The sequence below is a fragment of the Sphingomonas sp. PP-CE-3G-477 genome, from assembly GCF_003050745.1.
Taxonomy (GTDB): Bacteria; Pseudomonadota; Alphaproteobacteria; order Sphingomonadales; family Sphingomonadaceae; genus Sphingomonas.
Window position 1 is genome coordinate 173015 of record NZ_QAOF01000002.1, and the last position, 230686, is coordinate 403700.

Annotated in this window: 206 protein-coding genes, 1 tRNA gene, 1 riboswitch and 1 other annotated feature (2 of these 209 cut by a window edge); of the genes, 103 read left to right on the forward strand and 104 right to left on the reverse strand. The window is 66.0% G+C overall.

Annotation, left to right across the window (positions count from 1 at the left end):
* From C8J45_RS06105 to mazG, 9 genes are all read left to right on the forward strand, one after another.
* On the forward strand, positions 1-394 hold the 3' portion of the coding sequence (locus C8J45_RS06105; RefSeq protein WP_107962400.1) for a septal ring lytic transglycosylase RlpA family protein. It extends 128 nt beyond the left edge of the window; 394 of the gene's 522 nt are visible here — the last part of the coding sequence; the start codon falls outside the window, past its left edge; the stop codon is at positions 392-394.
* A complete protein-coding gene (locus C8J45_RS06110; RefSeq protein ID WP_107962401.1) occupies positions 379-531 on the forward strand; it encodes an SPOR domain-containing protein in 153 nt (50 codons plus the stop codon). Before C8J45_RS06105 ends, C8J45_RS06110 begins: the two co-directional genes overlap by 16 nt.
* A 26-nt stretch (positions 532-557) precedes the next feature.
* A complete protein-coding gene (locus C8J45_RS06115) occupies positions 558-1721 on the forward strand; it encodes a D-alanyl-D-alanine carboxypeptidase family protein (RefSeq protein ID WP_107962402.1) in 1164 nt (387 codons plus the stop codon).
* Positions 1722-1749: 28 nt separating this feature from the next.
* The gene (locus C8J45_RS06120) at positions 1750-2727 is read left to right on the forward strand and encodes an AAA family ATPase (protein WP_107962403.1); all 978 of its coding nucleotides are present in this window, start codon (positions 1750-1752) and stop codon (positions 2725-2727) included.
* Positions 2728-2777: 50 nt separating this feature from the next.
* The gene (gene metG / locus C8J45_RS06125; RefSeq protein WP_107962404.1) at positions 2778-4325 is read left to right on the forward strand and encodes a methionine--tRNA ligase; all 1548 of its coding nucleotides are present in this window, start codon (positions 2778-2780) and stop codon (positions 4323-4325) included.
* Positions 4325-5116, forward strand: coding sequence for a TatD family hydrolase (locus C8J45_RS06130; protein ID WP_107962405.1), 792 nt, complete (start codon positions 4325-4327; stop codon positions 5114-5116). The genes metG and C8J45_RS06130 overlap by 1 nt, the downstream gene beginning before the upstream one ends.
* On the forward strand, positions 5113-5877 hold the full coding sequence (locus C8J45_RS06135; RefSeq protein WP_107962406.1) for an MBL fold metallo-hydrolase: 765 nt from the start codon (positions 5113-5115) through the stop codon (positions 5875-5877). Before C8J45_RS06130 ends, C8J45_RS06135 begins: the two co-directional genes overlap by 4 nt.
* Positions 5874-6458 (forward strand): TIGR02281 family clan AA aspartic protease, encoded by a 585-nt coding sequence (locus C8J45_RS06140; RefSeq protein ID WP_107962407.1) that lies wholly within the window; start codon positions 5874-5876, stop codon positions 6456-6458. The genes C8J45_RS06135 and C8J45_RS06140 overlap by 4 nt, the downstream gene beginning before the upstream one ends.
* A gap of 71 nt (positions 6459-6529) precedes the next feature.
* On the forward strand, positions 6530-7264 hold the full coding sequence (gene mazG, locus C8J45_RS06145) for a nucleoside triphosphate pyrophosphohydrolase (RefSeq protein WP_107962618.1): 735 nt from the start codon (positions 6530-6532) through the stop codon (positions 7262-7264).
* Here mazG and hflX read toward each other — a convergent pair.
* The 7 genes from hflX to dusB form a co-directional block, all read right to left on the reverse strand.
* Positions 7245-8537 carry a GTPase HflX gene (gene hflX, locus C8J45_RS06150; RefSeq protein ID WP_107962408.1) on the reverse strand — a complete coding sequence of 431 codons (1293 nt, stop codon included), beginning with the start codon at positions 8535-8537 and terminating at the stop codon, positions 7245-7247. The genes mazG and hflX overlap by 20 nt on opposite strands.
* Positions 8534-9037, reverse strand: a complete 504-nt coding sequence (gene hfq, locus C8J45_RS06155; protein ID WP_107962409.1) for an RNA chaperone Hfq — start codon at positions 9035-9037, stop codon at positions 8534-8536. The genes hflX and hfq overlap by 4 nt, the downstream gene beginning before the upstream one ends.
* Positions 9038-9177: 140 nt before the next feature.
* Positions 9178-10554, reverse strand: coding sequence for a sigma-54 dependent transcriptional regulator (locus C8J45_RS06160; RefSeq protein WP_107962410.1), 1377 nt, complete (start codon positions 10552-10554; stop codon positions 9178-9180).
* A gap of 4 nt (positions 10555-10558) precedes the next feature.
* Positions 10559-12802 carry an ATP-binding protein gene (locus tag C8J45_RS06165; RefSeq protein ID WP_107962411.1) on the reverse strand — a complete coding sequence of 748 codons (2244 nt, stop codon included), beginning with the start codon at positions 12800-12802 and terminating at the stop codon, positions 10559-10561.
* Positions 12803-12854: 52 nt separating this feature from the next.
* Complete coding sequence (gene ntrC, locus C8J45_RS06170; protein ID WP_107962412.1) at positions 12855-14294, reverse strand: nitrogen regulation protein NR(I); 1440 nt, start codon at positions 14292-14294, stop codon at positions 12855-12857.
* Positions 14291-15355 carry a nitrogen regulation protein NR(II) gene (locus tag C8J45_RS06175; RefSeq protein WP_107962413.1) on the reverse strand — a complete coding sequence of 355 codons (1065 nt, stop codon included), beginning with the start codon at positions 15353-15355 and terminating at the stop codon, positions 14291-14293. The genes ntrC and C8J45_RS06175 overlap by 4 nt, the downstream gene beginning before the upstream one ends.
* Positions 15342-16340 carry a tRNA dihydrouridine synthase DusB gene (gene dusB / locus C8J45_RS06180; RefSeq protein WP_107962414.1) on the reverse strand — a complete coding sequence of 333 codons (999 nt, stop codon included), beginning with the start codon at positions 16338-16340 and terminating at the stop codon, positions 15342-15344. Before dusB ends, C8J45_RS06175 begins: the two co-directional genes overlap by 14 nt.
* 91 nt (positions 16341-16431) lie before the next feature.
* On the opposite strand from dusB, the gene C8J45_RS06185 reads away from it, so the two are divergent.
* The 3 genes from C8J45_RS06185 to C8J45_RS06195 are packed head-to-tail and all read left to right on the forward strand — an operon-like array spanning position 16432 to position 18619.
* Positions 16432-17583: a bifunctional 2-C-methyl-D-erythritol 4-phosphate cytidylyltransferase/2-C-methyl-D-erythritol 2,4-cyclodiphosphate synthase gene (locus C8J45_RS06185; RefSeq protein WP_107962415.1), complete on the forward strand. Its 1152-nt coding sequence runs from the start codon at positions 16432-16434 to the stop codon at positions 17581-17583.
* Entirely contained in the window at positions 17580-18104 is a 525-nt protein-coding gene (locus C8J45_RS06190; protein WP_107962416.1) for a hypothetical protein, read from the forward strand. The genes C8J45_RS06185 and C8J45_RS06190 overlap by 4 nt, the downstream gene beginning before the upstream one ends.
* Positions 18104-18619 (forward strand): CinA family protein, encoded by a 516-nt coding sequence (locus C8J45_RS06195; RefSeq protein WP_056048893.1) that lies wholly within the window; start codon positions 18104-18106, stop codon positions 18617-18619. Before C8J45_RS06190 ends, C8J45_RS06195 begins: the two co-directional genes overlap by 1 nt.
* Here the strand turns inward: C8J45_RS06195 and C8J45_RS06200 are convergent.
* The 5 genes from C8J45_RS06200 to aspS all read right to left on the reverse strand — a co-directional run bounded on the left by C8J45_RS06200 (position 18565) and on the right by aspS (position 24326).
* Complete coding sequence (locus C8J45_RS06200) at positions 18565-19038, reverse strand: type II toxin-antitoxin system RatA family toxin (RefSeq protein WP_107962417.1); 474 nt, start codon at positions 19036-19038, stop codon at positions 18565-18567. The genes C8J45_RS06195 and C8J45_RS06200 overlap by 55 nt on opposite strands.
* A complete protein-coding gene (gene lipA / locus C8J45_RS06205; protein WP_107962619.1) occupies positions 19038-19961 on the reverse strand; it encodes a lipoyl synthase in 924 nt (307 codons plus the stop codon). The genes C8J45_RS06200 and lipA overlap by 1 nt, the downstream gene beginning before the upstream one ends.
* A gap of 154 nt (positions 19962-20115) precedes the next feature.
* Entirely contained in the window at positions 20116-20889 is a 774-nt protein-coding gene (locus C8J45_RS06210; protein ID WP_107962418.1) for a polyphosphate kinase 2 family protein, read from the reverse strand.
* Positions 20886-22286 carry an APC family permease gene (locus C8J45_RS06215; RefSeq protein WP_107962419.1) on the reverse strand — a complete coding sequence of 467 codons (1401 nt, stop codon included), beginning with the start codon at positions 22284-22286 and terminating at the stop codon, positions 20886-20888. The genes C8J45_RS06210 and C8J45_RS06215 overlap by 4 nt, the downstream gene beginning before the upstream one ends.
* 216 nt (positions 22287-22502) lie before the next feature.
* Positions 22503-24326, reverse strand: a complete 1824-nt coding sequence (gene aspS / locus C8J45_RS06220) for an aspartate--tRNA ligase (protein ID WP_181321127.1) — start codon at positions 24324-24326, stop codon at positions 22503-22505.
* A gap of 91 nt (positions 24327-24417) precedes the next feature.
* Here aspS and rnd point away from each other — a divergent pair, with 91 nt between their 5' ends.
* Together rnd and C8J45_RS06230 are read left to right on the forward strand one after the other, a co-directional pair.
* Positions 24418-25593, forward strand: a complete 1176-nt coding sequence (gene rnd / locus C8J45_RS06225) for a ribonuclease D (protein ID WP_056048878.1) — start codon at positions 24418-24420, stop codon at positions 25591-25593.
* Entirely contained in the window at positions 25590-25886 is a 297-nt protein-coding gene (locus C8J45_RS06230) for an I78 family peptidase inhibitor (RefSeq protein WP_107962420.1), read from the forward strand. The genes rnd and C8J45_RS06230 overlap by 4 nt, the downstream gene beginning before the upstream one ends.
* A 31-nt stretch (positions 25887-25917) precedes the next feature.
* Here the strand turns inward: C8J45_RS06230 and C8J45_RS06235 are convergent, their stop codons facing one another.
* From C8J45_RS06235 to C8J45_RS06250, 4 genes are read right to left on the reverse strand one after another with little or no spacing between them, the layout of a single operon-like run.
* Positions 25918-27429: a Ppx/GppA family phosphatase gene (locus tag C8J45_RS06235; protein ID WP_107962421.1), complete on the reverse strand. Its 1512-nt coding sequence runs from the start codon at positions 27427-27429 to the stop codon at positions 25918-25920.
* Positions 27426-29591: an RNA degradosome polyphosphate kinase gene (locus C8J45_RS06240; RefSeq protein WP_056481892.1), complete on the reverse strand. Its 2166-nt coding sequence runs from the start codon at positions 29589-29591 to the stop codon at positions 27426-27428. Before C8J45_RS06240 ends, C8J45_RS06235 begins: the two co-directional genes overlap by 4 nt.
* Before the next feature lie 16 nt (positions 29592-29607).
* Entirely contained in the window at positions 29608-30252 is a 645-nt protein-coding gene (locus C8J45_RS06245) for a DnaA ATPase domain-containing protein (RefSeq protein WP_056050416.1), read from the reverse strand.
* Between the two features lie 11 nt (positions 30253-30263).
* Positions 30264-31574: a heavy-metal-associated domain-containing protein gene (locus C8J45_RS06250; RefSeq protein ID WP_374956425.1), complete on the reverse strand. Its 1311-nt coding sequence runs from the start codon at positions 31572-31574 to the stop codon at positions 30264-30266.
* Between C8J45_RS06250 and purM the strand changes: the two genes are divergently transcribed.
* Genes purM through C8J45_RS06270 form a run of 4 tightly spaced genes read left to right on the forward strand, consistent with a single transcriptional unit; the run spans position 31573 to position 34217 of the window.
* The gene (purM, locus tag C8J45_RS06255) at positions 31573-32688 is read left to right on the forward strand and encodes a phosphoribosylformylglycinamidine cyclo-ligase (RefSeq protein WP_107962621.1); all 1116 of its coding nucleotides are present in this window, start codon (positions 31573-31575) and stop codon (positions 32686-32688) included. The two genes, C8J45_RS06250 and purM, sit on opposite strands and share 2 nt — an antisense overlap.
* The gene (gene purN, locus C8J45_RS06260) at positions 32681-33253 is read left to right on the forward strand and encodes a phosphoribosylglycinamide formyltransferase (protein ID WP_107962423.1); all 573 of its coding nucleotides are present in this window, start codon (positions 32681-32683) and stop codon (positions 33251-33253) included. Before purM ends, purN begins: the two co-directional genes overlap by 8 nt.
* Positions 33250-33615, forward strand: a complete 366-nt coding sequence (locus C8J45_RS06265; RefSeq protein ID WP_107962424.1) for an MmcQ/YjbR family DNA-binding protein — start codon at positions 33250-33252, stop codon at positions 33613-33615. Before purN ends, C8J45_RS06265 begins: the two co-directional genes overlap by 4 nt.
* A complete protein-coding gene (locus C8J45_RS06270; RefSeq protein WP_107962425.1) occupies positions 33612-34217 on the forward strand; it encodes a hypothetical protein in 606 nt (201 codons plus the stop codon). Before C8J45_RS06265 ends, C8J45_RS06270 begins: the two co-directional genes overlap by 4 nt.
* 164 nt (positions 34218-34381) lie before the next feature.
* Here C8J45_RS06270 and C8J45_RS06275 read toward each other — a convergent pair whose 3' ends face one another.
* The 4 genes from C8J45_RS06275 to C8J45_RS06290 form a co-directional block, all read right to left on the reverse strand.
* A complete protein-coding gene (locus C8J45_RS06275; RefSeq protein ID WP_107962426.1) occupies positions 34382-34900 on the reverse strand; it encodes a GNAT family N-acetyltransferase in 519 nt (172 codons plus the stop codon).
* On the reverse strand, positions 34900-35322 hold the full coding sequence (ndk, locus tag C8J45_RS06280; protein ID WP_031393391.1) for a nucleoside-diphosphate kinase: 423 nt from the start codon (positions 35320-35322) through the stop codon (positions 34900-34902). The genes C8J45_RS06275 and ndk overlap by 1 nt, the downstream gene beginning before the upstream one ends.
* A gap of 74 nt (positions 35323-35396) precedes the next feature.
* Positions 35397-35843, reverse strand: coding sequence for a DNA polymerase III subunit chi (locus tag C8J45_RS06285; protein WP_107962427.1), 447 nt, complete (start codon positions 35841-35843; stop codon positions 35397-35399).
* A gap of 116 nt (positions 35844-35959) precedes the next feature.
* Complete coding sequence (locus C8J45_RS06290) at positions 35960-37435, reverse strand: leucyl aminopeptidase (protein ID WP_107962428.1); 1476 nt, start codon at positions 37433-37435, stop codon at positions 35960-35962.
* A gap of 182 nt (positions 37436-37617) precedes the next feature.
* On the opposite strand from C8J45_RS06290, the gene C8J45_RS06295 reads away from it, so the two are divergent.
* From C8J45_RS06295 to rsmA, 4 genes are all read left to right on the forward strand, one after another.
* Positions 37618-39882: an LPS-assembly protein LptD gene (locus tag C8J45_RS06295; protein WP_374956426.1), complete on the forward strand. Its 2265-nt coding sequence runs from the start codon at positions 37618-37620 to the stop codon at positions 39880-39882.
* A 79-nt stretch (positions 39883-39961) separates the two neighbouring features.
* Complete coding sequence (locus tag C8J45_RS06300; protein ID WP_374956427.1) at positions 39962-41458, forward strand: peptidylprolyl isomerase; 1497 nt, start codon at positions 39962-39964, stop codon at positions 41456-41458.
* A gap of 7 nt (positions 41459-41465) precedes the next feature.
* Positions 41466-42473 carry a 4-hydroxythreonine-4-phosphate dehydrogenase PdxA gene (gene pdxA, locus C8J45_RS06305; protein WP_107962430.1) on the forward strand — a complete coding sequence of 336 codons (1008 nt, stop codon included), beginning with the start codon at positions 41466-41468 and terminating at the stop codon, positions 42471-42473.
* 11 nt (positions 42474-42484) lie between these two features.
* Positions 42485-43300 carry a 16S rRNA (adenine(1518)-N(6)/adenine(1519)-N(6))-dimethyltransferase RsmA gene (gene rsmA / locus C8J45_RS06310; RefSeq protein WP_107962431.1) on the forward strand — a complete coding sequence of 272 codons (816 nt, stop codon included), beginning with the start codon at positions 42485-42487 and terminating at the stop codon, positions 43298-43300.
* A 119-nt stretch (positions 43301-43419) separates the two neighbouring features.
* On the opposite strand, the gene C8J45_RS06315 is transcribed toward rsmA, so the two are convergent.
* The 3 genes from C8J45_RS06315 to guaB form a co-directional block, all read right to left on the reverse strand.
* Complete coding sequence (locus C8J45_RS06315; protein ID WP_181321128.1) at positions 43420-43920, reverse strand: M48 family metallopeptidase; 501 nt, start codon at positions 43918-43920, stop codon at positions 43420-43422.
* 56 nt (positions 43921-43976) lie between these two features.
* Entirely contained in the window at positions 43977-45164 is a 1188-nt protein-coding gene (locus C8J45_RS06320; RefSeq protein ID WP_107962433.1) for an RsmB/NOP family class I SAM-dependent RNA methyltransferase, read from the reverse strand.
* Positions 45165-45588: 424 nt separating this feature from the next.
* Complete coding sequence (gene guaB / locus C8J45_RS06325) at positions 45589-47046, reverse strand: IMP dehydrogenase (RefSeq protein WP_107962434.1); 1458 nt, start codon at positions 47044-47046, stop codon at positions 45589-45591.
* Between the two features lie 120 nt (positions 47047-47166).
* Here guaB and C8J45_RS06330 point away from each other — a divergent pair, with 120 nt between their 5' ends.
* Both C8J45_RS06330 and C8J45_RS06335 read left to right on the forward strand, forming a co-directional pair.
* Positions 47167-48153 (forward strand): SPFH domain-containing protein, encoded by a 987-nt coding sequence (locus C8J45_RS06330; protein ID WP_107962435.1) that lies wholly within the window; start codon positions 47167-47169, stop codon positions 48151-48153.
* Complete coding sequence (locus tag C8J45_RS06335; protein ID WP_107962436.1) at positions 48153-48590, forward strand: NfeD family protein; 438 nt, start codon at positions 48153-48155, stop codon at positions 48588-48590. The genes C8J45_RS06330 and C8J45_RS06335 overlap by 1 nt, the downstream gene beginning before the upstream one ends.
* 127 nt (positions 48591-48717) lie before the next feature.
* Here C8J45_RS06335 and C8J45_RS06340 read toward each other — a convergent pair whose 3' ends face one another.
* Positions 48718-50328 (reverse strand): phosphoenolpyruvate carboxykinase, encoded by a 1611-nt coding sequence (locus C8J45_RS06340; RefSeq protein ID WP_107962437.1) that lies wholly within the window; start codon positions 50326-50328, stop codon positions 48718-48720.
* 175 nt (positions 50329-50503) lie between these two features.
* On the opposite strand from C8J45_RS06340, the gene C8J45_RS06345 reads away from it, so the two are divergent.
* From C8J45_RS06345 to C8J45_RS06385, 9 genes are all read left to right on the forward strand, one after another.
* Positions 50504-51211, forward strand: a complete 708-nt coding sequence (locus C8J45_RS06345) for a response regulator transcription factor (protein WP_056058673.1) — start codon at positions 50504-50506, stop codon at positions 51209-51211.
* A complete protein-coding gene (locus C8J45_RS06350; RefSeq protein ID WP_107962438.1) occupies positions 51180-52763 on the forward strand; it encodes a stimulus-sensing domain-containing protein in 1584 nt (527 codons plus the stop codon). Before C8J45_RS06345 ends, C8J45_RS06350 begins: the two co-directional genes overlap by 32 nt.
* Positions 52764-52772: 9 nt before the next feature.
* Positions 52773-53204 carry an HPr kinase/phosphorylase gene (locus C8J45_RS06355; protein WP_374956428.1) on the forward strand — a complete coding sequence of 144 codons (432 nt, stop codon included), beginning with the start codon at positions 52773-52775 and terminating at the stop codon, positions 53202-53204.
* A gap of 10 nt (positions 53205-53214) precedes the next feature.
* Positions 53215-54129 carry an RNase adapter RapZ gene (gene rapZ / locus C8J45_RS06360; RefSeq protein WP_107962439.1) on the forward strand — a complete coding sequence of 305 codons (915 nt, stop codon included), beginning with the start codon at positions 53215-53217 and terminating at the stop codon, positions 54127-54129.
* Positions 54130-54144: 15 nt separating this feature from the next.
* Positions 54145-54552 carry a PTS sugar transporter subunit IIA gene (locus tag C8J45_RS06365; RefSeq protein ID WP_107962440.1) on the forward strand — a complete coding sequence of 136 codons (408 nt, stop codon included), beginning with the start codon at positions 54145-54147 and terminating at the stop codon, positions 54550-54552.
* Positions 54549-54824 carry an HPr family phosphocarrier protein gene (locus C8J45_RS06370; RefSeq protein WP_107962441.1) on the forward strand — a complete coding sequence of 92 codons (276 nt, stop codon included), beginning with the start codon at positions 54549-54551 and terminating at the stop codon, positions 54822-54824. Before C8J45_RS06365 ends, C8J45_RS06370 begins: the two co-directional genes overlap by 4 nt.
* A gap of 126 nt (positions 54825-54950) precedes the next feature.
* Positions 54951-55766 (forward strand): RNA methyltransferase, encoded by an 816-nt coding sequence (locus C8J45_RS06375; protein ID WP_107962442.1) that lies wholly within the window; start codon positions 54951-54953, stop codon positions 55764-55766.
* A 158-nt stretch (positions 55767-55924) separates the two neighbouring features.
* Positions 55925-57370, forward strand: a complete 1446-nt coding sequence (locus tag C8J45_RS06380) for a L,D-transpeptidase family protein (protein ID WP_107962624.1) — start codon at positions 55925-55927, stop codon at positions 57368-57370.
* 11 nt (positions 57371-57381) lie between these two features.
* On the forward strand, positions 57382-57720 hold the full coding sequence (locus tag C8J45_RS06385) for a hypothetical protein (RefSeq protein ID WP_107962443.1): 339 nt from the start codon (positions 57382-57384) through the stop codon (positions 57718-57720).
* 22 nt (positions 57721-57742) lie between these two features.
* Here C8J45_RS06385 and C8J45_RS06390 read toward each other — a convergent pair whose 3' ends face one another.
* Together C8J45_RS06390 and C8J45_RS06395 are read right to left on the reverse strand one after the other, a co-directional pair.
* Positions 57743-59227 (reverse strand): SulP family inorganic anion transporter, encoded by a 1485-nt coding sequence (locus C8J45_RS06390; protein ID WP_107962444.1) that lies wholly within the window; start codon positions 59225-59227, stop codon positions 57743-57745.
* 71 nt (positions 59228-59298) lie between these two features.
* Positions 59299-59354 (reverse strand) — a sequence feature (sul1 is cis-regulatory element that is thought to sense ions involved in sulfur or methionine metabolism; They are found in Alphaproteobacteria).
* A gap of 118 nt (positions 59355-59472) precedes the next feature.
* Positions 59473-59916: a DUF488 family protein gene (locus C8J45_RS06395; RefSeq protein WP_107955615.1), complete on the reverse strand. Its 444-nt coding sequence runs from the start codon at positions 59914-59916 to the stop codon at positions 59473-59475.
* A gap of 58 nt (positions 59917-59974) precedes the next feature.
* Here C8J45_RS06395 and trmFO point away from each other — a divergent pair, with 58 nt between their 5' ends.
* The gene (gene trmFO, locus C8J45_RS06400; RefSeq protein WP_107962625.1) at positions 59975-61342 is read left to right on the forward strand and encodes a methylenetetrahydrofolate--tRNA-(uracil(54)-C(5))-methyltransferase (FADH(2)-oxidizing) TrmFO; all 1368 of its coding nucleotides are present in this window, start codon (positions 59975-59977) and stop codon (positions 61340-61342) included.
* Here the strand turns inward: trmFO and C8J45_RS06405 are convergent.
* Both C8J45_RS06405 and C8J45_RS06410 read right to left on the reverse strand, forming a co-directional pair.
* Positions 61278-61745: an EF-hand domain-containing protein gene (locus C8J45_RS06405; protein WP_107962445.1), complete on the reverse strand. Its 468-nt coding sequence runs from the start codon at positions 61743-61745 to the stop codon at positions 61278-61280. The two genes, trmFO and C8J45_RS06405, sit on opposite strands and share 65 nt — an antisense overlap.
* 63 nt (positions 61746-61808) lie before the next feature.
* On the reverse strand, positions 61809-62465 hold the full coding sequence (locus tag C8J45_RS06410; protein WP_107962626.1) for a squalene/phytoene synthase family protein: 657 nt from the start codon (positions 62463-62465) through the stop codon (positions 61809-61811).
* Positions 62466-62633: 168 nt separating this feature from the next.
* Between C8J45_RS06410 and C8J45_RS06415 the strand changes: the two genes are divergently transcribed.
* The 3 genes from C8J45_RS06415 to C8J45_RS06425 are packed head-to-tail and all read left to right on the forward strand — an operon-like array spanning position 62634 to position 65928.
* On the forward strand, positions 62634-64550 hold the full coding sequence (locus tag C8J45_RS06415) for a TadE/TadG family type IV pilus assembly protein (protein ID WP_181321129.1): 1917 nt from the start codon (positions 62634-62636) through the stop codon (positions 64548-64550).
* Between the two features lie 11 nt (positions 64551-64561).
* Positions 64562-65146 (forward strand): TadE/TadG family type IV pilus assembly protein, encoded by a 585-nt coding sequence (locus C8J45_RS06420; protein ID WP_107962447.1) that lies wholly within the window; start codon positions 64562-64564, stop codon positions 65144-65146.
* Positions 65147-65166: 20 nt separating this feature from the next.
* Positions 65167-65928 carry a TadE/TadG family type IV pilus assembly protein gene (locus tag C8J45_RS06425; protein ID WP_258191329.1) on the forward strand — a complete coding sequence of 254 codons (762 nt, stop codon included), beginning with the start codon at positions 65167-65169 and terminating at the stop codon, positions 65926-65928.
* A 39-nt stretch (positions 65929-65967) separates the two neighbouring features.
* Here C8J45_RS06425 and C8J45_RS06430 read toward each other — a convergent pair whose 3' ends face one another.
* Complete coding sequence (locus C8J45_RS06430; RefSeq protein ID WP_107962449.1) at positions 65968-67398, reverse strand: pyruvate dehydrogenase complex E1 component subunit beta; 1431 nt, start codon at positions 67396-67398, stop codon at positions 65968-65970.
* The gene (gene pdhA, locus C8J45_RS06435) at positions 67398-68450 is read right to left on the reverse strand and encodes a pyruvate dehydrogenase (acetyl-transferring) E1 component subunit alpha (RefSeq protein WP_056048766.1); all 1053 of its coding nucleotides are present in this window, start codon (positions 68448-68450) and stop codon (positions 67398-67400) included. The genes C8J45_RS06430 and pdhA overlap by 1 nt, the downstream gene beginning before the upstream one ends.
* A 196-nt stretch (positions 68451-68646) precedes the next feature.
* Here pdhA and C8J45_RS06440 point away from each other — a divergent pair, with 196 nt between their 5' ends.
* The 3 genes from C8J45_RS06440 to C8J45_RS06450 are packed head-to-tail and all read left to right on the forward strand — an operon-like array spanning position 68647 to position 72235.
* On the forward strand, positions 68647-69999 hold the full coding sequence (locus tag C8J45_RS06440; RefSeq protein WP_107962450.1) for an MFS transporter: 1353 nt from the start codon (positions 68647-68649) through the stop codon (positions 69997-69999).
* Positions 69996-70916 carry a cysteine synthase A gene (gene cysK / locus C8J45_RS06445; RefSeq protein WP_056048760.1) on the forward strand — a complete coding sequence of 307 codons (921 nt, stop codon included), beginning with the start codon at positions 69996-69998 and terminating at the stop codon, positions 70914-70916. Before C8J45_RS06440 ends, cysK begins: the two co-directional genes overlap by 4 nt.
* Positions 70913-72235: a cell wall hydrolase gene (locus C8J45_RS06450; RefSeq protein WP_258191330.1), complete on the forward strand. Its 1323-nt coding sequence runs from the start codon at positions 70913-70915 to the stop codon at positions 72233-72235. The genes cysK and C8J45_RS06450 overlap by 4 nt, the downstream gene beginning before the upstream one ends.
* A gap of 205 nt (positions 72236-72440) precedes the next feature.
* On the opposite strand, the gene C8J45_RS06455 is transcribed toward C8J45_RS06450, so the two are convergent.
* Genes C8J45_RS06455 through hisI form a run of 4 tightly spaced genes read right to left on the reverse strand, consistent with a single transcriptional unit; the run spans position 72441 to position 75576 of the window.
* A complete protein-coding gene (locus C8J45_RS06455) occupies positions 72441-74243 on the reverse strand; it encodes an acyl-CoA dehydrogenase C-terminal domain-containing protein (protein ID WP_107962451.1) in 1803 nt (600 codons plus the stop codon).
* A 3-nt stretch (positions 74244-74246) separates the two neighbouring features.
* Positions 74247-74699, reverse strand: coding sequence for a MerR family DNA-binding transcriptional regulator (locus C8J45_RS06460; protein WP_056049049.1), 453 nt, complete (start codon positions 74697-74699; stop codon positions 74247-74249).
* 32 nt (positions 74700-74731) lie between these two features.
* Positions 74732-75217, reverse strand: coding sequence for a hypothetical protein (locus C8J45_RS06465; RefSeq protein ID WP_107962452.1), 486 nt, complete (start codon positions 75215-75217; stop codon positions 74732-74734).
* Entirely contained in the window at positions 75214-75576 is a 363-nt protein-coding gene (gene hisI / locus C8J45_RS06470; protein ID WP_060525717.1) for a phosphoribosyl-AMP cyclohydrolase, read from the reverse strand. The genes C8J45_RS06465 and hisI overlap by 4 nt, the downstream gene beginning before the upstream one ends.
* Positions 75577-75696: 120 nt before the next feature.
* On the opposite strand from hisI, the gene purF reads away from it, so the two are divergent.
* Together purF and C8J45_RS06480 are read left to right on the forward strand one after the other, a co-directional pair.
* Positions 75697-77154 carry an amidophosphoribosyltransferase gene (gene purF, locus C8J45_RS06475; RefSeq protein WP_107962453.1) on the forward strand — a complete coding sequence of 486 codons (1458 nt, stop codon included), beginning with the start codon at positions 75697-75699 and terminating at the stop codon, positions 77152-77154.
* Between the two features lie 16 nt (positions 77155-77170).
* On the forward strand, positions 77171-77881 hold the full coding sequence (locus C8J45_RS06480; protein WP_107962454.1) for an SDR family NAD(P)-dependent oxidoreductase: 711 nt from the start codon (positions 77171-77173) through the stop codon (positions 77879-77881).
* An 81-nt stretch (positions 77882-77962) separates the two neighbouring features.
* On the opposite strand, the gene C8J45_RS06485 is transcribed toward C8J45_RS06480, so the two are convergent.
* From C8J45_RS06485 to C8J45_RS06495, 3 genes are all read right to left on the reverse strand, one after another.
* Positions 77963-79207, reverse strand: a complete 1245-nt coding sequence (locus C8J45_RS06485) for a cyclopropane-fatty-acyl-phospholipid synthase family protein (RefSeq protein WP_107962455.1) — start codon at positions 79205-79207, stop codon at positions 77963-77965.
* A 125-nt stretch (positions 79208-79332) separates the two neighbouring features.
* Entirely contained in the window at positions 79333-80694 is a 1362-nt protein-coding gene (locus C8J45_RS06490; protein WP_107962456.1) for a deoxyribodipyrimidine photo-lyase, read from the reverse strand.
* A gap of 33 nt (positions 80695-80727) precedes the next feature.
* Entirely contained in the window at positions 80728-81630 is a 903-nt protein-coding gene (locus C8J45_RS06495) for a histone deacetylase (RefSeq protein ID WP_107962457.1), read from the reverse strand.
* Between the two features lie 74 nt (positions 81631-81704).
* Between C8J45_RS06495 and C8J45_RS06500 the strand changes: the two genes are divergently transcribed.
* Genes C8J45_RS06500 through C8J45_RS06515 form a run of 4 tightly spaced genes read left to right on the forward strand, consistent with a single transcriptional unit; the run spans position 81705 to position 85400 of the window.
* Positions 81705-82199, forward strand: coding sequence for an RNA pyrophosphohydrolase (locus tag C8J45_RS06500; protein WP_107962458.1), 495 nt, complete (start codon positions 81705-81707; stop codon positions 82197-82199).
* 39 nt (positions 82200-82238) lie between these two features.
* Positions 82239-83141, forward strand: a complete 903-nt coding sequence (locus C8J45_RS06505; RefSeq protein WP_258191331.1) for a YdiY family protein — start codon at positions 82239-82241, stop codon at positions 83139-83141.
* Positions 83142-83181: 40 nt separating this feature from the next.
* Positions 83182-84387 carry a hydrolase gene (locus C8J45_RS06510; protein ID WP_107962459.1) on the forward strand — a complete coding sequence of 402 codons (1206 nt, stop codon included), beginning with the start codon at positions 83182-83184 and terminating at the stop codon, positions 84385-84387.
* Positions 84384-85400 (forward strand): arginine N-succinyltransferase, encoded by a 1017-nt coding sequence (locus C8J45_RS06515; protein ID WP_107962460.1) that lies wholly within the window; start codon positions 84384-84386, stop codon positions 85398-85400. Before C8J45_RS06510 ends, C8J45_RS06515 begins: the two co-directional genes overlap by 4 nt.
* A gap of 85 nt (positions 85401-85485) precedes the next feature.
* Here the strand turns inward: C8J45_RS06515 and C8J45_RS06520 are convergent, their stop codons facing one another.
* The 6 genes from C8J45_RS06520 to C8J45_RS06550 form a co-directional block, all read right to left on the reverse strand.
* Positions 85486-85929 carry a tyrosine-type recombinase/integrase gene (locus C8J45_RS06520; RefSeq protein WP_107962461.1) on the reverse strand — a complete coding sequence of 148 codons (444 nt, stop codon included), beginning with the start codon at positions 85927-85929 and terminating at the stop codon, positions 85486-85488.
* Between the two features lie 321 nt (positions 85930-86250).
* Positions 86251-87834, reverse strand: coding sequence for an RNA-guided endonuclease TnpB family protein (locus tag C8J45_RS19405; RefSeq protein WP_219907358.1), 1584 nt, complete (start codon positions 87832-87834; stop codon positions 86251-86253).
* Positions 87835-88081: 247 nt separating this feature from the next.
* Positions 88082-89356, reverse strand: coding sequence for a hypothetical protein (locus tag C8J45_RS06530; RefSeq protein ID WP_107962462.1), 1275 nt, complete (start codon positions 89354-89356; stop codon positions 88082-88084).
* Positions 89357-89393: 37 nt separating this feature from the next.
* A complete protein-coding gene (locus C8J45_RS06535; protein WP_107962463.1) occupies positions 89394-89585 on the reverse strand; it encodes a conjugal transfer protein TraR in 192 nt (63 codons plus the stop codon).
* A complete protein-coding gene (locus C8J45_RS06540; protein ID WP_107962464.1) occupies positions 89585-89824 on the reverse strand; it encodes a hypothetical protein in 240 nt (79 codons plus the stop codon). Before C8J45_RS06540 ends, C8J45_RS06535 begins: the two co-directional genes overlap by 1 nt.
* 319 nt (positions 89825-90143) lie before the next feature.
* Positions 90144-90323 (reverse strand): hypothetical protein, encoded by a 180-nt coding sequence (locus tag C8J45_RS06550; RefSeq protein ID WP_107962466.1) that lies wholly within the window; start codon positions 90321-90323, stop codon positions 90144-90146.
* Between the two features lie 45 nt (positions 90324-90368).
* Between C8J45_RS06550 and C8J45_RS06555 the strand changes: the two genes are divergently transcribed.
* The 3 genes from C8J45_RS06555 to C8J45_RS18845 all read left to right on the forward strand — a co-directional run bounded on the left by C8J45_RS06555 (position 90369) and on the right by C8J45_RS18845 (position 91641).
* Entirely contained in the window at positions 90369-90809 is a 441-nt protein-coding gene (locus C8J45_RS06555) for an HIRAN domain-containing protein (RefSeq protein ID WP_107962467.1), read from the forward strand.
* A gap of 239 nt (positions 90810-91048) precedes the next feature.
* Positions 91049-91291, forward strand: a complete 243-nt coding sequence (locus C8J45_RS06560; RefSeq protein ID WP_107962468.1) for a hypothetical protein — start codon at positions 91049-91051, stop codon at positions 91289-91291.
* A complete protein-coding gene (locus C8J45_RS18845; RefSeq protein ID WP_146168570.1) occupies positions 91291-91641 on the forward strand; it encodes a hypothetical protein in 351 nt (116 codons plus the stop codon). The genes C8J45_RS06560 and C8J45_RS18845 overlap by 1 nt, the downstream gene beginning before the upstream one ends.
* Here the strand turns inward: C8J45_RS18845 and C8J45_RS19090 are convergent, their stop codons facing one another.
* The 3 genes from C8J45_RS19090 to C8J45_RS06575 form a co-directional block, all read right to left on the reverse strand.
* Entirely contained in the window at positions 91642-91866 is a 225-nt protein-coding gene (locus C8J45_RS19090; RefSeq protein ID WP_181321130.1) for a PcfJ domain-containing protein, read from the reverse strand. It lies immediately after the preceding gene.
* The gene (locus tag C8J45_RS19095; RefSeq protein ID WP_181321131.1) at positions 91827-92663 is read right to left on the reverse strand and encodes a hypothetical protein; all 837 of its coding nucleotides are present in this window, start codon (positions 92661-92663) and stop codon (positions 91827-91829) included. The genes C8J45_RS19090 and C8J45_RS19095 overlap by 40 nt, the downstream gene beginning before the upstream one ends.
* Positions 92664-92796: 133 nt before the next feature.
* Positions 92797-93150, reverse strand: coding sequence for a hypothetical protein (locus C8J45_RS06575; RefSeq protein WP_107962471.1), 354 nt, complete (start codon positions 93148-93150; stop codon positions 92797-92799).
* A 161-nt stretch (positions 93151-93311) separates the two neighbouring features.
* On the opposite strand from C8J45_RS06575, the gene C8J45_RS06580 reads away from it, so the two are divergent.
* Positions 93312-93530: a hypothetical protein gene (locus tag C8J45_RS06580; protein ID WP_107962472.1), complete on the forward strand. Its 219-nt coding sequence runs from the start codon at positions 93312-93314 to the stop codon at positions 93528-93530.
* Positions 93531-93538: 8 nt separating this feature from the next.
* Here the strand turns inward: C8J45_RS06580 and C8J45_RS06585 are convergent, their stop codons facing one another.
* From C8J45_RS06585 to cobU, 3 genes are all read right to left on the reverse strand, one after another.
* Complete coding sequence (locus C8J45_RS06585; RefSeq protein ID WP_258191349.1) at positions 93539-94246, reverse strand: Crp/Fnr family transcriptional regulator; 708 nt, start codon at positions 94244-94246, stop codon at positions 93539-93541.
* A 469-nt stretch (positions 94247-94715) separates the two neighbouring features.
* Positions 94716-94949, reverse strand: coding sequence for a hypothetical protein (locus tag C8J45_RS06590; protein ID WP_181321132.1), 234 nt, complete (start codon positions 94947-94949; stop codon positions 94716-94718).
* 102 nt (positions 94950-95051) lie between these two features.
* Positions 95052-95609 (reverse strand): bifunctional adenosylcobinamide kinase/adenosylcobinamide-phosphate guanylyltransferase, encoded by a 558-nt coding sequence (gene cobU, locus C8J45_RS06595; RefSeq protein ID WP_107962475.1) that lies wholly within the window; start codon positions 95607-95609, stop codon positions 95052-95054.
* Positions 95610-95701: 92 nt separating this feature from the next.
* Between cobU and C8J45_RS06600 the strand changes: the two genes are divergently transcribed.
* The 3 genes from C8J45_RS06600 to C8J45_RS06610 are packed head-to-tail and all read left to right on the forward strand — an operon-like array spanning position 95702 to position 99067.
* A complete protein-coding gene (locus C8J45_RS06600) occupies positions 95702-96676 on the forward strand; it encodes a threonine-phosphate decarboxylase (RefSeq protein ID WP_107962476.1) in 975 nt (324 codons plus the stop codon).
* Positions 96669-97607 carry an adenosylcobinamide-phosphate synthase CbiB gene (gene cbiB, locus C8J45_RS06605; RefSeq protein WP_107962477.1) on the forward strand — a complete coding sequence of 313 codons (939 nt, stop codon included), beginning with the start codon at positions 96669-96671 and terminating at the stop codon, positions 97605-97607. The genes C8J45_RS06600 and cbiB overlap by 8 nt, the downstream gene beginning before the upstream one ends.
* Entirely contained in the window at positions 97595-99067 is a 1473-nt protein-coding gene (locus C8J45_RS06610) for a cobyric acid synthase (protein ID WP_107962478.1), read from the forward strand. The genes cbiB and C8J45_RS06610 overlap by 13 nt, the downstream gene beginning before the upstream one ends.
* On the opposite strand, the gene cobS is transcribed toward C8J45_RS06610, so the two are convergent.
* The 5 genes from cobS to cobO all read right to left on the reverse strand — a co-directional run bounded on the left by cobS (position 99029) and on the right by cobO (position 102899).
* Positions 99029-99760 carry an adenosylcobinamide-GDP ribazoletransferase gene (cobS, locus tag C8J45_RS06615; protein WP_107962479.1) on the reverse strand — a complete coding sequence of 244 codons (732 nt, stop codon included), beginning with the start codon at positions 99758-99760 and terminating at the stop codon, positions 99029-99031. The genes C8J45_RS06610 and cobS overlap by 39 nt on opposite strands.
* Positions 99757-100314 (reverse strand): histidine phosphatase family protein, encoded by a 558-nt coding sequence (locus C8J45_RS06620; protein WP_107962630.1) that lies wholly within the window; start codon positions 100312-100314, stop codon positions 99757-99759. The genes cobS and C8J45_RS06620 overlap by 4 nt, the downstream gene beginning before the upstream one ends.
* A gap of 11 nt (positions 100315-100325) precedes the next feature.
* Positions 100326-101339 (reverse strand): nicotinate-nucleotide--dimethylbenzimidazole phosphoribosyltransferase, encoded by a 1014-nt coding sequence (gene cobT, locus C8J45_RS06625; RefSeq protein WP_107962480.1) that lies wholly within the window; start codon positions 101337-101339, stop codon positions 100326-100328.
* Complete coding sequence (locus C8J45_RS06630; RefSeq protein WP_107962631.1) at positions 101336-101743, reverse strand: DUF1636 domain-containing protein; 408 nt, start codon at positions 101741-101743, stop codon at positions 101336-101338. The genes cobT and C8J45_RS06630 overlap by 4 nt, the downstream gene beginning before the upstream one ends.
* 170 nt (positions 101744-101913) lie before the next feature.
* A riboswitch (cobalamin riboswitch) is annotated at positions 101914-102108 on the reverse strand.
* A gap of 191 nt (positions 102109-102299) precedes the next feature.
* On the reverse strand, positions 102300-102899 hold the full coding sequence (gene cobO / locus C8J45_RS06635; RefSeq protein WP_107962481.1) for a cob(I)yrinic acid a,c-diamide adenosyltransferase: 600 nt from the start codon (positions 102897-102899) through the stop codon (positions 102300-102302).
* A 60-nt stretch (positions 102900-102959) separates the two neighbouring features.
* Here cobO and C8J45_RS06640 point away from each other — a divergent pair, with 60 nt between their 5' ends.
* The gene (locus tag C8J45_RS06640) at positions 102960-104576 is read left to right on the forward strand and encodes an NAD(P)/FAD-dependent oxidoreductase (protein ID WP_107962482.1); all 1617 of its coding nucleotides are present in this window, start codon (positions 102960-102962) and stop codon (positions 104574-104576) included.
* A 363-nt stretch (positions 104577-104939) separates the two neighbouring features.
* On the opposite strand, the gene C8J45_RS06645 is transcribed toward C8J45_RS06640, so the two are convergent.
* The 8 genes from C8J45_RS06645 to C8J45_RS06680 all read right to left on the reverse strand — a co-directional run bounded on the left by C8J45_RS06645 (position 104940) and on the right by C8J45_RS06680 (position 115035).
* Positions 104940-105629, reverse strand: a complete 690-nt coding sequence (locus C8J45_RS06645) for a peptidylprolyl isomerase (protein ID WP_107962483.1) — start codon at positions 105627-105629, stop codon at positions 104940-104942.
* A 366-nt stretch (positions 105630-105995) separates the two neighbouring features.
* Entirely contained in the window at positions 105996-106301 is a 306-nt protein-coding gene (locus C8J45_RS06650) for a UBP-type zinc finger domain-containing protein (RefSeq protein WP_107962484.1), read from the reverse strand.
* Positions 106298-107956 carry an FAD-dependent oxidoreductase gene (locus C8J45_RS06655; RefSeq protein WP_107962485.1) on the reverse strand — a complete coding sequence of 553 codons (1659 nt, stop codon included), beginning with the start codon at positions 107954-107956 and terminating at the stop codon, positions 106298-106300. The genes C8J45_RS06650 and C8J45_RS06655 overlap by 4 nt, the downstream gene beginning before the upstream one ends.
* Positions 107953-109335: an FAD-containing oxidoreductase gene (locus tag C8J45_RS06660; RefSeq protein ID WP_181321143.1), complete on the reverse strand. Its 1383-nt coding sequence runs from the start codon at positions 109333-109335 to the stop codon at positions 107953-107955. Before C8J45_RS06660 ends, C8J45_RS06655 begins: the two co-directional genes overlap by 4 nt.
* Complete coding sequence (locus C8J45_RS06665) at positions 109332-109811, reverse strand: DUF4126 domain-containing protein (RefSeq protein WP_107962487.1); 480 nt, start codon at positions 109809-109811, stop codon at positions 109332-109334. Before C8J45_RS06665 ends, C8J45_RS06660 begins: the two co-directional genes overlap by 4 nt.
* Before the next feature lie 170 nt (positions 109812-109981).
* Complete coding sequence (locus C8J45_RS06670) at positions 109982-110500, reverse strand: RidA family protein (RefSeq protein ID WP_107962488.1); 519 nt, start codon at positions 110498-110500, stop codon at positions 109982-109984.
* Between the two features lie 53 nt (positions 110501-110553).
* Complete coding sequence (locus C8J45_RS06675; protein ID WP_107962489.1) at positions 110554-113121, reverse strand: TonB-dependent siderophore receptor; 2568 nt, start codon at positions 113119-113121, stop codon at positions 110554-110556.
* A gap of 261 nt (positions 113122-113382) precedes the next feature.
* Positions 113383-115035, reverse strand: a complete 1653-nt coding sequence (locus C8J45_RS06680) for a flavin monoamine oxidase family protein (RefSeq protein ID WP_107962490.1) — start codon at positions 115033-115035, stop codon at positions 113383-113385.
* A 425-nt stretch (positions 115036-115460) separates the two neighbouring features.
* Here C8J45_RS06680 and htpG point away from each other — a divergent pair, with 425 nt between their 5' ends.
* The gene (gene htpG, locus C8J45_RS06685) at positions 115461-117398 is read left to right on the forward strand and encodes a molecular chaperone HtpG (protein ID WP_258191332.1); all 1938 of its coding nucleotides are present in this window, start codon (positions 115461-115463) and stop codon (positions 117396-117398) included.
* Positions 117399-117650: 252 nt separating this feature from the next.
* Here the strand turns inward: htpG and C8J45_RS06690 are convergent, their stop codons facing one another.
* Genes C8J45_RS06690 through modA form a run of 3 tightly spaced genes read right to left on the reverse strand, consistent with a single transcriptional unit; the run spans position 117651 to position 119691 of the window.
* Positions 117651-118250: an ATP-binding cassette domain-containing protein gene (locus C8J45_RS06690; protein ID WP_107962492.1), complete on the reverse strand. Its 600-nt coding sequence runs from the start codon at positions 118248-118250 to the stop codon at positions 117651-117653.
* The gene (gene modB / locus C8J45_RS06695; protein WP_107962493.1) at positions 118240-118929 is read right to left on the reverse strand and encodes a molybdate ABC transporter permease subunit; all 690 of its coding nucleotides are present in this window, start codon (positions 118927-118929) and stop codon (positions 118240-118242) included. Before modB ends, C8J45_RS06690 begins: the two co-directional genes overlap by 11 nt.
* The gene (modA, locus tag C8J45_RS06700; RefSeq protein WP_107962494.1) at positions 118930-119691 is read right to left on the reverse strand and encodes a molybdate ABC transporter substrate-binding protein; all 762 of its coding nucleotides are present in this window, start codon (positions 119689-119691) and stop codon (positions 118930-118932) included.
* A 113-nt stretch (positions 119692-119804) separates the two neighbouring features.
* Here modA and C8J45_RS06705 point away from each other — a divergent pair, with 113 nt between their 5' ends.
* On the forward strand, positions 119805-121097 hold the full coding sequence (locus C8J45_RS06705) for an alginate export family protein (protein ID WP_181321133.1): 1293 nt from the start codon (positions 119805-119807) through the stop codon (positions 121095-121097).
* Here C8J45_RS06705 and C8J45_RS06710 read toward each other — a convergent pair.
* From C8J45_RS06710 to lepA, 5 genes are all read right to left on the reverse strand, one after another.
* A complete protein-coding gene (locus C8J45_RS06710; RefSeq protein WP_107962496.1) occupies positions 121094-124462 on the reverse strand; it encodes a polysaccharide deacetylase family protein in 3369 nt (1122 codons plus the stop codon). The two genes, C8J45_RS06705 and C8J45_RS06710, sit on opposite strands and share 4 nt — an antisense overlap.
* Positions 124463-124710: 248 nt before the next feature.
* Positions 124711-127005, reverse strand: a complete 2295-nt coding sequence (locus C8J45_RS06715) for a TonB-dependent receptor (protein WP_107962632.1) — start codon at positions 127003-127005, stop codon at positions 124711-124713.
* 212 nt (positions 127006-127217) lie between these two features.
* Entirely contained in the window at positions 127218-127565 is a 348-nt protein-coding gene (locus tag C8J45_RS06720; protein ID WP_374956432.1) for a type II toxin-antitoxin system RelE/ParE family toxin, read from the reverse strand.
* Positions 127487-127675, reverse strand: coding sequence for a hypothetical protein (locus tag C8J45_RS19725; protein WP_107962497.1), 189 nt, complete (start codon positions 127673-127675; stop codon positions 127487-127489). The genes C8J45_RS06720 and C8J45_RS19725 overlap by 79 nt, the downstream gene beginning before the upstream one ends.
* Positions 127676-127829: 154 nt before the next feature.
* On the reverse strand, positions 127830-129650 hold the full coding sequence (lepA, locus tag C8J45_RS06730; RefSeq protein ID WP_056049136.1) for a translation elongation factor 4: 1821 nt from the start codon (positions 129648-129650) through the stop codon (positions 127830-127832).
* Positions 129651-129771: 121 nt separating this feature from the next.
* On the opposite strand from lepA, the gene C8J45_RS06735 reads away from it, so the two are divergent.
* Positions 129772-129848, forward strand: a tRNA-Pro gene (locus C8J45_RS06735).
* Positions 129849-129948: 100 nt separating this feature from the next.
* On the opposite strand, the gene C8J45_RS06740 is transcribed toward C8J45_RS06735, so the two are convergent.
* Both C8J45_RS06740 and C8J45_RS06745 read right to left on the reverse strand, forming a co-directional pair.
* On the reverse strand, positions 129949-130371 hold the full coding sequence (locus C8J45_RS06740; RefSeq protein ID WP_374956429.1) for a DUF1465 family protein: 423 nt from the start codon (positions 130369-130371) through the stop codon (positions 129949-129951).
* A 153-nt stretch (positions 130372-130524) separates the two neighbouring features.
* A complete protein-coding gene (locus C8J45_RS06745; protein ID WP_107962499.1) occupies positions 130525-130686 on the reverse strand; it encodes a YdcH family protein in 162 nt (53 codons plus the stop codon).
* A 273-nt stretch (positions 130687-130959) separates the two neighbouring features.
* On the opposite strand from C8J45_RS06745, the gene C8J45_RS06750 reads away from it, so the two are divergent.
* A complete protein-coding gene (locus C8J45_RS06750; protein ID WP_107962500.1) occupies positions 130960-131115 on the forward strand; it encodes a YdcH family protein in 156 nt (51 codons plus the stop codon).
* A gap of 149 nt (positions 131116-131264) precedes the next feature.
* Here the strand turns inward: C8J45_RS06750 and C8J45_RS06755 are convergent, their stop codons facing one another.
* From C8J45_RS06755 to C8J45_RS06770, 5 genes are all read right to left on the reverse strand, one after another.
* Positions 131265-131564 (reverse strand): PilZ domain-containing protein, encoded by a 300-nt coding sequence (locus C8J45_RS06755; protein WP_258191335.1) that lies wholly within the window; start codon positions 131562-131564, stop codon positions 131265-131267.
* Between the two features lie 146 nt (positions 131565-131710).
* Positions 131711-132181: an RNA polymerase-binding protein DksA gene (gene dksA / locus C8J45_RS06760; RefSeq protein WP_107962502.1), complete on the reverse strand. Its 471-nt coding sequence runs from the start codon at positions 132179-132181 to the stop codon at positions 131711-131713.
* A 671-nt stretch (positions 132182-132852) separates the two neighbouring features.
* Positions 132853-133152, reverse strand: coding sequence for a hypothetical protein (locus C8J45_RS19100; protein WP_181321134.1), 300 nt, complete (start codon positions 133150-133152; stop codon positions 132853-132855).
* Positions 133153-133230: 78 nt separating this feature from the next.
* A complete protein-coding gene (locus C8J45_RS19105; protein ID WP_181321135.1) occupies positions 133231-133512 on the reverse strand; it encodes a hypothetical protein in 282 nt (93 codons plus the stop codon).
* 102 nt (positions 133513-133614) lie between these two features.
* Positions 133615-134055: a host attachment family protein gene (locus C8J45_RS06770; RefSeq protein WP_107962504.1), complete on the reverse strand. Its 441-nt coding sequence runs from the start codon at positions 134053-134055 to the stop codon at positions 133615-133617.
* Positions 134056-134200: 145 nt separating this feature from the next.
* Here C8J45_RS06770 and serS point away from each other — a divergent pair, with 145 nt between their 5' ends.
* The 5 genes from serS to C8J45_RS06795 all read left to right on the forward strand — a co-directional run bounded on the left by serS (position 134201) and on the right by C8J45_RS06795 (position 139165).
* Entirely contained in the window at positions 134201-135478 is a 1278-nt protein-coding gene (serS, locus tag C8J45_RS06775; protein WP_107962505.1) for a serine--tRNA ligase, read from the forward strand.
* Positions 135478-136242, forward strand: a complete 765-nt coding sequence (surE, locus tag C8J45_RS06780) for a 5'/3'-nucleotidase SurE (protein ID WP_107962506.1) — start codon at positions 135478-135480, stop codon at positions 136240-136242. The genes serS and surE overlap by 1 nt, the downstream gene beginning before the upstream one ends.
* Entirely contained in the window at positions 136242-137387 is a 1146-nt protein-coding gene (locus C8J45_RS06785; protein WP_107962507.1) for a M23 family metallopeptidase, read from the forward strand. The genes surE and C8J45_RS06785 overlap by 1 nt, the downstream gene beginning before the upstream one ends.
* Before the next feature lie 128 nt (positions 137388-137515).
* The gene (gene tyrS, locus C8J45_RS06790; protein WP_107962508.1) at positions 137516-138739 is read left to right on the forward strand and encodes a tyrosine--tRNA ligase; all 1224 of its coding nucleotides are present in this window, start codon (positions 137516-137518) and stop codon (positions 138737-138739) included.
* A 165-nt stretch (positions 138740-138904) separates the two neighbouring features.
* A complete protein-coding gene (locus C8J45_RS06795) occupies positions 138905-139165 on the forward strand; it encodes a PilZ domain-containing protein (protein ID WP_258191336.1) in 261 nt (86 codons plus the stop codon).
* A 4-nt stretch (positions 139166-139169) separates the two neighbouring features.
* On the opposite strand, the gene C8J45_RS06800 is transcribed toward C8J45_RS06795, so the two are convergent.
* Positions 139170-139610 carry a DMT family transporter gene (locus C8J45_RS06800; RefSeq protein WP_107962509.1) on the reverse strand — a complete coding sequence of 147 codons (441 nt, stop codon included), beginning with the start codon at positions 139608-139610 and terminating at the stop codon, positions 139170-139172.
* 31 nt (positions 139611-139641) lie between these two features.
* Positions 139642-141693: an ATP-dependent DNA helicase RecG gene (gene recG / locus C8J45_RS06805; RefSeq protein WP_107962510.1), complete on the reverse strand. Its 2052-nt coding sequence runs from the start codon at positions 141691-141693 to the stop codon at positions 139642-139644.
* A 73-nt stretch (positions 141694-141766) separates the two neighbouring features.
* Here recG and C8J45_RS06810 point away from each other — a divergent pair, with 73 nt between their 5' ends.
* The gene (locus tag C8J45_RS06810) at positions 141767-142033 is read left to right on the forward strand and encodes a succinate dehydrogenase assembly factor 2 (protein ID WP_107962511.1); all 267 of its coding nucleotides are present in this window, start codon (positions 141767-141769) and stop codon (positions 142031-142033) included.
* A 118-nt stretch (positions 142034-142151) separates the two neighbouring features.
* Positions 142152-145622: a transcription-repair coupling factor gene (mfd, locus tag C8J45_RS06815; RefSeq protein WP_107962512.1), complete on the forward strand. Its 3471-nt coding sequence runs from the start codon at positions 142152-142154 to the stop codon at positions 145620-145622.
* 177 nt (positions 145623-145799) lie between these two features.
* Here mfd and C8J45_RS06820 read toward each other — a convergent pair whose 3' ends face one another.
* The 4 genes from C8J45_RS06820 to C8J45_RS06835 all read right to left on the reverse strand — a co-directional run bounded on the left by C8J45_RS06820 (position 145800) and on the right by C8J45_RS06835 (position 150338).
* Positions 145800-146420: a hypothetical protein gene (locus tag C8J45_RS06820; protein WP_107962635.1), complete on the reverse strand. Its 621-nt coding sequence runs from the start codon at positions 146418-146420 to the stop codon at positions 145800-145802.
* Positions 146421-146547: 127 nt separating this feature from the next.
* A complete protein-coding gene (locus C8J45_RS06825; protein ID WP_107962513.1) occupies positions 146548-146964 on the reverse strand; it encodes a secondary thiamine-phosphate synthase enzyme YjbQ in 417 nt (138 codons plus the stop codon).
* Positions 146965-147248: 284 nt separating this feature from the next.
* A complete protein-coding gene (secA, locus tag C8J45_RS06830) occupies positions 147249-149987 on the reverse strand; it encodes a preprotein translocase subunit SecA (RefSeq protein ID WP_107962514.1) in 2739 nt (912 codons plus the stop codon).
* A gap of 99 nt (positions 149988-150086) precedes the next feature.
* Complete coding sequence (locus C8J45_RS06835; RefSeq protein WP_107962515.1) at positions 150087-150338, reverse strand: hypothetical protein; 252 nt, start codon at positions 150336-150338, stop codon at positions 150087-150089.
* A 146-nt stretch (positions 150339-150484) separates the two neighbouring features.
* On the opposite strand from C8J45_RS06835, the gene argJ reads away from it, so the two are divergent.
* Entirely contained in the window at positions 150485-151705 is a 1221-nt protein-coding gene (gene argJ / locus C8J45_RS06840; RefSeq protein ID WP_107962516.1) for a bifunctional glutamate N-acetyltransferase/amino-acid acetyltransferase ArgJ, read from the forward strand.
* Positions 151706-151837: 132 nt separating this feature from the next.
* Here the strand turns inward: argJ and trxA are convergent, their stop codons facing one another.
* The 12 genes from trxA to C8J45_RS06900 all read right to left on the reverse strand — a co-directional run bounded on the left by trxA (position 151838) and on the right by C8J45_RS06900 (position 170882).
* On the reverse strand, positions 151838-152161 hold the full coding sequence (gene trxA / locus C8J45_RS06845; protein ID WP_055877560.1) for a thioredoxin TrxA: 324 nt from the start codon (positions 152159-152161) through the stop codon (positions 151838-151840).
* Positions 152162-152225: 64 nt separating this feature from the next.
* Positions 152226-155657, reverse strand: a complete 3432-nt coding sequence (addA, locus tag C8J45_RS06850; protein ID WP_181321136.1) for a double-strand break repair helicase AddA — start codon at positions 155655-155657, stop codon at positions 152226-152228.
* Positions 155641-158601, reverse strand: a complete 2961-nt coding sequence (gene addB, locus C8J45_RS06855; protein WP_107962517.1) for a double-strand break repair protein AddB — start codon at positions 158599-158601, stop codon at positions 155641-155643. The genes addA and addB overlap by 17 nt, the downstream gene beginning before the upstream one ends.
* A complete protein-coding gene (locus C8J45_RS06860; protein ID WP_107962518.1) occupies positions 158594-159292 on the reverse strand; it encodes a nucleotidyltransferase family protein in 699 nt (232 codons plus the stop codon). Before C8J45_RS06860 ends, addB begins: the two co-directional genes overlap by 8 nt.
* A gap of 53 nt (positions 159293-159345) precedes the next feature.
* Positions 159346-160326, reverse strand: coding sequence for an aminoglycoside phosphotransferase family protein (locus C8J45_RS06865; RefSeq protein ID WP_181321144.1), 981 nt, complete (start codon positions 160324-160326; stop codon positions 159346-159348).
* Positions 160323-160766, reverse strand: coding sequence for a tRNA (adenosine(37)-N6)-threonylcarbamoyltransferase complex ATPase subunit type 1 TsaE (tsaE, locus tag C8J45_RS06870; protein ID WP_258191337.1), 444 nt, complete (start codon positions 160764-160766; stop codon positions 160323-160325). Before tsaE ends, C8J45_RS06865 begins: the two co-directional genes overlap by 4 nt.
* Before the next feature lie 124 nt (positions 160767-160890).
* On the reverse strand, positions 160891-163254 hold the full coding sequence (locus tag C8J45_RS06875; protein ID WP_107962521.1) for a PAS domain-containing sensor histidine kinase: 2364 nt from the start codon (positions 163252-163254) through the stop codon (positions 160891-160893).
* A gap of 166 nt (positions 163255-163420) precedes the next feature.
* The gene (locus C8J45_RS06880; protein ID WP_107962522.1) at positions 163421-166525 is read right to left on the reverse strand and encodes a TonB-dependent receptor domain-containing protein; all 3105 of its coding nucleotides are present in this window, start codon (positions 166523-166525) and stop codon (positions 163421-163423) included.
* A 306-nt stretch (positions 166526-166831) separates the two neighbouring features.
* Positions 166832-168223 (reverse strand): amino acid permease, encoded by a 1392-nt coding sequence (locus C8J45_RS06885; RefSeq protein WP_107962523.1) that lies wholly within the window; start codon positions 168221-168223, stop codon positions 166832-166834.
* A 25-nt stretch (positions 168224-168248) separates the two neighbouring features.
* On the reverse strand, positions 168249-168902 hold the full coding sequence (locus C8J45_RS06890) for a GntR family transcriptional regulator (RefSeq protein ID WP_107962524.1): 654 nt from the start codon (positions 168900-168902) through the stop codon (positions 168249-168251).
* Positions 168903-168951: 49 nt separating this feature from the next.
* Positions 168952-169950 carry a 4-hydroxyproline epimerase gene (locus C8J45_RS06895; protein ID WP_107962525.1) on the reverse strand — a complete coding sequence of 333 codons (999 nt, stop codon included), beginning with the start codon at positions 169948-169950 and terminating at the stop codon, positions 168952-168954.
* A 5-nt stretch (positions 169951-169955) separates the two neighbouring features.
* Positions 169956-170882 (reverse strand): dihydrodipicolinate synthase family protein, encoded by a 927-nt coding sequence (locus C8J45_RS06900; protein ID WP_107962526.1) that lies wholly within the window; start codon positions 170880-170882, stop codon positions 169956-169958.
* Positions 170883-170958: 76 nt separating this feature from the next.
* On the opposite strand from C8J45_RS06900, the gene C8J45_RS06905 reads away from it, so the two are divergent.
* Complete coding sequence (locus C8J45_RS06905; protein ID WP_258191338.1) at positions 170959-172203, forward strand: FAD-binding oxidoreductase; 1245 nt, start codon at positions 170959-170961, stop codon at positions 172201-172203.
* Entirely contained in the window at positions 172200-173375 is a 1176-nt protein-coding gene (locus C8J45_RS06910) for a Xaa-Pro peptidase family protein (protein ID WP_107962528.1), read from the forward strand. Before C8J45_RS06905 ends, C8J45_RS06910 begins: the two co-directional genes overlap by 4 nt.
* Positions 173376-173406: 31 nt before the next feature.
* Here C8J45_RS06910 and C8J45_RS06915 read toward each other — a convergent pair whose 3' ends face one another.
* Entirely contained in the window at positions 173407-174264 is an 858-nt protein-coding gene (locus C8J45_RS06915; protein WP_107962529.1) for a LysR substrate-binding domain-containing protein, read from the reverse strand.
* 228 nt (positions 174265-174492) lie between these two features.
* Here C8J45_RS06915 and C8J45_RS06920 point away from each other — a divergent pair, with 228 nt between their 5' ends.
* The 4 genes from C8J45_RS06920 to C8J45_RS06935 all read left to right on the forward strand — a co-directional run bounded on the left by C8J45_RS06920 (position 174493) and on the right by C8J45_RS06935 (position 180039).
* Complete coding sequence (locus tag C8J45_RS06920; RefSeq protein ID WP_107962530.1) at positions 174493-175173, forward strand: glutathione S-transferase family protein; 681 nt, start codon at positions 174493-174495, stop codon at positions 175171-175173.
* Positions 175174-175348: 175 nt separating this feature from the next.
* The gene (locus C8J45_RS06925) at positions 175349-177730 is read left to right on the forward strand and encodes a TonB-dependent receptor (protein ID WP_107962531.1); all 2382 of its coding nucleotides are present in this window, start codon (positions 175349-175351) and stop codon (positions 177728-177730) included.
* Positions 177731-177765: 35 nt separating this feature from the next.
* Positions 177766-178695, forward strand: a complete 930-nt coding sequence (locus C8J45_RS06930; RefSeq protein WP_107962532.1) for an ABC transporter substrate-binding protein — start codon at positions 177766-177768, stop codon at positions 178693-178695.
* Between the two features lie 24 nt (positions 178696-178719).
* Positions 178720-180039, forward strand: coding sequence for an LLM class flavin-dependent oxidoreductase (locus C8J45_RS06935; RefSeq protein WP_107962533.1), 1320 nt, complete (start codon positions 178720-178722; stop codon positions 180037-180039).
* Here the strand turns inward: C8J45_RS06935 and C8J45_RS06940 are convergent.
* Both C8J45_RS06940 and C8J45_RS06945 read right to left on the reverse strand, forming a co-directional pair.
* On the reverse strand, positions 180029-180598 hold the full coding sequence (locus C8J45_RS06940) for an ankyrin repeat domain-containing protein (protein ID WP_374956430.1): 570 nt from the start codon (positions 180596-180598) through the stop codon (positions 180029-180031). The genes C8J45_RS06935 and C8J45_RS06940 overlap by 11 nt on opposite strands.
* 66 nt (positions 180599-180664) lie before the next feature.
* On the reverse strand, positions 180665-182377 hold the full coding sequence (locus C8J45_RS06945) for a catalase (protein ID WP_107962535.1): 1713 nt from the start codon (positions 182375-182377) through the stop codon (positions 180665-180667).
* 287 nt (positions 182378-182664) lie between these two features.
* On the opposite strand from C8J45_RS06945, the gene C8J45_RS06950 reads away from it, so the two are divergent.
* The 10 genes from C8J45_RS06950 to C8J45_RS06995 all read left to right on the forward strand — a co-directional run bounded on the left by C8J45_RS06950 (position 182665) and on the right by C8J45_RS06995 (position 194448).
* Positions 182665-182979 carry a hypothetical protein gene (locus C8J45_RS06950; protein ID WP_107962536.1) on the forward strand — a complete coding sequence of 105 codons (315 nt, stop codon included), beginning with the start codon at positions 182665-182667 and terminating at the stop codon, positions 182977-182979.
* 52 nt (positions 182980-183031) lie between these two features.
* Positions 183032-184306 (forward strand): TolC family protein, encoded by a 1275-nt coding sequence (locus tag C8J45_RS06955; RefSeq protein WP_107962537.1) that lies wholly within the window; start codon positions 183032-183034, stop codon positions 184304-184306.
* Positions 184303-185460: an efflux RND transporter periplasmic adaptor subunit gene (locus tag C8J45_RS06960; RefSeq protein WP_107962538.1), complete on the forward strand. Its 1158-nt coding sequence runs from the start codon at positions 184303-184305 to the stop codon at positions 185458-185460. Before C8J45_RS06955 ends, C8J45_RS06960 begins: the two co-directional genes overlap by 4 nt.
* Entirely contained in the window at positions 185457-188672 is a 3216-nt protein-coding gene (locus C8J45_RS06965; RefSeq protein WP_107962539.1) for an efflux RND transporter permease subunit, read from the forward strand. Before C8J45_RS06960 ends, C8J45_RS06965 begins: the two co-directional genes overlap by 4 nt.
* Positions 188673-188814: 142 nt before the next feature.
* Complete coding sequence (locus tag C8J45_RS06970) at positions 188815-190029, forward strand: DUF1624 domain-containing protein (RefSeq protein ID WP_107962540.1); 1215 nt, start codon at positions 188815-188817, stop codon at positions 190027-190029.
* A gap of 103 nt (positions 190030-190132) precedes the next feature.
* Positions 190133-190405 carry a hypothetical protein gene (locus tag C8J45_RS06975; protein ID WP_146168572.1) on the forward strand — a complete coding sequence of 91 codons (273 nt, stop codon included), beginning with the start codon at positions 190133-190135 and terminating at the stop codon, positions 190403-190405.
* Positions 190402-190842 (forward strand): periplasmic heavy metal sensor, encoded by a 441-nt coding sequence (locus tag C8J45_RS06980; protein WP_107962542.1) that lies wholly within the window; start codon positions 190402-190404, stop codon positions 190840-190842. Before C8J45_RS06975 ends, C8J45_RS06980 begins: the two co-directional genes overlap by 4 nt.
* Positions 190839-191399, forward strand: a complete 561-nt coding sequence (locus C8J45_RS06985; RefSeq protein ID WP_107962543.1) for an RNA polymerase sigma factor — start codon at positions 190839-190841, stop codon at positions 191397-191399. Before C8J45_RS06980 ends, C8J45_RS06985 begins: the two co-directional genes overlap by 4 nt.
* Positions 191400-191455: 56 nt before the next feature.
* Positions 191456-193294 carry a copper resistance system multicopper oxidase gene (locus C8J45_RS06990; RefSeq protein WP_107962544.1) on the forward strand — a complete coding sequence of 613 codons (1839 nt, stop codon included), beginning with the start codon at positions 191456-191458 and terminating at the stop codon, positions 193292-193294.
* On the forward strand, positions 193291-194448 hold the full coding sequence (locus tag C8J45_RS06995; RefSeq protein WP_107962545.1) for a copper resistance protein B: 1158 nt from the start codon (positions 193291-193293) through the stop codon (positions 194446-194448). Before C8J45_RS06990 ends, C8J45_RS06995 begins: the two co-directional genes overlap by 4 nt.
* 137 nt (positions 194449-194585) lie before the next feature.
* Here C8J45_RS06995 and C8J45_RS07000 read toward each other — a convergent pair whose 3' ends face one another.
* From C8J45_RS07000 to C8J45_RS07010, 3 genes are read right to left on the reverse strand one after another with little or no spacing between them, the layout of a single operon-like run.
* Entirely contained in the window at positions 194586-196352 is a 1767-nt protein-coding gene (locus tag C8J45_RS07000; RefSeq protein ID WP_107962637.1) for a DUF885 family protein, read from the reverse strand.
* A 2-nt stretch (positions 196353-196354) separates the two neighbouring features.
* Entirely contained in the window at positions 196355-197374 is a 1020-nt protein-coding gene (locus C8J45_RS07005) for an Ldh family oxidoreductase (protein ID WP_107962546.1), read from the reverse strand.
* Positions 197371-199758, reverse strand: coding sequence for a glycoside hydrolase family 127 protein (locus tag C8J45_RS07010; RefSeq protein WP_258191339.1), 2388 nt, complete (start codon positions 199756-199758; stop codon positions 197371-197373). The genes C8J45_RS07005 and C8J45_RS07010 overlap by 4 nt, the downstream gene beginning before the upstream one ends.
* A gap of 224 nt (positions 199759-199982) precedes the next feature.
* Between C8J45_RS07010 and C8J45_RS07015 the strand changes: the two genes are divergently transcribed.
* Positions 199983-201260, forward strand: coding sequence for a DEAD/DEAH box helicase (locus C8J45_RS07015; RefSeq protein WP_107962547.1), 1278 nt, complete (start codon positions 199983-199985; stop codon positions 201258-201260).
* Between the two features lie 49 nt (positions 201261-201309).
* Here C8J45_RS07015 and C8J45_RS07020 read toward each other — a convergent pair whose 3' ends face one another.
* The gene (locus C8J45_RS07020; RefSeq protein ID WP_107962548.1) at positions 201310-203370 is read right to left on the reverse strand and encodes a TonB-dependent siderophore receptor; all 2061 of its coding nucleotides are present in this window, start codon (positions 203368-203370) and stop codon (positions 201310-201312) included.
* The gene (locus C8J45_RS07025; protein ID WP_258191340.1) at positions 203370-205856 is read right to left on the reverse strand and encodes a sulfite reductase flavoprotein subunit alpha; all 2487 of its coding nucleotides are present in this window, start codon (positions 205854-205856) and stop codon (positions 203370-203372) included. The genes C8J45_RS07020 and C8J45_RS07025 overlap by 1 nt, the downstream gene beginning before the upstream one ends.
* 339 nt (positions 205857-206195) lie before the next feature.
* Between C8J45_RS07025 and C8J45_RS07030 the strand changes: the two genes are divergently transcribed.
* From C8J45_RS07030 to C8J45_RS07110, 17 genes are read left to right on the forward strand one after another with little or no spacing between them, the layout of a single operon-like run.
* Entirely contained in the window at positions 206196-206468 is a 273-nt protein-coding gene (locus C8J45_RS07030) for a DUF4089 domain-containing protein (RefSeq protein ID WP_107962549.1), read from the forward strand.
* A complete protein-coding gene (locus C8J45_RS07035; RefSeq protein ID WP_107962550.1) occupies positions 206465-207805 on the forward strand; it encodes an AtzE family amidohydrolase in 1341 nt (446 codons plus the stop codon). Before C8J45_RS07030 ends, C8J45_RS07035 begins: the two co-directional genes overlap by 4 nt.
* Positions 207802-209139 (forward strand): NCS2 family permease, encoded by a 1338-nt coding sequence (locus tag C8J45_RS07040; RefSeq protein WP_107962551.1) that lies wholly within the window; start codon positions 207802-207804, stop codon positions 209137-209139. The genes C8J45_RS07035 and C8J45_RS07040 overlap by 4 nt, the downstream gene beginning before the upstream one ends.
* Positions 209136-210044 (forward strand): 5'-methylthioadenosine/S-adenosylhomocysteine nucleosidase, encoded by a 909-nt coding sequence (locus C8J45_RS07045; protein WP_107962552.1) that lies wholly within the window; start codon positions 209136-209138, stop codon positions 210042-210044. The genes C8J45_RS07040 and C8J45_RS07045 overlap by 4 nt, the downstream gene beginning before the upstream one ends.
* A gap of 1 nt (position 210045) precedes the next feature.
* A complete protein-coding gene (locus tag C8J45_RS07050; RefSeq protein ID WP_107962553.1) occupies positions 210046-211629 on the forward strand; it encodes a gamma-glutamyltransferase family protein in 1584 nt (527 codons plus the stop codon).
* A complete protein-coding gene (locus C8J45_RS07055) occupies positions 211623-212990 on the forward strand; it encodes a Zn-dependent hydrolase (protein ID WP_107962640.1) in 1368 nt (455 codons plus the stop codon). Before C8J45_RS07050 ends, C8J45_RS07055 begins: the two co-directional genes overlap by 7 nt.
* 43 nt (positions 212991-213033) lie before the next feature.
* A complete protein-coding gene (locus C8J45_RS07060) occupies positions 213034-214215 on the forward strand; it encodes an alanine--glyoxylate aminotransferase family protein (protein WP_219907360.1) in 1182 nt (393 codons plus the stop codon).
* A complete protein-coding gene (puuE, locus tag C8J45_RS07065; RefSeq protein WP_107962554.1) occupies positions 214212-215087 on the forward strand; it encodes an allantoinase PuuE in 876 nt (291 codons plus the stop codon). Before C8J45_RS07060 ends, puuE begins: the two co-directional genes overlap by 4 nt.
* Before the next feature lie 8 nt (positions 215088-215095).
* Entirely contained in the window at positions 215096-215476 is a 381-nt protein-coding gene (gene hpxZ / locus C8J45_RS07070) for an oxalurate catabolism protein HpxZ (protein WP_107962639.1), read from the forward strand.
* Entirely contained in the window at positions 215473-215943 is a 471-nt protein-coding gene (gene uraD, locus C8J45_RS07075; protein WP_107962555.1) for a 2-oxo-4-hydroxy-4-carboxy-5-ureidoimidazoline decarboxylase, read from the forward strand. The genes hpxZ and uraD overlap by 4 nt, the downstream gene beginning before the upstream one ends.
* On the forward strand, positions 215940-217361 hold the full coding sequence (locus C8J45_RS07080) for an FAD/NAD(P)-binding protein (protein ID WP_107962556.1): 1422 nt from the start codon (positions 215940-215942) through the stop codon (positions 217359-217361). The genes uraD and C8J45_RS07080 overlap by 4 nt, the downstream gene beginning before the upstream one ends.
* Positions 217358-217690, forward strand: a complete 333-nt coding sequence (uraH, locus tag C8J45_RS07085; RefSeq protein WP_107962557.1) for a hydroxyisourate hydrolase — start codon at positions 217358-217360, stop codon at positions 217688-217690. The genes C8J45_RS07080 and uraH overlap by 4 nt, the downstream gene beginning before the upstream one ends.
* 1 nt (position 217691) lies before the next feature.
* Positions 217692-219125 carry a xanthine dehydrogenase small subunit gene (xdhA, locus tag C8J45_RS07090; protein WP_107962558.1) on the forward strand — a complete coding sequence of 478 codons (1434 nt, stop codon included), beginning with the start codon at positions 217692-217694 and terminating at the stop codon, positions 219123-219125.
* On the forward strand, positions 219118-221400 hold the full coding sequence (gene xdhB / locus C8J45_RS07095; protein WP_258191341.1) for a xanthine dehydrogenase molybdopterin binding subunit: 2283 nt from the start codon (positions 219118-219120) through the stop codon (positions 221398-221400). Before xdhA ends, xdhB begins: the two co-directional genes overlap by 8 nt.
* Complete coding sequence (gene xdhC / locus C8J45_RS07100) at positions 221397-222317, forward strand: xanthine dehydrogenase accessory protein XdhC (RefSeq protein ID WP_107962560.1); 921 nt, start codon at positions 221397-221399, stop codon at positions 222315-222317. Before xdhB ends, xdhC begins: the two co-directional genes overlap by 4 nt.
* On the forward strand, positions 222317-223585 hold the full coding sequence (gene guaD, locus C8J45_RS07105; protein WP_181321137.1) for a guanine deaminase: 1269 nt from the start codon (positions 222317-222319) through the stop codon (positions 223583-223585). The genes xdhC and guaD overlap by 1 nt, the downstream gene beginning before the upstream one ends.
* 44 nt (positions 223586-223629) lie before the next feature.
* A complete protein-coding gene (locus C8J45_RS07110) occupies positions 223630-224796 on the forward strand; it encodes a nucleoside hydrolase (protein ID WP_107962562.1) in 1167 nt (388 codons plus the stop codon).
* A 3-nt stretch (positions 224797-224799) separates the two neighbouring features.
* Here the strand turns inward: C8J45_RS07110 and C8J45_RS07115 are convergent, their stop codons facing one another.
* Positions 224800-225741, reverse strand: a complete 942-nt coding sequence (locus C8J45_RS07115; RefSeq protein WP_107962563.1) for a LysR family transcriptional regulator — start codon at positions 225739-225741, stop codon at positions 224800-224802.
* 214 nt (positions 225742-225955) lie between these two features.
* Here C8J45_RS07115 and C8J45_RS07120 point away from each other — a divergent pair, with 214 nt between their 5' ends.
* The 3 genes from C8J45_RS07120 to C8J45_RS07130 form a co-directional block, all read left to right on the forward strand.
* Entirely contained in the window at positions 225956-228460 is a 2505-nt protein-coding gene (locus tag C8J45_RS07120) for a TonB-dependent siderophore receptor (protein ID WP_107962564.1), read from the forward strand.
* Between the two features lie 103 nt (positions 228461-228563).
* Positions 228564-229676: a purine nucleoside permease gene (locus C8J45_RS07125; RefSeq protein ID WP_107962565.1), complete on the forward strand. Its 1113-nt coding sequence runs from the start codon at positions 228564-228566 to the stop codon at positions 229674-229676.
* Positions 229677-229689: 13 nt separating this feature from the next.
* A protein-coding gene (locus C8J45_RS07130) for an 8-oxoguanine deaminase (protein ID WP_107962566.1) crosses the window boundary here: on the forward strand, positions 229690-230686 show its 5' portion. 365 nt of this gene lie beyond the right edge of the window; 997 of the gene's 1362 nt are visible here — the first part of the coding sequence; its start codon is at positions 229690-229692; its stop codon lies beyond the right edge, outside the window.

Consider the following 230686-nt stretch of genomic DNA (forward strand, 5'->3'; position numbering starts at 1 on the left):
CGCGAGTTGGTATGGCGAGGAATTGTCGGGTAACCGCACGGCATCGGGCGAGGCGTTCGATCCCGGCGCGATGACCGCCGCCCACCGAACCTTGCCACTGGGCTCGTTCGTCGAGGTGACGTCGGTCGAAACCGGACGGTCTATCCTGGTACGGATCAACGACCGCGGCCCCGGCCGAAAGGACCGGATGATCGATCTGTCGCGCGCCGCGGCGCATCTGCTCGGCACCGATGGGCGACAGATCGCCAGGGTAAGGATCCGAGCGATCATACCCACCATGCAGGATGCGTCGCTATTGCGCGCCGGTAAAGCCGCTGCGGCGCGGATGCCGGCGTTCACGCAGGCCGCGAGTTTCGATGCACTGACCGTGCAACCGCGTTGGCGAAGCGCCTAGATGCCGATGTCGTCGAACGCGGTGGACTGTACCGCGTCCGCATCGGACCGTTCAAAGATGCCGCAAGCCTGCAACGCGCGCGTGACGCGGTCGCCGAGCGCGGCTATGGCGATGCACAAGTCCTGCCTACGGATTGAGTTCCCTTTTGCTCACGGAATACCGCATGAAGAAGCTGATCGTCGCACCGCTCGTCGCCATCGCGCTGGCACATCCGTCCATTGCCGCCGCGCCGCAGTTCCAGACCGCCGCGCCGATCGCCTATATGGAAGATCTCTCATCGGGCGCAGTCCTGTTCGCGCGTGACGCCGACCGCCGCATGCCGCCAGCGTCGCTCGCCAAGATGATGACCGTCTATGTCGCGTTCGACATGGTGAAGAAGGGCGAGCTGAAGCTCGACCAGATGATGCCGGTGCGGCCAGAGACCTGGGCGAAATGGCATGGTCCGTCAGCAGGTTCGACGATGTTCCTCTCGTCGGGCGAGAACGTCAGCGTAGCCAATCTGCTCTACGGGATCGTCACGCTGTCGGGCAACGACGCGTGCATCGTGCTCGCCGAGGGCATCTCCGGGTCGGAGCAGGCGTTCACCGAGCGGATGAACCGCAAGGCCGCCGAGCTGGGTCTCAAGGACAGCCATTTCGGCACCGCCAACGGCTGGCCCGACAACGGCGTCACCTATGTCACCGCGCATGATCTGGCAAAGCTCGCCGCGGCGACGATCACCAACTACCCCGATCTCTACAAGCAATTCTATTCGAAGCGCGACTTCACCTGGGGCAAGACGATGGGCGGCAGCGCCATCACCCAGGCGAACCGCGACCCGATCCTCGGCCGCGTCGCCGGTGCCGACGGGCTTAAGACCGGCCACACCGAGGAAGCCGGTTATGGCTTCACGGGGTCCGCGATCCAGAACGGCCGCCGCCTCGTGATGGTCGTCGCCGGCCTGACCAGCGCCGGCCAGCGCGCGGAAGAGTCCGTCCGTTTCATGGAATGGGGCTTCCGTGCATGGCAGTCGAAGCCGATCGTCGCGAAGGGCAAGAAGATCGAGACCGCCGCGGTCCAGCTCGGCGACAGCTCGTCGGTCGGGCTCATCGCCCCCAAGGCACTGACGGTCACGCTGCCCGCCGGCACCTCGCCGACCATGACCGCCAAAGTGGTCTATGACGGTCCGATCAAGGCGCCGATCAAGGCCGGCCAGCATATCGCCGATCTCGTCGTGACGACGTCCGACGGTCTTCAGCAGACGATGCCGCTGGTCGCCGAGAAGGACGTCGCGGTCGCGGGCTTCTTCGGTCGCGCATGGGCAGGGCTGACCGGCTTCTTCGGCTGATGACTCCGGCGCCGACGGCGTTGCCGGCATGACGCCGATCATTGGCAATACCGCCGCGCAGGCTGCCTTCATGGCGGCGATGCGCGGCGGTTCGCTGCATCACGCATGGCTGATCGCCGGACCGCAGGGCGTCGGCAAGGCGAGTTTCGCACGCGCCGCAGCCATGCGGATGCTGGCGGATGCAGCCGAGCCCGATGGCGGCTCGACCGACCTTGCTGTTCCCGAGGGAAACAGGACGCGGTCGCTCATGGAGGCCGGGTCGCACCCCGACTTCCGTGTGCTGGCGCGCCTGCCGAAGGATCCCGAGAAGCCCGACCAGGATCTCGCCCGCAGCATCACGATCGCGCAGGTCCGCACGCTGCAACCTTTGTTCGCGACGACGCCGTCGATGAGCCCCCGCCGCGTGGTCGTGATCGATGCGATCGACGATCTGGAGCGGGGCGGGGCGAATGCGTTGCTCAAGAACCTCGAGGAGCCGCCGGCCGGGACGATCTTCCTGCTCGTCAGTCATGCGCCGGGCCGGTTGCTCCCCACGATCCGCTCGCGGTGCCGGCTACTCCGGTTCGAGGCGCTCTCGGACGGCGAGGTTGCGACCGCGATCCGGACGTTGCAGCCCGACGCGGACGAGAACGAAGTCGCGGCACTGGTTCGTGCCAGCGACGGCGCACCCGGTCGCGCGCTCCGCTATGCCGGGCTCGACATCGCCGCGATCGACGATGCCATCGCCGCGATCGCGCAGGACGGCGACCGCGATAACGGCCGCCGGTTGAAGCTCGCCAAGGCTCTAGGGCTCAAGACCGCGCAACCCCGCTACGAGGCGTTCCTCGATCGTGCGCCCGCATTCATCGCCGACGCCGCCCGGACCCGGTCGGGGCCAGCGCTGCGATCCGCGCTCGACGCGCACGCCGCAGCGCGCGAACTGGCGGGTGCCGCGATCGGCCTGTCGCTCGATGCGCAGGCCACCGTGTTCGAGATGGCGGGGATCGTCGCGACGTTGCGGCATTGATCCGCCCGCGCAGGCTTCACCTGATCGGGGCGATGCTCTAGGAGCGCGGCATGGCCGACCCTTTCTATATCACCACCGCAATCCACTATCCCAATGGCCGTCCGCATATCGGCCATGCGTACGAGATGATCGCCGCCGACGCGATTGCGCGCTTCCAGCGCCAGGCGGGGCGTGACGTCCTGTTCCAGACCGGCACCGACGAACACGGTCTGAAGATGGTCCAGGCCGCGCGTGACCGCGATATGCCGGTGCGCGAACTCGCCAATGAAATGTCGTCGTATTTCCACGAGATGGCCGACCGTCTTGGCATCTCGTATGACCGTTTCATCCGCACCGTCGACGAGGATCACTACGCCGCCAGCGCCGCGATCTGGCAGGCGATGGCGGACGCAGGCGATCTGTATCTCGACCGCTACGAAGGCTGGTATTCGGTCCGCGACGAAGCGTTCTACGACGAGTCAGAGCTGACCGGGGAGGGCGACGATCGCCGCTCGCCGCAAGGCACGCCGGTCGAATGGACCGCGGAGGAGACCTGGTTCTTCCGCCTGTCGAAATATCAGCAGCCGTTGCTCGATCTCTTCGCCGCCAACCCCGATTTCATCCGCCCCGAAAGCCGCCGCAACGAGGTGATGCGCTTCGTCGAGGGTGGCCTGAAGGATCTTTCCGTCTCGCGGACCAGCTTCGACTGGGGCGTGCCGGTGCCGGGCAGCCCCGGCCACGTCATGTACGTCTGGGTCGATGCGCTTACCAATTACCTGACCGGGATCGGCTACCCCGACATGACCGGTGACAAGGCGAAATACTGGCCGGCGGATATCCATCTGATCGGCAAGGACATCGTCCGCTTCCACGCGGTGTATTGGCCGGCATTCCTGCTGTCGGCGGGTATCCCGCTGCCCAAGAGCGTGTTCGGCCACGGCTTCCTGCTGACCCGCGGCGAGAAGATGTCGAAGTCGGTCGGCAACGTCGTCGATCCGATGGCGCTCGCGGATGCCTTCGGCGTCGATGCGCTACGCTATTTCTTCCTTCGCGACGTGAGCTTCGGCCATGACGGCAGCTACTCGCCCGAGGCGATCGTGACGCGAGTCAATGCCGAGCTGGCGAACAGCTTCGGCAACCTAGCGCAGCGGACATTGTCGTTCATCGCCAAGAACTTGGGCGGCGAGTTTCCTACGGCTGGTACGGTCCAGGATGCCGACGGTATGCTGATCGAGGAGGTCGTCGTCGCCTGTGCCGGGTTCAAGTCCGCCTTCACCGATCTCGCGCTGTCGCAGGGCATTGAGGCGTGGATGCGCGGCGTGTTCGCGTGCAACCAGTATATCGACGCACAGGCACCCTGGGCGCTACGCAAGACCGATCCCGAGCGGATGAACGCGGTGCTCCGCACGCTGGTCCGCGCGATCCGCACGCTCGCGATCACAATCCTGCCGGTCGTGCCGGACTCCGCTGGGAAGGTGCTCGAGCAGATCGGCGCGACCGAGCGCGTCCATGCCGCGATAGACGACGACGGCTGGTACGATCGTGTGGCCGCTTCCGACTTCCGGATCGCACCGCCGGCGCCCGTATTCCCGCGTCTCGAACTGCCTGCGGAGGCCTGATGCTCGCCGACAGCCATTGCCACCTGAACTACAAGGGCCTCGTCGAGGACCAGCAGGCGGTGCTCGCACGGGCTAGGGCGCGCGGCGTCACGGCGATGCTCAACATCTCGACGCGCGAAAGCGAATGGGACGATATCGTCGCCACCGCCGAGCGCGAGCCTGACGTCTGGGCGACGATCGGCATCCACCCGAACGAGGCGGACGTGTATCCCGACGTGGATGCCGCCAAGCTGATCGAGCGCGCACGGCATCCCCGCGTGGTAGGGCTCGGCGAAAGCGGCCTCGACTATTTCCGCGACACATCGGACCGCGCCCGCCAGCAGGCGAGCTTCCGCGCGCACATCGCCGCGTCGCGCGAGACCGGCCTGCCGATCGTCGTCCACACCCGCGACGCCGAGGACGATACTGCGGCGATCATGGCCGAGGAGATGGGGAAGGGGGCCTATCCCGGCGTCATCCACTGCTTCACCGCGAGTGGAGCTTTCGCCGACAAGGCGCTGGATATGGGGCTTTATATCTCGATCTCGGGGATCGTGACGTTCAAGAACGCGCGGGACCTGCAAGAGACCGCCGCGCGCCTGCCGATCGAACGACTGCTGATCGAGACCGACGCGCCGTTTCTCGCGCCGGTGCCGCATCGCGGCAAGACCGGCGAACCTGGATTCGTTGCCGACACCGCGGCGTTTTTTGCCAACCTTCGCGGCGAAAATGTCGAGGAACTGTCGCGCCGTACGGCCGAGAACTTCCACACGCTGTTCGGCAAGACGCGGGTGTCAGGGGCAGCGGCATGAAGATCACGATCCTCGGCTCCGGCACATCCTCCGGCGTGCCGAGGATTGGCAACGACTGGGGCGAATGCGATCCGACCGAGCCGCGCAACAGGCGCAGCCGTGCGTCCGCGATCGTCGAGCATGACGGTACGCGGATCCTGATCGACACAAGTCCCGACATGCGCGAGCAATTGCTGGCCGCCGATGTGGACCGGGTCGATGCGGTGATCTGGACGCACGATCACGCCGATCATTGCCACGGCATCGACGATCTCCGCCAACTTTTCCACGCAGCCGGAGAGCCCGTTCGCGGCTACGCCCGGCCGTTCACGCTGGCAGCGCTGGACGCGCGCTTTACCTATGCTTTCCACGGTCGCCCTGGCTATCCGCCGACGATCGCCGCCGAAGTCCTGCCTGATCGGTTGACGATCGGTGGGATCGATATTTCCGTAACCGACCAGCCGCACGGTAGTATCCATGCCGCCGGCCTGCGGTTCGAGGCAGCCGGCGTCTCGATCGGATACGCGACCGATTTCAACCTGATGACCGACGACATGGCCAGCCTGTATCAGGATTTGGACATCTGGGTGGTCGACGCGCTCCGCCGGCGACCGCATCCAACACACATGGAACTTCCCGCCGTGCTTGGTTGGGTGGAGCGCCTGACGCCTAAGCGGACCGCGTTGATCCATATGGACAACACGATGGATTATGCGACGTTGAGTCACGAACTGCCAGCCGGCGTCGAGCCTGGCTATGACGGGCTGATCCTGACAGCATGACCGGCGACCGCGCAGCCCAGTTTGCGCTGTATGCAGTCATGCTGATCCTGCCGCTGTCGGCCTTGGTCGCGCGCCGATTACCGTTGAGGCCGGTGCTGAAGATGGCGCTGGCCTGGGTCGTGATTTTCGCGGTTGGCCTGCTGATCGCGAGCCAGCGGGATCGGCTATCTGGCTTGAAGTCCATGTTTTCCGATCAGCAGGTGAGCGGAACCGAAACCCGGATTCACATGGCGGACGACGGGCATTTCTGGGCGGATGTCGATATCGACGGTGTCCGCCGCCGGATGCTGATCGATAGTGGTGCGACCACGACGGCCTTGTCGTCCGCTACGGCCAAGGCCGCCAGCCTGGATAGCGACGAAAGCCCGTTTCCAGCGATCATCGAGACCGCCAACGGTACGGTATCGGCGCGCACCGCGACCGCCAAGAGCGTGACGATCGGCACTGTCACTGCAACCAACCTCGGCATCGTCACGTCGCCGGCGTTCGGCGAGACCGACGTGGTCGGCATGAACTTCTTGTCGAGGCTGGGATCGTGGCGGGTCGAGAATGCCACGCTCGTTCTTACGCCGAACAAGTAGTCGATTTTACATAATGTATATTATCGATCTCACGTTATGCGTTAGATCGCGCGCTATCAATGGAGTCCTTGATGATCGAACGGCTCGTTTCCATCATGGCGCGACTGCGTCATCCGGTCGAAGGTTGCGAATGGGATCGCGTTCAGACGTGGTCGACCATCGCGCCTTACACGATCGAGGAAGCCTATGAGGTCGCGGACGCGATCGCGCGCGATGACCCGGCGGACCTCAAGGACGAACTCGGCGACCTGTTGCTCCAAGTGGTGTTCCACAGCCGTATCGCCGAGGAGTCCGGCGCGTTCACCTTGGCTGATGTCGTTGCCGCTATCAGCGACAAGATGGAGCGTCGTCACCCTCACATATTCGGCGACGCAACCTCCTCGCCAGGTTGGGAAACGATCAAGGCCGCCGAGCGCGCGGAGAAGTCCGATCACAGCGCTCTCGCCGGCGTGGCGATCGGACTGCCGGCTCTGGCTCGTGCAGAAAAACTACAGAAGCGTGCCGCCCGTGTCGGGTTCGACTGGCCGGATTCGGCTGGGCCTCTCGCCAAGGTTGTCGAGGAAATAGAAGAGGTTCGCGAGGCCGGCTTAGACACGGTAGAAGAGGAAATCGGCGATCTACTGTTTGCCGTGACCAACTGGGCACGGCATCTCGGTGTCGATCCCGAAGCCGCGCTCAGGGCCGGCAACGCCAAGTTCGAAGCACGTTTCCGGGCAATAGAGGCCGATGGCGGCGACGCGTTCGCCGCCATGACGCTCGATCAGAAGGAAGCGCTATGGCAGGCGGTCAAGCATCGCGGCGGCTGAATCGGTCGTAGTCGGTCTCGGACAACCGGACATCGTAGGTCGTATCGAGCTCGTCGCTGACGCTGCCCAGCACTTCGCCGTGCGCATGGAGCCACGCCGCCCCCGCTCCGTCGCTGGCCTCGATCGTGATGCTATAGCGTCGGTGGGCGCCGGTGAGCTTCGCCGCCACCTGCTCGATGAGGTGCTGGACCCCTTCCCCGCTCAGCGCGGAGATCGCCACGACGTCGTCACGATGCGCTGCCTGCCCGGCGATCTCGTCGTGCGTGTCGGCATCGAGAAGATCGAGCTTGTTCCATACTTCGAATCGCGGCGTGTTTTCATCGACGCCGATCTCCGCGAGCACGGTCTCGACGTCGGTGCGCTGCGCCTCGGTGTCCGGATGCGCAATATCGCGGATGTGCACGAGCAGGTCCGCCGACACCACCTCTTCCAGCGTCGCCTTGAACGCTGCGACCAATTGGGTCGGCAGATCGGACACGAAGCCTACCGTGTCGGACAGGATCGCCTTGTCGATGCCCGGAAGCTGGATCTGCCGTAGCGTCGGGTCGAGCGTTGCGAACAACAGGTCCTCCGCCATCACGTCGGCGCCGGTCAGCCGATTGAACAGAGTCGACTTGCCAGCATTGGTGTACCCGACCAGAGCAATGACCGGCCAGGGCGCGCGCTGACGGCGTTCGCGGTGCAAGCCACGCGTGCGACTGACCTGCTCCAGCTCGCGCTTGAGCCGGGCCATGCGGTCGCGGATCAGGCGACGATCCGCTTCGATCTGCGTCTCACCTGGGCCACCGAGGAAGCCGAAGCCACCCCGCTGGCGCTCGAGATGCGTCCAACTGCGGACCAAACGCCCTGCCTGATAGTCGAGATGCGCGAGTTCGACCTGCAACCGACCTTCGGCGGTCGCCGCGCGCTCGCCGAAGATCTCGAGGATCAGTCCGGTCCGGTCGATGACCTTGGTTTCGAGCGCTTTTTCCAGATTGCGCTGCTGGATGGGGGTAAGACTCGCGTCGAACACGACGAGCCCCGCCTCTTCCATGCGCACCTGCGTCGCGAGCAGTTCGACCTGCCCGCTCCCGATCAGCGTCGCCGGCTTGGCCTGCCGCACGCGATAGGCGATCCGTTCGACGACCTCGACACCGATGGCCGCAGCAAGACCTGCGGTCTCCTCCAGGCGAGCATCGACGTCACGGGTCGCGTCACCCTGATCGGGCAGCACAACGATCGCCCGCGCGCCGCGCGTGAATTCGTTCCGGTCGCGTTCGAAACCACTACTCAATCGTCATCGTCCGTTCCATCCGTATCAGTAGGCTCTTCGGCAAGGTTCAGCGGGCGGGCCGGCTGGATCGTCGAGACAGCGTGCTTGTAGACGAGTTGCGCCATGCCTTCGCGCTGGAGCAGCATGCAGAACAGGTCGAAGCCTGCGATCTGGCCCTGCAGCATGACGCCGTTGATCAGGAACATCGTCACGCTGTCTTCGGATTTCCGCACCGCGTTGAGGAAGATATCCTGCAACAACGGGTGCTTCTTCTGGCTTTCTCCCACCGCATCGACGATTGCCGACACGTCCATGGGGCCAGCTGGCATGATCGTCGAGATCGCATGCTTGTAGATCAGCTGCGACTGCCCATCGCGACGGAGCAGAACGGAAAAATTATCGAACCATGTGACGATGCCCTGAAGCTTAACGCCTTTGACAAGGAACATGGTTACGGGCGTCTTGGAGCGCCGAAGTGCGTTCAGGAAGAGATCCTGGAGCGAGCCTGGTTTTTCGGCCAATGGGATAACCCTTTATTTTTGGCGGGACTTTGCCCGCGAGGCGCCGTTTCCCGGCGTCGGAGATGCCCCCGGTTACCGGGAGCGGTACTGATCTATGATCGCCGCCCTGCTATATCCAGAGGGCGGCGAAATTACGGCGTCTATTCTTCGCGCGTTTCGGTGATGCCAAGCAGCTTCAACTTTCGATGAAGCGCCGAACGCTCCATGCCGATGAAGCTGGCGGTGCGCGATATATTGCCCGAAAATCGCCGGATCTGGACCCGAAGATATTCACGCTCGAACGTCTCGCGCGCTTCACGCAGCGGTGATCCCATGATCGCAGTCGATCCGGCCGAACCGATATCGCCTTGATCGCCCAGGACCTCGGCCGGCAACAGATCGAGATCGATCTGGCCGATCCGGTCTCCCGGCGCGAGAATGATCGTACGCTCGACGACGTTACGCAGCTGGCGAACATTTCCTGGCCAGTCGTAGGATTGTAACGCGACCATCGCATCAGGAGCGATTTCCGGCGTCGGCACGCGGCGCTCGGACGCGTAATGCGCAATGAAATGCTGGACCAGCGCGGGGATGTCCTCGCGACGATCGGAAAGCGGCGGGATCATCACCGGTACTACGTTGAGGCGGTAATAGAGGTCTTCGCGGAAGCGGCCTTCGGCAATTTCGACGACAAGATCGCGTGCGGTGGCGGATACGACGCGGACGTCGACCTTCACGACCCGCGTACCACCCACGCGCGTGAAGCTCTGATCGGTCAGCGCGCGGAGGATACGCGCCTGTGTCGTGATCGGCATGTCAGCGATCTCGTCGAGAAACAGCGTGCCGCCATGCGCCTGTTCGAACAGACCCGGACGAACGAGATCGCCTGCCTCCTCGACGCCGAACAGCTCCTCGTCGACACGCTCGGGCGTCATCCGCGCCGCACTGACGATGATGAACGGCGCATCGGTCCGCAAGCTCCAGCCGTGGAGCAGACGCGCCGCGACCTCCTTCCCGACCCCTGCCCCACCCATGATAAGCACACGGCTACCGGTCGCGGCGACCCGCTTGAGTGTCGCACGCACGCCGTTGATCGATCCCGAACTCCCGGTGAGATCGGTTTCGCGACCGACCGTAGCGCGCAACGTCGCCACTTCGCGACGAAGCCGCTCGGTCTCGGTCGCACGGGCGACCATGAGCAGCAGGCGCTCGGCTTCGAACGGCTTTTCGATGAAGTCGGACGCGCCCCGCCGGATCGCTGCGACGGCCGTATCCAGATTGCCGTGCCCGGAGATTACGAGCACCGGGATCGACGGATCGCGGCGCTTGATCTCATCGAGCAGTTCGAGCCCATCGAGGCGCGACCCCTGGAGCCATACGTCGAGCAGCACCAGCGACGGGCGACGCGCGGCAATCGCCTCCAGTGCGGAATCGCTGTCGCCAGCGTCGCGCGTATCATAGCCTTCGTCCTCCAGGACGCCGGCAACGAGTTCACGGATGTCACGTTCGTCGTCAACGACGAGAATATCGAGCGCCATTAATTCATGTCCGGTTGCGGGTCATCGTATGGAGTTGGCCCTCCCCAGCCAACTCGGGTGCCGATGCCCCTTGGTCGAGCGCGGCCAGCGCCTTGGCGTCGAAGATCATGGTGACGAGCGTGCCGCCACCGGGTCGATCGGAAAAGCCGATCGTTCCGCAATGCTCCTCAATGATCTTCTTGACGATGGCAAGCCCAAGGCCAGTGCCTCGTGCTCGCGTCGTCACATAGGGTTCAACGATCCGGTCTCGGTCGGCGGGAAGGCCGATGCCGGTATCCGCGACCGCGATACTCACGCAGTTCCCTGCCTCGGTCAATGTCATCGTCACGCTGCCACCGGGTTCGCCGCGTGTTTCAATGGCTTCGACGGCGTTCTTGACGATGTTCGTGAGCGCCTGACCGATCTGGCGGCGATCGCAGACGAGTGTCAGACCGGGATCGTCCTGGACGAGATGGAAACCGATACTCGGGTGCGCGACCTCATGGAGGAACAGCGCCTGCCGCGCGGCATCGACCAGCGATTCCTCACGGAACACGGGCTTGGGCATGCGCGCGAACGATGAAAATTCATCGACCATGCGACGAAGATCGCCGACTTGGCGGATGATCGTATCGGTCAATCGCGAGAACGTCCCGTCCTGCATCTCGGTCTTGGCGCCGTATCGCCGTTGCAGGCGTTCCGCGGCCAACTGGATTGGCGTCAGCGGGTTCTTGATCTCATGCGCAATCCGGCGCGCGACGTCGGACCAGGCCGCGCGACGCTGATCGAGCAACTGCTGCGTGATGTCGTCGAAGGTCAGGATTGGGCCGGTCGCGGGGCGCGCGATACGCACCGCGAGCGTACGGACGTCACCCGCCTGCCCTACCTCGACGATCGCCTCGCGGTCGCCGCTGTCGAGCATCGCATCGAGTTCGGGGGCAACGTCGACGAGCTTGCGGCCGACGAGGTTCCCGCTGCCGATGCCGGTGCCGAGCAATCCCGATGCAGAGTCGTTGGTGATCGTGATTGTCCGGTCCCGGCCCGTCGCAATGACGCCGGCGGACACGCCCGCCATCACGGCCTCGATCAGCGCGCGTCGGCTTTCGAGCTGACCGTTCGCGGTAACGAGTTCGGTGTTCTGCTCCTCGAGGCGGCCGGTCATCTGGTTGAACGCCCTGGCGAGCGTGCCGACCTCGTCCCGACTGCGTGGGTCGGGCACGCGCGCGGTAAGATCGCCGCCCTCGACCCGTCGGGCCGCGTCGACGAGTTCGCCGACCGGACGTACCAGGCGATCCGCCACCGCAAGCGCGATCCACACCGCGATGCCGACGATCAGCAACGAGATCAGCAGGAGCGCCGCGTTGAACGTCAATTGCAGTCGACGCGACCGCGCTAGCAGCGAGCGATAACTCTTCAGAACCTCGTTCGCGCGGACCGTCTGCCCAGACAGCAACTTGGTGTCCTCGACACGCCCCGCGTACAGAAACAGCTCGTCGGACCCCGGCAGCATCGTGATGGTCTGGATACGCTCGCCGGTCACAGTAACGACCGCGGTCTTGCCCGCCCGCAGCTCGGCGATCGCAGCCGGCGTCACCTGCCGGGCGAAGTCGATTTCGTACGGATTGACGATCGCGAAGGTCTGGATGTCGCCCTGCGGCGTGACCTTGAACAGCGCGCCTTCGGACAGGCTGCGGTAATAGACCTGCTGGAGGAAGAAACCGGAGAAGTCGGGGCCTTGGAGCGATTTCTCCTGCAGATAGCCGGACATGTCCGCGGCCATCGTCACGGTCGCTTCCTGCCACCGGTTCAGCTGGCGCGCGTAGGAGGATTGCGCGAGCGCGGTGGCATTCTCGAGCATCCCGCGCGCCTGATCCGAATACCAGAACTGGACGCCGTACTGGAACAGCAACGACGCGAAGATCGTCACCAACAGCATCGGCACCGCAGCGACGATCGAGAAAAGCGCAACCAGCCGAACGTGCAGTCGGCCACCGCCACCGACCGGCGAGCGGGCCGCGCGCCGCATCGCCACGCGTCGCCCGAGTAGCATCAGCAACGCGATGCCGGGCACGAGATTGGCGACGAGCAGCAGCGCAACGAGCGGCGGTTCCAGCAGGCGCTGCGGCGCATCCGTGCCAGCGATGATGAAGTAGCTCGCCAACGCGGTCGCGAGGGCCGCCGCAAGCACCAGCAGCTCGACGGCGGGCGTCACCGAGAACCGGTGCGCGGGTCCGTCTTCATCCATAGGTAGCGCCGCGGAAGCGATCATCGTTGCTTCGGTACAACGTCAACCGTTGCCTTGAAACCACATAATTTTCGTTTCAGGCGCGGCCTGCGTCATTTGGGCGGCTGTCGGCGACTGCGATGCCGAGCGTGTCGAGACGCTTGCGCAACGTATTGCGATTGATCCCCATCGCGCGTGCCGCACGAAGCTGATTCTGGCCGTGGCGCGCGAGCATCGTCTCGATCAGCGGACGCTCGACCTCGCCGATCACGCGGTCGTACAGCGTGCCGTCGTCGAGTGCGGCGGGGTTCTCGCGGGCGATCCGCTCGATCAGCGCGCGAACGGCATGCGCGATATCGATGTCGGCGGCCTGGTCGATCGCTGTGGGCGTGCCGATCATCGTCCGGATCGCATCCGCGCCGATCACCTCGTCGCGCGAGAGAACGGCCAGCCGGCGCATCAGATTTTCGAGCTCTCGGACATTGCCCGGCCAGTCGTGCGCGCCGAGCGCGGTGAGCGCGTCGCTGGCGAGCTGCCGCCGGGGAAGCCCCTGCGCTGCTGCATGATCGAGAAAATGCCTGGCGAGCAAGGCGATATCCTGGCGACGTTCGCGTAACGGCGGCAGGACGATCGGCACGACGTTGAGGCGGTAGAACAGGTCTTCGCGGAACTGGCCGGTGGCGACCTGCGCCGCGAGATCGCGATTGGTCGCGGCGACGATGCGGACGTCGACGCGGATCGTACGCGCGCCACCGACACTGGTGAACTCGCCCGATTGCAGGACGCGGAGCAGCCGGGTCTGCGCCTCCATCGGCATGTCGCCGATCTCGTCGAGGAACAACGTGCCGCCTGAGGCCTGCTCGAACCGACCGGCGTTGCGCGCGGCCGCGCCGGTAAAAGCGCCGCGCTCATGCCCGAACAGTTCGGCCTCGATCAGTTCGCGCGGGATCGCGGCCATGTTGATCGCGACGAACGGCGCCGCGCCGCGAGGGCCGAGATCGTGGATCGCGCGCGCGACGAGTTCCTTGCCGGTGCCCGACTCGCCCGAGATGAGGATGGTCAGGTCGTTCGAAACGACGCGTGCGATGATCCGGTAGACGTCCTGCATCGCCGCCGAACGGCCGATGAGCGGGAGAGCGCGGTCGGCATCATGCAGATCGTCTTCGGACGCCATGCCGCCTCGCGCGAGCGCACCAGTCACGGCGCGGGTAAGCACGTCGAGGTCGAAGGGCTTCGGGAGATATTCGTACGCACCGACCTCGGCCGCTCGCACCGCGGTGGTCAGCGTATTCTGCGCGGACAGGACGATGATCGGCAGCAACGGGAAGCGCGCCGCGACGTTGCGGACGTGATCGATCCCGTCGCCGTCGGGCAGAATCACGTCTGTGACGATGACGTCGGGCAAGGCGATTGCGAGCGCGCGTTCGAGCTGGGCGAGGCTGTCGGCGACGGTGACCTCGTGCCCGGCTCGGCGCAACGCCTGTGCGACGACGGTACGGATTGCGGCGTCGTCGTCGACGACCAGAACCGCACTCATGACGCGGCTCTCGGCAACAGCAGGCGGAGGACGGTCATCTCGGGATTTCCTTCGCGGGCGTATTGGACGATGCCGCCCATGTCGCGCGTGAGCTTGTCGACGAGCGCGAGACCGAGCCCCTGCCCCTCGTGACGGCCGGACACGAACGGATCGAACAGGTGGTCGGCGATGTCGGCGGGGGCGCCCGGACCGTTATCGAAGATGCAGATCTCAATCGGCAGCGGCACGCGCGGCTTGCCCGGCGCGGCGCTGACGGTGATGCCGTGGCGATAGGCGGTCGTCATCACGAGCCGCGGCTCGCGTTCGTTTCTAACGGCTTCGCGCGCGTTCTTGAGCAGGTTTATGACGATCTGCAGCAGGGCATCTCGGTTGATCTGCGCCGGCGGGAGCGAAGGATCGAAGCGTTCCTCGATCGTGATTCCGCGCGCGAACCCGGCAAGGGCCAGCCGGCGGGCATGACCCAGCAGCGGATAGATGTTCTCGCTGGCGAGCGGCAGCGGCCGCGTGTCGCTGAAGTCCTGCATGCGGTCGATCAACGCGGCAATGCGGTCGACCTCCGTGACGATCAGCGTCGTCAGTTCGCCCGCGCCGAGCAACTGCGCGGCACCGCGGATGCCGGATAGCGGGTTCTTGATCTCGTGGGCGAGCATCGCGGCCGCGCCGACTGCCGCTCTCGCCCCGGCAGCCCGATCTGCTGAATGCCCCAGTCGCCGAGACGTCGCCGCGGCGTGGAGCGTGATAGCTCGCCAGCCGGGATAGTCCGCGATCTGCGTCTCGGCGAAATCGACGCGGATCTTCACCCCGCGTGCGGTCGATATCTCGGTGTCGTAAACGGCCAGGCCGTGACCGTCGCGGTTACGCGGATCATCGGACGGCGGTATGATCGCATCGAGCGGTTGGCCGATCATCAACCGCTCGGACAGGTTCAGCAATTGCTCGGTGAGTGCGTTGGCATGCGCGACGCGGTGGTCTGGATCGACGACGACGACCGCGACCGGAAGCGCCGCGAACAGCTCCGCAAAGCCTGGCCCCCCCCGGGATTGCGTATCAGGCCGCTGCAAGTTCGCGCCAGGGAGCGTAGAACTCGGCCAGCATTGCCTTGACCTGCTTGGGATCGGGGACCTGGTTCACCTTGTTGCGGAACTCCGCAGAACCGGGCAGCCCCTTGGTGTACCAGCCGATATGCTTCCGCGCCATGTTGACGCCGGTCTCGATCCCGTAATGTTCGAGCATCGCCTCGTAATGCCCTGCGATCGCGTCATATTGCTCGGTGATCGACGGGTCTTCGATACGACGGCCGGTGGCGAACCATTCCATCACTTGGCCGAGCACCCACGGGCGGCCGTAGCTGCCCCGACCGATCATCAGGCCATCGGCCCCGGACTGGTCCATCGCCGCCTCGGCATCCTCGATGGTGCAGATGTCGCCGTTGACGATCACCGGGACCGTGACCGCGTCCTTGACCTTCCGGACGAAGCCCCAGTCGGCGCTGCCCTTGTACATCTGATTGCGCGTGCGGCCGTGGACGGTGATCAGCTTGATGCCGAGGTCTTCGGCAATGCGCGCGAGATCGGGCGCGTTCAAGCTGTCGTGGCACCAGCCCATCCGCATCTTGAGCGTCACGGGGACGTCGACGGCTTTCACAGTAGCCTCGATGATCGCGCTGGCGAGCTTGGTGTCGCGCATCAGCGCCGAGCCCGCGTCGCCGTTGACGACTTTGCGCACCGGGCACCCCATGTTGATATCGATGATCGCCGCGCCGCGATCCTGGCTGAGCTTGGCGGCCTCGCCCATCTCGTACGGGGTGCAGCCGATCAGCTGCATCGACACCGGCTCCTCGAGCCGATCCCACGCCGCCTTCTGCAACGACTGGCGCGTCTCGCGGATCGCAGCCTGGCTCGCCACCATCTCGGTGACGTTGAGGCCCGAGCCATAGCGTCGCACCAGCGTGCGGAACGGCATGTCGGTGACGCCGGTCATCGGTGCGAGCACGACGGGGCTTCCGATCCGGACGGGACCGATCTGGATAGGGGCAAGGTTACGCATGGATGTGCCTGAAAAAGAGGCATCCCTCTACCCCGTCCGGCGATTTTTCGCAAGACTGGCGAGCGTCGGGGCGAACCGCTAGGGCGCGGGGATGACACAGGCACAGCGTATCGTCGCGATCATCGTCGCGGCCGGAACCGGCGTGCGCGCCGGGGGAGCGGTTCCCAAGCAATATGCGCGGATCGGCGGACGACCGATGATCGCCTATTCGCACGATGCGTTTGCCGCGCATCCCGCGATTGCCGAGACGATCGTCGTCGTGGCCGAAGGGCAGCAGGCGATGGCGGTCGACGCATTGGGGCGCGATGTGACGATCGTCGTCGGTGGTGCGACCCGGCGCGAGTCGGTCGCGAACGGGGTCGCGGCAGTCGGCGGTGCGACGCATGTGTTGATCCACGACGCCGCCCGCCCCTTCCTGCCTGCCGCGGTTATCGATTCGCTCGTCGCCGCCTTGAAGATTAGGGACGCGGCGATTCCGGTGCTCCCGGTGACCGATACGCTCGCGCGCGGCAGTGGCCTGCTGGGTGACATCGTGCCCCGCGCGGACCTCAACCGGGTGCAAACTCCCCAGGCGTTTGCGGTGGAGGCACTCCGTGCCGCGCACGCGGTCTGGCCTGCCGATGAAGAGGCGACTGACGATGCGCAGATGGTGCGACGGCTTGGCGTCGGCGTCGCGTTGGTGCAGGGCTCGGCGATGCTCGAGAAAGTCACCCATCCCGAAGATTTCGCGGCCGCCGAAGCGCGTGTCGCGTACGAGACCCGTACCGCGATGGGGTTCGACGTCCACCGCCTCGAAACCGGCGAGGAGCTCTGGCTCGGCGGCGTCCTGATTCCGCACGACAAGGGGCTGTCGGGGCATAGCGACGCCGACGTCGCGCTCCACGCGCTGACCGACGCGTTGCTGGGCACCATCGCGGCGGGCGATATCGGTACGCATTTCCCGCCGAGCGACCAGCAGTGGAAGGGCGCCGACTCTGCGCAATTCCTTCAGCACGCCGCCAAGCTCATCGCCGACAAGCATGGCCGGATCGATTTCGTCGACCTGACGATCATGTGCGAGGCGCCGAAGATCGGCCCGCATCGCGCGGCGATGACTGCACGGATTGCCGACCTGCTCGGGCTCACGCTCGACCGGGTCAGCGTCAAGGCGACGACGACCGAACGACTTGGCTTCACCGGCCGCGGCGAGGGTATCGCCGCGCAGGCCGTTGCGACCATTCGCTTGCCCGGATCGCCGCTTTGAAGATCGCAGCAGCGCTTGCCGGGATCGCCCTCCTCGCCAGTCCGGCAGTGGCGCAACAGCGCTGCATCACCGGGCCCGAGGCCGAATCGCTAACGCTCGTCGCGATGCCCGACATCCTACGCGAGACCGGGCGCGTCTGTGCGGCGCAGCTTCCCGCTGCCAGCCTCATCCGGCGGCAGTCGAGTGCGCTGATCGACCGTTATCAGATCGAGTCCGACCGGGCTTGGCCAGCGGCGCGCGCGGCGATCGTCAAGCTTAGCGACCCCGCGGTCGACTCGATGCTTGATTCGGAGTTTGCGCGACCGTTGCTGACGACCTTGCTGGTGCCGCAGATCGTCGGACGGATCGCCACGCGCGATTGCGGGACGATCGACCGGATGGTGACGCTGCTCCAGCCCTTGCCACCGCGCAACACCGCGGGCATCGTCGTCGAGACGTTGCGGTACCTCAAATCCCAAAAGTCGCGCAGCGGTGATATCGCCGCGGTGGCGATGCTGCTCTGCCCGGTGGAGACTCGCTGATGGACACGATCCTTCCCGCCGAACTGGTCGACGCCGCGCGCAAGGTGGTCGAGCAGAACCGCGCGATCGGCCGCAGGGTGGCAGTCGCCGAAAGCTGCACTGGCGGGCTAGTCGCCGCCGCACTGACCGAGATCCCGGGATCGTCCGACGTGTTCGAGGTCGGCTTCGTCACCTATTCGAACGCCGCCAAGCTCGGCGTGCTGAAGATCAGTTCGGACGTGCTCGAAACGTTCGGCGCGGTCTCGATCGCAGTCGCGTGGAGCATGGCGCAGGCCGCGCTCAAGCAGTCGGGCGCTGATATCGCCGTTGCGATCACCGGCGTTGCAGGCCCCGGTGGCGGTTCGCTTAAGAAGCCGGTCGGCACCGTGGTTTTCGGTCGCGCCGAGAAGGGTCGCGACCCGTCCGATGTCCATGCCGATCGCAAGGACTTCGGCGATCTCGGCCGTGGTGGTATCCGGCTTCAGGCAGCGTTGTGCGCGCTCGAACTCTTGTTGCCGGACGCTTCGGCGCCGTAAAGCTCGGCGGCGCGGGTCTCGAACGCGCCGATCATCTTGCGCAGTGCAGCGCCGAACACCTGGCCCGCGATCATCTCGAACATCCGGTTCTTGAACGCGAAGTCGACGGTGAAGTCGACCGCGCAGCCTTGCAGCTCGGGTCGGAAATGCCATTCGTTGCGCAGATACTTGAGCGGCCCGTCGACGTAATCGACGTTGAGTTCGCTCGGCCGGACCTTCTGCACGCGCGACGTGAACGTCTCGCGCAGGCCCTTGAAGCCGACGATCATGTCAGCGAGTGTCTCTGTTTCGCTGTTCGAGCGCACGCGCATCGCGCTGACCCAGGGCAGGAACTCGGCATAGCGACCGACATCGGCCACCAGGTCGAACATCTGCTCAGGCGTATAGGGCAAATGGCGCGTTTCCGAATGCTTCGGCATCAGATGCGCGCGACGCCCAGCTTGGCATCGCGATTCGCACGCAACCGTTCGAAGTCGTCGCCGGCGTGATAGCTCGACCGCGTCAGCGGCGACGATGCGACCAGCAGGAAGCCCTTCGCGCGCGCGATCGAGGCATAGGCGTCGAATGCCTTGGGCGGCACGAACTCGGCGACTTTCGCGTGACGCGGCGTTGGCTGGAGATACTGACCCATCGTCAGGAAATCGATGTCGGCGCAGCGCATGTCGTCCATCACCTGATGGATCTCCAGACGCTCCTCGCCGAGCCCGAGCATCACGCCGGACTTGGTGAAGATCGACGGATCGTGCTTCTTCACGCTCTCCAGCAGCCGCAACGACGCGTAGTAGCGCGCGCCGGGGCGGATCGTCGGATACAGCCGCGGCACCGTCTCGAGGTTGTGGTTGTAGACGTCGGGGCGCGCCTCGACGATCGACTCGATCGCCGCCTGCGCCTTGTTGCGGAAGTCGGGCGTGAGGATCTCGATCGTCGTCGTCGGGTTCGACGCACGGATCGCCTGGATCACCTTCACGAACTGCGACGCACCGCCATCGGGGAGGTCGTCACGATCGACCGAGGTGATGACGATGTGGTTGAGGCCCATCTGCGCGGCCGCATCGGCGACGTTCTGCGGCTCCATCCGATCGACCGCCCGCGGCATGCCGGTCTTGACGTTGCAGAACGCGCACGCCCTCGTGCAAGTGTCCCCAAGGATCATGACTGTCGCGTGCTTCTTCGACCAGCATTCGCCGATGTTCGGGCACGCTGCCTCTTCGCACACCGTGGTCAGACTTTTCGATCGCATCAGTTCGCGCGTCTTGGCGAAACCGGTGGAGGTCGGCGCCTTGACGCGGATCCAGTCGGGCTTGCGCGCGCGCGGTACGGCGATCGGGGTCATCTCGTTCATGAGCGCGAGATAGCGATCCCTGCTACCCGAGACAACATACATGCGGTTACGTGGGCGATATCATCGGTTTGTTCGGCGACAGTTTGCGGAGCAGACTTGCCGCATGTCGCGGTGGCGAGGCTCCGATTATCCGGAACCCCCCAGGCACGCGTGATTATAGACCGAGAGCCTTTTTCGCGACTTTTACGACGGCCGGATCGATCGGCGGCGGCGTCATCGACACGCCGGCTTCGAGGCGGTCGGCGATCAGCGTCAGCGCTGCGATCCGGGCCGCCTTCTTGTCGTTGCCGTCTATAACGGTCCACGGCGCGGTCGCAGTATCGGTGCGGGCGAACATCTCGGCCATCGCCTCGAGATAGTCCTTCCGTCGCGACCGGTTGTGATAATCGTCGAGGCCGGTCTTCCAATGCTTCCATGGATCGTCGAGCCGTGCCTTGAGCCGTCGGTCCTGTTCCTTCTGCGTGGTGTGAACGAACAGCTTGATGAGGGTGGTGCCGCTCTCGACCTGCTGCGCCTCGAACGCGTTGATCTCGTCATAGCCGTGGCGCCATTCGGTCTCGCTTGCGAACCCCTCGACGCGCTCGACCAGAACGCGACCGTACCAACTGCGGTCGAAGATCGCGATGTTGCCGTCGGCCGGTAGTCGGTTCCAGAAGCGCCAGAGGAAATGGTGCGCCTTCTCGTCCGCGGTCGGCGCGGCGATCGGCCAGACCTTGTAGTTGCGCGGGTCCCATTCGGCGGAGAGACGCTGGATGATGCCGCCCTTGCCCGCGGCATCCCAACCCTCGAACATCACGATCGCGCTCTTGCCCGCGACGATGTGCGCGACCTGGATGTGTTCGAGGCGCTTTTGCAGCGCGGCGAGGTCGTGCTTGTACTTGCCATCGTACTCGTCGCCGGCTTCGTAGTCGGCCAGGTGTATCGTCATGCATCACGCTCCGTCGCAAGGGTCGGGATCTGAACGTTCCAGGCGCCGCGACGACGCAGGACGAACCAATAATAGGCGATCGACAGCAGGATCTGCGCGGCCGTCATGATCAGGCCGGGGCGCCCCTCGTCCAGATCGAGCCAGCTCGTCCAACAGACATAGCCGAGCGCGAGCAGTGTCACGACCGGAGCAAGCGGGTATAACGGCATCTGGTAGGGTGCATGGGCGGTCTGGCCGGTACGCCTGCCGACCATCGCCGCGACGCAGATCCCTGCGCAGATCGCGACGAGGCCGGTGCCGCTGAGCACGAGCAGCAACTGGAGCGGCAGAAAGCACGCGACGATCCCGAACCCGCCGACCAGCAGCGTGCCGACCCAGGGGGAGCCGAACTTCGGGTGGACCTGCGTCATCCATTGGTCGAGTGGACGCCCCCAGCTTCCGTCACGCGCGGTGCCGTAGAAGAAGCGCGCACAGGCAAGGATGCAGGCGATCACCGCGTTGACGATCGCGACGACGACGCCGATTGAGATCCAGTTTGCCATCGCGGTGCCGCTGCGCAGGGCGACGAGCAGGCCGAACGGGTCGCTGGCGGTAAGCGTGGCGTGGAGATCGGGCGCGCCAACGAGGACCGCCACGATCGGGATGCCTTCGAACAGAAGCGTGAGTGCGAGCGAGGCCATGATCGCGCGGGCGATCAGCCGGGGGGCGTCCAGCATCTCCTCGCCGAAATACACCGCGGCGCCGTAGCCGTTGAGCGCGAAGATCGCGATCGAGGTGGCGAGGCCGATCGAAGCGGCGGACGCGGGGACGAGCGCAGCCTCTTGCGGCATCACCGGGTGGAGCAGGAGGTCGCCGATTGGACGGACGGTATCGGCGAACCCGAGCCAGACGACCGCGCCGATCGTCAGCATCTCGACCAACAGGAAGAGCCCGGTGAGCCAGGCGTTGACGCGGATCTGGAGGATCGCCACGAGCGTCGACCCTGCGACCACGGCAATCGCGATGGGGATCTGCGGCAGGCCGGGGACGAGCGCGCCGAGCACCGCGCTGACGCCGAGCCCTGCGACCGGCGGGAAGAGCAGGTTGTTGAAGACGTTGACGCCGAGCATGACGAACCCCGCCATCGGTCCGAGCGTGTGCGCGACCGCGACATACTCGCCGCCCGCGACCGGCCATGCGGAGGAGAGCTCGGCATAGACGAACGCCGTCGCGACGCAGACGAGCCCGGCGATCAGCGTCGCCCACACCGCACCGGTGCCGGCGACCTGAAGCATCCCGGGGACAATGACGAACACCGACGATGCGGGGGTAGCGACGGAGAGCGTGAGGAACAGGACGCCCGTGACGCCGAGGCTGCGGACGAGGCTTGGCGCCGATGTCATCTGATCGTCGCGCATGCCAACCCCTTAGCCCTCATGCGTATTTGCATGGTTGAGGGGGTTGAGGAAGCGTGGGACGTCTTTCCCTCGCCCCTTCGGGGAGAGGGAGGGGGCCGTCCACGCTTGCGGGTGGGAGGGTGAGGGGCAGTTGGCGCGCACCAACCGCCCCTCACCCTCCCGTCGCCAAGCGGCTCCTCCTTCCCTCTCCCCGTAGGGGCGAGGGACAGAGAGACGTTACCCAGCGCTCGGCGCGAACACCTTCGTCGCGTCCTTCGGACCATCCACGGTCAACCGGATGTTGAGTTCCTTCAACTGCTTGGCGCTGACCGGGCTCGGGGCGCCCATCATCAGGTCCTCGGCCTTCTGGTTCATCGGGAACAGCACGACCTCGCGGATGTTCGGCTCGCCCGCGAGCAGCATCACCATCCGGTCGATCCCCGGCGCCGAGCCGCCATGCGGCGGTGCGCCGACCTTGAACGCGTTGATCATGCCCGCGAAGTTCGTGTCGACGTCGGCCTGCGTATAGCCGGCGATCTCGAACGCCTTGTACATGATCTCCGGACGGTGGTTCCGGATCGCGCCCGACGACAGCTCGACGCCGTTGCAGACGATATCGTACTGATAGGCGAGGATATCGAGCGGATCCTTGTTCTCCAGCGCCTCCATCTCGCCCTGCGGCATCGAGAATGGGTTGTGGCTGAAATCGACCTTCTTCGCGTCCTCGTCATATTCGAACATCGGGAAGTCGACGATCCAGCAGAACTCGAACCGGTTCTCGTCGATCAGGCCGAGGTCGGCGCCGATCCGCGCCCGGGCAGCACCCGCGAGCTTCGAGGCGGGCAGTTCCTTGCCGGCGGCGAAGAAGATGCCGTCGTTCGGGCCGAGGCCCATCTCGGCGATCAGCTTCCGCGTCGCTTCCTCGCCGTGGTTCTTGGCGATCGGGCCGCCAAGTTCACCGTTCTTCTGCGTGATGTAGCCGAGCCCGGCATGCCCTTCGGCACGCGCCCAGTCGTTCATGTCGGTGAAGAACTTGCGGCTCTTGTCCGCGGTGTTCGGTGCGGGGATCGCCCGGACCACGTCACCGCCCGCGACGATGCCCGCGAACAGGCCGAAGCCCGAATCGACGAAGTGATGGCCGACGTCGTGGATCAGGATCGGGTTGCGCAAGTCGGGCTTGTCGCTGCCATACTTCAGCATCGATTCGCGGTAGGGGATACGCTTGAACGGGAGGGCCGAGACCTGGCGTCCCTTGCCCTGCCAGTCGGCAAACTCCTCGAACACGCCGTGCAGGACGGGCTCGATCGCCGCGAACACGTCGTCCTGCGTGACGAAGCTCATCTCGAAATCGAGCTGGTAGAACTCGCCCGGCGAGCGATCGGCGCGGGCGTCTTCATCACGGAAGCACGGCGCGATCTGGAAATAGCGGTCGAAGCCAGCGACCATCAGCAGCTGCTTGAACATCTGCGGCGCCTGGGGGAGCGCGTAGAACTTGCCTGGATGGACGCGGCTCGGCACGAGGTAATCGCGCGCGCCTTCAGGTGAAGATGCAGTCAGGATCGGCGTCTGGAATTCGGTGAACCCTTGCGAATTCATCCGGTTGCGCAGCGACGTGATCACCTGGCTACGGAGCATGATGTTCGCGTGCAACCGCTCGCGACGCAGATCGAGATAGCGATAGCGGAGACGGATATCCTCGGGATACTCGGCCTCGCCCGCGACCGGCATCGGCAGCTCGCCGGCCATCGACTGGACGGTGGCAGCAGTCGCGCGGATTTCGATCCCGCCAGTCGGCAGGTTCGGGTTCACGGCTTCCGGCGCACGTGCGGTCACCTTGCCGGTAATCGTGACGACGCTCTCGCTCTTCAGGCCCTCGATGACCTTGAAGACCGGGCCCGACACGTCGGTGACGATCTGCGTGATGCCGTAGTGATCGCGCAGATCGATGAAGACGAGGTCGCCGTGATCGCGCTTCTTGTGGACCCAGCCGGAAACGCGGACCTTTTCCCCGACCTGTTCGGGACGGAGGGCGGCGCAATTGTGGGTGCGATAGGCGTGCATGATGGGTCTTCTCGGACGATAAACAGGTGGTCCGCGCTTCCCTTCCCTTCCGGGCTTTGTCAACCCGAACGAGGCTCGCTATGGACGGGCGATGCATATCCACCCGCTTATCTCCGACAGTGCCACGCTCGCCAATCTGTGCGCGCGCATGGCCGACGCCGACTATGTGTGCGTCGACACCGAATTCATGCGCGAGAGCACCTATTACCCGGAGCTCTGCCTGATCCAGATCGCCGACGACAAGGAAGCCGCAGCGATCGACCCGATGGCGCCAGGGATAGACCTCAAGCCGCTGCTCGACCTGCTGGTCGAGAATCACGACGTTCTGAAGGTCGTCCATGCTGGCGGGCAGGACATCGAAATCGTCTACAACCTCACCGGCAAGACGCCCTTCCCACTGTTCGACACGCAGGTGGCGGCGATGGCGCTCGGACAGGGCGAGCAGATCGGCTATTCGAACCTGGTCGACAGCTGGCTCGGCATCGCGGTCGACAAGGGCGCGCGGTTCACCGATTGGGCGCGCCGGCCGCTTGATGCGCGGCAGATCGAATATGCGATCGGCGACGTCACGCATCTGTCGAAGATCTTCCCGAAGATGCTGGAGCGGTTGCGGAAAACCGGACGCGGCGTTTGGCTCGATCAGGAGATGGAGCGGCTCGGCGATACCGCCAATTATGCGAACGATCCCGATCTGGCTTGGAAGCGCGTGCGAATTTCGGGGCGCAAGCCTGATGTACTGGGGCGGTTGAAGGCACTCGCGCGGTGGCGTGAGTTGGAGGCGCAGGCAAAGGACCTGCCGCGCGGCCGGATCGTCAAGGACGAGACGCTGGGCGACATGGCGGGGCATCCGCCCAAGAAGCAGGCGGACCTTGCACGGGTGCGTGGGCTTTCGGCGACCTGGGCCGGCAACGACATCGGTGGCCGCCTGATGGCGGCGATCGAGGGCGCGCAGCCGCTCGGCGACGACGAACTGCCGCCGCGCGACGATCGCAAGCCGGGGCTTGGCAAGGAGGGCTCGCTCGTCGCGGATCTCCTCAAGCTGCTGCTGAAGATCCGCTCGCGAGACATTGACGTCGCATCGAAATTGCTTGCACGCACCGATGAACTCGAGGCTCTGGCGGCTGGCGTTCGCACCGGGCTGCCGATGCTCGAAGGCTGGCGGTTCGATCAGTTCGGCCGCGACGCGCTCGATCTGGTCGAGGGGCGGCTGGCGTTTGCGGTCATCGGCGGGAAGCTCAAGATGACGCGTACGGAGGATGCCGCATGAGGATCGTTCTGGTCGCAGCCTTGTTGGCCTCAACGGCGTGTACGCCGGTCGAGATGCGCGGCGAAACGCCTGTTGCTCCGCCGGCTGCGGCGGCCTGCAATGCCGACTCGCTGGGAGACCTGGTCGGCAAGCGGGCAAGCGATGCTCGGGCCGACGTGATGCAGACTCGGTCGGGCGCGCGCACGCTTCGGTGGATCGCTCCCAATACCGCGGTGACAATGGATTTCCGGGCTGACCGGCTGAATGTGTACGTCGATTCGAAGGGTCGGATTGAGCGTCTTACCTGCGCCTGATCGCTTAAGTCCTTCCCTACGAGGGAAGGACTTAAGCGATAGCGAGCAAGGGTTTGCGGCCTAAAGCGGTCGCCAGAGCGGTATGGCGACGTTCTACCGCCTCGCCGTATAGGCCGCGATCGTCCGGACGCAGCGTCAGCGTGAGCGATACGCCGTCGTCGGCGAGACGCGAGCGCTTCAATGGCCCGGCTAGGCCCCCGCTCATCCTCTGGCCTAGCCTCATCGCCATGCCCCAGACCGTAGCACTCTTCAGCGCGGCCGGGGTCGCCAGCCGCCCTACGGGGTCTGCCGCCGCCAGATCGCCGCCTAGGCTCGTGTAGAGCGCCTGCGCCAGCATCCCGCGACCCGGTGCGTCGATCGCGACCCAGTTGCCGTGCAACGCGACCTCGACGCCGCGTTCGGCGCGGAACTCGGGGTTGGCGCGCCAACCTACGTCGGCGAGCAGGCACGCGGTGTGCCGGATGCGGGCCATCGCGAGTGGCTCGGTGGTGAACAGCGGTGCGATCCAGCGGGCGAGGAGATCGCCATGCTCGGGGAAGCGGCCGAGCAGGCGTCCCTCCTCGCGTGCGGCGACGATCAACGGATCGAGCGTTCGGTCTGCGGGTTTCAGGTCTTCGTAGAGAAGGCCTTCGCGCAGGCCATAGGCGGACACGATCGTCGTCCGGCTGCCGAGCTGTCGCATCAGCACACCGAGCAATGCCGCAGCATCGGCGAGCGTTGCCGTGCGGCCCGACGACAGCCCAGGAATCGCCTTAAGGCGCGGCTTGGACAGTTGCGGGATCGTCCGGCTGAGCCGCGTGATAGTCGCCGCGGTCATCGAATATTGGTGGATGATGGGCAGCGGGTAGTCCGACAGTTCCATGTCGAGCCGTGCCAGCGCGCGCCACGATCCGCCGACCAGATATAGCGGAAGCCCCTGCCCCTTCGCGGTCCAGCCCGCCTCACGCACCAGGCGCGCCACGTAGCGGGCGAGGACCTTGCCGCGCTTGGCCCGGATCGGGCCGATGCGGAGAACGCCGAGCGGGAACGAGACGCGGTCCTCGATCTTGCCGCGGCGGACGCGGACGAGTTCGAGACTGCCGCCGCCGAGATCGCCAACGATGCCATCTGCTTCGGGGATGGCGGACAAGACACCGTAGCCAGCCGCGCTGGCTTCCTGCTCGCCCGACAGCGTTTCGACGGTAAGGCCGAGCTGTTCAGCCGCGGCTATGAGTTCGCCGCCGTTCTTCGCATCGCGTACCGCCGCGGTCGCGACCGTGCGAAGCGTCGAGCATTCCATTTCTTTCGCCACCGCCGCGAACCGTGCCAGCGCGACGCGTGCCGTCTTCAGCGCGGATTTCTCGATCGCGCCGGTGGCGGCGAGCCCGCGCCCGAGCCCCGCCAGGACCTTCTCGTTGAACCGGATCGCGGGGAGCCGCGGCGGCCCTTGATACACCACCAGACGGATCGAGTTCGAGCCGATATCGATGATCCCGGTGCGCGGGTGATCGTCAGTCTCGGCCTTGGATGGGGAATTGCCGAACAGGATATTGGTGACGCTCATCGTTTTCGACGGAGCGACAGCGTCGGCACGGCATTGCTGGTCGCGAGCGAGGCGCCGCGACCGGAGAGCGAAGGATTCGTCATGAAATACCGATGCAGGTTGAACGGGCGGTCGCCGGGATCGACGCGGCTATATTCGCCGTCGGGGCCTAGCTCCCAACTCTGCTCGTTGTCGATCAGGTTCGCGACCATCACCTGATCGAGGATCTGGTCGTGGACGGTCGGATTGAGGATCGGCAGCATGTACTCGACGCGGCGGTCGAAATTCCGCGGCATCCAGTCGGCCGACGAGATGAACAGCTTGGCGCCGTCATTGGGCAGTGCCTTGCCGTTGCCGAACGCCCAGATACGGCTGTGTTCGAGGAACCGGCCGATCACCGACTTCACCCGGATCGTCTCGGACAGGCCGGGTACCCCGGGGCGCAGGCAGCAGATCCCGCGGATGATGAGGTCGATCTCGACCCCCGCACCGCTCGCCTCGTACAGCTTCTCGATCACCGCAGGGTCGACCAGCGAGTTCATCTTCGCCCAGACGCCGGCGGGCTTGCCGGCGCGCGCGTTGGCGATCTCGACGTCGATCAGGTTCATCAAGTTCTGGCGGAGATCGCGCGGGCTAAGGCTGACGCGCGCCATGTCGGTCGGTTCGACATACCCGGTGATGTAGTTGAACATCTGCGCTGCATCGCGTCCGACCGCGGCGTCCGCCGTGAAGAAGCTGAGGTCGGTGTAGATCTTGGCGGTGACCGGGTGATAATTGCCCGTGCCGAAGTGGCAGTAGGTGCGGAATGCCTGACCCTCGCGGCGGACGACCAGCGAAACCTTGGCGTGCGTCTTCCAATCGATGAAGCCGTATACGACCTGCACGCCCGCGCGCTCCAGCGCGGAGGCCCAGACCATGTTCTGCTCTTCGTCGAACCGTGCCTTCAGCTCGACGACCGCGGTGACGGACTTGCCCGCCTCGGCCGCGGTGATCAGTGCGTTGATGACCGCAGGCTGCTTGCCGGCGCGGTAGAGCGTCTGCTTGATCGCCACCACGTCGGGATCGTTCGCCGCCTGCTTGAGGAAGGCGAGCACCACTTCGAACGTCTCGTACGGGTGGTGGACGACGATGTCCTTGGCCTTGATCGCCGCAAAGCAATCGCCACCGAATTCGCGGATCCGCTCGGGGAAGCGTGGCGTGAAGGGCGGGAACTTCAGGTCTGGGCGATCTTCGTCGACCAGCCCGTCGAGATCGACGATGCCGAGCAGGTTGCCGCTCTCGGTGATGATCGCGTCCGCACCGCCCAGCTCGTCCTTGAGGACTGCGGCGAGCACGTCGGGAATGCCGGTTTCGAGTTCCAGGCGGATCACGCGGCCACGGCGACGACGCTTGATCGCGTTGGCGAAGTAGCGGACGAGGTCCTCGGCCTCTTCCTCGATCTCCATGTCGCTGTCTCGCAGGACGCGGAAGCTGGCAGCGGCGAGGACTTCGTAGCCGGGGAAGAGGACCGGCGCGAACCGCTTCAGGATTGATTCGATCGAGATGTAGCGCGCGGGCTCACCCGGAAGGCGGACGAAGCGCGTCATCGTGTGCGGGAGCATGACCAGCTCGCGGACCGGCTCGTTGTCCGAGCGGCGGACGAGGTCGAAGATGACCGACAAGCCGCGGTTGGGGATGAACGGGAACGGATGTGCGGGGTCGAGCGCCTGCGGGGTCAGGATCGGGAAGATCTGATCGCGGAAATGCGTTTCGAGCCACTCGTCGGCCTCGCCCTCGACCGCCTCGCGCCGGAGGACGAACAGCCCGGCCTCGTCGAGCAGCACGCGCAGGTCGCCCCATACCGCCTGCTGGCTGGCCATCAGTTCGTCCGCCTCGCGGACGATCGCGGTCAGCTGCTGGCCCGCGGTGAGGCCGTCGGCGGACCGTCGATCGACGTCCTGCGTCTGCTGCCCCTTCAAGCCGGCGACGCGGACCATGAAGAACTCGTCTAGGTTGGACCCCGAGATCGACAGGAACCGAAGCCGCTCAAGCAGCGGATGCGCCGGGTTGCACGCCTCCTCCAGCACACGGCGGTTGAACGCGAGCCAGGAGAGCTCACGGTTGAAAAACCGGTCGTTCGGCTCTGCGCCGATGGGATCGTCGTCGTCTTCCGATTGGCGGACGATATGGGCTGGACGGTTCATCGGGCCTCTTGGGGGCTTATGGTGGCGTGAAGAGCGGAAGGTCGAGAGCGAGTTGCGGCCGAAGGATCAGCCCGGCCTCGGTGAGTGTGGTTCGTGCAAGAGGAATGGACAAGCGCTTGCGACGTTCCATCGCCTCCTGATCGAGCGCATCGACGGTTCGCGTTACGGTAATATGACTGCGCTCGATTCTGGTCGCGAGCCAGTCGATCAGATCGGGCCGTGCATCGAGGCTGCGGCGCTCGAACAAATGCGCGAGCAACAGCCGCATGAGCTCGTCGTCGGGCGCGCCGATCGCCGCGATCGGGCTGGCGGCGAGGCGCGAGCGGAGGTCGGGGAGCTTCACCTTCCATTCGGGCGGCGCAGCGTCGGCGACGATCAGCAGCGGTCTGTGCTCCTCCTGCGCGCGGTTCCAGGCGTGGAACAGCTGCGCCTCGGGCACGCGCTCGGCATCGTCGATGATCGTGCCGCCGCTCTTCGCCGCGAAGATCCGCGCGAGCAGGCTGCGGCCCGATTTGCGCGGGCCGGTGAGGATGGCGGTCATGACGGGCCAAGTGGCCGTATGCTCCAGCGTATGGACGGCGCGCGAGTTGGAGGGGGTAACGAGGAAGGCGTCGTCGCGAGGGTCCGCCGGCCACCCGAGTGGCAGCGCAATTTGAGTCATCTTGGTCGCGCTCACCCTGTCGTCGCATTGTCCGCGGGCAAGTCCGGCGGAAGAAGTTGGGCGACCCGGCGGATCCGGATCGTCTGGCCGAAGCCGAATACCTGGTAGCCGCGGGCTTCGAGCGCGGTCTTCAGCGCGGCGGGGTCGCCATCGTACGCGACGCGCATCAGCGAGACGCCGCCGAGCGCGAGACTGGTAGTCGCGGCGGAACGAACGCCGGGAATCGCGCGGAGTGCGGCTTCGGTCGAGGAGACGTTTACTGCCGCGGGCGTGTCGAACTGGACGATGATCGAGATGCCGGCGCCACCCGTCAGGGCGGCGGTGTTGGCGTCCGCGGTCTCGTCGGTTGGCAGGTCGTCGATCACCGCGGCTTCGGGCGGCGGCGGTGGCGAGAGGCTGTAGTCGACGCGGAGCGAGCCGTTACGACGTGCCTGCTGATACAGGTCGTCGATCCGCTTCACGCCGGTGTCGAGTAGCTGCGCGATGCCGTCGGGCGTCCCGACCCGCAGCGTGAAGCTGCCGATCAGGTCGTTGTCGGGGCCGTGGCGCGCTTCGAACACGCCGATCACCGGGCCGCCGGGCCATTGGCGATAGAGCTTCACGACCGGGGTGAGCACGTCACTCGCGCCATATTGGTCGAGGATCGTCCGCCACCAGCCGCGGCCGGGGCGCTGCGTCTGGCCGACGTTGAGCAGGAGCGCATCGGGGCCGGAGCCGGACGGGCGGACATAGTCGATGCTGCTGTTGCCGGTGCGATAGCGCGCCCAGGCCTGCTGCCACTGCGTGCTCTGCTCGAACGCCTGGCCGACGCCGCCCGAATATTGGACGGGGATGACGAGCATCGGCTGCGAACGATCGGCATAGGTCGAGATGCCGAGGATCGATCCGGCGCGGCCGCGATCGAACAGCACGCCGAGCTTGGCGATGTAGCGCTGCGGGCCGATCTGTTCGTTCTCGACGACGATGCCGGAGACCAGCGAATCGAGCGTGCCATCGGAGACGAGACCGCCTCCGCCACCGAGCCGGTTCGACAATTGGACCCAGGCTTTGCGCTGTGCGAGCCGCCAGCCGCCATAGCGCGCGGCGTCGGCGGTCTTGCCCGCGACGTCGACGGTGACGCCACTCACCTCGTATGCGCTGCCGCTGTCGACCGGGGCTGCGCCTCGGCTACCGCCTTCGATCTGCGCGAGCACTGTGCCGCCGCTCAATAGCAGGGCAGCGCCGGCGAGGGCGGCAGGAAGGGCTTTGATACGCGTCACGCGGGCCTTTTGGCGAAGCAGACGTGGAAATCCAAGCGCGATGTGGCTAGCAGCACCGATCATGACCGATACGCCAGACTCCGCCGCTCCCGCTTCGGGCCCCTACACCTACGCTCAGGCCGGCGTTTCGATCGCCGCGGGCAATGCGCTGGTGCGGGCTATCGCCCCGCTCGCGCGCTCGACGCGTAGGCCGGGGGCGGATGCCGATCTTGGTGGCTTTGGCGGGATGTTCGACCTCAAGGCGGCAGGGTTCGTCGATCCTTTGCTGGTCGCGGCAAACGACGGCGTCGGGACCAAGCTGAAGCTGGCGATCGAGTGGGACCGTCATGAAGGCGTCGGCGTCGACCTCGTCGCGATGTGCGTCAACGACTTGATCGTGCAGGGCGCCGAGCCGCTGTTCTTCCTCGATTATTACGCGAGCGGGAAGCTCGATGCGGCGGTCGCCGAGCGCGTCGTCGCCTCGATTGCGGAAGGGTGCAAGACCGCGGGCTGCGCGCTGATCGGTGGCGAGACTGCCGAGATGCCGGGCATGTATGCGGATGGCGACTACGACCTCGCGGGGTTCTGCGTCGGCGCGGTCGAGCGGACCAACGTGCTGACCGGGCGCAAGATCGCGGCGGGCGACGTGATGCTCGGGCTCGCGTCGTCGGGCGTGCATTCGAACGGGTTCTCGCTGGTTCGCCGGCTGGCGAACGATCGCGGCTGGAAGCTCGATCGCCCGGCGCTGTTCGACCAGGACAAGTTGCTGATCGATCATTTGATGGCGCCGACTCGCATCTACGTCGCCAGCCTGCTGCCGTTGCTGCGCGAGCGGCGAATCAAGGGACTGGCGCACATAACCGGCGGCGGCCTGCTCGAGAACATTCCGCGTGTGCTCCCCGAGGGCGTGCATGCGGTGGTCGATGCGGATGCGTGGGAGCAGTCGCGGTTGATGGCGTTCCTGCAGGCGCAGGGCGCGATCGAGCCGGAGGAGATGGCGCGGACGTTCAACTGCGGGATCGGCATGGTCGTGATCGTCGGCGCCGACGAGGCCGAGGCGGTGACCGCGGCGCTGGAGGCGGCGGACGAAACGGCGTTCACGATCGGGCGGATCGAGACCGGGTCGCATGGCTGTACGGTCCGCGGGTCGGCCGGCACGTGGAGTGCGCGCGAGGACTGGACCGCGACGCATGGCTGACAAGACGCGCGTCGGCGTGCTGATTTCCGGGCGCGGATCGAACATGATGGCGCTCATCGGCGCATCGCGTGCGGCGGACTGTCCGTATGAGGTAGCCTTGGTCGCGTCGGACAAGCCGGACGCGGCCGGGCTGGACTGGGCGCGGTCCGAGGGTGTGGCGACGTTCGCGCTTTCGCCCAAGGGGTTGGGCAAGCCTGCGTACGAGGCAGCTATCGATGCAGCGTTGCGCGAGGCTGGCGTCGAGGTCGTTGCGCTGGCCGGCTATATGCGGCTGCTGTCGGACGGGTTCGTCGCGGCGTGGCGGGATCGGATCGTCAACATCCATCCGTCGCTGCTGCCCAAGTACAAGGGCCTCGACACGCACGCGCGGGCGATCGCGGCAGGCGATGCGGTCGGCGGATGTTCGGTGCATGTCGTAACCGAGGAGCTCGATGGCGGTGTCGTGCTGGGTCAGGCCGAGGTGCCGATCCTTCCCGGCGACGATGCGGACGCGCTTGCGGATCGCGTGCTGGTGGCGGAACATGCTTTGTACCCGAAAACCTTGGCGGAGTTCGTGACGCGATGACCGATCTGTCCCCCCTCGACCGCGTTCGTGCGGCGGCGCTTGCCTTGCCCGAGACCGAGGAGAAGGTGTCGCATTGCCAGCCGACTTTCTTCGTGGCCGAGAGGCAGTTCGCGCAGTTCCGGGCGGATCATCACGGCGATGGATTGACCATGGTGTGCGTGAAGACCAGCGGCACCGATGAACAGGAGACGCTCGTCGAGGCGAACCCAGCCGTGTATTCGCGGCCGGCGTATCTTGGCGCGACTGGTTGGGTCGGGATGAATGTTGCCGACGATCCCGACTGGGCGCTGGTCGAGGATCGGATCGCGCGGAGCTGGGAACTGGCGGCTCCTGCCCGTTTGCTGGAAGCCGGCGGGCGATGAGTACCGAGACTCCGACCGAACGCCGCGAGGCTGCAGCCACGCGGCGGCGCTGGGTGACGCTAGCCGAGGTCGTCGCGGTCGCGGGCGTGCTCATTGCCGCGCTGACGCTGTGGACCAACTGGTCAGATCACCGCGCGAACGAGGCGGACAAGATCGCCGCGCAGTCGAGTGCCGCGCGCGAGCGGTCGCGGATCGATCTGTCGGCGATCGTGCAGGATGGCGGCAGCACGCTGTTGCTGAAGGATGCGCGGCATGACCTTCAGGACGTGACGATCACGTTCCCGCGCGCGCTGGGCATATCGCCGCAGCGGCCGCCGGCCGAGCCGATCATTGACGCATCCTGGGTCTCGGCGCCGATGCTGAAGCTGACCGACGGCGGCTCGGACGATCGCGCGGGGCGGCTGCCGGTGCTGGTCAGTGTGCAGTATTTCGATGGGGACACTACGCGGTCGGCGAGCGGGATCTACGATGTGATCTGGAAGACGCATGGCCGCCGGATACTGGGTCGCTCGTTCAAGCTTGAGGGACTGCGAGTTCGCCAGCTTGGCGGCGATCAGGCGCGACTCGATGCGATCTGGGCGAAAGAGAAGCCGGCGACGTAAGTCGCGTACCGCTAAACGGCACCACCCCGGCGGAGGCCGGGGTCCAATTGGGGAACGTTGCTAACGGACGGCAGCGTTCCGTTACTGCGACCTTTCCAATTGGGCCCCGGCCTTCGCCGGGGTGGTAGTGGTGCTGTGCAGTGCGGAGCTTTCGCCGGGAAGACTCAGACCGCCTTGGCATAGACCGGGTCGTCGTGGAGGGTGGTGCCGACCGTGAACTGGCGGGTGCCGATCACCTTGAAGCCTTGGCGTTCGTAGAAGGCTCGGGCGCGGGTGTTTTGGTCCCATACGCCTAGCAGGACTCGGGTCCGGCCTGCCGCAGTGGCGTCTTCTAGGGCGCTAGCCATCAGGGCGGCGCCTAGGCCTGAGCCTTGGGCTTGTTTCAGCAGATAGATGCGGCGGAGTTCGATGTCCGCGGGGCCGGGTTCGATCGGGAAATCGGGTGCCGTGAGCACCGTGTAGCCGATCGGCGCGTGGCCTGGCTCGTGCTCGGCGAGCGTGACGATCGTCGCGGGATCGGCCAGCCACGTCTCGAACGTGGCGATGCTGTTCTTCGTCGTGCAGTGGGCGACGATATCCGCCCCCGTCAGCACGGTCGCATAGGTATCGAGAAACGTGGCGGATGCGACGAGCGATAGCGCGGGCGCGTCGCCCGGCTCGGCCCGTCGCAGCCGCCAGGTCATCAGCCGACGATTTCTTCGGGCTTGAAGAAATAGGCGATCTCGATCTCGGCGTTCTCGTCCGAATCCGACCCGTGGACCGAGTTGGCTTCGATCGACTCGGCGAGTTCCTTGCGGATCGTGCCGGGCTCTGCGTTGGCGGGGTTGGTGGCGCCCATGATGTCGCGGTTGCGCTGCATCGCGTTCTCGCCTTCGAGAACCTGGACGACGACCGGGCCGGAGATCATGAACGAGACGAGCTCACCGAAGAACGGACGCTCCTTGTGGACCGCGTAGAAGCCTTCGGCCTGCTCGCGGGTCATCTGGATGCGCTTCGAGGCGACGACGCGCAGGCCGGCTTCCTCGAGCATCTTGGTGACCGCACCGGTCAGGTTGCGGCGGGTTGCGTCGGGCTTGATGATCGAAAAGGTACGGTTCGCGGCCATGATGGTCACGGGCTCCTGTGTTGACGGTAGTTGGATGCGCGGCGCTTAGGCGGGGGACGGCGGTAAAGCAACGGTTATGCCGCCTGCTCCCAGCGGCCGGAGTCGTTCTGCTTCCAGTAGCGGCGTTCGACGTCGTCGCGGTCGGCGAGGGCTTTCCAGGCGAGGCGGGCTTCGCGGATGGCTTCGTCGTCGAAGATGTGGAAGGCGCGGTCAAAGGTTAGGATAAGGTCACGCCAACGACCGTCTACCACCGCGACGTTGCGAGCGGCGTTGGCGGGAGCGGTTTCTAGGATATTCTGAGCAATTAGAATGGGTTGGGCGGTGTCGTCGTTGCTGCCGGACTGGGCGTGGGGGAGGAAGCTCTCGGGAGCGTAGGACCAGAGTAGGCGGTCGAGCCCGACGCGTTGTTCTTCGGGTTCGGCGACGATGAGGAGGCGGCCGCCGGTTTGGACGACGCGCTCGGCGATGCGCGGGAGGACGCGGTCGAGGGGGCTGGTTAGGTGGTAGAAATCGACCTGCATACTTACTCCCCTTTCGCTTGCGGGAGCGGTCGGGGGAGGGCTTTGCCTCGCTCGACACCGCTCGCGGTTGGCCCCTCCCCTAACCCCTCCCGCAAGCGGGAGGGGAATTCTTGCGTTCAACCCTCGAAGTTGTCCGCTACGAACTGGTCGAGCAACCGTACGCCATAACCCGTAGCGCCCTTGTCATGGTTCGTCCCCGGCTTGTCGGACCATACCATGCCGGCGATGTCGAGATGCGCCCACTTCACGCCCTCGTCGACGAAGCGCTTGATGAACTGGGCGGCGGTGATCGAGCCGGCGCCGCGGGGGCCGACGTTCTTCATGTCGGCGATCGGCGAGTCGATCAGCTTGTCGTAGGCGGGCGACAGCGGGAAGCGCCAGAGCGTGTCGCCGGTGGTCTTGCCCGCCGCGATCAGCTGGTCGGCGAGCGCGTCGTCGTTGGCGAAGATGCCGCCATTCTCGGTACCGAGCGCGACGATCATCGCGCCGGTGAGTGTGGCGAGATCGACGATCGTGGTCGGCTTGTGCGCTTGCTGCACCCAGGTGACGCAATCGCAGAGCACGAGGCGACCCTCGGCGTCGGTGTTGAGCACTTCGATCGTCTGGCCCGACATCGAGGTGATGACGTCGCTCGGACGCAGCGCGGCGCCGTCGGGCATGTTCTCGACCAGGCCCATCACGCCGACGACGTTCGCCTTCGCCTTGCGGCTGGCGAGCGCCTTCATCGCGCCGGCGACGGCGCCTGCGCCGCCCATGTCCCACTTCATGTCTTCCATGCCCGCGCCGGGCTTGATCGAGATACCGCCCGAATCGAACGTCACGCCCTTGCCGACGAACGCGAGCGTCGGCGCATCGGCCCCTGCCCCGTTCCACTTGAGTGCGAGGATGCGCGCTTCACGCCGCGAGCCCTGGCTGACGCCGAGCAGCGAGCCCATGCCGAGTTCGGTCATCTGCGCCTCGTCGAGCACCGTGATCTCGAGCCCGAGACCCTCGACGTCCTTCGTCACCTTCTCGACGAAGCTCTCGGGGTAGACGACGTTCGGCGGCGACGTGACGAGCCAGCGCGTCAGGTCGAGACCCTCGGTGACGGCGGCCGCCTCGTTCCAGGCCGCATCGGTGCCGTCCGGTGCGCCGGCAATGGTGATCTCGGTCAGCGTCGGCTTCGACTTTTCGGCGAGCTTGGTGCGGTACGTGTCGTAGCGCCATGCACGCTGGGCGGCGGCAGCGGCGAAGTGTGCGGCGGCCTTGGCGGTCGGCGTGGTACCAGCCGAGAGGTCGGCGACTACCGACGTTGCGCCCGAGGTCAGCAGACGTGCGGTGATCGCACCGCCGGCCTTCTCCCAATCGGCGATCTCGCCGGCACCGACTCCGACGAGCAGGACCTGGCGAACCGCGCCGTCGACCGGCACGAACAGCTCGACGACCGAGCCTGCTTCACCTGCAAAGCGTGCCGCAGCTGCTGCGCTGGTCGCCACCGGCTCGACATCGCCACCGATAGCGGTCCACTTGATCTTGGCCACGCCGTCCTTGGCAACGGGGACGGCGAGGATCGGGGCGTTGGCGGGAACGGTCGGGGCGAAGACGATCTGCATGAAGAAACCTCGGGAAGCTTTGAACGGTAGGATGGGCTTGGCCCTAAGTTGATGCCGCGGGCTTGGCAAAGCAAGGTGGCGGCCTGTCATCTCACGGCGATTGCAGCGGAGCGCCGGTGGTGCGATAGGCGGGCGATATGGCGGCAAACGGCTGCCCAGTGCCAAAGGGGTTGGTTCGGATCGTGTTGCGTATCGACCTTTTGACGGGTTGCGCCCTTTCGCTCGCGCTGGCGACCGGACTCGCGGCTGCTCCTGCGCAGGCCCAGGACTTCCAGAACCGCCCGGTCGCGCCACCGGTGCCCGAAGCGCCGGTCGCCAATGCGTCGCCAACGACGCCGGCCGAAGACCAGGTGCAGTTCAGCTCGACCGCGCTGGAATACAACACCAACACCGATATCGTCACCGCGACCGGTGAAGTCCGGATGTTCCGCCAGGGCAGCCGGCTGCGCGCCGACAAGGTCGTGTGGAACCGCAAGACCGGCAAGGTCGTCGCGACCGGCAACATCGCGGTCACGAATCCCGAAGGCGACATCGCGTACGGCGACGAGATCAACCTGACCGATTCGCTGAAGGACGGCGTGGTCGACAACATGCTCGTCGTGCTCGAACAGGGCGGACGCCTGGCGGCCGAGCAGGGTACGCGCGAAACCGATGGTACCGTCAATCTGAAGACGGCGGCCTACACGCCGTGCAGCGTTACCAACACCGCCGGTTGCCCTAAGGAGCCGACGTGGAAGATCACCGCGGTCCGCGTCACCTATCGCCCCGAGCGCAAGCGCATCTTCTACAAGGGCGCGCGGCTTCACCTGTTCGGCCTGCCGAGCCTTCCGCTGCCCGAATTCTCGAACCCGGTCGGTGGCGGCAGCGATAGCGGCCTGCTCTCGCCTAACGGAGGCTATAGCCGCGTCAACGGCGTCGAAGTCAGCGTCCCCTATTACTGGAAGCTTGCCCCGAACCAGGGGCTGGTCATCACGCCGCATATCTACAGCAGCGTGCTGCCGATGGCGCAGGTCGATTATTCCGCACTCAATTCCAAAGGCGCGTTCAAGGTACGCGCCTACGCGACCGAAAGCCGGCGCAGCGACGACCTGACGACCGCCACCCCGACCGACACCAGCATGGCGTTTCGCGGCTACATCGACGGCATGGCGCGCTATCAGTTGACGCCGAACTGGACCGCGAGCGGGTCGCTCCGCCTGACGACCGACCGCACGTTCCTGCGCCGCTACGACATTTCGCGCGACGACCGGTTGCGCACCACCGCGAGCCTGGAGCGGATCGACGACAGTAGCTATTTCTCGTTGAGCGGCTGGTACGCGCAGACGTTGCGCGTCAACGACAAGCAGGGGGACCAGCCGATCGCGCTGCCTCAGATCGATTATCGCAAGCGGTTCGACGACGGCCTCGTCGGCGGGCGGTTCCAGCTCCAGCTGAACACGCTGGCGCTGACCCGCACCGATGGCCAGGACACGCAGCGCGCGTTCGCGAGCCTGCAATGGGATCTGCGCCGCTTCACGAACTGGGGCCAGGAGGTCACGTTCACGGCGTTCGCACGCGGCGATCTGTATAATAGCAACGAGATCGGTTCCTCGATCCCTAGCTATCAGGGGTTCGGCGGCTTCCGCCAGCGCGCGATCGGTGCGGCTGCGGTCGATGTGAAATGGCCGTTCATCGGTACGTTCCTGGGCGGTACCCAGCGCTTTACGCCACGGGTGCAGTTCGTTGCGGCACCGAAGGTCGCCAACCTATCGCTTCCGAACGAGGATTCGCGCGCCGTCGATCTCGACGACACCAACCTGTTCTCGCTCAACCGCTTCGCGGGCTATGATCGGTTCGAGGATTCGTCGCGCGTCACCTATGGTGGCGAATGGGCGCTGGACCTACCGGGCATCACCTTCACCACCAATGTCGGCCAGAGCTATCGTGTCGACAAGCGGCCGACGATCCTGCCAGACGGCACCGGGCTCAGCGATCGGTTCTCCGACATCGTCGGGCGCAGCGAGCTTCGGTTCCGCGACTTCGTGTCGATCGTCCACCGCTACCGGCTCGACAAGGACGGCTTCGCGATCCGCCGCAACGAGGTCGACGCGACGATCGGATCGCGCGCCACCTATGTGCTGGTCGGCTATCTCAAGCTCAACCGCAACATCGATCCTACGATCGAGGATTTGCGCGACCGTGAGGAAGTCCGCGTTGCGGGGCGCGTGCAGTTCGCACGGTTCTGGTCAGCGTTCGGCTCTGGCGTGGTCGATCTTACCAACGCATCGGAGGATCCGCTGTCCCGCAGCGACGGCTTCACGCCGATCCGCCATCGTCTTGGCGTGCAGTATGAGGACGATTGCCTGCGTCTCGGCGCGACATGGCGGCGGACGTACAACGACACCGGCGACGCGCGTAAGGGCAACAGCTTCCTGTTGACGCTGGCCTTCACCAACCTCGGCCGCTAAGCCCGCGTTCAGCTACTATGGGGCAAACCGCGCCGGATATGTGCCGTCATGGCAATGACGGTGCGGATTACGGCGTGCGATGATGGGATACCGACACTTGAAGCATGATGTTCGACTGGCGGCGCGTGGCGGCCGTGTGATCGGTTCGGTGGTTCTGGCCGCACTGACGGCGAGCGCGATCGCGCAGGCCGTGCCACCCAAGGCTGCGCAGGGCAAACGTGGGGCGCGACCTGCTCCAACCCAGCCGGCCCAGGCTCAGCCCACACCGACTCAATCCGCCCCGGCTCCCTCGGCTCCGGGCCAGACGGTTCAGGATCAGAGCGTGCCGGACAATACCGGTCTCGACATCCCGACCAATCTGCAGATCTTCGGCAAGGTCGATCCCAACGTCCGCAAGCCGACCGCGATCGTCAACGATACTGTCATCACCGGCACCGACGTCGACCAGCGCGTCGCCCTGGTGGCGATGGCGAACGAGGCGAAGCTCTCGCCGGAGGATCGCGAGCGGCTCAAGCTGCAGGTGCTTCGCCAGCTGATCGACGAGACGCTGCAAATCCAGGAAGCCAAGACCGCCGACATCACGATCACCCCCGCCGAGCTCACGCAAAGCTATGACGGCGTGTCGAAGCGCTTCAATCGTACTCCTGCCGCGATGCGCGCCTATCTGCGCGAATCCGGATCGTCCGAGCGCTCGCTCAAGCGCCAGATCGAAGGCGAGCTTGCCTGGCAGCGTTATCTGCGGCGTCGCGTCGAGCCGTTCGTCAACGTCGGCGACGAGGAGGTGAAGTCGATCATCGATCGTCTCCAGGCGGCCAAGGGCACCGACGAGTTCAATCTCAAGGAAATCTATCTCGCGGCGACGCCGGCCAACAGCCAGCAGGTCTTTGCGAACGCCAAGCAGATCCTGCAGGAAATCCAGAAGGGCGCGCAGCCGTTCGAATATTTTGCACGCCAGTTCTCGGAAGCCTCGACGCGTGCCGTCGGGGGCGATCTCGGCTGGATTCGCGCGGCCACGCTGCCGGCGCAGCTGGCCGAAGCCGCGACGACGATGCAGGTCGGCCAGGTCGCGGGACCGATCGAGGTCTCCGGCGGCTATTCGATCCTGTATCTCACCGACAAGCGGCAGGTGCTGACTGCCGATCCGCGTGATGCGAAACTCAGCCTGAAGCAGCTGACGTTGCGTTTCCCGCCGAACACCAACCAGGCGCAGGCGGCTGCGCGGGCGCAGGCGTTCGCCAAGGCGACGCAGGAATTGCGCGGCTGCGGTACGGTCGAGAAGGTTGCGGCCGGGATCGGTGCGGACGTGGTCGACAACGACACCGTCCGGATCCGCGACCTGCCGCCGCAGCTTCAGGAAGTGATGCTGAAGCTTCAGGTCGGCGAGTCGAGCCCGCCGTTCGGGTCCGCGGAACAGGGCGTTCGCGCGCTGGTGCTGTGTGGTCGCGACGAGGCGGCTGGCGGTTCGGTGCCGAACTCCGAACAGATCCAGGGGCAGCTCGAACAGCAGCGCGTCAATCTGCGCGCCCAGCAGAAGCTGCGCGATCTGCGGCGCGACGCCGTGGTCGAATATCGTTGATCGGATCGTGACCCGCATCTCGCCGTTGGCGGTTTCGATGGGCGATCCTGCCGGGATCGGGCCCGAGATCATCGCCAAGGCGTGGGATGCGCGCGCGACGCATGGCTTGCCGCCGTTCGTGGCGGTCGGTGATGCGCGGGCGATCGAGCGGGTCTGGGCCGGGCCGATCGCACGTATAGCGGATTTGAGTGCAGCGGCGGCGGTTTTCGGCGAGGCGTTGCCGGTGTTGACGGTTGGCGATGCGGGCGCGATCGTACCGGGTGAGCCCGATGCGGACGGGGCGCGCTGTGCACTGCATTCGTTGGAACTGGCGGTCGGTCTCGTTCGGACGGGCGCGGCGCGCGCGCTGGTGACCGGTCCCGTATCGAAGTCGCAACTCTACGCGATCGGCTTCAGCCATCCCGGGCAGACCGAGTTCGTCGCAGAGCGCTACGGGGTCGCGGGCGACAATGCGGTGATGATGCTCGCCGGGCCGTCGCTGAAGGTGGTGCCGATCACCACGCATGTGCCGTTGAAGGATGTATCGGCCTTGCTGACGGTCGACCTGATCGTCGCCAAGGCGCGCGCGACCGCCCGTGGCCTGTTGCGGAACTTCGGTATCGAGAACCCGCGGCTCGCCTTTGCCGGGTTCAATCCGCATGCTGGCGAGCAGGGCGCACTGGGACGCGAGGAGATCGACATCCTCGCGCCGGCGATCGCGATCCTTCGCGATGAGGGTATCGATGCGACCGGGCCGTTCGCGGCGGACACGATGTTCCATCCAAGGGTGCGGGCGACCTACGATGTCGTGATGTGCTGCTATCACGACCAGGCGCTGGTGCCCTTGAAGACGATCCATTTCGACGAGGGCGTGAACATGACGCTGGGCCTGCCGATCGTGCGGACGTCGCCCGATCACGGCACCGCGTTTGCAATCGCCGGCAAGAACCTTGCCGAGCCGGGCGCGATGATCGCGGCGATCGCGATGGCGGGTGAAGCGGCGGACCGGCGCGCTCAGACCGCTGCCCAGTCGTGAGCGAGGCTGCATTGACGGAGCTTCCCCCGCTGCGCGAGGTGATCGCGCGTTATGGGCTGAACGCGAGCAAGGCGCTTGGGCAGAACTTTCTGTTCGATGGGCAGTTGCTCAAGCGCATCGCGGCAGTGCCGGGTGACCTTCAGGATGCCGAGGTGCTCGAAGTTGGCCCTGGTCCTGGTGGCCTGACGCGCGCGTTGCTGGCGGCGGGTGCGCGGGTGACGGCGATTGAGCGGGACCGGCGGTGTATCCCGGCGTTAGCTGAACTTGGCGAGGCGTATCCGGGGCGGCTGCGGGTCATCGAGGGCGACGCGATGGAAGTCGACGCGCCCGCGCTGTTCGAGGGCAAGCCGCATATCGTCTCGAACCTGCCATATAATATTGGCACGGCGTTGCTGGTCGGGTGGCTGTCTACGTCGTGGCTGCCCTGGTGGCAGTCGTGCACGCTGATGTTCCAGAAGGAAGTGGCCGAGCGAATCGTCGCGAAGACCAATGACGATCATTATGGGCGGCTCGCGGTGCTGGCGCAGTGGCGCTCGACCGCGCGGATCGCGATGCCGGTGCACCGGTCGGCGTTCACGCCGCCGCCGAAGGTGATGTCGGCGGTGGTGCATCTGGTGCCGGTCGAGGCGCCGGAGGGGGTGAATTTTGCGGTGCTGGAGCGGCTGACGGGCGCGGCGTTCGGGCAGCGGCGCAAGATGTTGCGGCAGAGCCTGAAGGGCGTGCCGGGGGCGCTCGATGCGCTGGAGCGGATCGGGGTGGAGGCTACGCGGCGGGCTGAGACGCTGTCGGTTGCGGATTTTACGGCGTTGGCGAAAGCGGTCGGCTGATCTTCCCCCCTCCCTGGAAGGGAAGCGCCGGGGGTGGGTCGGCTTCCATATGAGGCGACGTCAGCGACACGAGCGGGCCTACCCACCCCCAACCCCTCCCTTTCAGGGAGGGGAGCGCTTCAGTCCTTGGCGGCTATTGGGGTCTTCTCGACTTGCGCGGTCGCAATCGGCGGGCCCTTGGCGATCACTGCCGCGAGTTGTGTAGCCTCAGGGCAGACACCTTTGCAGAGCGTGCGGATCTTCACAAGGTTGTCCTTCGCGCGTACCACGGCGCCCTTGGCGACGAGCGCCTCGCCCTGCCCCTTCAATGCCGCGACGTCGTTCGGCTCCAGCAGCAGCGCCTCGCGGTACAGGCGGATCGCCTTGCCTGGCAGGTCACGCGTTTCGGCGACGCGCGCGAGCAGCAGGAACGCACCCCGGTTGCGCGGATCGACTGCGACCGACGTTTCGAGCACATCGGTGGCGCCGTCGAGATTGCCCGAGGCGATCAGCGAACGCCCTTGGGCCAGCAACTGCATCGAGCGCGCGTCGATCTGGGCGTCGGGGCGCTGCCCGCTGAGCGACGTCGAGACACATACGACGGTCAGCGCGGCGGCAAGGGCAACGGACGAAAAACGCATCATCGTCTCCAGGCGGGATACAGGTTTGGCCGTGAGTTGAGCCATAGGTCGGCTGGCTAGCACGCAGCCCGGAGGCGCGCGACAAAAAAGCCGTCGGTGCCGTCCCGGCCGGGTTCGAGGCGGACGCCGTGGCCGTGCTTCGCTCCGGCGGGGAGCGACAGGGCTTCCGTCGTCCAGCCGGGGTGCGCGTTTAGGAACCAGCTGACTTGGTCAGTGCCCTCGGCGTCGAGCAGCGAGCAGACGATGTAGACGAGCGCGCCGCCGGGCTTGACCAGCGTGGCGGCAACGGAAAGCACCTGCTGCTGCGTCGATTGCAGGCGCGAGACGCGGTCGGGTGTGAGCCGCCAGCGCGCCTCCGGGTTGCGCCGCCATGTGCCGGTGCCCGAGCAGGGCGCGTCGACCAGCACGCCGTCGGCGCGACCGGCCCATTCGCTGAGCGCTTCGATTTCGCGCGTCGGGTTGAGCAGGCGGCTCTCGACGATCGTCGCGCCGGCGCGGGTTGCGCGGGGAGTCAGGCGCGAGAGGCGGTTGCGGTCGGTGTCGCAGGCGAGGATCACGCCTTCGTTCTTCATCGTCGCGGCGAGCGCGAGCGTCTTGCCGCCGGCGCCGGCGCAAAGATCGACGATGCGTTCGCCGGGCTTCGCCTGCATCGCGAGGCCGACGAGCTGGCTGCCTTCGTCCTGCACTTCGAGCGCGCCTTCGTTGAAGAGCGGGAGTGCTTCGACGTTGGTGCCTGTGGGGAGGCGGATGCCGTCTGGGGCGTGGGGGGTGGCTTCGGCTTCGGGGAGCGCGGTGAGGACGGTCGCGCGATCGGAGATCAACGTGTTGACGCGGAGGTCTAGCGTGGCGCGACCGGCTAGGTCGGTGAGTGCGGCGCCGTCGAGGCCTGAAGCGCGAAGGGCCTTGCTCAGCCACTGTGGCGCGACGCCGGCGCGGGCGCGGGGTTCGTCCTTGGCGATCGGGGCGGGTGCGTGGGTGGAGCCGTCGAAGGTCGCGGCCACTTCCGGATCGGCGTCGGCGACGAGTAGCATCGCGGTGCGACCGTTCTCAGGACGGTCTCCTGCTTTGCGGATCGCGGCGTAGACGAGTTCGCGGACGGCGCGGCGGTCCTTCGAGCCGGCATAGCGGCGGGTGGCGAAGTAGCGCGCGATCAGCGTGTCGGCGGCGGCGCCGGACTCGCGCGCGGCGGCGATGATCTGGTCGAGGAGTTCGATCGCGGCCTGGGTGCGTGCTGGGGGAGTCACTTCTGGGCTCCCGACTTCGCGTGGGTTCGGGGGGAGGCTTGGTACGGAGTGTTCGTCATCATCCCCTCCCCTAGCCCCTCCCGCGCGCGGGAGGGGAATAATTTCGGGCTTGGGGCGGGATCGCGATCGCTAACCGCCCCCTCCCCGTTATCCCGGCGGACGCCGGGACCCACGGTTGCAGTTCGGGTGATGGTTGCACGCCACGGCAGGTTCGCCGTGTCCGTGGGTCCCGGCGTCCGCCGGGATGACCGAGAGAGGTGGCAGCGATCTTTTGCGTCCTTCCCACCACGCGCGTTCCGCATCTGCGGAGTGGCCCGAGCACAAAAAGCATGTTTCCCCGCGAAGGCGGGGATCCAGACTGGGCTCCCGCCTTCGCGGGAGAACAACGAGGAGCCGGGCCGAGCTCTCACCAATTATCCACGTCTTACCGCGTCGGGTAGTTCGGCGCCTCTCGCGTAATCGTCACGTCGTGGACATGGCTCTCCATCAAGCCCGCCCCGGTGATCTGCACGAACTCCGCCCGCGCCTGAAGATCCGGGATCGTCGCGGAGCCGGTATAGCCCATTGCCGCCTTGATCCCACCGACGAGCTGATGAACGACATCCCGCGCCGGGCCCTTGTACGCGACCTGCCCCTCGATACCCTCGGGAACGAGCTTCAACTGGTCCTTGATGTCGCCCTGGAAATAGCGGTCCGCCGACCCGCGGCCCATCGCGCCGACCGAGCCCATCCCGCGGTAGGACTTGTACGCACGGCCCTGGTACAGGAACGTCTCGCCGGGGGCCTCATCGGTCCCCGCAAGCAGCGAACCGATCATTACGGTCGACGCGCCTGCCGCGAGCGCTTTCGCCATGTCGCCCGAGGTGCGAATGCCGCCGTCGGCGATCACGGGGACGCCAGCCTTGTGGCCCGCCTCGGCGCAATCCATCACCGCCGTCAGCTGTGGCACGCCTACGCCGGCGACTACTCGCGTCGTACAGATCGAACCCGGGCCGATGCCGACCTTGATCCCGTCGGCGCCAGCGCCGATCAGCGCGCGCGTCGCTTCGCCGGTCGCGACGTTGCCCGCCACCACCTGCACCGAGTTGGAGAGCTTCTTCACGCGCTCGACCGCACGGCCGACGTCGCGGTTGTGGCCGTGCGCGGTGTCGATCACGATCAGGTCGCAGCCGGCGTCGACCAGCTGTTCGGTCCGGCCGAAGCCCTTGTCACCGACCGTCGTCGCCGCCGCCACGCGCAGGCGGCCCGCCTCGTCCTTGGTCGCATCCGGGAACATCACCGCCTTCTCGATGTCCTTGACGGTGATCAGCCCGACGCAGCGATACTGCGCGTCGACCACCAGCAGCTTCTCGATGCGGCGGGCGTGGAGCAGGCGGCGTGCCTCTTCCTTGCCGACTTCGGTCGAGACGGTGGCGAGGTTCTCGTGCGTCATCAGCTCGCTGACGGGCTGTTTTGGATCGCCCGCGAAACGCACATCGCGGTTGGTGAGGATACCGACGAGCTTACCGTCCGCCTCAACCACCGGGATCCCGCTGATCCGATGGCCGGACATGAGGGCCTGTGCTTCGGCGAGGGTGGCGGTCGGCTTGATCGTGATCGGGTTGACCACCATGCCCGACTCGAACCGCTTGACCTGACGGACCGCGATGACCTGCTCCTCGACGGTCAGGTTGCGGTGGAGCACGCCGATCCCGCCAAGCTGTGCCATCACGATCGCCATGTCGGCTTCGGTGACGGTGTCCATTGCGGAGGACAGGATCGGGATGTTGAGCGCGATGCCGCGCGTCAGCTGAGTCCGGGTATCGGCCTGGCTTGGCAGCACGTCCGATTCCCCCGGATACAGGAGGACGTCGTCGAAAGTGAGGCCGAGGCGGATATCCATGAGAGCTGCCGTTCCTGGGTGTGAGGTGGCGCGCCATGTAACCAAAGGCGCGGCGTACGGCTAGGCCCCACCTTCGCGGACGTGCTATAGCGGTGCGATACACGGATGGGGGATTGTTCGATGGGCCTGATCGTTGCCGCGCTCCTGCTGGCGCTGGTGCTGCTGTACCTCTTCACCAGCATCAAGATCGTCCACCAGGGCTATCAATACACGATCGAGCATTTCGGCCGCTTCACCACGGTCGCGCGGCCCGGCTTCAATTTCTACCCCGCGTTCTTCTACCGCGTCGGGCGGAAGGTGAACATGATGGAGCAGGTGATCGACATCCCCGGCCAGGAGATCATCACCAAGGACAATGCGATGATCTCGACCGACGGGGTCGTGTTCTTCCAGGTGCTCGACTCGGCCAAGGCGGCGTATGAGGTGTCGGACCTTTACCAGGCGCTGTTGCAGCTCACGACGACCAACCTGCGCACCGTGATGGGGTCGATGGACCTCGACGAGACGCTGTCGAAACGCGACGAGATCAATGCGCGGCTGCTCAACGTGGTCGATCATGCGACGACGCCTTGGGGCGTGAAGATCACGCGGGTCGAGATCAAGGACATTCGGCCGCCGGCGGATATCGTCAATGCGATGGGGCGGCAGATGAAGGCCGAGCGCGAGAAGCGGGCGAACATTCTGGACGCCGAGGGCTCGCGCGCGTCCGAAATTCTCCGCGCCGAGGGGCAAAAGCAGGCGCGTATCCTCGAGTCCGAGGGGCGGAAAGAGTCGGCGTTCCGCGATGCCGAGGCGCGCGAGCGGGCTGCCGTTGCAGAAGCTTCGGCGACGCGGGCGGTGTCTCAGGCGATCGAGGAGGGTGGCGCTCAGGCGATCAATTATTTCATCGCGCAGAAATATGTCGAGGCGATCGGGAAGTTCGCGACTTCGCCCAATGCGAAGACGATCCTGTTTCCGGTCGAGGCTACGCAGTTGATGGGGACGCTTGGGGGGATTGGCGAGCTGGCTAAGGATGCTTTGCGGGATGCCGTTGCGTCGCCGCCGGCCAAGCCTGCCGCTCGGGGGCCGTTCGAGTTGTCGAAGTCGACCGAGGTTCCGAAAAGCTGATGGACGTGATCGGGGCGGCTGGCGCGTGGTTGATCGCGGCGTTGGTGCTGGGGATTGCCGAGCTGGCGGTGCCGGGGGTGTTCCTGGTGTTCCTCGCGATTGCTGCGGCAGTGACCGGGGTGGCGGTGTACGTCTTGCCGGATTTGCCGGTGGCGGCGCAACTGGCTGCCTTCGGCGTTTGGAGCGCGGTGACGGTGCTGATCGGGAAGCGCTGGTACCGGGATTACCCTGTCGAGGGCGGGGATCCGATGTTGAATGATCGCTCTGCGCGGCTGGTGGGTCAGGTTGTTGTGGTGGAGACTGCGCTGGTTGGCGGGCGTGGTCGGGTGCTGGTGGGCGACGGGAGCTGGCCGGCGCGTGGCAGGGATGCGGTGGTTGGCGCACGCGTTCGGGTAACGGCAGTTGTCGACGGTGAAGTCGTGGTCGAGCCCCTCTAAACCCTCTCCCTTGGGGAGAGGGAAGCCGCGTAGCGGCGAGGGTGAGGGCACGCCGTATCACGTGTCCTCACCTTCCCACCCGACTTCGTCATGCGGGCCCCTTCCTCTCCCCGAGGGGAGAGGAGTTTTAGGCCGTCTCTTTCACCTTCGGCGCCGCCTGCCGCACACCTTCGTCGACATGCTCGGCAAACTGGGCGAAGTTCTCGACGAACAGGTCGACCAGCCTGGCTGCGGTCGCGTCGTACGCGTCCTTATCCGCCCAGGTCGTGCGCGGGTCGAGGATCGCGCTGTCGACGCCCGGTACGCTCACCGGCACCTGGAACCCGAAGTTCGGATCCGTCCGGAACTTCGCATCATTGAGGCTCCCGTCGAGCGCCGCGTTCAGCAACGCCCGCGTCGCCTTGATCGGCATGCGGTTGCCGACGCCGTATTTGCCGCCGGTCCAGCCGGTGTTGACCAGCCAGCAATCGACGCCGCCCTTCGCGATCCGCTCCTTCAGCAGATTGCCGTAGACCGACGGATGCCGCGGCATGAACGGGGCGCCGAAGCAGGTCGAGAAGGTCGCGTCCGGCTCAGTCACGCCGATCTCGGTCCCGGCGACGCGCGCGGTATACCCGGATAGGAAGTGGTACATCGCCTGGTCGGGCGTGAGCTTGGCGATCGGCGGCAGCACGCCGTACGCGTCCGCGGTGAGCATCACGATGTTGCGCGGGACCGGCCCCATGTTCTCGGCCGACGCATTCGGGATGAAGTCGATCGGGTACGCGCCGCGGCTGTTCTCGGCGAGCGTATGATCGTCGAGATCGAGCAGCCGCGTCGCCGGGTCCATCACGACGTTCTCCAGCACCGTGCCAAAGCGCTTGGTGGTCGCGAAGATCTCCGGCTCGGCGTCGGCGGAGAGGCGGATCATCTTGGCGTAGCACCCGCCCTCGAAATTGAAGACGGCGGTGTCGGACCAGCCATGCTCATCGTCGCCGATCAGCGTGCGGCTCGCGTCGGCCGAGAGCGTGGTCTTGCCGGTGCCCGACAGGCCGAAGAACACCGCGGTGTCGCCGTAAGCGCCCATGTTCGCCGAGCAATGCATCGGCATCACGCCCGTCGGTGGCAGCAGGTAGTTGAGCAGGCCGAACACCGACTTCTTCATCTCGCCGGCGTATTTCGTGCCGCCGATCAGGATCAGCTTGTCGGTGAAGTTGACCGCGATCACCGTCTCGCTGCGGCAGCCGTGACGCGCGGGATCGGCGCGGAAGCTCGGCAGGTCGACGATCGTGTACTCGGCGACGAAGTCTTTCAGCGCAGCCTGCTCGGGGCGGACAAGCATCGTCCGGATGAAGAGGTTATGCCAGGCCAGTTCGGTGACGACGCGGACGTTCACCCGGTGATCGGGCTGCGAACCGCCGTACAGGTCCTGCACGAACAGCTCGTCCTTGGCGGCGAGTGCGGCGAAGAAATCCTCCTTCAGTGCGGCGAAATGCGCAGGCTCCATCGCCTTGTTGCTCTTGCCCCACCAGACCGTCGTATCCGTCTCGGCATCGCGGACGATGAACTTGTCTTGCGCCGAGCGTCCGGTATGCGCGCCGGTCTCGACGACCAGCGGACCATCGGCGGACAACGTCCCCTCGCCGCGCGCCAGCGCCGCTTCGACAAGTTGGGCTGTGACCATGTTCCAGTGCAGGGTGGCGCGGGTGTCTATCCCCTGCACGGCTAGGCCGCCGGCCGGAATACGTTCGTTGGACAAGGCATCTCTCCAGATGGTTTCGCATACGTATGTATGTCGTTGCGCCGGGATGTAGGCGGCGGCCCCGCACCGGTCAAATGAGCTGCCCTGATGCAGTTCCGATACGGCTCCAGTTGAGTGCCACAGCGGATTGGCCTACGCCGACAAGCCAACGACCGAGGCAGACGACCCAGAAATGACGGCAACGATCGCGCTGGTCGACGACGACCGCAACATCCTGACCTCCGTGTCGATCGCTCTGCAGACCGAGGGCTTCGTCACGCGCGTCTATTCGGACGGCGAGACGGCACTGAAGGCGCTGACCGACAACCCTCCGGACCTCGCGGTGTTCGACATCAAGATGCCGCGGATGGACGGGCTCGAACTGCTCCGTCGGTTGCGCGAGAAGAGCCAGATCCCGGTGATCTTCCTGACCAGCAAGGACGACGAGCTCGACGAGGCGCTCGGCCTCGCGATGGGCGCGGACGACTATATCGCCAAGCCGTTCTCGCAGCGGCTGCTGATCGCCCGCATCCGTGCGATCTTGCGGCGGACCGAACTGACGCAGTCGCCGGGCACCGAGACCGAGGCCGAAGCGGCAGGGCCCCTCGATCGCGGGCGGCTCAGCATGGATCCGGCGCGGCATCGCACGCTGTGGGGCGGCGAGCCGGTCACGCTGACGGTGACCGAGTTCATGATCCTCGAGACGCTCGCGCAGCGGCCCGGCATCGTCAAGACGCGCAACCAGTTGATGGATGCGGCGTACCAGGACGACATCTATGTCGATGACCGGACCATCGACAGCCACATCAAGCGACTCCGCCGCAAGTTCCGGCAGGTCGACCCAGCCTTCGATGCGATCGAGACATTATATGGTGCCGGGTATCGATTTTCTGAGGAATGAGCTCGGCGTCGACGGCCGCGATCTCACGCTGCGGTGGTCGGGACAGATCTCGCTCACGCGGCGTATCCTGGCGGTCAACATCTTCGCGCTGCTGCTGCTGGCGGGCGGATTTTTCTATCTCGATTCGTATCGCAGCCGCGTCGTCGACAACCGCGTTGCGCAGACCGCGCGCGAAGCACGGCTGATCGGCGAGGCGATCGCCGCGGTCGACCCGGCGTTGCGCGATCCGCTGGTGCTGAGGCTCGCGCGCGATACGGGTGCGCGGATCCGGTTGTTCGACGCGGCGGGGCGGACGACCGTCGACAGCCGCGCGCTGGGCCTGCGCAACTTCGTGCTGATGGACCCCGACAAGGAAGACTGGGACCAGACGATCGCCCGTTTCCTCGACGCGGTGATCGACGTCGTCGTGATGGCACCCCGCCCCCCGCTTTACCGGGAGCGCAGCGGCGCACAGCAATGGCCCGACGTGACCGCGATCCGCGCACGCAGCACGGTCTCTACGACGGTCTGGCGTGCGCCGGATCGCACCCCCGTATTGACCGCCGTCGCCCCGCTTCGCGCTGGCGAGGTCGTGATGACGACGGTCAACGCGCGCGACATCACGAAAACGGTGCGGATCGAACGGTTCCGGCTCAGCATGGTCCTGCTGGTCGTGTCGATCGTCTCGATTTTGTTGTCGCTGTTTCTCGCGCGGACGATCGTGCGGCCGCTCCGTCGCCTTGCCCGGGCTGCGGTCCGTGTCAGGTTGGGCCGGGCACGCGAAGTCGTGGTGCCGCGCCTGCCCTCTCGCCGTGACGAACTCGGCATGCTCGCGCGCGCGCTGTCGGACATGAGCCTCGCGCTCAGGGCGCGCATCGACGCGACCGAAGCGTTCGCCGCGGACGTCACGCACGAGATGAAGAACCCCCTCGCCTCGCTCCGGTCCGCGGTCGAGGGACTGTCGCGCGTCAAGGACCAGGCGTTGCAGGCGCAGTTGCTCGCGATCGTCCGTGACGACGTGCACCGGCTCGACCGGCTCCTCTCGGACATTTCGGAAGCGTCGCGACTCGATGCGCAGCTCAGCCGCGCCAAGTTCGAACCGGTCGACATCGCGGCGATGATCGACGGACTGGTCGCGCAGCGCGACGCACGCGGCGTGGAACGCGGGATCCGCCTGCGTTTCGATCGCAATCCCGACGACCAGACGATCATAGTCGGCGAAGGCGCGAGGCTCGAACGCGTCTTCGAGAACCTAATCGACAACGCGCTGTCCTTCTCCCCGGACGGCGGCCTCATCGCGATCTCGGCGGTCCGACAGGACGACGAACTCGTGATCCGCGTCGAGGACGAAGGTCCTGGCGTTCCCGAGGAGGCGCGCGAAGACGTGTTCAAGCGTTTCCACTCGGTCCGCCCCGACAGCGAGACGTTCGGCCAGCATTCCGGGCTTGGCCTCGCGATCGCGCGGACCATCGTCGACGGCCATCAGGGTTCGATCGTCGTCGAATCGCGTGAAGACCGGATCGGTGGCGCGCGCTTCGTCGTGCGGCTACCGCTCGCCGATATACCGTTGTAAGGAACGCACGTGGTCGAGATCTCTTCCGACAGGCTTCACGCCACGACGGTTTCGATCGATGGGATCGCGGTGATGATCGAGGGCGCGTCCGGATCGGGCAAGTCCGACCTCGCACTACGCCTGATCGACCGCGGTGCCACGCTCGTCAGCGACGACCAGACGCTCGTGGTCCGTTCGGGCAAGGTCTTGCTGGCGCGGGCACCGACCACGATCGCCGGAAGGATCGAAGTCCGCGGCATCGGTATTCTCGCCATGCCGCACGTCGAGGACGTAGCTGTCGGGCTGCTCGTTCGTGTCGATGGCGCCATCGAGCGGATGCCCGAGCGCCGTGTGCGGAAGATCGCGGGCATCGCCGTGCGCCAGTTCGCGGTCGATCCCTTCGAAGCCTCCGCCCCGATCAAGGTCGAACTCGCATTGCGCAATCCGGAGCCCCTAGAATGACGCGATCAGCATGACACGGCCAAAGGACATCCTGCTCGTCACCGGCATGTCGGGGGCGGGCAAGTCCACCGTCCTGAAGACGCTCGAAGATCTTGGCTGGGAGGTCGTCGACAACCTGCCGCTGCTGCTTCTCGACCGGCTGCTCGACGCACCGCTTCCCGAAGGATCGCCCAACGATTCGCAGCCGCTCGCGATCGGCATCGGCGCCCGGACGCGCGACTTCGATCCCGAACGGATCGTCAGCCGCATTCGGGACCTGCGCGACAGGCACGGGCTCGAGATCGGGATGTTGTTTCTCGATTGCTCGGGCGCCGAACTCGAACGCCGATATTCCGAGACCCGCCGCCGCCACCCACTCGCGCTCGATCGCCCGGCGAACGACGGTATCGGCCGCGAACGCGAGTTGCTTGCACCGCTTCGCGACTGGGCGAACCGCCTGATCGACACCACCGACATGGCCGCCAACGAACTCGCACAGCAGATTCGCATGAGTTTTGCGGGCGGGGATCTCGGAGAGCCGACGCTCTCGATTCGCTCGTTCGGCTTTGCCCGCGGCCTGCCTCGCAACGCCGACCTTGTTTTCGACATGCGCTTCCTGCGCAATCCGCACTGGGATCACGACCTGCGGCCCGGTACCGGGCTCGACGCCGACGTGTCCGCCTACATCATGGACGACCCTGCCTACGAGGCGGCGGTAAGCCGGATCGAGGAGCTGCTGATGCTGTTGCTTCCGCGCTACCGGGCGGAAGGCAAGTCCTATGTCACGGTCGCGTTCGGGTGTACCGGAGGGAGACACCGGTCGGTCCACGTCGCCGACCGGGTGGCGCGACGGTTGCGCGAAGCAGGATTTTCGCCCAGTATCGCACACCGCGACCTCGGGGCCGCACCGCAGGATGCGCTCGAAGGATCACCGGTCGTCTTATGAGTATGAAACGCTGACATGATCGGCCTTGTTCTGGTAACACACGGTCGATTGGCCGAGGAATTCGTACGCGCGATGATCCACGTCGTCGGCCCGCAGGAGCGCGTCGCGACGATTGCGATCGGTCCCGACGACGACATGGAGAGCCGCCGCGCCGACATTGCCGCGGCCATTCAGGACGTCGATACGGGACGCGGCGTGATCGTGCTGACCGACCTGTTCGGTGGCACCCCCTCCAATCTTGCCATCTCGCTGATGGAACGCGGGCGGATCGAAGTGATCGCGGGGATGAACCTGCCGATGCTCATCCGGCTCGGCTCGGCGCGCAAGTCGATGACCGTCGTCGCGGCGGTCGCGGCGGCTCGTGAGGCTGGCCGCAAATACATTTCGGTAGCCTCCGAGGTTCTCGGCGAGGCCGCCGCGTGAGCCAGGTTTCACGGACCGTCCAGATCACCAATCGTCGCGGGCTGCATGCGCGCGCGAGTGCGAAATTCGTGACGCTGGCGTCGTCGCATCCAGTCGAGGTCAGCGTGACCAAGGACGGCTCCGACCATGTCACCGGCACGTCGATCATGGGATTGATGATGCTGGGTGCTGCAATGGGCGACGCGATCACGATCAGCGCGACTGGGGATGGCGCGGAGCATACGGTGGCGGCGCTTGCCGAACTGGTCGAAGCGAAGTTCGGCGAGGATTGACCTTCTGACTCCCCTCCCGCAGGCGGGAGGGGTTGGGGGTGGGCGCGCGCTCACCATAATCGAATCATTTGCTGAGGCCGGGAGCCCACCCCCGGCCCCTCCCGCATACGGGAGGGGAGGACAAGAATGCCCCGCGAGATAACCGCCTTTTCGAACCCGCTGATCAAGTACGTCCGCGACCTGCGCGACAAACGGCATCGGCGCGCGGCCAAGCAGTTTCTCGCCGAGGGACTGCGCATCCTTACCGAAGCGCGCGAGACCGGTCGCCTGCCCCGTACGCTGTTCTACGCGGCGGCCAGCGCGAACCACCCGTTGGTGCACGCGCTGTCGATGGACGTCGAGGATGCGGGCGGCGATTCGATCCAGACCACGCCCGACATTCTCTCGAAGCTGTCCGGCAAGGATAACCCGCAAGCGGTCGTCGGCGTGTTCGATGAGTTCGACGCGACGCTCGACGATCTCGATCGCACCACGTCGGGCATCTGGCTGGTCGCAGAGCGCCTGCGCGATCCGGGCAATCTCGGCACGATCCTGCGCACTGGCGATGCGGTCGGCGCGGGCGGACTGATCCTGATCGGCGAGTCGGTCGATCCCTTTTCGGTCGAGGCGGTGCGCGCCAGCATGGGAGCGCTGTTCACGATCCCCGTCGTGAAGACCGAGTGGGAGCCGTTCCACACCTGGCTGCGCACCGGCCCCGGCCAGCTCGTCGGTCTGAGCCTCGACACCGACATCGATTACCGGGCAGCGGCCTATACCGGCCCGACCTTCCTGCTCACGGGCAACGAAGCGCAGGGCATGCCGCCCGAGATGGCCGAGGCATGCAACGTGCTCGTGAAGATCCCAATGCTGGGCAAGGCGGACAGCCTCAACGCTGCGGTCGCGACCGCGGTGATGGCCTATGAAGTGCTGGCCCGGCAGGAAAAATCCGCTCCTCTGGCCTGAACCGTTAATTTTGCCCGATTGGCGATGCTTAGCGAGTCCGGTTCAGCTAAGGGAGAGCTACGTCGTGCGAAAGCGTCGACGGAGTACGGTAAGACAGGACGAATATGGCCCGCGGTTTCAATGATGGACGAGTGACGAACGGCGCAATCCGGTCGGTGATGGCGATTGCCGCCACGCCGATGCTGATGGCGACCCCGCTGTTCGCGCAACAGGTTACGCCACCTCCGGTCGTACCGACGATGCCCTCCGCAGTGCCGACCACGACGCTTGCGCCACCGGTCATCACAGTGCCGCCGCTGAGCGACACGCAGGCCGCGCTGCTCGACAGGCTGCTGAATGGCGACATCGTGGCGCAGGGCCTGAAGTCCGCCGCCACGGCGTCGACCAACGCGCCGAGCAAGGAAGAACTCGTCCGTGCCGCGCTCGATCATGCGCGCGCCGTGCATGCCGGCCGTCTCAGCGGTGCCGATTTCCAGAAGGATTGGGGCCTGCGTCCGCCCGCCTATGATCCGACCCCGGCGTTTGCCGACGCGGTTCGGCTCGATCGGATCGCGGCGTGGTTCGCGTCGCTGCCGCCGCCCTATGCCGGCTATGACGGCCTGCGTAAGGGCCTCCAGAATTACCGCTCGATCGCCGCCGCGGGTGGCTGGTCGCCGCTCGCATCCGGCCCGGATTTCACGATCGGGGCGAGCGGTCCGCGCGTGATCGCGCTTCGCAAGCGCCTCGCGGTCGAGGACAAGGATGTCTCGACCAGCGGCGACAAGTTCGATTCCGCGCTGGTCGACGCGGTCCGTCGCGCGCAGCGTCGCTACGGCCTGAACCCGAGCGGCATCGTCTCGACCCAGACGCTCGCTGCGCTCAACGTGTCGGCGACCGATCGCGTACGTCAGATCATGGCGAACATGGAGCGCTGGCGCTGGCTGCCGCAGGACCTGCCACGCGATCGTATCCAGGTGAACATAGCCGCTGCCGTGCTGACGGTGTTCGACGGCGACACGCCCGTTCAATCGATGCGCGCCGTTACCGGTCGTCCGGGCGACGAGACGCCAATGCTCTCCTCGACGATCCACAGCATCGTCATCAATCCACCGTGGAACGTGCCGACGTCGATCGCGACCAAGGAGCTTTGGCCGAAGGAGAAGGCCAACCCGGGCTATTTCAAGCGCAACGGCATCAAGGTGATCGACGGCACGCGGCTTCAGCAGCAGGCCGGCGACCAGAGCGCGCTGGGCCGGTTCAAGTTCGATTTCGCCAACGACTATTCGGTGTATCTCCACGATACGCCCAGCCGCGCGAAGTTCGCTAGCTTCAGCCGACTTGCGAGCCATGGCTGCGTACGCCTTGAAAAGCCTGCCGAACTTGCCGACCTGCTGCTCAACGGCGATCCCAGCTGGACGCCCGAGATGGTCGATGCTGCCGTTGCCAAGGGCGACACGATCCGTGCTCGCCTGATCAAGCCCGTGTCGGTATACCTGCTCTACTGGACCGCATTTGCCAGCGGCAACGGCCAGATGAACTTCCGCGCCGATCCCTATGACTGGGACGGCATCCTCGCCTCCAAGATCGAGGCACGCACCGCGCGCCAGACGATCGCCGCTCGTTGAGAGGACAAGACATGACGATCTCCACCCGTACCCGAACCGCCATTGCCGGCGGTCTGCTCGCCGCCATGGCGCTGGCCGGCTGCTCGCGCTCCGAACCGGAGCAGCCGCCGACGGACACCAACATGGTCGAGGACACCGGCGTGACCGAGTCCGAGGCTGCGGCACCGGCTCCGGTCGAAGCCGCTCCCGTCGAGGCTGCACCGCCCGCACCGGCCGTGGTCGAGCCGCCGCGTGAAAAGCCGGTCGCTCCGGACGAGCAGATGCTCGACGACGCCGACGCCACCGGCATGACATCACGCGTGACGCGCGACGAAGCGCCGACCGAGAACGAGGACGCGCCTCAGCAGTGAGGGGACCGGATCCGGTCGGCGGTCATCCCCCGATCGGATCCGCTACGCCAGGCGCGTGACGATCGACGAGCATCTCGCTCGCGCGGTTGAGCCCGATGACTTCGACGATCCTGCCGTTGCGGCGCAGCTTGGCGACCACGTCCTCCAGCGCGCCGACCGCCGTCACATCCCACAGATGCGCACCGGTGAGGTCGATGCGGATGACGCGTGCCGTATCGCGCAGGTCGAAATGCTCGGTGAACATGTCGGCACTGGCGAAGAAGATCTGCCCACGAACCCGGTAGATACGCGTGTCGCTTGCGACGTCGTGTTCGGTAGCGACATCCGTCAGGCGCCCGACCTTCCACGCGAAGAACACGCCGCTGAGCAACACCCCGACGCCGACGCCCAGCGACAGGTCATGCGTCGCGACCGTGACGACGACCGTCGCGACCATCACCACGCTCGACACCTTGGGATGACGCACCACGTCGCGGAGCGAGCCCCAGGAGAAGGTGCTGATCGACACCATGATCATGATCGCGACCAGCGCCGCGACGGGCACCTGCGCGACCCATGGCCTGAGCGGCACCATTACGACCAGCAGGAACACGCCGGCGACCAGCGTCGACAGCCGCCCTCTCCCGCCGTAGCGGACGTTGCCCACGGTCTGGCCGATCATCCCGCATCCGGCGATGCCACCGAACGCGCCCGCAGCGATGTTCGCGAGGCCGAGCCCGGTGCACTCGCGCGCCTTCGAACTGGTCGTCTCGGTCAATTCGTCGACCACGCTGGCGGTCATCATCGATTCGAGCAACCCGACCGCGGCCATCGCCAGCGCATAGGGAGCGACGATCCGCAACGTATCCCAGGTGAAGGGCACGTCCGGCAGGCCGAACGACGGCAGCGTCGACGGCAATCGTCCAAGATCGCCGACCGTCTTGAGGGGCATCGGCACCCACATCGCGATCGCAGTGAGCACCACGATACAGATCAGCGGCGACGGGATGGCGTTCGAGATGCGCGGCATGAGGTAGATGATCGCGAGACCGCCGGCGATCATCGCATAGGCCTGCCAACTGACGCCGACCATCTGCGGCACCTGCGCGGAGAAGATCAGGATCGCGAGTGCGTTGACGAACCCGGTGCGGACCGACTTCGAGACGAACCGCATCAGCACGTCGAGCTTGGCGAGCCCGAACGCGATCTGAAGTGCACCTGCGAGCATCGTCGCGACCAGCAGATATTGTAGGCCGTGAGCGTGAACCAGCGCGGCCGCGACCAGCGCAACGGAACCTGCCGCACCCGAGATCATCGCGGGGCGTCCGCCCGCAAAGGCGATGACGATGCCGATCACGAACGAGGCGAACAGGCCGACTTCGGGGTCTATGCCCGCGACGAACGAGAAGGCGATGACCTCGGGGATCAGCGCGAACGTGCCGACCATCCCGGCGAGGATATCGCGGCGCGCGGCGGTTGGGCCGCTGAACCATTCGGCCCGGTAACGAGAAAGAGATAAGGATGTCATGGATGTATCCGCATAGGACGCGCGAACCGCGGCGCTGTCTCGGCAGGCGGTTCACTTCAGAGGCGTCGTTGCGTTGTCCGGCGGATCGGCGGCCGGAATAGCCACCCGGAATTGCACCGGGTCCAGGGCGAATGGGTGCTGGTTAGCGGCGCGCGAGGCTCAATGCAACATTCGGCCATGAACCCCCGCGCGTCATCCTGACTTTCGTCAGGATGACGGAGCGTTTGCAGCGAGTTTGACCTCTCTTAAGTGAACAGATCCACCACTTCGGCCCCCTCGCCCACCGCCTGCAGCAGCAAGGTGCGGTGGCAATGGCACGGGTCTCGTTCGTAACACAGCAGCGCGCTCGGCTTCTCCGCCGCCAGCCCGAGCATGATCGCTGCGGCCGCCTGAGCCTCGGGAAGCTCGAGCTGTTCGTCATAGACAGCGGTCAACGTTGCGACGTCGCCCTTCTTGGCCGCATCGCGTCCGCGCTTCGGCGTTCCGAGCGCTTTCAGGTGCACGTAATCGATCTCGACCTCACGCAGCGACGCGGCGAGCGAGGTCTTCGAAAACCCTGGTCGCCGCGACAACGGAAGCGCGCGGACGTCGATCACCCGCTCCACCCCCGCCGCCTTCAATGCCGCGAGGAAATCGGCCATCGTCGTGGCCTCATAACCAATCGTGAAGATCTTCGTCGGGTCTGTCATGCAGGCGAAGTGGTATTGCGGACCTGACACGGCAAGCGTCCGTCGCTATCTGACCCAAATGACCCACGATATCCATGTCATCGGCGGCGGCCTCGCCGGTTCCGAAGCCGCCTGGCAACTCGCCGAAGCCGGCCTCAAGGTCCGCTTGTCCGAAATGCGCGGCAGCGGTGAAGAGACGCCTGCGCACCAGACCGACGGCCTTGCCGAACTCGTCTGCTCGAACAGCTTCCGCTCGGACGATGCCGAAGCCAACGCGGTTGGCCTGCTTCACCAGGAACTGCGCACGCTCAATTCGCTGATCATGCGGCAGGCGGACATCCACCGCGTCCCCGCCGGCTCCGCACTCGCCGTCGACCGCGACAATTTCTCCGCCAGCGTGACCGAGGCGATCGACCAGCATCCGAACATCACGCTGGTGCGCGAACGGATCGATGCGTTGCCCGACGGCCCGGCGATCATCGCGACCGGCCCGCTCACCGCCGCATCGCTCGCTGCCGGGATCGGCGCCGAGACTGGCCGCGAGGCGCTGGCGTTCTTCGACGCGCTCGCGCCGATCGTCCACCGCGACTCGATCGACATGGACACCGCGTGGTTCGCGTCGCGCTGGGACAAGGGTGAGGGCAAGGATTACATCAACTGCCCGATGGACAAGGACCAGTATTTGGCCTTCCACCAGGGCCTGATCGACGGCGAGAAGACCCCGTTCAAGGAATGGGAGAAGGACACGCCCTATTTCGACGGCTGCATGCCGATCGAGGTGATGGCGGAGCGCGGCGTCGACACGCTGCGCTACGGCCCGATGAAGCCCGTCGGGCTCGACAACCCGAAGACCGGGCGCTGGCCGCACGCCGTCGTCCAGCTTCGCCAGGACAATGCGCAGGGCACCCTGTGGAACATCGTCGGTTTCCAGACCAAGATGAAGCACGCCGACCAGGTCCGCCTGTTCCGCACCATCCCCGGGCTGGAGAACGCCGAGTTCGCGCGGCTGGGCGGGTTGCATCGCAACACGTTCATCCGCTCACCCGAATTGCTGGACGAGACGCTGCGGCTCAAGTCGCGCCCGAACATCCGCTTCGCTGGCCAGATCACGGGGTGCGAAGGGTATATCGAGAGCTGCGGGATCGGCATGCTCGCGGGGCTGTTCGCGGCGGCCGAACTCACCGGCAAGACTCTGACGCCCCCGCCCTACGCGACCGCGCTCGGCGCTCTGCTCGGGCACATCACCGGTGGCGCAGAGGTCGAGACGTATCAACCAATGAACGTGAACTTCGGGCTGTTCCCGCCGATCATGGGCCGCACCAAGAAGGCGGATCGCAAGCGGATGTACACTGATCGTGGCCGGGCGGCGCTCGCAGAGTGGCTCAACTCTCCTCGGCAACAGCCTGAACCGGCGGACAATTCACCCGAGCCGGCTCCTTCCGCTTGACCGCGGTCGTGGCAAATTCCGGGGCGGTCATCGTTCCGGATTTGTCACGGTCGGCGTCCGCGAACTTGGTCGTCGCCTTCACCGCCCATTCGTCGAACGACAGCTTGCCGTCGCCGTCCACGTCCAGCCGCGCGTAAGCCTTGCGCCGCTGGACCAGATATTCCTCGCGCGTGATCTTCGCATTGCGATCCTTATCGTAGCGATCGAACCGCTTCTGCTCGCGCGTCCTGTCGGTCGCTTCTGGCGCGGCATCAGGTAGCGGTTCGGACGCAGCGACATTGCTGGTCTGAGCGACGGGTTGCCGTGGTAGCAGCGGTCTCGGCCTGGCATCACCGCTGAAGAACATGAACCCGGCAACGATCAAAGCGATCATCGCCGTACCGCCCGCCAGGTATCGCCACATCGCCCTGCTCCCACTTGCCACGTGGCAGCATAGGCTTTCAGACAATTGCTCCAACCCGATCGATCAGTATCCGGCCAATCTGTGCAGCATCAGCCGGGCGATCCGACGCGTCGGGCCTGGCGACTGCGCTAAAGCCGCAACGTTCTCGAACCGCGCTAACAATGCCAGTGCGCCGAGTGATCGCGCCGCACGAGGCCATCTTCCGCGAAACGCGGCATCGAACCGCGTCGTCGCCAACGTCCGCGCATGGCCGGCAAGTATCGTATCAGTCAGCCCCCTTGCCAGATCGACGAGCGCCCAGCCCTCTCCCGCAAGACCTATCCTCCGATCGTCGATCCCCAGCATCCGGGCTGCTACTTCGAACAGCCGACCACCCCGATCGGTCGCAAACGCCTCAAGCGTCGCCGTGTCGATCTCTGCCTGAAGCAAAATCTCCCACCCGTCGGTCATTGCAGCGAGCGACGAGCCCGACACGCCAGCGGTCAGCACCAGGCTTTCGATCGACTGCAATACCGGCTCCTGCGGCACAGGTGCGATCTGGAGCCGGGTGAGCGCCTCGTGCCACCACGTCAGCCGCATCTGCCCGACCATCGGCTCGCGCGTCGAACGGACGATGGTGGCTAGCCTGTCGTCGAGCGCGAACAGAGCTTCCAGTCCGGCCCGCGTGGCTGGCGGGGCGTAGCTCAGGGCAAGGGCACGGCCCGGATCGATGACAGTCATGTCCTGCCCTAACGCACCCGGGCGCATTGATCATCCCGGATCATTCGCCCTAGTCTGCTTACTGCGCAATTAACCATATCCTTTGAGCCCGGCTTACCGGGTCAGGGCGCATGACGCGGCTAGATCGATGATGATCCAGTCGGGATACCCATGACCACGAAGCACGGCATGCGAACGGAAAGAGCGACGACCGTCCTTGGTCGGCTGCGCCACGACGTACGCGGCAACACCATCGCGATCATGGCAGCGGCGATGATCCCGCTTGCCGGACTGGCCGGGTCGGCAATCGACATCGCGCGGCTGTACGTCGTGAAGGTTCGCCTCCAGCAGGCCTGCGATGCCGGTGCCCTTGCCGGACGCAAGTTCATGACGAGCAGCAACGACACGACGCTGGACAAGACTGCAAGGGACCAAGCTAGTGCGTTCTTCAAGAACAATTTCCGCCTTGGTTGGATGAACACCAAGACCGCGGTCTTCACCCCATCCAAGACGACCGATCAGCAGGTGGCCGGTGTCGCCAGCTCGCTGGTGCCGATGACGATCATGAAGATGTTCGGCGCCCCCGACGTGACGCTGACCGTGAAATGCGAGGCACGGTACGACGTGGCCGATGCAGACATCATGTTCGTGCTCGACACGACCGGATCGATGGCCTGCACGACCGCCGATGGCACGGGCGGTTGCAGCCAGTCCGTGGTGTCCTACAAGCAGGATGACGGCAACACCGGCTATTATGTCACGGAAAAGAGCGGATCGAAGCTATCCGGCCTGCGCAGTGCGGTGCTCAATTTCTACGATACGCTGGCCGGCAACGTCGATCCGACCACGAACATTCGCTACGGGTTCGTCACCTATACGTCGACAGTCAACGCGGGTTACGCGCTGACCAGCCTGTCCACCGACAATCTCGTGAAGAACTGGAACTACGAAAGCCGCAGGATTATCGGCGACGCGAACAATGGCTCGGCCAGCACCACGACATACAAGAACATCACGCAATCGACCTGCAACGGGTATGCGGTACGATCTCCGTCCAATGGCTACACGACGTCGGGCACCGCAACGACCTCGACCGTGTCCTGGACGGGGAATACATCGACGTCGACCACGGGGACCTGCACCGTGACGTCGCAGCCGGTGAAGCCCAACTGGTTTTATACACAGGTCAACTACGACGTCAGCAAGTACATTACTGGGGTCGACGTTCCCGACCCAAGCAAGATCACCGGCACGACAGCAAAGTGGCAGGGCTGCATCGAGGAGCGCACCACGACCCCCGGCGCATCGTCCTTCAGCCAGAGCAACCTTCCCTACGACCTCGATCCCGATGTGCCGGCGACGAATGACGATACGCGCTGGCGGCCGATGTGGCCTGACGTCATATATTACCGCGGGACGAGCACGTCGGCGACCAACAACGGCGTTACCTATGCTGGTAACAGCACGACGCCCTATGGCGATTATTACGTCAACACGAACGATCAGCAGTTGACCGCCTATACCAACATGATCGCCAACCCGAATCCGGCTTGGAACAAGAACATCTCGCTCGGTTACGTGTCTTGCGGGAAGAAGGTGCAACGCCTGACGAAACTTTCGCGTGACGAGGTCAGCAATTATGTCAACGCCAAGGACTTCAAGGCGCAAGGCGGCACCTATCACGACACCGGCATGATCTGGGGTACGCGAATGATTTCGCCGACCGGTATCTTCGCGGCAGATACCGCGCCGTGGCCGGGTCGGTCCGCGCCCAACCGCTACATCGTGTTCATGACCGATGGCGACATGACCCCGAACTACGAGCTCTATGGCATGTATGGCATCGAACGCTACGACAAGCGGGTCACTGGCGGAGACTCTTCGGATCAGTTGGACGATCACAATGCGCGTTTCGTGGCTGAGTGTGCGGCGGCGAAGGCACGCAACATCAAGGTCTTCGTCGTTGGATTCGGCCAGACATTGACCACGCAGCTGACCGCGTGCGCATCGCCCGGCCAGGCCTATTATGCCAGCGACAATGATTCGCTGCAGACGGCGTTCAAGTCGATCGCCAACCAGGTCGCCATGCTGCGGATCTCGAAGTGAGGAAGGCGGCCATGTTCCGTCGTATCCACCGCGACAGACGCGGCGTGACGGTGATCGAATTCGCCATGATCCTGCCTGTCATGCTGGGCATGATCATGGGGTTGGGCGAGTTGATCTATCAGGTTTACGCACAATCGATTCTTGAAGGCGCGATCCAGAAGGCGGGTCGCGATTCGGCGATCCAGGGCGGTGCGGACAATGCCGCGGCGATCGACCAGGCCGTACTCGACATGGTGAAGACGATCTCGTTCCGCGCAAGCTTCGTCGGAACGCCCACCCGAACGAACTATGAGACGTTCGCTTCGGCCAAGCCCGAGCCGTTCACGGATACGAACGGCAATGGCGTACGCGACGCCAAGGAGTGCTTCGACGACATCAATGGGAACGGCGCCTATGATACGGATCCCGGCACGTCGGGTCAGGGCGGGGCCAACGATGTCACGTTGTACACCGTCAGGATCAGCTATCCGCGCCTGTTTCCCGTCGCGAGCTTCTTCGGCGCGCCGCCGACGCAGACGATCGTCGCCAAGACGTTCCTGAAAAACCAGCCTTATGCCTCGCAGTCCGTCGTCACGGTGAAGAACTTATGCACCTGATCTCTGGATATGCCCGTACCTTGGCCTTCGCCCGCCGCTTTCGCGACGATCGATCGGGCCTCGCGCTCCTCGAATTTGCGTTCACCGCGCCGCTGGTCGTGGCGCTCGGGCTATGGGGTGTCGAGACGGCAAATCTCGCGCTCGCCAATCTGCGTGTCAGCCAGATCGCGCTCAATCTCGCGGATAATGCGTCACGCGTTGGCGCGCAGAGTTCGCTGGTGACTCAGCAACTTCGCGAAGTGGATATCAACGACATTTTCGCCGCTGCCAAGACGCAAGGGTTCGCATGGGACCTTGCCACGCGCGGACGCATCACCCTTTCCAGCCTAGAGGCGGACAAGGATGGCAAGCAGACGATCCATTGGCAAAGGTGCCTCGGCACGAAATCCGGCGCCGGCTATGACTCGAGCTATGGTCGAACGACGATTTCCGGTGGGACGCCTGCCGCTGCCGATAGTACCACAGCGCCCTATGATCCGACTGCAGGTGTCAACACCAGCACCTCCGGCAGCGACAATTCGGCGTCTCATCCGGGTAGCGTCATCACCGGCGGTATGGGCGAAACGGGTACGAAAATCGTAGCCCCCAACAACTCGGGCGTGATGTTCGTCGAGATCAATTACGACTACAAGCCGGTCGTCGGCACCGGCTGGCTGCCGAACGGGGCAGCGAAGATCCGCTATATCGCATCGTTCATCGTCCGCGACCGACGCGATTTCGGCCAGATCTACAACCCATCGCCGACGGCTGCACTGATGACCTGCAACAAGTATACGAGTTGAGGTGCAGTCGCCGCGCAAGGCAGCGACTGCACCATCCGATCACTTCTTGTACGTGACCTTTTTCACCGCAGCGACGACCTTCGCGACGTCGACCAGCATCAGCTTTTCGAGGTTCGCCGCATAGGGCATCGGCACGTCCTCGTTGGTGACGCGCAGCACCGGCGCGTCGAGGTCGTCGAAGCCGTGCTCCATCACTACCGAGACGATCTCCGAGGCGATCGAGCAGGTTGCCCAATTCTCTTCGACGATGATCATGCGGTTGGTCTTGGCGAGGCTCTTCAGGACCGTCTCGGTGTCGAGCGGGCGCAGCGTGCGCAGGTCGATGACCTCCGCGTCGATGCCTTCCTCGGCGAGTTTTTCGGCGGCTTCGAGGCTGATGCCGACGCCGATCGAGTAGCTGACGATCGTCACGTCCTTGCCCTCGCGGACGATCCGCGCCTTGCCGATCGGCAGGACGTGGTTGTCGAGCTTGGGCACGTCGAAGCTGCGGCCGTACATCAGTTCGTTCTCGAGGAACACGACCGGATCCTCGGTGCGGATCGCGGCCTTGAGCAGGCCCTTCGCGTCCGCCGCGTCATACGGCGCGATCACGATCAGGCCCGGAACGCTCGCATACCATGCCGCGAAGTTGTGCGAATGCTGGGCACCCACGCGCGACGCCGCGCCGTTCGGACCGCGGAACACGATCGGGCAGCGCATCTGGCCGCCCGACATGTAGTTGGTCTTGGCGGCCGAGTTGATGATGTGGTCGATCGCCTGCAACGCGAAGTTGAAGGTCATGAACTCGACGATCGGGCGCAAGCCCCCCATCGCCGCGCCTGCACCGATGCCGGCAAAGCCATATTCGGTGATCGGCGTGTCGATCACGCGACGGTCGCCGAACTCGTCGAGCAGCCCCTGCGTGACCTTGTACGCGCCCTGATACTGCGCGACTTCCTCGCCCATCACGAAGACGCGGTCGTCCTCGCGCATTTCCTCGGCCATCGCGTCGCGCAGCGCTTCGCGGACGGTCGTCTTGACCATCTCGGTGCCCTCGGGGATCGCCGGGTCGGAGATGCCGACCTTCTCGGCGGATGCGACGAGCTGCTGCGTGCCGCTTTCGGCCTTGGCGGGCGAAGCGCCCTCGGGAACCGGGGGTGCCTTGTCGTCCGACGGCGTTTCCTTCGGCGCGGCGTTGGCCGCATCGCCGGAGCGTGCTTCCGCAGGCTTCTGGTCGCTCGCGCTCTCGCCCTCTTCGAGGATTGTTGCGATGACGGTGCCGACCTTCACATTGTCGGTGCCCTCGGCGACGCTGATCGAGCCGATCGTGCCTTCGTCGATCGCTTCGAACTCCATCGTCGCCTTGTCGGTCTCGATCTCGGCAAGGATGTCGCCCGACTTGACGCTGTCGCCTTCCTTGACGAGCCACTTGGCCAGCGTGCCCTCTTCCATCGTCGGGGAGAGCGCGGGCATCTTGATCTCGATTGCCATCAGTACTTCTCCACCAGAACGTCGGTGTAGAGCTCGGCAGCATCCGGCTCCGGGGTCTGCTCGGCGAAATCGGCGGCTTCGTTCACGATTTTCCTGATTTCCTGTTCAAGGGACTTGAGGTCCGCCTCGGTCACGCCCTGCGCGTCGAGCAGCTTCTTCATGTGATCGATAGGATCCGACTTGTCGCGGACCGCCTGGACCTCGTCACGCGTGCGGTACTTCGCCGGATCGGACATCGAGTGGCCACGGTAACGGTACGTCTTCATCTCAAGGATGACCGGACCCTTGCCCGCGCGGACCCAGGCGAGCGCTTCCTCGGCTGCACCGCGGCACGCCAGCACGTCCATGCCGTCGACCTGGATGCCGGGAATGCGGAAGCTCTCGCCGCGGCGATACAGCTGGTCCTCGGCCGACGCGCGGTTGACGCTGGTGCCCATCGCGTACTGGTTGTTCTCGATCACGAAGATGATCGGGAGCTTCCACAGCTCGGCCATGTTGAAGCTCTCGTACACCTGGCCCTGGTTCGCGGCGCCGTCGCCGAAATAGGCCATGCAGATGCCGCCGTCGTTCGAGTATTTATGCTTGAACGCGAGGCCGGTGCCGAGCGACACCTGCGCACCGACGATGCCGTGGCCGCCATAGAATTTATGCTCGGTCGAGAACATGTGCATCGACCCGCCCTTGCCCTTCGAGATACCCGAATTGCGCCCGGTCAGCTCGGCCATGATCACCTTCGGGTCGATCCCGTAGGCAAGCATGTGGCCGTGATCGCGGTAGCCGGTGATCACCGAATCGGTCTCGCCGTTTAGCGCGGACTGAAGCCCGACAGCGACGGCTTCCTGGCCGATATACAGATGGCAGAAGCCACCGATCAGGCCCAAGCCATAGAGCTGGCCCGCTTTTTCCTCGAAACGGCGGATCAGCAGCATCTGCCGATACATTTCGAGCAGTTCGTCCTTCGACGCTTCGTACGGCTTTGGTTCGGCCGGTCGTTCGCGGTTCGTAATCGGCGGTTCGGCGATTGCGCGTGCTGGTGGGGGGGTCTTGGCCACGATGTGGGAAACCTCGTTTTCCGTAGGGGAGTTGAGGGAGCCTATAGGCGCGGACGGGGCGGAACATCAATTCCCGTCTGGGGTATGTCCGTTTTGGGGGCTTGGGATGGGAGGATGCCGGGTCTGCGCCACTATCCCGAGCCCAAGCAAAGCTCCGGTTGCCCTGCCCGTTCACCCAAGCCTAAAGCCGGTCGCAATGGACTCCATCGCAGACCCCCACCAGCATCCCTTACGGATCGCCAATTTCCGCGCCTATTGGCTGTCCCGTTTCACCGGCACCATAGCCGTCAGCGCGATGTCGATCGTGATCGGGTGGCAGGTCTACAACATCGCCCGCGAGACGATGGATATCCGCCAGGCCGCGTTCATGCTCGGCATGATCGGCTTCGCGCAGTTCGTACCGCTGTTCCTGCTTACCCCAATCACTGGCCTAGTCGCGGACAGCTTCGACCGCCGCTGGATCGTCCGGGGCACGACCGCGCTACTCGTACTGACCGCCGCGACGTTGTGGTTGCTGACCTGGACCGGACACCTGACGCTCGGCGTGCTGTTCGTCGCTGCGGTAGCCTTCGGTGTCGCCCGAGCCTTCTCCGGCCCAGCCTATTCCGCGCTGGCCCCCAACCTGGTCCCCCGCGCCGTCCTCCCGACCGCGATCGCGATCAGCTCGATCGCGTGGCAGGTCGGCACCATCGCGGGCCCCAGCGTCGGTGGCCTCCTCTACGCGATCCACCCGGAGGTCGCGTACGGCGTCGCGACGATCCTGTTCGTCGTCGCGCTGCTCTTCATGTTCCTGATCGGCCCGGTGCCGCAGCCCGCGGCGCAGACCGATCACCGTCCCCTCGCCCGTATCATCGAGGGCTTCACCTATGTCCGGCGCAACCGGCTCGTCCTCGCGACCATCACGCTCGATCTGTTCGCGGTGCTGCTCGCCGGCGCGACGTCCCTCCTTCCGGTCTATTCGCGCGACATCCTCCACGTCGGCTCGCAAGGGCTCGGCGTTCTCGCGGCGGGCATGGGGATCGGCGCGGCGGTGACGGCAATCTGGTTCTCGGTCCGCCCGATGAGCACCAATGTCGGCGTGAAGATGCTCGCGGCCGTCGTCGTGTTCGGCCTCGCGATCCTGACCTTCGGCATAGCGACCCCCATCGTAAACCTGATCGGCATCGCGCCCGGCACGATCGGCGGCATCCCCGTCCAGCCCGCCTTCGTCCTCAGCCTCGTCGCGCTGATCGTCGCGGGCGGCGCGGACATGATCTCGGTATATGTCCGCCAGTCGCTGATCCAGCTCCACACGCCCGACGCGATGCGCGGCCGCGTCAGTGCGGTGTCGCAGCTCACCATCTCGGCCTCGAACGAACTCGGTGAATTCGAGAGCGGGGTGATGGCGTCGCTGCTCGGCCCGGTCGGCGCAGTGGTGTTCGGCGGCGTCGGTGCTATTGCGATCACGATCGGCTGGGCGCGACTGTTCCCGGAACTAGGCCGCGCGAAAACCTTTGATCCCCCAGAGATCCTAGAGACAGAACCCGAACACGGAGAAGCCAAGCCATGAAGGCCAACTCGATCCTCGATACGATCGGCAACACGCCGCACGTCCGCCTGTCGAAGCTGTTCCCCGAATCCGAAGTCTGGGTGAAGTCCGAGCGTTCGAACCCCGGCGGGTCGATCAAGGACCGCATCGCCCTCGCTATGATCGAGGCGGCCGAGAAGGACGGCCACCTTCAGCCTGGCGGCACGATCATCGAGCCGACCAGCGGCAACACCGGCATCGGCCTTGCGCTTGTCGCCGCGGTGAAGGGATACAAGATCGTTCTCGTCATGCCTGAGAGCATGTCGATCGAACGCCGTCGCCTGATGCTCGCATACGGTGCGACATTCGACCTGACCCCGCGCGAGAAGGGCATGAAGGGCGCGATCGAGCGCGCGAAAGAACTGGTCGAGCAGACGCCCGGCTCGTGGATGCCGCAGCAGTTCGAGAATCCTGCGAACATCGCCGTGCATGTCGCTACGACCGCACAGGAAATCCTCGCCGACTTCCGCGATACGCCGATCGACGTGATCATCACCGGCGTCGGCACCGGCGGTCACATCACCGGCGTCGCCGAAGCGCTGAAAAAAGAATGGCCATCGCTGAAGGTGTATGCGGTCGAACCCGCCGCCTCGCCGGTCATCGCCGGGGGCCAGCCCGGGCCTCACCCAATCCAGGGCATCGGCGCAGGCTTTATCCCGGTGAACCTTCATACCCAGGCACTCGACGGCGTGATCGAGGTCGACGCCGCGGTGGCCAAGGACATGGCGCGTCGATCGGCGACCGAAGAGGGCATGCTGGTCGGTATCAGCTCGGGCGCGACGCTCGCAGCGATCCTTCAGAAGCTGCCCGATCTGCCTGACAACGTTCGGGTTCTCGGATTCAACTACGACACCGGCGAGCGCTATCTGTCGGTCCCGGACTTCCTGCCCGAACAGTGAAGACCGATCTTCCCGCGCGCGGCATCAACGTGCTGCGCGCCACCCTCGTCGGTATTTCCGCGCTGGCGATCGTCGGGCCTGCGCTGGTCGTCGCCAACGCGCCGACGATCGTCCACGTGTCGAAGCGGGTCAAACTCCCGCCCGGTCGGGTCGTGCCGCAAGCCGAAGTGCCTGAGGTCGAACCCGTCAAGTTCGTCGATCTCAGCCCCGATGACGCGAGTGCGTTCAACGCGACGGTGCCGTTCTCGACCGATCCCAACCCGGCGGCCCGACCGTTCCGCTTTGCCGGCGGCCCGGACGATCTGGCGCGCGCGACCGACTGCATGGCGGCAGGCATCCTCTACGAGGCCGGCGACGACACGCTCGGCGAGCGCGCGGTCGCGCAGGTCGTGCTCAACCGCCTGCGCCACCCGGCCTTTCCAAAGACCGTGTGCGGGGTTGTTTTCGAAGGGCAGGACCGTTCGACCGGCTGCCAGTTCAGCTTCAGCTGCGACGGCGCGCTCACTCGCTGGCATCCGACCGACGACGCCTGGCGTCGCGCGCGCGAAGTTGCGGCCGCTTCACTGTCGGGGGTGGTGTTCAAGCAGGTCGGCTATGCGACGCACTACCATACCGACTGGGTGGTGCCGTACTGGCAGTCGAGCCTCGACAAGATCACCGCGGTGAACACGCATCTGTTCTTCCGCTGGTCGGGCTGGTGGGGCACGCCGCCTGCGTTCGGCCGTCACCCGGAGACGGTCGAGCCGGTCATCGCGCAACTCGCCGAGCTGTCGGATGCGCACAAAACCGGCGCTGCTTTAGCTGAGGCGGATGCCGCGATGGCAGAGGCTTCGATCGCGATGGGGTTTGGGCCCGTTACCGAGACGACACCTGCTCCCGCGGTGCCAGTCGATGGCGATACGATCCTCGTAGCCCTGCCCCGTGGCCAGACCGCCGACGGACTTACTGCGCTTGCGGCTCAAGCGTGTGGAGACAAGCCGTTCTGCCGGTACATGGCGTGGACGGACGGCAGCAAGGCGGCGACGTCGCTCCCGCTGGCACCCGCCCAAACCGCCGCGCTCAGTTTCAGTTATCTGCGGGATCGGGCCAGCGGCTACGAGAAGTCGCTCTGGAACTGCCGCCAGTTCAAGCGCGCCGACCCCGCTCAGTGCGTGAAGGTCCAGGCGACGTTGACTGCGTTGCCGGTACCGGTTGTTGCCCCGCCGGGCTCGGTTCCCGCGACGGTCGAACTGGATGGCGTACGGCGCAAGCCCACCGCAACCACTTCGCCTCCTATGACTACGGTTGCGCAGACGCCAGCCACCGCTAGGCCCAAATAGCCGCTAAGCCCCGTTCGTGCCGAGTAGAGACCGAGTAGCCCGCAGGGCGTATCGAGGGCTCATATCGAGGTACAATCACCGCCCGGTCTTGTCCTTCGATACGCGCTCTCTACAAGCTCGATCGCTACTCGGGACGAACGGGTGGGTTTGGTAGTGCTTATTCGGGATAGGCGGCGGACCGCTCCGACAATCCGCCCCCATCCGATCAGGCCGCCATGAACATCTCGGGCGGCAGCGCCATCAGCGACTCCGCCCCACCCTCGATCTTCCGACGCAGCGCGCCTGCATCCGGCAGGATCCGCTCGGCGTAGAAGCGCGCCGTCACCAGCTTGGCGTCGAGGAACGCAGCCTCGCCCTCGCCCGCCGCCTTCAACTTCGCGGCCGCGACCGCCATCCGCAGCCACATGACGCCGACCGCGACGATCCCCATCAGGTGCATGTAGCTGACCGCGCCCGCGCCGACGTTCTCGGGGTTCTTCATGCCGTTCGCCATGAACCACATCGTCGCCGCCTGAAGCTGGCCGTTCGCCTTCTCCAGCGCCTCGGCAAACGCTGCGGTCGCCGGATCAGCCTTCGCCGCGGCGACGTCGTCCGCCACCAGCTTGAATAATGCCTGGATCCCGCGCCCGCCGTTCTGCGCGAGCTTGCGCCCGACCAGGTCCATGGCCTGGACGCCGTTGGTGCCCTCGTAAATCATCGCGATCCGGGCATCGCGGACATATTGCTCCATGCCCCATTCGGCGATGTAGCCGTGGCCACCGTAAACCTGCTGAGCGTTGGTCGCGATCGCATAGCCCATGTCGGTGCCATAGCCCTTGATGACCGGGGTCAGCAGGCTGATGATGTCGCCGGCAAGCTGGCGCTCTTCCTCGGTCTCGGCGTGATGCTCGAGATCGGCCTGGAGCGCGGTCCACAGGATCAGCGCGCGCAGGCCCTCGGTCAGCGACTTGCCCTCCATCAGCATGCGGCGGATGTCGGGATGGACGAACAGCGTGTCCGCCTTCTCCTGCGGCTCTTTCGGCCCGGTCAGCGCGCGGCCCTGGCGACGGTCCTGCGCGTACTGGACGGCGTTCTGGTACGCGACCTCGGCCACGCCGAGACCCTGCAAGCCCACGCCGAGACGTGCGGCGTTCATCATGATGAACATCGCGGCAAGGCCCTTCATCTCCTCGCCGACGAGCCAGCCGGTCGCCGAATCATAGTTCATCACGCAGGTCGAATTTGCGTGAATTCCCATCTTGTGCTCGATCGACCCGCAGGTGACGCCATTGCGCGCACCCAACGAGCCGTCTTCCTCGACGATGAACTTCGGCACCACGAACAGCGAGATGCCCTTCGAGCTGTCCGGCGCACCCGGCGTCTTGGCTAGCACGAGGTGGATGATGTTCTCGGTCAGATCATGCTCGCCCGACGAAATGAAGATCTTGGTGCCGGTGATCGCGTACGAACCGTCCGCCTGCGGCTCGGCCTTGGTGCGGATCAGGCCGAGATCGGTGCCGCACTGCGGCTCGGTCAGGTTCATGGTGCCGCCCCATTCGCCCGACACCATCTTCGGCACGTACATCGCCTTCTGGGCGTCCGAGCCCTTGGCGATCAGCGCGGCGATCGCGCCGTGCGTGAGCCCTGGATACATCGCGAACGCCATGTTCGACGAGATCATGTATTCCTGGAACGCGGTCGAGACGACGTGCGGCATCCCCTGTCCGCCATATTCGGGCTGGTTCCCGAGCGTCGCCCAGCCGCTCTCGACATACTGCTTATACGCTTCCTTGAAGCCGTCCGGCGTCGTCACCGAGCCATCCTCATGCCGCGTGCAACCCTGCTGGTCGCCCGACAGGTTGAGCGGGAACAGCACTTCGGCGACGAACTTGCCGCCTTCTTCGAGCACCGCATCGACGACGTCGGGCGAGGCCGCGTCGAAGCCGGGAAGGTTATTGTAGCGATCGAGATCGACGACATGCTCGAGGACGAAACGCGTGTCGCGGACGGGGGGCGTATACTGGGGCATGGTTTATCCTTGGTTGTCCTGGGCGCGGCTCACTTCGAGGAGGGCCACGAAACTGGTGAGTTCGTCGATGGCAAGATCGATGTCGCGCTTCTGCGCGGTCAGCAGCGCGATCCGCGCCTGACTGCGCTCGATCACGACCTGGCGCTGCGCACGGCGGCCATCGCCGAGATCGTAGAGGTCGATCATCTCGCGGATCTCGCCGAGGCTGAACCCGACACGCTTGCCGCGCAGGATCCACGCGAGACGCGCGCGGTCGCGGTGTGAATAGATGCGCTGGGTCCCGCGACGTTCGGGCGCAATCAGGCCCTCGTCCTCGTAGAACCGGAGAGCCCGCGCGGTGACGTCGAACTCGGCCGACAGGTCGGAGATCGTGAAGCTCTCGCGATCATGCCGCGGCTCGATCACCGCGTAGGATTGCGGGGTCGCCTGCAATCGAGGGGATGCTTGTGTCGCCATCCCCGGAGAAATAACTCTCGTTTACGTCAACGTCAATTGCCGCAAAGCAACTTTCCCTTCGTCGACCGCAGCGTCGCAGCCTCCGATCGCGATTCGCTGAGCCGGTTGACGGTCAGTGCCGCGAGCGACGCGCGGCCAGTACAGAGGGACTCGCAGGCTTCGGGGACTTCGGCGGGAAACACGATGCGATCGCCGTCGAAGCGTGCGTCGAACTTGCACGCACCGAACGCGAGCTTGAGCGCGTCGCCTGCTCGCTCCACGGTTCCCGACGCGGCGCACGCCTGGTCCTCGCCATAGTCGACGCTGACGCCGACCCGCGCGATCTTATCGTTGCTGACGACGCAGATGCGGTCCGTATCGCGCGCCCACGACCCCTGCAGAGGCGCGTTCGGGTCGGACACGATCCCGGCCGTCTCGGCCGCAGCTTCGAGCCGAGCCCCCGCGCTGTCCGCCACAGCAGTCGTCGGCTCCGGCCCACACCCGCCGAGCATGAGCGCGAGCAGCAGCAAGCGCTTCATTCGGCCGGCACCAGTCTGCCCCCTTCGATCCGCCGGAAGAAGCACGTCCGCTCGCCGGTATGGCACGCCGGCCCCGCCGCATCGGCGATCACCCACACCGCATCCTGGTCGCAATCGATCCGAAGCTCGGCGACGCGAAGCACGTTCCCCGACGTCTCACCTTTCTTCCAGAGCTTTTCCCGACTGCGCGACCAGAAATGCGCTTCGCCGGTCGCCTGCGTTTCCGCCAGCGCCTCCGCATTCATGTGCGCGACCATCAGTACGTCGCCCGATACGCGATCGGTGACGACCGCGGTCAGGAGGCCGGCGGAATCGAATTTCGGATCGAGCGTCAGGCCCGTGTCGCGGCTGTGTGTCATGGCCTGGATATACCCGAAACCCGGCCCGATGCGACCAGCGGCGCGCAATGTTATTACAAACAGGCGACAAGCCGGCGATCCGCTCGTATAGGGCAGCTTCCGCACGACGTGAGAACCGGCATGCTGACGACAAACCCTTATGATGACGACAAACTCCGCGAAGAATGCGGGGTGTTCGGCGTTTCGGCCACCGATGGCGCAGCCGCGCTCGTAGCCTTGGGGCTGCACGCGTTGCAGCACCGCGGGCAGGAAGCTGCCGGGATAACCACCTTCGACGGTGCCAATTTTCACACCCACCGCGCAATGGGTCATGTCGCGGGCAATTTCGACCGCGACGACGTGATCCGCTCGCTGCCAGGCACCGTCGCCTGCGGCCATGTCCGCTATTCGACGACCGGCGAGACCGCGCTGCGCAACGTCCAGCCGCTCTATGCCGAGCTGTCGACCGGTGGCTTCGCGATCGCGCATAACGGCAACATCTCGAATGCGATGCGCTTGCGGCGTGAGCTCGTCCGTCGCGGCTCGATCTTCCAGTCGACCAGCGATACCGAGACGATCATCCATCTCGTCGCGACCTCGAACTACCGCACGCTGCTCGATCGGTTCATCGATGCGCTGAAGCAGATCGAAGGCGCCTATTCGCTGATCGTGATGACGCCCGAGGGCATGATCGCCTGCCGCGATCCGCTCGGCATCCGCCCCCTCGTCATGGGCAAGCTCGGCGACGCGGTGATCTTCGCCTCGGAGACGGTCGCGCTCGACGTGGTCGGCGCCACCTTCGTCCGCGCGATCGAGCCGGGCGAGCTGGTCATCGTCCAGGGCTCGGAGATCCGCTCGATCCGCCCGTTCGCGCTGATGGCGGCGCGGCCGTGCATCTTCGAATGGGTGTATTTCTCGCGCCCCGATTCGATCGTCGACGATCACTCAATCTATTCGGTCCGCAAAGCGATCGGCGCGCAGCTCGCGATCGAATCGCCGGTCGATGCCGATCTCGTCATCCCGGTCCCCGATTCGGGCACGCCGGCGGCGATCGGCTATGCGCAGCAATCCGGCATCCCGTTCGAGCTCGGCATCATCCGCTCGCACTATGTCGGCCGCACGTTCATCTCACCGGGTGACAAGGTCCGCCATCTCGGCGTCAAGCTCAAGCACAACGCCAACCGTGCGCTGATCAAGGGCAAGCGCGTCATCCTCGTCGACGATTCGATCGTCCGCGGCACCACCTCGCTCAAGATCGTCGAGATGATGCGCGAAGCCGGTGCTGCCGAAGTGCACATGCGGATCGCGAGCCCGCCGACGCGGCATTCCTGCTTCTACGGCGTCGACACGCCCGAGCGCGAGAAGCTGCTCGCGGCCAAGCTCGATCTCGGCGGCATGACCGGCTTCATCCACGCCGACAGCCTCAACTTCATCTCGATCGACGGCCTCTACAAGGCACTCGGCGAGGCGAAGCGCGCGGACGTCCGCCCGAAATATTGCGACGCGTGCTTCACCGGCGACTATCCGACCACGCTGACCGACCATGACGAAGGCTCGGAAGTCGACCAGTTCGCGATGCTCGCCGAACGCGTCATCTGATACCCGCGGAGCTATTATGACGGACAAGCCTCTCGAAGGCCGGCTGGCCTTGGTCACCGGTGCCAGCCGCGGCATCGGCGCCGCGACCGCGATCGCGCTGGCGGCAAAGGGCGCGCACGTCGTCCTGACCGCGCGCACGCCAGGTGGTCTCGAAGAGGTCGAGGCGACGATCCACGCGGCCGGCGGCTCGGCGACGATCGCCCCGCTGGATCTGGCGGAAAGCGAAGCAATCGCCCGCCTCGCTACGGCGATCGGTGACCGCTGGGATGCGCTCGATATTCTCGTGCTCAACGCCGGCATGCTGGGCTCGCTGTCGTCGGTGCCGGCGATCGATCCCAAGGAAATGGCGCAGGTCCTGACTTTGAACGTCAGCGCGCAGGCAGCGCTGATCGCAGCGTTCGATCCGATGTTGAAGAAGGCCAAGTCGGCGCGCGTGATCGGCGTGACGTCCAGCGTAGGCCGCAAACCCCGCGCCTATTGGGGCCTCTACGGTGCTTCGAAGGCTGCATTCGAAACGCTCCTCGGTGCGTATGGCGACGAGATGGCCGAGATCAGCGCCATCCGCACCGCGATCGTCGATCCCGGCGCGACGCGGACCAAGATGCGGGCGCGAGCGTATCCGGGCGAGGATCCGAACTCGGTCAAGGAACCGACAGTCGTGGCAGATCGCATCGTCGCGCTGGCGATCGAAGGCTTCGAAGCTGGGCATTTCGAGCGGGTAGCCTAACCGTTCTCCTGCGAACGCAGGAGCCCAGGATCACAATCGCTACCGCCCGTTACCCTGGGTTCCTGCGTACGCAGGAAAACGCTACCGCTTCACCAGCGTAACCTGCGCGACATCGATCCCGCCGCCGAGAAACCCGCCCTCGCAATACATCAGGTAATAGCGCCACAACGCGACGAACCGCGCATCGAACCGCGCCGGCAGCCGCCCCTCCGCCACCGCGGCATCGAACGCAACCCGCCACCGTCGCAACGTCTCGGCATAGTGCAGTCCGAACCCGCGCCGGTCCTCCCACGCGAGCCCCCGCGCCTCCGCAAGCGCGCGAAACCGAGGCTCCGACAACAGCATCCCGCCCGGAAACACGTAGCGCTGGATGAAGTCGACACTCCGCGAATAGGAATCGAAGATCGCATCGTCGATCGAGATATACTGCAACGCCGCGCGCCCGCCCGGCTTCAACGCGCGCGCGATCGCGTCGAGATAGACCGGCCAATATTCCTCGCCGACCGCCTCGACCATCTCGATACTCGCGACCGCATCATAGGTGCCGGTGACGTCGCGGTAATCGGTCAGCGCCACGCGTACGCCGTCGAGCCCCGCTGCGCTGATCCGGTCGTCGACCTGCCGCTTCTGCTCCGTCGACAGCGTCAGCGCATGAACGCCGACACCCGCGCGCGCTGCCATCTCGGCGAACGATCCCCAGCCGCAGCCGATCTCCAGGATAGTGTCGCCTGCCCGCGCCCCAGTCCGGTCGAGGATCGCACGCAGCTTGGTCGCCTGCGCCGCCTCATGTGGTTCGGCGTCGTCGAACGGCTCGGCAAAGATCGCGCTCGAATAGGTCAGGCTGGGATCAAGCCACGTCTCGTAAAAGTCGTTGCCGAGGTCATAATGCGCCGCAATGTTCTTCCGCGATCCGGTCGGGTCGTTGCGCCGCATCCGGTGCCACGCCCGCGCCGCCAGCCGCACCACGCCGCCCGACCGTGCCGAACTCCCGAGCGAGCGGCGGTTCCGCATGAACAGGTCGAACAGCGGCACCGGATCGGGGCTCGACCAGTCGCCTGCCGCCCAGCCTTCGTACCAGCCGACCGACCCCGCGGTCGCGAGCCGGACAAGCGCGCGCCAGCGGTGCAAGGTCACGACGGGCAAAGGCCCAGGTGCGCGACCGCCGATTAGCCGCCGCGTGCCGTCGGGCAAGTGCGCGTCTATGCCGCCGCTCTCTAGCCCGGCGTCGATCCGGTCGAGCAGACGGTGAAACACCGGCGCGACGAGGCGCGCGACCGTGGAACCTTGCGCGGTGGGCACATCATCGAAAGCGGGAACGGCAGTCATCGCGGCGCTCCATGCAACAGGGGCCGCGGCTAGGAAAGAGGCAGGCTTCAAACACTCGAACATGAGGCCTGCCGCTCACCCCCAAGCAAACCGTCATCCTGACGACGTGCGATGGTGGCCGCTACTCAGCGTGCGTGCCGCCCAGCCTCGAGCGCCCGCTCGCGGCCTTCGCGGTGGCCGACGATCTTCGCCGGGTACGCCTTCGGCCGGCAGCCGGACTCGTCCGGATCATGGATCGCTTCGCCGGTCACCTTCGCAAGCTCCGGCACCCATTCGCGGATATAGTCCCCCGCATCGAACTTCTCCGACTGCGTCAGTGGCGCCATGATGCGACCGAACATGTTCGAATCCACTCCGGTCCCCGCCACCCACTGCCAGTTCACCGAATTATTCCCGTAATCGGCATCGACTAGGCAATCCCAGAACCACCGCTCGCCCTCTCGCCAGTCGATCAGCAGATGCTTCACCAGGAAACTCGCCGTGATCATCCGCACGCGGTTATGCATCCATCCGGTCGCCCAAAGCTGGCGCATCCCGGCATCGACGATCGGATAGCCGGTCTTGCCCTCCTGCCACGCCTTGAGGTCCGCCTTGGCCTCCTTGCCCGAGCGCCAGGGCAGCTTATCGAACTTCGGCCGCCCGTTCGTATCGCCGTAGTCCGGCATCGTCAGCACGACGCCATCGGTGAAATCGCGCCACGCCAGCTCCTTGCGAAACGTCGTCGCATCGCCGTGACCATCGACCGCATGCCACACCGCACGCGGCGAGATCTCGCCGAAATGGAGATGCGGCGATAGGCGCGAGGTGCCCTCGATCGACGGTATGTTGCGATCCACGTCATACGCCTCGACGATCGGCGCCATCGCCTTCGCGTTCTTCAACGCCTGCGCCTCGCCCGGCGTCCAATCGCCGAACCCGGTCGACCAGTCCGGCTTGGTCGGCAGGAGATCCCAGTCCGCCAGTGTCTCGGTTTTTGGCCATTTCGACGGCGCCGGGATCGTCCGCGGCGCCGGCTCGGGATCGCCGGGCGGCATCATCTGGTTCAGCGCCTTCCAGAACGACGAATAGACCTTGAACTGCCCGCCCGACCCCGTCTTCACATCCTCGACGCGGGCAAGGTGGTTGCCGTCATGCAGGCACAGCCGATCGCCAAGCGCTGCTTCGGCCTTCCGCCACCAAGGCTCGTAATGCCGGATCGCATGCACCTGCTCGGCACCGGTTTCCTTCATCAATACCGTCAGCACCTCGACCGCATCACCGCGTCGCAGGACCAGCTTCGATCCCTTGTCCGCCAGCGACTTGCCGAACGAGTCGAGCGTGTGGTGCAGCCACCACCGCTGAGCGCCCCCCATCTTCCATTTCCCCGGCGCGTCGTCGTCAAGCACGTAGACCGGGATCACCGGCCCGGCATGCGCGGCGGCGATCAGCGCGGGGTGATCGTGAAGGCGGAGGTCCTGGCGAAGCCAGAGAAGAACAGGTGTCGTCATCGCATGCCCAACGCAGCAAGCCGCGATCCAGCATCACGCCGCTGCGAAAGTTTCCCCCAGCGTCATGATCGCCGCCACGTGTCGTTCGGCGATCGCCAGCGCGTCCTCGCCGTACCCGCCGCCCACCGTGCTCGCGAGCGGCACGCCGCGCGCAATCGCGAGGCGAGCGACAAGCCGTTCACGCCTTGCCAGACCGTCCAAGGTCAGCGCTAATCGCCCGAGCCGATCGCCCTCGAACGGATCCACGCCAGCCTGATACAGGATCAGCTCCGGCCGGAACTCGTCCAGCAACGGCACCAGGGTCGCCTCCAGCGTCGCCAGATATGCCTCGTCGTCCACCTTGTCCGGCAACGGCACGTCGACCGTCGAACGCGCCTTCCGCACCGGGAAATTCTTCTCCGCGTGGATCGAATAGGTCGCGATCTCCGGGCGTCCGGCCAGCAGCGCCGCGGTCCCGTCGCCCTGATGCACGTCGCAATCGACCACAAGCACGCGTGCCACCCGCCCCTCGTCGATCAGCCGCGCCGCCGCCACTGCGAGATCGTTGAACACGCAAAACCCCGCGCCGGTGTTAGCCAGCGCATGATGGCTCCCGCCCGCTGTGTTCGCCGCGAACCCGTGCTCCAGCGCAAGGCACGCCGCGAGCCAAGTCCCGTGCGGCACGATCGCCGCACGCGACGCCACCGCCGCGGTCACCGGGAAGCCGATCCGCCGCTCCTTCTCCTTCGGGACTTCCGCGCGGAGCACCTCGGCGACGTAATTCTCGTCATGCACCGCCTCCAGCCACGCAGTCGGCGTCGTCTCGGCGCGGTGCCACGCGACCGCATCGCCCTTTTCGAGCAGCAGGTCGCGGATCAGCCCGTTCTTGTTCCAGCGATAGGTCGAGCGCGCCGGCGCCGGGGTGACATAGTCGGGATGGTGGACGACAGGGATCATGCTCCGTAGGTAGGAGCGCGCCTGCTGACTCCCAAGTTACCCGAGCCCCAAGCCCCTGCGTTGCGGAGACTATTTTGACCGACGTTTCGACCCTGCCCTACCGTCCTTGCGCCGGCATCATGCTCATGAACGCCGAGGGCAAGATCTTCGTCGGTCAGCGCAACGATTCGCCGTTGGAGGCGTGGCAAATGCCGCAGGGCGGGATCGACCCCGGCGAGGCCGCCGAAGCCGCCGCGCTGCGCGAACTCGGCGAAGAAACCGGCGTGATGCCGGACAAGGTCGAGCTGATCGCCGAAGCGCCCGGCGAGTTCGTCTACGACCTTCCCCCCGAACTGCTCGGCAAGGTCTGGAAGGGCAAATGGCGCGGCCAGACGCAGCGCTGGTTCCTTTACCGCTTCCTCGGCACCGACGCCGACGTGAACATCGCCACCGACCACGAGGAGTTCCGTGCATGGCGCTGGAGCGATCCCGCCGACCTGCCGCGGCTGATCGTGCCGTTCAAGAAGGCGCTCTATGAACAGGTACTCGCCGCCTTCGCGCCACATCTCGGCGCAATCTCGACACGCTGAGCAGTTCCCAATCCGTCACGCTGCCGTTACGGAACGGCTGTGCGCCGCTTAGCCCCTCTCCTGCTCGCCCCGTTGCTGCTGGCGAACGCGCCCGATCCGCAATCGGTGATGATCCCCGAGACGATCCGCGCGATGCTCGACGCTGCGCTGGAGGCGGGTAACGAGGCGGACGTCAACACGATCGCCAAATACGCGCGCGCTGCCGATCCGCTCAGCGGCGACGCGGTGCTGGCGATCGCCGAGAAGTGGAAGGCCGACCGCGCCGAACAACGGACGCAGGTCATTCGCCAAGCCAGTTTCCTCGATCTGTGGAGCGGCAGGGCGGAAGTCGGCGGCTATCTGACGACCGGCAATTCCGACACCGCCGGCGGCACCGCCGTGCTTGACCTCAACCGCGAAGGCCTTCGCTGGCGCCACAAATTCCATGCTCAGGCGGATTATCAGTCCAACCTGAACATCACGACGCGCGAGCACTACCTCGCCTCGTACGAACCCAACTATAAGGTCGACGACCGCGCCTATATCTACGGTGTCGCGCAATATGAGGGCGATCGGTTCCTCGGTTATTTCAATCGCTACTCGACCTCGGTCGGTGCGGGCTACAGCCTCATCAAGACCGCGGGGACCAAGCTCGATCTCGAACTCGGGCCGGCATACCGTCATACCGAGTTCACCGATGACACGACGCAGAGCAGCCTCGCGGCGCGCGGGACGGCCAATTTCAGCGTCCGTATCCTTAGCGGCCTTTCGGTCAGCCAGGTTGCGTCGGCCTATGTCCAGCGGTTCAACAGCACGCTCAGCGGCACGACTTCGGTCAACGCGAAACTGATCGGGCCGCTGTCCGCGTCGCTGTCGTACAGCGTGCAGTATGAAAGCGAGCCGCCGATCGGCTCGGTCTCGACCGACACCACCAGCCGCGCCTCGCTGGTCTACAGCTTCTGACGCTGTTCCCACACGCGCCCGGCCTCGCTAGGGTCGCGCGATGAGGGGACTTTCAACGATAGAGCGCGATGCCGTCGATGCGGCGGGCGCCGTACCGATGCTGACGCAGGTCGAAGCGTGGGCGGCCGTCAACAGCGGCACGCGCAACCTTGCCGGGCTGGCGACGATGGCCGGATTGCTGGGCGACGCGTTCGCGGTCCTGCCGGGCGAGATCGCGCTGGTAGAGCCGACCCCGGTTGACAATGTAGGTTCCGATGGCGTGGTTTCGGCGATCGAGCACGGCAAGCACCTGCACCTCGTCGTGCGCCCCGATGCGCCGGTTCGCATGCTGTTCACGGGCCATATGGACACCGTCTATCCGGTCGATCACGCGTTCCAGTCGCTGCAATGGCTCGACGACGGCCGGCTGAACGGCCCAGGCGTCGCGGACATGAAGGGTGGGTTGGCGGTGATGCTCGCCGCTCTCCGGGCGGTCGATGCCAGCCCGCTCGCCGCGCGGATCGGCTACGATGTCGTCATCAACTCGGACGAGGAAACCGGCTCCTTCTCCTCCGCCGCGTTGCTCGCCCGCGCCGCGCACGGCAAGGTCGCCGCGCTGACCTACGAACCCGCGCTCGCCGACGGCATGCTCGCTGGCGCACGGGGCGGTACGGGCAACTTCTCGATCATCGTCCATGGCCGCAGCGCGCATGCCGGCCGCAATCCCGAAGACGGTCGCAACGCGCTCGTCGCAGCCGCCGACATCGCGGTACGGTTGTCGAAGGTCCGCGGCCCCCGCCTCGCGGTGAACCCGGCGCGGATTGAGGGTGGTGGCCCGAACAACGTCGTCCCCGACCTCGCCATCCTCCGCATCAACTTCCGCCCCGCGACGCTCGACGACATCGCGCGCGCCCAGTCCCATACCGACTCCGCGGTCGCGATGGTCGCCGCCGAGCACGACGTCCGCATCGAGGTCCATGGCAGCTTCAACCGCCCGCCCAAACCGATCGACGAGGGCGCCGCGCGCCTGTTCGACCTCGTCAAGGCGTCCGGCGCGGACCTCGGCCTCGACATCGCCTGGAAAGCCACCGGCGGCGTCTGCGACGGCAACAATATCGCCGCTGCCGGCGTGCCGGTGGTCGACACGATGGGCGTCCGTGGCGGCGCGATCCATTCGACCGACGAGTTCATGATCCCCGACAGCCTCGCCGAGCGCGCGGCGCTGTCGGCGGTCACCATATTGCGTATCGCGGAGGGCCGCTTGTGAGTTTCAGGATCCGGGCCGCGGTCGACGACGACCTTCAGCATCTCTACGAGATGGCCAAGCTGACCGGTGGTGGGTTCACCAATCTGCCGCCCGATCGTCGTGCGCTAACCGCCAAGCTCGAACGCAGCCACGCGGCCTTCGCGCGCGCCGACGGGCCCCTGCAAGACGAGCTGTTCGTGCTGATCCTCGAGAACATCGAGACCCGCGAAGTCCGCGGCACCTGCCAAATCTTCACGCAGGTCGGCCAGAGCTACCCGTTCTACAGCTACCGGATCGGCCAGCTCACGCAGCACAGCAAGGAGCTCAACCGCACCTTCCGCGCCGACATGCTGTCGCTCGCCACCGATCTCGAAGGTGCGAGCGAGGTCGGCGGGCTGTTCCTCCATCCTGGCGAACGCGCGGGCGGTCTCGGCCTGTTGCTCGCCCGCAGCCGCTACCTCTTCATCAAGATGCACCGCGCCCGCTTCGCCGACCGCATCCTCGCCGAGCTACGCGGCGTTATCGACGAGGCCGGCGGATCGCCGTTCTGGGATGGTCTCGCAGGACGCTTCTTCGGGATGAATTTCCAGGATGCTGATCAGTTCAATGCGATCAACGGGCATCAGTTCATCGCCGATCTGATGCCCAAGCACCCGATCTACACCGCGATGCTGACGGAGACCGCACGTGCCGCGATCGGCCTACCGCATCCCTCGGGGCGCGCGGCGATGCGGATGCTGGAGAACGAAGGCTTCGCGTTCGAGAACTATGTAGACATCTTCGACGGCGGCCCGACGATGACCGCGCGCACCGACCGCGTCCGGTCGATCGCCGATGCGCGTGAGGACGCTATCGTCGGGATCGAAGGCGACGGTGGAACGCAATCACTCGTGGCAACCGGCCAACTCGCAAACTTCCGCGCTGCGTTCGGTTGCGTTCGGGAGACGAGCGACGGTGTAATTCTGTCGGAAGATTGCGCGCGAGCACTACGCGCCGACAAAGACGACCGCGTAGTTCACGTCGCCCGACTCTGAACGCTCACCGTCGGGTTAATTTACAAATAACCCGAGATGGCGGAAATGCGTGAGTCGCGAGCGGAGTTTTCCACTGTTTGTAAGTCTACGTTCTGTTCTCCCAACGCAGCATAGCGGCGTCGGCGAGGGCTGATTGATCACGTTGCTTGGCGTAATGCTCGACCATGAGAAGCGATTGACCGCTGACGGCGGCGGTCTGCGCAGCGGAACAACCCGCCTCGAGTAGCGCGATCACCGCGTTCTTGCGCAGGCCGTGCGGCACGCTCGGCGCGCCGGCGGATGCTGAGAACGCTTTCAGGATCTTGCGGGCGTTGTCATCGCGCATGGGCTTGCCGTGGATCGTCAGACAGATCGGCCCCTCGCCTTGCGATCGCGTTGCCAATTCAGCCTTGAGCGCGCTGTGGATCGGGATCTTCATCGGCTTCTTCGTCTTGTCCTGGACTACCGTGATCCGATCGTCCTCGACGTCCGACCATTGCATCCCAAGCACGTCGCCGAGCCGCTGCGCCGTGTAATAGAGCATCGCCATCGATCATTCCAGGGGCGGGCTGGACGGCAAAACGCTCGACCACCGACCAAGGCACGGGCCAACGATCGAACGCGCGGGCATGACGATACCGGCGCTTGGCATAGTAGCCAGCCTGTGCGGATAGCTGCTCAGTGCTATACTGACCGGCCCACGGCAGGGGATACGCATAGCCCGCGTTCTTCGGGCGCCACAGGGTAATGTACGGGTTGCCCCGGAACTCCAGGCGCAGGTCCACGATAGCGTAGGTCGCCGCCACGTCTGCAACAGCCCCCGATTGAGAGGACACCGAGGCGGGGGCTTTGTCTGCTCCTTGACGCATGTTCATGCGAAAGCTCCTTCAGCAAGCGTATCCAGACCGATACGGAGAATGTTACGCGCGGCGTTGACGTCTCGGTCGTGGACCGTTCCGCAGTCGCTGCACTCCCAGTCTCTTATTCCAAGACCTGCGATACCTTTCGGCCTCGACGCGGGCAGCGTGCCGCACGAAGAACAGGTCTGGGTGCTATAAGCCTCATTGACCTCAAGGAATGTCCGGCCATGCATAATTGCCTTGTACCGGATTAGACTCTTGAAGCCCGACCAGCCGGCGTCGTTGACCGACTTTGCCATTCTGGTCTTGGCTAACTTCGACGGGCTGACATCACCAACGGCGATGAGCCCGTACTTCCTGCAAAGGTCATTGCTGGCCTTATGCATGAAATCTTTGCGGCGGTTTCGAGCCTTCGCGTGGATAGCACGCGCTCGCTTCGTCTTTCGCGCGCGCTGAACCTTTGCCAATGCCGCTTCGCTTTCTCGATAGAAGCGGGGCATCTCGATCTTGTCGCCGTCAGAAAGTGTGGCGAGTGTCTTCAGGCCCAGGTCAATTCCAACACCGTCGCCTGCGACTGGTTCGGAGCAGGGAACTCCGACAGGCAAATTGATGTACCAATGGCCGTTCGCATCGCAATTGAACGATCCGGCACCGAACCTTTGACCGGGCTGGATCGAATTGCGAAGGTGCATAGCTTCGTACTCGACACCGTGAAACACGAACCCAGTCCCGTTGAAGCGGACGTAGTTCGTATTGAACGGGACCCACCCTAGCGACTTCTTGCCCCTCCAACGAAGCCACGCCTTCTTCTGCTGGCGCCGTGATTCGTCATAGGCCCTGCAAATCCTCTGGATGCTTTGCGAGTGCAGCCTGAGTTCCTTCGACGAGCCAGCCGTAAGCTTCATCAGATCGAACAGGGACAGCCAGTTCCGACGAGCTTGTGCGGCCTTCTTCTGGGTCTCGTTGCAGTAGTTCCAGACGTAATTGACCGCACGCGCCTGGCGCCGCAGTTCAACGGTACCCGCATCCATTTCCGGCGTGGGGTAGCCGCATGCCAAATCGAGCGCGAAGGTAACGGCCTTGTCGGCCGTTGCCAGCAAGTCGCCCTCCACCTCCCCCGGCGCTGGCAGTGTCTGCGGGGAGAGGGCGGCGCGTAGGTGCATCGCCGTGTGATCGGCCCACGTCCCAGCGGTGAACATGATGCGGCCGCGTGACAGCTTCGTCAGGTCGCCGGGGAACGCCTTCGCATCGTCGCAATAGTCGTCCCACGCGGTCTGCATGGCCTCACGAACCTGGGCGTCGGTCGGCAACGTCGCGGTCTGCGCGTGCAGCCGGTTCCACCACTCCATGACGTTGTACGCCCAGCCGCCTAGACGCCGTTCGTCGATGATGCAGCCGGTTGAGAGGCGAAATTTGTTGCCGTTCTCGCAGCCGATGTAATAGCCGTAGCCTTCACCGGCATCTGAAACGACGGCCTTGCCGCCACACAGCTTGCAGGGAACGCATCCAGCCTGCGCGTCGAGCATCTGTTCGTGATGGCTGAGACGATTCCGCGCCTCCCGCAACTCGGGGCTCGGGTTGGGATTGGGGGTCATGCGGATTGCCTCGCTGCGCACTGTTGGCGCGTCTCTGTTGCGTGGGCGTTGTCGCCATAATCGCAGTCCCCGCAGCGGGTGCAGACGTTCACCGGCACGGAACAACCGCACCCGTCTCCACAACCGGCGTTCGCGCCTCCATAGCTCTGCATGTCGCATCCGACCTCGCGGCAAGCCGATGCGGCGATCTGGCGGCGCAACTGGTCAACGCGGTTTTCAGCGTCAACAAGCTCCTGATTGAGACCGCTCATGCCCCACCTCGGGCGTTGATGACTGGCAAGGCGGCGACCGGAAGCATCGCCTCGTACTTGTCGCGATAGCCTTCCCACGCTTCGGAGGGCTCGATATCGACGGTGCGCCCGTACTCTTCTTGGCGATCGTCGTAGTCGGTTCCGTCCGGCGTCAGCGCGAATACCCAACCCTCTTGGAAGCCGTCACGGAATGCGCCGCCAACAACCTCCTCGAACTTGTCGTACACCTCGTTGTATTCGGCGACCGATACGCCCTCCGCTTCTCGCGTCTGGGTGGCATCTTCGGACAGCGCAAGGCCGTAGCTGACGAGGAATGCACCATCCTGCCAAAGCACGCCGATGCCCCCGCACTCTCTGCACCCGCCTCCGGGCTGGCATTTAAAGATCGGGCTGTACGGATAGTACTTTTCGGAGACGTAGCCCTCGTCGCTCTCCTGACAGCCGGAACACGCGGTCCAGCACCCTCCGTCTTCGTTCACGACCTCGGCAACGCGACGCGTCAGCCCATCACTCTCCCCCGCTTCTCGCGTCTGGGTGGCATCTAGGCGGGGGTACGCGCCAGCATCAGGCGCGGACGCCGGGCGGTTGGCAGGATCGGCCGCATACTCGCGCATGGCGTTCGCCGTCTTCATGCCCTGCAAGCTATGCTCGGGATCGCCGCCAGCATTCAGTCGACGTGCTGCCCAAGCACGCACGATCTGCCACGCATCAGGATCACGCCCCAGCAGAATGAACATTGGCTCACCGGGGCGGCGTTTGGCAAGGCAATCATGGTTGCCCTTGTCCTCCCCCGCACCTTCGCCCGACTTGCAAGGAAGGGAGGCGGGCGCGAGTTCGGCGGCAAGGTCGCGATACCAACCGACGTTGGGTTCCATGTAGAACGCGGAGCATAGCGCATGAACCGTCGTGTCGGCGTCGATCTGCTGCCCGTTCCCGTAGGTATGCCCGAGCCCTTCCCCGGCGAACGTGTCGAGGAGGCAAAAGGCGGTAGCGAGCGCCGACTCTTGCTCCTGCGCAACCGGCACCGCTTGCTGTTCTGATGCCGTCACTGGGCTCGCGGCACGGCGATGTCCGGCCAAGCTCAGCGGGACGAACCGGACCCGGTCGACCCAGTCGATCAGGCGCTCGTCAGCTGCCCGCGTGAAGCACCCTGCGCAGATGTAGCCCGGGCCGAACCGCTCGCCGATCACCTCGGCCCACAGATCTTCGTCTGCATCCGTGTCAATCGTGATGAACTGCTGGCACCGCGCGCAGCGGGGACGCGTCGACATGCGGGGCGCGGGAGAAGCGGTCACAGGTCCGGATTGATCAACCACGGGCATATCCCTTCTTAGGTTCACGGCATGGCGCACAGCGGCCCATGACGAGGCGCGGGCTGTCGTTACCGCAGACGCGGCACTCGCCTGGCGCACCGATGGCGATGGGTGCGCGTGCGGCGCGGATGTTGCGATCGAGCGCGGCCTGCGCGACGTCGTTCGCCATGTCGGCTACGTCAGCCATCAGGCGGCCTTGTCGGTTAGCTGGGCGTCGGCCTCGACAGCGTGCAGCGGGGATATCGTCAGCGCCTGCTTCGCTGCAAGAGCCATCTCCCGGAAAGCCGTCTTCCAAGTAGCTCCCGCATCATCCCATGGGGTGCGGTCCTCGACCCGCTCCATTCGGCTCTCCCACATGTACGCCGCGACGTGTTCAATCACCGCGTCTTCGTCGTTGCTCGTGCAGAGCCGGCACCGCCCAGCCATATCGAATCCTTGCAAGTTTGTTCCCGTTGCGTTCCATAGAAGGATGCACCGGCAAACGCGAATCACGGTCGACTTGGCGGTTCAGATCCTGCGGGATACGCTGGCGCAAACCTCGCATGGCCGCGTCGACACGGTGCCGGTGCGCTTGGCCCTTCGATGCCTATGGGCCCACTGCCCTGAGCGCTGGCCTCTCGTGATGTTCTGGGAAGGTGCGCAGCAGGATAACGAGATTGGCCGCAGCCAGAGCGTGACAGCCTCGTTCAACGGGATCGTGCGCCAGTTGCGCCGGTCTGGGGCCTACTCCGAGACGAGCAGCTGATTATTGAGGCCGCGCTTCCGATATGACGTCCACGGCCGCGGCGACCCGGCGCCAGTCCTCGACCGCCACGCGATCGCCAAGCACGTCACCCAGCTGCTGGATGATATAGTCGGACGTCAGCGCGCCATGCTCAGCGAGGATCTCGCCAGCCTTCACCATCACGTCGCGGTCGGTCATCATTCGTGAAGCCTATGCGCGGTCGACCGATTCGGGCAAACTATCTGCATGGACGAACTCACCACCTCCATTGTCGGCATCGACTTCCCGAACGAGGATAAGTCGAAGAGCAACAGGCGCATGGAGTGCATGCTCTGCGCCCCGGGTGACGTCGTCGAGCTACGCCTCGAGCCGAAGAACCCCTTCGACGCGAACGCCGTTGCCATCTTCAGTGATCGCGGCACGCAGCTGGGCTACGTCAGCGCCGAGCGCGCGCCCCTGATCGGCAAGCGGATGAAGGAAGACGACGCGACCGCGGTCTTCCAGGCGATGCACGGGAACGGGGCCTATATCCGGATCCGGTTCGGAGGCGGGTTACCTACCCTGCCCGACCCGGTCCCCGATGTTCCGAAGCCCGCACCTCCCCGCCAGATGCGGCCGGCGCAGCGACCGGTGTACGATCCCCACGCCTTTTACCCTGATGCAGAGGGTCCCGAGTTCGGCGCTTAGCTTGCCAGATTGAGAACCCGGCTCTTGACTCTGACCGCCGAACGCCGCCCTGATCACGCTATTATGAACAGTCATTGAGCATCTACTGGGGGCGACGTTCTACCATGGGGAATACTCTAGAATTAATACGCAAAGCTGGAGCGTCTCGGGAGGGCGGCCGGCGGTCTGACGTTCTCCGGCCACTCGCAATTTTCATAGGCCTGCTACTCTCGGCAATGGCAATTGGAGGAGGAGCAGGTATGGCGACTTGGCTCTTGGTCGTTTTGGCAATTATCACGGTCGGTGTAAGCGGTGTTTTCGGGTATTCCTATATCTACTGCCTTCACCAGGATCGTGACGCGCTTCGTTCTGAAAGCTATAATATCGAAAAACTGGCGATCCAGCATGGTGTTCTCGGCGACAGCAAAGCGGGTATCATCGAAAGGCCGGAGAACATTCCAGGACAACCTCGGCTTACCAATGACAATGCGGGGCAGGAATAATGGCTAAACGCTTTGTACTAGCTACGCAAACACTTCCTGAAAGTATCGAAGTCGGATTTATCACTGAACTTCGAAAGAAGAAGTTTGGATGGTGGCATCGGCTACCTGGTGTTTGGTTAGTCATAGACAGAACCGACACCCTAACAGCGCAAGATTTGCGGGACCTCCTCAAGAAACTTTCGCCGTCGACCTTATGTCTTTCAATGGAGATACCAAAAGGCAATGCAAATTGGTCCGGGCTAAAAATAGATGATGATATGTTCTCATGGCTAAAATCTGATTGGAACGAGAACCAGCCAGCGGTTCCAGCGCAACCAAGTAAGGAAGGCGAAGATTTACCTGTTGCCTAATTAGGATGCGACGAGCTTCGCGGCTTTGCGGTTGTCCTCGGCGTAGGTGCGGGCAGCCTCAACGATCTCGCGCGAGACCTGATGGTTGAACCGGCCCTTCAGCTGCATCACGCGCCCGTCGCGGATCTCGAGCGTTGCCACCCGCTGCTCGTCGCGCCGGATCGAGACGATGTTCGCCAGCCCGTTCACGACCGCCTGGACGTAGCTGGCAACGCAGTGGTGCATCGCCTTGCCCTCCGCATGGATTGCGTCGGCGTGCGCAGCGCCACGAACTCCAGGCCGTAGAGCACGGTGTGATCGGGATGCGTGCCGAGGTCGACCACCTGATCCGCCATCACCCCGAACCTTGCCTTCGCATCGCCAGCGGAAAGGCGGTCGTGCCAGTCGTCCGCTGCGGCGATCGCGCGCGGCCATTCCCATGCGAGGTTCAGCGGCAGGTCGCCACGGCCGATGAAGTCCGTGATCGTGCCGACGTCGCTCTTACGGACCTTGTGCTTCGCCAGCTGCACTACGGCCCACTCGATGTAGATGTCGGTCCACCGGACGTGGCTGCATATCCGCCGCCACTCGCCGACCGCCGATAACCAGCGCCGCTGGTCCGCGATGCTGTTCGGGATCGCCTGGCTGACCACCGACGGCGGCAGTGTAGCAAGCAACCGCACGACGCCGAGATCCTCCGGGGCCAGCGCTTTGCCCTTCAGCTTCCGCAGCGGCATCGTCAGTCCATAGGACTTCATGATCTCCTTGAGGCGGACGCCCTGCCGGCAGTGGTAAGCGAGGCGATGCGCGGCATAGGCCCGATCGCCGCCGGCGAGCTTGCGCTTGCGATCCTCGGGCAGAATGAACAGGACCAGCGCGGGAGCCTGCTCGATGTAATCGATCGCCCGTTCGTGCACGGTGGCCGCGAACTTCGCTGACCGCCACATGGTGTCCGTCTTGAACAGCTTCACGACGTGCTCGCATGCCGCAGCGTAGCCGATCGGGTCCTCAATCTGCGGAAGCTTGTCGCTCATCTCGATCATGCGACGCACCCCTGCGCACGCGGGGGTATCCTTGGGGGTATAATGCCCGCCGCCGAACGCGCCACAAGGGCGTCAGTTCGATAGGTGCCGGGACGGCGCAAACGAGCGCTCGCCAAGGCGCATAGGTTCTCGGTCATGCCGGCTCACCGTCAACGTCGTCGTCCAGCAGGTCATGCTCCTCAAGGGCATCGCGGCGCCCATCCTGATAGGCTTCGCGCTCACGCTCTGCTCGCGCTTCGCAGATCTCGCCGACCATCGTCTCCACCGCATAGTACGGCTTTGAGATGCGGCCGTTGGTGGCTTCATCAAGCACGACACCGAAGCGGTATTCCATGTCGACCAGCACGCCGGCGTTGTGCTGCGCGTAGTAGAACCGGGCCAGCCACAAGGCGGCGGGCGAGTTGCGCAGTCGGTGCCCGGCTATCCCGATTGCGCTCCTGAACGGGTGCCGGGAATTAACTGGAATGAGGCTCTGACGGTTTTCCATTTCACACCCTTTCTCTCGGTGGAAACAGCGGAGGTTTTCCGGTATTCTCGCGTCAGAAGCGCAGAGGTCTGCCGTGTCGGGTTAATTTACAATTAACCATTCTACGTGACACGGAAAACGCCGGTTTCCGCCGTTGGTACGCATCTTGCTGCGCAACGGGAATGTGGAATCGATTTGCTCGCCTCTTCATCATCAAGACGAAGTTCGAGGCCTTTCTCGTGATTTACGGCCTCGGTCTCGGCGCGGTCGAACGCGGCCGCCGTTATCTTGATCTCTATCCGGGATATGGCGGCTGGCTGTTGTTCGCGGCATGTCCGGTTGCCGTCTTCATGGCCGGCGGGCGGATCATCGACTCGCTCGATCACACCCGCAACGGCTAGCTCGCACACTAGTTCTTCTGCTGCGCCAGATGCAGATACCGGCTCGAGAAGTCGGCCAGTTCGCGCAGCGCATCCCATTGCGGAAACCCGATGCGGCGGCGGTTACGGCTGATCAACCCGTCGGCTTCCAGCGACTTGATCGTCCGGTTGACGTGAACCGCCGTCAGACCGAGCGCGTCACCGAGCTGTTCCTGGCTCATCGGCAATTCATAGCCGTGCTCCCCCGTGAGCCCCTGCATGTCGAGCCTGATGGCGAATTCGCAGAGGAAGTGCGCAAGCCGTGACCGTGCATCGCGCCGACCGATATTGAGGATCCATTCGCGAAAGATCGAACCCTCGACCAGCGTATTCACGAAGATCGCGTTGCCGATCGAGGCGCGTTCGCGGGCAAGCTCACGCAGCGCGGTGCGTGGGATCGTCGCCACTTCCGCGCGCGTCAGGGTCTGAACATTATGATCGGCAACATCGAGAAACAGATGCTGGAAATCCAGCGCTTCGCCCGGAATATGGAGCGACACGATCTGTCGCATTCCTGCTCCGGTCAGCTTCTGGCGATAAGCGAACCCTGACAACAGTACCGCGCATTGTTCGGGCGCATCTCCCTCTCGTACCAGATACGAAGAAGGCTCGAATGTTTTCAACGTGTAGGGAAGCGCGAACAATGCGGCGCGGTCGTCAGCGTCCAGAACGGCATGCGTTTCCAGCTTTCGGACCATCAGCGCCAAGGGGCTCGGCAAGCCGGCCATTAGTGTTCTCCCGCGATTATCGGGGCGGGAGCACATGCATCTCTCGGCCGTCAGTGCCCAAAATATCGCCTGACGATAAATCGTTTTAACATACCCGTGGTGGTTTTGTTTCAATATTTGTTGCGAGAAGCCAACGAAACTCAATTAATTTCGTTCGTTCGGCAAATATAGGGGAATTAAGACGATCGCAGGGCTCTGAAAGCAGCAAACGCCCGGCTAACTGTTTAGGTAGATTATACGAGTCCAACGAACAAATGTTCTATCTAAGTCGCGATGTACTCTTTATTTCTGGCTTCCGCGCACGAGTTTCAGTTCTCTACGCATCCTCCTCAACCACGGAGTTGGGGCATGGCGTTCGCGCGCAAGACCCTTCACGCCCGATGGCCTGGCTCGCTGGTCCGGTGGAAAATCGCGCTGCGGCCCGTCCTGGCCGGTAACGTCAAATAGACAGAGGCGTAAGGTCTGTTTGCAGTGGAGATGCGCTCGTGTCGGAAGCCGAGACGGAGTTCGCCCCGCCATCGAGCTCTGTCAGCGCCGCATGAAGGCAATCGATACAGTCGCTTAGCTTGGCACCAAGCATGGCATTGTCGCCTTCATCGGCAATCCGCAACGCCTCTTCGATCAGAAACGCCATGGATTTCAACCGTGCGATCGTCTGCGCTTCGCTATGCATCACGCCCCCGTTTTCTGCGGTGTCATCCTATGCTCGCCTACTACACAAAAGCCAACTGGAACGGATGGGAAACGATCGTTCGCGTCCTTCCGGCCGGCGGTATCACTCCGAGGGCGTTCCCTTCCAGCGCTGTGCGAGACCCGCCATGACCATATCGACGGAGTCGACTTGAGCGGCGATGCGCTGATGCAGCAGCCCTGCCGCGTCGCGAAAGCGGCGGGCCAGCGCGTTGTCGGGGACGATCCCCTGCCCGACTTCGTTCGAGACGAGAATGACGCGCCCCTCCAACCCGGCGATGGTCTTCGCCAGATCATCCGTTCGTGCCGCGATCGCCTCGTCTGCGAGCAGCAGGTTCGACACCCACAGCGTCAGGCAGTCGACGAGCATGACCACGTCGCCACTGTCCTCCGTCGCCAGCGTCGTGGCGAGGGCGATCGGTGCCTCGACCGTCCGCCAGCGCGCGTCGCGATCCGCGCGATGCCGGGTGATCCGATCCTCCATTTCGCCATCGAACGCCTGCGCGGTCGCGACATAGACGAGCCGCGCGCCGGCCTGATCCGCCGCCGCTTCTGCCACCGCCTGCGCATGACGGCTCTTGCCGGACCGCGCGCCCCCCAGCACGAACAGGCTTTTCCCGAACGGGGCCCCAACCGATTGCATCCCGCCATCTCCTTCGTGCTTGCGGCTCGCGACCGGAATGACGATGACGCTTGCAAGATCAAGCGAAAGCGCCCGATCGAGTGAAAGACCCTATGAACGCGCTGCGCATCCACGGCGGACGGATCGATATCGCCGCCGCTCTCTATCCCGACGCGCCGCGCCCCTGGCTCGACCTGTCGACCGGGATCAATCCGTGCGCCTGGACCGTCGCCCCCCTGCCCGCGGTCGATCTTCATAGCCTGCCCTCGCCCGCCGACCTGCAGACGCTGGAAGCGACCGCTGCCGCACTGTTCGGCACGAGCGCAGACCGCGTCGTTGCGTTGCCCGGCAGCGAGGTTGGTTTGCGGCTGCTGTCCCAGCTGGACCTGCCCACGCCCGTCCGGTTCGTCACGCCGAGCTACGCCACGCATGCCGATGCCATCCCCGGCGCGACGCCGATCTCCCGCGCCGGAATCGATACGATCGACGATGGTACGCTGTTGCTGGCCAACCCCAACAATCCGGACGGCCTGCTCGACGCGCCCGATCGGCTGGTGGCAGTTGCGCGCAAGGGCGTTTGGCTGGTGGTAGACGAAGCCTTTGCGGACGTTGCGCCGGATACGAGCATCGTTCCCCTGCTTTCGCGCGACGATCGCGCCATCGTGTTCCGGTCTTTCGGTAAGTTCTTCGGCCTGCCGGGCATCAGGTTGGGGTTCATGATCGCGCCACCGTTGCAGGCGGCCCAGATGCACCGGCAGTTGGGAAGCTGGCCGGTATCCGCGCATGCCGTCGCCTATGGTATCGCCGCGTACCGCGACACCGACTGGATCGCGCAGGCCCGCAGGTCGATCCTGGACCGTGCTGCGCGGCTCGATGCCTTGCTGTCCGATCACGGTCTACGGGCCAGCGGTGGTTGCGCGCTGTTTCGCCTGATCGACACCGACGATGCAGAGGCGCTGTTCGTGCGGCTCGCACGCGCAGGCATCCTCACGCGAACCTTCGACCATTCGCCGCGCTGGCTCCGGATGGGCGTGCCGGGGGACGAAGCAGCGTTCGAGCGGCTGGGCCGAGCGCTTTCGCATGGCTGAACCCGTCGCAGCGCTTGCGATCATCGTCGACATTGCAATCGGCTGGCCTGCGGCGCTCTATGCCAAGGTCGGACACCCGGTCGGCGGGTTCGCACGGTTGATCGGCTGGGCCGAAACGCGCTGGAACCGTCCCGTTTCATCAAGTGCGACCCGCCGTGCTGCCGGCGTCCTGACGATCGCGTTGGTCATCACAGTGGCGGCAGGTGGCGCGTGGCTGGCCGCCGAGCTTGCCCGGATCGCGTTCGGCCACGCCGCATGGATAGCCATCGGCCTGATGGCCGCCCCCGGCCTCGCGATCCGTAGCCTCCACGACCACGTCGTGCCGATCGCCCGCGCCTTGCAAGGTGGCGATCTCGAAACGGCGCGCGCGCGCGTCGCAATGATCGTCGGACGGGACGTCGCGACGCTCGACGAAGCCGGCGTCGCCCGCGCTGCAATCGAGAGCCTCGCTGAGAGCGTCTGCGATGGCGTGGTCGCACCGCTGTTTTGGCTGTTGGTCGCCGGCCTGCCCGGACTCTGGGCATACAAAGCGATCAATACCGCCGACAGCCTGATCGGGCACCGCGAAGAGCGCTGGCGTGCGTTCGGTTGGGCGGCGGCACGCACCGACGATATCGCCAATCTGATCCCTGCGCGGATCAGCGGCGCGCTGCTCTGCATCGCCGGCGGTGGCGGCTGGCGAACGATGCTGCGGGACGCCGGGAAGCATGCCTCGCCCAATGCCGGCTGGCCCGAGGCAGCGATGGCCGGCGCGCTCGATCTGCGCCTGGCTGGGCCGATCGCCTATGATGGCCTCGTCGCCGACAAGCCCTATATCGGCGACGGCCGCGTCGACGTATCGGTGGCGGACCTCACCGACGCGCTCGCCATCTATCGCCGAGCCTGTATCCTTCTCCTCGTTATCGCCGGAGCGATCGCATGGCTGCTCTGATGCTGCAGGGAACCGGCTCGGACGTCGGCAAGTCGGTACTGGTCGCGGGACTCTGTCGTGCGTTCGCCAATCGCGGGCTGTCCGTCCGCCCGTTCAAGCCGCAGAACATGTCGAACAACGCGGCCGTCACCCTCGATGGCGGCGAGATCGGCCGGGCGCAGGCGACCCAGGCGATCGCCTGCCGGGTCGAGCCCAGCGTCGACATGAACCCGGTCCTGCTCAAGCCGCAGGGCGACCGCACCTCACAACTGATCGTCCGCGGGCAGGTCCGGGGCACGCTTGCCGCCGCACGCTGGCGCGAGGGGCGCGCCGGGTTGCTGGTCGACGTCCTCGACAGCTTCGAACGCCTGTCGGCAAGCTGCGACCTGGTCGTCGTCGAGGGCGCGGGCAGCCCCGCCGAGATCAACCTGCGCGACGGCGATATCGCCAATATGGGTTTCGCGCGCGCCGCCGACGTCCCCGTCATCCTGGTCGGCGACATCGATCGCGGCGGCGTGATCGCGTCGCTGGTCGGTACGCGCGCGGTGATCGATCCAGCCGACGCGGCGATGATCCACGGCTTCCTCATCAACAAGTTCCGCGGCGATCCTGCGCTCTTCGACGATGGCTACCGCGCGATCGAGGCACGCAGCGGGTGGCGCGGCTACGGCGTCGTGCCGTGGCTCGCCGACGCCGGCCGGTTGCCGAGCGAGGATGCAGTAATCCTCGAACGGCCCAGTGCGTCAGCCGCACGCCGGGTGACGGTCGCCTGCCCGATCACGCCGCGGATCGCCAATTTCGACGATCTCGATCCGCTCCGGCTCGAACCCGGCGTATCGCTGGTGATGATACCGCCCGGCACCGCGATCCCCGATGTCGACATGATCATCCTCGCCGGATCGAAGGCGACGATCCCCGATCTCGCCTTCGTGCGGGCGCAAGGCTGGGACATCGACATCCGCGCGCATCATCGACGCGGCAAGCCCGTGCTCGGGCTCTGCGGCGGCTATCAGATGCTCGGACGCAGCATCGCCGACCCGCACGGGATCGAGGGCCCGGCTAGCACCGTCGATGGGCTCGGATTACTCGACATCGACACGATCCTGACCGCGACGAAGACGCTCGAACGCGTCGAGGGCATCGCGGGCGGTGCACGGTTCGCAGGCTATGAGATGCACATGGGCGAAACCCACGGCACCGGCTTGGCCCAGCCCGTTGGCCATCGCGCGGACGGCAGTCCGGAAGGTGCGATCAGCGCGGACGGTCTCATCGCCGGCAGCTACGTCCACGGCCTGCTGGCGCTCGCCGAGCAGCGCGCGGTCTGGCTCGCGCGGATCGGCGTCGATGCGGTCGGGCCCGATCATGGCGCCTCGGTCGACGCGGCGCTCGACGCGATCGCGGCAACGCTCGAACGCCACCTCGATCTCGACGCGATGCTGGCGCTAGCGCAACGTGCCGGTCATGACGCCACCAACGGCTAGCGCGAGCAGCACCCCGGTCTCGACGATCTCGATCCCGGCACCATAGGCATCGCCGGTCACGCCGCCGAGCGTCCGCCGCAACCACGCCGCGACGCCGAGCAACAGGAACGGAACGATCACCAGCGCCGGAGCCATCACCGCCGCCAACGCCAGCACTAGTCCCCAGCCAATGAGGTCCTGCCGCCGCACCGCACCCGCGATCGCCGCCCCCAGGCCGCCCGCCCGGATCGGCGGCAACATCCTGGCCCAGGCGAGCGGCCCCATTCGCGCCGCACACGGCACGAGGATGACGACCCACCAGCCTGCCATCCCGACCGCATGCAGCAGCACCAGCTTGGCGATCATCTGGCTGACGATCGCGACGACGCCGAAGCTGCCGATATGCGGATCCGCCATCACGGCGAGCAACCGCGTCCGATCGCCGTGCGCCGCGCCCAAGCCATCGGCAAGGTCCGCGAGCCCATCGAGATGCAGTGCGCCGGTGATCGCGACCCACGTCAGCAGCGCGGCGCAGGCGCCCGTCCACGGATCGATCAGCGCGCCAAGCCATCCGGCCACCGCGACCAGCACGCCGACCGCCAACCCGACGATCGGATAGAAGCGTATCGCCTCGGCAAAACCGCTCGGCCCGACGGTCACGCGCGGCATCGGCAGGCGCGTCAGGAAACCGAACGCAATGATCAGCCGCCTCATGTCGCGAGCCCGACGATCTGGACGGTCCGCTCGTCTCCAGGCCAGACTCGCAGCGACACGAGCGACGCATAGGGCAGGTCGAACGCCCAGAGCTGCCGCCGATTGAACCCGCACAAATCCGCGAGCGCCGCCCGGATCGCGCCGCCATGCGTAACGATTAGCGTCGCCGTCGGGGGCACATCGGCCAGCGCATCGTGCACGCGGCCTTGGAGCGCAGACCAGCGTTCCCCGCCCGGTGGAGGCGCCACGTCCGGATCGTCATAAAACTGCGCCAACGCCGTTGGATCGACCTCCGCGGGCTCCAGTCCATCCCACGCCCCGAAATCGAGCTCGCGCCACCGCGGGTCGACATCGAACTCGATCGTCCGAGAGGCAGCGATCGCCCGCGCACAGTCGCCAGTCCGGGCGAGGTCCGACGTCACGATGCGGGCGACGTCGAGCGTCGCCGCCCGTGCCAGACAGGCGGCAATGCCCTGAACCGTCACCGATGCGTCGGTCCGTCCGAGCAGCAGCCCTTCTCGTGTCGGAGCGCCATGCCGCATCAGGTACAGCATGTGCGAGCCGGTCACGCGACCGAGACCCCCGCCTCGGCAAAGGTCGCCATCTCGTCATGCGCCGCCAGCGCCGCGCGAACGAGCAAGGTCGCAGTCGCCGCGCCGCTTCCCTCGCCGAGCCGCATGCCCAGCGACAACAGGGGATCGAGACCCAATGCCCGCAACAGGCGCGCATGACCCGGCTCGGCCGACACGTGGCCGGCAAGACAATGCGCGAGGATATCCGGGCACGCAGCAGCGATCGGCGCGACCGCGGCACAGCATATGAAGCCGTCGAGCATGACGGGTACGCCAGCGAGGCGCGCCGCGAGGACCGCGCCAGCGATCGCCGCAAGTTCACGACCGCCAAGCCTGCGTAGCGTCTCGAACGGGGTGGTCAGTGCGTCCCGGTGCAGCGCCAGCCCGGCCTCCACGGTCGCGATCTTGCGGGCCATGCCGTCGTCGTCGACTCCGGTGCCGGGCCCGACCCAGTCGCGTGCCGATCCATCGAAGCTGGCGAGGCACAGCGCGGCGGCCGAGGTCGAGTTGCCGATCCCCATTTCGCCGAGCACGATCAGGTCGGGCGCATCCGCAACGACGGCGGCGCCCGCGTTGATCGCGGCGAGACATTCCTCCTCCGACATCGCCGGGGCGACGGTGAAATCGATCGTCGGCCGATCGAGGTCGAGCGGGACGACTCTGAGGTCGAGCCCCGCCGCGCGCGACAGCGCGTTGATCGCCGCGCCGCCATGTTCGAAATTGGCCACCATCTGCGCCGTGACGGAGGCCGGAAACGCACTGACGCCGCGATCGACGATGCCGTGATTACCCGCAATGATCACCACCCGGCCGCGATCGAGCCGCGGGCTTTCGTGGCCCTGCCAGCCGGCCATGAAGACGGCAATCTCTTCCAACCGCCCGAGCGAACCCGGCGGTTTGGTGAGTTGCCCCTGACGCGCCACCGCCGCGGATCGAGCGGCTTCGTCCGGCTGCGGCAACGCGCGCAAGGATGATAGAAATGCCCCGGCCGTCGGAAAAAAGGTCATTCCACGACGAACCCGGCGGGCGGCGTGCGCGTGATGAAGTGGCCCTTCACCCCCTGCGGCCATTGCTTGAACGGCACCTGCCCGAACGCGCTCTCGCCGTAGAGCCGCGCGTAATCGAGGATCGCACGCGCGGCGTCTTCGGTCGGCTCGAACCTGCCGAGCACATAGCCAACCTTGGCGGGCGCGCGGAGGTGGATCGTGCAGAAATCCTGGCACGCGAACAGGCACGGCATCTCCTGCACCGCGACGTCGGCATAAGCCGGATCGCTCGCCTGCACCGCCTTCAGCGCGCTGACCAGCCGCGCGCCGCCGCGCTGGCCATGCTCGTCGTCGCGCGCATCGGTGGAATGGCGGCACGTATTGCACGCGACCACCGAGACGCCGTCTTCGACCGGCTTCAGCATGTCCATCCCCGGACGATCTCAAAATGATGTGAACTTGGCATAGAAAACCCTTCGGACAGTCGATCCCGCACCACGCGAAGGGCGAAGGCGCACGCCTCCAGCCTCCGCGCGACGCGAAGCGATGTCGTCGCTCGGGGTGTTACCCGTCCGTTCGGCGCACCCTGGCCGGACGAAAGACGACCGCGACGGGCAGGTCTCCTGGCTCGCGGGTCAACGCCGTCCGCGCCGCCTTCTCGGGAACATCCCAATGGCATGAGGCACGATGGCTCGCCGCGTACAGTTGCAGGGGCAGCCGGGTGTTTCCCGTTCCCATTTTCATCCCCCTCCGCGCGAGCATCGGGGGAACCTGTCGCGGGGGCAGCGATAGGCGGGAGGAAGACACGGCGCAAGACACGGCTACGTCGGTTAGAAGTCCGCCAGCCGTCCCCACGCCCTCCCGTCATCCTGACGAAAGTCAGGACCCAAGGTAACGGGCGGTGGCCTTCGTGGCTCTGGATCCTGACTTTCGTCAGGATGACGGACGGCGGTTTCATTGGGTCGTAGAGTACGAAGCCGCCTAGAACTCCACACCCGCCTGCGCCTTGACCCCCGACCGGAACGGATGCTTCACCTGCGTCATCTCGGTTACCAGATCCGCCACCTCGATCAGCGCATCCGGCGCGTTCCGCCCGGTCACCACGACATGCGTCATCTCGGGCTTCTCGGCCAACACGGCCAGCACCTCGTCGACCGGCAGATACTCATACCGCAAAACGATGTTCAGCTCGTCCGCGACCACCATCGCGTACGACGGATCCGCAACCATCCGCTTCACCTCATCCCAAGCCTCGCGCGCCACCGCGATATCGCGCGCGCGGTCCTGCGTGTCCCAGGTGAAGCCCTCCCCCATCGGCTTGAACTCGCACAGCTCCGGGAACGCATCGAAGATCGCCTTCTCGCCGGTCGCCATCGCACCCTTGACGAACTGCACCACGCCGACTTTGCGCCCATGCCCGATCATCCGCACCGCCATACCGAACGCGGCGGTCGACTTGCCCTTGCCCTTGCCGGTGTGGACGATGACCAGCCCCTTCTCGATCGTCTTGCTCGCGACGATCTTATCATGGACCTCCTTGCGCCTGGCGCTCTTGGCATTCTGCTCGTCGTCGGTCCGCATCACAAAGTCCTCTCGTCCTCCCGATGGCGGATCGCGCCGCGCGGCGCTAGAGCGACCGACATGCTCCGCATCACCGACCTCAAGCTGCCGCTCAACCACGCCGACGAAGCGCTCCCCGCCGCGATCCGCGATCGCCTGCGCGTCACCCCACGCGACCTGATCCGTTACACCGTGGCGCGTCGCGCGCACGATGCCCGCGACAAGATGGACATCCAGCTCGTCTATTCGGTCGACGTCACGCTGAAGAACGAGGACACCGTCCTCACGCGTTTCCGCAAGGATCGCCACGTCCAGCGCACCCCCGACACGGGATATCGCTTCGTCACCAAGGGCGGCGCGAGCTATACCGGCCCCCGACCGGTCGTGGTCGGCGCAGGCCCGTGCGGGCTGTTCGCGGGCCTGATCCTAGCCCAAATGGGCTTCCGGCCGATCATCCTAGACCGCGGGAAACTCGTCCGCGAGCGTACCAAGGACACTTGGGGTCTGTGGCGCAAGAGCGTGCTCAACCCCGAGTCCAACGTCCAGTTCGGCGAGGGCGGCGCCGGCACCTTCTCCGACGGCAAGCTTTGGAGCCAGATCAAGGACCCGCGCCACTTAGGCCGCAAAGTCCTGACCGAGTTCGTGAAAGCCGGCGCGCCACCCGAAATCCTCACCGAAGCACACCCGCACATAGGCACCTTCCGCCTCGTCACGATGGTCGAGAGCATGCGCGAGACGATCGAGGCGCTCGGCGGCGAATATCGCTTCTCGACGCGCGTCGACGGTCTCGACATCCTCGAAGAGGCAGGCATCCGCCAGCTACGCGGCCTCCATCTGAGCACCGGCGACTATCTCGAAGCCAACCACGTCGTCTTCGCCGTCGGCCACAGCGCGCGCGACACGTTCGAGATGCTCCATGCCAAGGGCGTGCATGTCGAGGCGAAACCCTTCTCGATCGGCGTCCGGATCGAACATCCGCAATCCTGGATCGACGAAGCCCGGTTCGGGCCGTGCGCAGGCCATCCCGATCTCGGCGCGGCAGCGTACAGCCTATCGCATCACTGCAAGAACGGGCGGACCGTCTACAGCTTCTGCATGTGCCCGGGCGGCACCGTCGTCGCCGCGACCTCCGAAGAGGGCCGCGTCGCGACCAACGGCATGAGCCAATATTCGCGCAACGAACGCAACGCGAACTCGGGGATCGTCATCGGCATCGACCCCGAGCGTGACTATCCCGGCCACCCGCTCGCCGGGATCGAACTCCAGCGCCACTGGGAATCGCGCGCGTATGTCGCCGGCGGCTCAAACTACAAGGCGCCCGCGCAACGTATCGGCGATCTGCTCGCGGGCCGCGCGTCAACCGCGCTCGGATCGGTAATCCCGTCGTACAAGCCGGGCGTCCACATGACCGACCTGTCGGAGTGCCTGCCGGAGTTCGCGATCACTGCGCTGCGCGAGGCGTTGCCGGCGTTCGGGCGTGAGATCCCCGGTTACGATCATCCCGACGCGGTGCTCACAGGGGTCGAGACGCGCACCTCCTCGCCGGTCAGAATCACGCGGGGCGATGACTTCGTCAGCCTTAATACGGCGGGGCTTTTTCCGGCCGGCGAAGGTGCTGGCTATGCGGGGGGCATTCTTTCCGCCGCGGTCGATGGCATCAAGGTCGCGGAAGCGGTTGCGTTGAGCCTCACTGCCTAAGCCGTTTCGTTCCCCCGCAAAGGCGGGGGTCCAGGAGCCAAGAATACCTGCGTTCGTTACCCTGGGCTCCCGCCTTCGCGGGAGAGCAGAGGGTTGTGACAACTAATTCAGGGGTCTGCGGGGACCAGTTTCCACAATACCACCCCGGCGGAGGCCGGGGCCCAGTTGGGGGACGCTACTGACCTAAAGGCAAACTGCCATCATTTTGAGCTTTCCAATTGGACCCCGGCTTTCGCCGGGGTGGTGCAAAACTCGATGGCGACTACCTTTGCGCCATAAGCGTATGAGGGAAACGCCACTACCCTGACCAAACTGACAAACGTTCGAAGCAACATTAGTCGATGTGCAGCCCCCTCCAGCCCCTCACCTCCGCCGTTGCGGCCCAGTTTCGATCAACCACGCCCGCGGCAGCCCGGTCGGCTTCGCCACCCCGTCCAGACGCCGCGCACTCACAAGCGCGACCCGCTTCAAGATCATCTGGTCCCTGAACGCATCCATCCCGCCGCCGGTCGGCTTTGCGAGGATGCGCTTCACCACGTCCATGCCCGCGACGACATGCCCGAACGCCGCGTACCCCGGATAGCCTGCGCGTGCGTCCATCGCCGGCGCCGGCCCGACCGTGATGAAGAAATTTCCGCCAGCCGACGCCGGGGTCATCCCGCGCGCCATCGAGATCGTCGCGTCGAGATGCTTGATACCCGTCATCGCGGTAGTCTCGAGCGGAAACGGCGGCAGGATACGCCGCGCATCGGTGCGGATGCCCGCCTGGATGAAGCCGAGCTTCGGCGCGGACTTCTGGCGGCTCGCGCGGTAGAAATCGGTGCCGTCGAACCGCCCGTCATCGACATAGGCGAGGAAATTAGCGGTCGTCTTCGGTGCGTGGCGGGCGTCGAGCGCCAGCAGGATCGGCCCCTCGGAGGTGACGATGCGGACGCGGACAAGGCCGGGCTTCGGTCCCGGTTCATCACGCTGAACCTGCCGCCTTGCCGGCTGCGCCGTTCCCGCGGACGCCAAGGCCGCAATAGCTACGAAGCCGATCATCAAACGCCGCATTTCGATCACTCACGCCTTTACCGATTGGCGGCGGCTACCTGTCCGCCTGCGGAGAGGCAAGCGTGGAGGGGTGTCTAGTGACGTGGAGTAGACCGGTGTACCAACGTCAGTTTTGCACCGCTCAGCATGCACCAGCGAGCGCTTCGGCCTAGTTCCATTCTTCCGAGTAGGGACCTCCCCGGCGGAGGCCGGGGCCCAGTTGGGGAACGTCGGTGATGTAGGTTTGCGCTTTGTCACTCAGGCCATGCCAACTGGGCCCCGGCCTTCGCCGGGGTGATGTACCTGTGGGCAGTTCGTCCTGAACTTTCTTGCTTGCAGGGTAGCTCGTAGTGCCGAATCCACCGCTACGACCACACTCCCGTCCCCTCAAACATAGCGCGGGATCGGCCCGACTTGCGGCGTCTGGTCCGGCAGGTCCACCATCGTTTCGTCCACGAAGCACCAGCCCCAGCCCTCTGGCGGGTCGTACCCCTCGATGATCGGATGCCGCGTCGCGTGGAAGTGTGCGGTCGCGTGGCGGTGCGGCGAATCGTCGCAACAGCCGACGTGACCGCATTCCCGGCACAGCCGCAGATGCACCCATTCGCTGCCGATCCGGAGGCACTCCTCGCAGCCCTTCGCACTCGGCGTTACGTCGCGGATCGTATCCATGTGCGTGCAGCCGTAGCTCATTCCGCGTGCCTTTCCGCCATGTCGGCCAAAACCGTGTGGATCTGGGCGACCACCGCCGCGCCTTCGCCGACCGCCGCCGCGACGCGCTTGGTCGAGCCGGCGCGCACGTCGCCGATCGCGAACACGCCCGCGCGGCTCGTCTGTAACGGCAACGCGGCGGCACCGGTGACGATGAACCCCTTCTCGTCGGTGTCGACACAGCCCTTTAGCCAACCCGCATTGGGGTCCGCGCCGATGAACAGGAACAGGTGTCGCATCGCGCACCGCGTCTCCGCGCCATTGCTGCGTTGGCGGAAGATCGCTGCCGTCAGTCCAGTCGCGCGCTCGCCCTCCAGCCCGACGATCTCGGTGCCGACGCGGATCGTCACGTTGAGCAGCCCGGCGATCCGGTCGATCAGATATTTCGACATCGTCGCGGCCAGCGGGCGGCGCACGATCAGGTGCAGGTGTTTCACGCGCGGCGCGAGGAACACCACCGCCTGCCCGGCCGAGTTGCCGCCACCGACCAGCGCGACCTCCTCACCCTCGCACAACCGCGCCTCGATCGGCGACGCCCAATAGGACACGCCCGCGCCCTCGAACTCCGCTAGATCCGGGATGTCCGGGCGCCGATAGCGCGCGCCCGACGCTACGATAACGGTCCGCGACTGGACGCGTCGATCGCCGGGCAGTTCGAGCGCAAGCGGGTCGCCCGCGGGCCGATCCTCGTCGCAATCGAGATGTTCGACGGTCAACGGGATCGCGATCTCCGCGCCGAACTTCAGCGCCTGGTTGAATGCACGCCCGGCCAGCGCCTGCCCCGAAATACCGGTCGGGAAGCCCAGGTAGTTCTCGATCCGCGCCGACGCGCCCGCCTGTCCGCCGATCGCACGCTCGTCGAGCACGATCACCGACAGCCCCTCGGACGCTGCATACACCGCCGCCGCCAGCCCCGCCGGCCCCGCGCCGACGATCGCGACGTCGTACACGGTGTCGGGATCGAGCTCTGGCGTGATCCCGAGGCACGCCGCGACCTCGATATCCGACGGCCGTTTCAGCACCGTACCGTTCGGACAAACGACCAGTGGCAGATCGCTCGATGCAACACCGGTCCGCTCGACCAGTGCACGCCCCTCGTCGTCCGATGCCGCATCGAGGACGATGTTCGGATAGCCCGATCGCGTGAGAAACCCCTGTAGCCGGACGACGTCCGGACTGTCCGGCAGGCCGACGATCACCGTCCCCCCGCTGCCCTGCTCGATCAGGCCGACGCGGCGCAGGATCAACGCGCGCATCACGATCTCGCCGACGTCCGCCGACCCGACCATCAGCGCGCGCAGATGCTCCGGATCGAACGGCAGCGCGGTACAACCGGCGGGGCCAGCGGTGCCGCCCGCGATCGTCGGCCGTCCGGCAAGCTGGTTGACCTCGCCCGTCAACTGCCCCGGGCCGTGCGTGGTGATCGGCGCCTCGTGGCTGAGCCCGTCGCGACGGACGACGTCGATCGTTCCTTCGAGCACCAGCCAAGCCGCGACGCCTTGCTCGCCGATCACGTAGACCTGCTCGCCCGCAGCAAACACGCGCGCCGGACCGCTTGCAAAGCGCTTTGCCGTCTGAAGCTGTTCCGCGTTGAGCACCGGGAACATCTGGTGGTCGCGCGCGCCGAGATCGCTCATGTCTGCACCATAGGTTCGAGCCCGAGCAGCAGCGTCGGGATCAATTCGGACACGGTCGGGTGGATCGGCACCGCCCAGCGCAGCGCGGACACCGGTTGGTCGGCGTTCATCATGTCGAGGATCCCGTGGATCGCCTCGTCGCCGCCGGTGCCGAGGATCGCCGCTCCCAATATCCGCTGTGTTTCCACATCTGCCACGATCTTCATGAACCCCTTGGTCTCGCCCTTTTCGACGGCGCGCCCGACGCGGGTCATCGGCCGCTTCGAGACCAGGATCGGCCGCCCCGTCTTCTCCGCCTCCGCCTGCGTCATCCCCACGCGGCCAAGCGGCGGATCGGTATAGAGCGCGTAGCCGACCAGCCGCTGGCTCAGCGTCCGATCGTCATGATCGAGCAGGTTCGCCGCGACGATCTCGAAATCGTTATACGCGGTATGCGTGAACGCGCCGCGCCCGTTGCAATCGCCCAGCGCCCATACGCCCGGCACGTTGGTCTGCAGCATGTCGTCAACGGTGACATAACCCTTCTCGTCCGTTGCGATCCCGGCGAGATCGAGCCCGAGGTCGTCGGTATTGGGGCGCCGGCCGACCGCGAGCAGCACGTGGCTGCCGATCACCTTCGGATCGCCGGCCTGGCGATCGACCGATACCGCGACGCCGTCCGCATGGCGCGCGAACGCGATGCAGTTCGCGCCCGTCCGCACCGTGATCCCCTCGTCTTCCAATATGCCCCGCACGGCGTCTGACACGTCGGAATCCTCGTGCGCGATCAGCCGTTCGCCGCGCTCCACCACCGTCACCGCGGCGCCGAACCGACGATACATCTGCGCGAACTCAAGCCCGACATAGCTTCCGCCGACGACGACAAGATGCGCGGGGATCTGTTCCAGCGCGACGATGTCGGTATTGTCGAGATGCGGCACGTCGTCGACACCGGGCATATCCGGCACGCTCGCACGGCCACCGACGTTGAGGAAGATGCGCGGCGCAGTGATCTCCTCACCGTTTATGGCGATCGTTCGCGGTCCGGTGAAGCGGGCATGGCCGCGCAGGAAGGTGAGGCCCGCCATGCCCTCCAGCCAGCGCTCGTTGCCCGATCGTGCGTCCATCACGACCTTGCGCGCGCGCGCCGCGACGGCGGGCATGTCGACCGTGACGGCGCAGGTCGCGATCCCGAAATCCGCCGCGCGTCGTGCCAGGTGCGCGGCATAGGCGCTCGCCACCAGCGTCTTGGTCGGCATGCAGCCGGTGTTGACGCAGGTCCCGCCGACCAGCTTCCGTTCGATCAGCGCGACCGCCATGCCCGCGGCGGTAAGGCGGCCTGCCAGCGGCGGTCCGGCCTGCCCGGCGCCGACGATGATCGCGTCGAAATTCCGCATCAGATCGACAGCACCACCAGCACCGCCAGCAGGATCGCAATCGCATCCTCGATCAGCGCGGCCGGTCGGTCGTTACCGAACGCCGTCGCCAGTCGCGCGCGAAGCGCCGCGCCGCCATAGATCCCGACGACCGCCCCGACGATGCCGAGAACGATCCCCTGCAAGGGCGTGCCGATGCCGTATCCAATCGCAGCGCCCGACAGGCCGCCCGTGAGCAGGCGCGCGGCGAACTGCGGTGGCACCTTGCGGCTTGGCGTCGAAGGCAGCTGATCGGTGACGAGTTCGGTGGCCGCCAACAGCGTGAAGATCCACGGCGTGAACCGGTAGCCGAGGAACGCGAGCCACGTCCCCTGCAACGGCAGCGCCCCCTTGCTCGCAGCCCAGGCTACTGCGGCGGGCGCCAGCATCGCGCGCAACCCCGCGACGATACCGATGACGAAGGCTAGGATCAGTCCATTGACGAGCGGGGGGACGAGCATGGCGGTCTCCGATCCGGTGTGTCCAACATCGTCCCACGCACCGCCCCGAGCGTCAATTCGTTACGCACCCGATCTGGCCTCGATCCCGTCGCACATCATCTTTAGCTAATCATTTGACCAGACCAAGCACCTGATATCGAAAGCGAACACGATGTCGCCTTCGCCCGAATTTATTTCGCCGCCGTTGCCTCGATCTCGACCAGGAACGCCGGCCCCGCCAACGCTGCGACCTGAACGGTCGATCGCGCAACGGTGTTCGGGTTTTCCGCCGTCCCGAAATACATCTTGAACGCGTCGTTCATGCCGGCAAAGTCCATCTTGCCACCGAGCTTCGGATCGCCCGCGACGAACACGGTCAGCTTGATGATATCGCTCATCGCATAGCCCTGCGCGGCCAGGATCGTCTTGATCTTGGTGAACACGCTGATCGTCTGCGTCTTGGTATCGCCGAAATCTGCGATCGTCAGCTGCGCGGGCGGCGTCTTGTTTGCGGGATCGATCGGAGCCGCCAGTTGCCCGCTGAGATACAGCATCTTAGCCCCCGCCGGTACCGTCACGCCCTGAAGGATCAGCCCCGGTGGCGTATTGGTATGACGGACGATGCCGGATTTGGGGGCCTGCGCACCGGCAACCGACGCGCCTGCCAGCGCCGCGAACAGGGCAAGCGATCGAACAAAGATCTTCGTCATGGATATCCTCTCGGAGAAACCGGGCGCCGGATGTTTCCGGCGCCCGGCAGACATTAGAAACTGACGTTCATGCGCGCATAATAATAGCCGCCGTTGATGCCGTACGGGCTGAACGTCAGCGGTGCATCGAGCTGGTTGCCGCCGCCCACCAGGGTCGCATTGGTCGTACCCGGCACCAGGCCGAGCGTCGGCGACTTCTTGTTGAAGACGTTGTTCGCACCGATCGACAGTTCGAGGTCGTCGGTCGCCTTGAAGTTCAGTTCGACGTCGCCGATGAATGCGGTCCCGATCGTCTGCTTGTAGAAGGTGCCGCCGTCCGGGCTGTAGCGGGCAGAGCTCTTGCCGTAGACCGTACCGCGCAGGGTCATCGAGAATTTCTCGATCGAATAGAAGGTCGATCCGATGACCTTCACGCGCGGCGATGCGGTTTCGATATTGGCGCGGGCGCCCTCGTCGAACAACGGCACCGTGATCGTCTGTCCGAGCACGTTGACCAGCGGTGGTGCCGCCATCACCTTGGTGATCTTGGTCTGGTTGTAGTTGCCCGACAGTGTCCAGGTCGCCTTGCCATACTCGCCGAAATCACTCGCATAGCTGGCGACGAGATCGACGCCACGCGTCCGGGTATCCGCGCCATTCGTGAAGATGTTGATGCCGGTCTGAACCACCGTCGGATCGAGGACGTTGCCGTTCGCGCGGATCGCCGCGGTCACCGCGGGGAAGTTGACGTTGACCGGCAAGGTCGCGCCGCCGCCGCCGAACAGCGAGCCCGTCCCGAGAATGCGGTCCTCGATCTTCACCTGATACGCATCGATCGTGATCGTCAGTCGCGGCACCGGCCGAATGACCGTGCCGAGGCTGTAGTTGGTCGACTTTTCGGGCTTCAGATTGTTGAAGCCGATCAGCTTTGCTGCGGCGGAGTTGGCCGGCAGCTGCACGAAAGCGGAGGTCGGCGAGACGTTCGTCGCGGAGTAGAACGACTCCGCCAGCGTCGGGGCGCGGAACCCCGTCGAGAAGGTGCCGCGCAACGCGAACGCATCCGAGAAGTCGTAACGGCTGCTACCCTTGTAGATGAACTTGCTGCCGAAATCGGAGTAATGCTCGTACCGGCCGGCGACGTCGACCTTGAAGCCCTCGACCGGCATCAGCGCGACATCGACATACGCCGCCTGGGCATTGCGCCCGTTGACGCCGGCATCCGAATTGCGGAAGCCCGGATAGGACTGGCCGCCTTCCTTGTAGGTCGAGGCGGCATCGCCTGCGCCGATCTCGTAGACGTTCTTGCGATATTCGCCACCGAAGGCGAGGTTGATCGGGGCCGCCATGCCGGCTTCGATCTCGTGTGTGAAGTCGGCGTTGGCGGTGAACTCGCTCGACTTGAAGAAGCCGTTGTAGAAGGTGGTCGGCGTAAAGCCGGTATCCGCGTAGAGCGACGCGTTGGCGGAATTGACGGTGTAGATCTCGTTCTTGTCCTGACCGAACGTCGTCGACAGGTCGTAATGGAACCCGCTCACGTCGCCGCGCAGACCGCCGGTGAACGCCATGTCCTCCTCGCGGATCTTCTCGCGCGGGGAAAAGCCGTTGACCGGGCTGTCGCCTTCGGGATCAAAATAGGTCGTCACGCCACCCACGGTGCGCGACACGCGGGTCGGCACGCGGACATTCTCGTAAGCGCTGGCGACACGCCGCGAAAACGTACCGAAGCTGTAGGCCTCGACTCCGCCGAAATCATACGCCGAATTATATTGCAGATTGATCAGGCGCGATTGCGCGTCGCCGCTGATCTTGTTGACGTAGGGAAAATCCGACATCCCGGGATAGAGCGTTTGCTGAAGCGGCGTGATCGACGGCGTGGTCGTGCTGCTCAGCAGGTTGCCGTTGATGTCGGTGACGCGGCGATCGAGTCCACCGACCTGCGTGAAATCGTGATAGCGGTAGAAGCCCGTGACGTTGATGAAGCCCTCTTCGCCGAGCTTGGTCGCGAGATGCAACGTGCCCGCATAGGTGCGGCCGCCGGTGTCGTAATTCTCGCCCGCCGTGGCGTAGCCATCGCCGCCTTCCTTGTCGTCCTTGAGGATGATGTTGATGACGCCGGCGATCGCATCCGAGCCATATTGCGCAGCGGCACCGTCTTCCAGCACCTCGATGCGCTTGATCGCGGAGGGCGAGATCAGGTCGAGATCGGCGGTTGCGGCACCCTGGTACGGTCCGCCAAGGACGGCAAGATTCGAGGTCCCGTGTCGTCGTTTGCCGTTGATCAGCACGAGCGTGTGGTTCGGGCTCAGTCCGCGAAGTCGTGCGGACAGCGTGAGGTTGGCGGTGTCGCCACCGAACGCCTGCGCGGTGAACGACGGCACGAGCTGTGTCAGGACCTGGTTCAAATTGGGCTGGCCGACATGGCTCATCAGGTCGGCATCGAGCACCTTGATCGGTGCCGCGCTTTCGGCAGCGGTAATCCCGGTAGCGCGCGTACCAGTGACGATGATGTCGTCGCCGGGCAGACTGGCTTGCGCGGACGCCTGGCCGGCAGCTTCGATAACTTGTCCTTGCGCGGCAACGGTCGACAGGCTTGCGAGCGCCACGATCAGTGCGCCGCGCGAAATGCTGTTAACGGTCTTCATAAGGACTCCCCCCTTATTGATGATCGCCTCCAGCCATCCCCTCATTATTCACCGATGATCTAACGCCATCCTGACATGTATATCCCGTTCGCAAAACAAAGGTTTTGCTGAATAGGTTTTCAGGCTGATGTCTTTATCAACTTGAACATGGTCGATCGTATCGAGATATTAAACAACCGATTCGGGTACTTCGCTTTCTTGATCGAAGACTATTCTTGAATATGTAACTTATATGCAACGCCGTCGGACGGAACTCTGCCGTTATGCAGCTCGCTGCGATCTGTTCGACAGGGTTGCAGCCTGGGCCGAGACCCGCCTCGCCAGCGCCATCACCTGTCCTTGCGCAGACTGGATGCCACCCTCCTGCCAGCCCGGCGTCTGGCTGAGCGCGGCGGACGCGAAATAGACGCGGCCGTCGGGCTTTTGCAGCAGGCGGAATTCGGGCGTGTCGATATGCCCCTCCTGCCGGCCGTTCGCGCTACCCGCGTTCCAGTCCGGCCACGGGCCGAGGCTGTACGGAATCTTGTGCCAGTTGACCGCCAACCCGTTGACCAAATCGGCCCCATGCCCCGGATGCAGCCGATCGATCACCCCGCGCGAGAATGCGATCTGTTCGGCGATCGGTCGCTTGGCGAACTCCGCCGCGTTCGGTCCCGACGAATAGCAGCCGAGCAGCATACCACGCTCCGAATGCAACCCAGCCGACGGATACCAGATCAGCGTGGTCGGCCCGCCGACGAACGAGATCCCGCCATAGATCTGCTCGCGTTCCCAGAAGCGGGGGCTCTCGAAGGCGACCTTGTTCGAATGATCGTACACCACGCCCGCGATCGTCTTCTTCAATGCGGGCGAGAAATCCGTATCGATCGTCGCGAGCACCGGGAACGGGATCGTGCAGATGATGTAGTCCGCCTTCACCGTGTCGACGACGTCGCTCGCCTTGTCGCGGTACACCACGTCGACGCCGTGCGCGGTGTGACGGATGCGAGTCACCTCGGCACCGCGGATCGCCGGCCGCCGCAAATTGCGATCGAACCCTGCATGGATCCGGTCCATCCCGCCGACCGGTTCGAACATCGTCGCCTGCATGTAGAGATTGTCTTCGAACAGCGTCATCGGCAGCCGTTCGTTCGCCAGCAACTGGTCGAGCGGCACCGCGCTGCCCGCCGACGAAAAGGTGACGCCCGCGCCCGGCGCTGCGCCGAAGCCCGATCGCTCGGTTCCCGCGAACGCGTAGTCGGTGCCGAGATCGCCGTAAGCCTTCAGGAACGGCATCAGTTTCTGTTTGTCCGCCGCCGTGACCGACTGATCGAGCGCACCCTGGTTGATCGCCTTCGCCAGCAGTTCGGCGATGTGGCCGCGCATGTCGTTGATCGCGGTGCGCATCCGGATCTTGCTGCCGTTCTCGCCCATCACATAGGCGGAGCGGCTCGAATTGACCTCGACCTCCAGCGGTACGTCGAACTTCTTCGCATAGCCGATCAGGCCCTGATGAAAGCTCGGGATGCGCGCCGGCCCCGCGTTGAAATAGATCCCGTCGGAGAATTTGGCGGTCTGGGTCTGCTCGCCGATCATCTCGATCTTGTCACCGTCGCGCACCGTCCAGGCGCGGCCGCCGACCCGGTCGCGCGCTTCGAGCAAGGTCACCTGGAACCCCGCCTGCTCGAGTTCGTAGGCCGCGGTCAGCCCGGCGATCCCTGCGCCCAGCACGACGACGTGAACGCCCTTACCCAGCGTCGGTGTGAGCGTCGCGAGCGCTTGGGCGTGCGACGTTCCGATCAATCCGCCCGTCAGCCCCAAGGCCTGCATCGCACCGAGCGTCGCGCCCAGCCCCCCGATCAGGCCAAGTCGTCCCAGTATCGTCCTGCGTGTAATCGCCGTCCCGCTGGTATCCGGTGTATCGCGTAAAATCATCAAGGCCCCCGAAAGCGGCACCCCTCCCCAGGGTTTGCCGAAGATCAGAAACACCGTCGGGTCTAACCCGTCAGTGGCCTCGCAGGATCATCATCCCCTGATCAGCCACGATGGACGACAGACTATGAGCGGCAAAGAACACATCGTTCTTTTCCACGCGACATCTCGACACGTTGCATCTTTTGACTAACCGATTCGGATTGAACATTGCTTCAGGGTGTAACGCAAATGAAATCTTTCTCGATCCTCTGCGCGCAGGTCCGATTGACCGTGCCATCGATCGTTGCCGTATGGCCGACACTTGAATTCAATCGTCCCTCCAGCCAACTCTTGCGTCGACCGTTCCTTCAAGAGACATGCCAGCGCTTATGACCACAGAAACCCCGCCCGCATCCGACGCTCGTGCTTTCGACCCATCCGCGCCCGTGACGCCGACTTCCGAGACGCTTGCCGCTGAAACGCCCGCAGCTGAAACGCCGGGTGCCGAGACGCCGGGTGCCGAGACGCACGCCTTCGAAGCGGACGTCTCGCGGTTGCTGCACATGATGGTGCACTCGGTGTACTCGGATAAGACCGTGTTCCTCCGTGAGCTGATCTCGAACGCCGCCGATGCCTGCGAGAAGCTGCGTTACGAGGCGTTGAGCGCTCCCGAGCTTCTCGGCGACGAAACTCGTACGCAGATCGCGATCACGCTCGATTCCGATGCACGCACGCTGACGATCGAGGACAACGGCATCGGCATGACCGTCGACGACATGGGCGAGGCGCTCGGCACGATTGCGCGCTCCGGCACCAAGGCGTTCATGGACCGCATCGCCGCGGCGAATGGAAGCGAAGGTGCGCAGTTGATCGGGCAGTTCGGCGTCGGCTTCTATTCCGCGTTCATGGTCGCATCGAAGGTCGACGTCATCTCGCGTCGCGCAGGCGCGGACACCGCCTCGATCTGGTCGTCGGATGGCCTCGGCACCTACACGATCGCCGACATCGCGACCGCCGACGCACCCGCCCGCGGCACCCGCGTCGTACTTCACCTGCTGGAGGATGCGACTTCGTACACCGACCGGTTCACGGTCGAGCGCCTCATCAAGGATCAATCGGGACACGTTCCCGTCCCGATCACGCTTCGCGAAAAACCCGATGCCGAGCCCGTCGACATCGCCGATGGCGCCGCGCTCTGGACCAAGCCCAAGTCCGAGATAAGCATTGAAGACTATGCCGACTTCTACCGCGGCGTATCCGGTCAGTTCGACGAGCCCGCGCTGACACTCCATTACCGCGCGGAAGGGCTGCACGAGTACTCGGTGCTCGCCTTCGTGCCCGGCGCCAAGCCGTTCGACCTGTTCGATCCCGATCGCAACGGCCGCATGAAGCTGTACGTCAAGCGTGTCTTCATCACCGACGATGCCGAGGTCCTGCCGCGCTACCTTCGCTTCATGCGCGGGCTGGTGGATTCGTCCGACCTGCCGCTGAACGTCTCGCGCGAGATGATCCAGGAGAGCCCGATGCTCGCCGCGATCCGCAAGGGCGTGACCGGGCGCGTGCTGTCCGAACTCGACAAGCTCGCGACGCGAGATGCTGAGGCCTATGCGAAGATCTGGGACAATTTCGGCGCGGTCCTGAAGGAAGGATTGTACGAGGATTTCGAGCGGCGCGAGGCGCTGCTGAAACTCGCACGGTTCAAGACCACGACGTCGGCCGGCGCATGGCGCTCGGTTGCCGACTATGTCGCGGCGATGAAGGACAACCAGACCGCGATCTATTACGCGGTCGGCACCGATCTCGATCGCCTCGAAGCCTCGCCGCAACTCGAAGGCTTCCGCGCGCGCGGGATCGAAGTGCTGTTGCTGCCGGATTCGGTCGACGGGTTCTGGGTGACGGCGGGCATCGATCACGACGGCAAGCCGTTCAAGTCGGTCACGCAAGGCGCGGCCGATCTCGGGCTGATCCCGCTGGTCGATGGCGCCGAGCAGCCCAAGTCCGACGCGGCACCCGAGATCGCCGACTTCATCGCGTTCGTGAAGGCGACGCTCGCCGATGCCGTCTCCGACGTGCGCGCGTCGGAACGCTTGACCGACAGCGCGGTCTGCCTCGTCGCGGCGGACAGCGGCATCGATCGCCAGCTCGAACGCATCCTCGCCATGAGCGGCCAGGCGCCCCCTGCCGCCAAGCCGGTGCTTGAGATCAATCCGACCAACCCACTGGTCGCTAGGCTGGCGGCGCTTGGTGACGACGATGCGACATTGCGCGAGGATGCGGCGCACCTGCTGTTCGACGAAGCCCAGATCGCCGATGGCGAGCGCCCGGTCGACGCCCGCGCCTTCTCCGCGCGCCTCGCCCGCCTGTTCACGCGCGCGCTGGGGTAAGCCTGCCATCACCACGGTTCCGCGCGACACACGTCGGTTTGCGGAACCGTGGGCTCGGGGTGATCCTGCGCCGGACGTGATGGAGCACGCCATGTACTCGGCGAGGGCGCTACGTGCCGCAAAGCGCGAGGACCTGTCGCTTCCGGGATTACGACGATCGGGTCATCGAGCCTCCGATGCCCAATCGGGGTAACGATGGGCTCTGAACTCGTCTGAACCTTGTTCTCCCGTCAACGCAGGAGCCGAGAATCTCTACATCCGTACGACGCGGGTTCCGATCCGCTCGGCCTCGGCCGGGTCGTGCGTGACCATCAGGATCGGCAAGCGCAGCACGTCGCGGACATGTTCGATCGCGACCATGATTTCTTCGCGCCGCGCTCGATCCAGCGATGACAGCGGCTCGTCGAGCAGCAGGAACCGCGGACGGCTCAGCAGTGCGCGTCCGATCGCGACCCGCTGCGCCTCGCCGCCCGACAGCGTCCCCGGCCAGCGGTCGAGCAGGTGACCGATGCCGAGAAAGCCCAGTATGTCCCCGAACCGCTCGGCCTCGCCGCGAACCCCGTAGAGGAGGTTCGCACGCACCCGCATATGCGGAAACAACCGTGCCTCCTGAAAGACATAGCCTGCGTTCCTGCGCTCGGGTGGCACATTCACGCCGTCCCCGAACAGTATCTCCCCATCGACGGCGATGCGCCCGCGATCGGGGCGCATCAGCCCGGCCACCATGTTCAGCACGCTCGATTTGCCGACACCCGACGGACCGAACAAGACCGTCGCGCCTTCCCCGGCCTGCAGCGTGAGCGACACCCGGGTATCGCCGAGCCGCTTCTCGACGTCGATTTCAAAGGACATGCAGCCCCCGTCCCGCACGCCGCGTCAACAGTTCGGAAGCGATCAAAGCAATCAGCGATAACCCCACGGAAACGGCCGACAATCGCCAGACAAGCGCGTCTGCCCCCGGCTGCTGCAACGCCGAGTAGATCGCCAGCGGCAAGGTCTGCGTCTCGCCCGGCACGTTCGAAACGAACGTGATCGTCGCCCCGAACTCGCCGATCGACCGCGCGAAACCGAGCACCGCGCCGGCCAGTACGCCCGGCACGCTCAGCGGCAGCGTCAACGTCCAGAATACACGCCAAGGCCCCGCCCCTAGCGTCCGCGCGGCGTTCTCCAGCCGTCGGTCGACCGCCTCGATCGAGATCCGCATCGCGCGCACCATCAAGGGCAGCGCCATGACGCCCGCCGCGATCGCCGCGCCGGTCCACCGGAACAATACCGTCACCCCGAACCAGTCCTGAAGCCAGCCGCCGATCGGGCCATTGGGTCCGAACGCGAGCAACAGCAGCCATCCCGTCACGACCGGCGGCACGACCAGGGGCAGATGGATGGCCGCATCGATGACGACCTTACCGGGAAAACGGACGCGCGCGAGCATCCATGCCAGCGCAAACGCGATGGGCAAGGTGACGGCCATCGCCACGCCGCCGACCTTCAGCGACAGCCCGACGATGGCCCATTCCGCAGCGTCGAGCATCTAGCGCGCTGAAAACCCGTATCGAACGAAGATCGCCTTACCAGCCCGCGATACGAGGAACCGCCGGAACGCCTCCGCTTCGGGGTTGGTCGACGTCTTCAGGCGGGCGATCGGATAGGTGATCGCCGGATGCGTGTTCTCGGGAAAAACGCCTGCGATCCGCACCTTGGCAGACGCCTTTGCGTCGGTGGCATAGACGATCCCCAGCGGCGCTGCGCCGCGCTCGACCAGCGCTAGCGTCGCGCGCACATTCTCCGCGCGCACGACCTTGGGTGAGACCTGAGCCCACACGCCGAGCTTCTCCAACGACGCCTGCCCGTATTTCCCCGCTGGCACCGCAGTGTCCGCCATGGCCAGAGGCCCTGCGGTCAGCACACGTACCAGCGCTGCGGGCGGCCGAACGGGGATACGGACCTTGCTGCCTGCTGGCGCGGCGACCACCAGCCGGTTGCCGAGGAATGTCACGCGCGTCGACGCGACGATCAGGTTCTTTGCCGCGAGTTCGTTCATCCAGTCCTCGTCCGCGGAGACGAACAGGTCGGCGGGCGCGCCGGACTCGACTTGGCGCGCGAGGGCCGAAGATGCCGCGAACGAAATCGTCGGCTTCGCATGCCCCTGCCTGGCCCACGCATCGGCTGCCGCGGTGAGCGATTCCTGCAACGATGCGGCGGCCAGCACCAGCGGCGCCCGCTGCTGGGCTTGCGCCGCGCCGGAACTGCCGAGCGCCGACAACGCCAAAACCAGCGGCAAAGAATGTTTCACTTTTGTGACTCCTCCAACCCGTAACCACCGCTATAGGGCGCGACGAAGACGTCGCGCTACCGCGAAACGGAGTTACGATCCTGCCCCCGAACTCGTTCCGGTGCGCCGCGTTGGTGCTGGGCACTCTTGCCTCCCCCGCAATCGCGCAAGAGCAGGGGCTCGACGTGACCGGCAGCGTCCGGGTCCGCGGCGAGGCGCTCGACGGACAGCCGCGCATCGGCATTACGAGCGACGACCACGCCGTCTTCATCAGGGTCAGGCTGGGCGCGACCTACGCGAGCGGCCCGTTCGCGATCGGTGGCGAGGTGATCGACTCCCGCGCGTATCTCGAGCCCCGGGAATCGACCGTCAGCGCCAGCGAAGTCGACGCACTCGAACCCGTCCAGGCCTGGATCCAGATCGCGCCGACCAGGAACGCCAAGCTCCGCCTGGGCCGGTTCACGATGAACCTCGGTTCCGGACGGCTCATCGTCGATGAGAATTTCCGTAACACGACCAATGGCTTTACGGGCGCAAGGTTCGACTGGAGCAACATGGCCGGCGACGCGCTGACGGCGTTCTGGACGATGCCGCAACAGCGCCTGCCCGACGACGATGCCGGAATCCGCGCGGACAGGCTCGTTCGCGACCGAGAACGCACCGCGCTGCAATTCTACGGTGCGATCGCCACCAAGGCCGGTGTATTCGGCGGTGAACTCGAGGGGTATGCGTTTCGCCTTCAGGAACGTGATGCGCCCGACTTCCTGACGCGCAACCGGCGTCTCTGGACGCTCGGCGGACGGCTTGCGAACACGGCTGCTACCGGTCGAACGGACTATGAGCTCGAAGCGGTGTGGCAATCGGGCACCGCCCGGCTTTCGTCCGCTGCCGCCGACACGACGGACCGGCGCGTCTCGGCGGTCTTCGTACACGGCGGGCTCAGCTACACACTGCCTGGCGGTTGGAAACCACGACTGCGGTTCGCCGCCGATTACGCCAGCGGCAACGGCCGAGGCGACGACCATATCGGCCGGTTCGACACGCTCTACGGCGCACGCAGTTTCGAATTCGCCCCCAGCGGACTGTACGGCGAGGTCGCACGTGCGAACCTGATCAGCGTCGAGACACGACTGGAGCTTGTCCCGACCAAGCGGACCGATGCCTATTTCGCTGTCCGTCCGCTCTGGCTCGCCAATGCGACCGACAGCTTCGGCCAGACCGGCGTGCGCGATCCCAGCGGCGCATCGGGTCGCACCGCGGGGACGCAGTTCGAAACCCGTGTACGCTGGTGGGCGGTTCCGGAACGCGTCCGCATGGCCGCGGGCGGGGTCTATCTCGCCAAGGGTCGCTTCCTCCGCGTCGCGCCCAACGCACCCACGACCGGAGACACGCGCTACGCTTATGCGGAAGTGACCTACAGCTTCTAGTTCGCCGTCACTCGCCCGGTCCGTGCCAGCTTGCCCCAGCCGACCAACGGCCCACGCAGCGCCTGCGCGATCGCCTTCAGCACGACGTAATACATGACCTGCCGATAGCCGATCCGCTGCGGGATCAGCAGCCATAGCAATCGCCAGCGTTCCTTCCGCTCCAGCGCGAACGCGATCGTCGCCGCCAGAAGGTCGATCGCGGTGAAGATCAGCCAGTAGGCGAGCATCGTGTAGACGTCGTGGCTCGTCTGCTCCCAACCATGCGCCTGCACCGAGAGGTAGGTCGAAGCGAAGCTGATCAGCAGCGCGAGATCGATGATCGGCGAGATCGACGCGAGGATGATCTGGAACACGATCGCCTGCGGCAACCCGACCCAGCCAAGCCCGCGCGGATGCGACCGACCGATCGCCGAGCGGTGTTTGTAGAGGCATTGCAACGTCCCGAACGCCCAGCGGAACCGCTGTTTGGCGAGCGCGCGCATCGTCTCGGGTGCCTCGGTCCACGCGATCGCGAACTGGTCGTACTGGACGGTCCAGCCATGCCGCTGGATCGCGATCGTCAGGTCCTGGTCCTCAGCGAGCGTATCGTCGGGATAGCCGCCGACGCTGCGGATCGCCTCCAGCCGCCACGCACCGACCGCGCCCGGCACGACCGTCATCGCGTTCAACCGCGCCAGCGCGCGCCGCTCGAGATTTTGCGCGGTGATGTATTCGAGCGCCTGCCATTTGGTGATCAGGTTGACGCGGTTGCCAACCTTCGCGTTGCCCGCGACCGCACCGAGCTTCGGATCGACGAACCACCGTGCGAGGCGGGCGATCGTCATCGGTTCGAACTGCGTATCGGCATCGAGGGCGATCACGATCTCGCCGCGCGCCAGTTCGAGCCCACGGTTGAGCGCGCGCGCCTTGCCGCCGTTTTCCAGCGTCAACAGGCGGACGCGGTCGTCGCCGGCGAATGCCTTGGCAACGACGCGGCTGGTGCAGTCGCTCGATCCGTCGTCGATCACGATGACTTCGATCGCGACGTCGTTCGAGGCCAGCACGCCCTCGACGGCGCGGACGATCACGCGCTCCTCGTTGAACGCCGGGATCATTACCGTGACGAACCGCGATGGATCGATCGCGGGGAACACCGTCTTCAACTCGCGGCGGGCCTGGATCAGTGCGAGCGCGGACAAGGCCAGCGCACGGATGATGCCGATCGTGATCGCGATGCCGAAGATCCAGCGAAGCGCGACGACGATACCGCCGAGCGTGCTGAACAGCGCGAGATCGGCGACCGCGGCGACGCGGTCGCTCGACGAGATCACGGGCATCGACTGGTTGCGCGACAGCCCGGCAAGCGTCGAGACGGGGACGAAACTGTAGCCCTCCGCGCGCAACCGCTCGATGATGACCGGCAGCGCTGCGACGGTTTGGGCACGGTTGCCGCCGGCGTCGTGGAGCAGGATGACGTTGCCGCTGCGCTCGGGGCCGCCGGCCTCAACGCCGGCGATGGTGCGGTCGATGATTGCCTGCACGCCGGGGCGCTTCCAGTCGTCGGGATCGACGTGCAGGCCGACCGAGATGTAGCCGCGCTGTTGCGCTTCGAGCGCGGGCAGGATCTCGTCCGCGGTGCTCGGCTCGGCATCGCCGAAATAGGGCGCGCGGAACAGCCGGAGCGAGCGCCCGGTGAACGCCTGGAATAGCCGCTGCGTGGTGTTGAGCTCGTACTTTACCTGCCGCGTCGACACGTTGGCGAGGTTCGGGTGAGTATAGGTGTGGCTGCCGATCTCATGGCCTTCGTCGACCATCCGCTGGAGCAGGGGCCGCTCGGTCAGCGCGTTCTCGCCGATCACGAAGAATGTCGCCGGTGCATGCTCGCGCTTCAGGATGTCGAGGATCTGCGGCGTCCATTCCGGATCGGGACCGTCGTCGAACGTGAGCGCGAGCTGCTTCGGGCGATAGCCGGTCCGTGCCACGACGTAGGGCGACGGCATCCGTTTGAAGACGACGTCGGCGATCGTGCCGTCCTTGGCAGGTACCGCGTTGCGAATGCCGGTGACGGGCTCGGCAGCGATCTTCAGGATCTCGCCGCTGCCCTCGATGTCGACGTTGGTACCGGCCGGCATCGCGTCGATCGCGGCTGGCGGGGGCAGCTTGCGATGGTTGCGCCCCCAGATCGACCAGAGGCCCGGATCCTCGGAGCCGAGACGCCACAGCGCGACGCTGCCGAGGCCCGCCTTTTGCAGGAACGCGATCTGGTTGTAGGCCGATGCCGCGTCGAGCAGCCAGACCTGATGCTGCGTACCGCCTTCCGAATAGGCGAAGCTGCTGTTGCCGCTGGTCTTGTCGAAGGTCGGGACGGTGCCCGAATCGGCCGCCGCCTGCCACGCTTCCTCGACGTCGAGCGCATCGCCGTTGCCGCTGTCCGCGCCCGCGTGCCAGTCATAGGCATAGGAGCCGATCGCGACGACCAGCTTCGACGGGGGAATGCCGCGCGCCGCGTCGGCGACCATGTGCGCGAACCAGCGCTGTGACGCGATCGGCCCCGCCGCGCCGCTCGTCTCGTGCTCGTCATACGCCATCAGGAAGATCTTGTCGGTGACCTTGGCATAGGCGGGCAGATCCCAGTCGGGGTTGGCGACCGGGGCGGCGATCGCGACGACCCAGCCGCGGGACGAGAACCGCGCGCGCGTTTCTGCGAGAAAGGCGCGATAATTCGGTTGCGCCGATGCGGGCAGGTCCTCGAAATCGTAGAACACGCCGCCGGCATGGTTCGCGCCGAGGAACGGGACGAGCTTGTCGAGGAAGGCTGCGCGTGCCTTCGGATCGGCGAACAGAGCTGCGCTGCCCGCACCGTCCCAGTTCCCGTCGACCGCATTCTGCACCATCGGCAAGATCATCGGGCGGTGGACCGCCTTGTTGAGGATGTCGCGCCCGGCCTGATCGCGGAACACCGTGATGTGATGATCCTTGCCGGTGATCGAGACCCAACCGGGGATCAGCCAGTCGAGTTGTTCGACGTGCCGCGCGAGGCTGGCCGTGCTCGCGTCGTCCCACGGCGCGTGGAAGGCGATCGCGAGCGGTGGATTGGCGCCATTGCCGACACCGGGCTTGGCCGCGCTCGTTCCGAACAGCTGCTTGGCGTAGTAATCGAGGTCGCGCCGGGTCTCGCGGAGGATGCCGCCACGCGGCGCCGGCAGCTTGTGGAGCGCAGGGTGCTCGGGCTCGATCGGCAGCAGCGGCGCGGTCGGCACCGCGCCGATCGAGACGGCGAACACCGCGATCGACAACAGCAGCAACGCGATGAACGCGGCAACGCCAAAGGTGAACCGCCGACGCCGGCGTCCGCTTGCATCATAGAATACGGGATTGAGCGACATGAGGAGGGTATCAACCGGCGGAAGGAAAACGGCAAATTGCTATTTCACGTCGCTACAGCGCGTTACCGGGGGACGCTGCTGAAAAATGCGTCACGCGTGGTTTAGGGATGCGCCCGTCATCTTTCCGCATCCCCTCCCGCATGCGGGAGGGGGCCAAGGGGTGGGCGTCCGGCCCGGACGCACGCTGCGCTTGGCGATAGCGCGAGCCCACCCCAAACCCTTCCCGCCTGCGGGAAGGGGGAGTCGGATCAGCGGAACTTGCCGCTGAGCGATACGCCGATGATCCGCGGTTCGTTGAACACCGCCGCCATGTAGTTCTCGATCACGCCCTTGAGGTTCTTCTCGCCGGTGATGTTGCGCGCGAACACGGCGAACTCATACGCATCGTCCGGCGCGGCGTAACCGATCTTCAGGCCGCCCTCGAAGTTGCCGTTCGCGGTGAACTCCTTGGTCTTGTACAGCACGAACTGCGTGTAGCCCTGGATGTTGAAGTCGCCCGCGATGAACGCGCGACCGCCATTGCCGAGCGGCTGGTCGTAGCGCGCGGTGAGATCGACGTTATACTCCGGTGCGTTCGGCAGCGGCTCGCCGTCGATCTTGACCAGATAGGTCGTCCCGAACGCGCCGGGCACTGCGCGGGGCACGCGCGACGGCGTGCAGACCACGACGTTGTTGAGCGCGCAGACCTGCACCTCGGTCGTCTTGTCGCGGATAGCGCTATGCAACAGGCTCAGGCCCGCACCCAGGGTAAGGTTCGGGACCGGCTTCCAATTGGCCTCGGCTTCCATGCCGTACGCCTCGGCCTTGTTGCCGTTGAACAGGATGCCGTTGCCGTTGAGGTCGTTGCCGTTGAGCTGGATGTCGTTGACGCGGTAGCCGAACACCGTCGCGTTGAGGCTCAGCGTGTTGTCGAGCAGACGCGTCTTGATCCCCGTCTCCCACGACAGGATCGTCTCCGAGTTCGCGGTCGAGAAGTCGGAGTTGAACACCGCCGAACGCCCCTGGATCGTCGGTCCGCGGAAGCCTTGGGCGATGCGCGAATACAGGCTGATATCGGGGCTCGCCTGGTACAGGATGCTCGCATCCCAGCTCGGTTTGGTCGACTTGAGCGTCACGTCGCGACGACCGCGATACGTTACGGCACTATTGGCCTGGTCCGCCGTCTTCAGCAGTTCGGTACGCTTCTTATCTTCGGTGATCCGGCCGCCAAGCGTCACGGTCAGCTTGTCCATCAGCTCATAGCTGATCTGACCAAAGCCCGCCCATGAGGTGTTCACGTCGTGCAGCCGCACCCAGTTGTTCGGGTTGCGCGCCGTGCCCGTCAGGAAAAACGCGCGTTGGTAGAAATCGGTGATGTCACGATTGTCGAAATACAGGCCACCGATCTGCCAGTTGAACCGCCCGCCGGGGGTGCCGGCGACGCGCAGTTCTTGCGACCACTGATCGAGATCGCGGATCTGGCCCTGCGACTGACCAAAGCCGTTGGCGACACCGCGGACTGGGAAGTTCGCAGCCGCACCGCCGTCGGTATCGCCGCGGCTGAAGCCCGACGTCGTCTCGTACGCGGTGATCGAGGTCAGCGTGGCCGGACCGAAGTCGTAGGACGCGCGGGCTGAACCGCCATAGGTGTTGTAGCTCTGCGGGTTGTCGTTCCCCTCGTCGAGCGACACGGTGTTGCGCGGCTCGGCAGACGCATCGTTCGAGCCCTTCTTCAGCGCGCCGCGGTGGAACAGCGTCGAGGTGCCGTCATACCAGCGAGCATGACCCGACAGGTCCAGCGTAAAGCGCTCGCCCGGCGTCAGCGCGAGCTGCACGCGGACGTTGCGATCGTCGAACCCGCCCATCGCGTCCTTGCGCGGCGTCGCGGTATTGTCGGCACTGACGCCGGCAAAGGCGTTGTCGACGTAGTTCTCGCGGTGCTGGATCAACGTCGACAAGCGGATCGACAACAGGTCCTTGATCAGCGGACCGCCGACACCGGCGTCCAGGCTGACGCTGTTGTACGAGCCGACCGAGACCGAGGCGCGGCTCTCGAAATCGTTGGTCGGCTTGTTGGTGTCGAACTTGATGATGCCCGCGGTGGTGTTGCGGCCGAACAGCGAGCCCTGCGGACCGCGCAGCACTTCGACCTGGCGGACGTCGTAGACCGGGTTCGACTTCAGCACGACATGCTCGAGGATCACGTCGTCCTGGATGATCGTGACCGGCTGCGAGGCGCCGAGGTAGAAATCGATGTTGCCGAGACCGCGAATGTAGAAGCGCGGGAAGATGCGGCCGGTGGTCGATTCGACGTATAGGCCGGGAACGCGACCCGACAGCGCGAGCAGCGTGTCGTCGCCGCCGGCGGTGTACGCGCGCAGGGCGTCGCCCGACGCGACGCCGACCGAGAGCGGCACCTTCTGGAGGTTCTCGGAGCGGCGCTCTGCGGTGACGACGATATCGCCGAGACCTTCCGCGGGAGCAGCCTGCTCCTGGACGGGCGCCGCATCCTGCGCGAACGCCGCCGAACCAGCCAGCACCGAACCACACGCGACGCCGAGCATCAGCGCCGACTTAACGACCGAAATCTTCACGATGATATTCCCCAATAGTGCGGCGGCGTCCCTGACGACCGGCCGCACATCCCAATACGCAACGCCGCTATGCGCCATCGACCGCCCTCCCCGGGCGGCCCGACGACGCCTCGCGACGCTCACTCCCCGGCTCGGCGGTTAGGCGGGGATTGTGTTAGGATGATGACAGTTGGTGGAGCAGATTACGGGTAATTTTGGCGCGCATGTACGACGTTGACGATCTCGATCGTGCCCGACACAACTCGATAGATGAGAAGGTAGTTGGGGTGCACGACAGCCTCGCGCGTACCGTCGGCCCTGCCGGGTCGGTACATGAATGGGTGATCGGCAAGACGGTCAGCGCATGCCGCGATCGATGTCGAAAGGCGCTCGGCTGCGTCCCTATTCCGATCGGCGATGTAATCGAGAATCGTGGTGGCATCCTCGACCGCTTTAGGGCGCCATATCAGCTTCAGCGATCTCCGCCTGATCGATCGGTAGACGCCAAGACTGATCTCATCGCGGCGACGGCATCTTCGTGTGCAATTGATGGACGAGGATCTGCCAGCGACTGCGCGACCTTTTCGCGTAGCCAACGATCATAAGCTTCTGCTGAGATCGAGGACTCGGACTCCAGGGGGCTGGATGAGACTTGCGCCATCACGCAAGCCTACGCCTATCGCTGCCGAATGCAACGTGGCCGCGCCGCGGCAAAGCCGCGTCGTCGGACCACACGACCGAGGGCGAGCTCGGCCGGTCGCCGGCCGGCTTGGCGTAGCCTCGGCTATGCCGCGGCGCCGCTTAGCCTTGGGCGCCTACGCGTCGTCGCCCATTCTCAGCGCGGCAATGAACGCCTCCTGCGGGATGCTGACCGAGCCGTATTCGCGCATCTTCAGCTTGCCCTTCTTCTGCTTCTCCAGAAGCTTCTTCTTGCGGCTCGCGTCGCCACCGTAACACTTCGCGGTCACGTCCTTGCGCATCGCGCTGATCGTCTCGCGCGCGATCACCTTGCCGCCGATCGCCGCCTGGATCGGGATCTTGAACAGGTGGCGCGGAATCAGTTCCTTCAAGCGCTCGACCATGCCCCGGCCGCGCACTTCGGCGGTGCCGCGGTGGACGATCATGCTGAGCGCGTCGACCGGCTCCTCGTTGACGAGGATGCCCATCTTGACGAGGTCGCCCTCGCGGTAGCCGATCTGGTGATAGTCGAAGCTGGCATAGCCCTTCGACATCGATTTCAGCCGATCGTAGAAGTCGAACACGACCTCGTTCAGCGGCAGTTCGTAGGTCGCTTGAGCACGGCCGCCGACATAGGTGAGGTTCTTCTGGATGCCGCGGCGGTCCTGGCAAAGCTTCAGGACGCTGCCGAGATACTCGTCGGGGACGTAGATCGTCGCCTCGATCCACGGCTCGCTGATTGTCGCGATCTTGTTCGGCTCGGGCATGTCAGCGGGGTTGTGCAGCTCGATATGCGTCGTGCCGGACGGATCGGGATGAGTCAGCTCGATCTCATAGACGACGGAAGGCGCGGTGGTGATCAGGTCCAGATCATATTCGCGCGTCAGCCGCTCCTGGATGATCTCCAGATGCAGCAGCCCGAGGAACCCGCAGCGGAAGCCGAAGCCCAGTGCGGCGGACGTCTCCATCTCGAACGAGAAGCTCGCATCGTTCAGCCGCAGCTTGGAGATACTCTCGCGCAGCTTCTCGAACTCGGCGGCATCGACCGGGAACATCCCGCAGAACACGACCGGCTGGACTTCCTTGAAGCCCGCGAGCGCTTCGAGCGCAGGCCGCTTCGCATCGGTGATCGTGTCGCCAACGCGCGTCTGCGCGACCTCTTTGATCTGCGCGGTGATGAAGCCCATCTCGCCGGTGCCGAGCTCGGTCAGCTGCTCGATCTTCGGACGGAAACAGCCGACCCGGTCAACCAGATGCATCGTGCCAGTCTGCATGAACTTGATCTGCTGGCCCTTTTTCAGGACGCCGTCGATCACGCGTACCAGGATGACGACGCCGAGATACGGGTCGTACCAGCTGTCGACCAGCATCGCCTTCAGCGGCGCCTCCGGGTCGCCGCTGGGCGGCGGGATCTTGGTGACGATCGCCTCGAGGATCTCGACGATGCCGATCCCGGACTTCGCCGACGCGAGCACCGCTTCGGATGCGTCGATGCCGATCACGTCCTCGATTTCCTTGCGCACCTTCTCGGGTTCGGCAGCGGGAAGATCGATCTTGTTGATCACCGGCACGATCTCGTGATCGTGCTCGATCGACTGATACACGTTGGCGAGCGTCTGCGCCTCGACGCCCTGCGCGGCATCAACCACCAGCAACGCACCTTCGCACGCTGCCAGGCTGCGGCTCACTTCATAGGCGAAGTCGACATGCCCCGGCGTGTCCATCAAGTTGAGGACGTAATCGAGGCCGTCCTTCGCGTGATACGCAAGGCGCACGGTCTGCGCCTTGATCGTGATCCCGCGCTCCTTCTCGATGTCCATGTTGTCGAGCACCTGCTCGGACATTTCGCGCGCGGTGAGGCCGCCAGTTTCCTGGATCAGCCGATCGGCGAGCGTCGACTTGCCGTGGTCGATATGGGCGATGATGGAAAAATTGCGGATGCGGTCGAGCGGAGTCATGCCGCGCTCCTAGCAGCGACACCGCGCGGGCGATAGACGGCCGCGACACCGGATCGACTTGGGCGATATTTGTCTTGAACGTTCGGGATGTCGCGGCTAGGGCGCTCACCGGCAATGTTGTCGGGGCGTGGCGCAGTCTGGTAGCGCACTGGTCTCGGGGTCCAGGGGTCGTAGGTTCGAATCCTATCGCCCCGACCATTGCCGATTTCACGAATTCTTACCGTGTTTTCCCCGAATTTGAGATGAGGCGATCGGCTCCCCGATCGCAGCTTCGCCTGGCAGCGCGATTACGCGTCGGCTAGAATGCGCCGGCAATCCGCCTCTGCAGCGATAAAGCCGGGCTGGCGATCGTCTCCGGCATGCCCTGCGCAGTATCCAGTAACGCTACTCGGCGATGGAGGTCGGCGCTCGACTCGATCAGCCCGCGCGCGCGCGCCGGCAGCAGATCAAGCAGGATGTCGTCGGTGACCGGTGCGTCGCCCAGTCGCCGCATCGGATCGAGCGCGTCGGATGCGCGAAGCTCGCCGGTCTGGACCGCGCGCTGGGTCAGCAACCATGCGATGATGTGCATCAGCCGGGTCGTCACCTTCAACGATTCGCAGCTGAAACTCACGCGGATCAACGGATCGAGCGCCTCGCGCTCCATCCTCCCCACCTCGTCGAAATACGCGCGAGCCTCGTCGGCCAGCAACATCGCCTCGCTGTAAAGCGTGTCGGTCAAGCGGCGCTGCATCCGCAATTCGTGTCCGGCCTGGGTCATCGATCGACCAGATGCCATACCGTTTTATGCTCGCCCAGTAGGGTAAACACGCTGGTAACCACGATCTGTCCCGAAACGGGCAAATCGATCGAATTTCGTGCTAATCCAGCGAGTTCAAGCGATGATGTCCGGGATCAGCAGGTCCTCCAGCGACGCGATCTCGTCGCGCAGGCGAAGTTTGCGCTTCTTGAGGCGTGCCATCAGCAACTGGTCGTGCGTCGGCATCATCGCGAGCGCGGCGATCGCGTCATCGAGATCGCGATGCTCGATCCGCATCCCGTCCAGTCGAACTCTGGTTTGTGCGTCTTCCACTCGTCCCCCGGTTCAAGCCGCCGTATTCGGCGTCCTTAGCAAATGCGGCGCGGTGCGCGAGCAAGAAACCGACACACGAACCTGCCGAGGGCCGGTCCGCGTGCGTCCGGCGGGAACACCATCGGTCCGTCGCGCCAAATCGCTCATTCAATCGATTTGGTCGGTTTCCGATGAAGACATTTTCGTGACGGAGTGGTTTACTCAGTCCCCCAACCCGAATGCAGGAGGTATCCCACCGTGCAGACGACGCATCAGACAGCTCTGGAAACCAAGCACGCCGTGCTCGATCGGCGGATCGCCGACGAGACTCACCGGCCCATGCCCGATGCGACCATTCTCGCCGGGCTGAAGAAACAGAAGCTGCGACTGAAAGAAGAGATCGTCAGCCTGTAACGACGGCGTACCGCTCCCCGGATCCAGTCCGGGGGGCCACTGCCTGTCGGTGGCAGCCCTACCCACTTCGCCCTGCCTCGATGTATTCCAGCGCTCCGCCTTCGCTCCGAGCGAGGCGATACGATGCGACAGTTCAGAAAATTACCGGCCTAAGCGCCACTTACCGGTTTGCGCGCCAGTTTCGGATTGATTGGCGAATCGAGCGCGATGCCGATCCTGCCCGCGGTGCACCAGGCCACCTTGCCCGTCACATCACCGATACCGCGCAGTTCGAGCGCCACCGGCGTGCCGACCTCGGCTACCTTCGCCAGTTCGACCATGAGCCCGCCCTCGGACAGGTTCCTCACCCGCACCTCGCGAAGACGCGTTTCGCTACCCAGGCGCATCAGCGCGGTGAGGAACAGGCTGTCGCGCGTTCCCGCCCGCTTGCTCGGCGCGTCCTCGGTCACTGTACCGCCCCGTCCGATTGCATCGAAACTGATCGTCGCATGATTGGCGCCTATCCACGACCCTGAGGCACAGCCCTTCGCTGCACCACGCCGGCCGTTCGTCCAGTCCATAGCCTGGAAAGCCGGCGCCTGAACAGCGCCCGACGTCAGTCCTCGCGCGAGACCTTTTCGTTACGCTCGTGGCGTTCCTGCGCCTCGACCGTCATGGTCGCGATCGGCCGCGCCTCCAGCCGTGCCAAGCTGATCGGCTCGCCGGTCACTTCGCAATAGCCGTATTCACCCTCGTCGATCCGGCGAATCGCCGCTTCGATCTTCGACACCAGCTTGCGTTGACGATCACGGGTGCGCAGTTCGATCGACCAGTCGGTCTCGCTCGACGCGCGATCGGTCAGATCGGCCTCGCGCAAGGAGTCCATCTGCAACTGCGACAGTGTTTCCAGCGACTCCCGCAGGATCGCTTCCTTCCAGGCCTGAAGCTTGCGCCGGAAATACGCCTGCTGCCTCAAGCTCATAAAGGGTTCGTCGGCATCGGGCCGATAGCCTTCGTCGTCGCTGTCGTTAGCGGCGTTTCGATTGGTAGTCCCGGTATCGTCCATACGATTCATTACGGTCGCCATACCACTCTCCCTCTGGCTCCGTCGTATCAGCCTCGCTGATTTCCGGGAGCCGCCCCCAAATGGTGAATGCGCCTATAGTCACACGCGATGGCAACCACAAGCGACAGGACTTGCGCATTCGATTGCGGATCTGACATTTAGTTGCGGGGAGCGCTGAAACGATTTCGCGGGCTTCGACCGAACCGGATTCGTCGACTGGTCCGGCCTCAGCCAACATTGTGTCCCAGCCCGGCACGTTAAGGCTAACCCGACTGCCCGCGGCTCGGTAAATCGTCTTTTAACCATGCCGAATGTGGTTAACACACTTGCACTTAACGGTTTGTTTTGCAGTTAGTCGGATAGCGGTAATCCAATGCTGCAGACGGGGATCCGGCAACACGAGGGTGCCGGCAACGAGAAAGAAACGATATGTCGGTGCGGATGGCCTTGGCCAAATTGTGCGCGTGCGCATGCGGGGGTGCCCTGATCGGTGGTGGCGCCGTGCATGTCGCCGAACGCCCGGCGCGAACCGCGAACGCCAAGCGCGTTCTCGTCAAGCGAATCGCCCGTCCCCAGATCGCCGCCGTATCGCGACCACGCGTCCGCCGGGTCACCACGACCACGCGGACGACCTGCGCGCCGACCGTCGTGACCGTCGCCAATGCGGCACCGCCGGTGCCGGTCGGTGACGGCTATCTCGGTGGCGGCGGCGCCGGTCCGTTCGGCGGCAGTAGCGGTGGCGGCGTTCCCGTCGTGGTCGGCGGCAGCGGCGGCTTCTTCGGAGGCGGTTTCGGCGGGGGCTTTGGTGGTGGCTTCGGCGGCAGCGGCGGCTCGGGCGGCAGCGTCGTGATCTCGTCAACGTCGAGCGGTGGATCGACCTCGACCGGTGGGTCGTCGACCAGCACCGGCGGGTCATCGACCAGCGCGGGTGGCTCCTCCACGAGCACGGGCGGCGCCGAGATATCGAGCACGTCATCGTCGAGTGGGAACATATCGTCCGCGTCAAGCAGTGCGTCATCGGCCTCCTCCGCCTCGTCGGCATCGTCGGCCAGCAGCGGCAGTTCGTCGGGCTATGGATCGAGCAGCAAGGGATGGGGATCGAACGGCGGCTGGAACTCGACCGGCGGCTGGAGCTCCAACGGATCTTCGGGAAGCTCGGCCTCGTCGGGCAGCAGCGCCTCGTCGGCCAGTTCCAGCGGGTCGAGCGCCAGCAGCGCGAGTAGTGCCAGCAGCGCTAGCAGCGCGAGTTCCAGCGGCAGCACGGGATCGAGCGGCGGTCCGCCCGCCCCCGTTCCCGCACCGCCGATGGTGTTGCTGTTCGGTGCGGCGGCGGCGGCGCTGGTCGCACGCAAGCGCTTTGCAAAGCCGAAGGCGATTGCCGCCTAAGCAGTCGAATGCCGTATCGAAAAGGCCCCGCCGGATACCTCCGACGGGGCCTTTTTCGTTTACGCGGTTCAGGCGTTCATGAGCGCCTTCTCGATGTCCTTGATTGGATGCCCGGTCAGGTCCTTGTCGAGCTCGCCCTTGAGTCGGCTGCTCACTTCCTTGTGATAGTGCTTGCGCAGTTCGCCGAGCGTCTTGGGCGGTGCGATGACGATCAGCGAGTCATAGTCGTTCTTCAGCGCGCCGGTTTTCAGGAAGTCGGCCGCGTCGGCGGCGAAGCGGTCTTCCTCGATCTGATGGAAATCGGTCGGCTCCACCGAACTCTGCACGCCGCCCTGTGGCGACGAGGCGCGGCCTGCGGAATCGGTCGCCTGGTCGCGCGTCGCCGGGTTAGCCTGTTCCTGCGCCTTCTCGACGACCAGATTGGGGAATTCGGCGTCGCCCTCGTTGCGCAGGAACAGCATTTTCCGGCCGTCGGCGACGAGCACGACGGAGTTGTGAGGAAGATGCATGCAGGTTTCTCCTTTTCGCTATGCGTATGGTTGAAGAACGCGCCGCGAACGCGAGAGGTTGCGAACCCTCGGTCCTCTCCCGCCAAGGGGGAGGTTTCAGAGGGCCTGCCTTGCGTACGCTCGCGGCCCTCGGCATAGCCCAGCCATGCACGACATACGCCTGATCCGCGACGATCCCGCCGCCTTCGACGCCGCCCTCGCCAAGCGGGGTGTCGCACCGCAGTCAGCTTCGCTGGTGACGCTCGACGAGCAGCGCCGCGCGACGATCGCGGACTCGCAGACCGCGCAGACCCGCCGCAACGAACTGTCGAAGGCGATCGGCCAAGCCAAGGCACAGAAGGACGAGGCCAAGGCGCAGGCTTTGATGGCTGAAGTCGCGAGCCTGAAGGAGGCGCTGCCCGCTCTGGAAGCCGACGAAGCGCGGCTTGGTAGCGAACTCCAGGCCATGCTTGCCGCGATCCCCAACCTTCCCGCGACCGATGTGCCCGAGGGGGGCGGCGAGGACGACAACGCGCTCGTCCACACGCGTGGCACGCCGACGACCTTTGCTTTCACGGCGCGTGAGCACGACGCGATCGGTCCTGCGATCGGCCTCGACTTCGAGACCGGCGCGGCAATGTCGGGCGCACGCTTCACGCTCGTCCGCGGGCCTGCCGCCAAGCTGCAAAGGGCGCTTGGCCAGTTCATGCTCGATCATGTCGCGAACGCGGGCTTCGAACAGGTCTCGCCGCCATTGCTGGTCCGCGATGAAGCTGTGTTCGGCACCGGCCAGCTGCCGAAGTTCTCGGAGGACCTGTTCCGGACCACCGACGGTCGCTGGCTGATCCCGACCGCGGAGGTGAGCCTTACCAACATCGTCCGCGAACAGATCCTCGCCGAGGCCGAACTGCCGCTGCGCTTCACTGCGCTGACGCCGTGTTTCCGCTCCGAGGCGGGCGCTGCGGGTCGCGACACGCGCGGCTACATCCGCCAGCATCAGTTCGACAAGGTCGAGATGGTCTCGATCGTCACCCCCGACATGTCCGAGGCCGAGCATGAGCGCATGACGGCGTGCGCAGAGGGCGTGCTCGACGCGTTGCAGCTACCGTTCAGGCGGATGCTCCTATGCACCGGCGATATGGGTTTCACCGCGGCACGCACCTACGATCTCGAAGTCTGGCTGCCGGGCCAGGCGCGCTATCGCGAAATCAGCAGCGTCTCGACCTGTACCGACTTCCAGGCGCGGCGGATGAACGCACGCTATCGGCCCGAGGGCGAGAAGGGCACGCGGTTCGTCCACACGCTCAACGGGTCGGCGCTTGCGGTCGGACGGACGCTGGTCGCGGTGCTGGAAAACTACCAGCAGGAGGACGGCTCGGTTGCCGTGCCGGCGGTGCTCCAGCCGTATCTCGGCGGGCTGACCGTCCTGGAGCCCAAGCGCTGATGCGGATCCTGCTTACCAACGACGACGGTTATCATGCGCCTGGGCTCAAGGTGCTGGAGACGATCGCACGTACGCTGTCCAACGACGTCTGGATCGTCGCGCCCGCCGAGGAACAATCGGGCGCAGGGCATTCGCTGACGCTCTCGCGGCCGATCCGCGTGCGGAAGCATGGCGAGAAGCGGTATGCCGTCGCGGGCACGCCGACCGACGCCGTAATGATGGCGCTCGCCAAGATCATGAAGGATTGCCCGCCCGATCTGATCCTGTCGGGCGTCAACCGGGGCGCGAATCTTGCCGAGGACGTGACCTATTCGGGGACCGTCTCGGCGGCGATGGAGGGCGCGCTGGGCGGCATCCGGTCGATCGCGCTGAGCCAGATCTACAGCCGCGAGGGCATGGGTGACAGCGTGCCGTTCGAGGCTGCCGCGGCATGGGGCGAGCGCGTTCTACGGCCACTGATCTACGCACCACTGGCCCCGCGCACGCTGGTCAACGTCAACTTTCCCGCTATCCCCGCCGATGCGGTGAAGGGGGTTCGCGTCGTCGGCCAGGGTTTCCGCGATTATGGCCGGTTGCAGATCGTCAGCAACACCGATCCGCGCGGCTACGAGTATCACTGGTTCGCGCTAGGCCGGACCGTCGAAACGCCAGCGCACGCGACTGACCTGGAGGCCACGGCGGACGGGTATGTATCGGTCACGCCGCTGCACCTCGACCTCACGCATTTCGAGTCGATGGACATGCTGACGCGGGCCTATCGTTGATGCGGCGTGCGGGCGTCCTGGTTCCACTGGCGACGCTCGCGCTGACCGCGTGCATTCCGCACGTCGATCGCCCCGCCGGCTACGGTAACCCGCCACAGCGTCCGTACCGTTCCCCGCCCCGCCGCGACGATCCGCCCCGCCCACGTGAGAATATGCCGCGAGAGGTTACGCCGCGAGACGACAGGCCGCCGCAGGACATTCCCGGACGCGATACCGGCGAGGTCACGACCCTGCCCGCCCCGCGCCCCGCCTGGGAGGCACGCCCCGTCAGCGCCGATGCGAAGACGATTCCCGACACGACCTATGTCGTCCGGCCCGGCGATACGCTGAGCCGCGTGGTCGATCGCAGCGGTGCGAGCCTCGAAGCGATCGCGCGCGCGAACGACCTCGAATCGCCCTATTCGATCCGCACTGGCCATCGTTTGCAGATCCCCGGCGGCCGCTATCACCAGGTCCGCCGCGGCGAGACGGGCATCGCGATCGCCCGCGCTTACGGCGTCGAATGGTCGCGGATCGTGGCTGCCAACGCGCTCGTCGAACCCTACGTGCTGCGCGCCGACCAGCGTATCCAGATTCCTGGCGAGCCTAGCGGCGGCACTTCGAGCGCATCGGAACGCGCGCGCGCCTTCACGCTCGACATCGACGACATCCTCACCGGCGGCGAACCGGCGCTCGCCAGCAATCAGGCGCCTGCACGACCGATCGCGACACCGCGCCGCGTGCTGCCGTCGAACGCCGTCGTCACCGCACCCGCGCGTCTCGCGAGCGGCGGGTTCCTCTGGCCGGTCGACGGCAAGGTCGTGAAACGATTCGGCCACGGCGCCAGTGGCGAACGTAACGACGGCATCAAGATCGCCGTACCGGTCTCGACGCCGATCCATGCGGCCGCGGACGGCGTCGTCGCGTATGTCGGCGACGGCATCGCTGCGCTCGGCGGGCTGGTCATCATCAAGCACGGCGGCGGCTGGACGAGCGTCTACGGCCACGCGTCGAAGCTGCTCGTGCAACGCGGGCAGAGCGTCAAGCGGGGCCAGACGATCGCGCTGTCGGGCGATACGGGATTCGCGGACCGCCCCGAACTGCACTTCGAACTGCGTAAAGGGCGGACGCCGGTGGATCCAACGTCGCAATTGCCTCGAACCTAGCCGCGCAAACAAAACCGTCATCCCAGCGAAAGCTGGGATATTGCCGTTCGAGCCGCAGCACCCGCCCCATAAAGATCCCAGCTTTCGCTGGGATGACGCCGGTGGGAGCGCATGCTAGTCGCCCTCCCATGACCTACCAGTCCGACCTGCTCACCACGCTGACTTCGCGCGGCTATGTCCACCAGATGACCGATGCCGCCGCGCTCGATGCGCTCGCTGGCAAACAGGTCGTGCCCGGCTATATCGGCTTCGACCCGACCGCGCCGTCACTCCACGTCGGCAGCCTCGTCCAGATCATGCTGCTCCGCCGGCTCCAGCAGACCGGGCACAAGCCGATCGTCCTGATGGGCGGCGGCACCGGCAAGATCGGTGATCCGAGCTTCAAGGACGAAGCGCGCAAGCTGCTCGGCGAAGACGGGATCAAGGCAAATGTCGCCTCGATCCGCCGCATCTTCGAACGCTTCCTGACCTTCGGTGACGGCCCGACCGACGCGGTCATGCTCGACAACGCCGAGTGGCTCGACGCGCTCGAGTACATCCCGTTCCTGCGTGACGTCGGCCAGCATTTCTCGGTCAACCGGATGCTCGCCTTCGATTCGGTCAAGCTCCGCCTCGACCGCGAACAGTCGCTGAGCTTCCTCGAATTCAACTACATGATCCTCCAGGCGTACGACTTCCTCGAACTGTCGCGCCGCGCCGACTGCCGGTTGCAGATGGGCGGCTCGGATCAGTGGGGCAACATCGTCAACGGCATCGAACTCGCGCGTCGGATGGACTCGACCGAGGTCTACGGCGTCACCACCCCGCTGATCACCACCGCGGATGGCGGCAAGATGGGTAAGACGATGTCGGGCGCGGTGTGGCTGCACGAGGACCAGCTGCCGCACTTCGATTACTGGCAGTTCTGGCGCAACACCGACGATCGCGACGTCGGTCGCTTCCTGAAGCTGTTCACCGACCTCCCGCTCGACGAGATCGCACGCCTCGAGGCGCTCGAAGGCGCGGAGATCAATGCCGCCAAGATCGTGCTCGCGAACGAAGCGACCGCGATGTGCCGCGGTCGCGATGCTGCCGAACAGGCTGCCGAGACTGCGCGGAAGACTTTCGAGGAAGGCGCGTCGGGCGACTCGCTGCCGAGCTTTGCGGTGAGCTGCGGCACGATCGGCATCGTCGAGGCGCTCGTCGGATTGGGCTTCGTAGCGTCGAACGGCGAGGCCCGCAGAAAGATCGCGGAGGGCGCGGTTCGCGTCGATGGAGAGGCCGTCCGCGAAACGACGGCAACCATCGACATCGGCTCGCCCGTTCGCCTCAGCCTCGGCAAAAAACGACACGGGATGCTAACCCCTTCGTAATAGACGCATTCTCATTTCGAAGAACGCCGCGTTAAGCATGACCGTTCGCACCCGGTTCACGCCATCCGTCATAAGTTAACGTTGATGGTCACAACCGGGGAACGATCGATGCCAGGCTCTGCAACGGCCGTTCGCGACGCACGGGGCGCGCCCCGCGACGAGGTAATGCATCGCACAAGAGCGATCGACGCGGCGGGGAACAGCATCAAGCTGGTGCTGGTGAACATGTCGGCGAATGGCCTGATGGCGCGCTGCGAAGGCAATGCCGTTGCGGGCGATGTCTTGCAAATCCATCTGCCGATCCTGGGTAACGTCGACGCGGTGGTACGCTGGTCGCTGGGCGGCCGGATCGGCTGCGAACTTGACCGGACGATCCCGCTTTCCGAGTATTACGGCATGCTGGCGGTGATGACCCGCAACAGCTGACGGATCAGCCGGCGCGGACCAGCACCACGCCACCTATCACCAGCGCAACCCCCGCCAACCGCGCCACGCTGATCGGCTGCTGGCTGAGCCCGAGCAGCCCGAACCGGTCGAGGATTAGCGCTGTGACGAGCTGGCTCGCGACCGCCAGCGTCAGAGCCGATGCGAGGCCCAGCCGAGGCGTGGCATAGGCGAGCGCGGCGACGAAACACGCACCGTACAGGCCGCCCAGCCATGCCCAGCCCGGCGCGCCCTTCAATGCCGCCGGCATCGTCCGATCGGTTGCTGCCCAGACGCCCAACAGCACGATCGTCCCGACCGCGAACGACACCAGCGATCCGAGCCACAGCGAGCCGGACGCCTTGACCAGTGCGGCGTTGGTCGGCGGCTGGATCGCAAGCCCGATACCCGCGAGGAGTACGACGAGAATGGGGAGCAAGGCAGCCATGGCGGGTCCGTGAGCGCTCGCCCCGTACAGGTCAACCCGAGCGGAGCAGCGCCACGCCCGCGTCTCGATCGAACAGGTACAGCGCGGTGCGCGCCGCCTGCCCTCTCGGTCCTTCGAGCCCACCGTCGCGGTCGATCAGCAGGCGCGCGTCGTCGTGCGCGCATTGCAGGAGGTCAGCCATCATGTCGGGCGTTGCCAGACGGAACGCCATCTCGCCAGACTGTTTCGTGCCGAGCAGCTCGCCGGCACCACGAAGGCGGAGATCCTCCTCGGCGATGCGGAAACCATCGTTGGTCTCGCGCATCAGTGCCAAGCGCGCGCGGGAAGTCTCGCTGAGCGACGATCCGCGCATCAACAGGCAGATCGATCGCCCGGTGCCGCGGCCTACCCGCCCGCGGAGCTGGTGGAGCTGGGCGAGACCGAAGCGGTCTGCATGCTCGATCACGATCAGCGTCGCGTTGGGGACGTCGACGCCGACCTCGATCACCGTCGTCGCGACGAGGACGGACGTACGCGCGGCGGAGAACTCGGCCATCACCGCGTCCTTTTCCGCCGGTTTCATGCGGCCGTGAACGAGCGCGACCTTCTCGCCGAAGCGGGCGCGCAGCGTTTCGGCACGCATCTCGGCAGCGGCAAGGTCGCTCTTCTCGCTCTCCTCGACCAGCGGGCATACCCAGTACGCCTGCCCGCCATCCGCCAGATGCCGGCCGAGCGCATTGACCACGTCGTCAAGCCGGTCCTCGGAGATTACCCGCGTCTCGATTGGCTGGCGACCCGGCGGCATCTCGTCGAGGCGGCTGACGTCCATCTCGCCGTATTGCGCCAGCGTCAGCGTGCGCGGGATCGGCGTCGCGGTCATCGCCAGCAGATGCGGCGGCGCGACACCCTTGGCCTGCAACGTCATGCGTTGCGCGACGCCAAAGCGGTGCTGCTCATCGACCACTACCAGCCCCAGATCCTTGTAGCCGACCGCATCCTGGAAGATCGCGTGCGTGCCGACGAGGATGTCGATCTCGCCGTTCGCCAGCGCCATCAGCGTCGCCTCTCGCACGCGGCCCTTGTCGCGACCGGTGAGCACGCCGACCTCGATCGGCAGCCCGGCGAGCGTCTTTCGCAGTGTTTCGTAATGCTGGCGGGCGAGAATTTCGGTAGGCGCGAGCATCGCCGCCTGCGCACCGGCCTCCACGGCGATCAGCATCGCCATCGCCGCGACCAGCGTCTTGCCCGAACCGACATCGCCCTGCAGCAGCCGCAGCATCGGCGCGGTCTGCGCGAGATCGCCCTCGATCTCACCGACCGTCCGCGATTGCGCGCCGGTCAGCGTGTAGGGGAGCTTCAGCAGGTCGCGTAGCCGGCCGTCGCCTTGCAGCGCCCGCCCCCGCCGCTTGCGGGTATCCGCGCGGACGATCGTCATCGCCAGCTGGTTCGCGAACACTTCGTCATACGCCAGCCGCTCGCGCGCCGTCGCGTCCGAAGGGTCGGCATGGATGCGCGCAAGCGACTCATGCCACCCCGGCCATTCGCGTTTCGCCTTCAGGCCCGGCTCGATCCACTCGGGCAGATCCGGCGCGCGCGCGACCGCCTGCGTGGTCAGTGCCGCCAGCCGCCGCGAGGTGAGGCCTTCCGACAGCGGATAGATCGGCTCGCGCTCGCGTAACTCCTCGTCTGGCTCGACGATGTCGGGATGGACGATCTGCAATTCCTGGCCGTATTCATCGAGCCGCCCCGAGATCCGCTTGGCCTCGCCGATCGGCAGCAGCTTCTTCGCCCAGCCCGAACTGCCGCCGAAGAAGACGAGGCTGACGTAATTGCCGTGCTCGTCGGTCGCCTGCACGCGGGTAGGCCCCCGCCCGGCGCTGATCTTGTAGTCGCGCGGAGTCAGCGTGATCGTGATGATCCGCCCGGCATCGCTCGACATCAGCTCGGTGCGTGGCAGGCGATCGACGTAGCCGGTCGGCAGATGGAAGGCGACGTCGACGACGCGCGCGAGCCCGAGCCGGTCGAGCGGCTTGGCGAGCGCGGGCCCCACCCCCTTCAGGACGAGGGTTTCGGCGAACAGCGGATTGAGGATTTCAGGTCGCATGACTATCTGGCCTCTATAGCCTAGCCGACGCCCGCCGCCAGCGGGTCGCCGGCTCTTCGTGTTTGGAGATACGATGGACCACGAGACCCGCCTCAAGCGCCTGGGCTTTCGCAGCTCGCACCGCGGCACGCGCGAAGCCGACATGATGATCGGCGGCTTCTTCGCGACCTATGGCCAGACGTGGACTCCCGAGCAGCTCGACTGGTTCGAGGCGCTCCTGGAGGAACAGGACGTCGACATCATGGGCTGGGCGATCGGCTCGATCGTCTGCCCGCCCGAATGGGACGGCCCGATGATGCAGGCGATGCGCGACATCGATTACGTGACGGTCGTGAAGTAACGCACTCCCTCTCCCCCTTGGGGAGAGGGTCGGGGTGAGGGGTAGCCAAGCAGCGCAGCGCCCGGAACAGCCCCTCACCCAACCCTCTCCCCAAGGGGGAGAGGGCTTTAGGAAGCCAATGCCAGACCTCAAGACGATCCTTTCCGCGACCAGCCCGCTGATCCTCTCGGGCGTGCCGTCCGGCTTCCAGCCGTCGCTGCTCGCCGACCTCGCACGCGCCGCGAAGACCCGCGCGGTGTTCATCGCGCCGGACGATGCGGCGATGCGCGCGGTCGCCTCGACCGCGGCGTATTTCGCGCCCGATCTCGAAGTGCTGAGCTTCCCCGCCTGGGACTGCCTCCCTTACGACCGCGCCTCGCCCACGCTCCGCATCATGGCCGAGCGTGTCGCCGCGCTGCAACGACTCCAGGGCAAGCCCAAGGGTCCGCAACTCCTGCTGACCACCGCCAACGCCGCGACTCAGCGCGTCCTCACCCCGTTCCGCATCCGCCAGCTCGTCGCGCGTCTCGCCCCCGGCGAACGGATCGGTCGCGACAAGCTCGCCATGCTGCTCCAGGCGAACGGCTATGTCCGCACCGACACCGTCCACGATCAGGGCGAATACGCGGTGCGCGGCGGGATCGTCGATCTCTACCCGTCGGGCGAAGACCACGCACTGCGCCTCGATTTCTTCGGCGACGAGATCGAAAGCGTCCGCACGTTCGACGCGGCGGACCAGCGTACCACCGGGCGGATCGACGGCTTCGTCCTGCTCCCCGCCTCCGAAGCGCTGCTCGACGAGGATTCGATCAAACGCTTCCGCACCCGCTACCGCGATGCGTTCGGCGCGACCGCGACTGGCGATCCGATGTACCAGGCGATCTCCGAAGGCCGCCGCATCGCGGGCATGGAGCATTGGCTGCCGCTGTTCGAGGAGAAGATGGCGACGCTGTTCGACCATCTCGGCGCCGACGACGTCGTGGTCCGCGACAACGGCGTCGCCGCGGCGGTGGAAAGCCGGCTCGAATCGATCGCCGACTATTACGAGAACCGCAAGCGCGCCGAGGCGGCCCAGCCTGGCAGCTATCGCCCGATGCCTGCCAAGGCGCTCTATCTTGACGCGCAGGAATGGTCCGGCGGCGTCGAGGCATTCGCCGCGCATATCACATCGCCGTTCCACGAACCGCCGAGCGACACCGTGCTCGACTTCGACGTCGACGGCCCGCGCGATTTCGGCCCCGAGCGTGCCGCGCAGGCGAACATCTACGAAGCCGTCGCGGATCATGTCGAGAAACTACGCAAGCAGGGGCGGAAACCGATCCTCGCGAGCTACTCGATCGGCGCGCGCGAACGCCTGGGGAGCCTGCTCGCCGACCACGGCATGAAAGGCGGCAAGCACGCCGAGACGTGGCAGGACGCGCTCGGCATCGCCGACACCGCGCGCAGCTTCGGCGTCGCGCTGATCGTCCTGCCGCTCGATCACGGCTTCACCGCACCGGGGATCGCGGTCCTCACCGAGCAGGACATGCTTGGCGACCGGCTCGTCCACCGCAAGAAGCGCAAGAAATCCGCCGACGCGTTCCTTGCCGAACTCGCGACGCTGACGCCGGGCGATCTGGTCGTCCACACCGAGCACGGCATCGGTCGGTACGAGGGCCTGACCTCGATTCCCGTGGGCCAAAGCCCGCACGACTGCGTCGCACTGAGCTATGCCGGCGGCGACAAGCTGTACGTGCCGGTCGAGAACATCGACGTCCTCTCGCGCTACGGCTCGTCCGAGGAAGGCGCGACGCTAGACCGGCTCGGCGGCGAGGGCTGGCAGCGTCGCAAGTCGAAGATGAAGGAGCGAATCCGCGAGATCGCCGGCGAACTCATCGCGACCGCCGCCGAACGCGCGCTGCATCCGGGCGACGTGCTCGAACCCGATGCGAGCGGCTATCCGAGCTTCGTCGACCGCTTCCCCTACGAGGAAACCGAGGACCAGGACCGCGCGATCGAGGACGTTCTCGGCGATCTCGCCGCGGGCAAGCCGATGGATCGTCTCGTGGTCGGCGACGTCGGCTTCGGCAAGACCGAAGTCGCGCTGCGGGCGGCGTTCGTCGCGGCGATGGGCGGCAAGCAGGTCGCGATCGTCTGCCCGACGACGTTGCTCGCGCGCCAGCATTACAACAACTTCGTCGCACGGTTCGAAGGCTTCCCGATGAACATGGGCCGGCTGTCGCGCCTCGTCACCGCGAGCGAGGCGAAGGCGACCAAGGAGGGACTGGCGAACGGCACGATCGACGTCGTCATCGGCACCCATGCGCTGCTCGCGAAGAACATCGACTTCAAGCGGCTCGGGCTGGTCGTGGTCGACGAGGAACAGCGGTTCGGCGTGACGCACAAGGAGCGGCTGAAGGCGCTGCGGGCGGACGTCCACATGCTGACGCTGACCGCGACGCCGATCCCGCGCACGCTGCAGATGGCGATGTCGGGCATCCGCGAGCTGTCGGTGATCCAGACCCCGCCGGTCGATCGCCTCGCGGTGCGGACGTACATCATGCCGTTCGACCCGGTCGTGCTGCGCGAGGCGTTGCTGCGCGAGCATTACCGTGGGGGGCAGAGCTTCGTCGTTACGCCGCGCGTCGCGGACTTGCCCGAGATCGAGGATTTCCTGCGCGAACAGGTGCCCGAGATCCGCTTCGTCGTCGCGCACGGCCAGATGTCGCCGACCGAAGTCGAAGAGCGCATGTCCGCGTTCTACGACAAGAAGTTCGAGGTGCTCGTCTCGACCACGATCATCGAGAGCGGGATCGACATCGCGTCGGCCAACACGATGATCGTCCACCGCGCCGACCGCTTCGGCCTCGCCCAGTTGTATCAGCTGCGCGGGCGTGTCGGACGGTCGAAGACGCGCGCCTACGCGTATCTGGTGACGCCGCCCGAGCGGCAGATGACGGTGACGGCGGAGAAGCGGCTGAAGGTGCTGTCCGATCTCGATTCGCTGGGGGCCGGCTTCCAGCTTGCCAGCCACGATCTGGATATCCGCGGCGCGGGCAACATGCTCGGCGACGAGCAGACCGGGCATATCAAGGAGGTCGGGTTCGAACTGTACCAGGCGATGCTGGAGGAAGCGATCATGGACGCCAAGGCCGGCGGCATGACCTCGTCGCGGCCGCGCGATTTCTCGCCGCAGATCACGGTCGACGCGCCGATCCTCATCCCCGAGGACTACGTGCCCGATCTCGACCTGCGGATGGGGCTGTATCGTCGCCTCAACGATCTCGACGAGAGCCAGGAGATCGAGGCGTTCGCGGCCGAGATGATCGATCGCTTCGGCCCGCTGCCGGATGCGACCGAGAATTTGATCAAGGTCATCGAGATCAAGCTGAACGCCAAGCGCGCGTGCGTGTCGAAGATCGACGTCGGGCCGAAGGGCGTGCTGGTGTCGTTCCACGACGACAAGCCGCCGAACATCGACAAGCTGCTGGCGTATGTGGGGCGGCTGAACGGCGTCGCGCGGTTGCGGCCGGACAGCAAGCTGGTGTTGCAACGGGCTTGGGGCGATCCGAAGGCTCGGCTGCATGGTGCGCTACAGCTGTCGAAGGGGTTGGCGAAAGCTGCGGGGTAAGTTCTTCTTAGCCCTCTCCCCTCCGGGGAGAGGGTTGGGTGAGGGGCGCCGCGAGCGTTACCCTCTACAACAGCCCCTCACCCCGGCCCTCTCCCCGAAGGGGAGAGGGAGCAGCGCACGAAAAAGCCGGACTACCACTGAGGTAGCCCGGCCTTTTTGGCATCTCGAAGGGAACGCTTACTTCGGCAGCACGACGCTCGGTCCGATGCTGTCGACCACCTTCCGCGCATCGAACGCGCGGATGTTGTCGCGCGGGATCGGGCCCTTGCGCATCACGATTTCCGCAGTCGCCTCGTACCGGTCGATCGTGCGAACGTCGAAGTCATTGCCCCATGGGCCACCACCGAAACCGCCATAGCCGCCGCCGAAACCACCGCCAAAGCCGCCATAGGGGCTCCAGTTGCGCCAGCCGAAGCCGCGGCCGTAATAGCGCCACGACGGCCCCCAATAGCCGCCGAAGCCGCCATACCCGAACCCGCCACCGATCCCCGGCGTCGAGTAGGTCCGCGACTGGAGGTTGGTTTCACGATCGGCCATCAGGTAATAGTCGTAGCCGTTCTGCAACGTCAGTTCGGCAGCGCGGAAGAACAGGTAACGCTCGACGGTATCACGCGACGTCACGCTGTTGCCGGCGAAGCTGACGAGAAAACGGCCGGGCTCTACCTGCCGGTCGCTATAGCCGGTGCGGCTGAACCCCTGGCCCGTCGCCGGCCGATAGGTGGTCTCGGTCGCGCAACCGGCCAGCAATAGAGCGCCCGTTGCGAGCGCTGCCAATGCGACCTTGCGACCAGGTTTCATGAACATGGTATGTCTCCGTTCGCGGCGAGTGCGGCGAAACGCCTCTTAATAGCCGTCAGTGGTGGAACGGTTGATGAACGGGTTCGCTCCAATGCGCCACCTTGCTGACTCATTTTTCACGTTTCGTCTAAACGCCGATCAAGTGCAGCGCCAATGTGCGGCGATGTGGCCGGCGGCGGTGCTCGAACAGATAGATGCCCTGCCATGTGCCGAGCGCGAGTCGGCCATCGATCAGGGGGATCGAGAGCTGGACCTGGGTGAGCGCGGTGCGGAGGTGCGCGGGCATGTCGTCCGGACCTTCGTCGTCGTGGAGATACTCGCGCGACTCCGGAGCGATGCGGGCGAAATAGGCTTCGAGGTCGGTTCGCACTTCGGGCGCAGCGTTTTCCTGGATCAGGAGGGACGCGGACGTGTGCCGGCAGAATACTGTAAGCAGGCCCTCCGACACGCGTTGGTCGCGGGTCCAGCGGGCGATCTGGTCTGTAACGTCGACGAGGCCTTGGCGGGTGGTGTCGATGGTTAGGATCGTGGTGGCTTGGCGCATGGGGTCCTAACGATCGGCCGGGAGCGTTGCTCCGTGTCCCGTTCCCCGAGAGTAACCGTTCCCCCGCGAAGGCGGGGGGCCAGGAGTCCCATAGACCACCGCCAATGGCCGAGACTCCCGCCTTCGCGGGAGAACGAAAGGGGCCGTATCATCCCGCCCCACCCCGGCGAAGGCCGGGGCCCAGTTCGGGGGACGCCGCTAACTACGGGGACGCACCGTTACTGCAACCTTTCCAACTGGGCCCCGGCTTTCGCCGGGGTGGAGACCGATTCAATCGCGAACGCTCAAACAGCCCCGTGGCACTGCTTGTACTTGCGGCCCGACCCACACGGACACGGCGCATTACGGCTGACCACGCCTTCCCAGTTCGCAGGATCCTCGCCGATATCGGCCTCCTGCGGCTGCGGGATATGCAACGGCGGCATCGTCGACGTGATGTGACCACGCGTCCCCGCATCGAAATCGTTCGAATCGTCCTCGCCCGTAAACGGGTCGAAATGCGTCGTGATGAAGTCCGGCAGCTCAGGCAGCCCGACCGGCGCCTGCATCTGGAACTGCGCGTGCGCGATCGTCTTGGTCACGTCCTCGCGGATCGTCTCGAGCATCCGCTGGAACAGCGAGAACGCCTCCTGCTTATACTCGTTGATCGGCGTCTTCTGCGCGTACGCACGCAGATGGACGACCTGACGCAGCGCGTCGAGCGTCGCGAGATGCTCCTTCCAGTGATGGTCGAGGTTCTGCAACAGGATCGACTTCTCGACCGACGTCCAGGTCTCCGCATCGAGATCGGCGGACTTCTGCGCGATCGCCTCGTCCGCCATCGCGCGGACACGCTCCTCGATCACCTCGGGGTCGACCGACTCCTCCAGCAACCAGGCATCGATCTGCGGCTCGAGGTTCATCACCTCGGCGAGCCGCGTCTTCATCCCGGCAACGTCCCACTGCTCGGGATACGAGTTGGGCGGGCACGCGTCGCCGACGATTACGTTGACCGTCTCCGCGCGCATGTCGGTCACCACGTCGCCGACCGTATCGGCATCCATGATGTCCGCGCGCTGCTCGTAGATGACCTTGCGCTGCTCGTTCATCACGTCATCGTACTCGACGACCTGCTTGCGGATGTCGTAGTTGCGCGCCTCGACCTTCTTCTGCGCGGTCTCGATCGCCTTGCTCAACCACTTGCTGCCGATCGCCTCGCCGTCCTCGATGTTGTTGCGCATCATCTTGGCGAAAAGCGTGTCCGGCCCGAAAATGCGCAGCAGATCGTCGTCGAGGCTGAGATAGAAACGCGACAGGCCGGGATCGCCCTGACGACCCGAACGCCCGCGCAGCTGGTTGTCGATACGCCGGCTCTCGTGCCGCTCGGTGCCGAGCACGAACAAGCCGCCCGCGGCGAGCACCGCCTGCTTTTCGGCCTCGATCTCGATCGTAATCCGCGCCGCTGCCTCGTCATATTCGGGCGTACCCTCGACCAGCTCGGGATGCTCGTCGAGCATGCGGAATTCGAGGTTACCGCCGAGTTTGATGTCGGTGCCGCGGCCCGCCATGTTGGTCGCGATCGTCACCGCGGACTTGCGCCCGGCCTGTGCGACGATGTGCGCCTCCATCTCGTGGAAGCGCGCGTTGAGAACCTTGTGATCGACGTTCTCACCGACCAGGAACTCGCTCAGCATCTCGGACTTCTCGATCGACACCGTGCCGACCAGCACCGGCTGGCCGAGGTCCGCGTGATGCTTGATCTTCTTGGCGATCGCCGCGAACTTGTCCTTGGTGTCCTTGTAGAACTCGTCTTCCTCGTCGACGCGCTTCACCTCGACGTTGGTCGGGATGCTGACGACGTTGATCTTGTAGATGTCGTAGAACTCGGCCGCCTCGGTCGCCGCGGTGCCGGTCATGCCGCCGATCTTGGGGTACATGCGGAAATAGTTCTGGAACGTGATCGAGGCCATCGTCTGGTTCTCGGGCTCGATCTGGACGCCCTCCTTCGCCTCGACCGCCTGGTGCAGGCCGTCCGACCAACGCCGGCCGTCCATCATGCGACCGGTGAACTCGTCGATGATGATGACCTTGCCGTCCTTGACGATGTAGTCGATGTCCGACTTGAACATCACGATCGCGCGCAGCGCCTGGTTGAGGTGGTGGACGACCTGCGTGTTCTCGAAGTCGTACAGGTTCTGCCCCTCGAGCAGCCCGGCGGCCTCGAGCATCCGCTCGACCTTCTCGGTGCCGTCCTCGGTGAGGATGATGGTCTTCTGCTTCTCGTCCTTGTCGTAGTCGATAGGCTCGAGCTGCTTCACGACCGCGTCGACCTGCATGTACAGCTCGGACTTGTCGTCGGTCGGGCCCGAGATGATCAGCGGGGTGCGCGCCTCGTCGATCAGCACCGAATCGACCTCGTCGACCACCGCGAAGTTGAACGCGCGCTGCGTCATCGCGCTACGCTCGTACTTCATGTTGTCGCGGAGATAGTCGAAACCGAACTCGTTGTTGGTGCCGTAGGTGATGTCCGCTGCGTAAGCGGCGCGGCGTTCCTCGTCGGACAGGTTCGGGATGATGACGCCGATCGTCATGCCGAGGAAGGTATAGACCTGCCCCATCCACTCGGCGTCGCGCGCGGCGAGGTAGTCGTTGACGGTGACGACGTGGACGCCATCGCCGGGGAGTGCGTTGAGATAGGTTGCGAGCGTCGCGACGAGCGTCTTGCCCTCGCCGGTGCGCATCTCGGCGATCTCGCCGCGGTGGAGGACGATGCCGCCGACCATCTGGACGTCGTAATGGCGCTGGCCGAGCACGCGGTGCGCGGCTTCACGGACGGTCGCGAACGCCTCGGGGAGCAGGTCGTCGAGCTTCTCGCCCCCGGCGAGCCGCGCGCGGAACTTGACGGTCTGGGCGGAGAGTTCCTCGTCCGACATCGCCTGGAGCGACGGCTCGAACGAGGCGATCTTGGCGAGGATCGGGTTGAGCGACTTGACGTAGCGGTCGTTGGACGAACCGAACAAGGATTTGGCGAGGCCACCGAACATGGGCTGATTTCCTGAATTTGAGACGCGGCGGCACGCAGGGGGCGCACGCGGAAGCGGATCGCTCGGATCCAAAGGTTACGATAAGGTCACACCAAGACGCTATTCGCGGCGGCGCTCCGCCCATAGCGGTAGCGCGACGATGGCTATCGTGCGCAGCGTGGTAGCGACGGCAACCTGAAGCAGCGGTGGAAGGCCAGATACGGGCCTTATCAAGACCTTGGCTGGCGTTGCTGCTATCGACTGCGAGCAGACGCTGCCCTGTGCTACGGCCTGTGCCGACTGACCACGCCCGCCCGGCACCGCGCCGGTCAGCGCGGACAAGAGTGCGGAGAGGAGTAGCAGCAGGTTCATTCGGAACCGGCTGTATGCGAGCCGGCGTGATAAATCTACCATTCGTCTCAACAGGGCACCCGACGGACGCGGCGGAGCAGCATCCGCCTAGGCGATCTTCGCGCGCGTCGTCTTGCCGCCCGCACGGCAGCGACTATGAAGACGGCATGCAGATTTCGCCACTTGCCATGCCCTTCCCCGCCGCCCCTTCGATCGACGGCGTCACGTTGCATGTCGCACGTGCGCAGTACAAAGCGTGGGATCGGTGCGACCTGACGTTCGTGACGCTGGAGCCGGGGACGGTCGTTGCGGGGGTGCTGACAACGAGCAAATGCCCTTCGCCCGAAGTCGAGTGGTGCCGTGCGGCGCTGACACTCGGTCAGGCGCGAGCGCTTGTCGTGAATGCGGGCAATTCCAACGCCTTTACCGGTTCGCGCGGGCGGGCGGCAGTCGAGGCGATCGCGGCGCGGACCGCGGCGCATCTCGGGTGCCAGCCTTCGGACGTGTTCGTGTCCTCGACCGGCGTGATCGGCGTGCCGTTGCCGATCGACAAGGCGGAAGCCGGGTTGGACGCCGCGTTCGCCGCCGCGCCGTGCGGCTGGGAAGACGCCGCCGCGACGATCATGACCACCGACACCTTCACCAAGGGCGCGATGACGACCGCGGTGATCGGCGATCGCACGGTCACGCTGGTGGGGATCATCAAAGGCTCGGGGATGATCGCGCCGGACATGGCGACGATGCTCGGGTTCATCTTCACCGACGCGACGGTTGAGCCGGAATTCCTGCAAGCCGCGTTGTCGAAGGCCAATGCGCCGAGCTTCTCGTGCATCACCGTCGACAGCGATACATCGACCAGCGACACGGTGCTGGCGTTCGCGACGGGCAAGGCTGGTAATGCGGTGCTGACGGACGACGACAGCGTCGGGGCGGATGCATTTCGCGCGGCGTTGGCGGACCTGTGCCATCAAATGGCGATGCTCGTCGTCCGCGACGGCGAGGGCGCGCAGAAGCTGATCGAAATTCAGGTGACTGGCGCGGACAGCGACCGCAGCGCACACCGCATCGCGATGAGCATCGCCAACTCACCGCTGGTGAAGACCGCGATTGCCGGTGAGGATGCAAACTGGGGGCGTGTGGTCATGGCGGTCGGCAAGGCCGGCGAACCAGCCGATCGCGACACGCTGTCGATCCGGTTCGGTAATACGCAGGTTGCCGAAGGCGGCTTGGCGATGAGCGGCTACGACGAGGGACCGGTCGCTGCGCACCTCAAGGGCCATGAGATCGAAATCGGCGTCGATCTGGCGCTAGGCGAAGGCCGGGCCACCGTTTGGACCTGCGACCTTACGCATGGCTATATCTCGATCAACGCCGACTATCGGAGCTGAAACCCTCGATGCCGTCACCCCAGCGAAAGCTGGGGTATCCCGGTTGGAGCGAGGGGTGGCTCGAACCGGGATATCCCAGCTTTCGCTGGGATGACGGAGGGGCCTGTAAGGGCGGGTAGGCGAGGGTCTATTTTACGCCAGTTCGCCTTCGAGCCAGGCCTTCAGCCGGCCCTTGGGCTCCGCGCCAACCTTGGTTGCCGCCGGCGCGCCGCCCTTGAACAGGATCATCGTCGGGATACCGCGGACGCCGTACTTGCCCGGCGCATCGGGGTTCTCGTCGATGTTGAGCTTGGCGATCGTCACCTTCTCGCCGAGCTCTTCCGAAATCTCTTCGAGCGACGGCCCGATCATCTTGCACGGGCCGCACCATTCCGCCCAGAAATCGACGAGCACGGGGCCGTCGGCGTTCAGTACGTCCGCATCGAAGCTGGCATCGGTGATCTGCTTGGTCGCCATCGTGAATTCTCCTTGGTTGAGTCGTATCTAAGGTCGCTCGCGTGTGCGCTCAACCACCGGGGCGCTAGCTTTGCTCCGCGGGCCGATAGTGCGGCTTGTTCGCGGCCAGCGTCTCGTCGTCGAGCACGATCAGCCGCGGCCCTGCGGTGTACAGCAATGCCGCCTCGACCGACCGCCCCGGAAAGATCACGCCCAAGGCCTCGGCGTACGCGGCCATCTGCCTCAAATGGAATTCCGGCACATCGTCCAGCCCTCTCGGTGCGCGCCGCCCAGTCTTGAAGTCGACGACGCGGATACGGCCCGCCTCGATCAGCAGGCGATCGACCGTCCCCGACACGACGAGGCCGTTCGCCAAGGTCGCTGCGATCGGTGCCTCGGCGAGCGTATCCGCGCCGAACAGCTCAGCAAAGCGCGGATCGTCGAGCACTGCAACCACGCTCTGCACGATTTCGGACCGTGCTGCGGCATCGTCGACGCCGCCTGCTTTTGCCAGCCAGCGGTCCGCTGCCGCCCCGCGCTCGGCAGCAGCAACCGTCGGCAGACGCTCGAACAGCGCATGGATCAGTCGGCCTCGCTCCGCTGCGACGCGCATCGCTGGCGTCGGCGGTGGATCGGACACCGCGTCGTCACCCAAAGCCGAAGGCGACAGGGGACGAGGCGGACGGGCTTCTTGCGGTGCGGGTTCATGCGCCCAAGCCGGCAGCTGCGCGTTAGCCGCACTCTCGACCGATGCCGAAGCCTTGGCGATCACCGCAGGCTGAGGCTCGACCCCGGCGAACGTCCGCGCGCCCTCGCCCATCGGCACCTCGAGTGCCGTCAGCGCCCGATCGGCCGCAGCGTACCAGCTGTTCTCCGGCGGCACGCCCTTAGCGCGCGGCCCGAGCGCACCGGCGATCACCAGCCGCTCTTCGGCGCGCGTGGCGGCGACGTAGAACAGCCGCCAATGCTCCTCCAGCTCGCGCTGCTCGGCGACCGACACGACCGCATCCAGCGGGCCGCCACGCTCGCTCGACCGCGGCCGGAACACCGGGATCGGCGCAGCCCCAGGCTCGGGCGCCCATTTCAAGATCGAGCGCGGCGCCGCCGATGGGTCGGCCGTCGCATCCGCCAGGATCACCAGCGGCGCCTGCAACCCCTTGGCGCCGTGTGCGGTCATCACCCGAACCGCATCGAGCGGCGCCGACGGATCGCGGACGATCTCGACATCGCCGCGGTCGAACCAGTCGAGGAAGCGCTGCAACGAGGGCGTCGTCGTGCTCTCGAACGTCAGCGCGGCGTTGAGCAGTTCTTCGATCGGATCTCGCGCCTCGGTCCCCAGCCGCCGGATCAGTTTGCGGCGACCGTCCAGTGGCCCCGACAGCAGTTCCTCCAGGAACTGGTACGGCGTGGCGATATCGGCGCGCGCCAGCATCGTCAGCAACGGCGCCAGTCTTGTCGCAGGTTGCGTGCGTTGCAGATGGCGCCAGAGCGGCCCCGCCTCGCGCGGTGCGGCGGCCATCAATTCGTCCTGTGTCCAGCCGATCAACGGCGACACCAGCAGCGCTGCGACGGACAGATCGTCCTCCGGCTGCAACACGAAGCGGATCGTCGCGAGCAGATCCTGCACCGCAAGCGGCGCGTTCAGCCGCAAGCGATCGACGCCCGCCACCGGCACGCCCTCGGCATAGAGCCGCGCGACGATTAGCGAGGCGAGGTCGCCGCGTCGCTTGACCAGGATCATGACGTCCTCGGGCCGCAACCGCCGCCCCTTGCTCTCCAGCATCAGGCCTGTCTCGGGCGCGAGCCAGCCCTTCACCGCGCGCGCGATATCGCTGGCGAGTTTGCGCACCGCGTCGTCGACCCAGCCCTCTTCGTCGTCCTCGCTGCCGCCCGCCGACACCGGTGGCCACAAGGTCACGGTGCCCGGCCCGGCGACCTCGCTGGCGTGCCGTTCGACGTCGCCCGCGATTCCGAGCCCCGGCTCGCCGATCGCGTCGATCGCCGCATCAACGAACTCCAGCACGGTCCGCGTCGACCGGAACGAGTGGCGGAGCGACAGTCGTGCCAAGGGGAGCCCACGCTCCTCCTCAGGCCAGTCGTCGTCGCCCTCGGCCTCGCTCGCACGACCGCCGAAATATTGTTCGGCGGCCTGGAAATTGAGCGGATCGGTCCCCTGGAACCCGAAGATCGCCTGCTTGTAATCGCCCACCGTGAACAGCGTGCGAGTCGACGGCGCATAGATGCCGCGGCCGACGAAGAACTCGTCCGCCAGCGCGCGGACGATCCGCCACTGGTGCCCGTTGGTGTCCTGCGCCTCGTCGATCAGCAGATGTTCGGTCGCCTGGTCGAGCTTGTAGCGGACCCACTCGCCGATCCCCGGCTGGTCGAGCAACGCCACCGTCGTCGCGATCAGGTCGTCGAAATCGACTGCCCCCGCGCGGCGCTTGGCCAGCGCATAGCCGCGAGCATAATCGCGCCCGACCTCGAGCCCGTCGGCGAGCAGGTCGCAATAGGTCGCGCGCTGCACCATCGACAGCACGTCGGTGCAGGCCTCGCCCAGATCGCGCGCGAGCACTTCGTAGTCGGGCTCGGCATCGATCAGTTTCTTCGAAGCTTTGCGCTGCGTGCCCGTGCCGGTGAGCACGACGCTGGCGAGTTCGTCCAGGGTCGCCGCGCGATCCTCGGAATCGAGCCACCGCTGCACGGTTGCCGCCGCAGCCTGCCCGGTGGCCGTCCCCCAGGCGCGATTTGCCGCGGCAATGCGCGCGATCGCGTCGAGGTCGAGCGCGTCGCACCATTCCGCGATCGCCTCGTCGATGTCTCCCGATGGAAGCCCAAGTTCGCGGCGGAGCCACGGCTGGATCCCGACCGGGAGTGCTTCAAGCGCCGGCAGCGCACGCGCACAGGAGAGCAGGAAAGCCTCCGCCCCGCCCTCGCCCATCCGCAGCGACAGCCGCCCGACGATCTCAACCGGGCGCTCGCGTCCCTCGCGCTCGGCATCCGACAGCATCGACGCCAGCGCCTCGCGCGCTAGCCCCGCTTCCTCGCGTGCTTCCAGCGGGCGGAAGCCTGGCGTCAGTCCGGCCTCGACGGGGAACGCGGCGAGCAAGCCTTGGCAGAAGCCGTGGATCGTCTGGATACGCAAGCCCCCGCCCGGCGCATCGAGCACCTTCGCGAACAGGGTGCGGGCGCGGTCCTGCAACGTCTGGACCGGGCTCTCGCCGAGCGCGATCAGGTCCGCCGCCAGCGCCGGCGCGGGCATCCGCACCCACGCGGCGAGGCGCCCGTTGATGCGCTGCGCCATCTCCGCCGCGCCCGCCTTGGTGAAGGTCAGGCACAGGATCGCGCCGGGATCGACACCGCGCAACAGGAGCCGGAACACGCGCGCGGCCAACACCTGCGTCTTGCCGGTGCCCGCCGAGGCGGAGAGCCAGACGTGCGACGCCGGGTTGCTCGCATCGGCCTGCGCGCCCCTTAGCCGGGGCAGCGTGGCGAGCGCGTCACCGCTCACGGCCATACCATTCGTCGCGTCGCATCAGCTGGTCATACTCGGCATAGGGGGCGTATTCGAGGACGAGTTTCGCGGTGAAGGCGGCGCTGCCCGTCAGCCATTCCCCGACGACTTCGGCGAAGTTGTGCGCGGCGATCGACGTGAACTCGGCGGTCGGGATCTTGTCGCGCTTGCCCTCGGGATCGACCGGGCTCTCGATATAGCCGAACGCGTCGCGCTTCTTGCCAAGCGACCAATATTCGAACGCGCCGGCCGTGCCGCGCACGTCTTCGAAGCCGCCGCGCTCGGCGATCAGGCCGAGTAGCCCGAGTTGGAGGCTGTAACCGGCGCGAACCGCGGTCGGCGATGGCGGCTTGCCGGTCTTGTAGTCGATCACGGCCAGGCGCCCGTCAGGCAGCTTGTCGATGCGGTCGTAGCGACCTGACAAGGTCACGCCGGCGATCTCGATCTTGCCCTTGCCCTCGGCGCTGGCGACCGTCCGACCGTCCTCGCCCTGCGCGACTATCGCTCCCGCGATCCAGTCGATCGCCTCCAGCAAGCGCGGCTGCCAGAGCGCGCGCATCATCGGATGCGTCCGCTCGTCGTCGAGCATCGCCTTGGCGCGCGTCCGCAGCGTGTCGACCGTGCAGTTATCCTGCTTCCACCATTGCTCGAGGATGTCGTGCACCGCGGTGCCGCGCCACGCCGCGCTCGGGTCGGCATCGACCGGATCGAGCGGCATCAGCCCGAGCACGCGGCGTGCGTAGAAGGCGTAGGGGTCGGCCTTGAGGCGATCGACCTCGGTGACGGAAATCGCCTTCGGACGCAGCAGCGCTGGCGGCGACGGCGCGGGACGGTCGGCGGGGAGATGCTCGCCCGGATCGTCGAGCGCGCGCGTCCAGCCTTCCAACGCCGATGCCCGCTCGAACCGGTCGCCTGCAAGCGCCTGCAACCGAAGCCAAAGACGCGAGGCGAGAGCGGGCGACTTCGCATCTCGCCGCGCTCGGGTGACGACCGCGCGAGGTGCGCCCAAAGCTTGCGCAAAATCATGAGCCGCGGTGCCGACACGCCGCTCCAGACCCGGTAGGCCAAGCTCCATGCGGATGCGCGGCGCGAGCCAGGGATCAGGCGCAGGCCGCCCCGGCCACACGCCTTCGTTCAGCCCGCCGAGCACCATGACGTCGGCCGTCTGCAACCGCGCTTCGATCAGGCCGTAGATCGCGAGCCGGGGGTGACCGCCCGGCGCCGGCCGTACCGCGACCTCGTCGAGCAGCGTTCGCAACAACTGCGGCAGTTCCCGCGGATCGATCCGCGGCGGTCCGGCTGGGGCTTCGGCTTCCAGATCGGCTAGGAACTCCGCCGCCGCGCGTCCCGCGAGACCCGACCATAGATTGTCGCCGCACAAGGTCTGCGCCGTCTCGCGCAGGCAGGCGAGCACCGACGCCAAGGGCTGCGGCCCCTGATCGAACGCGTTCGCCAGCGGCGTCAGCAGTGGCTGGACGTCGGTCCACCATGTTGCCGCCGTGCCCTTGCGCTCTTCCAGATGCCCCGCAATCCCGTCGAGCCCCGCCGCCGGCCTAGGCCCGCGCAACCGCCGGTCGAGCGCGCGTGCGCCGTCGAGCCATAGCAACCGATCTTCGCCCGCACGCACCAGCGGATGTTTCAGCAACGCCAGCAACGCGAGCGGCGAGAAGCGCTGCGCCGCCGCTTCGGCCAGCGCGAGCAGCAACGTCCCCGGCGGCAGAATCGACAAGGGCCGCCCCGCGCTGTCGTCGATCCCGATGTTCCAGCGCCCAAGATGCGCTGCCACTCGTCGCGCCAGCGCGCGATCCGGTGTGACGAGCGCGGCGGTCCGCTCGGGCACCTCCAGCGCCTCGCGCAGGACAAGCGCGATCGCTTGGGCCTCCTCCGCCGGGGTGGCGAGTTCGGCGGCGGTGACGCCTTTCAAGCGGCGATCCTCTGCCGCGATCTGGGTCCATTTGCCGGTGAAGTCCGCGGGTGCCAGCGCGTTGGCGATCGCCCGACCGCGCGCGGGGTCGGCGTCGTGCCCGCCGCCCTCGCGCCAAGTCTGCACCTCGCCTCGGGCGACGCCCATGCGCAGGAGCATCAGCTTGGCATCGAACTGCGGATGCGTCTCGATCGAACGACGCGTGAGGCCGGTGACCGGATGCGGATCATGCGGGCCGAGCGCGTCCCATTCTTCGTCTGGCAATGCCAAGTCTAGCCCGGCGAACACTACCATGCCCTGCGGCATGTCGGCGATGCAGCGGAGCAGGCGCGCGACCGCAGGTGCGGAATCGGTCACGCCCGCCGCGCAGACGATCCCGGCTGGTGGCGCGTTCCGCCAGCGCTGGGCGAGCCGGTCGAGCAACGCCGAACGCCGCGTCGCCGCATCGATCCGCTCAAGCCGTGCGAGTTCACCCGGCCAGCGTTGCAGGACGATCTCGAACGTTGCCAGCGCGCGCCGCCAATGCTCGGTCAGTTCGGGGCCAAGCTTGATATCGCGCAATTTGGTCGGCGGCACTTCCTCGACCAGCAACTGATCGAGCGTCCGTGCAAGTTCGCCTGCGAGGCGCACGGCCTCCGCCGCATCGACCGGATGGCCTTCGCGCGCGCGCTCTTCGGACACCAGTCGCGCGAGAATCATGCGCCGCTGATAGGGCGGCACCGCGGGTAGCGGCGGATCGATGTCGTCCGCCGGATCGAGTGCGGCGCCGACCGCCTCGCCCATCTCCGGATCGCCCAACGCCACAAGCCGCGGGAGGACGAGCCCGCCGCCGCTTGCGCGCACGAACGCCTCGGTCACCGCCTTCACCGCGCGGTTGTTCGGCAGCACGACCAGCGCCCGGGCGAGCGCCAGCGGATCGCGCCCCGCCCGCCGGGTCAGTCCGGCGACCAGCGCGTCCGCAAACGCGCGGTGCGCGGGGATCGTGTAGAGTGTCGGGCGATCCGTCGCGACGAGATCAACCATCCGCAAGGATCGCCTCGGTCTTCGGAATCGCGGCCGGCGTGCCGACGTCGAACCACAGCCCCTGGTGGACCTGACCATAAGCGCGGCCCGCGGCGATCGCGCGGTCCCAGAAGAGGTTCGTCGAGAACGGCCCCTCCGGCCAGTCGGCGATCAATCGCGGGTGGAGAATCTGGATGCCGGTATAGGCGAACGGTGCGACACGGCCGGGCTTGCGCCGCCCGGCGATCCGCCCGTCGCTGCCGAGGTAGAAATCGCCCATGCCGCCGTGATTGTTGGCGCGCGCGAGCGGCACCATCAGCAGCAGCGCATCCATCTTGTCGTCGTCCCAGCGCGACGCGAGCAGCCTGATCGCGTCGACCGGCCCGTCGATCCACAGGTTGTCGCTATTGACGACCAGCACCGGCGCATCGCCGAGCAGATGCCGCGCCTGGACGAGCCCGCCGCCCGTCTCCATCAGCATTTTTCGCTCGTCGGAGATCACCACGTCGATCCCCGCGAATCGGTCGGTGACGTGCGCCTCCAGCGTGTCCGCGAGGTAATGCACGTTGACGACCGCGCGCTTGATCCCTGCCGCCTGCAAGCGTTCGAAGACGTGATCGATCAGTGGTTTCCCTGCGACCTGCACCAGCGGCTTGGGTCGCGTCGCGGTCAGCGGGCGCATCCGCTTGCCCAGTCCCGCCGCCATCACCATCGCCGTCTCGGGCACGATTCCACGAGGGACAGGGCGGATCGTCTGCTGGCGGCTCACGCGCTCAAGGCCAGCGGATCGCCGCGCAGCGCGGGCGGCACGTTCGCCGCGAACCACACCGCGACCGGCGCCATCACCGGCTGTGCCAGATCGCGCTCCAGATACGTCCACACGCGCGGGCACATCGTCGCGTAATGCGGCTTGCCGTCGCGCTTCCACAACCGCGTGAAGATGCCGAGGATCTTCGCATTCCGCTGCGCGCCGAGCACGTGATACGCGTTCATGAAATCTTCTCCCGCGTCCGCCGCCGCGCGATATCGCTCGAGCATCGCCGCCTCGACGGTAGGATCGACCGTCCGCCGCGCGTCCTGCAACAGCGACACCAGATCATAGGCCGGATGCCCCGCCAAGGCGTCCTGAAAATCGAGCAGTCCGAGCGATCGCTCCGGTCCGACGAGCATTAGGTTTTCGGCATGATAATCGCGCAAAACCGTGACCGGCGTCTCGGCGATGGCGTGGTCGAACACCGCCTCCCAAGCCGCGTCCCAGCCCGCGAGATCTGGCTCGATCCCAACTGCGGGGCAATACCATCCGACGAATAGCCCCGCCTCGCGCTTCAGCACCGCGCGATCGTAGGGGGGCACGGGTCCAGCCGGCTCGGCCCGTAGCCGCACCAGCAAATCGATGGCTGGCGCGTACAGCGACAGTTCTTCTTCCGGCGTGGCATCGACGGTCTCGCGCAACCGGACATCGCCGAAATCCTCGATCAGCACGAGCCCTTGGTCGAGATCACATGCGAGGATTGCGGGCGCCGCGAAGTCGCGCTCGACCAGCCATTCGGCAATGGCGATGAACGGTCGCGGGTCTTCGTGCGGCGGCGGCGCGTCCATCAGGATCGCTTGGCGCCCACCCTCTTCCGCACCTTCGATTGCTCGGAAATAACGCCGGAACGACGCGTCGCCGGCGACCGGGAGGATCTGTGCTCCACCCCAGCCATGAGCGTCGAGAAAAGCGGCGGCGCCGGGCGGCGGGGTCATGTCGGCCATCGCGATCTCCAAGCTTCCGGGACTCCCACTGTCAAGCCGCGCGTGCCGTCCGGCTCGATCGTCAGGCCGAGCCGAAGCGCATCCGGCCAGTAATCCGGGCCTGCGCGCTCGGGCCATTCGACCAGCAGCAGCGAATCGTAGCGCGCATCGTCGAGCGCCAGTTCCTCGATCTCGGCGGGGTCGTCGATCCGGTAAAGATCGACATGGAGTACGGGAATGCTGACTTCGGGTGGCTCGTACGGCTGGACGATCGCGAAGCTGGGCGATGGTGCTTCGCCGGCGAGGCCAAGTGCGGCGAGGAGGCCGCGGGCGACGCTGGTCTTGCCCGCGCCGAGCGTGCCTTCGAGGGTGATGACGTCGCCAGGGCGGACGCGGTCGGCCAATAGCGCCCCGAACGCTTCGGTCGCTTGCGGATCGGGTAGGCGGATCATGTGCATTAGCCCTCTCCCCCTCGGGGAGAGGGTTGGGTGAGGGGCTGTTCCGGGCGATGCGCTGCTTGGCGACCCCTCACCCCGACCCTCTCCCCGGAGGGGAGAGGGAGCAGAAGATACGCCCTCATCGACGCGGCAATTCTACGGTGACCAGCGTGCCCGCTCCCGGCTCGGAGACCAGTTCTATCGTACCGCCGTGCGCTTCCACGAACTGCTTGGCCAAGGGCAACCCCAGCCCCAGCGCGCGATCCCCCATAGGTTTCGACTCCGCGAACCGGTCGAACGCATGCGCCACCGCCTCTGCATCCATCCCGACCCCGTCGTCGGACACCACGATCCGCGCGGTCGTAGCGTTGCCGTCGGTGTGCAGCAGCACGCGCCCGCCATCGGGCGTTGCCGCGACCGCATGCCGCAGCAGATGCTCGACGACCTCCTTCAGCCGCTTCGGGTTGCCGTTTACGCGGCCCGTCGAGCGCGCCACCTCGATCGCGAAATCGAGTTTGCGTCGCTTGGCCGATGGCAGGATCGTCTCCGCCGCCGCCCGCACGGTGGTCGCCAGATCGACGTCGCTGCGATCGGTTTCCGCACGGTCGCTCTCCGCGCGAGTCAAATCGAGCACGTCGTCGACCAGCAACCCCAGCCGCTCGACCGATTCGAGGATCGCCCCGACATAGCCCTCGGCTTGCGGCGTCAGCGCGCCGGCGTACCCACCATGCAGCATCTCCGCAAAGCCGCTGATCGAGGTCAGCGGCGTGCGGAGTTCATAGCTCATGTTGGCGACGAACGCGGTCTTCACCTTGTCGGTCGCCTCGAGCGCGTCTGCCCGGTCACGCAACGCCTGCTCCGCGCGACGGCTGTCGGTGATGTCGAGCATCGTGAACAGCGCATTCCCGTCCGGCAAAGGCACGCCCGCGAACTCGAAATGCCGCCCGTCGGCGAACGCCACGCGCCCACCGCGCTGCTGGCGCCCGACCGTTGCCGACCGGACGAGGTCCGGGATCAGCGCCGAGCGGCCGGGCGTCGCGAGCTTGGCGCCAGCCGCTTCGGCAAACGCGTCGACGCGGGGGTGCGAGGCGAGGAACTCCTCCTCCAGGCCCCAGAGCGCGCGGAACCGGTTGTTCCAGAGCTGCAACCGACCGTCTGCGGCGAACACGCCAAGCGCCTCGAACAGGTTGTCGAACGTCGCCGTCCGGACCCGCAGCAACGTATCGCGCGCGCTGGCGAGTTGGACCTGCTCGGTGCGATCCTCGAAGATCAGCAACAGGCCGCCGTCCGGCAAGGGCTGCGCGACGACGCGAAGATGCGTGCCGCCGCGGAGGTGCCAGTTCTCCTCCATCGCGCCGCCACCGGGCGAGCCGCTGGTCTGCATGAACCAGTCGCGGCGCTCGGCCTTCCAGCTTGGGAAGTCGCGGACCTCCGGCAGGCGGTTCGCCTCGCGCATCCGTTCGAGCACGCGGTCGAACTCGGGGCGATCGGCGAGCCATTCGCTGCGCATCGCGAACATCCGCCGGAACGGCTGGTTGCAGAAGACGAGCGAGCGATCGCCGCCGAACTGCGCCACGCCTGCCGACAACCGATCGAGCATCGCGCGCTGGGCTTCGGCAAAACGTTTCGCCCCGGAGCGCGCCTGCTCCAGTTCCTCGATATCGATCGCGAACCCTGCGACGCCGCCGCTCGACAACGGCACGTCGTAGATCTGCAACGACCGCCGCGCGCCATCGATCGTCGCCGGCAAGACCTGCCGATGCGGCCGCCCCTGCTCGCGCGCGACCGCTGCACCAGCCAAAGGCCCGCCGCGCCCCGATCCCTCGACCAGTTCCAGGCCACGCGCGACGACGTCGGCGGCATCGCGCCCCTCGACCGCATCGACATACGCCGTATTGACCATCGCCAGCCGGAGATCGGTCGCGCGGTACCACATCGGCATCGGCGCCGCCTCGATCAGCCCGGTCAGCGATTCGTACGCAGCACCCAGCCGCTCGGTCTCGGCGCCGAGCCGCGCAATCTCCGCCTCGCTGTCGGTCGCATCGAAGGCCCAGAGCAGTACCGCGCCGGCCGCACCCATCTCGCCCGGCGCGCGGCCGCCGCGAAACGTGATCGCCCGCGTCGACCCGATCAGCCTGACCGAACGAACGAACGGCCCCCCCGACCGCTGCGCCGCGGTGATGTCGGCAATCAGCCGCGCGGCGTCTTCGGGAGAGAGTCCCGTCCCGCCCGCCGCCAGCTCGGCCAGCGATCGAGGCGGCGTATCCAGGCCAAGCCAGTCCGCCATCCGCTGCGACATCTCGATCCGCCCACCCGAACGGATCACCGTGACGAGCGCGGGCGAACCGTCGAGCAGCGCCTGCATTTCCGTATTGGTCTCGACGGTCTCCGCCGCCGACGCCCGTGCACGCAGCCCCAGGAACAGCAGCGCACCACCCGCCACGACAAACGCCAGCAGAAGCGCGCCCGCCAGCATCACGACGCCGAAGCCGAGCGTGATCATCGCGGAGACGACGGGGTGCGAAGCAAGGTCATGATCCTCGTCTAGGACAGATCGAACCTCACGGGGAAGCCATCCGATCCGAAAACCTTCAACATACGAAAAGGCGGGACCGGTGGTTACCAGCCCCGCCTCGTAGCGAGTGTGTCCTTCGTAACGCCTGCGAAGCTTAGAGCTTCACCGAAGCCCCGATGTACATCGCACGACCGATGTTGTCGTAGATCGCATCGCCGTCGCCGTTGCCGAGCAGGCCGTAAGGCGGCTTCTTGTCGGTCAGATTGTCGACGCCACCGTACAGCGTGAAACGCTTGTCGACGTCGACCGATGCGCGAACCGCGTGGTAGAACACCTTGGGGAAGTACACGACGTCGGCATAGTTCGGGTTGAGCGCCGGAACGCCGTTCGTATCGTGCTGCGCTTCCCAGTCGGTGATCGACTGACGACCGATGTAGCGGACCTGATAGCCGAGCGTGAAGTTCTTGTGCGTCAGGTCGACCGATGCGTTGACGTTCCAGACCGGATCGCCGAGCTCGCCCTTGACCCGATCAGGCCGGCCTGGCTCGTCGAGATACGGGAAGTCGGTCCGGTCGCGGACCCACGTACCGACGACACGGACCGCCGCCTTGGTGTCCGCACCGAACCGGCGGTTGTAGCTCGCGTCGAAATCGATGCCCTTCGCCTTCAGCGCAGCGAAGTTGACCGTGCTCTGCAACAGGGCTGGTCGTGCGAACAGACCGTTGGCCTGGCGCGGATTGATCAGGCTGCAGAAGCTGTTGCCAAGCGTCGGAGCGTCGTAGCACGCATCCAGGATGGTCTGTGCGTCGACCGCCTGGATGACCTTGTTGATCTTGATATCATAGTAATCGACCGTGAGCGCAAAGCCCGGGAGGAAGCTCGGCTGGAAGATCGCGCCATAGGTCCAGCTCCGCGACTTCTCGGCCTGCAGACTGGGGTTGCCGCCCGACAGGATCTCGGTGGAGCCTGCGCGTGCCACGCTGTTGACGAAGCTCGTGGGGACACCCGCTGCCGCGCAGTTCGCCGCCCGCGTCGATCGGCCGGTGTTGATGAAGTTGACGTCGCACGGATCCTCGAGCTGCGCGAAATCCTGGCTGTTCGAGGCGTACAGATCGCCGAGGGTGGGCGCCCGGACCGATCGGGAATAGTTCACGCGGAACTTGATGTCGTTGATCGGCGCGTAGATCCCGCCGAAATTGTACGCGTAGACGGTTCCCGTGGAGCCCTTGTAGTCGGCAACGCGACCCGCCGCATTGACCGTCAGCTCCTTGGCGAAGCTGATATCCTTGAGCAGGGGAATTTCCAGCTCGCCATACGCTTCCTTCACGGCAAACGCCGGCGGACGGAAGTCGGGGATGACGTTGAAGAACGTGTCGCCGCCCTTGATCGTGTCGTCATAGGCCGAGAACGCAGTCTCGCGACGATACTCGCCGCCGACCGCGAACCGGACAGGACCGCCCGGCAGTTCGAACAGCTGCGAGCTGTCGCCGACGATGTTGCCCGTCACATCGAATTCGGTCGCCTTGCCGCGGCTGGTCGAGGTCGTGTTGATGTAGTTCAGTGCAGCCTGGCTGGCGCGCCCTTCACCCAGGATATCGAGCGGTGCGCACGACGGATCCACGACAGTCGCCTGGTTGATGCGGCACACGATCTGGCCCGCACCGTTACGGACCGAATCGATGGCGTTGTAGAAGCGCGACTGGAACTGGTTGTTGTAGAACTTCGAATTCGTGCGGAATTCGCCATAGTTCACCGAGAAGTCGTACTTCCAATCGTCGTTGAAGTTGCCCTCGGCACCGACAACGATCCGATACGTATCACGGCGATCCGCCTCGTCGCGCGTCCCCAGGTCGGAATTGTTGCGGTTAAGACGGAAATACTCGGAACCGGCGGGCATCAACGAGCGGATCGTCGCCGCAGCCTGAGGATTGAGGAACGCGTTGTCGAAGGCGATCGGGATACCACCGGCGAGATACGTCTCACCTTCGGCATCGGCGCCCTGCGTTCCGCCCTGGTTGAACGTGCCCGTCGCCTGCGCGAAGCTCTCGACACGAACGAACTTCGCCTCGAAAAATGGCTTGAACGCGTCCGACACGTCGTAATGGCCGATCAAATTCGCGACGTAACGCTTTAACGAAGGGTTCAGCGTACCCTTGTCGCGCAAGGTAGCGCCGCTGCCGTTCTGATTGCTGTTGTTACCGACGGGCCGCAGGTCCGTTCCGTAATTATATTCGGACAACGCGCCGGTCGGACTGAAGCCGAATACGCGTGGCGCGCCGTTCGCGCGACAGGCTCCCGCGACGTCGTTGCAACCGAGTAAGTTACCATCGGCGTAGGGAATGAAGTTGCCGCCATTGTCATAGCCGAAGCTGCGAATCCCGTTCAGGAACGTGCGCTGCGGCTGGCCCGACGCGTTGGTCGCGACGCGCTGGAACTGACTGCGACCGGCGTAGATGCCCGTCAGTTCGGGGCGGTCGGCATAGGTAAGCAGGTCGGCCTGATTATACTCAAGGCCGAGCGCGATGTTGCCACGACCCTCGGCGAAATTCTTGCCGAACGTGCCCGACAACCGGTACGTGCCGCGATTGCCGTTGTCGGCGATCCCGCTCTGGCCGTTGAGCGACACGCCGTCGAAATTGCGCTTCAGCACGAAGTTGACGACGCCAGCCATCGCGTCCGAACCATAGACCGCCGAGCTGCCGCCGGTGACGATGTCGACGCGGTCGATCAGATCGGTCGGGATGGTGTTGGTATCGACGAGGAACTCGCCGGTCGAACCCGTGATGTGGCGGCGGCCGTTGACGAGCACGAGCGTACGCGATGGCCCAAGGCCGCGCAGATCGAGCAGGTTGATGCCGGCGGTGCCGATGAACTGCGTCGAGTTCGCCTGGCTGTAGGTCGAGCGCAGCGACGGCAGGTCGTTGAGCACGTCGCCAATGACGATCGCGCCAGTCCGCGTCAGATCGGCCTGGGTCACCGTCGTCACCGGGATCGGCGAATTGAGCGTCGGGCGCGCGATACGCGAACCGGTCACGACGATCTCGCCCCCCGCATTCGCGTCTGGTGCAACCGTCTGCGCTACCGCGCCAGTCGTCGTATCGGAGCCAACCGGGGCAGCGGTATCGGTGCCCGGAACCTGCGTCTGCGCGTCTACGGGCGTTGCCGTCTGCGCTGCGGCTGGAACCGCCGAGGCCAGTACGAACGCGACCGTGGACGCCGTAACGAACAACCCGGACTTCCGGATCGAGATGCCAACCATACTAAAGAACCCTCTGAACCTAAGCGTTTACTATGGGTCGGAAGGACACCTTTCCTGTCGGTTTTTCAATCCGGGTAGCAAAACATTACAAATATGTTGCAGAGCTGCAACACGGATGCGTAACGAAAATCCACGCCCCGTGGCGATGGGCATGGCTTTCCAAAGCCCGCCCCGCGCGTCCCCGAAAATCGATAGCGATCGGACCCGGATGGGCCGTCGACCGGGGCGCGGCGGAAACACCTGCCTGCCCGGCGGCGTTACGCCGAAGCTGATGCAGGCGCGGCGTCGGGCTGGCTGCTGCCGGGGTCAGGCAGCGCTGTTGCGGCGGCCGTATGCAAAGTACAACGCCAGCCCGGCGGCATTCCAAATCACGAAGCGCGCGAGCGTCGAGACCGGCAGGCTCGCGAGCAGGTACAGGCAACCGAGTACGGTGACGGTACCGACGACGTACGCGGCCGGGCAACGGAACAGCCGCGGCCGGTCCGGCGCGGTGCGGCGCAGGACCATCAGGCACACGCCGACCGAGATGAATGCGATCAGCGTGCCCGCATTGGCGAGCTCGGCGATCTCGTCGAGCCGGAAGAACCCCGCGACCGCAGCGATGGACAGGCCGGTCAGCAACGTGATCAGCGTCGGCGAGCCGGTCCGCTTGCTCACCTTGGCGAGACCGCGCGGCAGCAGGCCGTCGCGCGCCATCACGAAGAAGATCCGGCTCTGGCCGTACATCATCACCAGGATCACCGACGGCAACGCGATCACCGCCGCCAGCGCGATCAGCTGTGCGGCGAACGGCTGGCTCAGCTGGCGCAGGACCAGCGCCAGCGGCTCGGGCGAATTGGCGAGTTGCGTGAACGGCAGCGCGCCGATCGCGCTGATCGCCACCGCCATGTAGATCACCGTGCAGACCAGCATCGAGCCGACGATCCCGATCGTCAGGTCGCGCTTCGGGTTCTTGGTTTCCTCCGCCGAGGTCGCGACCGCATCGAAGCCGTAGAACGCGAAGAATACGATCGCCGCCGCCGCCATCACGCCGCGCTGATGCCCGCCGATATCGGTCGAGACGAAGCCATAAGGCATGAACGGATGCAGGTTGTCGGCCTTGAACGCGGGCGCGGCGTAGATGACGAAGATGGTCAACGCGACCAGCTTGATGACGACCAGCACGATGTTCAGCGTCGCGCTCTGCCGCGTGCCGAGGATCAGCATTCCCATCACCGCGAGCGACACCAGCACCGCCGGCATGTTGACGATACCGCCACCGTGCGGGCCGACCAGCAACGCGTGCGGTAGATGTATCCCGATCGCCTCGATCCAGCCAACCAGATAGCCCGACCAGCCGACCGCGACCGTCGAACAGGCCAGTGAATATTCGAGGATCAGGCTCCAGCCGACCACCCAGGCGATGCCCTCGCCTAGCGCCGTGTAGCTGAAGGTGTAGGCACTGCCCGCCGCCGGGATCAGCGTCGCGAGTTCGGTGTAGGCGAGCGCTGCACACGCGCAGATCACGCCGCAGATCACGAACGCGAGGATGACCCCCGGCCCCGCGCGCTCGGCTCCTACGCCGACCAGCGTATAGATGCCGGTGCCGACGATGGCGCCGACGCCGAGCGCGATCAGATGCGGCCAACTCAGCGTCTTGGCGAGACTGTGTTCCTGGCTATGGGCAGACGATTCGATCGATTTACGCGGTCCAAACATTACCCATCCCCGGAAGATATGATCGTTATTCGCGCGCTGTGTCGAACTGCATGCGCAGATCGGTGAGCGTCGATTGAATGTGGCTCGTCAGCAGCGTCAGCATGCGAACGTCGTCGCGTGCCAGCCACGCGTCGAGCAGCTGCCGATGCTCGAGATGCGCGCGGTCCTCGCGCCCCGCGGGCCGCAGATGCGCGACGACATACCGTTCGGCGAGGATCGCGAGCCGCTCCACCATCTGCGTCGTCAGCAACCGGCGCCCTGGCCGAACCAGCGCGGTATGGAAAATCCGATTGCGGATCGCGACCTCCGCGAGCCGTTCGCTCGCCGCGCTGTCGAGTTCCTCGAACGCGAGCGTCGCGATCGCGCGATCCTCGTCGTTTGCGACGGTCGAGGCAAAGGCGGCGGCCTGCGGCTCGATGCTGAGACGAAGGGCGAAGATGTCGTCCGCCTCGTCCGCCGACATCGGCTGGACCGCATAGCCACGGTTCGCGTGGCTGGTGAGAAGGCCTTCCTGCTCGAGCCGGGCGAGTGCCTCGCGCAACGGAATCTTGCTGACGCCGAGTTCGGTCGCGAGCGCGTCCTGACGGATCGCGGTATGGCCTGCGAGCTTGCCGGTGACGATCTGCTCGCGGACGATCTCGAACACCTGTTCGGACAAGGTGCGGACGACGATACTCATGACGGGACGGCTCCGGAAACGGGAATACCGCACCGGCATAGCCGAAGTGTCATGAAACTTGGAAACCTTCCCAGAACGGATCCTCGCGATCGATCCAGATCGTGTTGAATCCGGTCGCGACGGCCGATCCTTCGATCGACGGGATGATCGCCGCGGTATCGCCGAGCGTGGTTTCGGCTTCGACGCGCCCGATGAAGCGGCTGCCGATATAGCTTTCGTGGACGAACCGGTCGCCGACGGACAGCCGGCCACCGTCCGCCAGATGTGCTAGCCGTGCCGACGTTCCGGTACCGCACGGGCTGCGGTCGATCGCCTTGTCGCCGTAGAACACGGCGTTACGGCCATCCGCGCCGTCGCTGCGCGGTACGTCTGCCCACAGGACATGGCTGACGCCGCGGATCGTCGGGTCGAGGGGATGGACCGGTTCGAACACCGCCCGGACCGCCTCGCGGACACGACCGCTGAGCGCGACGATCTCGGCCGCACCCAGCGCGTCGAGGCCGGTATAGCGCCCCTGCGGCTCGACGATCGCATAATAATTGCCGCCATATGCGACATCGATGCTGAGCGGACCGATGCCCTCGACATCGATGCCGATCCCGCGCGCCGCGACGTAGGCGGGGACGTTGGTGATCCGTACCGACGTCACCTTCGCCCCCGACGTCTCATACGCGACGTCGATGATGCCGGCGGGGACTTCGATCCGCAGCCGGCCTGGTATCGCCGGCTGGATCAGCCCGTGTTCGAGCCCGAACGTCACCATCCCGATCGTGCCGTGCCCGCACATCGGCAGGCACCCACTCGTCTCGATGAACAGGATGCCGATATCGGTATCGTCGCGCGTCGGTGGATACAGGAAGCCGCCCGACATCATGTCGTGGCCGCGCGGTTCGAAGCAGAGCCCGGTACGGATCCAGTCGAACCGCGCCAGGAAATCCTGCCGCCGCTCCGACATCGACGCCCCCTTGAGCAACGGCGCACCGCCTGCGACGAGGCGGACCGGATTGCCGGCGGTGTGGCCGTCGATGCAGAAGAAGGTGTGGCGCATGGCTGTCAGGCCGAAGCCAGCACGGGCTCGGCGACCGCAAGCGTCGGCCGCGTCGCCGCTGCCTGCTCGACCATTGCGATCACTTCGGCCCTGCGCGCACCGACCAGCGGATAGCGTGGCGGCAGAACCCGCTCGGAACCGCGACCCATGACCTGCTCGGCCAGCTTGATCGACTGCACCAGGTCATGCTCGGCATCGAGATGGAGCAGCGGCATGAACCAGCGATAGATCTCCATCGCCTTGGCATGATCGCCACGCTGGAATGCGTTGACCAGCTCGACCGACTCCCGCGGGAATGCGTTGGTCAGTCCGGACACCCAGCCCTGTGCGCCGAGGAACAGCCCTTCGAGCGCGACGTCGTCGAGGCCCGCGAACAGCACGTACCGATCACCGAAGGCGTTCTTCACATCGGAAAAGCGCCGCGTGTCGGGTGCGGATTCCTTGACCGCGACGATGTTCGCGACGTCGACCAGCGCGGCCAGCACTTCGTTGTCGATCAGCGTGCGATAAGCGGGCGGGTTATTGTAGAGCATGATCGGCAGGCCGACCTGCTGCGCCACGCCCTTGAAATGCTCGACCAGCTCGTGCGGCTTGGGCACATAGACCATCGGCGGCAACAGCATCAGACCGTCCGCACCGACCTTCTCCGCGGCCTGCGCATAGCGGACCGCGCGGCGCGTATCATATTCCGAGACGCCGGTGATAACCGGCACGCGACCGGCAACGGCCTCGACGATCGCGGTCAGCACTTCGACCTTTTCATCATATTCGAACGAGTTATTCTCGCCCACCGTGCCGAGCGCGATCACCCCGGTCACGCCGTCGCGGATCAAGTCGTCGACGACGCGTTGGGTATCCGCGAGATCGACAGTCAGGTCCTCGCGGATCTGAGTCGTTACGGCCGGAAATACGCCCTTCCATTCGACAGACATTCGGTATCGACCTTCCTGTATTTCAAGATATATATCGTATACGAAAATGATTGATGCGGTGCAACAGGAGAATGACGTGGCGGCAATCGGACCGACGGTTGGAATAGTCGGCGGCGGCGTGGTCGGCCTGTGCTGCGCCGTGGCATTGCTCGATCGCGGCCATGCGGTAAGCGTGTTCGAACGCGACGCGGATTACAACGCGGCATCCTGGGGCAACGCCGGGCACATCGCGGTGGAACAGGTCGAGCCACTCGCTTCGCCTGCCGCGTTGCGCTCGGTCCGCAAGCGGTTGTTCGGCGTGGGAGGCGCACTCGCGCTGCCGCCATCGATGGCAGCGCACTGGCTGCCGTTCGCCGCGCGGCTGGTCGCTGCATCGACGCCATCGCGGTTCGCCGCGGGAACGGCTGCGCTGACGCCGCTACTGGCCGGCGCGATGCCCGCCTGGCGCGCGCTGGTGGAGACGCTGGGCGCGCGAGGCCTGCTGCGTGAGGACGGTCATGTCGTCGTCTGGGATACGCCGCTACAGGCACAAACGGGTCGCGAACGCTGGTCCCGGACCGCGATCGGTACGGCACGGATCGCGGACGCCGAGCCCGCGTTGCTCGACCGGCTTGGTTTCCTCGCCGATCCGGTCGGCGGCGCGATCCGGTTCACCGGCAGCGGACAGATCGACGACCTCCGCCGCCTCGCCCTGACGTTGGAGGCTGCCGTCGAAGCACGCGGCGGCCGGATCGTTCGACAGGACGTGCGGCTAGCCGACGATGACGGGCGGATCGTCATCGCCGGACACAAGGTCGACCGGGTCCTCGTCACCGCCGGCGTCCGTTCGCGCGCGATGCTCGAACCGCTCGGCTACCGCGTGCCGATGATCGCCGAGCGCGGCTATCATATCCGTGCCCGCGCCGACGGCTGGCCCGCCGACCTGCCGCCAGTGGTGTTCGAGGATCGATCGATGATCGTCACGCGCTACGCAGACTGCGTGCAGGCTGCCAGTTTCGTCGAGCTGGGCGATCCCGATGGTCCGCCCGATCCGCGCAAGTGGGCGCGGCTGGAGCATCATGTCCGCGCACTCGGCCTGCCGATCGAGGGGCCGTTTACGCGCTGGATGGGCGCGCGCCCGACGCTACCCGATTACCTCCCGGCGATCGGCCGCTCGACCAGACGCGCGAACCTGTATTATGCGTTCGGGCATCAGCATCTCGGGCTGACGCTGGCACCGGTAACCGCGCAACTCGTCGCCGCACTGATGACGGGCGAGCAACAGCCGCTGCTTCGGCCCTTCGATCTCAATCGCTTCGGCAAAAAAGGACGTCACGTATGACCATCGGCGGATCCACTGCAGCCGACGAACTGGCCACTCTCACGCCTTGGGCCAACCCTGCGCCGCGGATCGCCGGGGCCGAACGCACCGCGCGCCTCGACAAGGCGCGCGCGCTTACCGAGGCGGCGGGTGCCGACGCGATCCTGATCGGCGCAGGGGCGAGCCTGCGCTATTTCGCGGGCGTCCCCTGGGGCGCGACCGAGCGCCTGGTGGCACTGTTGCTGCCCGTCGACGGCACGCCGATCCTGATCTGCCCGCGCTTCGAACAGGGTTCGCTGGAGGCGGCAGTCGAAATCGGCGCCGATCTGCGCCTCTGGGAAGAAGACGAAAGCCCGTACGCGCTGGTCGCCGACGCGGTCAGCGGTCGGCTGTTGCTCGATCCGCAACTTCCCTACGGCATGGCGACCGCGCTCGCCGCCACCGGGCTTGATCTCGGCGACGGCGCGTCGGTGATCGACGCGTGCCGGATAATCAAGAGCCTCGCCGAACTCGCACTGCTATCGCAAGCCAAGGCGATGACCCTCGAGATCCAGCGCCGCGCCGCGCGCATCCTCCACCCCGGCATCGCCGCCAGCGCAGTGATCCGCTTCATCGACGAAGCGCACCGCGCGATCGGATCCTCGGGTTCGTATTTCTGCGCGGTGCAGTTCGGGCTTGCGACCGCCTTCCCGCACGGACTCCCTGGGGACCAATATCTCGAGGAGGACCAGCTCGTGCTGATCGACACCGGCTGCCAGGTCGAGGGGTATCATTCCGACATCACCCGCACCTATGCGTTCGGCCAGGTCGGCGACGACGCGCGCGCGATCTGGGACATCGAACACGAGGCGCAAGCAGCCGCGTTCGATGCGGTAAGCCCCGGCGTCCCGTGCGAGGCGATCGACGCCGCCGCGCGCATAGTGTTGGAGAAAGCCGGGCTCGGTCCGGATTACCGCCTGCCGGGCCTGCCGCACCGTACCGGGCATGGCATCGGCCTGTCGATCCACGAACCCGCCTATCTGGTCCGCGGCGACCGCACGCCGCTTGCACCCGGCATGTGTTTCTCGAACGAGCCGATGATCGTCATACCGGATCGCTTCGGAATCCGGCTGGAGGATCACTTCCACGTCACCGAAGGCGGCGCGGCATGGTTCACCGAACCGCAGCCCTCGATCGACCGCCCGTTCGGTTGAGAACCGGCAGCGCCTGATCGCCGTGAGGAGGTCAGGCGAGTTCCGGGTCGGGTACGCCCATCCTCCGTACACGCTCGTCGATCAGGTCGTAGAGGTGGAGTACCGCGGGCGCGAGCCGGTCTCGCCGGCGCAGGACGTAGGAGACCGACGGCAGCGTCGGCAGCACCGCCCCGGTAATCTCGGGTAGCCCCTCGAACAGATCCGTACGGCACGTAATGCCGACCCCGCTGCGCACCGCGGCGCGCAGGACCGAAAGGCTCGGCGTCTCGACCACCAGTTGATAGGGTCGGCCCGCTGCATCGAGCGCCGCGATCGCCGCATCCCGAAAGCGGCACGGTCGTTCTAGAACAGCAAGCGGGATCGTTTCGCGCGCCGGCAGGCCGGCATTCCCGAACCAGCGCATCGGTTCCTCGCGGATCGCGGTCGGATCCCCTGCCACGCCCATGCCGAGAATGATGTCGAGCCGGTCGCTGTCGAGCAGGTCGAGCAGCTGCGGCGTACCACCGACCCGTACTTCGAGCCGCGCGTCGGGATGCAGCGCCACGAGCTGCGCCAGCAGGCCCTGCAACAGCGTTTCGGCGAAATCCTGGACGAATCCGATCCGCACGGGCCCCGCCAACGCATCGCCGGTGAGCGTGGCGACGATCGAATCGTTGAGCGCCAGCATCTCGCGCGCAAGGACCAGAACGTCGTCGCCCTGCGTCGTCAACACGAGCCGCCGTCCCTCTCGCCGGAACAACCGGATCTGCAGCAGCTCCTCCAGGCGCTTGATCTGCAAGCTGATTGCGGGCTGGCTGAGGAACACGCGCTCCGATGCGCGCAGCATCGACCCGCCATCGACCACCGCCACGAAACTGCGCAACACATCGATAGGGAGATTGAGGGCCATGCCGCACTCATAAGCCCAATCAATCAGGACAGTGAGCAAATCTATATTGATCGGATAGGAGTTAAGCTGTTGTTGGCGCCATACGCACTGGCATCCCGCCGGCGTCGGAGGCGACATGACGATAGCTGGACCGTCTGACAAACGACCACCGCCGCAACATTCGCGCAGATCGCAGCTCGTATCGGCGACCTACGCGCGATTGGCGGCTTCGAACCCCGGCACTCTCCCATGACGGCCCCCATCCCGCTCGCGGGTTCGACCGCCTCGTCGATTTCGCTCTACTTCGCCCCGAACAGTTCGGCATTCGCACCGCTCGTTCTGCTCGAGGAGGCCGATGCCGAATACCGGGCCGTCGCCATCAGTCTCGCAACCGGCGAGCAGCATGGCCCGGCCTATCGGGCGATCAATCCACAGGGCCGCGTCCCGACGCTCGTCGTCGACGGTACGCCGATTCCGGAGGTCGTCGGGATCGTGACGTGGATCGCGCATCGCTATCCGGGGGCAGAGATACTCCCCGCCGATCCCGTCGACCGCGCGCGGGCCTATGCCTTGATGAGCTGGATCGCGAGCACGGTGCATGTCGCGCTGGCGCAGATACGGCGTCCCGAACGCTACGCCGACGATCCGTCGATCCGTGCCGCGCTTGAGGCACCGGGTCGCGCAGCCTTCGCCGCGGCGCTCGCCGATCTGGAAGCCCGATCGAACGCCACGTCGTCGCCCTACCTGATCGGCGACCGGTTCGGCGCGGTCGATGCCTATGCGCTGGTCGTTCGTCGCTGGGCGGACGGGCTCGGTCTGGATCGCACCGGTTTCCCGAGTTTCGCCGATCGCACCGACGCGCTGTTCGAACGCGCATCGGTGCGCAGGGCCCGCAACCGCGAGACGCTCACACTCTCGGCCGCGGCCTGAAAGGATGGTGACGACCGGCCTCGGCCGTCCCGAGCAGCGGGCCGACTAGCCGACCTCTAGCCGACCTGCTGCGCCTCGCACCGGCACATACCTCGCCTCGCGGCAGCCGCCGCAGGGAACGGAGACGCGCGTCCGATCAACGGCGGCGCTCCCACCGCTAAATCAGGGATCATCAATGCACGCTCGCCATCATCAAACCGTTGCTTCGAGCCTTGCGGTGCTGATCGCCATGACCGCGTCCGGTATCGCCCAGGCGGCTGACAGGGCGAAGGAGCCGGCCAGCGCCACGGCCGCGCTGCCGTCACCTGCGGACGCGGCGGCCGACGCGCCCAACGACGACATCGTGGTAACCGCCCGCTACAAGAACGAGACGCTGCAGACCGTGCCGATCGCGATCACGGCGTTGTCGTCGGCGCAGATCGAGGCAGTGGGTGGGCAGACCAGCCTCAAGACGCTTGCCGTCTTCGCGCCCAGCGTCAGCATCCAGGGCTTCAGCGGCCGCAACCAGACGATCACGATCCGCGGTCTCGGCACCAACTCGGGCGGTACCAACGACGGACTGGACCAGGGCGTCGGCCTCTACATCGATGGCGTCTATCGGCCACGCACGGGCACGGTCATCAACGACCTGCTCGATCTCGACAGCGTGCAGGTGCTGCGCGGACCACAGGGCACGCTGTTCGGCAAGAACACCGTTGCAGGCGCGATCGACGTCCGCACCAAGCTGCCGAGCTTCGCGCCCGAGTTCGCGGCCGACATCACCTACGGCAATCACAACTACATGCGCGCGCAGGCCTCCGCCTCGGGCGGGCTCACCGACACGCTCGCGCTGCGCCTGAGCGGCCTGGTCAGCGCGCGCGACGGGCTGGTCTACAACACCACCCAGCATCAGGACTGGGACAATTACGAGAACGTCGCGGTCAAGGCCGACCTGCTGTGGAAGCCCAGCACCGCGCTGACCTTTCGCCTGACCGGCGATTATGCGCGCCAGACCGGCAATATGGGCTTCTATCTCTCGGGCCAGGTGCTTCCCACCACCCGCGACAACGGGGTGCCCGTAAAAGGGTTCTACCAGCATGCCGCGGAGGTCGGCTACACGCCGATCGCAATCGATCCCTATCGACGCCAGACCGATATCGACGGGTCGCAGGCGATACGGATGCCGAGTGGCGGCGTCACCGCGCGGATCGACGCGACGCTCGGCGGGCATACGCTGACCTCGATCACCGCGGGGCGCTTCTGGAAGTGGATTCCCAATTGGGACGGCGACCAGTTCGGTGCCGACGTGCTGGGTCAGGCAACCGTCGCGACCGACCAGAAGCAGTTCAGTCAGGAACTCCGCCTCACCTCACCGAGTGGCGGCAGCATCGAATACACCGCCGGCCTGTATTATTTCTGGCAGCGCGCGGACCTGACGCAGGAATTGTCGTTCGGGAAGGACGCCGCCAAATGGTATCTTGGCGCCGCAGCACCCGATGCGCTGCTGAACGGCCTCGATACGTTCAGCTATCTCAACCCCTCGACCAACAGCTACGCCTCCTATGGGCAGGCGACGTGGCACGTCACGCCGAGCACCAGCCTGACCGGCGGGCTGCGCTATACCTATGAAAAGAAGGCGGGCAGTTACGATGCGGTACAGGTCGGCACGCCTGCGCCGATCTCCAGCCTGCCCGTCGCCTATCAGGCGACCGCCGCCGCGGTACGCGCCGCCTATGCCCCGTCCGGCGGTGCCTACGAAGCCAGCCGATCGAAGGGGACGGTGTCCTGGCTGCTCAGCGCCAACCAGGACATCGGCGACGACGTCCACGCCTATGCCAGCTACTCGCGGGGCTATAAGTCGGCGGGGATCAATCTCGTCCGCCAGAGCGCGGGCATCAACATCTTCGTCGAGCCGGAAAAAGTCGATTCGTACGAGGTCGGGTTCAAGACGCAGCTCCTCGATCGCCGCGTGCAGTTCAACACCGCCCTGTTCTGGACGATCGACCAGAACTACCAGGCCAATCTCTACGACGTCTCGAACCGGATCAGCTATCTTGGCAACGCGGGCAAGGTACGCAGCCGCGGCGTCGAGGTCGATCTGCGCGCCAGTGTGGCGCGCGGACTGACGTTCAGTGGCTCCGGCAGCTTCACCGATGCCAAGTATCTCCGATACGCCAATGCGATCTGCCCGTTCCTGCAATCGTACCAGCCGTCGTGCGACATTTCGGGCCAGCGCCTGTCCGGGACCTCGAAATGGGCGGGCGCAGTGCAGGCCCGCTACGAGGCGCCGGTCAGCGATCGCCTGATCGGCTATACCGCCGCGGACGCCAGCTATCGCTCGTCGTTCTTCTCGGCAGTCAACGACGATCCGTTCTCACGCATCAAGGGCTATGGGCTGGTCGGCGCGCAGCTCGGGCTGCGCGCCGCCGATGGTCCCTGGGACGTTTCGGTCTGGGGCCGCAACCTGTTCGACAAGGACTATCTGGTCACCTCCACGGTCAACGCGACCTGGGGAATCACGCAGGTCGGCGTCGGCGAACCGCGCACCTACGGCGTCACACTGCGCACGCGATTCTGACCGTGCATCTCCCTCTCAAACCTCAGGATACCGCCATGCTCGATCTGCGTCTTACACGCCGGACCAGTTTCGCTATCGCGGCGGCAGGCCTGCTCGCCGCTTGCACGAAGGCCACCGCCCGGACGCTCGTGGTCGGCGACCAGCGCGGCGGGGTGCAGGCGCTGCTCACGGCATCGGGCGAACTGAAGGACGTGCAGTATCCGATCGAATGGGCGCAGTTCCCCAACGCCGCGCCGCTGATCGAGGCCCTCGCCGCGGGCGCGATCGATACCGGCGTGGGCGGCGATGCGCCGTTCATCTTCAGCCTGCAATCCAACGCCGGCGTGAAGGCGATCGCGGCGTTCCGATCACAGGGCCCTTCGACCACCATCCTGGTCCCCGGCAGATCGTCGATCCACGCGTTCGACGATCTGCTCGGCAAGCGCGTCGCCACGCCGCGCGGTTCGATCGGCCATCACCTGCTGCTCGCCGGCTTGCAGCGCGCAGGCAAACCGTTCGACGCGATCGACATCAAGTTCCTGTCACCGGCGGACGGTCGTGCCGCACTGACCAGCGGCTCGGTCGATGCCTGGTCGATCTGGGATCCCTATGCGGCGATCGGCGAACTCAGCGACGGCCTGCGCATCCTTCCGGTCGATCGCAACCTGGCGCCCGGGATCGGTTTCGTCTTCGGCACCGAAGCCGCACTGCGCGACAAGCGATCGCAATTGGCCGACCTCGCCGCCCGCTTCGCCCGTGCCCGCCGCTGGGCCGAAACGCACCGCGAGGCCTATGCGCGGATGCTGACGCAGCAGACCGGCGTGCCGATCGATGCGACGCGGCGCTACATCGGCCGCAGCGTCAACGTGCCGGTGCCGATCGACCCGACACTGATCGCCGAGGAACAGGGCATCGCCGACCTGTTCCATGCCGCCGGCCTGCTCGCTAAGCCGGTGCAGGTCGCACCGCATTTCGCGCAACTCTGACACCCGACGGCGAAGGACCTTTCCATGACCAAGCGACAGTTGAAACTCGGGCTGGTGACCACTGGCGTCGGTGGGCCCGGCGACAGCAACCGGTGGCTCGATCCCGAGATCCCCGTGGATGCGAGCGTGAACATCGACTGGTATATCGATATCGTCCGCCAGGCCGAGGCGGCGAAGTTCGATCTCGTCTTCATCGTCGACAGCCAGTTCATCACCGCGGATTCGCCGCCGCACTATCTGAACCGGCTGGAGCCGCTGACGTTGCTGTCCGCGCTCGCCGTCGCGACAAGCCATATCGGTCTCGTCGGAACGCTGACGACCTCGTACAATGATCCGTACAACCTCGCGCGCCGGCTGGCGTCGCTCGACCTGATCAGCAAGGGCCGCGCCGGGTGGAACGTGGTGACCACCGGCGATGCCGGCACCGCGGGCAATTACGGGCGCGACGAGCATTACGACTATGCCACGCGCTACGGCCGCGCGTTCGAATATCTCGATGTCGTGCGCGGGTTGTGGCGATCGTACGAAGACGGCGCGCTGGTCCGCGACCGCGACACGGGAGTCTTTCTCGACAAGACCAAGCTTCATGCGCTGAACCACAAGGGCGAGCATTTTTCGGTCGTCGGCCCGCTCAACATCCAGCGTTCACCGCAGGGCGAACCCGTGATCTTCCAGGCCGGCGATTCCGAACAGGGGCGCGATCTCGGCGCGAAAGTGGCCGATGCCATCTTCACGCACGCAAAGACGATCGAGCAGGGTCAGGCCTTCTACGCCGACCTCAAGGATCGCGCAGCACGGCACGGCCGCGATCCGGACGCCCTCGTCATCCTGCCCGGCTTCACGATCACGATCGGCGACACGGACGAGGACGCGCGCGAGATCCAGCGCGCGCACCGACGCGCCGACCAGAGCTTCGACCAGGCGCTGGGAGAATTCGGTCGCGCATTCGGCTGGCACGATTTCCGCCAGTACGATCTCGATGCGCCGTTTCCGGCGGCGGCGCTCGATCATGCGAAGACCAGCTTCTTCACGCAGGCCAAGCGCATCACCGAGATCGCGGTCGCGCGCGGTTTCTCGTTGCGGGACACGATCGAGTTCGTCCGCGATCAGCACACCGGGCCGTTCGTCGGATCGGCTGAAACGGTGGCCGCCGAGATCGCCCGCTGGTTCGAGGGGCGGGCATTCGACGGGATCAACGTCCATGCCGGTCACCCCAGCCAGTTCAGGCGGTTCACCCAGGAGGTCGTGCCGCTCCTGCAACGGCGGGGGCTGTTCCGTACGCAGTACGAGGATACGACGCTGCGCGGCAATCTTGGTCTTCCCGGTCCGGCCCTCAGCGCTTGACCCGTGCCGCCATCGGGGAATTGCCCTGATCGGCCGCCACCGAACTTGCCGACCGACCGGCGGCATCCTGGATCGTGCGGTCGGCGCCGGCCGCCAGCAGCATGTCGACCTGGCGCGTGCGGTTGAAGAGCGAGGCCATCATCAAGGCCGTCTGCCCGGCATTGTTGCGGGCGTTGACGTCGCACCCTGCCTTCAGCAGGCGCGCGGCGATCGCGTCCTCGCCCTTGAACGCCACGCCCATCTGCGCGGTATTGCCCTGGTCGCGATCCGGGCGGCAGGCGTTCGCGCCCTTGGCGATCAGCGCATCGACCGTCGAGAGCTGCCCGTTATACGCCGCCAGGATCAACGCCGTGAAACCGCGATCGTCATAGGCATTGATGTCGGCGCCGGCCTTGAGCAGCGGATCGATCATGTCGGTTCGGCCAAGTCGGGCCGCGTCGAACAGCAACTGCTGACGGCGTTCCGGCGATGGCGCGGCAACCGGAGGCGATGCGGGGCGATTGGCAAGCGCCGCTTGCGGGGCGGCAACGGCGGCGATCGCCGCGAGGAATGTCAGCATCGTCAGTCTCGTTTTGAGAGGCATGTGGCAGGGGGCACGGATCACGCCGCGCCCCCTGCCCGGCGTTCAGCGACGCGTCGTCTGCGCCGGGGTCTGCGCCGGATTGGCGGCGCGGTACTCCGCCGCGGCGCGCGATACATCCGCCATCGGTACGTTGACCGCGGTTGCGAGGCGCGTGCCGAAGTCCTGGTCGGCCTGGTAGAAGTAGCTGACCATGATCGTCTTCGTGCGCGCCGAGGTCACGACGTTCAGGTCGCCCGCCAGGTTGGTGACGAGATCGGTCCGGTCCTGCGGCTTCAGCGCACGGTAGAACGCGCCGGCCTGCGCGAAGTTGTCGGTCTTCGAGATCGGCTTGGCATCGACCACCGCATCGACCTTGTAGGTCGACTGGCGATACCCGGCCGCAGTCGTCTTCGCCGCGGTCTGCGCCGGGAAGTAGTTCACGTCCGAAGACCGCGTGCCGTGATCGAGCGTGCCGTCCTGGTAGTTGTTCACCACCGGCGCGCGCGGCCGGTTGACCGGCAGCTGGAGCGCGTTGGCGCCAAGCCGGTAGCGCTGCGCATCGGCGTACGAGAACAGCCGCCCCTGCAGCATCCGGTCGGGCGATGCCTCGATCCCAGGCACCATGTTCGACGGTGCGAACGCCGACTGCTCGGTCCATTCGAAGAAATTGTCGGGCACCTTGTTCAGCACCATCTCGCCGACCTTCTTGAACGGCACGTCGAGCCATTCCTTGGTGTCGTCGAACGGGTTGTACGACAGCTTGGCGAACTCCGACGCCTTCATCGTCTGCACCACCAGATCCCAGGTCGGGAAATTGCCCTTGGCGATCTCGCCGTAGAGATCGTCGGTGAGGTAGTTCCACGATGCGGTCGCGACCTGCGCGCCGTTGAGGTTCTTCACGCCCTGGCGGCTGATCCAGCGGAACTTGGCGAAGATCGTCTCGCCCTGTGCGTTGACCAGCTTGAACGCATGGACGCCGTTGCCGTCCATCGTCCGGTACGACGCGGGCGTGCCGAGGTTCGAATAGACGTGCGCGAGCATGTTGGTCGCCTCGGGCGTCGCCGAGAAGAAGTCGAACAGGCGGTTCGGATCCTGCTTGTTGGTGATCGGCGAGGGCTTCAACGAATGGATCATGTCCGGAAACTGGATCGCGTCGCGGATGAAGAAGATCGGCAGGTTGTTGCCGACCAGATCCCAATTGCCCTGGTCGGTGTAGAACTTGGTCGCGAAACCGCGCGGGTCGCGCATGCCCTCGGGGCTGCCCGACGGGTGGATCACGGTCGAGAAGCGGACGAACACCGGGGTCTGCTTGCCGGGCACGAACAGCGAGGCGCTGGTGATGTCGGCGATGCTCGCGGTCGCGGTGAACTGGCCGAGCGCACCGGTGCCGCGCGCGTGGACGACGCGTTCGGGGATACGCTCGCGGTCGAACCGGGCGAGCTTCTCGATCAGCGTCGTGTCTTCGAGCACGACCGGGCCGAGATCGCCCGCCGCCTTCGAGTGACGGTTCTCGCCGATCGGCGCGCCATTGTCGCGGGTCATCTGCGGTGCCGCCGTGCTGCCGGCATTGCCCTTGGCATCCACCGTGCCGGCGACACCGGCCTGCGCAAGCGCGGGCTTGCCTGCCGACACCGGTGCGGCGGCGGTCGTCATGCGGGTTTCGGCCTGCGTCTCGAACGGTGCCACCTGCGCCGCAGCCGGCAGCGCGATCGCGTTCGCCGAAACGGCGGCAAGCAAAATCGCGACCGCAGCCGTGCGGCTTTCAAAACTCTTCATCGGAACCCCTTGTTTATGCCCGCGACATTCGCCGGCACGACCGCACAGACGGCGCGTTGCTAGGCTCATGGTCGAGCGGCCCAGCCCGTCCAAACAGGGATTTCTGATCACACCCATCGAACCCCTCACTCGATCCCGTTTCCCGATCTACCTGCGCTCCGCGACGTGACCGGCGTTTTCCACGGGCCCTAGCCGGCCGTGGGTGCCATATCGAGTTCGGCCTTGCTGCGCTGCCGCACGCCGCTTACGCTACCGATGTGACTGCCCACCGTTCCAGGACCGCCTTGATGGCGACTCTGCTGGCGTTTCTTGCCGTGCTGGGGATGAGTGCGCTCGGCGGTTGGCATGCCGCGACGTTCCATAGCGACGAGACGGAACTGACGATCTCCGCGGACCATGTTCACGTCGCGGACGTGATGGACGATCACGACGACAACGTCGTGCATGTCGCCGCGCATGCCGTCAGCCATGCATTCGGGATTCCCGCCAATACCGCGCCGTCGGTCCAGCTCGCCCGCGTCGTTCTGGCATGGCGGACGATCGACAGTATCCTGCCTGCGGGAACCGGCCCGACGTCACCGTTGCGCCCCCCGCGAGACTGAGCCTCGCGCGCCAGCAGGCGTGCCAGGATTTACTCGTGCAGGATGACAATGGATGAACGGTATTATCGGCCGGTGGCGCATGCGTGCGCTTGCCGGTTCGTTCGCGGCGCTGGGCGCTGCGAGCCTGACGGGGACGGGTGTGGCATGCGCCGATCCCGCGCCTCCCTTCGCGGCGCTTCTGCGCCAGACCGCGGCCTCGCCGAGGGTCGCGATCCTCGACGCCGGAGTCGAGCAGGCCGAGGGGCTCGCCGAACAGGCGCGCGCCCGGCCCAACCCGTCGATCAGCGTGTATGGCGAGAATTTCGGCGGCTCGTCGCCCTATGGCGGGTTCGGCCGGACCGAGACGACGCTGCAATACAACCACCCGTTCGAGCTGGGCGGCAAGCGTGCCTCGCGGATCGAGGCAGGGCGGGCCGGTATCGCCGCAGCGCGCGCGCGCGGCGTTGAAGGGCGTGTCGCCTATGCCTATGAGCTGGCCCGCGCCTATGCCGGCGCCGAAATCGCCGATCGCCGGATCGCACTGGCCGAGGACGAGGTCGAGGAAGCCACCGCCGACCTGAAGGTGGCGAGAGCACTGGTCGCGGCCGGCAAGGAAGCACGGCTTCGCCAGCTCCGCGCCGAGACCGACCTGAACGCGCTGCAATCCGACCTGGAGGCGGCGAAGGCCGGGCGGACCGTGGCGTTCGCGCAGCTGTCGGCACTGGCGGGGATCGAGACGCCCTATACGAGCCTGTCGGAATCGCTGCTCGACCGGCTTGCGGCCCGCCCCTCGACCGGCCCGATCGATCCGCTCGCCACCGTCTCGGTTCGGGCCGCGCAGGCCGACCGCGATGCGGCGGAACGGCGGATCGTCGTCGAACGCAAGCGTGCCCTGCCCGACGTGACCGCGCAGATCGGGGTGCGTCGGCTCGAGATCGACAATGCGACCGCGGTCGTTGCGGGCATCTCGTTGCCGCTCGCCATCTTCGATCGCAACCGCGGCAACATCGCCGCCGCCGAAGCCGAACTCCGCGGTGCCGAGGCCCGTGCCCAGATCGTGCGGCTCGATGCGCGCGCGGCCGCCGGTTCGGCTCAAGCGCTGATCGACTCGGCCGACCGTCGTGCCGTCGCCGCCGACCGCACGCTGGCGACCGCCGAGGAGACGTACCGGCTGGCCCGACTCGCGTACGAAGCGGGCAAATCGCCGCTGATCGAACTGCTCGCCGCCCGCCACGGGCTGGGCGTGGCGCGGGGCGTCGTCCTCGACGCCGCCGCTGCCCGCCTCGACGCCCGCGCCGGCTTCACCCGCCTGTCGGGCCGCACCATCACCGGAGATCTGCTCCCATGACCAAGACCCGTCTCTACGCCGGTACCGCGCTCGCCTTGGCGGTTGCCGCCGGGCTGGGCTTCGGCGCCGCACGCCTGACCACGCCAGCTTCCACCGCGCCTCCTACCGAAGCCGCCGCAACGCCGCCTGCGTCCGTCGATGCCGTAGCGATCACCGCGGAAGCGATCCGCATCTCCGAGATCGGCGTCGCCCCCGCCGCATCGGGCGAGCTCGATGCCGCGATCCCCGCGTCGGCCACCGTCGAGGCGACACCGGATGCCGAGGCGATACTGACCGCACGGGCGGCGGGCACCGTCACGCGGATCCTCAAGCGGATCGGCGATCCGGTGCGCGTGGGCGAGACGGTCGCGCTGGTCGAAAGCCGCGAGGCGTCGTCGATCGCCGCCGACCGCAGCGCCGCGTCGGCACGCGTGACGCTCGCCGGTCGGCAGTTGGTGCGCGAGCGATCGTTGCTCGCCCAGGGCGTCAGCCCGCGTGCGGACTATGAATCAGCAGAAGCCAACCTCGCCGTCGCGCAGGCCGATGCGCGGCGCGCAAGCGCAGCGGCGGGTGCCGCGCGTGTCACCGGCGATGGACGATCGGTCGCCGTCGTCAGCCCGATCACCGGCCGGATCACCGCCGCTCCCGCCAGTCTCGGCCAGTATGTCGCGGCCGAAACCGCGCTGTTCCGCGTCGCCGATCCGCGACGTCTGCAGATCACCGCCAACGTTCCGCCCGCCGACGCGGGCCGCGTTCGCACGGGCGACCGCGTGGAACTCACCACCAACGATGGGCGGACGATCGCAGGACGGGTCCGCTCGGATACCGGCGTCGTCGATTCCGAGACGCGCGCCGCGACGATCGTCATCGTACCAATTGCGGGCGGCGCGACGCTCGTGCCGGGGCAACTCGTCCAGGCGAGGATTTTCGCGAGCGGCGGTGCTACGCGGGGCGGCGTGATGGTGCCGCAGGATGCGGTCCAGACGATCGGCAACCGGACGGTGGTGTTCGTCAGGACCCCCGCCGGCTTCAAGGCGCAGACGGTCCAAGTCGGCGCACGTAGCGGTGGGCTCGTCGCGATCGTATCCGGACTCACCGCGGGCACGCCGATCGCGACGAGCAACGCGTTCCTGCTGAAGGCCGAACTCGGCAAGAACGAGGGGGGCGAGGAATGATCGCGCGCATCCTCGACGTGTCGGTCCGCGGTCGCTGGTTCGTCGCGTTCCTGACCGCGCTCGTCGTCGCGTTCGGCGCCTGGCAGATCACGAAGCTGCCGATCGACGCGGTGCCGGACGTCACCAACCGGCAGGTCCAGATCAGCACGTTCGCACCCACGCTCGGTCCGGTCGACATCGAGAAACAGGTTACCTTCCCGGTCGAAACCGCGCTGGCGGGCATTCCGGGGCTCGAAATGACCCGGTCGATCAGCCGCAACGGCTTCAGCCAGATCACCGCGGTCTTCACCGACGCGACGGACATCTATTTCGCCCGGGCGCAGGTGACCGAGCGGCTGGCGCAGGCGCGCGACAGTCTTCCCGCGACCGTCCAGCCACGCCTCAGCCCGCTCGCCACCGGGCTCGGCGAGATCTTCATGTATTCGGTCGCGTATAATCACCCCGACGGCAAGGGTGACGAACACCGGGCAGGCAAACCAAGCTGGCAACCTGGTGGCGCGTATCTCACCCCCGACGGCGAGCGGCTCACCACCGAACTCGAAAAGGCGGCATATCTGCGCACCGTGCAGGACTGGATCATCCGTCCGCAGATGCGCGGCGTGGCAGGCGTCGCGGGCGTCGATTCGAACGGCGGCTATGTGAAGCAATATGTCGTCGAGCCGAACCTCAACGCGCTGTCGACGTACGGCCTGTCGGTCACCGCGCTCGCCGACGCGCTCGAACGCGCCAACGTCTCGGCGGGCTCGAACTACATCCGTCGCGCCGGCGAGAGCTTCCTCGTCCGTGCCGACGCCCGGCTGAAATCGGTCGCCGATATCGAGGATGCGGTGGTCGCCACGCGCGGCGGCAACCCGGTCCGCGTCCGCGACGTCGGCCAGGTCGTGATCGGCGGCGCAGTCCGGACCGGATCGGGCAGCCTGATGGGCTCCGAAGCGGTCATCTCGACGATCCTGATGCTGACCGGCGAGAACAGCCGCGTCGTCGCGACCCGCGTTGCCGACAAGCTGGTCGCGATCAACCGCGTCCTGCCACCAGACGTCATCGCGCAGCCGGTCTACAACCGATCGAAGCTGGTCAACGCGACGATCGCGACCGTCGAGAAGAACCTGATCGAAGGCGCGCTGCTCGTCATCGTCATCCTGTTCCTGCTGCTCGGCAATGTCCGCGCCGCGCTGATCACCGCGGCGGTCATCCCGATCACGATGCTGATGACCGCGGCGGGGATGAATGGCCTCGGTGTCTCGGGCAACCTGATGAGCCTCGGCGCGCTCGACTTCGGGCTCATCGTCGACGGTGCGGTGATCATCGTCGAAAACGCGCTGCGCCGCCTCGCCGAGCGGCAGGAGCATGAAGGACGCCTGCTCACCCGCGCCGAGCGGATGGAGGAAACGACGCTCGCCGCGCAGGAGATGGTCAAGCCGACCGTGTACGGCCAGGCGATCATCTTCCTCGTGTTCGTGCCGCTGCTCACCTTCCAGGGGGTCGAGGGCAAGACCTTCGCGCCGATGGCGATCACGCTGATGGTCGCGCTGGCGTCGGCGTTCATACTGTCGCTGACGTTCGTGCCGGCGATGATCGCGCTGGTCGTGACCGGCAAGGTCAGCGAGACCGAGGTCGGGCCGATCCGCTGGTTCAAGGCCAGATACGCGCCGATCCTGGAGAAGGCGGTCGCCCGCCCAGTGCCGTTCGTGCTGGGTGGCGTCGGCGTGTTCGTCGCCGCGGTGCTGATGTTCGGGATGCTCGGCGAGGAGTTCATGCCGCAGCTCGACGAGAAGGACATCACCGTCACGAACTTCCGCGTGCCCTCCGCCTCGATCGACCAGTCGACGCAGATGCAGCTGCGGATCGAGGATGCGCTGAAATCGCTGCCGGAAGTGGCGCTGGTGTTCTCGAAGAACGGCAACGCCGATCTCGGTACCGATCCGATGCCGCCCAACGCGTCCGACACGTACGTCATTCCCAAGCCGCAGCGCGAATGGCCCGCGGGCGTGACCAGCAAGGCCGACATCCTCGCGCGGATCGAGGCGAAGATGAAGCCGCTGATCGGCAACCGCACGGAGATCCAGATGCCGATCCAGATGCGCTTCAACGAACTGATCGCCGGCGTCCGCTCCGATGTCGCGGTCAAGCTGTACGGCGACGATCTGGAGGCGATGACCGAACAGGGGGCAAGGATCGCCGCGGCGCTGCGGACGATCCCGGGAGCGGCGGACGTCCAGGCCGAACAGACAGACGGTGCGCCGACCTTCGATATCCAAGTCGATCGCCAGGCAGCCGGGCGCTACGGACTGCCCGTCGAGGAGGTCGCGAACACCGTTGCCGCGGCGCTCGGTGGGCGCGAGGCGGGCGTGCTGTTCGAAGGCGATCGGCGGTTCGACGTCGTCGTCCGCCTGCCCGACGCCCAACGCGATGACATCGAGACGCTGGGATCGATGCCGGTGATGCTGCCCGCGGTGGACGGCCAGTCGGCACACTCGATCCCCCTGCGTGAGGTCGCGCGGTTCCGCTATACCGAGGGACTGAACCAGATCAGCCGCGAAAATGGCAAGCGGATGGTCGTCATCCAGGCGAATGTCCGCGGCCGTGATCTGGGTGGGTTCGTGACCGAGGCGCAGGGCAAGGTGGCCGCCATCGCCCTGCCGCCCGGCATGTATACGCAGTGGGGCGGCACCTTCGAAAGCCTGCAATCCGCACGGCTCAGGTTGGCGATCGTCGTGCCGATCTGCTTCGTGCTGATCTATGCGCTGCTCTACATGGCGCTGGGCGGCTTCGTCCCGACAGCGATCGTGTTCAGCGCGGTGCCGATGGCGTTGGCGGGCGGCGTGTTCGCGCTGCTGCTGCGCGGCATCCCGTTCTCGATCACCGCGGCGGTCGGGTTCATCGCGCTGTCGGGCGTCGCCGTCCTCAACGGCCTCGTGATGATGAGCGCGATCCGCAAACGTCGTGACGATGGCGAAGGCGACGACGCGGCCGTCGTCGGCGGCGCCATGGAGCGCGTCCGCCCGGTATTGATGACCGCGCTCGTGGCGAGTCTGGGCTTCGTACCGATGGCGCTGGCGACCGGCACCGGCGCGGAGGTTCAGCGACCGCTCGCGACCGTCGTCATCGGCGGGCTGGTCACCTCCACCATCCTGACGCTGCTCGTGCTCCCGGCAATCACCGTGCTGGCGGCGAGACTGGTTCGACGAAGGGACAGGCTCGCCGAGGCCTGATGGCGCCCGATCCGACGAGCCGGGCACCTATCGAGCGCGAGTAATCGGGAATTCGGTGCTTCCAGAAGGTCTCCACGCACAATACGGCGTATCGCTGCCGCGAGCCGCGGTGATTTCCGGATGATCCGGTTTGGAGGCGGGCATGGCGAGCTTGGCAGGCGAGACGACGGCGGCCGTATCCGCAACGACGCGCGGCCCCGCCGCCGCCCCCGCTGCGACTGCGACTGCGACTGGGCGGTTGATGAGCATCGACGCGCTGCGTGGGCTCGTCATGCTGCTCATGCTGCTCGATCACCTGCGCGAGACGTGGGTCCTGTACATGCCCGTCAGCGATCCGGTCGACGCCCGGACCGTCATGCCCGCGCTCTTCTTCACGCGCATCACCAGCACGTTGTGCGCACCGGTCTTCGTCGCGCTGACCGGGCTGTCGGCGTATCTGTACGGCCAGAAGCACACGCCGGCCGAAACATCCGCATTCCTGCTCAAGCGCGGGCTGTTCCTGATGGTCCTCGAACTGACCTTCGTGAATTTCTCGTGGCGCGCCGAACTGCCGTTCCAGTTCGTGTTCCTTCAGGTCATCTGGGCGATCGCGCTGTGCATGATCGCGCTCGCCGCACTGCTGCATCTGCCACGCAAGGCGATCCTGATGCTGGGGCTGGCCATCGTCGGCGCGCACAACCTGCTCGACGGGATCGTCCTGCCGCCCGATCATCCGCTCTACGTGCCGTGGGGCGTCGTTCACGAGCGTTCGGTGACGCAGTTCCTCGGCATGACCATCAAGATCAACTATCCGGTGCTACCCTGGATCGGCGTGATCTGCCTCGGCTGGTCGATCGGTCCCTGGTTCACGATCCTCGCCGCGGACGAACGGCGGCGGCGGCTGAGGATACTCGGCATCGCGATGGTCGTCGGGTTCACGCTTTTGCGGCTGTTCAACGTCTACGGCGATACGCCGTGGTTCGTGGTGCCGGGCGATCGCCTGCGCACTCTCATGAGCTTTCTGGCACTGACCAAATATCCGCCTTCGCTGCTGTTCCTGTTGCCGACTCTCGGGATCGGCGCGATCCTGCTCGGTGTCTTCGAAAGGCTGGAAGGCCGGCGTGTATCGCATTGGCTGTCGGTACTCGGCGGTGCGCCGATGTTCTTCTACCTCTTCCACCTCTATCTGCTGCGGATTCTCTATCTGTCCGCACTGGCGATCTTCGGACCCAATCACGGCGCGATCTTCGGGTTCGATTCGCTCGCCTGGGTATGGGTCTGTTTCGCGGCACTGATCGTGCCGCTCTATTTTCCGACCCGCTGGTTTTCCGCGCTGAAGCGGCGCCGCAAGGATATCTGGTGGCTGAAATACCTGTGAGCCCGCGTGGCGGGCCACACGGTCCCGGCATGCGCACCCGCTTCGATTGCTTGAGGGTTTGCCGCCTGCCCCGCGTATGACAGGGAAAGATCCGGAGCATGCCATGAAAGATCCTGTCGACGCCTGCCTAGCCTCGATGGCCTCCACGCCGATCCCGGCCCGGTTGTCGTCGATCGAGACCGATGTGTTTGCCGCGATCGACAGCGCCGCACGCGACGATGCCGGACGACGCAGCATCGGCAGGCTCTCGATCGGTGCAGCACTCGCACTCGGCCTGGTCGGAGGCGGCGTGGTCGGCGGCACCGTCCAGCCCGCGATCGCCGGTCCGATGAGCACCGACTCGCTGGCCCCGTCGACCTTGTTGCTCGGCCGATGACGGCGGCGGTGCGGCGCAATCTGCTGACGATGCTGCTCGCATTCCTGGCGGCACTCGCGGGTGTCGTGATCGGTTGCCGGATCATGCTGCCGCACGGCCATCGCGGGTCGGAGATCCACGCGCTGATCCACGCGAACATCGAACTCGATGCGCGCCAGGATGCTGCGATCGACGCGCTCGAAGCCGATTTCTCGGTCACGAGGCAACGCTACGAGGCGCAGCTTCGCGCCGACAACGCGCACTTGGCGTCCGCGATCGCCGAAGAGCACGGCAACGGGCCGAAGGTCGCCGCCGCGATCGACCGGTCGCATCACGACATGGGTGAGCTGCAGAAGGCGACGCTCGCGCATGTCTTTGCGATGCGCCGCGTCCTCCGTCCGGACCAGGCCGCGACCTTCGACACGGTCGTCGTACGGGCGCTGACCTCGGCCCCGTGAGCGTCAACCTCGATGCACTGGCGGATCCTGACCTCGTCTCGCTGTATCTAGCGACGCGCGCGCAGCCCGTGTTCGCGACGATCGTCATGCGCCACAAGCAGCCGCTCTACCGGCTGATCGTCGCGCAGGTCCGTGACGCCGACGAGGCCCTCGATCTGGTCCAGGAGACGTTCGTCGCCGCGCATGGTGCGCTGGCCCGGTTCGATACGACGCGGTCGCTTCGCGCGTGGCTTGCTCGGATCGCGATCAACAAATGTCGCGACTGGGCGCGGCGGCGGCGCGTCCGGAACTTCCTGTCACACATCCTGCCGTTGCACGCGACGCGCGATGTCGTGGACGACACCGTGAACGTCGAAACCGCGGCAATCGGTCGCGACACGCTGGCACGGACGCTGGGCGCGATCGGTCGGCTGCCCGCGGCGCTACGCGAGCCGCTGCTGCTGTGCACGGTCGAGGACCTGAGCCAGGCCGAGGCGGCGGAGGCGCTGGGGATCAGCGTGAAGGCGGTCGAAACGCGGGTCCGGCGCGCGCGCGCTGTACTTTCGACGTCCGCTTGAGGGCAGCGGAGCCGTGCCGCGTATAATCAGCATGACACTCACGCGTAAGGCCCAGCATGATTGACCAAGATCGCCGCCGCTTTCTTCGGAACGCGGGATGTGGTGTCGGCGCGCTTGCGGTGCCGTGGCTGCCGGCCTGGGCGCAACCGGTGACGGCGGGGACGACGACGCCGTTGCCGACCGTCTCCGGCGACACGATCGCGCTGAAGGTCGCGCACCAGATGATGACGATCGACGGCAGGCCCGCGCACGGAATCGGTATCAACGGCACCGTGCCGGGTCCGCTGATCCGCCTGCGCGAAGGCCAGACGGTAAAGCTCGCGGTCACCAACGATCTCGACGAGGAAACCTCGATCCACTGGCACGGCCTGCTGGTGCCGTTCCAGATGGACGGCGTGCCGGGGATCAGCTTTCCCGGCATTCCGGCGCGTACGACCTTCACGTACGAGTTCCCGCTGATCCAGTCCGGCACCTACTGGTATCACAGCCACTCGGGATTGCAGGAGCAGATGGGCCATTACGGTCCGATCGTCGTCGATCCCGCGGGCACCGACCCAATCGCGTCGGACCGCGAGCACGTCATCCTGCTGTCCGATCACAGCCCGCTGCACCCGCACGCGATCTTCAAGAAACTGAAGCAGCAGGGTGGCTATTTCAATTACCAGAAGCAGACGCTCGCCGGGTTGCTGAGTGGCAAGGATCAGCCGCTGAAGGACCGCACGATGTGGGGCGGGATGCGAATGGACCCGACCGACGTGTCCGACGTCACCGGATCGACCTACACCTATCTCGTCAACGGGCACGGCCCCGCGGACAACTGGACCGCGCTGTTCCAGCCTGGCGAGCGTGTCCGGCTGCGGATCGTCAACGCATCGGCGATGACGATCTTCAACGTGCGTATTCCCGGCCTCAAGCTGACGATCGTTCAGGCCGACGGTCAGAACGTGAAACCGGTCGCAGTCGACGAGTTCCAGATCGCGGTCGCCGAAACCTACGACGTGATCGTCGAGCCGGCCGCACCGATCGCCTATACGCTGGTCGCCGAGGCTTGGGACCGGTCGGGCCTGGCACGCGCCACACTGGCACCACGCGTGGGAATGATCGCCGCCGTCCCCGCGCTGCGTACGCGACCGCTCGCGACCATGAAGGACATGGGCATGGGCGATATGACGGGCATGTCCGGGATGGAGGGCATGTCCGGGATGAAGGGTATGGAACACCACGCGGCACCCGCCAGTACGCCGGCCGCGACGTGCCTGCCCGAACATGCGGCGATGGGGCACTGCACGCCCGACGAACCGATGGGCGAAGGCGGGATGGCCGGCATGAGTCACTCTATGCGCGATTTCTCCAACGCACCCGGGTTGCCGAAAACGCCGACCGTCCAGACGGTGGCGCCAATGCCGATGGATCGCACCGGTGAACCGCCCCAGGGACTTGGCGACGTCGGCCATACGGTGCTGGTCTACAGGGATCTGGTCGCGCTGGAGCGCAATCCCGATCTGCGCGCGCCATCGCGGCAGATGCGAATCCACCTGACCGGCAACATGGAACGCTATATGTGGGCGTTCGACGGCGTGAAGCTGAACGAGGTCAAGGCACCGATCCCGTTTCGTGCGGGCGAGCGCGTCCGGGTTACGCTGGTCAACGACACGATGATGGCGCACCCGATCCACCTCCACGGGCATTTCTTCGAACTGGTGACCGGACACGGCGACCACGCGCCGCGCAAGCATACGATCAACGTCGCCCCCGGCGGCACCGCGACGTTCGATCTTACCGCGGACGCGATCGGCGACTGGGCGTTCCACTGTCACTTTCTCTATCATATGCACGCCGGCATGATGCAGGTCGTCACGGTTCGAGCCGACGACGCGCCGGGAGCAGCGGCATGAAGACGCTCCTGCTGACCGTGCCGATCCTTATGGTCGCAACGCCCGCAGCGGCGCAGATGCACGACATGGCCGGGATGAAGATGCCCGGCATGACGATGCCCGCGAAGGGGCCAGCAAAACCGGATGTAAAACCGCACGCGGAGCCGAAGGCGGCTGCGAAGGCCAGGGCGGTTGTGAAGGCGAAACCCTCGGAAAAACCGAAGCCCATACCGAGAAAGACTCATGCCGAGGTCGCCAAGCCGATGGCAATGCCCGGCATGGACATGACGGCGCCGGCAGGACCACCGAGTTCGACATCGGCAGCGCCCCTGTCCCACGCATGCCCGCCTGAACACGCAGCGATGGGGCATTGCACGCCTGCGGCACCGTCATCCGAGCCGGCACCGGTAGCGCCGTCGGGTACCGATCAGGCTGCCGGTGACGCGCCGCCCCCCGCCCCGCCCACAACGCTTGCCGCCGCGCGGTTCTACGATCCCGCGACGATGGCGACGGCCAACCGACTGACGCGCGACGAGCATGGCGGCATGCGGCTCAGCCAGGTCATTTTCAACCTCGCCGAGGTGCAGGTCCGGAACGGCAGCGACGGCTATCGCTGGGACGGCGAAGGCTGGTTCGGTGGCGACATCCACCGCCTGGTGGTCAAGACCGAAGGCGAAGGCAGCTTTGCCGACAGGGTCGACGACGCAGAAGTGCAGGTGCTCTATTCGAAGGCGCTGGATCCCTATTGGAACCTCCAGGCCGGCGTCCGCCAGGATCTCGGCGCAGGTGCCAAACGGACCTACGCCGTGGTCGGCGTGGAGGGACTCGCGCCGTACTGGTTCGATGTCGAAGGTACCGTCTTCCTGTCGGACAAGGGCGACGTGCTCGCGCGAGGCGAGGCATGGTACGACCAGCGCATCACGCAACGCGCGATCCTCCAGCCGCGCGTCGAACTGAACTTCGCCGCGCAGGACATGCCGGGCAGCCGGATCGGCGCTGGGCTATCGACCGCCGAAGTCGGTCTCCGCCTCCGCTACGAGATCAAACGCGAGTTCGCGCCCTATGTCGGCGTATCGTGGGAGCGTCGCTACGGCGCGACGGCACGCTTCGCTCGTGCCGATGGCGACGACACCGGCGGCATCGCGCTCGCGCTGGGGGTTCGTGCATGGTTTTAGGCGCGGCGGCGTTTCGGTTTCGAAGATTGGAGCATCGGACCCGCACGCGAACGTCGAACAGCTCTCTCCCATGCGGAACAGCGAGCACTCAACCACGACATAAAACGCAGTAGTGCCGGGCAAACCCTAGCGCGCACTCACTCCTCGTCTGGATACGGCCCCTTCCCGCCTTTCGCGATCAGTTGGTCCGTGCGCGCCTCGATGACCGGGACCGGCACCGATCCCATCTCGAGCATCGCGTCGTGGAACGCGCGGATATTGAACTTCGCGCCGAGCCTGTCCTGCGCCTTTTTCCGCGCCGCCTGGAACGCCATCTGCCCCATGTAATAGGACAGCGCCTGCCCCGGCCACGCGATGTAGCGGTCCACCTCGGTCTCGATCTCGTGATCCGACAGCGCGGTGTTGTCGTGCAGATAGTCCTGCGCCTGCTTCCGACTCCAGCCCTTGGCGTGGATGCCGGTATCGACCACCAGCCGTGCGGCGCGCCATGCCTGATAGCTCAGCATCCCGAACAGGTCGTACGGCGTCTCGTACATCCCCATGTCCTCGCCGAGCGTTTCGCAATACAGCGCCCAGCCCTCGCCATAGACCGACAGATACGTGTCGCGCCGGAACGCCGGCAGGGCCTTGTTTTCGGAAGCGAGCGGCATCTGGAACGCATGCCCCGGCGCGCTCTCGTGCAGCGTCAACGCGATCTGCGAATAGAACGGCCGCGACGGCAGGGCATAGGTGTTGACCAGATAGATGCCCGGCCCACCACGCCCGCCGGTGTAGAACGGCGCGATGTCCGCGGGCACCGGCTTGATCGCGAACCGGCTGCGCGGCAGGTGCCCGAACCACGACGACGCCTTGCCATCGAACGTCTTGGCGATCCACGCCGCGCGGTACAGCAGCTCGTTCGGCGTCTTGGGATAGAATTGCGGATCGGTGCGCAGGTGATTGAAGAACGCCTGCAGGTCGCCCTGGAACTTCACGCTCCGCATGACACCATCCATCCGCGCGCGGATCTTGGCGATCTCGGCGAGCCCGAGCGTATGGATCTGCTCCGGCGTGAGGTCCTGCGTGGTGTATTCGCGGACCTTCGACTGGTAATAGGCCTTGCCGTCGGGAAGGTCGTACGCCGCCAGCCCCTCGCGGGCATGCGGGATGTAGTCGGTGCGCAGGAACTTCAGCAGCGTCGCATAGGCGGGCACGACCGCCTGCGAGATCGCCGTCGCGCCCTCGGCCCTCAGCGCAGCCTGGTCGGCGGCAGGGATCGTCGAGGGGAATGTCTTGAACGGCTCGTAGAACGGCGACTCCAGCGGCGTCTTCGCCTCCGCGACCTGCGCAACGCCGATATCGCGACCTGTCAGGGTCACCCGCGCCGGGGTGAACCCGCGCGCGAGCCCGGCGCGCATGTTGCCGGTCTGCTGGTCGAAATAGCGAGGGATCTGCCGCATCATCGCGATGTAATCGCGATAGTCCTTCACCGACTTGAAATTGCCGCGCGCGCTCTCGGCGACATCGCCCCAGAAGCTCGTGTCCGCGGTCAGCGGCTTTTCGTAGTCGCGATAGCGTTGCTCGGCGAGCAGGGCTTCGATCTGTTGCGCATAGACGGCGTAATTGACACGGTTGGCGGGCGAGAGGCTGACGGGGGCGATCGCCGCCAGTTGGCGCGACACGTCGGTCCAGCGCGCGAGCCGGTCGGCCTGCGCCTTGGGGCCAACGTCCGGCAGGCGGGGCGCGGCGTTCGGGTTGTCCTCACCTTGCGCAAACTGAAGTTGCCGCCACGCATATTCCGACGTGTAGAGTGCCCTGAACCGCGCATCCGCAGACGTCGCCGCCGCAGCCGCCTTTGGAGCATTGGCCGGCATTGCCGCCCCCGCCGTGGAGCCTAGCGCAAGCAACAGGATCAGAGCCTTCATCGTCATTCTCCTGGAACCAGCGCCATGATGTCGCGGTACAGCGCAGCCGGTATCGCCACGCCCTCGGTCAAACTCCGCGCCCGCGCCGCGTAACGCCGCTGCGACGGCAGGCGCGCGCCCTGCTCTTCGATCGCGCCGAACATCGCTTCCGCACGCGCGAGATGTTCGGTCACGGCACTGCCGAGGAACCCGGCGGGATCGATCGCGATGATCAGTTCGCCGCCGATCGGCGACCCGCCGCGTGCCGCGTCCGCCTCGAGCGACTCCCGGCTGGTCATGTCGCCGATCAGCGGCCCCGCGAGCAATTCCACCATCGCCGCCAGCGCCGAGCCCTTGTGCCCGCCGAACGTCCGCATTGCGCCGTTCAACACCGCCGCCGCCTCGGTGGTCGGCTGCCCATCTGCATCATAGCCCCAATCGTCGGGCACTGCCTTCCCCGCGCGCCGATGCAGTTCGATCTCGCCGCGTGCGACCGCACTCGTCGCAAAGTCGAACACGAACGGTTCGCGCCCCGGCCGCGGCCAGCCGAACGCGATCGGATTGGTCCCGAAGACCGGCTGCGTGCCACCGGCCGGCGCTACCCAGGCATGGCTCGGCGTGACCGCGAGTGCGACGAGACCATCCTGGGCCAGCGCCTCGACCTCGGGCCACAACGCCGCGAAATGCACGACGTTGTTGAGTGCCAGCGCGGCGATCCCGTACCCTTGCGCCTTCTTCGCCAGCAGCGGTCGGCCGCGCTCGAACGCGAGTTGCGCAAACCCGCCGCCGCCATCGACGCGGACCAGGGCTGGCGCCGGTTCGCTCACCACCGGATCGGCATCGACCGCCACGACGCCCTTCGCGATGCTGTTCGCCGCGACCAGCAGGCGGTAGATGCCGTGGCTCGCGCAGCCATCGCGCTCGCCGGCGACCATCGTCTCCGCCACCGCCTCGGCATGCGCGCGCGACAGCCCTGCCCCGAGCAGGACTTTGCGCGCCAGTGCCCGCACCTCGTCGAGCGTCATCCGCACGTCTTCGCTCATGCGGCAGCACCCGGCTTGGCGGTCACGATCCGCACACCGAACACGGGCCCGGCGGACGATCGATCATGCGGCACGAACCGCACCTTCACGCTCGCCTTGCCGTTCGTAAGTCCGACCGGCAGCGGATAATCCACATCGAAGAACTTGCCCGGCTTGTCCGCCTCGAGATGCTGGGTCGCGACCTTCACATTGTCGACCAGAATATCGAAATCGCGCGCGCGTTCGTCGCCCCAATAGGTCGCCTGCAACACCAGCGGCCCTGCGCGGGTCTTCATCGCGAACTCCAAAAATCCGCCCGACCGCGCATCGCGCCCATTCCGCCCGCGATAGCTGACCGGATACGAAATCTCCGACGTCAGCGCATGATCGCGCTCGGGCTGCATCTCGCCCAGATGCATCACGTCGACCGACCGTGCGGCGATATCCTTCAACCGCGCCTGTTCGGTCAGGAACGCCGCCTCCTCGGTCTTCCACGCGGTCTCGCTGAACCGCTTGAAATACACCGCGCTGCGCCGGTCGTACTGGCTGTAGAACGGGACGAAGTTCAGGTCGCCGGGCCGGATGATCCCGTGCGTCGCGTAGGTCGCGCCGCCGGCCGCGGTCGGCGTGAACGCGGCGAGCAGGTCCGCCCCGACCATCGCCGGATCGGCTCGCTCCCACTTCACCTCGGTCGATCCGAGATCGGCCGCTACCACCATCGGCCCGCGCAGCACCGCGACCGTATCGATGTCGCCCGGCGCGCTCTCCAGCCGCAGGTCGAGCGGCACGCTGATCGCGACGACGTCGCCGGCCTTCCACCGCCGCTCGACGACCGCATAGCCCTTCGCGATCACCGGCACGACCGTGGTGCCGTTGACCGTCACCGTCGCGCGCCCGTTCGCCCAGCCCGGCACGCGCAACGCGATCGGAAAGCGTCCCGGCCTGCCAAGCTTGGTCAGCGTCAGTCGCGATTCCGGCTCGTAGGGATAGCGCGTATCCAGCGTCAGCACCGCGCCGCGCGCCTTCCACCGCGCCTCCGCCGGGATGTAGAGATTGACCAGCAGCGTATCGCCGCCCTCCCAGAAGATCGCCTCGCCGTGCTTGGCATGGCTCTCCATGCCCGTCCCGACGCAGCACCAGAACGCGTCGTCCGCCGGTGTCGAATACTCGCGCGCCGACCCCGTCATCAGCGGCGTCATATAGGTGAAGCCCGCATTCTTCGGGTTCTGCGCGGCCATGATATGGTTCAGATGCGCGCGCTCGTAATAGTCGAACATCGCGCCGTCCGGCGCCCAGCCGTATAGCTGCTGCGTAAGCTTCAGCATGTTGTAGCTGTTGCAATGCTCGCACGTCTGCTCGGTGATGTGCGTGGCGATGCTGTCGGGTTCAGAGAAATACTCGCGGTCGGCATTGCCGCCGATCACATAGCTGTGGTGCTGCGTGACGGTATTCCAGAAGAACCGCGCGGCATTCGCAGGCGCGGGCTTGCCGGTCAGTTCGTGGATCCGCGCCAGGCCGATCAGCTTCGGCACCTGCGTGTTGGCATGGAAATTGGCCAGCTTGTCCTCACCCGCGACCATCGGATCGAGCATCTTCCGATCGTAGAGCCGTTCCGCCACATCGAGCCAGCGACGATCCCCGGTCCGCGCCGACAACTCGGCGAAACTCTCGTTCAGGCCACCATATTCGCACCCCAGCAACTGCTGCATCTGCGCATCGTCGAGGGCTGCGAACACCCTTGCGAAATACGCACCGAGTCCGGTCGCGACAGCCAGCGCCTGCGTGTTGCCCCACGCCGCGTGCACGTCGAGCAATCCCGCAAACACCTTGTGCACCGTATACAAGGGCGACCAAGAGCCGTTGAGATCGAACCCGCCCGACTTGATCTCACCGCGCATCACCTCGGGGAAGATCTCCTCTCCGTCGACGACCGTCCCGTCCTTACGCTTGCGCCCCAGCGCGCCGATATACCCCGTCCCGCGCTTGGCCTGCGCCCGTGCCAGTTCCGCGACGACGTACTCGGCCTGGACGCGACATTCCGCGTCACCGGTCTGCGCATGCATCAGAACCAGCGCGGTCAGGTAATGGCCCAGCGTATGCCCGGCGATCGTATCGCTTTCCCATCCGCCGTACAGTGGGGCCTTGGCGGGAAGCCCGGCATAGACCATGAAATTGTGCAGCAGCCGATCCGCGCTCAACCGCAGCAGATACGCCCGATTGACCTCGACCGCAGTCGCGTAGACGGATGGTCGCAATCGTACCGCGGACAGCGGCAGGGGCTTGGCCCGCGGCGGCAACAGCGTCGTCGTATCCTTGCCGAACGCCTGTTCGCCCACCGACAAGAGCGCCACCGCCGTCGTCCCCATCAACACATCCCGGCGGCTCGCAAGCATAATCTTCTCCATTCGGATATCGTATACTATACATTGAAGTGCGGGGTGCAAGCGCCGACTTGCCAGCTCGGCCCGAGCATAGCCCGCCTGCCGCTCTCCGTCAGCGCAGACCTCAGCCTGCCCAAACAGCATTCCACGTTGACGCAGTGCAGCATCGCACCTAACAGCCCGCGCTCGCCAATACGCTAAGCCTCACGAGGCGCAGCCTAGCTCAGCGCTGGAGGCGCCGCGTGACAATGACCATGACTTTCGCCGATCTCGCCCTTGCGCCATTTTTGCTGCAGGCGCTCACTGAAGAGGGCTATGTCAGCCCGACCCCGATCCAGGCGCAATCGATCCCGATGCTTCTGCAGGGTCGCGACATGCTCGGTATGGCGCAGACCGGCACGGGCAAGACCGCAGCCTTCGCACTGCCGCTGCTGCACCGGCTTGCTGCCGATCCTCGGCCTGCACCCAAAAATGGTGCTCGTATCCTCGTCCTGGCGCCAACGCGTGAGCTGGTGTCGCAGATCGCCGCAGGCTTCGAGAGCTTTGGCCGCCATCTGAAGCCGCGCGTGACGACGATCTTCGGTGGCGTCAGCCAGTTCCACCAGGTCAAGGCGCTCGAGGCTGGCGTCGACATCATCGTCGCGGCACCGGGCCGGCTGCTCGACCTGATCGACCAGGGCCTGTGCGACCTGTCGCAGCTCGAGGCGCTGGTGCTCGACGAGGCGGATCAGATGCTCGACATGGGCTTTGCCAAGCCGATCGAGCGGATCGTCGAGACGCTGCCGGCGGATCGCCACACCTTGTTGTTCTCGGCGACGATGCCGAAGTCGATCGCCGCGCTGGCCGAGAGCCTTCTGAGCGATCCGGCAAAGGTCGAGATCGCCCCGCCATCGACCACCGTCGACCGGATCGAGCAGTCGGTGATGTTCCTCGATGCCGGCGACAAGAAGGCCGCGCTGCTGGCCCTGTTGCAGACGCCGGACATGGGCCAGGCGGTCGTCTTCACGCTGCAGAAGAACATCGCCAACGAGGTTTGCGCCTTCATCGGCGAGGCCGGCATCACCGCCGAAGCGCTGCACGGCAACAAGTCGCAGGGTCAGCGCGAGCGTGCGCTCGACGCCTTCCGCGCCGGGACCGTGCAGGTTCTCGTGGCGACGGATATCGCCGCACGCGGGATCGACGTCGACACGGTGACGCATGTCTTCAATCACGACCTGCCCAGCCTCCCGGAAAGCTATATCCACCGGATCGGCCGGACCGGTCGCGCAGGCCGCAGCGGTTTTGCCATCACGCTGTGCGATGCAGAACAGCGCGCCTGGCTGCACGACGTCGAGCGTGAGATCGGTCGCACCCTGACCGTTCAGGACGATCACGAATGGCATTGCGAAGTGGCGCGCCATTCGACCAAGCGCGCGCCCGTACTGGGCGGTGGCCCGGTCAAGCAGGTCAAGCCGACGAAGGAGCGCGTGCGCAAGGTCTGGACCGAGGAAGAGAAGATCGCCGCGCGCATGGCGGCGATGGCGTAATACGCTCTTCGGCGGCCATTCGAGCTGCGGCGTCTGCCGCAGCAGGTCGCTAGATCTCCACCGCGAGGCGAACCGATACGGTACGGGGTGCGCCCGGATAATTGGTCGTGCGCGCCACCGGCTGTTCGATGTAGAACGTGTCCGCGACGTTGCGGACGATCAGGCCGAGGCGGTAGCGGTCCGCGATCCGGTAGTCGGCGGTCAGGTCGACGCGCGTATAGCCCGGAATCCTGTAGGTGTTGGCAAGGTCCCCCTCGCGCTCGCCGACACGCGTCGCACCCGCGCCCAGCATCATACCTGCCAGCGGGCCATTGGCGACGCGATAGGTGGTCCACAGGCTCGCGCTGAATTCGGGTACGCCGCGTAGGCGGTTGCCGACCGCGATCACGCTGTCGCGCGTTACCGTCGCATCGAGATAGCCGGCGCTGGCGATCATCCGCCAGCCCGGCAGGATCTCGCCACTGAGGTCGATTTCGGCACCACGCACGCGTTGCTGCCCGGTAACCACGACGAAGCCGCTATTGTCCGGATCGGCGCTCGACACGTTGTTCTTGGTGATGTCGAACACCGCGGCGGTTGCGATCAAGCGACTGTCCGCCGGGGTCAGCTTGATGCCGGCCTCGTATTGGCGGCCAGTTTCGGGCGGCGCCGAGCCGCCGCCGAAGATGCTGGCGCTACGTGGCCGGAACGAGGTCGACCAGTTGCCGTAGATCGCGAGCACCGGGTGCGGATGCCAGACCAGACCAAGCCGCGGCGATGCGCGCCGGCCGTTCTCGACGGTGCGGACGCCGTTGTCGACGGTCGTCTGGTCGACATCGTCCCAGCGCACGCCTGCGAGAATGTCGATCGTGTCGCCGATGCCGATCTGGTCCTGGACATAGCCCGCGCGGTAGCGGGCATCGACGGCGATCGTCCTTGCCGGCACGAAGGCGCCGGGTTGCGCGCCCTGGACCGGATTGGCGATGCTGATGCGCGCCAACGTCGCGCGCGCTTCGCTGGTGTCGCGGTGTGCGTCGACATATTCGAAGCCGGCGAGCATCAGATGCTCCAGCGGACCGGTGCGGAAGCGGACCAGCGCCTCGCTCTGGCTGGTGGTCGCAGAGACCTGCTGGACCTGCTTCACGCCGCGACGCAGGACGAACAGCCCGTCGGTGCTGAGACCGGTGAAGTCGGCGACCGTCCGCCCGCTGTCCCCCGACTGGCGCGAGACGATCTGGCGCAGCGTCAGCCAGTCGGCGACGTCGTGCTCGATGCGACCGCGGATCGTGTGCGAGCGCCCGTAATTCTTCGACCAGGGCTCACCGAAGCTGCGCCCGACCGGGCCCGCGACGGTGTTGCCGACGACGACCAGGCCGCGGTCGCCCGGGCTGGTCTGATAGGTGTAATCATAGTCGATATCGGCGCGCGTCTTCGTACCGGGACGCCATGCGAGCGTCGGCGCGAAGAAGACGCGGGCGCCGTCCGCCTGGTCATCGCGAAAGCTGCCGGTCTCCTGCCCTGCCATGCTGACGCGCGCGGCGAGCGTGTCGGCGAGCGGCCCGGTCACCGACAGCTGTCCCCGCCGCAACCCAAAATCATTGGCCTGCACCGCCGCCTCGAGCCCGAAATCCTGCGAAGGGCGCCGGGTGACGATATTGATCGTGCCGCCCGGCTCGCCGCGCCCGTAGAGCACGGATGCGGGGCCCTTCAACACCTCGACCTGCGCGACGTTGGCGAGATCGCGGACCGTCTCGGTGAAGTTCTGCGCGGGGCTGAGCAGGATCCCGTCGATCGCGTAGGAATTCACCTCGAACCCGCGCACCATGAACAGCTCGGAGCGGTTGCCCTGCGTGCCGCCCTGCTGGACGTTCGACACATTGGCGACCGCATCGCCGAGCCGCGTGATCTGCTGTTCGTCGATCACTTCGCGCGGGATCACCTGGATCGCCTGCGGGATATCCTCGATCCGGGTCTGCGTGCGGGTGGCGCCGGCTGCCTGCTCGGGACGGACGCTGTGACGACGCCCGGTCACCAGGATCTCGTCGAGCAGCGAGCCGTCCTGCGCCGCGACTGGAAGGGGCGCGAGCGCGGCAAGGAGACTCGAGGCAAGCAAGGCGTAACGGACGTGCATCAATAGATATCCCGACGGTACAAGGAGGTGGCGATCATCGTCTCGACACGATCGTCGCCGAGGATCGCCCGGAGTGCGGCATCGACTTCGCTCGCCATCCCGGCGAGACTGCCGCAGACGTAGAACGCGGCGCCGCGGTCGGCCCAGTCGACGATCCCGGACGCGTTCTCGGAGAGCAAGTGCTGGACGTATCGACCGCACCCCGCGTCGCGGGAGAACGCGCGATCGATCCGGGCGAGCGTCCCAAGGCCGAGCAGCCCGTCGAGTTCGTGTGCGAACGGCCGGTCATGGCCTGCGCTGCGTTCGCCGTAGAACAGCCACGCGGCGCCGCCACCGGTCCGCGCACGGTCTCGCAGATGCGCCATCAGCCCGGCGAGGCCGGTCCCGTTGCCGATGAGTACGAGTGGCGTGGCCGGGTCCTCCGGCGCGGCGAACCCGGGGTTCGCGCGGATGCGAACCGGGATCGGATCGCCGATCGCCGCGATCTTCGTGAGCCAGCCCGAGCCGATCCCCAGCCCGCCATCCGCCGCAGGACATTGTCGCACGAGCAGCTCGACCACCCCGGACGCTGTGATCGATGCCACCGAATAATCACGGTGCGGCAGCGGTTTCAGCGCGTCGGGATCGAACATGCCATCCTCCGGCAGGATCGCGGTGGCGAGCGCATCGCGCAACGCGGCGTCCTCCGTCGCATCGCGGGCGGCGAGCACGCGGTCGATCCGCGCGGGATCGTGGCGCGGCTGGATTTCGGCGATCGCACCCGGTGCCCAGTCGGCGTCCGCCGGCGCGGCCAGGACGACGCGGTAGACGGGCGCACCCGGGCTACCCGAATTGACCAGCGTGCGTTCGACCAGCGGCCACGGCGCATAGGCGGCAGGCTGCCAGTCGGGCTGTGCGGCATCGGCACCGATCGCGTGCAGCTGCTGCTGCCAGTGGCGCTCGCCATCGGGATCGTCGCCGTCGAGTTCGACTAGGTCGAACAGACGCCGCGCGCCGCTCGCATGCAGCCACGCATCGACGCGGTGGCCGAACGCGCAGAAATCGACATATTCGCGGTCGCCGAGCGCTAGCAACGCATAGTCGACGCCCGACAGATCGGCAGGCATCGCCATGACCGAGCGCTCGAACGCGTGCGCCGGATCGGGGGCATCGCCCTCGCCATAGGTCGCGACCACGAACAGCACGGTGCCGGCTGCACGCAGATCGGCCGGCGACACCGCCGCCATCGCGTGCACCGTCGCCTGCGGGAACGCGCCGGCACTCAGCCGGGCGAGCCGCTCCGCACTGCCGGTCTGCGAGGCATGGACGACCAGGACGCCCGTGCCGTCCTCTGCCTGTCCGGACGTCATGACCGCCGCCAGCGCGCGCTTGCTGCGGCGGCGCGCGAGATACAGCAACAGCCCGGTCACCGTGAACAACGGCATCGTCAGGCTGGTCAGGAACAGCGCAATACGACCCGGCAGCCCGAAGAATGCCCCTGTATGGAGCGGATAGATGTTGGTCGCGATCGTCTCGCCGATGCTGCGGTCGTCATAGCGATCCGTCTTGAGCGACGCGCCGGTGGCGGCATCGAAGCGCAGTTCGTCGGTCATCCGGTCGAACCGCGCGCCTTGCGGCAGGACGCGCATCGTCACCGGCTTGTCCCCGGTCGGCAGCGTGACGACGACGCGGTCGTAGTGCGCCCCGTCGCTGCGCAGGAAATTCGCCCAGGCGGGTGCCATCGGCAGCGACGGGCCGGCCGGTGCATCGTCTTTACCGCGTTCAGCGGAACGGCGTTCGGCGGGCGCGCTCTTGCCGGTCAGCGCATACCGCACGCCTTCGCGGTACCAGCCATAGGACCACCACAGCCCGGTCAGCGCGCTGAGCAGATAGAAGGCGAGCATCCACCCGCCGATCACCGCGTGGAGTGCACGGTACAGGTTGCGCCCGGTCTTGCGCAGGTCGAGCACGAACCACGCACGCCAGTCGAGCGGGTGGCGTGGCCAGCGCAGGTACAACCCCGACAGCGCGAAGAAGATCAGCGCGATCGCCGAGAACCCGGTGATCTGCCGGCCGATGCCGTTGCCCGCACCCGGCAGCGCCAGCCAGCGGTGCAGATCCTCGATCGTGCGGAAGGCGCCGGCGCCGGTCGCCTTGCCCAGCAACACCCCGGTACGCGGATCGATATAGCTGCGATCGCCCAGTCGCTGGCCCTTTTCGGGCGCGAAATGCACTGCGGCGGCACGCGTCGGATCGCGCTCGATCGTCACGTCCTGCACGCGCGCACCATCCCGCTGATAGGCAGCGGCGGCGGCCAGCGCGTCGGGAGACAGAGCGTTCGCACGTCCGGTGGGCGCTGCGATTCTGACGACACCGGGACTTAGCGCTGCCATGATCTCGTCCTCGAACGCCATCCCGGCGCCCGTGACGCCCATCAGCGCGAGAACGAACCCGGCCGTGATGCCGAGAAACCAGTGAACCTGGAACAGGGCGCGCCGTACGGTCACGTCGCGGCGTACCGGTTTAGAACTACAGACTGCATACACCCCCGATTCACGAGCGGGCGTTAGCAGTTATTGATATTGGTTCTCAACCGCAAATGAAGATTTTTTCACGATCGTCCGCGTCAGGGGGACGAGGTTGCAACGTTCCACCGCTCGCGAGCAGGGGTGCGCTCATTTTTGCAACGATACACGCAATTCAATGTGGTGGATCGGTCGGATCGAACCGGGCATCATGCCCGCAATGTCCCGTCCCACCCTCACGCCGCCTCTTATAATCGTCTCTCGAACCCCGCGAGATGGCGGATCCAGGGCGATTTCGGCACGTCTCAAGGCATATAGGCGATGACCCTGCTCTGGGTGCGGCACGTCATGCATTGCCTATCGGGCGCGCCACGTGCCGGGCGGGCGAACACCGCGGCACCAGGGACGTCGGCCGATCACGTCGACAAGGATGCGCTCGCCCTTCCCCGCACCGATGCCGAGATCGCGCTAGCGGCGGCGAGCATCGATCTGGCGATACCGGACGCGTGCATGCCCGGCGTCGTCGCGAACCTCGCTCTCCTCGACACGCATGCCCGCAACTTACGCGACGAAAGTCGGGAGACCGGTCGATGATCGACGCGGTAGCAATCGCCCACGACGTTCGTGCAGGCCTGACCACCGCGAGTGCCGTCGTCGAACGCTGTCTCGCCGATCTGGAAAGCGAAGATCGTCGCCTCGGTGCGCTCACGCGCATCGTTCATGATCGTGCGCGTCTCGAGGCGCGGCAGATCGACGACGACGTCGCGGCGGGGCGGGATCCCGGCCCGTTGGCGGGCGTGCCGTATGGCGTGAAGGACCTGTTCGACGTCGCCGGCCTGCCGACGACCGCCGGTTCCACGATCTACGCTGACGCTGAACCCGCCCGAGCCGATGCCGAAGCGATCCGCCGGCTGCGCGAAGCCGGGGCCGTTCTGGTCGCGACGCTCAACATGGACGAGTTCGCCTATGGCTTCGCGACGATCAACGCGCGGCATGGGACGACGCGCAATCCACACGATCTCGATCGGCTCGCAGGGGGATCGTCGGGCGGATCGGCGGCAGTCGTCGCCGCCGGGTTGCTGCCTTTCGCGCTCGGCTCGGACACCAACGGCTCGATCCGGGTGCCGGCCAGCCTGACCGGTGTCTATGGTCTCAAACCGACGCATGACGACCTGCCGATGCGCGGTGTGTTTCCGTTTGCCGAGAGCTTCGACGATATCGGCCCGTTCGCGACCTCGGTCGCCGACCTTCGTCGCGTATGGGAGGTGTTGTGGGGGAGCGCTCCCGCTGACGATCCCGACCGAGAGTTCCGCGTCGCGCAATTGGGCGGTCGCTTCCTGCAAAATGCGGATCCGGACCAGCTGGCAGCGATCTCCGAGATCGCTCCCGACGCGCCCGTGCTCGACCTGCCCGACATCGCCCGAGCGCGGTCCGCGGCGTTCCTGATCACGGCTTACGAGGGCGGCACGTTGCACCGCTCGGCGCTGGCAAAGGATGCGATGGCGTTCGATCCCGCCACCCGCGACCGCCTCCTCGCCGGCGCGCTTATCCCCCGCGCGCTGTACGACGCCGCGCAGGACTTTCGCAGGTCGTTCAAGGCGATGATCGTCGAACTTGTCTCGGAGTATGACGTTCTGCTCGCCCTTGCCGCGCCGTGCGTGGCGCCACTGGTCTCCGATCCGCGCATCGCGATCGACGGCATGCTGAAACCCGCGAGGTCGGACCTCGGCATCCACACGCAGCCGATCAGCTTCACCGGCCTTCCCTCGCTCAGCGTACCGTTGCGGAGGCCGGGACGATTGCCGCTAGGGCTTCAGCTGATCGGGCGGCGCAATGGAGAATCGACGCTGTTCCGTTTCGCCGCCATGCTGGAAGACAGGGGGGTGATCGGAGTGTCTCCGCCGCCCGGGGTTTGGGGAAAAGACGCATGACAGCAGCAACGGGTCGGCTCGACCGGTATTTCAGCCTGACCGAACGCGGCACGTCCGCGCGTACCGAAGTGCTGGCCGGCTTCACCACCTTCCTGACGATGGCCTATATCGTGCTCGTCAATCCGGCGATCCTCGGCCAGGCTGGCATGCCGATCGCCTCGGTCGCCGCGGCGACGTGCTTTGCCGCGGCATTCGGCTCGATCCTGATGGGCTTCGTCGCCAACACGCCGCTGGCGCTCGCGCCGGGCATGGGACTGAACGCCTATTTCAGCTTCACTGTCGTGCAGCAGATGGGCGTGCCGTGGCCGGTCGCGCTCGGCTGCGTCTTCCTGTCGGGTGTCGCGTTCCTGATCCTGACGCTGACCGGCGTGCGACAGCTGATCGTCGCGGTCATCCCGATGCACCTGTTCGCCGCCGTCGCGGGCGGGATCGGGCTGTTCATCGGCTTCATCGGCTTGAAGAACGCGGGCATCGTCGTCGCCAACCCCGCGACCTTCGTGGCACTGGGCGACCTGAAGGCGCCCGGCGCCGTGCTGGCGCTATTCGGCCTGCTCCTGATCGCCACGCTCAGCGTGTGGAAAGTGCGCGGGGCGATGCTGATCGGCATCGTCGCGACCACGCTCGTCGCCTGGATCTTCGGCCAGGTCACCGTGACACCCGCGCCCTACAGCCTGTCGGCGCTCACCGGCACGGCGTTCGCGCTCGACCTGCCCGGCGTGTTCGGGCTGACCGGCAGCCACGGCCTCGGGCTGCTCGAAATCCTGTTCGTGTTCCTGTTCGTCGACCTGTTCGACAATATCGGGACGCTCGTCGCGGTCACCAAGCGCGCCGGGCTGATGGACGCGGCGGGCCGTATTCCCGGCCTCAACCGCATCCTGATGGCCGACGCGGCGGCGACGATCGTCGGATCGATGGCGGGCACCAGCACCGTCACCAGCTATGTCGAGAGCGCGGCGGGCGTGCAGGAGGGTGGGCGCACCGGGCTGACCGCGGTCGTCACCGGCGTCCTGTTCCTGCTGACGATGTTCGTCGCGCCCTATGCGCAGATCGTGCCGCTCGCGGCGACCGCGCCTGCGCTTATCATCGTCGGCGGGCTCATGCTGTTGCCGCTGACCGAGGTTCAGTGGGAGGATCCGCAGTCGGCGATCCCCGCCTTCCTGACCGTGGCGATGATCCCGCTGACCTTCTCGATCGCCAACGGCCTCGCCTTCGGGATCACCGCGCACGCCGCGCTGAAACTGCTGCGTGGGCAGGCGGAGCGGAAGGACTGGTTCCTGTTCCTGCTCGCTGGCCTGTTCGTCGTTCGCTTCGTCTGGATGAGTGCCGCCGCATGAAAATTCTTCTGGCCCTGCTCGCGATCGTCGCCACGCCCGCGGTTGCCGAACCGCTCGATGCCATTCCGCGCACCGTCGTGATGACGGCGTTCGCGCCGGAATGGGAATCGCTCGCGCACTCCGTCGACACGCCGAAGACGTACAAGATCAACGGCCTGACCTTCCTCACCGGCACGATGGCCGGCAAGCCAGTGCTGTTGATGCAGAGCGGCGTCAGCATGGTGAACGCGGCGATGAACACGCAGCTCGTGCTCGATCGCTTCACGGTGCGGCGGATCGTGTTCTCGGGAATCGCCGGCGGAGTCGATCCGGCGCTGTCGATCGGCGACGTCGTCGTCCCCGAACACTGGGCGCAATATCTCGAAGTGTCGTTCGCCAGGAAGGCCGGCGAAGGCTGGACACCGCCCGAGACGACCGATGCGGACGCGCCGAAGAACTACGGCATGATGTTCCCCCGCGGCGTCCGCGTCGGCAATGCGACCGAGCCGGCGCGTCGCCACTATGCATTCCCGGTCGATCCGGCGATGCTCGCCCTGGCGCGGAAAGTCGCCGCCGGCGTCAAGTTGCGCCGTTGCGTATCCGGGGATGCCAAAGCCGCCGGTTGCCTCGCGGAAACGCCCAAGATCGTGGTCGGCGGCACCGGGGTCAGCGCCGGCGTCTATGCCGACAACGCCGAATTCCGCACCTATCTGTCGCAGACCTACAAGGCGCCCGTGCTCGACATGGAGAGCGCCGCGGTGGCGCAGGTCGCCTATGCCAACGCCGTCCCGGTGATCGTCTTCCGCAGCCTCTCGGATCTTGCCGGCGGCGATGCGGGCGCGAACCAGATGACGGTCTTCATGGAGCTTGCCGCGGTCAATTCCGCCGACGTCGTCCGCGCGTTCGTCGCGGCATTGCCCAACTGACATGACGCTGACGACCGTCACCGGCGCCAAAGCTTTGGTCACCGCGCCGCACCACCTGGCGGCAGAGGCCGGACTCGGCGTGTTGCGCGACGGCGGCAACGCGGTCGAGGCGGCGGTCGCGGTCGCCGCAACGCTGGCGGTGGCCTATCCGCACATGACGGGGATCGGCGGCGACGGCTTCTGGCTGATCTGCGAACCGGACGGCGAGGTTCGCGCGGTTCACGGCTGCGGTGCCGCCGCAGCCAAGGCGGACCTGTCCCTCTATACCGGCCTCGACGCGGTGCCGAACCGCGGCCCGCTGGCGGCGAATACGGTCGCTGGCACGATCTCCGGATGGGCCGCGGCGCTGGAGCAGACCGGCGGCACCCTGCCGCTCGACCGCCTGCTGCGCGACGCGATCGACAATGCGGAGGCCGGCGTTGCCGTCACCACGGGCGGCGCGGCGATCGCCGCCGCGAAAGGCGACGAGCTCCGCGGACAACCCGGCGCCTATGCCGCAATCTTCGAACCCGAAGGCCGCCCGCTCCGCGCCGGCGACAGGCTTCGGCAACCGCTGCTCGCGCAAACCCTCCGCCAACTCACCGCGAACGGCCTCGACGATTTCTATCGCGGGAACCTCGCCTCACGGATCGCCGCCGATCTCGACGCGCTCGGCAGCCCGGTTGCGCTTGCCGATCTCGCAGAGCATCACGCGACCCAACCAGCACCGCTGACCGTCCGCATCGATGGCGCCAGCCTCTACAACAGCGCCCCACCGACGCAGGGCATCGCCTCGCTGCTGATCCTCGCCCTGTTCGATCGCCTTGCCGCGGCGGAAGGCGAAAGCTTCGACCACGTCCACCGCCTGATCGAGGCGACCAAGCAGGCGTTCCTCTGGCGCGACCGGCATTGCGGCGACCCCGGTTTCATGACCGACGAACCGCAGGCGTTGCTAGACGATGCCGCCGCGCTCGATGCGCTGGCCGCACGGATCGACTCGAAGCGCGCGCTCCCGTGGCCGCAACCGCCGCAATGGGGCGATACGTGCTGGTTCGGCGCTGCCGACGCCGAGGGCCGTGTCGTCAGTGCGATCCAGTCGACCTATTTCGAGTTCGGGTCGGGCCTCGTCCTGCCCGGCACCGGCATCACCTGGCAGAACCGCGGCAGTTCGTTCCGCCTCGCCGAGAGCGGCTGGAACGCGCTGAAACCCGGTCGCCGGCCGTTCCACACGCTCAACCCCGCGCTCGCCCGCTTCGACGACGGCCGGACGATGGCCTACGGCACGATGGGCGGCGAAGGCCAGCCGCAGACGCAGGCGGCGTTGTTCACCCGCTACGCGCGATACGGCAGCGATCTCCAGGCCGCGATCAACGCGCCGCGCTGGCTGCTCGGCCGCACCTGGGGCGAACAGAGCACGACGCTCAAGATCGAGGACGGCCTGCCGGGTGACCTGTACGCAGCACTCGCCGAAGCGGGCCATGACGTCGAACGCGTCGGCCCGCTGACGGCAATGATGGGCCACGCCGGCGCGATCGTCCGCCACGCCGATGGCCGGCTCGAAGGCGCGACCGATCCCCGCAGCGATGGCGGCGTGGCCGCGTGGTAAGCGCACTCCCCCCCGGCGGTGCCCGCGCCGTCGCCCGCTGCGACGAACTCGGCGTCGCGCCGTATAGCGACCTGCCCGACAGCCTCTACCGCGGCTATCTCACCCCCGCCCATCGCGCCGCGCTAGACCGCGTGGGGGCATGGATGGTCGAAGCCGGCATGCAGATCCGCATAGACCCCGCCGCCAACCTGATCGGGCGTTACGAAGGTCTCGCGCCCGATCCGCCCGCGCTGATCATCGCCAGCCACATCGACAGCGTCCGGGACGGCGGGCGGTACGATGGTCCGCTCGGCATCATGCTCGGGATCGAAGCCGTCGCCGCGCTGCAAGGCCGCCGCCTGCCCTTCGCGATCGAGGTGATCGCGTTCGGCGACGAGGAAGGCTCCCGCTTCCCCGCCGCGATGCTGACCAGCCGCGCGGTCGCCGGCACGCTCGACGCGTCCGCGCTCGACATGATCGACGCGCACGGCATCTCGGTCGCCGAAGCGCTAGCCGAGATGGGCTTGGACGTCGTCGAATACCTTACCGCCGCCCGCGCACCTGGCACCGCACTCGCCTATCTCGAGGCGCATATCGAACAGGGCCCGCTGCTCGAAGCGGAGGGCCTGGCCGTCGGCACGGTCACCGGCATCGCCGCGCAACTCCGCTACGAGATAACCGTCACCGGCACCGCGGGCCATGCCGGCACCACCTCGATGCCACTCCGCCGCGACGCGCTCGCCGGTGCGGCCGAGATGATCCTCGCGGTGGAAACGATCGCCGGAGCCGCAGCCTCCGATCTCGTCGCTACGGTCGGCCGCATCGAAGCATCCCCCGGCGCGGCCAACGTCATTCCCGGGAGCGTCACGTTCACGCTCGACGTTCGCGCAGGGGACCCGACCCGACGCGACGAGGCCGCCGCAGACATCCTCGAAGCAATCCGCGCCATTGCCGGCCCTTCCTCGTTCCCCCGCGAAGGCGGGGTCCCAGGATCACAGGCGATACCGTCCGTGGCTCCTGTACCCCCGCCTTCGCGGGGGTACAGCGGTTTTGCGCAAGATGGTGCCGGCAGCCGCAACCTCGACGTTGCAATCACCCTGATCCACGACCTCCCCGCCAGCCCGTGCGACCCAGCCCTCATGGACCTGCTGGACGCCGCCACGACCGCTGCGGGCCACCCCATTCGCCGCCTCGTCTCCGGCGCAGGCCACGACGCGATGGTCATGGCCGCGCTCTGCCCGACGGCGATGCTCTTCATCCGCTGCCGTGGCGGGATCAGCCACAACCCCGCCGAACATGTCGACCCCGCCGATGCCGAGATCGCGCTGGCCGTCATGTCCGGATTCATCGACAGACTGGGAGCGACCCTTGACCCTGCTTGACCCCCTGTTGTTCGGGGAAATCGACCCGCCGCAGCGCCTGCTGATGGGCCCCGGCCCGATCAACGCGCACCCGCGCGTGTTGCGTGCGATGGCCGCTGACCTGCTCGGCCAGTTTGACCCCGAGATGACCGCCTACATGACCCAGGTCATGGCGCTCTACCGCCCGGTCTTCGGCACGACCAACCACTGGACGATGCTGATCGACGGCACCGCGCGCGCCGGGATCGAGGCGGCACTGGTCAGCCTCGTCACGCCCGGCGACACCGTGCTCGTGGTCAATTTCGGCCGGTTTGGGCTACTCCTCACCGAGATACTCGCCCGCATCGGCGCGGTCGTCGAGACCGTCGAAGCCCCCTGGGGCGAGACCGTCCCGCTCGACGCGATCGCGGCCGCCATCGAACGCACCGCCCCCAAGGTAGTCGCCTCGGTTCACGGCGATACCTCCACGACGATGGCGCAACCGCTCGAAGGGCTCGGCGCGCTATGCCGAGCAGCCGGCGCGCTGAGCTATGTCGACGCCACCGCCACCATCGGCGGCATGGAGATCGTGACCGATCGCTGGGGCATCGACGTCGTCACCGGCGGCTTGCAGAAGTGCCTCGGCGGCCCGTCCGGCTCGGCTCCGATCACCATCTCCGACGCCGCCGCCGCACACATCGCCGCGCGCCGCCACGTCGAGCGCGGCATCCGTCGCGACGACATCTCCGACGGCGCCGGCCCCCGCATCGGATCCAACTATTTCGACCTCGCGATGATAATGGATTACTGGTCGGACAAGCGCCTCAACCACCATACCGAAGCCACCTCGATGCTCTACGCGGCAAGGGAATGCGCAAGGCTGGCGCTCGGCGAAGGCCTCGACGCCCGCTTTGTCCGCCACGCCTCGGCCGGCCGCGCGATGACCGCAGGCCTGCGCGCGATGGGCCTGAGGGTCTTCGGCGATGATGCGCACCGGATGACCAACGTGACCGGCGTCTACATTCCCGACGGCGTCGACGGCGAGCGCGTCCGCACCGCGATGCGCGAGCATTTCGAGATCGAGATCGGCACCGCGTTCGGACCGCTCCAGGGCAAGGTCTGGCGGCTCGGCGCGATGGGCTACAACGCGATGAAGCATAAGGTGCTGCTGACTCTCGCCGCATTGGAGGCGTGCCTCAAGGCCGAGGGCTATCTGCTCCCCGACGGCGAAGCGGTGAAGGCCGCGCTCGAGGCCTGGCACGCATGACTCCCGCGCGCGACCTGATCGGCTACGGCGCCACCCCCCCCGATCCGCGCTGGCCGGGCGGTGTGCGCGTGGCCGTGCAGTTCGTCATCAACTATGAGGAAGGCGCTGAGAACAGCGTCCTCAACGGCGATGCGGGCTCGGAAGCGTTCCTCTCCGAAATGGTCGGCGCAGTCAGCCACCCGGACCGCGCGATGGCGATGGAGAGCCTCTATGAATATGGCGCGCGAGCCGGCTTTTGGCGCCTCCACCGCCTGTTCACAAACCGCGCCCTTCCCGTCACGGTCTTCGGCGTCGCCAAAGCGCTCGAAACGAACCCTGCCGCTGTCGAGGCGATGCTTGCCGCGGACTGGGAGATCGCCAGCCACGGCCTCCGCTGGATCGACTACCAGTCCGTCCCCGAAGCCGTCGAACGCGCGCACATCGCCGAAGCCGTCGCGCTCCACACCCGCCTGACCGGCACCCGCCCGCTGGGCTGGTACCAGGGCCGCACTTCCCCCAATACCGCGCGCCTGATCGCGGAAGAGGGCGGCTTCGCCTACGACGCCGACAGCTATGCCGACGACCTGCCCTACTGGGTCGGCCGGCAGTTGATCGTCCCCTACACGCTCGACGCCAACGACATGAAGTTCGTGAGCCAGAACGGCTTCACCGAGGGCGACCAGTTCTTCCGCTACCTCCGCGACACGTTCGAGCAACTGCGCAGCGAAGGCGGAAGGATGATGTCGGTCGGCCTCCACGCGCGCATCGCCGGCCGCCCCGCCCGCGCGCTCGCGCTCGCCAAGTTCATTGATCACGTCATCGCCAGCGGGGATGCCTGGGTCGCCCGCCGCATCGATATCGCGCGCCACTGGATGGAGGTGCACCCGGCATGATGCCCGCATTGAAGATCGACGACCCCGTCCTGCTCGCCGAAGTGACCCAGGCGTTCGAAGCCTATGAGCGCGCGCTGATGGCCGACGACGTCGCCGCGCTCGACGCGCTGTTCCACGCCGCGCCCACCACCAACCGCTACGGGGTCGGCGAAGTCCTGTACGGCATCGACGCGATCCGCGACTTCCGCAAAGGCCGCGGTGGCTCGCCCCAGCGCAAGCTCGGTCGCGTCGCGATCACCGTCTACGGCGATGCGTTCGCCACCGCCGACGCCGAATTCCACCGCGAAGGAAGCGACCGCCGCGGCCGCCAGACGCAGGCCTGGGTGAAGTTCGCGGATGGCTGGAAAGTGGTCTCCGCGCACGTCAGCCTCGAAGGGACGACGCATTGACCGCCGCCGAAGCGTTCGTCGCGCGCCATGCCGCCCTGTTCGAGCACTCGCCCTGGGTCGTCGAACGCGCCGCCGAGGCGCTTCCGTTTGCGGACGTGCACGCCGGACTGATGGCCGCGGTCCACGCCGCAAGTCCCGAAGACCAGCTCGCCCTGATCCGCGCGCACCCCGAACTCGCCGGCAAGGCCGCGATCGACCGCACGCTGACAGAGGCCTCGACCGCCGAACAAGCCTCTGCGGGTCTGGACCGCCTGACGCCCGCCGAGTTCGACCGCTTCCACGCGCTCAACACAGCCTATCGCGACCGCTTCGACTTCCCGTTCATCGTCTGCGTCCGCTTGACCGACAAGGCCGGCATCCTCGCCGCGATGGAGCAACGCCTTAGCAACTCCCGCGATACCGAGATTGCCACCGCACTCGCGCAGATCGGCGAGATCGTCCGGCTCCGACTGGAAGGCCTCGCATGACCGGCCTCCCCGCACTCGAAGCGGACCTCGCCCGCCAACTCGCCCTGATCGGTCACGGTGGCGCAGACTGGACCCGCCCCCGCGCGCATCCAGACGGCCATGTCCACGACGTCGTCATCATCGGCGGCGGCCAGAGCGGACTCGCCGTCGCGTTCGGCCTGCGCCGCGAACGCGTCTCGAACATCGCGATCATCGACGAGAACCCGGCCGGCTACGAAGGCCCGTGGGACACCTACGCGCGGATGATCACGCTGCGCACGCCGAAAGGGCTCAACCCGATCGACTTCGGCGTCCCCGCGCTCAGTTTCCGCGCATGGTATGAGGCGCAACACGGCACCGAAGGCTGGGACGCGCTCGACAAGATCCCCCGTGGCGACTGGATGGCGTACCTCCGCTGGTACCGCCGCGTGCTCGCACTCCCGGTCCGCAACGATGCGAAACTCGACCTGATCGAGCCGCTCGAACAGGGCCTCTACCGCCTCCACATCGCCGGCCAAGCGCCGCTGCTAGCGCGCAAGGTGGTCCTGGCAACCGGCATTCAGGGCGGCGGCGAATGGCACGTCCCGCCGATGATCGGGAATGCTCTCCCCCGTAACTTTTACGCGCATACCAGCGAACCGATCGATTACGCGGCACTCGCCGGCAAGCGGATCGGCATCCTCGGCGGCGGCGCCTCCGCGTTCGACAATGCCAATGCCGCGCTGGAGTCCGGCGTAGCGGCGGTCGACGTGTTCCTCCGTCGTAAAGTCCTGCCGCGGATCAACCCGATTCGCCACATGGAGCGCGTCGGTTTCACCGGCCGCTATCCCGCGCTCGCCGACGCCGACAAATACGCGGTGATGGCCGCGTTCCTCGGCCACAACCAGCCTCCGACCAACGACATTTTCGCGCGCGCCTCCGCCAAGCCCGGGTTCGCGCTACACCTCGGCGCACCCTGGCTGTCCGTCGCAAACGAAGACGACAAGGTCCGGGTAACGACACCGCACGGCGAGCATGTCTTCGATTTCGTCGTGCTCTCGACCGGTCTCGTCAGCGATTCCAGCCTGCGCCCCGAACTCAAAATGGTTGCTGGAAAGATCGCGCGCTGGGCCGACCGCTACACGCCGCCAGTTGGGCAGGCGAATGCGCTCATCGACGCGCATCCCTATCTCGGCACCGGCTTCGAGCTCCTCCCCCGCGACCCTGCTGATGGGCCAGATCTGCACGGCCTGTTCGCCTTCAACTACGCGGCACTCGTCAGCCTCGGCCTGTCCGCCTCCGCGCTCTCGGGCCTGCGCACGGCACTTCCCAGGGTCGTGAAAGGCATCACCGACCAGCTCTTCCTCGACGACCGCGAATCCCTGGTCGCCGATCTGCTCGCCTATGACGAAGCCGAATTCGTCGGCGAATGGCCTCCCGCTCAGGACGCAACCGCATGACGACTATCTCCACGCACGTCCTGGACACCGCCCACGGCCGCCCCGCCGTCAATGTCGCGGTCCGCCTGTCGACCCCAGCCGGCGCGTGGCTGTTCTCGGGCATCACCAACGCGGACGGCCGCTGCCCCGGCCTGCCGACGATCGCCCCCGGCCGCTATCGCCTCGAATTCTCGGTCGCCGACTATTTCCGCAGCCTCGACGTCGCCCTGCCCGACCCGCCGTTCCTCGACATCGTCGCGATCGATTTCGGAATCGCCGACGACGCCGGCCATTATCACGTGCCGCTGCTCGTCTCCCCGTTCGCCTACTCGACCTATCGCGGCAGCTGAGATGACCGTCAGGTTCCTGCTCGACGACGCGGTCGTCGAACTCGCCGAGGTCGATCCGACCGCGACGCTGCTCGATCACCTGCGCTACCGGATGCGCAGGACCGGCACCAAGGAAGGCTGCGCGGAAGGCGATTGCGGCGCCTGCACCGTGCTCGTCGGCGAACTGGACAGCACGGAAGACGCGGTGACGTGGCGTGCGGTCAACGCCTGCATCCTCTTCCTGCCGATGCTCCACGGCAAGGCGCTGCTGACTGTCGAGAGCCTCGTGAAGGACGGTGTCCTCACCCCGCTCCAGACCTGCATGGCGGAAAACGGGAGTTCGCAATGCGGCTTCTGCACGCCCGGCTTCGTGATGTCGCTCCACGGCCGCAGCATCGGCGCGACCGGCCACACGCTCCCGGTCGCCGACGTGATCGCCGGCAACCTCTGCCGCTGCACCGGCTATGGCCCGATCCTCGCGGCAGGCGAAATCGTCGCACCATACCCGCGCGATGACGCTCCGCTGGTCGCCAGACTGAAGGCGCTTGCCGAAACGGACACCGTCGCGGGACGCTTCGGCGACCGCCGATGGTTCATCCCGCGCACCGCGACCGCGCTCGCCGACCTGCTCGCGCAATACCCCGACGCACGCATCGTCGCAGGCGCGACCGATATCGGCCTCTGGGTCACCAAGGGCCTGCAGACGATCGACACGCTGATCTTCGTCGGCGACATCGCCGAACTCGCCCGGATCGACGAAACCCCGGACGGCCTGACGCTGGGTGCAGCCGTCCGCTACGCCGACGCGCACGACGCGTTCGCCCGCCTACACCCCGATCTCGGCGAACTCGTCCGACGCCTCGGCGGGCTCCAGGTCCGCAACGCGGGTACGATCGGCGGCAACATCGCCAACGGTTCCCCGATCGGCGACGGGCCCCCGGCGTTCATCGCACTCGGCGCGACCCTCACGGTGCGCAGCGCCGAAGGCCGCCGGACGATGCCGCTCGAAGATTATTTCATCGCATACGGCAAACAGGATCGCTGCCCCAACGAGTTCGTCGAGAGCCTCCACATTCCCCGACCCGGCCCCGGCGACGTCATCCACATCTCCAAGCTCGCCCGCCGGTTCGACAGCGACATCACCGCGGTCTGCGGCGCGTTCAAACTGACCGTCCGCGACGACCGGATCGCGCACGCCCGCGTCGCGTTCGGCGGGATGGCCGCAACCCCGAAACGCGCCGTCGGATGCGAAGCGGCGCTCACCGATCAGCCTTTCACGCTGGCGACCATCCAGACCGCGATGGACGCACTCCGCGCCGATTACGCCCCACTCACCGACGTCCGCGGATCGGCCGCCTACCGCATAGACGCCGCCGCCAATCTCCTCCTCCGCCTCTGGTACAAGGCGCAGGGCGAGACCGTCTCCGTGCTCGATCTCGAGTCCGCCGGTGGCTGATATCGCGCCAAAGCCCTCCAATCCGCACGACAGCGCCCGCCTCCACGTCGGCGGCGCCGCGCTGTACGTCGACGACGTCGGCGAACCCGGCGACATGCTCCACCTCGCATTCGGCCCGAGCAGCGAAGCACATGCCGGGATCGCCGCGATCGACCTCGCCGCCGTTCGCACCGCGCCCGGAGTCGTCGCCGTCTTCACCGCCGCCGACATCCCCGGCGCCAACAACGTCAGCCCGGTCGCGAAGGACGACCTCCTGCTCGCCGACGATGAAGTCCTGTATGTCGGCCACCCCATCTTCCTCGTTGCTGCCACCAGCCAGCGCGCCGCCCGCGTCGCCGCCCGGCTCGGCAAGATCGACTACGAACCGCGCGCCGCCCCCCTCACGATCGGAGCGGCGCGTGAGGCTAAATCCGAGATCGAACCGACCCAGCGCATGGCCCGCGGCGACGCGCGCGCCGCACTAGCCTCCGCCCCCCACAAAATCGCGGGCGGTTTCGCGATGGGCGGCCAGGATCATTTTTATCTCGAAGGGCAAGTCGCGATCGCCACCCCAGGCGAGGATGGGCAAGTCCACATCCTCAGCTCGACCCAGCATCCGAGCGAGATCCAGCACCTCGTCGCGCACATGCTCGACCGCAACTCGGCCGACATCACCGTCGAGGTCCGTCGGATGGGCGGCGCGTTCGGGGGCAAGGAAACGCAGGCCGCCGCCTTCGCCGCCGCCGCCGCGCTGGTCGCCGACAAGACCGGCCGCCCCGCCAAATTCCGCTGCGACCGCGACGACGACATGATCATGACCGGCAAGCGGCATGATTTCGAGGTCGCCTATGACGTCGGTTACGACGACGAAGGCCGCATACTCGCGCTCCACCTCCGGCTCGCTTCACGGTGCGGCGCCACGGTCGACCTGTCCCCCGCGATCAACGACCGCGCGATGTTCCACAGCGACAATTGCTACTGGCTTCCCGATGTCGAGATCGTCTCCGAACGACTGAAGACCAACACCGTCTCCGCCACCGCCTTTCGCGGCTTCGGCGGGCCGCAGGGCATGCTCGCGATCGAGCGCGTCATCGACGACGTCGCCGCGCATCTCGGCCGCGATCCGCTGGAGGTCAGGCTCGCCAACCTCTACGCTCCCGGCCGAGCAATCACCCCCTACGGCATGACAGTCTCCGACAACATCGTCTCGCAACTCATTGCCAAGCTGCGAAAAGACGCGCGCTACGACGCGAGACGCCAGGACGTCGAGGCGTTCAACGCAGGCAACCCCATCATCAAGAAGGGCTTGGCACTCACCCCCGTGAAATTCGGGATCAGCTTCACCACCACGCATCTCAACCAGGCCGGCGCACTAGTCCACGTCTATGCCGACGGCAGCATCCAGATCAATCACGGCGGCACCGAAATGGGCCAGGGCCTCTACATCAAGATCGCGCAGATCGTCGCCGACGTCTTCGCGGTGCCGGTGTCGCAAGTCCGCATCACCGCGACCCGCACCGACAAGGTCCCCAACACCTCGGCGACCGCAGCGTCGTCGGGCGCGGATCTCAACGGCATGGCGGCCTACAACGCGGCGATGACGATCCGTGATCGGCTGACGGAGTTCCTCGAGCGGACTTTCGACTGTGACGACATCCGGTTCACCCTGGAAGGCGTGGTCGGCGGCACGGAACGCCTCACCTTCCGCGATCTCGCCCGGAAAGCGCACATGGCCCGCATCTCGCTCTCCGCGACCGGCTATTACGCGACCCCCGGCATCGCCTATGACCGCGCCGCGCACCAGGGCCGCCCCTTCTACTATTTCGCCTACGGAGCAGCACTCGCCGAAGTCGCGATCGACACGCTTACCGGCGAGCACAAGGTGCTGGCCGTCGACATCCTCCATGACGTCGGCCGCTCGCTCAACCCGGCGATCGACATCGGCCAGATCGAGGGCGGCTTCCTCCAGGGCCAAGGCTGGCTAACCACCGAAGAGCTCGTGTTCGACGACAAGGGCCGCCTGCTCACGCATTCGCCAGCCACCTACAAGATCCCGACCGCCTCCGACCGCCCGCGCCACCTGACCATCGCCCTATGGGACGGCGAGAATGTCGAACCGACGATCGGCCGATCGAAAGCGGTCGGCGAGCCCCCCTTCATGCTCGCCATCGCCGCCTTCTCCGCGCTGAACCACGCTATCGCCGCGACCGCGCCCGACACGCGCAGCCTGCCGCCGTTGAACGCGCCCGCGACGCCCGAGGCGATCCTTCGCGCGATAGCCGGTCACCGCGGATGATCGACTGGCTCACCTGGCTCCGCGACATCGCCGCGAACCAACCCGCCGCGATGATCAGCGTCCTCGCCAGCGAAGGCTCGGCGCCACGCGGTGCCGGCACGCGCATGCTGGTCACGGCCGGCGCGCTGCACGGCACGATCGGCGGCGGCCAGCTAGAATATCGCGCGGTCGATCAGGCCCGCGCCATCCTCGCGCTCCCGACCGGAAGCTGGCGCGTCCAGGATTACCCGCTTGGCCCGCTACTCGGCCAATGCTGCGGTGGTCGCGTGCGATTGCTGGTCGAGAATATCGATCCGGGCGCACTCGGCTGGATCGCCGATGCCGCGGAGGAACGCGTGCTCGTCTCGACGCTGACGCCGACTGGAATCGAGCGCCGGATAAGCCACGACACTGTACCGACGCCGCTCTCCGCCAGGGGCCCCGCCCCGCTCCCCGGCACCAGCTTCGCCGAGATCGTCGGTCAGCGCCGCCGCCCGATCTACCTCTTCGGAGCCGGCCATGTCGGGCAGGCCATCGCCCGCCACGCCGTCAACCTGCCGTTCCGGCTCGCCTGGTTCGACACCCGCCCCGTCTTCGAAACGATCGAAGGCGTCTCGGTCGTCTCCGAAGCCGGAATCGCCGCGTGCGTCGCCGAGGCGCCCGACGACAGCGCGATCCTGATCCTCACGCACGACCACGCGCTCGACTACCAGCTGACCAGGGCCGCGCTCGAACGACCGCCGCCCGCGTTCGTCGGTCTGATCGGCTCCGCCACCAAGCGCGCGCGTTTCGACGCCCGGCTTGACCGCGAAGGCATCCCCGCCGAAGCCCGGGCTCGCCTTACGTCGCCCATCGGCATCGCCCGCATCCCCGGCAAGGAACCCGACGTCATCGCCATCTCGACCCTCGCGCAACTCCTGCAACTGACGAGCCACTGATGCGCAAAGCCTTCCGCGGCGAGATGCTCTCCGTCGCCCGCGATCCGCGCGAAGATCCGGACGCGGTCCGCCACGAACCCGACGGGCTGCTCGTGATCGAGGACGGTATCGTCATCGCCCGCGGCGACTATTCCGATCTCTCCGACAATTTTGCCGACGTTCCGACCGAGACGCTGCCAGGCCTCATCGTCCCCGGCTTCGTCGATGCGCACGTCCATTATCCGCAGATGGACAGCATCGCCTCGCACGGCGCTCAATTGCTCGACTGGCTCGACCGCCACATCTTCCCGGCCGAACGCGCCTTTGCCGACCGCGCGCATGCCGATGCCGTCGCAAGCGCCTTCCTTGATGAGCTGCTCCGCAACGGCACGACCAGCGCGCTGGTCTTCCCGACCGTCCACGCACATTCGGTCGACGCGCTGTTCGAAGCCGCGCTCGACAGGCGCATGCGCATCATCTCCGGCAAGATCCTGATGGACCTTGGCCCCGAAGGCCTCGCCGATACGCCGGAGACCGCGCGCGCGGAAACCGACGCGCTAATCCGCAGATGGCAGGGCCGCGGTCGTCTCGGTTATGCCGTCACGCCGCGGTTCGCGCTCACCTCCTCCGACGAGCAGTTGCGCGTTGCCGGTGACCTGGTGGCGGCCCATCCCGAAGTCCTGATGCACACGCATCTGTCGGAGAACGTGCACGAATGCGCCGCCGTCGCCGCACGGTTCAGCGATGCGCGCGACTATCTCGACGTCTACGACCGGTTCGGGCTGGTCGGTGACCGCTCGGTGTTCGCACACGGCGTCCACCTGTCCGATCGCGCCTGCACCCGCCTCGCCGAAAGCGGCGCCGGGATTGCCGTCTGCCCCAGTTCCAACCTGTTCCTGGGCTCGGGCTTCTTCGACTTCGGCCAAGCCGACGCGCATGGCATCCGCCTGGGGCTCGGCACGGACATCGGCGCGGGCACCAGCTTCTCGATGCTGCACACTGCCGGCCTCGCCTACCAGGCCGCGCTCGCTCGCGAAGACGCCCTCGACCCGTTTCGTGCGCTGTACCTCGCCACCGCCGGGAGCGCCCGCCTGCTCCACATCGAAGACCGCGTCGGTAGCCTGGAAGTCGGTCAGGAGGCGGATTTCGTCGTGCTCGACAGCGCAGCGACGCCGCTGCTGGCGCGCCGGACACGGGATGCAAGTCTCGCCGAGCGTCTGTTCGCCTTGCAGATCCTCGGCGACGACCGGGCAATTCTGCAAACCTACATCCTCGGACACTGCGCCTAAGACCGCGCGCAGGGCTTTGCGAGACCCGCCATGGAGACGACGCGATGAGACCCGACCCCGCCCACCGGATCGCGCGTGCCGTCCGCACTTTTGCGCTCTGCTTCGCGATCGCCGTGGCTGGCACCGCCACCGCACAGGAGTCCGCCAGGGCCGGCGCGCAGGATGCCCGGCGAAAAGTCATTATCGACGACGAGGGGTTCGCGTTGATGCACCTGATGCTGCTCGACGCGCCCGACGTCGACGTCGTCGGCATCACGACCGTATCCGGCAACGTCTGGGCCAATCGCGCCACGGCACTGGCTCTGCGCGGCGTCGAGATCACCGGCCGTACCGATATTCCCGTCGTGCAGGGCGCGACCTATCCGTTGCTCAATTCGGAAGCGCTGACCGATCGCTGGGAGGCACTGTACGGCAAACTCACCTGGAAGGGTGCGTGGATGAAGGCCTGGGTCCAGCCGACCCAGCAAACCACGCCGCCCTATTACGGCCCGACCGATCCGGTCGTGTTGCCCGGCGGCAATGCGAAGACGAAGCCGTCGCCGGAGATCGCCGCGATGTTCCTGATCCGCATGGTCCACGCGCATCCGGGCGAGATCACGATCGTCGCGGCAGGGCCGCTGACCAATCTGGCCCTCGCCCAGCGGCTCGATCCGAGTTTCGCCGGGCTTGTGAAGGAACTCGTCTACATGGGAGGCAGCCTCAATCCTCGGCAGGTCCTGTCGAACCCTTCGGCCAACGAGTTCGCGCGCGAATACGTCAACACGCCGCGGCGCGAGTTCAACATCCGGTTCGATCCCGAAGCCGCGAGCATCGTGCTCCGCAGCGCCTGGAAGCGGGTGACACTCGTCCCAGTAGATCCGGCGACCGCGACACAGTTGAGCGTCGCGTTGCGCAACCGCCTCGCCAAGGTCGCCGACCCCGACGTTGCGCAGTTCATCGCCGCGATGGAACCGGGCTTTCCGTTATGGGACGAAGTGGCTGCGGCGGTCTGGCTCGATCCGACGATCGTCACGGCGAAGGAGACGCTGTTCGTCGATGCGAACACGCAGTTCGGCGCGGGGTATGGCGATCTGCTGTCCTGGGACGAAGGGTATCAACCCGGATTGGGCGAGCAGCGCGCCACGGTCATCCGCTCCGTCGACCCTGCGAGGCTGGAGGCGTTGATGACCCGGCTGATCGCCAACGGTGCAAACCGCCGCCTCCATAAATAGCCCTCATGCGTCGGGATCGGCGGTCGTTTCCATCGATGCCGGATAGCTCAGTTGCGCAAAGCCGTTCTCGATCTCGCGCAGGACGATCCCGGCGGCATAGGACGGCGTCCGCGCCGACGACGTGCACAGCGCGAGGATCATCGGCCGCAGCACCGAATCCGAGATCTTGGTGAACGACAGCAGCCCTCGGCGGACCTCCGTCGTCACGTCGATCGAGGTCAGGATGCCGATCCCGACGCCTTGCAATACGAGCGACGTGATCATCTGGATATTGTCCGACGTCACCGTCTTGTCGACGACCACGCCTGTGATACCCTCCAGCACGGCGATCTGCTGACATACCGCCAGCGGCTCGGCGGGAACGATCAGCGCAGAACCCGCGCAGGCCGAGAAGCGCGCCTCGCGGTGCTGGCCGAGCGGGTGCCCTGCCGGCGTCAACAGGCCGAGGACGACCTCGACGAACGCTCGCACGGTGATCCCGCGGAAGGATTGCGGTTCGAAGAATATCCCGAAATCCACTTCGCCGCTCAGGATCGCACTCCGCACGGCGTCGTTGTTCAGCACCTTGATGCCGATCGTGATGCCCGGATACTGGCTCTGGATCGCGTGGATCGTGCTCGGGATATAGCCTTTCGCCAGCGCATCGATGATCGCGATGTCGACATGCCCGCGTTTCAGCCCACGAAGGTCCTCGATCTGGGTCCGGACATCGCCCAGTTCCTTCTGCCATTTCAGTCCGGACGCCATCATCATCTCGCCCGCTGCCGTCAGTCTCAGCCCGGTCGGCAGGCGCTCGAACAGCGGCATTCCCATATCGGCTTCGACGTTCAGGATCTGGCGATCGATCGCCGACGCCGAGACGTTGAGAACGTCGGCCGCCTTCCTGATCGAGCCCAACCGCCCGACCGCGATGAAGTAGCGCAGAAATCGTGAAAAGGCGGGCATAGACCACTCTATTTTTTGCAACGGGCTGCGGAATTCATTGCATTTGATAGCCGCAGGTCAAGCCCCTACGCAGTGTTCATAAAGATAAAGGTTCGGGGGCGGATCGACGCAACAATAGTGTCGCCAGGAAAGGCGTCGGCGCGACAGTGTTGCGACGGCACATACGCAGAGACGCGGGGGCATCTCGCCGTTAAGTTCAGGGGGAATAGCAATAATGGTACACATTCAGGGCTCCGGCTCGTCGAACGTTGGTGTCTCGCGCAGCCATGGTCGATCGCCCCTGCTCGCGCTGGTCGCAGGCCTGCTGTCCTGTACGGCGATCACCGCGCCCGCGTTGGCGCAGACCGCGCCGCAGGCCGCGACTAAAGAAGACCCTGTCGATGAAAGCGCCGAGATCGTCATCACCGGCTCGCTCGACGCGCTGCCGAACAAGGACGTCGGCTCGATCTTCGGCTTCAACAAGACGCTGGTCGAAACCCCGCGCTCCGCCTCGACGATTAGCGGCGAGCAGATCGAGCGCTTCGGCATCGCCGACATCTACGATCTCGTCGCGCAGGCGCCAGGCACCTTCACCAACTCGTTCTTCGGCGTCGGCGGCGCGCTCGATATCCGTGGTACGCCCGGCGAAGTCTATTTCCGCGGCGTCCGCCGGCTCGACAATCCGGGCAACTACCCGACCCCGATCGGCGCCTCCGACCGCATCGACATCGTTCGCGGCCCCGCCTCGCCGATCTACGGCCCGTCAAAGACCGGCGGCTACATGAATTTCGTGCCCAAATCGGCACGCGTGAAGGGCGGCGCGCTGCTCGACCATGCCGAGGGTGAGATCAGCTATACCGGCGGCAGCTGGAACCGGAACGTCCTCAAGGCCGAAGTCCGCGGGCCGGCAAAGGTCATGGGCACCGAGTTCGGCTACAGCCTGTACGCCGAGATCGAGGATTCCGGCAGCTATTACCGCAACATGGGCACCAACCAGACGATCCTGCAGGCGGCGTTCGACAACCATCTGACCGACACGCTGCGGATCGAGTTCGGCGGCATGTACCAGAAATATTCGGGCCAGCAGAACGGTGGCTGGAACCGCCTGACGCAGGATCTGGTCGACAACGGCACCTATATCACAGGCTCGGCCAAACCGCTCGACACCAATGGCGACGGCCAGCTTTCCCCCGCCGAGTTCACCGCAGTCGGCAATTTCGCGCCGTTCGGTGGCTTCGGGTGCGGCGGCAACGTCACCGCGGCATCGATCACCAACGCCTGCTTCAACACCCTTACGGCGGCGAACGGCACCGGCCCGAACAATTACCTCGCGCTCCAGAACGTCGGCACCGCCAAGCTCAGTCGCAAGGACGTGCTGACCGGCGAGGACGATTTCCTGAAGAACACGACGAAGACCGGCTATTTCGACATCATCTTCGACGGCGGCGACGGTCTGGAGATCAAGAACCAGCTATTCTACGACGGCTACAACAACGACAACAACAACGCCTATGGCTTCTCGCAATTCCACGATTCCTGGGTAATCGAGGACAAGATCGTCCTGTCGAAGGCGTTCAAGACCGATGTCGGCAAATTCTCGTTCCAGGTGTCGCCATCGATCCGCTATACCGATTTTCTCCACGGCGACGATTTCAACTTCGAGTATTTCCACCGGGTCGATCTGACGGTGGGCTATACGCCGCTGTCCGATCGCCTGCTGTCGACCGAATGCGATTGTGATTACACGGATTACGTAAAGGGCCATTATACCGACTACGGTCTCGCCGGACTTGCCGATCTCGACTTCGACTTCGGCCTCGATCTGCTGCTCGGCGCGCGCTATGATATCGTCGACGCCAAATCGACCACCAATCCGACCAAGGTTCGCGTCGTTCCCGCCGTGCTGAGCGGATCCGGCAGCACCGGCGCATGGTCGTGGACCGCGAGCGCATCCTACAAGCTGCCGTTCGGCCTGATCCCGTACGTCACCGCCTCGCGCCAGTCGACCGTCGTCGCGGGTCAGGGTGCGGAGATCGCCGTCGCGGACGTCGTCGGCGAGAACTTCGTCGCTGCCTCGAAGCTTTACGAAGGGGGCCTCAAGGGCAGCTTCCTCGACGACAAGCTCTACGCTGCCGTCTCGATCTACAAGCAGAGCCGCACCGATCACAACGTCCAGTCGGCGACCGTCAACCAGTCGGTCGAAACCAGGGGTCTCGAGGCCGAAGCCCGCTGGGCGGTCGACAAGCACCTGTTTATCACCGGTGCCTATACCCGGACCAAGGTCTACAACCTGACATTTCTAGATGCGGGCTCGACCTTCAGCTTCTTCGGCATCGGCGATCTGATCAACGTCACCGATCCGACGCTGTTCCTCGGCGGCCAGCCGGGCGGCCTCATCCCGATCGCCGACAAGGAAGCATCGCGACGTCAGGGCATTCCGACGAACCTGTACTCGGCCACTGCCAGCTACGCGTTCGACAACGGCATCGCCTTCACTGCCAGCCTCGTCCAGGTCGACTCGACGTTCTCGGGCCAGTCGCGTGTCGTGAAACTGCCGGCCTACACGCTGGTCGATCTCGGCGCGTCGTACCAGAAGGACAATTGGCTGTTCCGCGCCGTCGTGAAGAACGTCACCGACACGACCTACTTCCGCGCGAACTTCACCGAATTGTTCGGCAGCACCATCGTCCTCCCCGAGCGCCCCCGCAGCTTCCAGGGCTCGGTCATCTACAAGTTCTGACGCGAAGGGGGGGGGGGTGCAGGACGCCCCCCACTCCCGTCATCCTGGGCTCGACCCCGCATCCAGAGCCAAGAACCGCACCACACCGGGAGACACCGACCCTATGCCCCTCCTGACCCGCGCCGCACTCTACGCGAGCGCCGCCCTGAGCCTGCTCTCTCCGACCGCCTACGCAGCGCCCGCCAAACCCGCGCCAGCTACCGGCATCAAGGCCTGCGCCCCAGGCGCACCCTGCCCGCACCCGCTCCAGATCCGCGCCGTCGTCGTCACCATGTTCGAGATCGGCAACGACACCGGCGACGCCCCCGGCGAGTTCCAGCTTTGGCGGGAACGTCATCATTTCGATGTCCGCATTCCCTTCCCGCAGGCCGATCACGACCTCTATTACGACCCGACATCGCACGTCCTCGCGATCGTCACCGGCATGGGCACCGCGCATTCCGCCGGATCGACGATGGCGCTTGGGCTCGACCAGCGCTTCGACCTGACCCGCGCCTATTGGCTGGTCGCCGGGATCGCCGGGATCGACCCCGAGGACGCCTCGATCGGCTCGGCCGCCTGGGCGCGCTACCTGGTAGACGGCGATCTCGGGCATGAGATCGACGCGCGCGAAATCCCCAAGGACTGGAAGTCGGGCTATTTTCCGCTCGACCGCAAGGGGCCGAACGACCCCCGCCCGGCGACGCCGCACGGCGAGATGTTCGAACTGAACGCCGGCCTGCGGGACTGGGCCTACACGCTGACCAAGGCGATCAAGCTCCCCGACGATCCCGCGATCACCAAGGAGCGCGCGCGCTACTCCGGCTACCCGATGGCGCAACGCCCGCCCTTCGTCCTGAAGGGCGATCAGCTCGCGGCGACGACCTTCTGGCACGGCAGGATCCTCAACGACTGGGCGAACGACTGGGTGCGCTACTGGACCGCCGGGAAGGGCGAATTCGTTACCTCGGGCATGGAGGAGACCGGCACCTACCAGTCGATCCTTCAGCTCGCCAAAATGGGCCGCGTCGACAAGACCCGCGTCATGGTCCTGCGCGCCGGCAGTAATTTCACCATGCCGCCGCCGGGCGTCACCGCCGCCGACTATCTGCTGCGCGAGAACGAGGGCTTTTCCGGCATGACCGCGGCGCTCGAAAGCCTGTATCTCGTCGGCTCCCGCGTGATCGACGAACTCACCACGCACTGGGACCGCTACGAAAAGACCGTCCCGAAATGACGGTCCGATCACGATGACACTGACCGTCCTCAAAAACGCCGACCATCTCGTCTGCATGGACGACGTACGCCGCGAGGTTCCCAACGCCGCGATCGCCTTCCGTAACGGCGTCATCGAAGCCGTCGGCCCGACGCACGAGCTTGCCGAACTCCTCACCCAGGCCAGCACCGTGATCGACGCCCGAGGCTGCGTCGTCACGCCCGGCCTCGTCAACACGCACCACCATCTCTTCCAATCCCTGACCCGCGCGGTCCCCGGCGCGACCAGTGCACCGCTGTTCGGCTGGCTCAAGCGCCTCTATCCGATCTGGGCGCAGTACCGCCCAGAGGACGTCTTCGCCGCGACCCAGCTCGGCCTCGCCGAACTGGCGCTGTCCGGTTGCACGCTCAGTTCCGACCATCTCTACCTCTTCCCGAACGGCGTGACGCTCGACGACACAATTGCCGCCGCCAGCGAAATCGGCATCCGCTTCCACCCCACGCGCGGCGCGATGAGCGTCGGTGAAAGCAAGGGCGGGCTCCCCCCGGACAGCCTCGTCGAGGACGAAGCCGCGATCCTCGCCGACACGATCCGCGTAATCGACCGCTTCCACGACCCCAGCGACGGCGCAATGATCCGCGTCGGCGTCGCCCCCTGCTCGCCCTTCTCGGTCAGCCAGGACCTGATGCGCGATGCCGCCCTGCTCGCGCGCGAAAAGCGCGTCATGCTGCACACCCACCTCGCCGAGGACGCCGACGACGTCGCCTTCTCGCTCGCCCGGTTCGGCTGCCGCCCAGGCGAGTACGCCGAACGCCTCGGCTGGACCGGCCCCGACGTCTGGCACGCGCACTGCGTCCAGCTCGACGCGCAGGAGATCGACCTCTTCGCGCGCACCCGTACCGGGATCGCGCACTGCCCGTGCTCGAACTGCCGCCTCGGCTCGGGCATCGCGCCGCTGAAGGCGATGGTCGACAAGGGCGTCCGCCTCGGCCTCGGCGTCGACGGCTCGGCGTCCAACGACAGCGGCAACC

What these genes read in the sequence shown, in the direction of transcription:
- C8J45_RS06895 (WP_107962525.1), bottom strand. Translation starts at nt 169,950, where the DNA reads ATGCGCCACACCTTCTTCTGCATCGACGGCCACACCGCCGGCAATCCG.
- C8J45_RS07115 (WP_107962563.1), bottom strand. Translation starts at nt 225,741, where the DNA reads ATGCCCGCCTTTTCACGATTTCTGCGCTACTTCATCGCGGTCGGGCGG.
- C8J45_RS19090 (WP_181321130.1), bottom strand. Translation starts at nt 91,866, where the DNA reads ATGCACCACTGCGTTGCCAGCTACGTCCAGGCGGTCGTGAACGGGCTG.
- C8J45_RS06410 (WP_107962626.1), bottom strand. Translation starts at nt 62,465, where the DNA reads ATGACTGTCATCGATCCGGGCCGTGCCCTTGCCCTGAGCTACGCCCCG.
- surE (WP_107962506.1), top strand. Translation starts at nt 135,478, where the DNA reads ATGCGGATCCTGCTTACCAACGACGACGGTTATCATGCGCCTGGGCTC.
- C8J45_RS06835 (WP_107962515.1), bottom strand. Translation starts at nt 150,338, where the DNA reads ATGAACCTGCTGCTACTCCTCTCCGCACTCTTGTCCGCGCTGACCGGC.
- C8J45_RS06800 (WP_107962509.1), bottom strand. Translation starts at nt 139,610, where the DNA reads ATGGCTGCCTTGCTCCCCATTCTCGTCGTACTCCTCGCGGGTATCGGG.
- C8J45_RS06230 (WP_107962420.1), top strand. Translation starts at nt 25,590, where the DNA reads ATGAGGATCGTTCTGGTCGCAGCCTTGTTGGCCTCAACGGCGTGTACG.
- argJ (WP_107962516.1), top strand. Translation starts at nt 150,485, where the DNA reads ATGCAGATTTCGCCACTTGCCATGCCCTTCCCCGCCGCCCCTTCGATC.
- C8J45_RS06270 (WP_107962425.1), top strand. Translation starts at nt 33,612, where the DNA reads ATGAGTACCGAGACTCCGACCGAACGCCGCGAGGCTGCAGCCACGCGG.
- C8J45_RS06645 (WP_107962483.1), bottom strand. Translation starts at nt 105,629, where the DNA reads ATGCGGCGTTTGATGATCGGCTTCGTAGCTATTGCGGCCTTGGCGTCC.
- C8J45_RS06330 (WP_107962435.1), top strand. Translation starts at nt 47,167, where the DNA reads ATGGGCCTGATCGTTGCCGCGCTCCTGCTGGCGCTGGTGCTGCTGTAC.
- C8J45_RS06710 (WP_107962496.1), bottom strand. Translation starts at nt 124,462, where the DNA reads ATGTCGCTCAATCCCGTATTCTATGATGCAAGCGGACGCCGGCGTCGG.
- C8J45_RS06315 (WP_181321128.1), bottom strand. Translation starts at nt 43,920, where the DNA reads ATGCGTTTTTCGTCCGTTGCCCTTGCCGCCGCGCTGACCGTCGTATGT.
- C8J45_RS06415 (WP_181321129.1), top strand. Translation starts at nt 62,634, where the DNA reads ATGCGAACGGAAAGAGCGACGACCGTCCTTGGTCGGCTGCGCCACGAC.
- C8J45_RS06480 (WP_107962454.1), top strand. Translation starts at nt 77,171, where the DNA reads ATGACGGACAAGCCTCTCGAAGGCCGGCTGGCCTTGGTCACCGGTGCC.
- C8J45_RS07015 (WP_107962547.1), top strand. Translation starts at nt 199,983, where the DNA reads ATGACCATGACTTTCGCCGATCTCGCCCTTGCGCCATTTTTGCTGCAG.
- C8J45_RS06485 (WP_107962455.1), bottom strand. Translation starts at nt 79,207, where the DNA reads ATGACTGCCGTTCCCGCTTTCGATGATGTGCCCACCGCGCAAGGTTCC.
- C8J45_RS06670 (WP_107962488.1), bottom strand. Translation starts at nt 110,500, where the DNA reads ATGACGAAGATCTTTGTTCGATCGCTTGCCCTGTTCGCGGCGCTGGCA.
- C8J45_RS06165 (WP_107962411.1), bottom strand. Translation starts at nt 12,802, where the DNA reads ATGATCGCTTCCGCGGCGCTACCTATGGATGAAGACGGACCCGCGCAC.
- C8J45_RS06940 (WP_374956430.1), bottom strand. Translation starts at nt 180,598, where the DNA reads ATGCTGACATTCCTCGCGGCGATCGCCGCCGTTGCCGCCCCGCAAGCG.
- C8J45_RS06990 (WP_107962544.1), top strand. Translation starts at nt 191,456, where the DNA reads ATGATTGACCAAGATCGCCGCCGCTTTCTTCGGAACGCGGGATGTGGT.
- C8J45_RS06665 (WP_107962487.1), bottom strand. Translation starts at nt 109,811, where the DNA reads ATGCTCGTCCCCCCGCTCGTCAATGGACTGATCCTAGCCTTCGTCATC.
- C8J45_RS06620 (WP_107962630.1), bottom strand. Translation starts at nt 100,314, where the DNA reads ATGCTGTACCTGATGCGGCATGGCGCTCCGACACGAGAAGGGCTGCTG.
- C8J45_RS06530 (WP_107962462.1), bottom strand. Translation starts at nt 89,356, where the DNA reads ATGTCGACGCGTCCCCGCTGCGCGCGGTGCCAGCAGTTCATCACGATT.
- cbiB (WP_107962477.1), top strand. Translation starts at nt 96,669, where the DNA reads ATGGCTGAACCCGTCGCAGCGCTTGCGATCATCGTCGACATTGCAATC.
- C8J45_RS06965 (WP_107962539.1), top strand. Translation starts at nt 185,457, where the DNA reads ATGATCGCGCGCATCCTCGACGTGTCGGTCCGCGGTCGCTGGTTCGTC.
- C8J45_RS06590 (WP_181321132.1), bottom strand. Translation starts at nt 94,949, where the DNA reads ATGCATAGCGAAGCGCAGACGATCGCACGGTTGAAATCCATGGCGTTT.
- C8J45_RS06490 (WP_107962456.1), bottom strand. Translation starts at nt 80,694, where the DNA reads ATGACGACACCTGTTCTTCTCTGGCTTCGCCAGGACCTCCGCCTTCAC.
- C8J45_RS06980 (WP_107962542.1), top strand. Translation starts at nt 190,402, where the DNA reads ATGACGGCGGCGGTGCGGCGCAATCTGCTGACGATGCTGCTCGCATTC.
- lipA (WP_107962619.1), bottom strand. Translation starts at nt 19,961, where the DNA reads ATGAACGAGATGACCCCGATCGCCGTACCGCGCGCGCGCAAGCCCGAC.
- ndk (WP_031393391.1), bottom strand. Translation starts at nt 35,322, where the DNA reads ATGGCCGCGAACCGTACCTTTTCGATCATCAAGCCCGACGCAACCCGC.
- purM (WP_107962621.1), top strand. Translation starts at nt 31,573, where the DNA reads ATGACCGATACGCCAGACTCCGCCGCTCCCGCTTCGGGCCCCTACACC.
- trmFO (WP_107962625.1), top strand. Translation starts at nt 59,975, where the DNA reads ATGACCCACGATATCCATGTCATCGGCGGCGGCCTCGCCGGTTCCGAA.
- C8J45_RS06430 (WP_107962449.1), bottom strand. Translation starts at nt 67,398, where the DNA reads ATGGCAATCGAGATCAAGATGCCCGCGCTCTCCCCGACGATGGAAGAG.
- xdhA (WP_107962558.1), top strand. Translation starts at nt 217,692, where the DNA reads ATGACCGTCAGGTTCCTGCTCGACGACGCGGTCGTCGAACTCGCCGAG.
- puuE (WP_107962554.1), top strand. Translation starts at nt 214,212, where the DNA reads ATGACTCCCGCGCGCGACCTGATCGGCTACGGCGCCACCCCCCCCGAT.
- C8J45_RS06885 (WP_107962523.1), bottom strand. Translation starts at nt 168,223, where the DNA reads ATGTTTGGACCGCGTAAATCGATCGAATCGTCTGCCCATAGCCAGGAA.
- C8J45_RS06195 (WP_056048893.1), top strand. Translation starts at nt 18,104, where the DNA reads ATGGACACGATCCTTCCCGCCGAACTGGTCGACGCCGCGCGCAAGGTG.
- C8J45_RS06865 (WP_181321144.1), bottom strand. Translation starts at nt 160,326, where the DNA reads ATGACCCCGCCGCCCGGCGCCGCCGCTTTTCTCGACGCTCATGGCTGG.
- C8J45_RS06140 (WP_107962407.1), top strand. Translation starts at nt 5,874, where the DNA reads ATGACCGGCGACCGCGCAGCCCAGTTTGCGCTGTATGCAGTCATGCTG.
- C8J45_RS06690 (WP_107962492.1), bottom strand. Translation starts at nt 118,250, where the DNA reads ATGTCCTTTGAAATCGACGTCGAGAAGCGGCTCGGCGATACCCGGGTG.
- C8J45_RS06915 (WP_107962529.1), bottom strand. Translation starts at nt 174,264, where the DNA reads ATGGCCCTCAATCTCCCTATCGATGTGTTGCGCAGTTTCGTGGCGGTG.
- C8J45_RS07035 (WP_107962550.1), top strand. Translation starts at nt 206,465, where the DNA reads ATGATCGACGCGGTAGCAATCGCCCACGACGTTCGTGCAGGCCTGACC.
- dusB (WP_107962414.1), bottom strand. Translation starts at nt 16,340, where the DNA reads ATGCGTAACCTTGCCCCTATCCAGATCGGTCCCGTCCGGATCGGAAGC.
- C8J45_RS06675 (WP_107962489.1), bottom strand. Translation starts at nt 113,121, where the DNA reads ATGAAGACCGTTAACAGCATTTCGCGCGGCGCACTGATCGTGGCGCTC.
- C8J45_RS06275 (WP_107962426.1), bottom strand. Translation starts at nt 34,900, where the DNA reads ATGACCTGGCGGCTGCGACGGGCCGAGCCGGGCGACGCGCCCGCGCTA.
- C8J45_RS19725 (WP_107962497.1), bottom strand. Translation starts at nt 127,675, where the DNA reads ATGGCGCAAGTCTCATCCAGCCCCCTGGAGTCCGAGTCCTCGATCTCA.
- C8J45_RS06235 (WP_107962421.1), bottom strand. Translation starts at nt 27,429, where the DNA reads ATGAGCGTCACCAATATCCTGTTCGGCAATTCCCCATCCAAGGCCGAG.
- uraH (WP_107962557.1), top strand. Translation starts at nt 217,358, where the DNA reads ATGACGACTATCTCCACGCACGTCCTGGACACCGCCCACGGCCGCCCC.
- C8J45_RS06385 (WP_107962443.1), top strand. Translation starts at nt 57,382, where the DNA reads ATGACGATCTCCACCCGTACCCGAACCGCCATTGCCGGCGGTCTGCTC.
- secA (WP_107962514.1), bottom strand. Translation starts at nt 149,987, where the DNA reads ATGTTCGGTGGCCTCGCCAAATCCTTGTTCGGTTCGTCCAACGACCGC.
- C8J45_RS06160 (WP_107962410.1), bottom strand. Translation starts at nt 10,554, where the DNA reads ATGGCGCTCGATATTCTCGTCGTTGACGACGAACGTGACATCCGTGAA.
- C8J45_RS06945 (WP_107962535.1), bottom strand. Translation starts at nt 182,377, where the DNA reads ATGAAGAGTTTTGAAAGCCGCACGGCTGCGGTCGCGATTTTGCTTGCC.
- C8J45_RS06395 (WP_107955615.1), bottom strand. Translation starts at nt 59,916, where the DNA reads ATGACAGACCCGACGAAGATCTTCACGATTGGTTATGAGGCCACGACG.
- C8J45_RS06580 (WP_107962472.1), top strand. Translation starts at nt 93,312, where the DNA reads ATGTGGAATCGATTTGCTCGCCTCTTCATCATCAAGACGAAGTTCGAG.
- addA (WP_181321136.1), bottom strand. Translation starts at nt 155,657, where the DNA reads ATGGCCGTGAGCGGTGACGCGCTCGCCACGCTGCCCCGGCTAAGGGGC.
- C8J45_RS07020 (WP_107962548.1), bottom strand. Translation starts at nt 203,370, where the DNA reads ATGCACGTCCGTTACGCCTTGCTTGCCTCGAGTCTCCTTGCCGCGCTC.
- C8J45_RS06465 (WP_107962452.1), bottom strand. Translation starts at nt 75,217, where the DNA reads ATGAAGCGCTTGCTGCTGCTCGCGCTCATGCTCGGCGGGTGTGGGCCG.
- C8J45_RS06910 (WP_107962528.1), top strand. Translation starts at nt 172,200, where the DNA reads ATGACCATCGGCGGATCCACTGCAGCCGACGAACTGGCCACTCTCACG.
- C8J45_RS06215 (WP_107962419.1), bottom strand. Translation starts at nt 22,286, where the DNA reads ATGCGCGACGATCAGATGACATCGGCGCCAAGCCTCGTCCGCAGCCTC.
- C8J45_RS06200 (WP_107962417.1), bottom strand. Translation starts at nt 19,038, where the DNA reads ATGCCGAAGCATTCGGAAACGCGCCATTTGCCCTATACGCCTGAGCAG.
- C8J45_RS06955 (WP_107962537.1), top strand. Translation starts at nt 183,032, where the DNA reads ATGAACGGTATTATCGGCCGGTGGCGCATGCGTGCGCTTGCCGGTTCG.
- C8J45_RS06655 (WP_107962485.1), bottom strand. Translation starts at nt 107,956, where the DNA reads ATGAGCGATCTCGGCGCGCGCGACCACCAGATGTTCCCGGTGCTCAAC.
- C8J45_RS06115 (WP_107962402.1), top strand. Translation starts at nt 558, where the DNA reads ATGAAGAAGCTGATCGTCGCACCGCTCGTCGCCATCGCGCTGGCACAT.
- C8J45_RS06120 (WP_107962403.1), top strand. Translation starts at nt 1,750, where the DNA reads ATGACGCCGATCATTGGCAATACCGCCGCGCAGGCTGCCTTCATGGCG.
- C8J45_RS06960 (WP_107962538.1), top strand. Translation starts at nt 184,303, where the DNA reads ATGACCAAGACCCGTCTCTACGCCGGTACCGCGCTCGCCTTGGCGGTT.
- C8J45_RS06440 (WP_107962450.1), top strand. Translation starts at nt 68,647, where the DNA reads ATGGACTCCATCGCAGACCCCCACCAGCATCCCTTACGGATCGCCAAT.
- C8J45_RS07120 (WP_107962564.1), top strand. Translation starts at nt 225,956, where the DNA reads ATGGTACACATTCAGGGCTCCGGCTCGTCGAACGTTGGTGTCTCGCGC.
- C8J45_RS06975 (WP_146168572.1), top strand. Translation starts at nt 190,133, where the DNA reads ATGAAAGATCCTGTCGACGCCTGCCTAGCCTCGATGGCCTCCACGCCG.
- C8J45_RS06535 (WP_107962463.1), bottom strand. Translation starts at nt 89,585, where the DNA reads ATGGCTGACGTAGCCGACATGGCGAACGACGTCGCGCAGGCCGCGCTC.
- C8J45_RS06290 (WP_107962428.1), bottom strand. Translation starts at nt 37,435, where the DNA reads ATGCAGATCGTCTTCGCCCCGACCGTTCCCGCCAACGCCCCGATCCTC.
- C8J45_RS06650 (WP_107962484.1), bottom strand. Translation starts at nt 106,301, where the DNA reads ATGAGCTACGGCTGCACGCACATGGATACGATCCGCGACGTAACGCCG.
- C8J45_RS19100 (WP_181321134.1), bottom strand. Translation starts at nt 133,152, where the DNA reads ATGTTCCCACTCGACGATGACGTGCTCGATATCTCGGCGCCGCCCGTG.
- C8J45_RS19095 (WP_181321131.1), bottom strand. Translation starts at nt 92,663, where the DNA reads ATGATCGAGATGAGCGACAAGCTTCCGCAGATTGAGGACCCGATCGGC.
- trxA (WP_055877560.1), bottom strand. Translation starts at nt 152,161, where the DNA reads ATGGCGACCAAGCAGATCACCGATGCCAGCTTCGATGCGGACGTACTG.
- C8J45_RS06920 (WP_107962530.1), top strand. Translation starts at nt 174,493, where the DNA reads ATGACGGCCCCCATCCCGCTCGCGGGTTCGACCGCCTCGTCGATTTCG.
- C8J45_RS07080 (WP_107962556.1), top strand. Translation starts at nt 215,940, where the DNA reads ATGACCGGCCTCCCCGCACTCGAAGCGGACCTCGCCCGCCAACTCGCC.
- C8J45_RS06925 (WP_107962531.1), top strand. Translation starts at nt 175,349, where the DNA reads ATGCACGCTCGCCATCATCAAACCGTTGCTTCGAGCCTTGCGGTGCTG.
- C8J45_RS06210 (WP_107962418.1), bottom strand. Translation starts at nt 20,889, where the DNA reads ATGACGATACACCTGGCCGACTACGAAGCCGGCGACGAGTACGATGGC.
- C8J45_RS06860 (WP_107962518.1), bottom strand. Translation starts at nt 159,292, where the DNA reads ATGGTGATGGCGGCGGGACTGGGCAAGCGGATGCGCCCGCTGACCGCG.
- rnd (WP_056048878.1), top strand. Translation starts at nt 24,418, where the DNA reads ATGCATATCCACCCGCTTATCTCCGACAGTGCCACGCTCGCCAATCTG.
- C8J45_RS06495 (WP_107962457.1), bottom strand. Translation starts at nt 81,630, where the DNA reads ATGATCCCTGTCGTCCACCATCCCGACTATGTCACCCCGGCGCCGGCG.
- C8J45_RS06460 (WP_056049049.1), bottom strand. Translation starts at nt 74,699, where the DNA reads ATGGCGACACAAGCATCCCCTCGATTGCAGGCGACCCCGCAATCCTAC.
- C8J45_RS06345 (WP_056058673.1), top strand. Translation starts at nt 50,504, where the DNA reads ATGACGGCAACGATCGCGCTGGTCGACGACGACCGCAACATCCTGACC.
- C8J45_RS06365 (WP_107962440.1), top strand. Translation starts at nt 54,145, where the DNA reads ATGATCGGCCTTGTTCTGGTAACACACGGTCGATTGGCCGAGGAATTC.
- C8J45_RS06185 (WP_107962415.1), top strand. Translation starts at nt 16,432, where the DNA reads ATGACACAGGCACAGCGTATCGTCGCGATCATCGTCGCGGCCGGAACC.
- C8J45_RS06995 (WP_107962545.1), top strand. Translation starts at nt 193,291, where the DNA reads ATGAAGACGCTCCTGCTGACCGTGCCGATCCTTATGGTCGCAACGCCC.
- lepA (WP_056049136.1), bottom strand. Translation starts at nt 129,650, where the DNA reads ATGACTCCGCTCGACCGCATCCGCAATTTTTCCATCATCGCCCATATC.
- metG (WP_107962404.1), top strand. Translation starts at nt 2,778, where the DNA reads ATGGCCGACCCTTTCTATATCACCACCGCAATCCACTATCCCAATGGC.
- tsaE (WP_258191337.1), bottom strand. Translation starts at nt 160,766, where the DNA reads ATGATCCGCCTACCCGATCCGCAAGCGACCGAAGCGTTCGGGGCGCTA.
- purF (WP_107962453.1), top strand. Translation starts at nt 75,697, where the DNA reads ATGCTGACGACAAACCCTTATGATGACGACAAACTCCGCGAAGAATGC.
- C8J45_RS06715 (WP_107962632.1), bottom strand. Translation starts at nt 127,005, where the DNA reads ATGCTCGGCGTCGCGTGTGGTTCGGTGCTGGCTGGTTCGGCGGCGTTC.
- hisI (WP_060525717.1), bottom strand. Translation starts at nt 75,576, where the DNA reads ATGACACACAGCCGCGACACGGGCCTGACGCTCGATCCGAAATTCGAT.
- C8J45_RS06520 (WP_107962461.1), bottom strand. Translation starts at nt 85,929, where the DNA reads ATGGCGATGCTCTATTACACGGCGCAGCGGCTCGGCGACGTGCTTGGG.
- C8J45_RS07050 (WP_107962553.1), top strand. Translation starts at nt 210,046, where the DNA reads ATGACGCTGACGACCGTCACCGGCGCCAAAGCTTTGGTCACCGCGCCG.
- C8J45_RS06245 (WP_056050416.1), bottom strand. Translation starts at nt 30,252, where the DNA reads ATGACTCAAATTGCGCTGCCACTCGGGTGGCCGGCGGACCCTCGCGAC.
- rapZ (WP_107962439.1), top strand. Translation starts at nt 53,215, where the DNA reads ATGACACGGCCAAAGGACATCCTGCTCGTCACCGGCATGTCGGGGGCG.
- C8J45_RS06680 (WP_107962490.1), bottom strand. Translation starts at nt 115,035, where the DNA reads ATGATTTTACGCGATACACCGGATACCAGCGGGACGGCGATTACACGC.
- C8J45_RS06880 (WP_107962522.1), bottom strand. Translation starts at nt 166,525, where the DNA reads ATGGTTGGCATCTCGATCCGGAAGTCCGGGTTGTTCGTTACGGCGTCC.
- cysK (WP_056048760.1), top strand. Translation starts at nt 69,996, where the DNA reads ATGAAGGCCAACTCGATCCTCGATACGATCGGCAACACGCCGCACGTC.
- C8J45_RS07040 (WP_107962551.1), top strand. Translation starts at nt 207,802, where the DNA reads ATGACAGCAGCAACGGGTCGGCTCGACCGGTATTTCAGCCTGACCGAA.
- C8J45_RS06825 (WP_107962513.1), bottom strand. Translation starts at nt 146,964, where the DNA reads ATGCGCCAAGCCACCACGATCCTAACCATCGACACCACCCGCCAAGGC.
- guaB (WP_107962434.1), bottom strand. Translation starts at nt 47,046, where the DNA reads ATGGATATCCGCCTCGGCCTCACTTTCGACGACGTCCTCCTGTATCCG.
- C8J45_RS07005 (WP_107962546.1), bottom strand. Translation starts at nt 197,374, where the DNA reads ATGAGCGAAGACGTGCGGATGACGCTCGACGAGGTGCGGGCACTGGCG.
- C8J45_RS06785 (WP_107962507.1), top strand. Translation starts at nt 136,242, where the DNA reads ATGCGGCGTGCGGGCGTCCTGGTTCCACTGGCGACGCTCGCGCTGACC.
- mfd (WP_107962512.1), top strand. Translation starts at nt 142,152, where the DNA reads ATGCCAGACCTCAAGACGATCCTTTCCGCGACCAGCCCGCTGATCCTC.
- C8J45_RS06875 (WP_107962521.1), bottom strand. Translation starts at nt 163,254, where the DNA reads ATGATCACGCTCGGCTTCGGCGTCGTGATGCTGGCGGGCGCGCTTCTG.
- C8J45_RS06560 (WP_107962468.1), top strand. Translation starts at nt 91,049, where the DNA reads ATGGCGACTTGGCTCTTGGTCGTTTTGGCAATTATCACGGTCGGTGTA.
- aspS (WP_181321127.1), bottom strand. Translation starts at nt 24,326, where the DNA reads ATGCACGCCTATCGCACCCACAATTGCGCCGCCCTCCGTCCCGAACAG.
- purN (WP_107962423.1), top strand. Translation starts at nt 32,681, where the DNA reads ATGGCTGACAAGACGCGCGTCGGCGTGCTGATTTCCGGGCGCGGATCG.
- C8J45_RS06390 (WP_107962444.1), bottom strand. Translation starts at nt 59,227, where the DNA reads ATGACATCCTTATCTCTTTCTCGTTACCGGGCCGAATGGTTCAGCGGC.
- C8J45_RS06585 (WP_258191349.1), bottom strand. Translation starts at nt 94,246, where the DNA reads ATGGTCCGAAAGCTGGAAACGCATGCCGTTCTGGACGCTGACGACCGC.
- cobS (WP_107962479.1), bottom strand. Translation starts at nt 99,760, where the DNA reads ATGAGGCGGCTGATCATTGCGTTCGGTTTCCTGACGCGCCTGCCGATG.
- C8J45_RS06375 (WP_107962442.1), top strand. Translation starts at nt 54,951, where the DNA reads ATGCCCCGCGAGATAACCGCCTTTTCGAACCCGCTGATCAAGTACGTC.
- C8J45_RS07125 (WP_107962565.1), top strand. Translation starts at nt 228,564, where the DNA reads ATGCCCCTCCTGACCCGCGCCGCACTCTACGCGAGCGCCGCCCTGAGC.
- C8J45_RS07000 (WP_107962637.1), bottom strand. Translation starts at nt 196,352, where the DNA reads ATGAAGGCTCTGATCCTGTTGCTTGCGCTAGGCTCCACGGCGGGGGCG.
- C8J45_RS06555 (WP_107962467.1), top strand. Translation starts at nt 90,369, where the DNA reads ATGGACGAACTCACCACCTCCATTGTCGGCATCGACTTCCCGAACGAG.
- tyrS (WP_107962508.1), top strand. Translation starts at nt 137,516, where the DNA reads ATGACCTACCAGTCCGACCTGCTCACCACGCTGACTTCGCGCGGCTAT.
- serS (WP_107962505.1), top strand. Translation starts at nt 134,201, where the DNA reads ATGCACGACATACGCCTGATCCGCGACGATCCCGCCGCCTTCGACGCC.
- C8J45_RS06900 (WP_107962526.1), bottom strand. Translation starts at nt 170,882, where the DNA reads ATGTCTGTCGAATGGAAGGGCGTATTTCCGGCCGTAACGACTCAGATC.
- cobU (WP_107962475.1), bottom strand. Translation starts at nt 95,609, where the DNA reads ATGCAATCGGTTGGGGCCCCGTTCGGGAAAAGCCTGTTCGTGCTGGGG.
- C8J45_RS06610 (WP_107962478.1), top strand. Translation starts at nt 97,595, where the DNA reads ATGGCTGCTCTGATGCTGCAGGGAACCGGCTCGGACGTCGGCAAGTCG.
- C8J45_RS06890 (WP_107962524.1), bottom strand. Translation starts at nt 168,902, where the DNA reads ATGAGTATCGTCGTCCGCACCTTGTCCGAACAGGTGTTCGAGATCGTC.
- C8J45_RS06285 (WP_107962427.1), bottom strand. Translation starts at nt 35,843, where the DNA reads ATGCAGGTCGATTTCTACCACCTAACCAGCCCCCTCGACCGCGTCCTC.
- C8J45_RS06795 (WP_258191336.1), top strand. Translation starts at nt 138,905, where the DNA reads ATGCATCGCACAAGAGCGATCGACGCGGCGGGGAACAGCATCAAGCTG.
- C8J45_RS06575 (WP_107962471.1), bottom strand. Translation starts at nt 93,150, where the DNA reads ATGGAAAACCGTCAGAGCCTCATTCCAGTTAATTCCCGGCACCCGTTC.
- C8J45_RS06600 (WP_107962476.1), top strand. Translation starts at nt 95,702, where the DNA reads ATGAACGCGCTGCGCATCCACGGCGGACGGATCGATATCGCCGCCGCT.
- guaD (WP_181321137.1), top strand. Translation starts at nt 222,317, where the DNA reads ATGCGCAAAGCCTTCCGCGGCGAGATGCTCTCCGTCGCCCGCGATCCG.
- C8J45_RS06810 (WP_107962511.1), top strand. Translation starts at nt 141,767, where the DNA reads ATGGACCACGAGACCCGCCTCAAGCGCCTGGGCTTTCGCAGCTCGCAC.
- C8J45_RS06640 (WP_107962482.1), top strand. Translation starts at nt 102,960, where the DNA reads ATGCTCCGCATCACCGACCTCAAGCTGCCGCTCAACCACGCCGACGAA.
- C8J45_RS07030 (WP_107962549.1), top strand. Translation starts at nt 206,196, where the DNA reads ATGACCCTGCTCTGGGTGCGGCACGTCATGCATTGCCTATCGGGCGCG.
- C8J45_RS07010 (WP_258191339.1), bottom strand. Translation starts at nt 199,758, where the DNA reads ATGGAGAAGATTATGCTTGCGAGCCGCCGGGATGTGTTGATGGGGACG.
- C8J45_RS06335 (WP_107962436.1), top strand. Translation starts at nt 48,153, where the DNA reads ATGGACGTGATCGGGGCGGCTGGCGCGTGGTTGATCGCGGCGTTGGTG.
- cobT (WP_107962480.1), bottom strand. Translation starts at nt 101,339, where the DNA reads ATGACCTTTTTTCCGACGGCCGGGGCATTTCTATCATCCTTGCGCGCG.
- xdhC (WP_107962560.1), top strand. Translation starts at nt 221,397, where the DNA reads ATGATCGACTGGCTCACCTGGCTCCGCGACATCGCCGCGAACCAACCC.
- C8J45_RS06420 (WP_107962447.1), top strand. Translation starts at nt 64,562, where the DNA reads ATGTTCCGTCGTATCCACCGCGACAGACGCGGCGTGACGGTGATCGAA.
- C8J45_RS06970 (WP_107962540.1), top strand. Translation starts at nt 188,815, where the DNA reads ATGGCGAGCTTGGCAGGCGAGACGACGGCGGCCGTATCCGCAACGACG.
- C8J45_RS06350 (WP_107962438.1), top strand. Translation starts at nt 51,180, where the DNA reads ATGGTGCCGGGTATCGATTTTCTGAGGAATGAGCTCGGCGTCGACGGC.
- C8J45_RS06770 (WP_107962504.1), bottom strand. Translation starts at nt 134,055, where the DNA reads ATGCATCTTCCTCACAACTCCGTCGTGCTCGTCGCCGACGGCCGGAAA.
- ntrC (WP_107962412.1), bottom strand. Translation starts at nt 14,294, where the DNA reads ATGAGTGCGGTTCTGGTCGTCGACGACGACGCCGCAATCCGTACCGTC.
- addB (WP_107962517.1), bottom strand. Translation starts at nt 158,601, where the DNA reads ATGGTTGATCTCGTCGCGACGGATCGCCCGACACTCTACACGATCCCC.
- C8J45_RS06935 (WP_107962533.1), top strand. Translation starts at nt 178,720, where the DNA reads ATGACCAAGCGACAGTTGAAACTCGGGCTGGTGACCACTGGCGTCGGT.
- C8J45_RS06240 (WP_056481892.1), bottom strand. Translation starts at nt 29,591, where the DNA reads ATGAACCGTCCAGCCCATATCGTCCGCCAATCGGAAGACGACGACGAT.
- C8J45_RS06630 (WP_107962631.1), bottom strand. Translation starts at nt 101,743, where the DNA reads ATGCTGAAGCCGGTCGAAGACGGCGTCTCGGTGGTCGCGTGCAATACG.
- C8J45_RS06455 (WP_107962451.1), bottom strand. Translation starts at nt 74,243, where the DNA reads ATGCCCCAGTATACGCCCCCCGTCCGCGACACGCGTTTCGTCCTCGAG.
- C8J45_RS06510 (WP_107962459.1), top strand. Translation starts at nt 83,182, where the DNA reads ATGAGGGGACTTTCAACGATAGAGCGCGATGCCGTCGATGCGGCGGGC.
- C8J45_RS06820 (WP_107962635.1), bottom strand. Translation starts at nt 146,420, where the DNA reads ATGAAACCTGGTCGCAAGGTCGCATTGGCAGCGCTCGCAACGGGCGCT.
- C8J45_RS07110 (WP_107962562.1), top strand. Translation starts at nt 223,630, where the DNA reads ATGAGACCCGACCCCGCCCACCGGATCGCGCGTGCCGTCCGCACTTTT.
- C8J45_RS06950 (WP_107962536.1), top strand. Translation starts at nt 182,665, where the DNA reads ATGGCGACTCTGCTGGCGTTTCTTGCCGTGCTGGGGATGAGTGCGCTC.
- C8J45_RS06930 (WP_107962532.1), top strand. Translation starts at nt 177,766, where the DNA reads ATGCTCGATCTGCGTCTTACACGCCGGACCAGTTTCGCTATCGCGGCG.
- C8J45_RS06130 (WP_107962405.1), top strand. Translation starts at nt 4,325, where the DNA reads ATGCTCGCCGACAGCCATTGCCACCTGAACTACAAGGGCCTCGTCGAG.
- C8J45_RS06540 (WP_107962464.1), bottom strand. Translation starts at nt 89,824, where the DNA reads ATGGCTGGGCGGTGCCGGCTCTGCACGAGCAACGACGAAGACGCGGTG.
- C8J45_RS06745 (WP_107962499.1), bottom strand. Translation starts at nt 130,686, where the DNA reads ATGCGGATCGAGCATCGCGATCTCGATGACGCGATCGCCGCGCTCGCG.
- C8J45_RS19405 (WP_219907358.1), bottom strand. Translation starts at nt 87,834, where the DNA reads ATGACCCCCAATCCCAACCCGAGCCCCGAGTTGCGGGAGGCGCGGAAT.
- C8J45_RS06300 (WP_374956427.1), top strand. Translation starts at nt 39,962, where the DNA reads ATGATGGGATACCGACACTTGAAGCATGATGTTCGACTGGCGGCGCGT.
- C8J45_RS06380 (WP_107962624.1), top strand. Translation starts at nt 55,925, where the DNA reads ATGGCGATTGCCGCCACGCCGATGCTGATGGCGACCCCGCTGTTCGCG.
- C8J45_RS06265 (WP_107962424.1), top strand. Translation starts at nt 33,250, where the DNA reads ATGACCGATCTGTCCCCCCTCGACCGCGTTCGTGCGGCGGCGCTTGCC.
- C8J45_RS07060 (WP_219907360.1), top strand. Translation starts at nt 213,034, where the DNA reads ATGGGCCCCGGCCCGATCAACGCGCACCCGCGCGTGTTGCGTGCGATG.
- mazG (WP_107962618.1), top strand. Translation starts at nt 6,530, where the DNA reads ATGATCGAACGGCTCGTTTCCATCATGGCGCGACTGCGTCATCCGGTC.
- dksA (WP_107962502.1), bottom strand. Translation starts at nt 132,181, where the DNA reads ATGGCGACCGTAATGAATCGTATGGACGATACCGGGACTACCAATCGA.
- C8J45_RS07045 (WP_107962552.1), top strand. Translation starts at nt 209,136, where the DNA reads ATGAAAATTCTTCTGGCCCTGCTCGCGATCGTCGCCACGCCCGCGGTT.
- C8J45_RS06250 (WP_374956425.1), bottom strand. Translation starts at nt 31,574, where the DNA reads ATGATCGGTGCTGCTAGCCACATCGCGCTTGGATTTCCACGTCTGCTT.
- C8J45_RS06405 (WP_107962445.1), bottom strand. Translation starts at nt 61,745, where the DNA reads ATGTGGCGATACCTGGCGGGCGGTACGGCGATGATCGCTTTGATCGTT.
- recG (WP_107962510.1), bottom strand. Translation starts at nt 141,693, where the DNA reads ATGCGACCTGAAATCCTCAATCCGCTGTTCGCCGAAACCCTCGTCCTG.
- C8J45_RS06135 (WP_107962406.1), top strand. Translation starts at nt 5,113, where the DNA reads ATGAAGATCACGATCCTCGGCTCCGGCACATCCTCCGGCGTGCCGAGG.
- C8J45_RS18845 (WP_146168570.1), top strand. Translation starts at nt 91,291, where the DNA reads ATGGCTAAACGCTTTGTACTAGCTACGCAAACACTTCCTGAAAGTATC.
- modB (WP_107962493.1), bottom strand. Translation starts at nt 118,929, where the DNA reads ATGCTCGACGCTGCGGAATGGGCCATCGTCGGGCTGTCGCTGAAGGTC.
- C8J45_RS06550 (WP_107962466.1), bottom strand. Translation starts at nt 90,323, where the DNA reads ATGATGACCGACCGCGACGTGATGGTGAAGGCTGGCGAGATCCTCGCT.
- cobO (WP_107962481.1), bottom strand. Translation starts at nt 102,899, where the DNA reads ATGCGGACCGACGACGAGCAGAATGCCAAGAGCGCCAGGCGCAAGGAG.